Below are 230686 nucleotides of genomic sequence, written 5' to 3'. Positions count from 1 at the left end.
TTAAGTTATATACATTGGGACAAGGAATCAAGACAGCAATGAGTGAAGACTATACATTGGGTTGGTTTTCCGATACCGATTCACTAATGGGGAGATCTTTGTATTATGTAGGAGGTTTTACCGGACACCGTTCTTTACTTCAGTATAATTATGATAAAGAAACAGTGATTGTTATTCTTAATAATACTTCAGCGCCAATTTGGTCTCTTAGGAAAATAGTTGTCAATTGTTTATCTGATCTGGATTTTGAGTATCCAAAAAAATCCTATATAAAAATGTTGAGTTATCAGCTTCAGGAAATTCAAAAAAATAAGATCACCAAAGAGCAAATGACTACTTTTGATGATAACAGCTATGAACTTAAGAGTTATGAATATGAAGAATTAATTGAAGAATTAACAGCCGACGATCAATACGATCTGGCAATCATTGCTTCTGAAAAGGTTTCTGAAATTGATCCTGATAATTACAGGCCACTTTTTCATATAGGTATTATAAAATATAAAACGGGTAAGATTGAAGAATCACTGATCTATTTCAATAAAGCGCTGGATCTTAATCCTAATGATACGTTGATAATTAATAGAATTAAGGAAATAAAGGGTGAGTAAAGCGTCTCGTTGTTATATGAGTTCCAAAATCCTTTCCAATACCATCCCACGGAAAACTTTATAAGAAAACTGTTTTTAGGAGGATTTATTGATATTTTTCGAAAGATAACTACTTATCGAAGTACCATATTTTACAACAAAACCATCATGAAGGCGTTTACAATCATGAAGCCTTTATGAAAGCAAACAGAGTATCAGACTTTTTAGGAGTTACCTCAAATAGATTTCAAAATGATTCGTTCTCCGTTTCAATTGTTAACTACCACCATTTTGTTTCTGAAGATTGGCATTATCATGAGGATATTCATTTATCTTCCATTTTGGTAGGTGGTAACCGGGAATCCAGAAAAAAGGAAGATATTATTGTGAATCCGGGTAAGATCATGACCTATAGAGAAGGTGAAATTCACCGAAACAGATACACGGTTTTTCCTTCCAAAAACCTGAATATAGAACTAAGTAGTGCCTTCTTTAATGATGAGCTCCGGTTCACTAACCTGCAACCCGACAATAGTGTTTATTTGTCCTTAATGAAAGTGTATTATGAATTATCGATAAATGATGTATACTCTAAGCAATCCATTAAGCAAATAGTAGCATCTTTTTTCTATAAGGATGAATCCTTTAAAAAACCTTTGTGGATTGATTCTTTAGTGTCGCTTTTACATGACCGTTGGAATGAGTTTATCTCACTGGAGGAACTTTCAAAAGAACTTGGACTTCACCCGGTTTCCATTTCTAAATACTTCGCTAAGCATTTTAATTGCACCTTGGCAGACTATATGCGGAAAATAAAAGTGGAACGTGCCATTTATTTATTGTTTAATTCGGATGCTTCCATTACTGAAATAGCCTATCAATGTGGTTTTTCGGATCAAAGTCATATGAATCGTTTGTTTAGGTTCTATATTGGGTTTAGTCCCAAGATGCTAAGAAGATTATAATTTTTTGTAAGGCTAATTTCATTCTATTTCTGTAACTGGCTTTTTTTTACTTTGCTCAAAAAAAGTATATGAATACATTACTATTTAAGCTTTCGTTTCTCATCTTCCTTACAATCCATCCGGTGTTTAGCCAGCTAACGATGACCGAAGATCAAAAAGACGAGTTTCTAAAAGACTTGGTATTGAGCTTTGAAACCGAATATTTATGGGAGCAGGAAGGCAAGGAAATAGCAAAAACACTTCAGGCTAAGATTGATAATGGTGATTACGTAAAGATCAATGATGCAGAAATTTTTGTGGAAACTCTAAATCGTGACCTGTTTGCATGGTCGAACGATCTGCATTTAAATATAGGTCTGCACTATCCAAAATCTAAAGAATTTTCCAGTACATCGAAGCCTTCTTCAAATCGTTCTATGTTCAAAAAGGAGCTTATAAGTAAAGGTATCTACTATTTGAAATTTAATGAGTTCCCAGCATTGAAACCATCATTAGAAAAAGAAATAGAGGAACTCATGGCATCTTTTGAAAACCCTAATGCAATTATTATTGATTTACGTGATAATGGTGGTGGTTCAGATGAAACTGTCAATTACCTGGCAGGTTACTTTTTTGAAGAAAAAACAAAACTGGCGACCAGTTATCAATGGAATAAGCAACCTCAGGAGATCTGGGCTTTGCCAAAAGCTTATTCCAAATCATTATCCAAAGCCAGGTTGATCATTTTAACGAGTCAGTCCACATTTTCAGCAGCAGAAATATTTACCCAGCGACTCCAATTGCATGAAAGGGCCATCGTCATAGGCGAACCAACACCGGGGGCAGCCCACAGGACTGCAACCTACTTGATGAGCGATATATTCCTTCTAAACTGGCCTTATGAAGAATCAAAACATGTTAAAGGTGAGTATGATCTGGAAGGAGTTGGTATTGAACCCAATTATTTAACACATTATAACAATGCCAAAAACGTTGCAGTGGAGTTTGCACAAAATGGGCAAATCTCTATCCCCGATAAAATTAAAATACCTGAAGAAACAAATTTGATAAATGCTCTTCTAGAAGTGATAAATTCAAAATCGATTGATGAAGTGTTTATCTCAAAACATCTCTTATCAGATAATCAAGATCAGGTTTTAAAAACTTTAAAGAAATTTAAAACTGTTTGGAATGATAATCTGGATGCAGAGTTGATAAATATTCATTATTTAAATGAAGATAGCTTCAGGATTTTCTTTAAAACTGGTTATGGTACCATTCAGATGAAGATCATTCTGACTGACAAAAAAATTGAAAAAATCATGTATCGGTTATAGTATTTCCAAAATTCTTTCCAATGCCATACCCCGGGAAGCTTTTATAAGCATAAAACTTTTTTGGGGAAGATGTTGCTTCAAATGTTGCCGGAGAGTCTCAAAGGTTTCAAATTTGTGAATATGAGGTGCGTTTGTCTTGACCTTATAAAAATTACTGCCTATTAAATAGGTTTCGCCTATAGGGTCTTTTTCCAGATAAGTAGTAATGTGCTGGTGTTCGGTTTCAGCTTCAGTACCTAATTCGAACATATCTCCTAAAAACAACACTTTATTTTCTCCTTCAGCTTGCTTAAAATTTTCTAAAGCTGCTATCATACTGGTTGGATTGGCATTATAGGCATCCAATATGATGCTGTGTCCTTCTTTTTCAATAAGCTGTGAGCGGTTATTGGTGGGAATATAACCTTCGATAGCTGTTTTGATCTTTTCTGTGGGTACTTCAAAATAATCCCCAATAGCAATGGCAGCAGCGATATTATGGAAGTTGTACAGGCCAATTAACTGACTTTGTATGGAAAGCCCCTTGTATTGCACTAAAAGCTGATTTGAAGCATCTTTTAACTGAATATGGCAGTTTTGATGTTCATCACCAAAAGTAATACGCTTTAAACTTTTTGAATGCAGCATTTGAGTAGCATCATTAGCATTCACAAAGACTGTTTTATCGTGCTCTTTCAGGTGCTTGTATAATTCGGTTTTACCTTGAATTACGCCTTGTACACTTCCGAAACCTTCCAAATGTGCCTTGCCAAAGTTGGTGATATAGCCGTAGTTCGGGAATGTGATGTTACAGAGCTGTTCGATCTCCTTTAAGTGATTGGCACCCATTTCCACGATACCTATTTCGGTTTTAGAAGTCATAGAGAGTAGAGTGAGGGGGACGCCTATATGATTGTTTAAGTTTCCTTTGGTGGCTGTTACCTTGAATTTTTGCATTAGTACTGCATTGATAAGCTCTTTGGTGGTAGTTTTACCATTACTTCCGGTGAGTGCTATAATAGGTAGTTGTAGTTGTTTTCTATGAAAAGCGGCCAGTTTCTGAAGTAATTTAAGAGAATTTCCACATAATATAGTCTCTCCTGTATTTCTATGATACCGTATTTCATCTATAATTACTTTGTAAGCTCCTTTGTTGAGTGCTTCCTGTGCAAATGTGTTACCATTAAAGTTTTCTCCTTTTAAACAGAAAAAGAGGCATCCTTTTGTAATATTTCGGGTATCGGTGCAAATACCGGTACTTTCAGTAAAATAACGATGGAGAATTTCAATTTTCATCTGCAAATAAAAGTACTAAAAAAGCCCTCCTGAACAATGTTCAAAAGGGCTTTTTGTATTTGAAACTATATATTTTTAATTTCTAGGGCGTTTTCCTTTTTTAGATTTAGAACCTACACGAGACATAGCACATCTAAAACCAATGTAGTCTGTCGCCATATCTTGCGGGAAATAACGTCTTTGAGCAGGATCTAACCAGTAATCTCTGTCTCTCCAGGAACCTCCTTTATAAACTCTCACCTGATTGTCTATAAGTGTTGTTCTGCTGGCAGATTTATCATATTGACGTTCAAGACTTCCGGTACTGTCTGCATATACCTGATGTTTAGGAGAATTGTACATTCTCTTCTTATCATCAATTTCGCTCTCTTCTTCATCGCTAAAAGAAGAATAGTATCGTGTAGAACGCTTGTCACCATCACGATAATCACGGTTGTCACTATCGGAGAAGTTGGTTCTTAAATAGGTTTCACTTTCGTCTACAGGAACCTGTAAGATCTCTCCCGGTAGGTTTCTGGCTACTATTTTTCCGTTGCTCAAGGTGTCATATACGATTGAGTCTGCAGTTACCACTTTTACTTTACCATCTTCGCCTATAGCGTTTTTAGTATAAACATTACCACGGTAGTAGTTAAAGTCGTTAAATTCATCGTCAACGATTGGACGGTACACATCTGCAACCCATTCGGCTACATTTCCTGCCATATCGTACAGACCATAGTCATTAGGCTCATACGATTTTACCTGTGCGGTAATATCTGCGCCATCATCACTCCATCCTGCAATACCTCCATAGTCACCATCGCCTTGCTTAAAGTTTGCTAATTGGTCACCACGAGATCTTCTGTCTCCGGAACGTGTGTATTGACCGTCCCAAGGATATTTTTTTCTACCTCTATATACATTGTAGTTACGCAATCCTATAAGGCCAAGAGCGGCATATTCCCACTCAGCTTCTGTTGGAAGGCGATAATCCGGCATTAAAAGGCCGTCTTTTCTTTGTACATATAGGTTTGTGCTGTCTTTGCTCTTTTTGGCCAATGATTCGGATCTTTTACCACCACGGGTAATAGAATCATTACCTCCATAGGTAAGCGTTGGAGAATTAAGATAGGTTTCGGTGCTGAATGTTTGCCCCGGCTCCACATCATAACGGGCATTTCTTACTGTAATGCCTTCTTCTTCCAGGATCAATTCGTTAACCCTGTCGGTTCTCCAGTTACTGAATTCTACTGCCTGTACCCAACTTACACCTACTACAGGATAATCTGCATAGGCAGGGTGACGCAAATAGTTATTGGTCATTACTTCGTTGTATCCTAAGCGGTTTCTCCAAACTAAGGTGTCCGGAACTGCTCCGTCATAGATACGACGATAATTTTCATCGGAAGGAGGGAAAACTTGTTTGATCCAATCTAAGTATTCCAGATACATAAGATTGGTAACTTCAGTTTCGTCCATGTAGAAGGACTGAATATGTTGTTGGTTAGGAGAGTTGTTCCAGTCATGCATAGGGTCATCCTGGACTCTACCCATGGTGTAGGTACCACCTTCTATAAAGACCAGACCGGGACCAGTTTCCTGTTCTTTTGCCTTGGGGTTGTACTGAAAACCACCTTCTTTGGAATTCATTTTCCATCCGGTAGCTCTAGAACTGTCCTTATAGTCTCTAGTCTTGTTACAACTTACTAATAAAGAAGTTACAACTACTGCAATAAATAGCTGTAATGCTAGGTTTTTTCTAATGTTCATAGTTTCAAATATGAAAAAATTGGGTTCGCAATATAACAATTAACGATAAAAGCGCAATAATATTTTAAATATTAATGCACTGTAAGGTTCGGTGATTCATTACCGACCCCATTACTAACGTATTACTTTTTTAATTATTATGTAAAAATGATAATATAAAAAACTTTAAAAAACCAGCCATACTAAGTGTATATTTGAAGCGTTATTTGTTATGATGAAAAGAATACTACTTTTATTGGGTATTATTGTATTGCCTCTTAGTTTATTAGCGCAAAATAAAAATATATCAATTGATTGGGGAGTTTATGAAAATACTACCTCAAAGAATTTCAATACTAAAGACAAAAAGACTTTTAGTGTAGAAAGGAGTCTCGCCTACATGAACCTGAAACTATCCGGTACGGAACTTAGCTATCGGCATCAATGGGTAGATAATGGCTACGCCAATGAAAACTCTATAAAAGTCACCAATGTAAGATACGGTTCCCTTACTTCAGAAGAATTAAAAAGAATCAATAAGGATATAGTTCCTGAAAAACTTTCATACAGCATTGGAAGCTCCGAGGCCAGAGAGGTAATTTATACGATGCTGACCATTTCTCCGGTAGTTAAAACCAACAGCGGATACAAAAAAGTACTTTCTTTTTCGGTTTCTTATACCTATAGAGCCCAAAGAAACGGAGGAACTGGGATGGCAATAACCAATTCGGTACTTGCATCGGGGAATTGGTATAAATTTAAAGTTGAAAAAACGGGTATTTATCGTGTCGATAAGAGTTTTTTATCAGACCTGGGGATGAATACCGACGGGGTCGACCCAAGAAACCTTAAGATTTATGGACATGGAGGTAAACCCTTATCTCTTTTAAACAAAGAGAATACCTTTTTTGATCTTCCGCAAAACGCTATACAGGTAGTTGGAGAAGAAGATGGTTCCTTTGATAATGGAGATTATATTTTGTTCTACGGAATTGGAGTGTTAGGATATGATGCTCAGAGCGATACCAATGAAAATCCTTATGCAGATGAAGCTTTTTATTATGTGACTGCAGATGGTGATCCGGGGATACGTGTACAGGAAATGAACGAACCTACACAAGCACCTACAAGGACCATAGACAGGTTTAACGATTATCAGTTTCACGAAGTTAATGAGTTTAGTCCAGGTAAAGTTGGGAGAAGGTGGTTTGGAAACAGGTTCGATATAGAAAGCGAACAGACCTACGAGTTTAATTTTCCGAATATTATTTCGGGTGAACCCATGGACATAAAAGTGAAAGCAGCTTCAGCTTCTGAAACAGCTACTTCTATGGCAATTTCAATTAATGAAACTACGGTAACCCCGCTTCAGTTCTCAACTATTGGAGGGACACTTTTATTTGATACAAGAGAATTTGACTCGTCTGAAAGTAGTATTGAAATTCCGGCTTCCGGCGAAACAGTAACGGTAGACCTGGCCTATATAAATGGAGGAAATCCTTCTAGTATTGGGTATTTGGATTATATAAGTATAGAGGCTCTGCGCCAGCTTTCAGGTACTACTGGGCAACTACCATTTCAATATAATGAAGCTGCAACACTTCTGGGAGTAGCAGAGTATCAGATTACCAATGCATCTCAATTTACACAAGTATGGGATATTACAAATACAGCTTCCATTTCAGCAAAACAAAATCAGGACAATGCTTCGTCATTTGCTTTTAAAGTTAATTTGGGGGAACTTCGAAAATACGTTGCCGTAAACCCCAACGACTATTTTGAACCAGTAAAAGGGAATCAAACGGTTGTAAATAATCAAAACTTAAAAGGGACGATCTTTAACGATGAGTCTGGAAATTTTAAGGATATAGACTACGTTATTATAGCTCCTTCTTTTCTAATTCAACCGGCTCTTCGGCTTGCCAATCTTCATAAGAGTTTAAATGGATATAATGTAAAAGTAGTTACTACAGACAAGATCTATGAAGAATTCAGTTCCGGTAAACAAGATGTTAGTGCTATTAGAAACTTTGTAAGGTATGTATATGAAAATGCTTCCTCTCCCGATAAGCGTATAGAATATCTATGCCTTTTTGGAGATACATCTGTAGATTATAAGGATCGGCTTTCTAACAATAATAATACGGTACCTACATTTCACACGCTTAGAAGTACGAATAGCCTTTCTTCATTTATGTCTGATGATTTCTTCGGAAATATGGGGCCTGAAGAAGGAGCGATAGGCAGTGAGACACCAGATGCCACTGGAGAAGTTCAGGGAGATCAGGATAAACTGGATATAGCCGTTGGAAGGATCGTAGCAGATAATGTTCTATTGGCAAACCAAATGGTAGATAAGATCGAAAATTACTTTTCGAAAGTATCGTACGGTAATTGGCGAAATAATTTTGTTCTAATTTCAGATGATGTAGATGAAGAATTTGAATATGAGGACCTGGAAGTTAATTTGGATAACTTAGGGAATGAAATTTCCTCACAGAAGCCATTTGTAAATGTAAAGAAAATACATTCAGATGCATTTCAACAACAAACATCGGCAGGAGGGAATCGATATCCTGAAGTTGAAGAAGCTATTAAAAATGCCACAGAAGTAGGTGCTTTGATCATTAATTATTTTGGGCATGGAGGAGAAGATGGGCTGGCGAAAGAGTTTATTTATACAAAAGATATTGCCAACGATCTGAAAAATAAAAACAAATATCCTTGTGTAGTTACAGTTACCTGTGAATTCACAAAATTTGATAACCCTTTGCGTATTACAGCAGGAGAACTTACCTATTGGAATAAAGAAGGAGGATCTATTTCTATGGTAACAACTACTCGATCCATTGGGGTTTCATTGGGTGTAACATTTAATAATGTTCTGGCTTCAGAATTATTTGGTTTTGGGGTGAATATTCCTAATACACCTGCCGAAGCATTGCGTATCTCCAAAAATCAGATTAGTAACCTGGAAAGACGGGTGATCTTTTATGTGGGTGATCCGGCAATGAATTTAGCCTTTCCAAGACAGAGGATTCGCTTAACAACCTTAAATGGGGTCCCTATTGCACAGGCTACAGACACCTTAAAGGCATTGAGCAGGGTGAGAATGGGCGGCGAAGTAGTAGATGAATCCGGCAACTTACTGAGCAACTATAACGGTGTTTTGGAAGCAAAGGTGTTTGATAAAGATGTGCAAAGACAAACTCTTGGGAATGATGGGGTTAGGGATGGTAATGGCAATTTGTTGATTTTAGACTTCATCACTTTAGGCGAAGGCCTTTTTAACGGCCAGGCAACGGTTACTAACGGTACTTTTGAATTTGAATTCGTTGTTCCCCGTGATGCACAAATCCCTGTTGATAACGGAAGAGTTAGTTTCTACGCTCAAAAAGATAATGAACTGGAAGACCAGACCGGCTTCAATTTAGATATAAAAGTTGGAGGACTTAATGAAAATGCACCTGAAGATAATCAAGGGCCCTTGATCTCTCTTTTTATGAATGATGAAAGTTTTGTTTCCGGAGGGATAACAAACGATTCGCCAATACTCATCGCCAAATTAGAAGATGAGAACGGGATCAATACGGCCAGTGGTATTGGTCATGATATGATCGCTATTTTAGATGGTGATGAATCTAATCCTTTTATACTTAATGAATATTATCAGGCAGAAGTAGATGATTTCACAAAAGGAAAGACTACCTATAGATTAAGAGACCTCGAAGTGGGGTTACATACACTTACAGTAAAGGCCTGGGATGTCTATAATAATTCTTCTACAGCAGAAATTCAGTTTATTGTTGCCGGAGATGATTCTCTGGAAATCACACGCGTATTAAACTATCCTAATCCTTTTGTTAATTATACCGAATTTTGGTTTAATCATAACCGTCCATTCGAACCTTTAGAAGTACAGGTGCAGGTTTTTACGGTCACCGGAAAAGTGGTTTGGACCCAAAATCAAATTATAAACACCGATGGTTTTCTATCCCGTGACATTGTATGGAACGGACAAGATGATTTTGGAGATAAAATAGGAAAAGGGGTCTATGTATACAAGATAACTGTTAAATCTACGTTAACCAACCAGCGAGTTGAAAAATTTGAAAAACTGGTTATCCTTTAAAATTTAAAAATTATATTTGTCAAAATTTATACCTCATGAAGAAAATTCTTATACCAATATTAGTTGGTCTATTAACTTTTAACGTTTCAGCACAAGATGATCCTACAGAAAATCAAAGAGTTATCACAACAGCTGTACCTTTTGTATTAATTGCAGCCGATGCGCGTGCTGCTGGTATGGGTGATATTGGAGTAACAACTTCTGCTGATGCCTTTTCTCAACAATGGAATCCGGCAAAATATGCTTTTGCTATTTCGAAACAAGGAATAGGGGTTACATATACACCTTACTTGAGTCAATTAGTAAACGATATATTTCTGGGAAATATAACTTATTACAATAGAATTAACGAACGAAGTGCTATAGGTACCAGTTTGCGTTATTTCAGTTTAGGCGATATTGAGCTTCGGGATACTGCAGAGCAGGACCCTTTAATACAAAGCCCAAATGAGCTTACGTTTGACGTGTCCTATGCATTGCGTTTAAGTGAGCGGTTTTCAATGTCTGTAGCAGGTAGATATTTACGATCTGACCTTAAGATACAGGCCTCAAATGAAGATGCTTCCGCTGCAAGTTCTTTTGCTGTAGATGTTGCAGGATTCTATCAGAGTGAAGAAATTGCTTATAACGATTTTGACGGTCGCTGGAGAGCCGGTTTCAATATTTCTAATATTGGTCCAAAAATTAAGTATGATGAAGTAGGACAAGAAAATAATTTACCAACTAACCTTGCCTTAGGTGGTGGATTTGATTTTATCCTGGACGAATACAACAAAGTTGGTGTTTCGGTTGAAGTAAATAAGTTGTTAGTACCTACTCCTCAGGATTTTGATGGTGACGGCGATATAGATGCAGAAGATGATGAGGAGTATGAAAATATTAGTTTCTTTTCCGGAATGTTCAAATCTTTTAATGATGCACCGGGTGGTTTTAGCGAAGAGCTAAAGGAGTTTACGTGGGCATTGGGAGCAGAGTACTGGTACCAGGATGTGTTTGCATTCCGTTCGGGATATTTTAACGAAAGTGACCTTAAAGGATCCAGAAAGTTCCTTGCATTAGGTGCCGGATTTAAGTATACAGCAATTAATATAGATATATCTTATTTGTTCTCTACATCAAAAGTGACAAGCCCATTGGAAGGAACACTTCGTTTTGGTTTGACGTTTAACTTTGGGGACGAGTACGACGAATATTAACAGTGTGAAAAAAATTAAGATTGAAACTCATTTGGAGGTTTTCGATACGATTTCAGAACTTCCTCAGGAAATACAAGATCTAATGAATAAGGCGCAGCAAGCACGTGAAAATGCTTATGCGCCTTATTCGCGTTTTAAGGTAGGTGCAGCCCTTCGATTATCTACAGGAGAAATTATTATAGGTAACAATCAAGAGAATGCCGCCTTTCCATCCGGACTATGTGCAGAACGTGTAGCCGTTTTTCACGCTGGGGCAAGTTTTCCGGGAGCTGTTATTTCTGAAATGACGATCACTGCACGTTCATTAAATCATCCGGTTACTACGCCCACACCTCCTTGCGGGGCGTGCCGTCAGTCTTTAGCCGAATACGAAGTAAAACAAAAAGCACCTATTAGTATCTATTTTATGGGTGAAACCGGTAAAGTGGTAAAGGCAAATGCTGTAAAAGATTTATTGCCTCTTATCTTTGATGACTCTTATCTAAAATAATTTACCAGTCTGCTGTTTTGTAGTCCTGCAGAATATAGTATTTTTGTTATTCGTGCAATAAATTTCCAATGGGAATTATTACAATTAGTACATGAAAAGAATTACAAAGCAAACATATTTGGATTGGTACGAGAATATGCTCTTTTGGCGCAAGTTTGAAGACAAGTTGGCGCAAGTATATATCAATCAAAAAGTAAGAGGTTTTCTTCATTTATACAATGGCCAGGAAGCTGTTCTGGCAGGTTCACTACACGCTATGGACCTTACCAAGGACAGAATGATCACTGCGTATCGCAACCACGTACAGCCTATAGGAATGGGTGTGGATCCCAAACGAGTAATGGCAGAATTGTATGGAAAGGCTACCGGAACATCACAAGGTTTAGGAGGATCTATGCATATTTTCTCTAAAGAGCATCGGTTTTATGGCGGTCATGGTATTGTTGGAGGTCAAATTCCTTTAGGTGCCGGAATTGCTTTTGGCGATAAATACCATGAAAGAGATTCTGTAACGCTCACTTTTATGGGAGATGGTGCAACACGTCAAGGATCATTGCACGAGACATTTAACCTGGCAATGCTTTGGAAATTACCGGTTGTATTTTGTGTTGAAAATAATGGATATGCAATGGGAACTTCAGTAGCACGTACGGCAAATCATACTGATATCTGGAAACTGGGATTGGGCTACGAAATGCCCAGCAGGCCCGTTGATGGTATGAAACCCGAAATGGTCGCTAAGGAAATGGACGAGGCTATTGAAAGAGCACGTAGAGGAGATGGCCCAACCTTTTTAGAAATACGAACCTATCGTTATCGGGGGCATTCTATGAGTGATGCACAACACTACCGAACTAAAGAAGAGGTTGCAAAGAAACAGGAGGAAGATCCAATATCCTATGTGCTACATCATATTTACCAAAAGAAATGGGCTACTGAAGCCGAAATAAAAAAAATTGATAAACGAGTAAAGGATCTGGTAGCTGAGTGCGAAAAATTTGCTGAAGATTCTCCATATCCGGAAAAGAATGTAATGTATGATGCGGTTTATGAACAGGAAGATTATCCGTTTTTACCTCACAAACTATAGACTATGGCAGAACTAATTAACATGCCTCGATTGAGCGACACCATGGAAGAAGGAACGGTGGCAACCTGGCTTAAAAAGGTTGGTGACAGGGTAGAAGAAGGAGATATTCTAGCCGAAATAGAAACCGATAAGGCCACTATGGAGTTTGAATCTTTTTATGAAGGAACATTGCTTCATATTGGAATACCCGAAGGAGAAACAGCAAAAGTAGATACATTACTTGCCATAATTGGCGATAAAGGAGAAGATATATCCGGTTTGATTAATGGGGAGGAAAAAACTGAGGTAAAAGAAGAGGACAAAACAGAAAAAGGAGAAGAACCCACTGCAGATAATTCTGAGAATACTGCACAGATTCCGGAGGGTGTTTCTATAATTACAATGCCTCGCCTTAGTGATACTATGGAGGAGGGAACTGTTGCGAGTTGGTTAAAGAAAGAAGGCGACACAGTAGAAGAAGGAGATATTCTGGCCGAAATAGAAACTGATAAAGCCACTATGGAGTTTGAATCATTCTATTCGGGAACTCTACTTAAAATAGGTATCGCTGAAGGGGAAACAGCAAAAGTAGATGCTTTACTTGCTGTAATAGGGCCAAAAGGAACCGATGTTTCAAGTGTATTTGAAAATTTCAAAAATGCAGCTGGAAAAAAGGAAACTGAAAAGCCTTCTCCGGAAAAGAAAACTGAAACTGCTCTCCAAACTAATAAAGAAACTTCAAAAGCTGAAGAAAAGAATACAGTAGTTTCCTCACAACCTTTTATCGCAACTGATGGAGGACGTATTTTTGCATCACCTCTGGCCAAAAAAATAGCAGTGGAAAAAGGAATTAACCTAAGTCAGGTACGTGGTAGCGGAGAGAATGGACGTATAGTAAAAAGCGATATTGAAAATTATCAACCTGTTGCGGTAGCTGCTGCTTATACTCCGGTTGGAGAAGAAAGTTTTGAAGAGATCAAAAATTCGCAAATGCGAAAAACTATTGCGAAACGTTTAAGTGAGTCCAAGTTTACAGCTCCGCATTACTATTTAACCATAGAGTTAGATATGGATCATGCTATTGCTGCACGAACAGCTATTAATGCAGACCCGGATGTCAAGATATCCTTCAACGATATGATCGTAAAGGCCTGCGCAATGGCACTACGCAAACATCCACAAGTAAATAGTCAATGGACTGGTGAAGCGACCCGAATAGCAAAACACATTCACATTGGTGTTGCAGTAGCGGTAGATGAAGGGTTGTTGGTGCCGGTATTAAAATTTGCAGATCAAATGACCTTTTCGCAAATAGGTGCAAATGTGAAAGAATTGGCTGGAAAAGCCCGCATCAAAAAGATCACACCTCAGGAAATGGAAGGAAGTACTTTTACGGTTTCAAACCTAGGAATGTTTGGAATTAAAGAATTCACTTCTATCATTAATGCTCCAAACTCTGCAATTTTATCTGTAGGAGCAATTATTGAGAAACCTGTTGTTAAAAATGGAGTTATCGCTATTGGAAATACAATGACAGTGACTTTAGCCTGTGATCACCGTACAGTGGATGGAGCAACGGGAGCTCAATTTTTACAAACCTTACGCCAGTATATTGAGAATCCGGTGACAATGTTTGTGTAAAGAAGTTATAATTTATAATCTATAGTCCCGCTATATTCAGTTTTCCTGAAAATAGTGGGATTTGTGTATATTTAGAATATGAAAAATATCATTATCACAGGAACCAGCCGGGGTATTGGCTTCGAAATGGTAAAATTGTTTACAGAGGCAGGCCACAATGTATTGGCACTTTCCAGAAATGAGAGCCCTGTCTTAGGATTACAACTTCAAAATTGCACCACTTTTTCCTGTGATATTACAGAATTTGATAATATATCTAAGGTTTCAGAGTTCATCAAAGAGAACTGGATGCATGTTGATGTTTTGATCAACAATTCCGGATCACTGGTAAATAAGCCTTTTTCAGAAATCACTATGGACGATTTTAAACGATCCTATGATGTAAATGTTTTTGGAGTAGTAGGACTAACCCAAGCAGTACTTCCGTTTATGAAAAAAGACGGCCATGTGGTAAATATAAGTAGTATGGGCGGTATCCAGGGAAGTATAAAATTCCCTGGCTTAAGCGCGTATAGTAGTAGTAAAGGAGCTGTTATAACACTTACAGAGCTTTTAGCTGAAGAATATAAAGAAATAGGGCCTTCATTTAATGTGCTGGCTCTGGGAGCAGTACAAACCGAAATGCTTGAGGAAGCTTTCCCAGGGTATCAGGCCCCACTAACAGCTTCGGAAATGGCAAATTATATTATGGATTTCTCGCTTAATGGCAATAAATTCTATAACGGAAAGATTTTACAGGTTTCCAGTTCAACACCTTAATGAATGACAGCTATTCTCGAAAAATATATTCCACAAGCATCTGTACAACCGGTTTTTGAGCTTATAAAGACCAATAAAGTTCATTTAAAGATTGTAAGCGAACGGGTTACTCGTCATGGTGATTATCGAAAACTTCCAAACGGGCAACATCAAATTACAGTAAATGCTAATTTAAACCCATATCGGTTTTTAATCACATTGATCCATGAAATAGCTCATTTGGTTGCATTTAACGAATGCGGGCGAAGTATAAAACCTCATGGGAAAGAATGGAAACATATATTTCAACAGCTTATGTTACCTTTTATCAGGCCGGAGATTTTCCCTAATCAATTATTGCCGCTATTAGCACTTCATTTTAAAAATCCAAAAGCAACAAGTGACACCGATACTTCTCTTTCCTTAGCATTAAAGCAATATGATCCTGCGAACGATAAAAACTATATATTTGAAATACCTCAGGGAGGACTTTTTAGATTGTATAATGGAAAGGTCTTTAAACGTGGAAATAAAAGGGTAAAACGATATGAGTGTCTGGAAGTAACAACCGGACGTATGTATCTGTTTAACCCAAATGCCGAAGTAGAATTTTTAAAATAAACTGATGAACAAAGATTATTATGCAGTAGTTATGGCAGGAGGGATTGGTTCTCGCTTTTGGCCTGTGAGCACTAGAGCATTTCCCAAACAGTTCCATGATATGCTGGGAACAGGACAGACCTTATTACAAAAAACGTTCTCCAGATTAACACAATTAATTCCTTCAGAGAATATTTTAATACTTACCAATGAGCGTTATCTGGATCTAACTTTACAGCAATTGCCTGATATAAATGCAGCGCAAGTAGTTTTAGAACCCGCTATGCGAAATACCGCACCTTGCATTTTACTTTCTGCCTTAAAGATCCAAAAGAAAAACCCTAATGCATTGATGCTGGTGGCACCAAGTGATCATTGGATAGAAGATGAAAAGGCTTTTGTAAATGATGTCCAAACATGTTTTGATGCTTGTCAAAAACAAGATATGTTAATGACTTTAGGAATTCACCCTACCTTTCCCAATACAGGTTATGGCTATATTGAAAGTGATAAAAAGGATATTTCGCCTATTAGAAAAGTACAACAGTTTAGAGAAAAGCCAAACTATGAAACCGCAAAACAATTTATAGCTGAGGGTAATTTTCTTTGGAATGCAGGGATATTTCTATGGAGTGTTAAAAGTATTATAGCTTCTTTTGAAAAAAATAAGCCGTTGATGTATTCTTTATTTCATGAAGGATATCCGGTTTACAATACCGAAAACGAAAAAAATTTCATTGCAGATAATTATGAAAACGCTGAAAATATTTCTATTGATTATGGAATTATGGAAAAAGCGACAAATGTCTTTGTGAAGAAAGCGTCTTTTGATTGGAACGATCTGGGAACATGGGGAGCTTTACATGATAAGATGACAACCGAAACTTCAGAGAATGCCGTTGTAAGAGCTATTCCTCATTTGAAAAATGCGGAAGGCAATATGATCTATACGGCTTCGGAAAAATTAGTAGTTATTGATGGTGTAAATGATTATATTATAGTAGATAAAGAAAATGTTTTGCTTATTTTTCCAAAAAAAAAGGAGCAAAAAATAAAAGATTTATTAATGGAAATATCGCACACTTTTGGCGAAAATTATACGTAGCATGAATACTTCAGAAAATAATAACGATATAAAAATTACTCCTAATGATGAGCAATTTGAAAATGTAAAAGTAAGTACCTGGCAGGGGATTAAGAAATTCTTATCAGAGCTGCTTGATATCCGCCTGGATACAGATCGTGATGCTACTATAGAGGCTGTTAAAAAAGATATTCCGTTTAAGGGGCATACTGCCTGGATCTTAATATTTTCCATTTTTGTAGCCTCTATTGGGTTGAATGTTAGTAGTACGGCAGTTGTTATAGGGGCGATGTTAATTTCACCACTAATGGGGCCTATTGTGGGTGTGGGATTATCTGTTGCCATTAATGATGTGGAAACCCTAAAACGCTCCATGATCAATCTGGGCGTAATGGTGGTTCTAAGTGTATTGACAGCTTTTCTATACTTCAAATTATCACCACTAACAGAGGAAACCCCTGAACTCCTGTCAAGAACATATCCAACCATTTTGGATGTATTAGTTGCTATTTTTGGAGGCTTGGCTTTGATAGTGGCTAAGACCAAGAGCGGGACTATTGCCAGTGTAATATTTGGTGTAGCTATTGCAACTGCACTGATGCCTCCTTTATGTACTGTAGGATACGGATTAGCAGTCAATAATTTGAATTATGCCGGAGGAGCTTTGTATTTGTTCTCAATTAATGCGGTTTTTATTGCTCTTTCTACATTTATCGTTTCTAAACTTTTGCGTTTTCCATTGGTGCGCTATGCAAATTCTAAGCGCAGAAAAAGAATAGCGCAGGTTGCCTCATTGATTGCTTTAATTGTTATGGTGCCAAGTGTTTATTTATTCATTAACCTTTTGGATGAACAAGTTTTTGAAAACAGAACAAAGGAATTTGTAAAAAATGTTGTGCAATATGAAGGTGCTGAGGTTGTGAAGTTCACACAGGATTATGAAACCAGAAATATTGAGATATATCTCATCGGCAGACCTGTGCCAACAGAAAGAATAAATGCCTGGATTAGCGAGCTTAAAACTACCGAAAAGCTTGAAGATTGTGATCTTAGAATCTATCAGGGAGCCGATCAAAGTGGTGAGTTGGCCGAAAAATTGTCAAGTGAGGTAAAAGCAGGTATTCTGGAAGATCTATATGTGAAAAATGAGCAGCTGTTAGAGGATAAAAATTCCAGAATTGAATTTTTGGAGAACGAAATAGCTAATCTTAAAATAAAAAATATTCCTTTTAGAGAATTAAGTGAAGAAGTAAGAATTAATTATAAAGACATTGAAACTTTTAGTTACTCCAGTAAAATCACTACCAATTTTACAAGAACGGACACACTTCCCGTAATCAATATAAAATGGAAAAATGGGATCTCTTCAAAAGCAAGAAAAGAGCAAATGGAACGTCTGGAAACATGGCTTAAATTCAGAATGAAATTAGACACGATAAGTGTTTCAGAATATCCATAAAAAAAAGGTGCCATTTTTGGCACCTTTTTTTAAGTGAAATAAATACTATTATTTTTTTATAAACTTGTAACTAACCTTACGTTTTTCAATTTCAAGTTGTACAAAGTATACACCAACGTTAAGAGAAGAAACGTCAATGTTATTCTCTGTTGAGATTTCTGTATTTGAAATAAGTTTACCGTTTAGATCTATAATTGTTACAGGAGTACCTTCTAACCCTCTAAGTGAGAAGTTTAAAAGGTCTGTAGTTGGATTAGGATATAAGCTGATTCCATTTATTTGAAAATCTGTTATTGCCAGAGGATTACTTCCTTCAACAATAATATGTGTTTCATTAATGTCTGGATTATTGAGATAATCAACAGTACCAGATGGCCAGCGAATAATAATTTGGTCAATATTTGTACTGGCTCCTATTCCAAAGTGCCCCAGCAATGAATTCATGTGACTAAATCCTTGACCTGAACGAATTTCGCGAATTTGCATACCCCAGTCTCCATAAGCTTCAATACGAGCTCCAATTCCGTTTAAGTTACTGGCAACTCCTTCCAAACCTATTTTCACCCAGTTGTTGGCATTTCCATCATTGATCCATAGATTACCATCATTTACTACGTCAAGGAATCCATCATTGTTAAAATCTCCAATGGCTCCTTCATCAAAAGGAAGGTCAACCCCTGTAAAGGTCATATCTCCATTATTAATGTATAGTTCTTTGGATAATTCAGAAAAAATATCAACGAACCCATCATTATTGAAATCAGCTGCTTGATTTTCCCAGGCACCCAAATCATTAGCATTGATACCTGTTGTTGCAATAATATCTGTAAACATACCTGTACCGTCATTTTCCATAAAACGATTTTGGAAATCATGGTTTACAATAAATGCATCAAAGTCCCCATCATTATCAAAATCTTCAAAAACTGTAGCCCAAGACTGTGCATTATCACGCATATTAATATCTAATCCGTTTTCAATAAATGTACCATCTCCATTGTTGGTATACATAGCATTGTCACGGTTAGGGTCACCAGGAAGAGCACCACCTCTACACTTGGTTAAATACATATCATTGTCACCATCATTGTCATAATCTACCCATACTGCAGCATAATTCCCCGGCCTGTCTAAAGTGACCAAAAAAGTTTGGTCTAAGACCATATTCTGCCCACCATCATTTCTGTAAGGATGACTTTCGTCTACATCATGACATACAAAGGCATCTATATCGCCATCATTGTCGATATCAGAAAAAGTAGATCGTTGTGAGAAAATATACTCCGGATGTGCATCTTCAGTATAGGCAGTACCATCTGCGTTGGCAAATAAAAATGAAACACGGGAGTCATTACCTAATACAAGGTCGTTATATCCGTTTTTGTCTATGTCTGCAGCTGCAATACTCCAGTTAGGTGTATTGGCAATTGACATAGATATAAATTCTGAAGTAAAGGTCCCATCAGGTTTTTGGTAATCAATACCTATACCCGAGCTGCTAACACGAACATAATCATCAAGATAATCTCCATTCATGTCTACTGCGACCTCTGAATTGTCAGCGTAACTTCCAAGTAACCCGCTTTGATTTGTAAATGTTACTTGTGCCATAATTGAAGCACTGCAAAGTAATACAATGCCTAGTAGTAAGTTGTTTTTCATAGTTTTGGAATTTTTAATGGAGCTAAAAATAAGTTAAATTATTTGATTTACATAAAGTTAAAGTCAAAAATCATCCCTCTTTTAGCTGAATATCCCGGATTTTTTTGAATAAATTAGAAGAATACACAAAATTAGTTACGTCTTTATTATCGGTATTAAAGATATCATCGTTGGTTCCTTTCCACACTAATTTCCCATTTTTAAGTAGTACAATACTTTCACCAATTTCCATAACCGAATTCATATCATGAGATACAACCACGGTTGTAATATTATATTCGTGCGTAATCTCCTGAATCAAATTATCGATCACAGTAGCTGTATTTGGATCTAAACCTGAATTGGGCTCATCACAAAAAAGATATTTAGGGTTGTTTACTATGGCTCTGGCTATCGATACTCTTTTTTGCATTCCTCCCGAGATTTCTGCGGGATATTTTGTATTTACATTTTCCAGGTTTACACGTGCCAATACCTCATTTACACGTTCCAGCATTTCGTTCTTTTTTTTATTGCTGAACATACGAAGGGGGAACATTACATTTTCTTCAATGGTCATTGAATCGAACAGTGCACCTCCCTGAAACAGCATTCCAATTTCTTCCCGAAGCGTGCGATGTTCTTCTTCATTCATATTTTGAATGGCTTTGTCTTCATAGAAAATGAGTCCTTCTTCAGGTTGAAATAGGCCTAAAAGACATTTTAACAGTACCGTTTTACCACTACCACTTTGACCAATAATAAGATTGGTTTTCCCTTTTTCAAAAACAGTAGAAATTCCTTCTAAAATTTTCTCTTCGCCAAAGCTTTTATGTACATTTTCAACTTTAATCATCAGCTTAGCAATAATTGAGTTACTATGTAATTAGATAAAATAATAAGGACACTGGTCCATACAAAGGAGTTTGTACTGGCTTTACCAACTTCTAATGCCCCACCTTTCATAAAATATCCTTGCCATGAGGGAACTGTAGCTAAAATAAAAGCAAAAACAAATGTTTTTATAAATGCATATGTTAAATGAAATGGTGTAAAACTGTCCTGTAAGCCTGTTATAAATTCCGGAGAAGAAGTGAAGCCACCATATACTCCGGCAATCCAACCTCCCAGGATTCCTAAAAACATGGCAATAGCAATAACAAAGGGATAGAATAGCAGCGCAATGATTTTCGGAAAAACTAAATAATTAAGTGAATTTATCCCCATGACTTCTAAGGCATCAATCTGCTCTGTTACACGCATAGAACCTATACTCGAAGTGATAAATGAACCTACCTTACCAGCCATAATAATAGAAATAAAAGTAGGAGCAAACTCTAATACGATCGATTGCCGGGTAGCAAATCCAATGAGAGATTTTGGAATTAACGGATTATCTAAGTTCAATGCTGTTTGAATAGCAATTACACCTCCCACAAAAAAAGATATAAAAGCAACAATTCCCAAAGACCCAAGTATTAGATCATCAATTTCTTTGAATATTAATTCTTTTAAAACAGAGCCTTTAGTAAAGCTACTAAACACTTTTTTGAGCATTAAAAAATAAGAACCAATATCTTTAATGTATTTCATAGCTGGATTACTCATGCTAATGTAACAAAATTAGCTGATTGTATTCTTAAATATTTCTTATTGAGCTTTAAATATTATTTAGAAAACAACTCCATCATTTTATGATAGACAGCGGTGTTTTCATAAATCCCACCAAATAGAGAAGCTCCTGGACCATTTGCAAATACAGGTACCATAGTAGCAGAATGTCCGTTGGTAGAAAAAACGGGACCGATCTTATTATAATCTCCGTTTTCTGCCGCCAAAGTAAATCCTCCTGTTTCGTGGTCTGCCGTAACGATCACCAGCGTTTCACCATTTTGTTTTGCAAAATCCAATGCTACACCAATAGTAGTATCAAAATCAAGTTGTTCGGTAATTAAATAATTAGCATCATTTGCATGGCCACCCCAATCTATTTGGGAGCCTTCTACCATTAAAAAGAAACCTTTTTCATTTTTAGAAAGCGACTCTAACGCAAGTTTTGTTGCATCTGGCAAAAAATTACCACGGCCTTCTTTCATAGTAGGCATGGCATTTCCTGCTAACAGCATTGCTTGTTTTTTTTCTGAAACTGTTTTAGGAAGATTGGTGGTCACCACTTCAAAACCATTTTGTCGTAATACTTGTAGCAGGTTTTTACCATCTTTTCTTTTATTGAAGAACTCTAGCCCGCCTCCTGCAAAAAAATCTATTTCAGAAACCGGTAAAAAAACAGCAATTTCATCATACATACGTCTCGATTTTGTATGTGCATAAAAACTGGCCGGTGTAGCATGTACAATAGAAGAAGTAGAAATTACTCCGGTTGCAACCCCTTTTTTAGAGACACGTTCAACAATTGTTTCAACAGGGATGGTATCCTGGTTTACTCCAATTGCACCATTATAGGTTTTAACTCCTGTAGCATAGGCTGTAGCACTCGCGGCCGAGTCGGTTATCAAATCACTTGTAGCTGAGGTTTTTATGAGACCAATCGTTTGGAATTGCTCAAAATTGGAAGGTTTGTCATTATAAAATAAACTGGCCGAGACCTGACTTAATCCCATTCCGTCACCGATCAGTAAAATAATATTCTTTGGTTTTTTGAATTCAGTTCCCTTACTTGATATACCAGCATCTTGAGCTGAAGAGCAGGCACTATTTACAATAAAAGCTATCGAGAGTATAAAAGAAATTTTAAGTTTCATATAAAAGTTTTAAAGATTTTTAAAAATAGCAATAAAGATCTTTTTAAACGTTAAGAACGTATTACATATTCTTAGAATATTTTCTTTTTAATGTTTTTCCAACGGAGCTTCCTAATGAATTTCCCTTCTTCTTCTGAAACGATAAAAGGGTGATTATTTCGTCGAGCATTATTATACCCTTGTACACAATGCACATAAAATGGAAAACTCCTTTTTTTGAATGCCAGTTTTGCCGATGCAATCCTGCTTAACAGGAAGCCATAACGCATTTTATAAAAGGCTTCTCCTTGCTTGTATTTGGATGTTTTTGAGTAAGATGCTCCTGTTGGCTTTAAATGTTTAACATGTAAAGTCTCATCGGTGCAAATTTTCCAGCCGTGATATTGTGCTAAAAGTTCATCAACAGTATCCCAACCCATAGAATTTTGCAAGCCGTTAATTTGATGAAAGCATTCCCTGCGATACGCTTTTAGGGCACCTCGTATATGATCCTTATTGGTTAAGCTTTCAAGTATCCAGTTGCCTTTTTTTTCAATATAGCAAAAACCTCCGGCCATACCACAAGTGGAATCTGCTTCAAAAATTTGCTGAATTGTTTCGAGATAATGTTTTGGAAAAACTAAATCCGCATCAAACTTACAAATCACATCGAAGTCAGTATCTAATGTTTCTAAGCCTTTATAAAATGCATTAATAACTTTACTTCCTGGCTCATGAGTTGCTTCAATATGAGTTGAAACCGAACTGATAAAACCATGTTTTGAACAAAAAGTATCAATAATCTTCTGTGTATCATCGGTAGAACTATCATTTGCAACAACAAGTTTCTTTGGGAGCAGTGTTTGCTCCACTAATGATTGAAGCGTTTGAGACAGATATGCTTCCTCATTGTGTGCGGCTATAACGATATAGAAGTCCATTAGATTCTTTCTGCATACACGATATAGTATCGTGGAGTAAACCGTCTTAAAATAGGGCGAATTCCTATTTTCTTTACAGGGTTGGTAATTTTTTTTCTTTTTTTAATACGCCATCCGGCTTTTTCTAAGAGCCAGTCAAATTGCCAGTCTTCAAATTCATGGTAATGGCGGTCACGTTCGTCCGTTTTACTTTGATAAGCAGATGCAAACCATAATTTTAAAGGTACGGAAGCAATCAGTTTTTTTGCTTTTATATCCTGAAGAACATTAAAAGGGGAAACCAAATGTTCAAAGATTTCGAAAGCAGTGACTATATCATATACATCGGTTTGTACTGCCGAGGTGTCCAGATCCAGATCTTCTCCTTTAGTATTAGTGACGTCATAACCGTTCTTTTTCATAATTTCAGAAAAAGGATTATCGACTCCTAAATCAAGAATAGTTTGGGTTGTTGGGGTAACTTCTTTTAAAAAATGGAGTGTATGCTTGTACCTTTTTTTGGGAAATTTTCCTTCGTACATAAATTAGACCCTATAAACAATTGTATTAATATTCATCCCGGCACCTACACTGGCAAATAATACGATATCGCCTTTGTTTACTTCGTGGTCCCCAAGTTCTCTTTTAACGACCAGGTCATATAGTGTAGGAACAGTAGCTACACTGGAATTCCCCAATTTATCAATGGTCATAGGCATAACATCATCAGGAGGAGTTTCATTATATAATTTATAAAAACGCTTCATAATGGCTTCATCCATTTTCTCATTAGCTTGATGGATAAATATTTTTTTCACCTCTTTAATTGAAACTCCACTTTCATCCAGACAGTCTTTCATGGCAGTAGGGACATTCGTTAATGCAAATTCATAGATTTTCCGGCCATACATTTTAATATAGCGACGAGCATCTTTTAATTCTTGATTATTAGATTCCCCAAAATAAATAAAATGAGCCTCATCATAGGTGAAAGTTCCACTTTTATGAGCAAGAATACCTCGATCGTCATTAGTATTTTCAACAACAGCAGCACCGGCTCCATCACTATATATCATAGAATCACGGTCATGTGGGTCGATCACCCTTGAAAGAGTTTCGGCTCCTATGACCAGACATTTTTTTGCGATCCCGGATTTAATAAAAGCATTGGCTTGTATCATAGATTCTACCCAGCCAGGGCAGCCAAAAAGCATATCGTAAGCAACACAATAAGGGTTTTTGATCTTTAAAATGTGTTTTACCCGTGAAGCAATACTGGGAACAGTGTCGCTTTGCAAAGAGCCGTATTTTACATCTCCATAATTGTGGGCGACAATAATATAATCGAGTTCTTCCTTGTCTGTTTTTGCATCTTCAATCGCTTTTTCTGCTGCAAAAGAAGCAATGTCTGAAGTCGTCAGGTCATCTATAATATAGCGTCTTTCCGCAATACCGGTAATGGCTTTGAATTTTTCAATGATCTCTTCATTCTTATATCCAAAAAGAGATCCATCTTCATTAAAAAACCGATGATTTTCAAATTCTTCATTTGTTGCAACCCCACTGGGGATGTAACTACCTATGCCTGTAATTGTAACACCCATTGCGCTAAAAATTTTGACTAAAATACTGAAAAGTACTTAGGTAGCAGTTTTATTTTGATGGAAAATAAACAGTTTTTAAATTATTTATAATATACAAATTTTATAAAAGGAAATCCTCAAAATTCCATGAAGAAAATTGAGGACTTTCTATGCTAGAGTATATTTAATTTGAACTAAGGCTCCATATAGGCTTCAATAGGCTCACAGGTACAGATCAAATTTCTGTCACCATAAGCATCATCAACTCTTCGTACTGTTGGCCAAAATTTGTTTTCTGAAATATAGTCCAGAGGAAATGCTGCTTCTTTTCTACTATAAGAAAATTCCCAGGTATCATTAGTAACCATTGCCAAAGTATGCGGTGCGTTTTTTAATACATTATCAAGGTCATCTTTTTCAGCTGCATTAATTTCTTTTCTAATCGAGATCATAGCATCACAAAAACGGTCTAATTCTTCTTTGCTTTCACTTTCGGTTGGTTCGATCATTATAGTTCCTGCCACAGGGAAAGAAACCGTTGGCGCATGGAAACCGTAATCCATAAGTCGTTTTGCAATATCGGTTACTTCAATACCGTTTGCCTTGAAAGGACGGCAATCTACAATCATCTCATGTGCGACGCGGCCACGTTCACCATTGTACAACACGTCATATTGGCCTTTTAATCTTTCTTTGATGTAATTTGCGTTTAAAATGGCATATTGTGTAGACTTCTTTAGTCCTTTCTCCCCCAGCATACATATATAAGCATAAGAAATTAAACAAGCCAGTGGGCTTCCCCAGGGAGCGGCAGAAATTGCTGTAATTGCTTTTTCCCCTCCTGTTTTAATTACAGGATTTGATGGTAAAAATGGTACCAGTTGCTCTGCGACACAAATAGGTCCTACTCCGGGGCCTCCGCCTCCGTGTGGAATCGCAAATGTCTTATGGAGATTAAGGTGGCAAACGTCTGCTCCAATAGCACCCGGATTGGTTAGCGCTACCTGTGCATTCATATTGGCACCGTCCATATACACTTGTCCGCCATTTTCATGAATAATACTGGTAATCTCTCTAATCGCAGATTCATAAACTCCATGTGTTGAAGGATATGTGACCATTAAGGCAGCCAGATGGTCTCTATGCTCAATTGCCTTAGCGCGCAAGTCGTCCAAATCAATATTTCCTTCTTCTGTAGCTTTGGTAACCACAACTTTCATTCCTGCCATTACAGCACTTGCAGGATTGGTTCCATGGGCAGATGAAGGGATTAAACAAATGTTTCTATCTGTATCTCCCCGGGATTCGTGATATGCTTTTATCACCATTAGGCCTGCATATTCACCTTGAGCACCAGAATTTGGTTGTAGAGAAGTTCCTGCAAAACCGGTAATTTCGGTAAGCTGGTTCTCTAATTTCTTTAGTACTTGTTGATATCCCCCTGCCTGCTCTACAGGAACAAAAGGGTGTACATTACCCCACTGTGGATCACTAAGCGGCAACATTTCAGCAGCAGCATTTAGCTTCATTGTACAAGAACCCAGAGATATCATAGAATGATTTAGCGAAAGATCTCTACGTTCTAATTTTTTGATGTAACGCATCAACTCTGTTTCACTATGGTAGCTATTGAAGACCTCATTTTGTAAAAATTCGGTTTTGCGTGCTACTTCTGTTGGAATCCTATTTTCAGTATATAACTCAGTAAGCTCAATAGTTTCTTTATTATATGCTTCGGCAAAAATCTGTATAATTTTGTTGAGGTCCTTTAATGTCGTTGTTTCATTTACCGAAATAGATACCGTTTCAGTATCCGGGTAATAAAAATTTATTCCTTTTTCTTCTGACAAGTAATAGATTTTTGCAGTGTCTGTTTTAATAGTAATTGTATCAAAATAGGCCTCATTCGTTTGATGAAGACCAAGTTTTTCAAGTGCTTCTGCTAGAGTTACAGCGGCATGATGAACTTTATTTGCAATGTACTCCAAGCCTTTTGGCCCGTGGTATACAGCATACATTCCTGCCATAACTGCCAATAAGACCTGCGCAGTACAGATATTTGATGTTGCTTTATCACGCTTTATGTGTTGTTCCCGTGTTTGCAGCGCCATTCGTAAAGCGCGCTTACCATCTGTATCTTTGGTAACCCCAATGATACGTCCCGGAATACTACGTTTGTATTCTTCTTTGGTAGCAAAATATGCAGCATGGGGTCCTCCATACCCTAAAGGTATTCCGAAACGTTGAGTAGTTCCTACCACTACATCTACACCAAAGTTACCCGGAGCCTCTAATTTTACAAGACTTAAAATATCTGCAGCTACTGCTACTTTTATTTGTGCTTCTTTTGCTTTAGAAACAAATTCTTTGAAATCATAAACCCGTCCTGTTTTCCCCGGGTATTGTAATAGTGCTCCAAAATAATCTGAAGAAAAATCAAAATCTTCATGATTACCGATCACTAATTCTACTCCAATTGGAGTAGAACGTGTTTGCAATAATGATAATGTTTGTGGAAGAATCTCCTCAGAAACAAAAAACTTTACAGCACCATTTTTCTTTTGCTCACGTTCTCTTACAGCTAATAATAATGCCATTGCTTCTGCGGCGGCAGTAGCTTCATCCAGCAAAGATGCATTTGCCAACTCCATTCCTGTAAGATCGGCAACCATAGTTTGGTAATTGAGCAATGCCTCCAACCTGCCTTGGGCAATTTCGGCCTGGTAAGGCGTATAGGCGGTATACCATCCCGGATTCTCCAAAATATTACGCTGAATAACAGGAGGTGTGATGGATTGATGATATCCCAACCCAATATATGTTTTGAATATTTTGTTCTTTGAAGCCAGATCGGTGATATGCTCCAGATATTCATTCTCGCTCATTGCCGTATCAAGAACAAGCTCTTTTTTTAAACGAATGTCATCTGGAATTGTTTCGGATATCAACTGGTCTAGACTCTGTGAACCAATAGTTTTAAGCATTTCGGATAGGTCACTTTTTCTAGGACCAATATGTCTAAGGGCAAAAGAATCTGTATTCATTGATTTGCAATTAAATTAAGCTGCAAAATTACATATTTTAAACCATAAACTTTATGTTTTTTAATTTTCAGGTATGTATAACTTCTTGACCAAAAATAAAGGTTACTAACACTTTGTCTATTTTTGTTTTATGAAGCTCTTGAAACGTGTATTCGGTTTTTATGTTAACAGTAGTATTCATGTTGCTTTAGCAGTACTTTCATTGGTGATTATCACAGAGATTGAATTAGAACTGGAATTTTCAAAAACACTATATGGTTTTGTTTTTTTTGGGACAATTACAGGCTATAATTTTGTAAAATATGCTGCTGTGGCAGGATTGCACCACCGAAGTTTAACAGACTCACTAAAAACCATTCAGGTTTTTTCTATTCTGTGTTTTGTGACTTTACTCTTTTTTAGTCTACAGCAATCTATTAAGACCTTATCTGTCACAGCAGTTTTTGGAATACTTACTTTATTGTATGCGGTCCCCTTTTTAAGAAAAAAAAACTTACGAAACTTTAGCGGATTAAAAATCTTTATTGTTGCTATAGTCTGGGCAGGAGTTACAGTTGTGGTGCCCCTAACTGCTACGCAAGAAGGATATGGCACAGCGCATACAATTACATTTTTACAACGAATTTTTATTGTAATTGCATTAACTATTCCCTTTGAGATCAGGGACCTTCCATACGATAAATCCACTTTAAGTACATTGCCTCAACGTCATGGAATTTTTGTTACAAAAATTTTAGGAAGTGCCCTGTTAGGGATTTGTTTTTTAATAGAATATTTTAAAGATGAAATTTCAATACCTTATGCAGTTAGTCTTTTATTTGTGTGCTTATTAACAGCAACAGCTATATTTTTTTCAGAAAAAAGACAGCCAAGATATTTTGCTTCTTTTTGGGTGGAAAGCATCCCTATTGTTTGGTATGGTATTTTGCTTTTAGTTAGACATTTCTTGCCGTAACCGTTCTTTTAACTGCTCTTTTTGGCTTGAGCTTAACGTTCTTACTCTGGATCTTTTTAAAAGATGCGTAAGTTTGGTATTCTTAATAGAATGCTCTTTACAAATACGACAGAACAAATGATGTAACTTCATCGTAAATTTTTCCCAAAGACTAGCCTCATCATATTGTAATTTATCACAATAATGAGCGGCTTCATCGCATTTCAACATAAACTTCATAATTTCTCTAAAACCAGTTTGTTTCCAGGCAATCTGCCATCGCATTCCTAGCGCGATGAATGATAACCCAAAGGTTAGACGGGGTAATATCAAATTCATTACAGATAGCTTCGGTATCAAAACCATCGATAGTTTTCATTTTAAAAATTGCAGCTTGTCTCTCATTTAGACCATCCAGGCAATTTAAAATTGCTAAACCCAATTCTTCATTTTCCATGGTGTCTTCGGCAGTTTTATCAAAGGGGTCGCTAACACGTTCTTCAATCCAACTTCCTTCTGCATCTTCATCTGTATAGGCCATACGAACCTCTGCTTTTCCTTTAGTGGAGTTAATTTTGCGGTAATGATCAATTATCTTTCTTTTTAAAATAGAAATGAGCCATGTGCGTTCACTAGCCTCACCTTTAAAATTCTTTTGAGACTTTAACCCTGCCAGAAAAGTTTCAGAAATTAAATCCTGTGCCACTTCATGGTTATTTACACGTACAATGGTATAGTTATACAGATAATCTGAATAAAGATCCACCCATTGATTTGGATTTAAAAGATTTGATGGCATACCTGATCTATAGAAGATTTATCAAAAATAATAAAGTTTTGTAAAGAACAACCTAAAAGTTGTTGTTTCTGACATAATAGAAAAGTTAAAAAATGATGAAAATTGAATTTTGTTAACACTATAACTTAACTTTGAGATTAAAATTTGTGACTATGAAAAAATTTAAACTTTTTATTCTGGCTATAATTGCACTAATTGCATTTAATAGTTATTCTCAGGAAACCAATAATTTTTACGCCACCATGTCCTTGCAAGATGCCAGGGAATTGAAAAAAGATCTACCTAATGAAGTAGAAATATTGGCCGAAAAAAGAAATGAAGCTGCTGTTTATTTAACTCCACTTGCCGGGCATAAATTGCATGACAGAGTACTGGTTCATGGCCCAGGCTATATTTTTAAAAGTTCTTTAGAAGAAGCAATTGCAGCATTAAGCAAACCAAAAAGAGCACCACAAAACAATCGGGGGGCATTTTCCATTACTGAAGATGCTCTGGTAAACCAAACTCTGGACCTAATAAACACTCAAAATATTGAAGATCAGATTCTGGAACTGGAAAGCTACGGAACACGATATCATAACAGGCCTTCTGCTACTCAAGCTGCTATTGATCTGAAAGCTAAATGGGAAGCAATGGCGAACACTTATGGAAGGACAGATGTAAGTGTGAGATTGTACAACCATGTAAATACGCAAATGCCATCGGTTATCATGACGATTGAAGGAGCTGAGACACCGGATGAATTTGTAATAGTTGGTGGGCATTTGGATTCAACTTCCAATCAGGGAAATAACGATGCACCAGGGGCCGATGATGATGCTTCCGGAATTGCAACAATTACTGAAGCAACGCGTGCTTTATTTGAAGTAGGTTTTGTTCCTAAGAAAACCATAGAAGTAATGGCATACGCTGCCGAAGAAGTTGGACTGGTTGGCTCTGCTGAAATTGCACAGAATTATAATAACAATAATGTGAATGTAGTGGCTGTTGTACAATTTGATATGACTAATTATAATGGTTCTGCGAACGATGTTTCCTTTATAACAGATTATACCGATGCAACACTTAACAGTTTTCTGATGCAATTGGTAGATCATTACAATGCTTCGGGACCCCATCAGATTACCTATAGTACATCTCTTTGTAACTATGGTTGTTCAGACCATGCCAGTTGGACCAGTGAAGGGTATATGGCATCTTTTCCTTTTGAAGCTAATTTTGGACAGCATAACTCAAATATTCATTCAGCCAATGACACCTATAGTCTTACAGGAACAGCTACTCATGCAGCTAAATTTGCAAAACTATGTGCAGAATTTTTAATTGAAACTGCTAAAAGCAATGGTCCTTTAGGAGTTGACGAAACATTATTAGATACTGTTTTTGTTACTGTGAATGATAATAATTTAGAGTATGACCTTAAGTCATCAAATGAAAATTTCACCAACATTGAAATCTATGATGTTCTTGGTAAAAAGGCCTTGGATTTTCCAGTTTCAGCAGATAAAGGTTCACTGTCATTACACACTCTTAAATCCGGAGTTTATATAGCTACATTTGTAACGGAAACAAAAGCTGTTATTTCAAAAAAGATACTTTTAAAATAATAAATTACAATACTATATAAAAAAGCCTCTTAGTAAATAATAAGAGGCTTTTTTATAACCTATTTTTTGATTTCTGTTATGCTGTAAATATGCAACAGCGAAAGTCTGAAAGCCTAAATATTTCTAGTTTAATAGCCCTGCACGCTTTAAGAGTGCATCCGGGTTAGGTTTTTGACCACGGAATTTTACATACAATTCCATAGGATCTTGAGTGCCTCCCTGCGAAAGGATATATTTTTTAAACTTATCGGCTATTTTTTTGTTAAAAATACCTTCTTCTTTAAAATATGCAAAGGCATCGGCATCTAATACTTCTGCCCATTTGTAACTATAATACCCTGCCGAATAACCCCCTTGAAAAATATGCGAAAAAGAAGTGCTCATGCAATTCTCTTTTACATCCGGATATAATTGCGTTTCGGCAAATGCCTTTTTTTCAAAGCTCTTTACGTTTATTATTTCTGAAGGATCACTACCGTGCCATGCCATATCCAATAATCCAAAGCTTAGTTGCCTAAGTGTTTGCATACCTTCATGGAAAGTAGCCGAATCTTTTATTTTTTCAATTAATTCCATAGGAATCAATTCACCTGTTTTATAATGAGTGGCAAACAATTCTAACGTTTCTTTTTCATAGCACCAATTCTCTAATATCTGACTAGGAAGCTCTACAAAATCCCAATACACACTGGTGCCGGATAGGCCTTTATAAGTAGTATTCGCTAACATACCATGAAGCGCGTGTCCAAATTCATGGAATAATGTAGTAACCTCATTGAAGGTCAATAAAGATGGCTTACTTGTGGTGGGTTTAGTAAAATTACAAACTATAGAAACATGTGGCCGATCATTTACTGCTTCCTTAATTTGTTGTGGTTTATAAGAGGTCATCCAGGCACCGCCACGTTTTCCGGAGCGAGGATGAAAATCTGCATAAAAAATAGCAACCAACTTATCATCAGCATTAGTTACCTTAAAGGTCTTTACGTCTGGATGATATGTATCTATATCGTGAATTTCTTTAAAATTGATCCTATAGAGTTTTTTTGCAACACTGAAAACACCGTTAATAACATTTTCCAGTTTGAAATAAGGCTTCAGTTTTTCATCATCTAAATTGAAACGTTTTTGTTTTAATTTCTCAGCATAATAAGCTCCATCCCATTTCTGGAGCTTGTCAATTCCATCCAATTTCTTTGCAAACATTTCCAATTCATCAAACTCTTTTTGAGCAGCAGGTTTAGCTTTTTCCAGTAATTCATTCAAAAAAGATTTGACCTTTTGAGGTGTTTCGGCCATGCGTTCTTCCAAAACAAAATGTGCGTGAGATTGATAGCCTAGTAATAGGGCACGTTGATGGCGAAGATTTACAATCTCCAGGACATTCTTTTGGTTGTCCAGTTCGTCATGATGAAAACTTTTTGCACCAAAAGCAAGTGACATTTTTTTGCGGAGTTCTCTGTTTTCAGCATATTTCATAAAAGGAATATAGCTTGGATAATCTAAAGTAAACAGCCAACCCTCTTTGCCTTTTTCTTTTGCAGTTTGTGCGGCGGCTTCTTTAGAACCTTCAGGAAGGCCGGTAAGTTCTTTTTTGTTAGTAACAAGCATTTCAAACTTGTTGGTTTCGGCAAGAACATTTTCTCCAAAAGTGAGTTTCAGTTTAGAAAGGTCAGTGTCAATTTTCCGAAGCGTCTCTTTATCCTTTTCTGAAAGATTTGCACCGTTACGTGCAAAGCCCTTATATTGTTTTTCGAGCAGCATTTGCTGTTCGGGATTAAGATTAAGTGAACCTCTTAAATCATAAACTGTTTTTACTCTTTTGAAAAGGGCCTCATTGAGCAACAGATCATTTTTAAATTCTGAAAGTAATGGAGAAACTTCCTGAGCAATCCTTTGAATTTCTTCACTGGTCTCAGCACCGTTAAGATTAAAAAAGATACTGGTAACTCTATCTAATTGCAGTCCTGTGTACTCCAATGCCTCAACCGTATTTTGAAATGTAGGTGTATCACTGTTATGGGTTATAATATCAATTTCGCCTTTAGTGATCTCGATTAGTTCCTTTATAGCAGGTAAGTAATGTTCATTTTTAATTTTTGAAAAAGGGGCGGAATCAAAAGGGGCTAACAGAGGGTTATTCATGGTAATCTATTCTTCTTTTTTATTCTAATTTATTGTTTTAAGTTTTTGGCTCCTTCTTCTACTTTTAGCTTTAGCCCTTCTTTATAGGCTAGTACTTTATCCAAAACACATGTGTCTGCAGAGCCAATAATCTGAGCGGCGAGGATTCCAGCATTTTTAGCACCGTTTAACGCTACAGTAGCCACCGGAACTCCTCCCGGCATTTGTAAAATAGATAGAACAGAATCCCATCCATCGATAGAATTACTGGATTTTACAGGAACGCCAATAACTGGTAAAGGTGATAACGAAGCGATCATTCCCGGAAGATGTGCAGCTCCTCCGGCTCCGGCAATAATTACAGAAATGCCTCTCGTATGAGCATTTTTCCCATAATCAAATAATTTATCAGGTGTGCGGTGTGCGGAAACAATGTCTACCTCCACTTCAATATCAAAACCTTTTAAAATGTCTACAGCGTCCTGCATAACCGGCAGATCACTTGTACTTCCCATGATGATTCCTATTTTGCTCATAATGTACGTCCGCCAAAGCGGATATGTTTTAATGGATATTAATTATTTTTACTGATCACTTGAATTGTTTTCTTTACTTTTTCGGCTATTTTTCTAGCTTCGTTGATGTCTTCATTTACTATTGTGACATGTCCCATTTTTCTAAAAGGGCGGGTTTCTTTCTTTCCATAGATATGAGGAGTTACTCCTTCCATTTCCATAATAGTATCAATATTTTTGTAAACTACGTTTCCGGTGCACCCTTCAGAACCTACTAAATTGACCATAATCCCACCCACTTTACTATCTGTTTTTCCCAAAGGGAGGTCTAAAATAGCTCTTAGATGTTGCTCAAACTGATTGGTATAATTGGATTCAATGCTATGATGTCCACTATTATGAGGTCTTGGAGCAACTTCGTTAACCAGAATTTCATCATCCGTGGTTTGAAATAGCTCTACAGCCAATAGTCCAACATGTTGAAATGCTTCGGAAACTTTAACAGCAATATTGCGTGCCTTTTTTGCAACTGCTTCATCAATACGGGCAGGACATATCACATATTCCACTTGATTGGCTTCCGGGTGAAATTCCATTTCGACCACAGGATATGTTTTTACTTCCCCTTTTGGATTTCGAACGACAATGACTGCCAATTCATTTTTAAAAGGAATCAATTTTTCTGCAATACATTCGCCGTCGGGAAGCATACTAATGGCTAATGTGTCGCGAATAATTGTTACGCCTTTTCCATCATAGCCACCTGTGCAACTTTTCCATACAAAAGGAAATTGTAATTCATCACGGTCTATGGCATCTTTTAATAAATTTTTATTTGGAAACAGCTTAAAAGGAGATGTTGGGATCCTATGTGTTTTATAAAATTGTTTTTGAGTTCCTTTATTTTGAATGTTTCGAAGTGTTTGGGAAGAAGGAAATACTTTTTTTCCTTCAGCTTCCAGTTTTTCCAGCGCTTCTACATTTACGTTCTCAATTTCAAAAGTAAGAACATCTACTTTTTTTCCGAAGGAATAGACAGTATCAAAATCCATTAGGTCGCCTTGTTCAAAACGATCGCAAGCTATACGGCACGGGGCTTCATTGCTAGGGTCTAGTACATTGGTTTTAATGTCGAATTTGCGTGTTTCATAGAGCAACATTTTACCCAATTGACCTCCGCCAAGAATTCCTAAAGTGAAGTCTGAAGAAAAATAGTCTGCCATAAAGGTTTCTTTGCGCAAAGGTACAATCTTCTTTGCAATTGTTATCTTTGCAACTTTATTTATGTGGCAATTTTTAACATCATTATTTAGAAAAAAGGATTATCAATTAAAAAGATACCCGCCAAGTCGGGCATTACGTATGAAGAATATAGTATTATTTGGGCCTCCGGGTGCAGGAAAAGGAACACAGGCAGATGTTTTAAAAGAAAAATATGAATTGGTGCATATCTCAACCGGGGATGTGTTTAGGTACAATATTAAAAATGAAACAGCTTTAGGGACATTGGCTAAGTCTTATATGGATCAAGGACATCTGGTTCCGGATGAGGTAACTATTAATATGCTCAATGCCGAAGTGGAAAAAAATGCAGATGCCAATGGTTTTATATTTGATGGCTTTCCACGTACTGCTGCTCAAGCTGAAGCTTTAGCACAATTGATGGAAGAAAAAAATTCTCAAATTAATGCTATGGTGGCACTGGAAGTTGATGATGAAATTTTGGTTGGAAGACTTTTAGAGCGTGGAAAATCCAGCGGTCGCCCGGATGATGCCAATGAAGAAGTAATTCGCGAACGTATAGCAGAATACTATCGCAAAACAGATATTCTAAAAGAGTTTTATCAAACTCAAAATAAATACCACGGAGTAAATGGTGTGGGAAGTATCGAAGAAATTACCGGGCGCTTAAGCAAGGTGATTGATAACTTGTAAATAAATCTTCCAAAAAGAAAGGAATAATTATGACTGAAGGCAATTTTGTAGATTACGTAAAGATTCATGTAACTTCTGGAAAAGGAGGTAAAGGAAGTGCGCACTTACGTAGAGAGAAATATATTCCTAAAGGTGGCCCAGATGGAGGTGATGGTGGTCGTGGTGGTCACGTGATTCTAAGAGCCAACAAAAATATGTGGACACTCCATCATTTAAAGTTTAAACGGCATTATAAAGCGGGTCATGGAGGAGCAGGTGGTAAGCAAACCAGCACCGGAGCTGATGGGGAAGATGTTTATATTGAAGTTCCTTTAGGGACTGTTGTGAAAAATACGGATACCGGAGAAACATTACGGGAACTCATGGAGCATGGTGATGAACTTATTATTGCCAAAGGAGGAAAAGGCGGGCTTGGAAACAGTCATTTTAAAAGTGCTACAAGGCAAACTCCTCGTTATGCACAACCTGGTTTGGAAGGCGAAGAAGGTAATTTTACACTTGAAATGAAAGTACTGGCAGATGTTGGATTGGTTGGTTTCCCCAATGCTGGGAAATCTACACTCCTTTCTGTAGTTACAGCTGCTAAACCAAAGATTGCCAATTACGAATTCACTACTCTAAAACCTAATTTAGGAATTGTTGAATATCGAGATTATCAGACTTTTGTGATGGCAGATATTCCGGGAATCATTGAAGGAGCGGCAGAAGGAAAAGGATTGGGGCATTATTTTTTAAGACATATTGAACGAAATTCTACACTTTTATTTTTAATTCCGGCAGATGCAGATAATATTAAAAAACAATACGAAATCCTATTGGACGAACTACGTCGTTACAACCCGGAAATGCTGGATAAGGATAGACTTATAGCAATTTCAAAAAGTGATATGCTTGACGAAGAACTAAAAGCTGAATTAAAAGCCGAGTTGGATAAAGAGTTTCAGGAAGTTCCTTATTTGTTTTTTTCTTCGGTTGCACAACAAGGTTTGATGCAGTTAAAGGACAAACTATGGGGAATGTTGAATAATAAAATAGATCATTAAACCAGTATAAAAGCGATATATAGAATTTGTTAATTTTAATTTAGCTAATACACGGCAAATTTTAATAAATGAAAAGCTACATAAAAAGTATAGTCGAAATTAATGATAGTAAGAAAAGTCGCTATTTTGCTTTAATTATTCAGCTGCTAATTTTACTATCAATAGTTACATTTTCAATTGAAACAATCCCAGATCTAAAACCGCAAACTATTGCTATATTAAGATCTATTGAAATTATCTGTGTGATTGTATTTACAATAGAGTATCTACTTCGTATCTATGCTTCTGATAAAAAACTGAACTTTGTATTTAGCTTTTATGGACTTATAGACTTGCTTGCCATATTACCATTCTATTTATCGTTTGGGGTCGATTTAAGATCATTGCGGGCATTGCGGTTTCTTAGACTTTTCAGGCTTTTTAAACTAGTGAGGTATAATAAAGCAATTAAGCATTTTACAAAAGCTATTTCGATTGCCAAAGAAGAAATTTTACTTTTTTTGTTCATTACCTTAATACTCATCTATTTGTCGGCAGTTGGAATCTATTATTTTGAAAATGAAGCACAGCCCGAACATTTTTCATCTATTTTTGATAGCTTATGGTGGGCTATAATTACTCTTACAACTGTAGGTTATGGGGATGTATACCCCATTACCGTTGGAGGTCGTATTTTTACTTTTTTCATTTTAATGATTGGCTTGGGAATTGTTGCTATTCCAACAGGAATATTATCTTCGGCATTGACAAGGTCGATTGATAAAAAAGAAGAATAATCCCTTTTCTGGCTTACTTGTTTTCACTGAAATTACCCTTACATTTTGTTTTATTTTTAGTAATTGTTTCTTTGTGTTATAAAAAATGAATCAATTTCTCACAATAATTGCTTAATTTAGACCGATTTACAAATTTAGATCTGGTTATGAAACAGTTTGTACTTTTTTCATCATTTTTAATGTCAGTTTTTCTGGGGTTTGGCCAATGCCCAACAACCGATATTCTACTAACAACTCAGGCTGATATTGACAATTTTGCTGTTAACTATCCTAATTGTACGATGCTTACACACGAACTTAGGATCGATGGCGATGACAGTTCTATCACAAATTTAAATGGACTGGCAAGAATTACAAATGCCCAGAAACTTTATATTCTTAAAACACGAATTCAGAATTTTGCCGGCCTAAGTAATTTAGTGACTGCATCTCACTTATCTATAGCATTTAATAGGGATATAGTGGATCTTAGTGGTCTAATATCTTTAGAAACAGTCGGTATATTTGAAGTTTGGGTCAATAACAGTATCACCAATCTGGCCGGTATAGATGGTTTAAAATCGTTGGAACATTTAAACTTATTTATAAACCCGAATCTTGAAGACATATCGCAGTTAAGTTCAATAGAATCTCTTAAATCTTTGAGTATAACAGGAAATGCATTAAAAACACTTTCCGGCTTGGAAAATTTACGAACAGTAGAAGAAGATTTTTATGTGGCAGATGAACCTATACAAAGTTTTAATGAGCTAGCTAATCTACAGGATATTGGAGGCTCATTATATCTTTGGAATCATCCCCAGCTGGAGGACTTATCAATGTTCAATAATATCCAAACATTGACAGATTTATATGTAGTTGGATGTCCGGTTTTAAAAAGTTTATCCGGTTTAGAAAATGTTCGGTCCGTAAGTGGAAAGCTTAGAATTGGGCTTAATCCTGAATTAACCGATCTTTCTGTTTTTAGCAATGTTATCGCTGTTGGGAGTCTGGATATTTATGAAAACAATATGTTACAATCTTTATCCGGCTTAGAGAATTTGGAATCTATAAGTGACAGATTATTTATTCACGAGAATGATATCTTAAGTTCTATAAGCGCCATAAGAGACTTGTCTACATCTCAGATTAGCGAGGTGGTTGTTGCGGAGAACCCTAATCTTTCTATTTGTAGCAATCGCTTTATTTGTACGGTTATAGAGGATCCTAACGTAGTAAAAGTAATTAACAATAACAGCACAGGGTGTAATTCTGTTACAGAAATAGGGGATGCCTGCTTGCTTTCGGTTTCGGAAGTCGTATTGAATAGTTTAGTAGCTGCCTATCCAAACCCAGTTTCTGAAATACTCAATCTTTCAGTTTATGAAGGTTTATTGTTTAAAAAGGCGACTCTGTATTCGGTTTTAGGACAGAAGGTACTTGTCTCTCCAGAAAAAAGTATCGATGTTTCAAATCTTTCCGAAGGAATATACTTCTTAGAGGTTACGACAGATATGGGTAGTTTAAGCAAGAAAATAGTCAAAAATTAATCATTTTTAATTCATTTTTTTTCTTCAATACTAGTGGTAAACTCAGTTGTTCTCAATAAGTATTGACGCTGCTTTGGATATTTTTATGTATCTTGAAGTTATCAATCTTTAGAACTAGGCCATGAAACAAATTACACTACTCTCGTTATTTTTGATGCTTACTTTTTTGGGCTTTGGACAATGTCCCACAGCAAATATTACATTGAATACACAAGCTGAAATAGATAATTTTGCTGCAAACTACCCAAATTGTTCAGTACTTACACACGAACTTAAAATAGGTGGAGAGAACAATGATGTGGTAAATTTGAACGGACTTTCTTCTATTACAAGTGCACAATATATTTTAATACAAAACACGGAGATTAGTAATTTTTTTGGGATTGATAATCTGGAAACAATTTCACATATGGCACTTTGGGGTAACCAGAATTTGCAAAATATGGAAGGGTTAACATCACTCCAATCTATAGAGGATCTGGAAGTTTGGGTAAATAACGGTTTAATAAGCTTAGAAGGGATGGATAGTTTGCAATCTGTTGAAAGATTAAATCTATTTGGAAATGCAAGCCTTAATGACATTACACATTTAAGCTTTATTGAAACCCTTACTTCATTAACTATTGGTGGAAATGCATTTAATTCATTATCGGGATTGGAGAATCTGCATACAGTTCAGGAAGATTTGTCTGTTTCAAATGAACCGCTGCTAAATTTGGATGAACTAGCCGGTATACAAACAATAGGAGGTTCACTGTATATCTCTAATTTTGATCAAATACAGGATATATCTGCATTTAGTAATATAGGATCTGTAGTAGATTTGTATGTGCTTGAATGTACTAGTTTAATGGATCTGTCAGGTTTGGAAAATATTCAATCCGTAAGTGGAAGGCTTCGAATAGGCTATAACCCGGAACTAACAGATTTGTCTGTTTTTAATAATATTACTTCGGTGGGAAATTTGGATGTTTATGAAAATACTAATCTACAATCTTTGTCAGGCTTGGAAAATTTACAAGAAGTAGGCGAACGTTTATTAATTCTTGATAATCCTGTTTTAGATGATATAAGTGCATTGAACAATGTTTCACCTAATCAAGTAAATGAAGTTGTTATTGCAAACAATAGCAACCTTTCTGTATGCACTAACACATTCATTTGTACTATTATAGATGATCCGGCTGTTGCAAAGACCATTGTAAATAATACAACCGGTTGCAGTTCTATACAAGAGGTTCAGGAAATGTGTGTCTTGGGAACCGAAGACATAGTATTTTCTGAAGAAGCAGTACAATTGTTTCCCAATCCTGTTTCGGAAACACTTACCATTTCAGTAGTTGAAAGCATTTCTTTTGAGAAAGCAACAATATATTCCATTTTAGGGGAGCGACTTCTGGAAAGCACTCAGGAAATTATTGATATGTCTGCTTTTTCTCAAGGAGTTTACCTGGTAACTGTTCAGACAGGTCAGGGAAGCATCACAAAAAAGATTGTTAAAGAATAATAAATTGAAACCCTCTGACTTACTTTTTACGTAAATTTGATAAAAAGGAGTCTATGAAAGTACTATCCATTCTTTTAATTTCAATGGTACTCGTTTCCTGTGGAGTGACCGTAGCTATAGATTATGATAAGAAAACTGACTTTTCACAGTATACCACGTATAATTTTTATCCTGAAATCGATTCAGGATTAAATGAGTTGGATAATAAACGAATCGTAAAAGCTATTGACAGCGTCTTTCAAAGGCAAGGATACCAAAGAAGTGATAACAATCAATTCCATATTAACTTTTACGTAAAAGAATATCTTTCTAATTCCCGGAATACCATAGGAATAGGTGTTGGAGGAGGCGGTGGTAATGTAGGAGTAGGGATGAGTGGAGGCATTCCCATTGGTGGGAAGGTAATCAACCAGACCCTTACCATTGATTTTATTGATACTACAAAGGACTTATTAATATGGGAAGCTGTCGCCGAAGGTGAACTCAAAGAAAAGGCAACTCCAAGGCAAAAGGAAGCCTATTATATTAAAGTGGTAGAAAAAGCGCTAAAAAATTATCCTCCAAAGTAAAAAAGAGGCCTTAGGCCTCTTTTAATTAGCTGAATAAGCTTTTGTATTGGTCCTTATAGCCAATTAAGACTACAACATTTAAAACCAATAATACCAAAGCTCCCATAATATTGGCTGGGTCTAAGGTTGCATGAAATAAAACTGCATTTACTGATATACTCATTAAAATAAGTGACATTAATGCGCCAAATTTGTTAAAAATGAGTGCTAATCCTGCTGCTATTTCTACTATTGCAACAAGTGTAAGAGTTTTAGATGACATGAGCGCACCAAAATACGCACCTGCATCTCCGGTGGGTGCTTCCATAGGGATAAAATGGAAAAACTTGTTGAATCCAAATACCAGGACAAAAAGTCCTAATAGGATTCGAATTACCATAAAAACTTTTGAATTCATAAAAATTAATTTTAAGTTGTTACCATTTAAAGATAAACAATAAAGTAGGTGGGGCAGAGGTACTTTATTAACAATAATATAAAAAATAGTAGCTTTTGCTGTTATTACTGTAGTTTTAGATGTTAAAATGTGGACAATTTTATAGTTTTCAACATTTAAATAAAGAAAATATGCATCTAAAAAAGTGAGATTTATATGTAAAACCCCAAAAAAATGCTATGCGGAAAATTGTATTTCTTATTTTATTGATACCATTTCTTGGCTATTCTCAAAGTACTTTCAATAAAGCTGTACACTATTTTCAGCAAGAAAAATTCAGTAGTGCAAAAAAGCTCTTCGAGAGTTATTTAAAAGAACATCCTGAAGACCGAAAAACACGGGAATATTTAGGAGATATTGCTGGTCACAAAAAAGATTGGGATACAGCGATAGACTACTATAAATCTTTGGTGAAAGAAGATGATAACAGTGCTAATTATCATTTTAAATATGGAGCTACTTTAGGGATGAAGGCGTTAGAAATTAGTCGATTACGGGCATTGACTTATATAGGAGACATAAAACATCACTTTGAAAAAGCAGCCAAACTTGACCCCAATCACATAGAAACACGTTGGGCATTGGTAGAGTTTTACATTCAATTGCCCGGAATCATTGGCGGTAGTGAACGTAAAGCCACTGCATATGCCAACGAACTTGCCAAAATATCACCTGTTGATGGTTATTTGGCCAATGGTTATATTGCAGAATATAGTGATCGCCCCAATGATGCTGAGCGTCATTATAAAAACGCAATTAAAGTTGGAGGCTCTCCGCATACCTACGAAAAATTGACACAACATTACGAGAAAAACAATCGTCCAAAAGAAGCGATACAAACAGCATCACAGTCACTAAAAATCCATAGGAGAAACCAGTTAAATTATCAAATTGGGAAAATAGCTGCTCAGTACAACCTCGATACAGAGCTAGGGATAGATTGTTTAAAGGTGTATATAAAAAATCATTCTGCTAAAGACGGAGTACCTAAAGATTGGGCATATTATCGCTTGGCACAGATTTATAAAAACAAAGGAGAAAAGGCAATAGCACTACAATGGATTGATAGAGCTCTGGAAGACCGACCAGATTTTAAAGAAGCCAGAGAAGAGAAAAAAAACATTTTAGCTTTGTGATTTTTGGGCAATTGCTTTGTCATTAACTGGCCAAAGCACCGCGCTATTGGCTGTAGTTTTGCTTTGCAAAAGCTACTTGCCGCTATCGCTATTGCAAGGAAAACATTTATCTTTACAGCAATTATTTAAATTTATATATGCGCATACATTTTATAGCCATTGGAGGAAGTGCAATGCACAATTTAGCGATTGCGCTTCACGAAAAAGGGGATCATGTCACCGGAAGCGATGACGAAATTTTCAACCCTTCTAAAAGTAGACTACAAAGCAGAGGACTACTACCTGGAAAATATGGCTGGTTTCCCGAAAAAATCACAGAAGAAATAGATGCTGTTATTCTGGGAATGCATGCAAAAGCAGACAATCCAGAGTTACTTAAAGCAAAAGATTTGGGAATAACCATTTATAGTTATCCCGAATTTCTTTATGAACAATCAAAAAATAAAACACGGGTAGTCATTGGGGGTTCGCATGGAAAAACAACTATAACCTCAATGATTTTACATGTAATGCACTATCATAATAAAGAAGTGGATTATATGGTAGGCGCACAGTTGGAAGGATTTGATGTAATGGTAAAATTGACCCATGAGAACGATTTTATTGTTTTGGAAGGCGATGAGTATTTATCTTCTCCAATAGACAGGAGGCCAAAATTTCATTTATATAAACCCAATATAGCTTTGTTGAGTGGTATTGCCTGGGACCACATCAATGTTTTTCCTACCTATGAAAACTATATTTCTCAATTTGAAACTTTCCTAACTCAAATAACAGATGGAGGAGCTATTATTTATAATGAAGAAGATCCGGAAGTAAAAAAGGTAGTGGAAGCCTCCGCAAGCCTTATAAAAAAGTATCCATATCAAACTCCGGAGTATACCATAGAAGCTGGAGAAACTTTATTGGAAACTCCCGAAGGTCCTATGCCTATAGAAGTTTTTGGAAAGCATAATTTAAATAATTTAGAAGGAGCCCGATGGATTTGTCAACTAATGGGAGTAGATGCAGAAGATTTTTATGAAGCGATCGCTACATTTAAAGGAGCTAGTAAACGTCTCGAAAAAATTGCAGAAACCCCAACTTCCATAGCTTATAAAGATTTTGCGCACTCTCCAAGTAAAGTGAAAGCAACTACCGAAGCTTTAAAGCAACAATTTCCGGATAGAAAACTCATTGCATGTTTAGAGTTACATACGTATAGCAGCTTAAATCCGGAATTTTTAAATGAATACAAAGGAGCTTTAGATGCTGCTGATAGTGCTGTAGTATTTTATTCTCCTCATGCGGTAATGATCAAAAAACTGGAGGAAATAAAAAGTGAACAGATCGATAAGGCTTTCGATCGTGAAGACCTTGTGATTTTTACAAATCCTGCAGATTTTAAAACATACCTTTTTACACAAGATCTTGATAATACGTCACTTTTACTTATGAGTAGTGGTAATTATGGAGGTTTGGATTTTGAGGATGTAAAAAAATATATGGAATAAGAACTAGGTGTATATTTCATCAATAAATCTGGCAGTATCCTCGCCAAACTTATTTATAAGTACTTGTTTTGCATTTTCTTGGTCTTGCTCGTTTTTATCTTGTGATAGTTTAAACTTTCCTTCCCAGTTGGTAATGGTAATATCAAAAGCCTGAATGTAATTAACAGATCGCTGCATACGCTTGTTGTCCTTTTCCAACACAAATTGTTGGTTGGGGCGTTCTAAGAATTCCGTCATAGAGATCATAGTGTCTTTAGCTGCTTCCGGATCATTAATTAATGTGACGTTCCCGGTAATGTGGACAATGATGTAGTTCCACGTAGGAAGCTGCTTAGTAGTATACACGCTTGGTGAAATGTATGCATCAGGACCTTTAAAAACTACTGTAACTTCCGCTCCGTTTGTTAAAGTTTCTACTTGCGGATTGAACTTATCAATATGAGCTACCAGTTTACCACTTTCCTCATTATAGATAATTGGGATATGTGTAACTAAAGGTTTTCCATTTAATACAGAGACTAACATCCCAAAAGGGAAGTGTTGTATAACGGAAATCATTTTTTTAATATTGGCAGACTGATGATAAGGCGGTGGATACATTTTTCTGGTTGTTCTAGAATAAATATACTGTTAATATACAAACAAAAGCTAAGTTTTATATTTTTAGGGTGTTCTTACATTTTAATACAATTCTTAAAAATGTGAGTTTTGAGCTCCCACCACGGGATTTTGAAAATAGTTTCAAAATTCGACCATATTTACTTTATAAATTTTGAGAAGATGCAAAAAAAGACACCTTTATTTCCTATTAGGAAATGGAATGAAGATGACCGTCCTCGGGAGAAATTACTTCAAAAAGGCCGTATAACCCTTAGTAATGCAGAACTAATTGCGATATTAATTAGTTCTGGGAATAATAATGAAAGTGCCGTGGCTTTAAGTCAACGTATTTTAGCCTCAACAGCAAATAATTTAAACGAATTAGGAAAGCTGGACCCTAAAGATTTAATGCAATTCAAAGGAATTGGTTAAGTTGCCCATTTGTTCTATTGAAATCCATACCCACAAGCCCAAGCCTCAGGGCTACCCTACAAGAGTACAAAACTTAGGAGATGCCCTAAAAAAGCGTTTAGATGAGAAACTGAGTAAGATAGAACTAGCAAAAATGCTTAAGGTGAGACCCATGACCATTTGGGATTGGGAAGAGACCGACAAGAAATCCCTTACTTAAAATGATAAAAAAATACTAAAATTATTAAATACAAAATATGATGTAATTACTATTAACTAATTCTCCACTAAAAAGGAGGGACTTCAGAAAAGATAGTGCCTTTTAACTGTATTATTTTTGATATACGAGACCGTGGACCTCCTGTCTCTATTCTTACAGTCCTATTGATTATGGTAACCATTTCTTTCTTTTGAAGAATATAAGTAAAGAAACAAATAGTACTCCCATAACTCCAAGAAGAATGAAATATCCATATTTGTAGTCTAGCTCAGGCATATTTTTAAAGTTCATCCCATAAATACCGGCAAGAAAAGTCAAAGGGATAAAAATTGTTGCAACTAATGTCAATAATTGCATAACCTGATTCATTTTGAAACTAACCTCAGTTATAAAAAGATCTTGTAACCCATTTAATACATCTCTATAAGATTCTACAGCATCCATAATCTGAATTGTATGTTCATAAAGGTCTCTTACAAAAAGAAGGCTACTTTCATTGACAAATTGACTTTCTGTTTTAGCAAAACGTCCAATCGCTTCTCGCAGAGGCGCAACGGACTTTCTTAATACTAATAATTCCTTTTTAAGTCCGTGAATCTCTGATTTGCTTCTTATATCCTGACTACTCATCAGTTTTTCTTCAAGCGACTCTATAACTTCTTCAATATTTTCTAAAACCAAATAGTAATTATCGATGAGAGTATCTACAAGAGCATAGGCAAGATAGTCAGCTCCACGCTGTTTTATTCTTCCTTTTCCACTTTTGATTCGTTGACGAACCGATTCAAATAAATCACTCTCTGTCTCCTGAAAAGTGATTACAAATCCTTCTTTAAAATATATAGCGACATGTTCTTTTGAAATTTCAATTTTATTTTTATCAAACTCAAGTGCTCGAATAGTAATAAAATTCCCTTTATCATATTCTTCAAATTTTGGCCTTTGATAAATATCTGCAATATCTTCTAAAATAAGAGAGTGGATATCAAAGGTATTACCCAAGAGTTCAATCAAATGGGTATCATGGATTCCTCGTATGTCATACCAGTCTATTTTCTCATTTATTGATTGATGAAAAACAGTGTCTTCATGGTTGTCAAGAGTTTTTTCCTCAATAGATTCACTATCATACTGGAGGTAGTGAATCAATACTTTTTCAACTTTCTTATTGCCCGTAAAAATAACGGACCCTGGAGGCAATCCTAGTTTTTTTTGTCTTTTACTCATAGATTTCTATCATTATTCCTGAATCGGAGTATTCTTATGAATTAGAGTTCGGTGAGGGAATGGAATGCTAATACCTTCACTATCAAATCGTGTTTTAATACTCTCATACAAATCACAAGACATTTTAAAAGCATCGATTGAATCTTTTGCCCATGCCCAAACTCTTAAATTAACTGAAGAATCTCCTAACCCTATAACCCTAACAGGTACTAATTCTTCTCCATCATCAATTTGTTGTTGAGTTCTGTGATCTATGTGCATAGGATGGTTTAAAACCTCATCTCTCATTATATCTTTTGCCTTTTCTATATCAGAATCATAACTTATTCCAACTTCAACCCATTTACAAATTTTGTCATCTGCAAAATCCGAATTGACAATAATCTCATTACTAATGATGGCATTGGGGATAATGATTCTTCTATTTTCAAAATCACGAATTATGGTGTGTCGTAAGGTGATGTCTTCGACAGTTCCAAACTTTTCAGCAATTTTTAAGCGATCGTTTATTCGGAACGGTTTGAATATTATTAGAAAAACACCACTAATTATATTGCTTAAAGCATGTTGAGAAGCAAACCCAACAGCCACTGCTAGTACACCGGCACCTGCTAAAAGAGAGCCTGCTAACATCCTCAAATTCGGCATCATGTAAATAGCTATACTAAATCCAACAATATAAATAATGGCAGTTATGACGTGGCGCAAGAATAAATAATTAGTTGGGTCATTTTTCATTACTTCTGTCGAACGGCGAATCATACGTTTGAAAAAACGATTCATAAAAAAAGAAACAAAAAATGTTACAACCAATATGCTGACAAAAATGACTATGTATTCAAGGTTGTTGAGTAATTGCTCTTTCATGGCTGGCTGTTTAGAAGGGTATAATTTAATTTATGAGTATCAAATCCATATATAAAGACTCGTAGTAAGTAGTCCATACTTTAGCTAAAGTTAAAGATAATAAACCTATTAAAAATTAGGCTAATTTCTATCACATATTTAGTTTTGAGATAAGAATACTTGTTGTTTGAAAGACTCACAATTTGATATTGGTTTGACAGGTCTCAGAAGAAACGAGGGACGAATTGACGACCCAAAAAATATAATTGACAATTATATTGTGGAAAATAACTAAATTTTCACACGATTGTTCTCCCAACAATTTTCCAGGAGTATGCTTGCCGAGTACTTTAAATGAGGAAGTCCACTTGACTAAGTGCCTAATTTAGCAAATCCAAACCGAATGGAAACCCTGCACGTTTTCCTCTGGTTCGTTTTCTTTTACTAATTTAGTTGTAGCCAACATAACTAACCATACACGAACACGTTAGCATTTATTAAAGAAAGAATTAAAATTTATAAATATGATTACAAAAGCAAAATTCATCACATTAATCTCAATAGTATTATTGATATCTCAATCTTTTATATGTAGCGCACAACAAACAACAAGTGATTTTGTGATTGGTGATAAAATTTCGTTCGAATCAAAAATACTCAACGAAAAAAGGTTAGTTGTTGTAATTCCTCCATTAGGCTATAAAAACAAATCTGAAAAAAAATATCCCGTAGTTTATGTTTTAGACGCTGGAAATAATCTTTTTGCAACTCACGGAATTACAAATTATTACTCTAAAATGTTGGAAATTATTCCTGAAGTGATAATTGTGAGTGTTGTTAATAAAGATAGAATATACGATTTCTCAACAGCTCCAGAAAAGGACTACCCTAACGGAGGAGGAGCAGACAAATTTATTAATTTTTTAGATAAAGAATTAGCTACTTATATAAATGAAACATATCCAACTTCTGGTTATAATTGTTTTGTTGGGCATTCTTTGGCAGGATTGCTTGGAGCTTATGCTCTTCAAGTTCGTCCAAGTCTTTTTGATTCGTTTATACTTATAGATCCTACAGTAGGATGGAATGAGTATCAATGTATAAAATCGTTAAAAGATTTCTTTAAAAATAACCAAGCTTTAGATAAAAAGCTTTTTATAAGCTCGTGTGGTCAAAAACAAGATGGAATCTTTACTTTTTTAGGAGAGTTGGAAATGTACGCGCCAGACAACTTTGTATGGGAACATAAACATTATAAGGGTGAAAATCATAATTCTTTAGGTCATAAAAGTATGTGTGATGGATTTGAAATGGTATTTAAAGATTGGAAAAATTAACAATAACGAAATGCCAACAATGGTTATAATTTATACTTACATTTAGACTAAATATAAAACGACAAACACTCAACAAAGGATCTGCTACAACCGAAAAATTTCCGATTTTCCAGTCGCACAAATTATAACCCTAAACCACTGTAGGGCATAAAAGAGAACCGATAAAATGGACAAAGCTCTTGAATTAAAACAAAAATATGACATCGGAGAAATTACTGAATATGAGCAATCAATTGAGTATTTTGAAAAATCGGAACTGATAAAAGAATTATTGTCTGATTTTGATTTAAATACGCTTAATTTACTGAATAGATTAGCTGAATTATCTGAAATTCCATTAACGGCAGGACTTGATAAAGTTAAATTGTGGGTAAACAAACTTGCCGATTTATCCTATTGCGGTGATGGTTTTTCACTAACAGGAAAAAGTGATGATATTTTGTCTTGCTACAATTCAATGATAACTAACATTTTGATAAAATTAAATTATGGTAATAGCAAACAAATACAAAATGGAATTGATTGGATTTTGAAATTTCAAAACTTTGAACGTGGAATGCCAAACAATTGGAGTGGTTCTAGGATTTTAAAGTATGGTGGTTGTATGAAGCAAACCCCTTGCTTTATTGGAGTAGTAAAAGCCTTAATCGCTTTAACAGAGTTCAAAAAAAGTAAGAATTACAAATCAAACACTTTGCTCGAAAAAAAACTAGAAAAAGGACTTGAATATGTACTCGAACATAGCATATTCAAAAGAAAGACCAATGATAAACCAATCACAAAAGATATAACAAAATTAACTTACCCATTCACTTACAAAATAAATTTGATTGAAATTCTTCGGCTAATAAATGACAATAATCTATTATCAGATGCAAGATGTAATTCTGCGAAAGAGTTTCTGAATAAAAAGAAAAATAAAGATGGATTTTGGAAAGTTACTAGTGTTTATTTTCCAAATTCGTGGATTGAGTTTGATAAACCAAAGGAGAATGGATTATGGTTGACTTATGAAATAAAAAAACTAATTAATTAAAATTATGCCCTACAACTACCCGTTGAAGGTAGTTAATCATTACTCTTTTAACCTTAACTTTTGGTTGACAACCAAAAGTTAATACGATTGTAAAACAATCTTGGACAACAGGAAAAGTGGCTCATTGGAGGTATGGTAAAAACTTAAGAAACTTTCTATTAAAGAATATACCAAAAAAAGCATTGGAAAATAAAATGATGGAAATGTATCAAATTGAAAAAGTACTGTAGCTAACAAAGCACAAAACACCAATACTCGCTAAACGTGCCTACTGCGTTTGTCCAGAACGTTAGCTATAATTTAAGTTGTAACATTTCTAAAAAGCTGCTGTCTATATTCAAAACACAATTGATAAAAACTCATCTTATGAAGAATAATAGTTTTTCAGTGCTAATAATTATTTGTGCTTTAATATTATCTATTGATATATCTGCACAAATACATATAAAGGGCAATATCGAAATTGATATGAATTCTGGACTATTTAGTTGTAGCCTTAACCTATCAAATATCCCTGAATTAAAAGATTATCGCATATTGCTCAACAAGGGAATGAATATAAAATATTTCAAGGATATTAAAAATGAGTTAATTAACTATAACGGACATTATGATGGCAAAACTAGGGGAGAAGCAATAGAATATACTTTTAAAAATGACACGACGATTTATCTTCCTAGAGAATTCCATATAACTTATAAAGGTGCTTTTCCGGTATACATTGATGATTTCAACCTATTTGACTATAAAGGCATAATTGCTTTTAATAATCAAACAGTAAGGGCAACAGAGCAAACAAAATGGTATCCTGTTATTTATGATTTTACCAACGATAAATTGATAAATAGTTATACGTATGATTTAACAATTAGTATAAAAGGAGGAAATACAATTTTTGTTAATGGAACTCCTCCAAAAAAAGGAGTGACTTCGCATTTTGTTTCAAAAAAGGCATATCCTCTATTATTATTTGTGGGTAACTACAATTTTATTGAAAACAATGGAGATTATATTTTAAATACAACGGTAACAAATGAGAATGCAGAGATTATATTTGAAAATATAGAATTGATTAAGGATAACCTTTCAAACAATATAGCCCTTGAGTTTACTGATAACATCTATTTGATTAATCATAAAGCTATCAATAAAAGAAAAAAGGGAAGCAGTTGGGGATTTAATACATATCCTACATTTGCCTTCACAGGATTAAACTTCGATAAGTTAATAGATGGTAATGGCAAATTCTTTAACCATCATTATAGGTATTTTGGACACGAATTTGGACATAATTATTTTGGAAATAATGTAATGTCAGGAGAATTAGGGTGGTTTTGGCTAGAATCATTCGCTGAATATCTGTCTTATAATATAGCAGAAGATTTATCCGGAAAACAATTCCTATCGCAAGTTTTGATTGAACAATTAAAACATATAAAAGATGATAGCTTTATTCCTTTAAACAAAATTGAAAATAAAAACGAAATAGGAGAAAAGTACAGATATATCTTAGCCCCCCTAATGCTAAAATGTTTCGAAGATAAATTTGGAAGGAATAAGATGAACCTAGTAATTAAATCTTTATTAGAATTTGCAAAAAATGAAACATTAACACTACAACTTTGGAAAAAGTCAGCAATTAAAAGTGGTATTAAAAAAGAAGAGTTTGAAGAATTTGAAAAAGATTTTATTACTAATGAAAAGTTCAAACAGAATATCATAAATGAAATTATAAAAAACTATAGCTAACAATGGCTATAAATAACCAGCTCAACAGAGTTGTTCCGGTGGGTTGCTTGTTCTCACCTATTTCTAAAGACCCTGCAGATATTATATTCGGTTAGTATTTGCTAAATTAGTTACTTAAACAACGCAACGAGTTATACACGAATACGTTACCCGTAAATTTTCAGATAAAAGTTGAGCGATAAAGATTAAAAACTAAGCCCTCCAAAAATATTTTTTTGTTAAAAAAGAGCATTAAAATTCCTTTTATTGTATAAACAAAAACTAAGTTTTATATCTTTAGGGTGTCCTTACATTTTGATACAATTCTTAAAAATGTGAGTTTGAACTCCCACCATTTTTACTTTATAAATTTTGAGAAGATGCAAAAAATGACACCCTCATTTCCTATTAGGAAATGGAATGAAGATGACCGTCCTCGGGAGAAATTACTTCAAAAAGGCCGTATAACCCTTAGTAATGCAGAACTAATTGCGATATTAATTAGTTCTGGGAATAATAATGAAAGTGCCGTGGCTTTAAGTCAACGTATTTTAGCCTCAACAGCAAATAATTTAAACGAATTAGGAAAGCTGGACCCTAAAGATTTAATGCAATTCAAAGGAATAGGTGAAGCTAAAGCAGTTGCTATTGCAGCAGCTTTAGAATTGGGAAGAAGGCGTAGGGAAGGAGACACACTTCAAAAAAAGAAGATTACATCCAGTAGTTCAGTTTTTGAAATAATGCACCCGGTTCTAGGCGAGCTTCCCCATGAAGAATTTTGGATTATTTACCTTAATAATTCAAACAAAATCCTGCAAATAACTCAATTGAGTAAAGGAGGAATTACAGGAACTTTGGTAGATGTTCGGTTAGCTTTTAAAAACGCACTTCAGTTAAGATCTGTTGCTGTAGTTCTAATACACAATCATCCTTCCGATACTTTAAAACCCAGTTTGGCAGATAAGCAACTCACTAAAAAGTTAAAAAAGGCAGGTGAAAACCTGGATATAAAAGTACTCGATCACATTATAATAACCGAGAAAGCATACTTTAGCTTTGCAGACGAAAACCTTCTTTAACGACCTTGCTTTTTAGTTTACATAAAAATGGCAACAGTAATTTTTTAATATACAGTGGGTTATTTATGAAGCTGTGCGGCATATTTTGGATGCATTAAATTTTCAACACTCAAAATTTTGTCCAGTTCTTCTTCTGAGAGAAGTTTTTTTTCTAATACTAGCTCACGAATATTTTTACCGGTTGCTACTGCTTCTTTTCCTAACTTATCCCCCATATGATGTCCTATATAAGGGTTTAAGAATGTTATTATTCCTACAGAATTAAAAACCATTTGTTTGGTATGTTCTTCATTTGCAGTAATACCATCAATGCATTTTTCAGCGAGAGTTACACAAGCGTTGGAAAGAAGTTCAATAGACTCAAACATACATTGTGCAATAACAGGCTCCATTACATTCAATTGTAGTTGCCCTGCTTCTGCGGCAAAAGAAATAGTTACGTCATTGCCCATAATTTTGTAACATACCTGATTTACCACTTCCGGTATTACAGGGTTTACCTTAGCCGGCATAATAGAAGAACCTGCCTGCATTTCAGGTAAATTGATTTCATTCAATCCACATCGAGGGCCGGAAGATAATAACCTTAGATCATTGCATATTTTTGAAAGTTTTACGGACGTTCTTTTTAAAGCACCGGAGATCATAACGTAGGCGCCACAATCTGAAGTAGCTTCAATTAAGTTTTCAGCTTTTACAAAACTAGCTTTGGTGTATTGCTGAAGGTAACCTATGGATAACTCTGTAAACCCTTGGGGCGCATTTACTCCTGTACCAATTGCTGTAGCACCTAAATTTACTTCCAAAATTAAATCCCGGCACCGTTTTAAGTTCTTGGTTTCTTCTTTTAAATTGGTAGACCAGGCTCCAAACTCATCTCCTAGCGACATTGGTACAGCGTCCTGTAATTGAGTTCTACCCATTTTAAGTACTTTTTTAAACTCGGCAGCTTTTTTGTCCAGGCAGGTTGTAAGAATATTGATTTTTTCGAGTAAGAGATTAATATAGTAAAAAACCGCTACTCTAAAAGCTGTTGGATAAGCATCATTGGTAGATTGAGATTTATTGACATGATCATTTGGATGTAAGATGTCATAATCTCCTTTGTTATATCCATTTAATATAAGACCAACATTTGCAATTACTTCGTTTGCATTCATATTTACCGAAGTTCCGGCTCCCCCTTGAAATACATCGGAAGGGAAATATTGAGTATACTTATTTAGGTTTTCCAAAATTTCGTTACAAGCCTGTAATATCATATCTGCTTTGGCCGAAGGGATTGTTCCTATTTCCTTATTTGCAGCTGCACATGCTTTTTTAGTAAGTATTATCCCTTTTACAAAAATGGGGTAATCACTAATTTTGGAGTGAGAAATTTGAAAATTTTGAATAGCTCTTTGAGTGTGAACTCCATAAAACAAATTATCGTATATCTCTACATCTCCTAAAAGGTCGGTTTCTTTTCTAGTTTTCATACTGTTTTTATTTAATTAATCAGAAGGTATTCGTGTGTGGTTTCGTTATGGAAAACCAACCCGCGAATCAGGATTTTACGAGCGGTTATTTCGGTAATTAAATATACAAACTAAAACTAGGTTTTACTGGTAAGAAACTCACTAAAAGTTAAAAAATACATTTTAAAATCCGTATATAAAAGGATACAGTCACCTCATAATTGTCGAAAATGTGTACTTTAGCTTTGCAGATGAAAACCTTCATTGACGATCTATGCTTTTAGTTTATACGCAAAAGATAACACCCAGAATTACCTATATTTTCAAGCATATATGCACCCGGATCTTGGGGCTGGATGTTATGTTTACTTCTGTAATTGAAGAATTGATTTCTTACGAAGGACCAAAAGTATCGTATGGGAAACAACCTCTTGGTAATGAATTATTTATGCAAAGCTATGGCTTGTTAACACAGCAGGGTTTTGAAAGCGAAAACATTGTTGTTAAGGACTGGGAAGATACTAAATGCTTTTTTTCAGTAAGTGATAAAAGTGTTTTACCGTTTGATATTTTTTCGGCAGGGTTTTATTTATTGAGTCGTTATGAAGAATACCTTCCTCATGTTAAGGATGCTATGGGACGTTACCCGGCCACTGAAAGCTTAGGTTTTAAAAATGATTTTTTACAACAACCGGTTATAGATATTTGGGCCTATAAATTGAAAGAGGCTCTTATTAAAAACTTTCCGGAGACACATTTTCATTCAAAAACCATGTCTGTCCATACACTGGTGGAGGCAAAGCAACCTTTTGCATATAAACAACGTGGGTTTTTTAGGTCTTTAGTAGGATATTTTCGAGACTTACTGAAATTCAGAATTAAAAAGATGATTGAACGAACAGCCGTTCTTTTTAATACAAAAGAGGATCCATTTAATACTTTTGAGTGGATCATCTCTACAACTAAAAAGAGCAATAATAAACTGTCTGTTTTTTTTATGTTAGGAGATGCTTTACACTTTGAAGAAAGTATAAATACAAATAGATACAAATTTAAAATGCTTTTAAAATATGTTGCTGACTATAAAGATATAGGCCTTATTTTTTCTTTTACTTCTTTGTCTAATTATGAATTGCAGAAGAAAGAAAAAAGACAAATGGAAGAAATAACCAATCGAACATTGGAAAAGTCATTTAGTGCCCAATATCTTATAAATTTACCTGAAACATACCGCAATTTGGTCGAATTGGAAATTGCCAAAGATTTTACAATGGTATATGAGGATACTCCCGGATTTAGAGCAGGGACCTGTACACCCTTTTTGTTTTATGATTTGGATTATGAGATAAAAACACCTTTAATCATTCATCCTGTCATAGCTACTACAGATGCTTTTAAAGATAAATATGCTTCAGATATCAATAAGACCATAGATATTTTGTGGAATTCGGTAAAAAAAGTGAACGGGCACTTTTCTATGCTGTTTGCCAATAGAGATTTTACCACTAAACCTACCAATGAAGTCTGGCGAACTTTGTTTTCTGAAAAATTACATTCCTATGAATAAACCAGAAATAACAGATGTTTTCTTTGACTTGGATCACACACTTTGGGATTTTGACAGGAACTCCAAACTGGCCTTTCAGCGTGTTTTTGTAAAACATAAGATCGATATGGATATAGCGACATTTATAAAGGTGTACGAGCCCGTTAATTTTGATTATTGGAAACTATTTAGAGAAGAACGTGTCACTAAGCAAGAATTACGAAGAGGAAGGCTCATAGACACTTTTAATGCTTTTAAAATAAAATTACCTGCAACAGTCATCGATACTTTGGCAGAGGCTTATATAGAAGAGCTGCCTCTGGATAATCATCTTTTTGATGGTACCGAAGAGGTTTTGGATTATTTATCTGAAAAATACATACTACATATTATTACTAACGGATTCCAGGAAGTACAACATTTAAAATTGGACAATAGTGGGATTTCTGCTTATTTTGAAACGGTAACAACATCAGAAGAGGTTGGATTAAAGAAGCCCAATCCGGTGATATTCAAAAAAGCTTTAGAAAAAGCTGTCACTCAACCTCAAAGAAGTATTATGATTGGGGATACTTTTGAAGCCGATATTTTAGGAGCCGAAGCTGTTGGAATGCAAACCCTTTTTTATAATTATAGGAATGACTATGTTCCTTCAAATTATAGGGTTGTGAACAAGTTACCGGAAATTAAAAAATATTTGTAATCATAATATTTCTATAACTAATAACGTTAGTTAAACTAGTAATCCCCCCACAATCATGAAAAAGAACCTAGCAGTGCCTTTTATGGTAGTTTTTGTAAGTTTGTTATTTATGGCTTGCGTCAAGGATACAGATTTTGACCAGGCAGAAGAAATTGCACTCACACCGGTTGTAGAACTTGACCTTATTTACCTCAATGTTGAGGCAAATGATTTTTTTGACACTGTTACTTCTACACCAACTCTAACACTTACAGATACAACTGAGATCAGATTTCTTGATGATGAACAAATCCAGGAGAGTTTAAAAAAAGCTGAATTCTTATTTAGATTTACTAATAGTATTTCCAGAGATTTTGAAATGGATTTTCAATTTTTAAGCGAACAAAATGACATTACGTATACAACCCAGACCTCTGTTCCGGCAGGGACGATCCAAAACCCGGCAACCCCTCCGGACTTTATTGAGGTAGTTGAAGGAGATGAAATTTTGCAACTTACTCAAGCATCAAAAGTAGTTGTATCTGTTACTATACCTTCTGCAGATGCAAGCCTGGAAGGAGCTCTTAACTTACAATCTAAAACCACGTATTACCTGGAATTTTAATACAATGCGAAACCTACTAACATGTATTATTACCCTATGGGTATCCACAACTATTGCACAAAATAAGCAATTGGTATATGGGGTGGAAGAAATCCCGCAATCATTATTACTAAACCCCGGAAGTAAAGTGCCACAAAAGATGCATTTTGGGATTCCGTTTTTATCGCAATTTCATTTGAATGCCGGTACTTCAGGTGTTTCTGTTTATGATATTTTTGGGGATTCAAATGTAGATATCAATACACGTATTCGAAACAAGATCTTTGAAATGAAGAATACAGATTTCTTTACCGCTACACAACAATTGGATTTGATCAACTTTGGTTGGAGAGCAAAAAATGAGATTTATTTTTCAGGAGGAATTTATCAGGAGTTTGATTTTATTTTGTACTTCCCAAGGGATCTGGCAATTCTGGCATGGGAAGGAAACCGTGATTACCTGGACTATGAATTTGATTTGGGAGAAGTAAATACAACAGGAGATTTTATGACAGTTTATCACTTTGGGGCAAATAAACAGATCAAGGATAATCTTATTGTGGGTATACGGGCAAAGCTATATTCCAGTATGTTTAGCTACCGAAGTACTAACAATAGCGGAACTTTTGTAACACGCTTAGGAGATGGAAGTGTAAATATCTATGAGCATACCGTACAAAATGCAAATGTAACTGTAGAAACATCTGGCTATGCTTCTTTGAGAGAATTAGACGGTGCTTCACAAGTGACCAGCGAAATATTGGGAAGGGCATTTTTTGGAGGAAATATTGGAATAGGAATAGATGTTGGAGCGACATATGATATCAATAAAAATTGGACCGCAAGTGCGAGTATTCTGGATGTTGGAGCTATTTTTCACTCCAAAGATGTGGAAACTTATCAAGCTACCGGTACGTATACACTTAACGGGATAGAACTTATTTTCCCTCCGCTAAGTGATGGTGAATCAACATTTCCTTACTATGAGGATCTGGAAGATGAAATTGAACGTGAGATTCCAATAGATACCTTAAACAATTCTTATACACAATTACGTCCTTTAAAGGTAAATTCTGGTATTACCTATAAATTTGGGAGAGCAGTAGGTAAGGGAGGAGAATGTGATTGTAGAAATGCGGGAGGCGGTATTGACAGAAACCAGTCAGTGGGTTTTCAGCTCTATAGTATTTTTAGGCCAAAGGCACCACAAATGGCCGGAACTCTTTTTTACTACCGAAGATTAACAGAATATTTATCGGCAAAGGCAACATATACAGCAGACTCCTATTCCTTTTCTAATGTTGGGCTGGGTGTTGCAGCCGATATAGGAAAATTCAATTTTTATATTGCCGCAGATAATCTATTGCGGTATGGAAATCTGGCAAAAGCAAAAAGCGTATCTTTACAGCTGGGTTTTAATATAAAATTTGACGAAGAGTGAAAAAATTAATTATTATAGTTTTTCTTTTTTTAGGGTTTTTTACAAAAGGTTTTTCTCAAAAAACTATTAGCGATTACAGCTATGTAGTCGTACCGGAACAATTTGAATTTCTTAATCAGAAAGATAAGTATCAACTCAATTCGATTTCCAAGTTCTTATTTAACAAACATGGATTCCATGCCTATTTCAGCAATGAAGTGCCTAATGCAAAACGATGTGAAGGATTGTATGCAGATGTAGAGAGGGGAAAGTCATTTTTTAAGACAAAATTTACAATCCTTTTAAAAGATTGTAACGGAATTGAAATTTATCGAAGCCCGGAAGGAGCTAGTAAATACAAAGAGTTTAATAAGGCGTATCAAGATGCTCTGAGGAGAGCTTTCAAAAATATTGAAGCTTTAAATGTACAACAGAAAGAGATCGTGCTTTTTGATGCAGAGGTTGTTTCAGAAAAACCTATGGAAGAAGAGCAAATGGTTGAAAAAAATATAGTGGTCAAAGAAGAAACGACTACTAATTCGGGTAAAGTTGAAAATGAAATTATTAAGACTTCAGAAAAGGCAATAAAACCAAATCTTCCAGGGTCAAAATTTTCTAATTATAATTATAATGGGAAAACATTTTTGTTAAGAAAAACTTCTGAAGGATATTCATTATATGAAGAAACTACTACAACAGACGATGGCTTGCTTTTAGTTGGAAAAATTGAAGTTATGAATTCGTCAAAAATATTTTTCACAGATACTTCAGAGAATATTTTCAAGGCTTCTTTTGATGCTTCACAAAACCTTATCATTCAGAAAAAAGATGGGGTAGTGGTTTATAGAATAGTAAACTAGAACTCGTACTTATCTTTCCAGAGATTATTTAAATACTTTTTTAGAGTGTTTTCTTTTGGATTGTTTCCGGGTTTGTAAAAAGAGGTGCTTTTGATTTCCTCAGGAAGGAATTCGTGAGGGACAAAATTACCCTCATAATTATGTGCATATTCATAATCCTTACCATAATCCAACTCTTTCATAAGCTTGGTGGGCGCGTTACGTATGGAAAGAGGCACAGATAAATCTCCGGTCTGTCGTACCACTTGTTGTGCTTCTTTAATGGCAGCATACGAAGCATTGCTCTTTGGAGAGGTTGCAAGGTAAATGGTACACTGGCTCAAAATAATACGTGCTTCGGGATATCCTATTGTATTTACGGCCTGAAATGTATTATTAGCCAGTACCAGGGCAGTAGGGTTAGCATTACCAATATCTTCGGAAGCCAAAATCACCAATCTTCTTGCTATAAATTTTACGTCTTCTCCGCCTTCAATCATTCTTGCTAACCAATAGACTGCTGCATTTGGGTCGCTTCCGCGAATGGATTTAATAAATGCCGAAATAATATCATAGTGTTGTTCTCCGGTTTTGTCGTATAAAACTGTATTTTTTTGGACTTTCTGTTGTACCAGTTCATTGGTAATCGTCACAGTATCTTTTTTCTCGGAAAGAACTACCAATTCGAGGATGTTCAATAATTTTCGGGCATCCCCTCCGGAAAGGCGTATAATAGCTTCTGTTTCCTGAAGTTTCACCTTTTTTTGGCTAAGTATATCATCTTTTTCTATTGCACGGCTTAAAAGCTCTTCTAAGTCACTTTTACTGAAAGCTTTTAAAACATATACCTGGCAACGTGATAATAATGCCGGAATCACTTCAAAACTCGGATTTTCGGTTGTAGCTCCTATGAGAGTTATCCATCCTTTTTCTACTGCACCTAACAACGAATCTTGTTGAGATTTACTAAAGCGGTGAATTTCATCAATAAACAGTATAGGATTCTTTGTGGAAAAGAGTGTGTCACTTTTTTTAGCTCTTTCAATCACTTCCCGTACTGCAGCTACACCACTGTCAACTGCACTCAAGGTGTAGAATGGCCTCCCGGATTCATTGGCAATGATATTGGCTAAGGTAGTTTTACCTGTTCCCGGTGGCCCCCAGAATATCATAGAGGAGATAACACCGGAACTAAGCTGTGAAGTAAGTGCACCCTCAGGCCCTACCAGGTGCTGTTGGCTTAAATACTCGGCTAAAGTGTTTGGGCGAATACGTTCTGCAAGAGGTGTGCTCATAAGAGCATAAAATTACAATTTTTTGCAACGAATTTATTACTGGAGGTAGAGAAGTGTTTAGATTTTTTAACAACAATTACCGAACAATTTTTACGATACCTTCTGAGTTACTGATATTTACTTTTACAAAGTACATTCCTTTAGCATAACCGGACATATCGACAGATGTATTTAAATTGTTTATGGAAGCACTATAAATTTCCTGACCCAATAGATTGAAAATTGAAATCGATGAAATTTCTTCATTGGCTCTCAGGTTTAAGATATCATTCACCGGATTAGGTATAGCTGAAAAGCCTTTGGAATCAAAGTCATTTATTGATAAAAAGGAACAACTTTTATTATTTATTGTATCAAAAAAGTAAAGATCATCTAAATAATATAAGTTGTTAGTTGATATTGAAAAGAAATTAATTCCGCCTAGACTTGCCGGAGACGCCCCATTTCCATCTTTAAAAGGGGTTCCGTTTTCAATAACATTATTATTAGTGGTTATCCATAACTCCCAAGTAGCGGTTGAAATACCAGTATTTATGTCAAAGGACATATATATATATTAAACCATTGATCGTGTGGGAAAACAAATGGAATATCATCGGAAGGGTCAGCTGTGTTTAAATCCAGGTAGCCTTCTCCGGGACTTGTGTTGTTTTGATTAAAAAATACGCTGGTAACATTGAACTCATTTGGGCAAACCGGGACACATTCCAGAAATTGCCAATAGGCCTCTCTATTTGATGGGATATACATACTAAATTGAAGACACCAAATGCCAAATATTTTGTTTCCCAGGTCGAGAGCTGCATCTGTAGTACCATCATTAGGAATTAAGCCGGATAGAGTACCGTTGTTGGCAACATCAGATGAGGACATGATCGCACACCCCGGCCCGCCTCCACAGCCCCAATCGGTCCAATGGCCACCGGAAATGGGTTGCCCTTCTGTATAATTTTCCATATTATCTGTGAATTGAGCAGATAAGCTAAACACTATAAAACAAAAAAGAAATGTCAAAAAGCTGTATCGTTTCATAGCTAAAAATTTAAGTATTCTCTTAAAGATACAAAACTTTTACCTTAGAATATACATGACAATTTATCATACATTTGAATTTGGGTGTATTTTTGAGTAGTATTGATCATGTCTAAAAACAGAGCTTTGTATTTTTCAACCGAAGTGATAGCTTATCCGCTGTTGTTTGTAATGCTTATGTGGCTTGTTTTTTGGGTTGAAACTCGTTTTAACTTGAATTTCAATTATTTAGGAATCTTACCTCAAAAATGGGAAGGACTCCGTGGTATTCTTTTCAGCCCCTTTATACATTCCAGTTTAAAGCACTTGTTTAACAATTCAGTACCCATGTTGGTGCTTACTACGGCGCTATTTTATTTTTACAGGAGCATTCGTTGGAAAGTTTTGTTATATGGTTTCGTAATTACCGGAATATTAACCTGGCTCATTGGGAGACCTGCACTGCATATTGGAGCAAGTGGTATAGTATATATGCTGGCTGCTTTTTTATGTTTTAAGGGAATATTTTCAAAACAATATCAATTAACAGCATTAGCGTTTGTAGTCGTCTTTTTGTATGGAAGTTTATTGTGGTATGTATTTCCCATCGATCCTAAAATATCATGGGAAGGGCATCTGTCCGGTTTTGTTGTAGGGATTGTGTTTGCTTTTATCTTTCGTTCTAACCCTATAGAAAATAAAAAATACGAATGGGAAAAAGAAGAATATAACCCGGAAGAAGACCCTTTTTTAAAACATTTTGATGAAAACGGAAATTTTATAGAAACACTTCCTGAAATGGAAGAAATGAACGAACCGCCCTCAATAAAAGTAAGATATACATTTAAAAAGAAGCCTTTGAAAGATAGGGAAGAAGATAAAAATTTATAAGCTTTGTTGCCGTACAACCTCATATAGAAGCGCACCACATGCAACAGAAACATTTAATGAGTTAATTTCTCCTAATAGTGGTAAGGCCGCTTTTTCATCAACGAGTTGTAATACAGATTTAGAGACGCCTTTTCCTTCAGATCCCATTACGAGAGCTAAAGGTTTTTTGAGATCCAGGTCATAAATACTGTTACCTGTTTTTTCGGTAGCCGCAATTGTACTTATTCCTGAACCCTGAAGATAAAATATGGCATCTTTAATATGATCCACTTTACAGACAGGAATCTTAAATATAGCTCCTGCAGAAGCTTTTATAGTATCCCCTGAAACAGGAGCTCCGCCTTTTTTCTGGATTATTACAGCATCAACTCCTGTACATTCTGCTGTTCTTAGAATAGCTCCAAAATTACGAACATCACTTATCTGATCTAATATTAGAAAAAGGGGAGATTCTTTTTCAGTAATACACTTTTCAATTGTTTCTTCTAAACCACTAAAAGTGATAGGGGAGGTAATAGCTACAATTCCTTGATGATTACCTCTTGTTAATCGATTCAATTTCTCTATAGGTACACTGGAAATGGATGCATCTTTATTTTCAAGATCTTTAACAATGTCATCTATTTTTGGATTGGTGATTCCTTTTTGTATATATAATTTATCAATTATAACACCTGAAGAAATAGCTTCTTGTATAGGATATATGCCAAATATAGTAGTCTCTTTCCGATTCATAGATTAACCTTAAAGCTTAAAGATATTAATTATTAAAGTTTTAAAATATAAACAATAAAAAAGAGGCAGTTTATTAAACTGCCTCTTTCTTTATAATATAATATGGTAATTCTTACTTAACGATCTTAACGATCCCTTCAGTACCACCAATATTAACTTTTACAAAGTAAGCTCCGCTAGCATAGCTAGACATGTCAACTGTAGAACTAACAGCATTTAACTTAGCATTATAAACTTCTTGTCCAAGAATGTTATAAATAGACACAGAAGAAATAGCTTCATTAGCTCTTAAGTTTAAGATGTTACTTACAGGATTTGGATATGCAGAGAAACCTTTAGCTTCTAAATCAGCAAGTCCAAGAATGATAGGAGAATCTTGATACGTAAAAGCATCCATATAGAACTCATGGTTAGTGTTACCTGAGAAGAAATCTATACCACCTAAACTAGTTGGGTAAGTTCCTGCATTATCGGTAAAAGCAGTTCCAGCTGGAATTACTTCAACACCGTCTACCCACATTTCCCAGGTAGAAGCACCGATACCACCACTAATATCCCAGTTTGTAACAATTCTAAACCACTGGTCGTGAGGGAAGTTAAAGTTAACTCCACCTAAAGCAGTATCATCAATGATACCTACACCAGGAGCACCGTTATCTTGGTTGAAGTAAATATTACCAACAATCCATTCTCCAGCACCAATTGGCACTGTACCTTGTAAGTTGTAATATCCTTCTTTACCGGCAGGGATGTACATCCACATGTCAAGACCCCAAGTTCCAAAGATTTTGTTACCAAGGTCAAGTACTGCATCTGTAGTACCATCACCAGGAATCAACCCAGATTTAGCACCATCTTGTGCAAAGTTAGCCGAAGACATAATTGCACATCCGGCTCCTCCACCACAGCCCCAGTCGGTCCACCAACCACCAGAAATAGGATCACCGACAGTGTAAGCCTCCATGTCATCTGTAAATTGTGCGTTCATACTTACCATTGCGAAAGTAAATAATACCGCTAAAAAATAATTTTTTTTCATGATTTATAACTTTTTATATTAGTATGAATCAAATCTACAAATATTTTTTGATTTTTTCATTAAAGTTTTCAAAATATATTGAATTTTTAGTTAAAACAACGCAACCATTAATTTTTTTTGAATCTTATTATATACTATCATTTAGTAAGCATAACCTGTTATACTTACTATTTGTAATATACTGACTACAAAAAAAGGTTTTGCCAACAAGCAAAACCTTTTTTTGTTTCAAGAATAAAAATTAATTAATTATTCAAAAAGATGATATTATAAAAAAATGGTGATTGAAAATAATTTCCTGATTCTACGGTAGGTCCTACGTTAGTGTCAGTAAAAACTCTTCCATCATTCATTTCTAGTTCAAGACGCAAATAAATATAAGTAGGAAAAGAAAAGTTTGCACCAGGATTGTTATCTACAATAGTTTGTGTAGGAACTGTTAATCCTATGCTTGGTAAATTATTTACTTCGCTAGGAGTGAATTCAGAGGCAGGAAAAGTTTCTAATTGTACTTCTGCAATATCATTGCCTTGAGAATCTGTTAAAGGAATAGTTTGGTCCTGGTCTTCATAAAGAGAAGCATATACTCTAACTTCTTTGAAATCCGGTTGGATGGTTCCATTTCCTTCTTGAATTTCTATAACTGCCTCAACAACATCCGGGAAATCGTCACCGGGAGTTAGGTTATGAGGTGCAGTACTTGGCTCCACTAGTGTTCTTATAAATGCAGCGGAGGTATCAACATTTTCGTACAACTCATCAATTGGTAGTGTACTGTCTTCACAAGAACTAGTTCCTGCTATTAGTAGGCATCCTATTAAAAAAACTTTAAATATATTTTTCATAATGTGCATTTGTTAGATTAATTTGAAAATGGAAATGCAGGTGCATCAGGATTGTTATCCCAAAACACTTTTACAGCTACAGTTTCTTTTTGTATTATATTATTATTGCTGGTTGCTTCATTTGCCGGATACAAAAATGATCTAACAAAAGAACCTGACGCAGACTCTATATTGAATTGCAACGTCTTAGGATATCCTGTTCTTCTGTAAAAATTGTAAGCATCTATTCCATCTCCATACAAATTAACAAAATATTGCTCTGCGAATATATTCCAAGAATCATCAGAAGTATTAGTAATTTGAGATGCTTGACTGTTCACAAATTCGGTAATATCGTTAGCGGTAGGTACCAATTCACCAGAAAAAATAGGTAATGGCTCATTATTTGGACCGTTTGGCGCTGTAACATCTCCGGTAGCCGGATCAACAATTGCTGTATCTAATAGCAAGTTTGGATCATAATCCGGATCTGAAGATGGAGTAAATGAAGTAACCTTAGCAATATTCTTACTAATTGCAGAAGCTACCAGTTGAGATGCAGCTGAAGGGTTTCCACTAACAAGAGCTATTTCTGCTCTCCAGAAATCGACAGTGGATGCCAGTACTAATGGTAATATTCCTGCACCCATTAAGCCAGAATCTACAGCAGCAGCATTATTGTTTACATTATAAACAAACTCATACTCTTGAGTATTAGTGTTAAGCTCTACAGTTCCATCTCTATTGGTTCCGGCATCATATTTACCTCCAAATGGATAAATACCGGCAAGTGTTCTTCTAAAGTTATCTGGTGGAATTCCCTCATCGTTTCCATGATCTCTACCCCAATATCCGGAAGCTAAGTTACAATATGCCATAGAGGCTGGGTAATGTTGTGGTCTTGCTTGTGTTGAACATTGAATTTGAGCTGAATTAGTTGCACAAGAATTGCCATTAGCATCAACACTTCCTGGAGTACAAGGAGATTGTCTAAAGAAGTAGTAAAAACGTCTTGGATCATCAGTATTTAGCATTAAATCCATTAACCAGTTAGCCCTATAAGCTCCTCCTGTGGCACCAGTTACGGTATAATTTAAAGCATATTCAGGATGCCTAGTGTTTGGAGATGATGGACTATTTCCATATTGCCATTGAAAGTCATCATCAGAACTGGAAATATAATTTCCAGAATTAACGATAGCATTAAATTTACTAATGGCATCACCATCAACTAATCTTGTAGTTAAATATCCCCTCATTTTTAAAGTATTGGCAAGTCTGATCCATTTAGAAAAATCATTGTCGTAGTAGAAATCATTTACTATGGGATCCCCTCCAGCATTCAAAAAAGCAATACCTTCATCTAGCATAACCATGGCTTCTGCATACACAGCTGCATCATCATCAGCACTAGGGAAAGGAAATTCTGCAGGATTTGTTGCTTCACTTAGTGGCACATCCCCATAAAAATCTACAAGCGTCATCAATGCAAATGCCTTTAAAATTCGCATCACACCTATATGGTTATTTGCTCCTTCTAACTCAGCAATGCCTTCAGCTCCCTTCATATTAGAGAACATAGCTTGGTAAGCAAGTTCCCATTCAATATTAGTAGTCTCAGCACTAAAATTGTTTATGTAAGTTCTACCAAACATATATTCAATTCTGGTAAGTTCAGCACCATTTTTGCTCATTCTTTGCATAAAATCAGCAAAATCAACTTGAATAGAAACTAAATAACGTTCTAAATCTGCTTTATCCTCTGTTACATTATTAGGATCATCTAGCAATTCTAAATCTATAGTCTCACAGGAAGTAAACAAAACTCCTATAAGTAGAAATAGAGATAAGAAAATTTTATTTGTATTTTTCATTTTGAATTATTTTTTATGTTAAAAAGTTACATTAACGCTCATGCCATAACGCTTACTACTTGGACCTGTTAAGAAATCAAAACCTTGTCCGTTCCCAGCGCCTAAACCAGCTACATTCGGGTCAAAATTAATACCTTCAGGAGTATTGTATGCATCATACCAAAGGTTATAGCCACTCGCTTTAATTACTACTTTTCCAAAGGGTGTTTTTTCTAATAGTTTTGAAGGTACTGTATAACCAAGAGATACTTCTCTAAGGCGTATCACAGATCCGTCATAAATAGATAGCTCATCTGCTGGACTAGCAAAACCATTACTGAAATAAAAATCGGAATTATTAATTTGAATATCGTTTGGAAGCCCTGTTGCCTGGCTTACACCTGGTAGAATGTAGGTGCCTAATCTGTCTTCTGTATCAGTAGTCAATCCTCTACCCATTAAGGAAGCAACAGTAACAGAATAAATATCTCCACCAGAGACATGGTTAATTGAAACACCTAACGAAAATCCTTTATAAGAAAAAGTGTTAGTGTAGTTCATTACAAAATCTGGATTAGGGTCTCCTATTGCAGGTAAAAGTCCTTCTTCATCTAACGCTTCTGAAACATAATTTCCAATACCGTCTACCAATAAGTTTCCATCCTCATCACGTGCTATTCTTTCACCAAAAATAGTTCCTAATGGGTATCCTACTCGTGCACCATTTCCGAGGTTATCAAAACCTTCATATATAATAAGCCTGGAATCTTCACTAAGTTTTGTTACTTCACTTTCAATTTTTGTAAAATTCCATCCTATATTCCAACCAAAACCATCCGGATTATTAAAAATAGATAATCCTAAATCTGCTTCAATACCGTCCGCTTCAATTTCACCAATATTTGATGCAGTTTCAGAAGCTCCACTACTTGGAGGAACTGGACGCTCCTCGACGATCAAATTCTCTGTTCTTCTTTTATAATAGGACAAGTCGAAAGTTAATCTGTTAAACAATTTACCTTCTACACCAAACTCGATTTCTTCAAACAATTCCGGTTTAATATCTGGATTTCCAACAAAATCATCTGTTGTGTTTCCAGTTATATTACCATTGGAATCTGCCCAAGACTGAGTATTAAGAATAACTGTAGTAACTGTAGGATAACCATCTGCAAAGTTTGCAGAAGTTCCGTAACCAGCTCTAAGTTTTAAGTAGTTTATACCAACGTCAGATTTTATGTCTGGAAAAGCCGCTGTAGGGATAAAAGACACACTGGCAGATGGGTAAAATAATGAATTATTATTAGCATTGGATACCCAGTCATTTCTTCCTGCAAAATTTAAAAACAACATATTCTTTATGTCGAAATTAACTTGTCCGTATAATCCAACAATATTTCTTCTACGTTTAGTTTCAGCATCAATATCATCAATACCATCATCGTCGAAATCTACTCTTGTAGAGTGATTTACAAAACCTGTATGGTCGAAAAAGTCAAAAACTTGTTGATTGTCACTAAACATTCCAACTCTCTTATATTCTGTACTTCTTGAAGTGGCACCTGCTAAGAAACTAACATTTAAGAGATCGTTAAACATAGAATAATTATTACCACTTAATACTATTTTGTGATCGGTAATTGTATTAGTATTATTATAAGTATAATAGAAACCAGAATCAATGATAGGCGCTCCGGTAACACCACCTCTATTTTGTCTATTTACATTATCTTCAGAATAGGTGTCAATACTCGCTTGATAGAGTATATTGAGATTATCTGTCAAATTATAATCTAGAGAAGCAAAACCATTTACACGATTAGTTTTTTGTGAAAATTTAGCATTTTTAACAGTCCATAAAGGATGCTGAATAGCATTATCATCTCTGTAGTATATACTGCTTCCATCAGGTAGTTCAAAAGGAAGTTCGAAAATATCTATACTTCGTGGAGTATAAAAAAGGTCTCCAAAAATAGAAGATCCGGCACCTACGACACTACTACCTAAACTGGTAGCAACTGGCGGTGTTTTGAAATTTGTTAACGTATAATTCAAAGAACCCTTAACGTTTATCTTATCTGTTAGCTTTGCACCTCCAGCAACTGTAAGGTTATTTCGCGTAACTTCATTTCCAGGAGTAAAACCAGTATCATTTAAATGACCAAATGATAATCCGTAGTTATATTTGTTGTCTTCACTTCTACCTCTTATGTTAATGGATGCATTAGCAGTACCTCCGGTTCTAAAAAAATCTTTCACACTGTTTCTGGGTCTCCATTGATATCTTGCTCCTTCATATTGAGCTTGAAATTCTGGATAACCGGTAGCTAAAAAGGAAGAAGTAGCATAAGGGTGAGCAAGTGTGCCATCTGAATTAAATCCAAGAAGGGGATCATCGTCATTAATAAAAGTTCCCCATCCTCCGAGGCCATCTTCATAGAAACCAGGACCCCAGTTACTATAAAACCATCCATCAGCATCCGCTTGGTTAAACCCACCACCATATACATCTTGATAATCTGGTAATGAAGCTACTTCATTGAAAAAATAAGAAGAGGATATTTCGATTTGTTGTTTAGAGGCTAGGTTTTTAGAACTACCAGTTTTAGTAGTTATTAATATTACTCCATTTCTACCTTCAGTTCCATATAGTGTTGTAGCAGCTAGACCTTTTAATATATCAATATTTTCAATATTACTTGGGTCAATATCAAATGATCTACTGGAACCCATATTTCCATCTACAAAATTACCCGCTTCATTAGTGTCATTACTATAAGGAATCCCATCAATAACATATAGGGCATTGTTGTCACCTGAAAAGGAATTCAAACCTCTAATAATAACTTGGTTAGCTGATCCTGATAGACCATTTTGGGTTGTGATATTGATACCTGCAGATTTACCACTTAGTATACGAGATAAATCAGCTTCCGGGTTATCTTTTATTTGCTCTTCTTTAACAGATGATACTGCATAACCAAGAGCCTTTTTTTCTTTTCGGATACCAGATGCTGTTACAACAACTTCCTCTAATACAGCAGCATCTTCTTGTAATTGGACACTAATTGTATTAGATCCCGCAGTGACGGGCCTCTCCACGGTAGTAAAGCCTACATAGCTAAACACAAGTGTTTGGGCAACACTAGCTTGAATGCTGTAATTGCCGTCAAAATCACTTTGAGTACCATTACTAGTGCCCTTTACTATAATATTAACCCCGGGTAAAGGCAGGCCAGTATTATCTGTCACCGATCCGGAGATTGTTTTTTCTTGTGCGAACGTAAGTTGCACTACAAACGCTAGTAATAGCGTCAAAATTCCACTAAACTTTGTTCTCATTTTATAATTTATTTGAATTAGCCAATGCCAAAAATCACAATAAAAAGTTAAATACACAACTTTTTAAACTTAAAATTTAGTTTTTTTTAAAGAACTGTTAAGTTATTGTTATGATATCTAAAAGTAATTTAACGAAAGGAAATTCATAAAAAAATTCTGGTAAAAAAAAACACCTATAAAATTTATAGGTGTTAAAAAGTTTAGTTAAAAAGTTTTTTAATCAAGTACCGATAGTATTTGAATAGTATGTGGACCTATTACAGAAAATACTTCATCAGTTCCTTCGATAGATACTACCAATTTTTGGAATTCGTCCGTTAAGGAAACATCCATTCCTGTAAAAGTTAATGTACCTCTATCTTCATTTGCAGGTATTACAATAGTGGTAGGGAATGAATAATTTTCCGGAGCAAGATCTGTCTCAGGTTCAATAATTACATTAAAAGTTCTTTCCGAAGAAGATACCCCGGAAATCCAATATTCAACTTCGGTAGTAACAACTTGGCCGGGTTGAAGCACTACAAGAGGAGCAGACTCTGCTGCCATCCAACGAATCCCTACAGGTCTTTCCGAATCATAGTCATCAAAATTGGTGCTACATGATGATACAAAAAGTGTAGCTAAAAATAATGTTAGAATTATATATGTTTTTTTCATCTGTTTGAATTTTAAAATTAATACCCTGGATTTTGCTGCATATTAGGGTTAGAATCAAGAGCCTCTTGAGCAATTGGTAATTGAAATTTATTACTACCCGCTGCTAAGTTTAGTACATCTGAAGGAGTTCCGGAGCCATCAGCAATATCTCCTTGGCCTCCTCTTTGTACAGCTTGCCCCCACCTTTTAATATCAAAGAATCTTTGATATTCAAAAGCAAATTCTAATCTTCTTTCTAATCGGATAGCATCTCTTAGTGCATTACCCGTCTCACCGCTAGGAGGATTAGTATATCTGTTGTTTCTTACCTGATCCAATGCTTGTCTGGCAGCAGTCTCATCTCCTATATTAAAATACGCTTCAGCTTTATTTAAATACGCTTCAGCTGCTCTAAATAATTTATAATCCACAACACCTGCTTGTCCACCTGGCCTTGCAAATAATTTCTTGATACCATTATAAGCAATTCCCCCACTTGATGCATCAAAAATATAAGCCTCTTTTCGTATATCATCACTGGCGTATAAATTAGTTAACTCAAAAGAAGCTACATATTCAGGGATTATAGTTGTAGCGGCGCCTTGACTCCAGGCAATTCCAATTGCATTACCGAGGGTAGGATTTTCGTTTACAATATAAAATATAAGTCCAGCTTTACTACTGTCCTCCCAAACACCAACCACATCGTTTCGAGGAGCAACAGCTGTTGTTACTCTATTAGCTGCTTCAACCGCATTTTGCCATTGTCCTGTATATAAATAAGCGCGTGATAATATTAAGTTAACAGCATTTCTATTTAATCTGTTAGCTGCCGGATTACTTGTATCCGAATTATTATCGTTGATCCCACTACGCGCATCTTCTAAATCCTGAATGATCATTGCATAGGTTTCGGATACAGATAGACGAGATGGAAGTAATGATGGGTCAGCTTCAGTTACATAAGCAATACCTAAACTCCCGTTTGCATCACCTGCTTGTGTAGGAATTTTTGCAAATAAAGAAGCTAAATTTAAATGTCCTAAAGCTCTAAGTGCTTTAGCTTCTGCAATTACATTTGCTTTACTCTCTCCTTCGAAAGCATCTGCATAAAATAGAACCTGATTAGCATGATAGATCATAACATATGTATCTCTATAAAGAGTTAACATCGTATTTGATGCATTATAATTGTAATCGTGCAGATATCTTTTTGTATTACGCCCAGTTTGTCCTAAAGTAGCATTATCAGCTAATACATCCGGAGCACTTAGCATAGAACCTCTATCGCTGCTTCCGTAAACTCCAGGTCTAATTAATTGGCTATATATACCGCGTAAGCCATTTTCAAAATCTTGCGCCGTCACAAATGCATTGGCAGACGCAAATCCATCAAAGGGTACTTGATCTAATTCATCTTCACAAGACACCAATAGTCCTGAGATAATAAATATGAATGTTAATTTATAAATATATTTTTTCATCGTTATTTTTTTTAATTAGAAACTTACATCTATTCCTAGTTGAATAGACTTTGTATTTGGATAACTATATAAAGTTGCCTCTCCAGGTGCTACTGCATCTGCAAAATCTATTGTTTCACCTGATGAAAGCCCTACTTCAGGATCTCCAAAAAATTCTGTGAAGGTCAATAGGTTTTGTCCCTGTACATAAATTCTAAATGAATTTATAGGTGTTCTTTCCAGAGAAACTTTTGGGAAATTATAAGAAAGTGTTATGTTTCTCATTCGAATGTAATCTCCTTTTTCTAAAAATCTATCTGAGTTAACTGCTTGTAATTCTTCTTGAGAAATTAGCGGACTTGGCAATACATTAGTGTCTCCAGGTTGTTGCCAGTAATTTAATGCTCCAACAGCTTGATTGTCATCAATATTAGCTCCATCGGAAAGTAAATTAGACTTCACAAAGTTATTGATCCAGTTTCCGGATTTAAAAACAAAATCTGTTCTCAAACCAAATCCTTTATAGACAATGTTTGAAAAGAAACCACCTTCTTTATCAGCAATGGTAGATTTTCCCTGAAAAACTCTATTGTCTCCTTCAGGCAAGTCAAGACCTCTGTATATTTGGTCATCTGCCCCATAATATAAAGGAGCTCCTGTTTCAGGATCTACCCCAGCAAAGCGAACCAGATAGTGCTCATTAATTTGAACGCCTTCTCTAAAAGCTATATTAAATGCGTTTTCAGGGAAAACATCATCACCTTCACCGTCTCCATCTAAATCCGGAAGCTCTTTGATTTCATTATCTAAGAATACAACATTTCCTCCCAAGGTCCATTTAAAATTATCTGACCTAAAAACATCTCCCTGTAATGAAACTTCCAATCCTTTATTCTCAATAACTCCTAAATTTCCTACCACTCCTACTACTTCTGGAGTTTCATTATTAACAATTCCGTCTTCAACCGCCGAAGGAATTAAGAACAATAGGTCTTCAGTTTCTCTGATAAAATAATCAACAACTCCTCGAATTCTTCTGTTGAAAAGATTAAATTCAAGTCCAACGTTGGATGTAGTTGTAGTTTCCCATTTAACAATTGGGTTACCAAAGTTATTAACAGTAGATGATGAGCCACCTGGATAAAGTACATCGTAACTCACTAAACCTTGAGATGCATAACGATCGATTCCGTCTCGATTACCTACAGTACCATAAGCAGCTCTTAACTTTAAATCGTTAATGGCGTCAACTTGAAAGAAATCTTCTTTAGCAATGTTCCATCCTATACTTCCACTCCAGAAAGTACCATATTTATTATCATCTCCAAAATTTGAAGAGCCATCTCGACGAATAGAAGCCGATGCTAAATATTTTTCTTTATAGTCATAATCAGCAAATAATCCGTAAGAAAATAATGTAAGTATATTTCTAGTTGTTTCAGTAAGAGTAGGTTCATTACCATTGAACTGCGTTGTTAGCTGTGCAGAAGGATAACCGATACTTCTTATTTGATAACCATTATTTTGATTGATGTTATACTCGATCAATCCTAATAAATTCAAATTATGATTGTTTGATTCAAGATTATAAATAAATCGGTTACTAATTGTAAAATCATAGCGGTATATACCGGTATCTAACTTGTTTCCGGGGTTTTCAGGATCTCCGATAAGTGTATCCAATATTCCACCTGGTTTTGAATAACTCTCCGTTCTTCGGTTAATAGCATTAAAAGCTGCATTTAAGCCATAACTGAAATTATCTGAAAACAATACTAGTGCATCCATGCTTGAAAGTAAATTATTTTCAATATCTATAGCTGGTTCAGATAATAATGCTCCTCGCACATTAAAATTAGTATGCGTAGGACTGTATAAAGGGTCTCCACTAGCATCCAGAACAACATTACCATCTTCGTCTAAAACAAATTCTGTTTCATATGGATTATAATCTAACATAGCTCTAAATGCGTTTTGAGCATTGTTTCTATCACGAGGTTCATCACTGGTTGATCTTGAATAACCAACATTTACACCAATCTTAAGCCAGTCTTTAGCATCAAAATTTAAGTTCAATCTTGAATTCAATCTTTCAAAACCACTTAACTGATCGATAATACCTGTATTTCTATCATGTCCAACAGAGAAATAGTAGTCCATGTTCTCAGCTCCCCCTGAAAAAGAAACATTATTGTTTTGGATGATTCCTTCTTGTAGCATCAAATCTTGCCAATCTGTCTCATTATCTAATAAGAACTGTCTTTCAGGGCTTCCGGGAGCTGTAGTAACTCCTGGGAGACTACCTGCTGCAGATACTCCTAAGGCGAATAATTCTGCCTCATATTGCATTTTCTGTTCAGCGTTCATCATTTCATAATTTGGCTTGATTCTGGAAGTAAAGCCAAATCTTGAACTAAAACGCACAACGGCATCTTTATTTCTATTACCCTTTTTAGTGGTAATCACAACAACCCCGCTTGCTCCTCTGGAACCATACCGGGCAGTTGTAGCTGCATCTTTAAGAATTGTGATGTTCTCGATATCCTCATTTGGAACATTCGCCAGATCATCTTCTCTAATTACAGCGCCATCCACTACATATAATGGAGAAGAGGCTCCTGCAGTTAAAGAACCGATACCTCTAATTCTAACAAAAGCACCTTGCCCTGGCTTACCGTTTGCAGAAGTTACCTGAACACCTGCAGCTTTACCTTGAAGTAAATTATCAATACTTGTTGTAGGGCTTAATTCAGAGATTTCTGAAGCAGAAATAGAAACTACTGCAGAAGTTTGAACCGTTTTATTTCTTGTCGAATACCCGGTAACAACAACTTCTTCAAGTAGTGCTCCTGCCACCATTGCAATGTTAATTGTATTTGCGACTCCTATGGTAACTTCCTGAGTCTCAAATCCTACATAGCTAAATACTAGGGTTTGCCCAACATTAACTGTAAGGGAGTAATTTCCATCAAAGTCAGATTGGGTACCTGTATTTGTTTCTTTAATAATAATATTCGCTCCTGGTAATGGTAGTCCTACATCATCGGATACTGTACCTGAGATCGTCTTTTCTTGTGCAAATGATATTTGCACTACTAATGCTAGTAAAAGCACTAGGATTCCACGTAATTTTTGATTCATATTATTAGTGTTTAATTAATGATACCCAAAAATGCCAATAAAATGTTAAACTGGCAAGTTTTTGAACTTAAAAATGAATGTTTATAGGGTATTATCTTGTTAGGAGTTACTTTTTTTGTTTAAAATCTAGAAGATAAGCTCAAATGTATTTTAGTATTTGAGAAACTGAAGTCCTGACTATCAGAGTTTCCATTAGCAATATTGAACTTAAATATACCTGCTTTTGTCTGTAAACCTAGGCCTATCCCAAAGCTATATAATTTTTCTTTTTGAAAAAAAGACTGATTTTCAAAATAGCCTAAATCAATAATGCTGTGGATATAAATGGATGGATTAAAAATATAACGATATTCTGTATTCAAAACCGAATAGAATGATGCATCGATACTATTTTCATCAAACCCTCTAATACTATTAATGCCACCAACCCTAAGCAACTCATTAACCAAATAAGTGTCGCTAAATAAAATACTGGAGTTGTTTTGAACAAAAATGGAATTTTTAAAATTAAGATTGAAAATATGATTAATTAGTGAAGAAAGCCTTTGCTGGTCTTCCTTTTTACTTTTAAACTCACGAATTCCAATTTCTGCATCTAAAGAGAAAAAGGTCTTTATTGGAAAAAGCGACTTGTTTTGTTGTTTGTTGTAATTGACACCAAAAATAGCATTGCGAGAGGTGTAGTCCTCTATTGCATTTCCGGCTATTAGTTCGTTGAGTAAATTGCTCGATTCGTATCCTTTATAACCACCATAGATATTTGAAGAAGGATTTACCTGATAAGTCACTCGTATTTGCTGTTCTGTAGTGACGAACGAGCTGTCTCGCTTAAATATTTTGAGCTCGGCACTTACGCCAAAAGGGGATCGAAAAAGATAGGGTAGGCTTGTTTTTACTCTAAAATTCTGCTGCTCTTTTCCATCAGCTTTGTAGTTTATAATTAGTTGTTCGCCGTAGTTCAAATTATTATTGAGTTCTAAATTAAGGTATCCGTTAAATTCTAAATTTTGAGTATCTTCATTAGTAGCAAACCCCAAAATACCATCGAAGAGGTTATTGTTTTGCTTTTTTAAATAAAAATAGACCGTGGTTGAATTTTTTCTGAATAAAGCTTCCGGAGCTTTAATGGTAGCAACAAATCCTAAATTATTTAGCACCTCATTTTGAGAAATCAATTTCTTTTGACTAAATATTTTCCCAGTTTTAACTCCGGTATAATATTTTAAATAAGACCTTGGGAATTTATCATACCCTTTAATTACTATAGAATCAATTGTTCGTTCACTATTTTCCTCTAAAACCAACCGGGCACTAAGGGATTTGTCATCAACTTTTGAAATTTCCTGTAATCTGGTTCTTGCAAAAGTATTTCCTGCTTCTGTTCTAAAAGAATTTAATTTTATTAAAGCAGCTTCAATAGTAGAAAAAGGTAGTATGAAATAATCATCCGTAACTTCCTGAGAAATTCTGTTTAATTCATTTTTGCTGAAATCTTCTTTTTGATAGTATACCTTTATATAGTGATATCTATTTCCAAAAATATATTTAGCAACATAATTGCTGTCATTTTTCTTATAAAGGTCTTTTAATTCACTTTCTATAAAACCTGCTTTTTGAAGCTTTACTATTAGTGTGTCAGTTTCTTTTTTAAGAGATAAATAATCTTTGAATAAATTTTGGAAATTTAAGCTGTCTAAAAATGTTTCGGAAACAGTAGTTTCGGCCTCAATTGCAAGTGTTAAATTTTGTGCATTTGCAGTAAGCGAAAAAGCTATATATATATTAAGGTATAAAAATATGTATAAAATACGTTTCAAAAACATTGTTTTTTGTGCTGTAAAACTAACGCTTCAAAGCGGCATTTAATATTTCAATCTCAAAATAATGAATGCTAGTTTAAAATTAATATAGTAACGTTTGATTAATTGATTTTTATTTCTACCTTTGCAAGCCCTTAAAAAGGGGTATTTTATATTAAATAAAGTGTAATACATATTTTATATGCCAACAATTTCACAATTAGTACGAAAAGGAAGAGCCAAAATAACCAAGAAGAGCAAATCGGCTGCTTTAGATTCGTGCCCTCAAAGACGAGGTGTGTGTACGCGTGTATATACTACTACACCTAAGAAACCAAACTCTGCAATGCGTAAAGTTGCAAGGGTAAGGTTAACAAATGGTAAAGAAGTAAACGCATACATCCCTGGTGAAGGTCACAACTTACAAGAGCACTCGATAGTATTGGTTAGAGGTGGAAGGGTAAAAGATTTGCCAGGTGTTAGATATCATATTGTTCGTGGCGCTTTAGACACCGCTGGTGTTGAAGGTAGAACACAACGTAGATCTAAGTACGGTGCAAAACGCCCTAAAAAGTAATCTAAAAACTTTTAAAGAGAAGACATGAGAAAAAGACAGGCCAAGAAAAGACCACTTTTACCAGACCCAAGGTTTAACGACCAGTTAGTAACACGTTTTGTGAACAACATGATGTGGGATGGAAAAAAGTCGGTGGCTTTTAAAGTGTTTTACGATGCAATTGATATCGTAGACGAGAAAAAACAAGACGATGAAAAAACGGCTCTTGAGATTTGGAAAGATGCTCTTTCCAATGTGATGCCTCACGTAGAGGTTCGTAGCCGAAGAGTTGGAGGGGCTACCTTTCAAATTCCAATGCAAATACGTCCGGACCGTAAAATTTCTACAGCAATGAAATGGCTTATAAGCTATTCAAGAAAGAGAAATGAAAAGTCTATGGCGCAAAAACTTGCTGCAGAGATTCTTGCAGCTGCAAAAGAAGAAGGTGCTGCTGTTAAGAAACGTACAGATACGCACAAGATGGCTGAAGCAAACAAAGCATTCTCACATTTCAGATTCTAAAAAATGGCACAAAGAGATTTAAAATATACAAGAAACATAGGGATTGCTGCGCATATTGATGCCGGTAAAACCACTACAACAGAGCGTGTTCTTTATTATACAGGAGTAAGCCACAAAATTGGTGAAGTTCATGATGGAGCTGCAACGATGGACTGGATGGAACAAGAACAGGAAAGAGGTATTACAATTACTTCTGCTGCAACTACTTGTACCTGGAAGTTTCCTTTAAAAAATGGAGAGCCTGTTGATGATACAAAAGATTATCATTTTAACATTATTGATACTCCTGGTCACGTAGATTTTACTGTAGAGGTAAATCGTTCATTACGTGTTTTGGATGGATTAGTTTTTCTTTTTAGTGCGGTAGATGGTGTTGAGCCTCAATCCGAAACTAACTGGAGACTTGCAGATAATTACAAAGTGCCACGTATTGGCTTTGTAAATAAAATGGACCGTCAGGGATCTAACTTTTTGGCTGTTTGTCAACAAGTAAAAGATATGTTGAAGTCTAACGCCGTACCAATTGTATTAAATATTGGTGACGAAGCAGATTTCAAAGGAGTTATTGACTTAGTAAAAAATCGTGCTATTGTATGGCATGACGAAACTATGGGGTCTACTTTCGATGTGATCGATATTCCTGAAGACATGAAAGAAGAAGCAAGAAAATACAGAGGACTTCTTATTGAAGAAGTTGCTGCATATGATGAGAACTTGCTTGAGAAATATATGGAAGACGAAGATTCTATTACTGAAGATGAGGTGCATGCTGCACTTCGTGCTGCCGTAATGGATATGTCAATCATTCCAATGATTTGTGGATCGGCATTTAAAAATAAAGGAGTTCAATTCCTTTTAGATGCAGTATGTCGTTATTTGCCTTCACCAGTAGATAAAGAAGGTATTGTTGGAATTAATCCGGATACCAATCAAGAAGAAATACGTAAGCCGGATGTAACTGCTCCTTTTGCAGCATTGGCATTTAAGATTGCTACTGATCCTTTCGTAGGGCGTTTAGCATTCTTCCGTGCATACTCAGGTAGATTAGATGCGGGTTCTTATATTTTGAACAACCGTTCAGGTAAGAAAGAGCGTATCTCTCGTATATACCAAATGCACTCTAATAAGCAAAATGCTATTGATTATATTGAAGCAGGTGATATTGGAGCAGCAGTAGGGTTTAAAGATATCAAGACAGGTGATACCATGTCTGATGAGAAACACCCAATAGTTCTTGAATCTATGGATTTCCCGGATCCGGTAATTGGTATTGCCGTAGAGCCTAAGACAAAAGCAGATGTTGATAAACTAGGGATGGCCTTGGCTAAACTTGCTGAAGAGGATCCTACATTTACAGTTCGTACAGATGAGGCTTCAGGACAGACAATTATCTCCGGAATGGGTGAACTTCACTTAGATATTATTGTAGACAGATTGAGACGTGAGTTCAAGGTTGAGGTAAACCAAGGACAACCGCAGGTTGAGTACAAAGAAGCTGTAACGCGTGATGCGGATCATAGAGAAGTGTACAAAAAACAATCCGGTGGTCGTGGTAAGTTTGCTGATATCGTATTTACATTAGGACCTAGTGAAGATGGAAAAGACGGACTTGAATTTGTAAATCAAGTAAAAGGTGGTAATGTTCCTAAAGAATTTATCCCATCAGTAGAAAAAGGATTCAAACAAGCTATGGTCAATGGGCCATTAGCAGGATTTGAAGTTGATAGCTTAAAGGTAACTCTTAAGGACGGATCTTTCCACCCTGTGGATTCTGATGCACTGTCTTTTGAGCTTGCAGCTAAGATGGGCTTCAAGGCTGTTGCAAAACAAGCTGGAGCTGTAATTCTTGAACCTATTATGAAATTGGAGGTAATTACTCCGGAAGAAAACATGGGTGATATTGTAGGTGATTTGAACCGACGTCGTGGACAGGTAAATGACATGAGCGATAGAGCAGGAGCTAAAGTTGTTAAAGCTGAAGTGCCACTTTCTGAAATGTTTGGTTATGTAACTACATTGAGAACATTATCATCAGGACGTGCAACTTCAACTATGGAATTTTCACACTATGCTGAAACTCCTTCAAATATTTCTGAAGAAGTAATCGCAGCAGCAAGAGGAACCGCTAACGTATAATATTTCAGCAATGAGTCAAAAAATAAGAATAAAACTTAAATCGTACGATCACAATTTAGTGGACAAATCTGCTGAAAAAATCGTTAAGACCGTAAAAAGTACAGGTGCAGTAGTAACGGGACCTATTCCATTGCCTACACACAAAAAGATTTTTACAGTATTACGTTCACCGCACGTAAACAAGAAGAGTAGAGAACAGTTTCAATTGAGTTCTTACAAAAGATTATTGGACATCTATAGCTCTTCTTCAAAAACAATTGACGCTCTAATGAAATTGGAGTTGCCAAGTGGCGTGGAAGTAGAGATCAAAGTATAAGTGATTTTTCTGAAACACTATAGTTTCAGTAACATGTCCGGAGCCGTGAGCGAAGGAAAAACGGAACAAAATACAATTCAGGGTTGAATTTTATTTTGACCCTGTTTTTTTCTAGAAGAGTTTTCTTTTAGAAGTAATAAAAAGAGAAATAATTAATAACTAATAATAATTAAATATGTCTGGGTTAATTGGAAAAAAGATAGGAATGACCAGCATCTTTGACGAGAACGGTAAAAACTTACCGTGCACCGTTATCGAAGCAGGCCCCTGTGTTGTTACCCAAGTCAGAACCAAAGAGGTTGACGGGTACGAAGCTCTTCAACTTGGTTTCGATGACAAGAAGACTGTTACAAAAGCTGCCGAAGGGCATGCTAAAAAAGCAGGAACCGTTGCAAAACGTAAAGTCGCCGAATTCCAAGGATTTGAAGAAGAATATAAATTAGGTGATATAATCACTGTAGAACACTTTACCGAAGGCGAGTTTGTGGACGTTTCCGGAACTTCAAAAGGTAAAGGATTCCAAGGAGTTGTAAAACGTCATGGTTTTGCCGGTGTAGGTCAAGCTACTCACGGACAACATAACCGTTTAAGAGCTCCTGGTTCTATTGGTGCAGCATCCTATCCTGCGAGAGTATTCAAAGGGATGAAGATGGCTGGACAAATGGGGAATGAGAAAGTGAAAGTACAAAACTTGAAAGTGTTAAAAGTAGTTGCTGAAAAGAACCTGCTTGTAGTGAAAGGGTGTGTTCCCGGACACAAAAACGCTTACGTAATGATTCAGAAATAATGAAGGTAGCTGTATTAGATATAAACGGAAAAGACACAGGCAGGAAAGTAGAACTTTCTAAAGATGTGTTTGGAATAGAGCCTAACAATCATGCTGTTTACCTTGATGTGAAGCAATACCTTGCCAATCAAAGACAAGGAACACATAAAGCAAAAGAGCGTGCTGAAATTACTGGTTCGACCAGGAAGATCAAAAAACAAAAGGGAACTGGTACTGCTCGTGCAGGAAGTATCAAGTCTGGAATATTTAAAGGTGGTGGTAGAATGTTTGGTCCAAGACCAAGGAGCTACTCCTTTAAATTGAATAAGAACTTAAAGCGTCTTGCGCGTCGTTCTGCATTGAGTATCAAGGCAAATGACAAAGCAATTGTAGTGCTTGAAAACCTTGATTTTGAAGAGCCTAAAACAAAGAATTTCACATCTGTTTTAAAGTCATTAGGACTTGAAAACAAAAAATCTTTGTTTGTGTTGGGAGAGTTAAATAATAATGTATATTTGTCGTCTCGCAATTTGAAAGGTACTGAAGTTGTAACTAACTCAGAACTAAGCACTTATAAAATTATGAATGCAAACAGTCTTGTGCTGTTTGAAAGTTCTTTGGAAGGAATTGAAACAAACTTAAGTAAATAGAAACAAGATGAATATCTTAATAAAACCTATTATTACGGAAAAAGCTACTACCGATGCGGAGATCAATAACCGATATGGTTTTGTAGTAAACCCAAAGGCGAACAAGGTAGAAATCAAGAAAGCGGTGGAAGCTGCTTACGGAGTTTCTGTTGAAAAAGTTCGTACAATGAATGTCCGCCCAAACAGGAAAACCCGCTATACAAAAACGGGTATCCAAACTGGTAAAACAAATGCTTATAAAAAAGCAATTGTACAGGTGGCGGAAGGTGATACAATAGATTTTTACAGTAACATCTAAGCTTGCTTAGATTTAATTAGACAAAAATGTCAGTAAGAAAATTAAAACCTATCACCCCAGGTCAGCGTTTTAGAGTTGTAAATGGATTTGACGCCATAACAACTGATAAGCCGGAGAAAAGTTTATTAGCTCCGAATAAGAGATCTGGTGGTAGAAATAGTCAAGGAAAAATGACCATGCGCTACATAGGTGGTGGTCATAAAAGAAAATATCGAATTATCGATTTTAAACGTGACAAAGCAGGAATCCCTGCAACGGTTGCGTCTATAGAATATGATCCAAACCGTACAGCATTTATTGCATTGGTGAATTACCAAGATGGTGAGAAGCGCTATGTAATTGCGCAGAACGGTCTTCAAGTTGGGCAAAACATAGTTTCCGGAGAGAAAGTTGCTCCCGAAATTGGAAACGCAATGACACTTGCCAACATTCCATTAGGTACCATAATTTCTTGTATAGAATTACGTCCCGGCCAAGGAGCTGTTCTAGCACGTAGTGCAGGAGCATTTGCTCAACTTATGGCAAGAGACGGAAAATATGCTACTGTTAAATTACCTTCCGGGGAAACACGATTAGTCTTAGTTACCTGTATGGCAACTATTGGAGCTGTTTCAAACAGTGACCACCAATTGTTAGTATCTGGTAAAGCAGGTAGATCAAGATGGTTAGGAAGAAGACCTCGTACAAGACCTGTGGTAATGAACCCTGTTGATCACCCGATGGGTGGTGGTGAAGGAAAATCTTCAGGAGGTCACCCACGTTCTAGAAACGGTATTCCTGCAAAAGGATATAGAACCCGTTCTAAAACTAAAGCTAGTAACAAATACATAATCGAACGTAGAAAGAAATAAGCTATGGCAAGATCATTAAAAAAAGGACCTTACGTTCACTATAAGTTAGAACAAAAAGTACAACAAAATGTTGAGTCTAAAAAAAAGACTGTGATCAAGACTTGGTCACGAGCTTCAATGATTACTCCGGATTTTGTTGGACAAACCATAGCAGTACATAACGGGCGCCAATTTGTGCCGGTATATGTTACTGAAAATATGGTAGGACATAAATTAGGAGAATTTTCACCTACAAGATCATTCCGTGGTCACGCTGGTGCAAAAAATAAAGGAAAAAAATAATAGGCCATGGGAGTTCGTAAAAGAGAAAGAGCAGAACAGATCAAGGAAGCAAAAAAGACAATGTACTTTGCTAAATTGAACAATTGCCCTACATCACCAAGAAAAATGCGTCTAATGGCGGATCTAATTAGAGGTGAGAAAGTAGACAAAGCGCTTAATATTTTAAAGTTCAGTTCTAAAGAATCATCTCGCCGTTTAGAGAAACTTGTTTTGTCTGCAATTGCAAACTGGCAAGCTAAGAACGAAGATGCTTCTGTAGAAGATGCAGATCTTTTTATTAAGGAGATTCGTGTGGATAGCGGAACGATGTTGAAAAGACTTCGTCCTGCACCACAAGGTCGCGCACACAGAATTAGAAAACGTTCCAATCACGTAACACTCGTGTTGGGAGCTAACGATAACACACAAAGCAATTAATAAATGGGACAAAAGACAAATCCAATCGGGAATCGCCTGGGTATTATTAGAGGATGGGAATCCAACTGGTACGGAGGTAACGACTACGGTGATAAATTAGCCGAAGACGACAAGATTAGAAAATATGTTCACGCTCGTTTAAGTAAAGCTAGTGTGTCCAGAGTAATTATTGAGCGAACACTAAAGCTTGTAACCGTTACTATTACTACTGCCCGTCCCGGTATTATTATCGGTAAAGGTGGTCAGGAAGTAGACAAGCTAAAAGAAGAGCTTAAGAAAATTACTGGTAAAGAAGTCCAGATCAATATCCATGAGATTAAAAGACCGGAATTAGATGCCTTTTTAGTAGGAGCTAGTGTTGCAAGACAAATTGAAAACAGAATTTCATATCGTCGTGCAATTAAAATGGCTATTGCTGCTGCAATGCGTATGAACGCTGAAGGTATTAAAATTCAAATTTCAGGTCGTTTAAATGGAGCTGAGATGGCACGTTCAGAATCTTATAAAGATGGACGTATTCCTTTATCAACATTTAGAGCCGATATAGACTATGCTTTAGTTGAGGCACACACTACTTATGGTAGATTGGGTGTTAAAGTATGGATTATGAAAGGTGAAGTATATGGAAAAAGAGAACTTTCTCCCCTGGTTGGTTTAGCCAAGAAAGGTGGAAAAGGTGGATCCGGGCGAGGTGGTAATAACAAATCACGTCGTAGAAAGTAATTTTTTAAATAAGAAAAAATGTTACAACCTAAGAGAACAAAATACCGTAAACAACAAAAAGGCCGTATGAAAGGTAATGCCGGACGAGGTAATCAACTAGCCTACGGAACTTTTGGTATTAAGTCTTTAGATTCAAATTTCTTGACAGCACGTCAAATAGAAGCTGCACGTATTGCCGCTACCCGTTATATGAAAAGAGAAGGTTCTATCTGGATTATGATATTCCCGGATAAACCTATTACGAAGAAACCTTTAGAGGTACGTATGGGTAAAGGTAAAGGTGCTGTAGAATATTGGGCAGCTGTTGTTAAACCTGGTAGAATTTTGTTTGAAGTTTCCGGAGTTTCTTTGGAAACTGCAAAAGAAGCCTTGCGTCTTGCGGCTCAAAAGCTTCCTGTAAAAACAAAATTTATCATGTCTAGAGATTATCAAGCTTAATTTTTTTTGAAAAATGAAACAATCAGAGATAAACGAGACATCAACAGCAGAGCTTCAGGAGAAACTAACTGAATCTAAAAAAGCATATTCAGATCTAAAAATGGCACATGCCATTTCACCGTTGGAAAATCCAATTCAACTAAGATCGCATAGAAGAACCATTGCGAGAATTGCGACAGAACTAACTAAAAGAAAAGTACAATAACTGTGCGAAGCTTAAAGATGGAAAAAAGAAACTTAAGAAAAGAACGTATTGGGGTAGTTACCAGTAGCAAAATGGAAAAATCTATTGTTGTTGCAGAAGTTAAAAAAGTAAAACACCCTATGTACGGAAAGTTCGTGTTAAAAACGAAAAAATACGTTGCGCACGATGAGAAAAACGACTGTAACGAAGGAGATACTGTAAAGATCATGGAAACAAGACCTTTGAGTAAAACCAAATGTTGGAGGTTAGTAGAAATAATTGAAAGAGCGAAGTAACCATGATACAACAAGAATCAAGACTAAAAGTAGCAGACAACACCGGTGCTAAAGAAGTGCTTACAATTAGAGTGTTGGGCGGTACAAAAAAGAGATATGCTTCTATTGGAGATAAAATTGTAGTGACTGTAAAAGAGGCTACTCCCAATGGAACTATTAAAAAAGGAGCCGTTTCTACTGCAGTAGTGGTACGTACCGTGAAAGAAGTTAGAAGACCGGATGGTTCATACATCCGTTTTGACGACAATGCATGTGTGCTTTTAAACCCACAAGGGGAAATGAGAGGAACACGTGTTTTTGGCCCGGTTGCCAGAGAACTTCGTGACAAACAATTTATGAAAATAGTATCATTGGCGCCAGAGGTGCTTTAATACGAAAATTAAGATGGCAAAGCTTAAAATAAAATCAGGAGATACAGTAGTTGTTACTACCGGAGAACATAAAGGTTCCGAAGGTAAAGTAATGAAAGTATTTCTTGACAAAAACAAAGCAATAGTAGAAGGAGTGAACACTGTGAAGAAACATGAGAAGCCTAGTGCTGCAAATCCTCAGGGCGGAATCACAGAAAAAGAAGCTCCTATTCATATTTCTAATCTTGCATTGTTAGATCCAAAATCTGGTGAAGCAACACGCGTAGGATATAGAATGGAAGATGGTAAAAAAGTACGATTTTCTAAAAAATCGAATCAAGTATTATAGTTATGGGATATATACCAAGACTTAAGGAAGAGTACAAGAGCAGAGTAATAAATGCTCTTACAGATGAGTTTGGCTACAAAAATGTAATGCAAGTACCAAAACTAGAGCGCATTGTTGTGTCTCGTGGGGTAGGTGCTGCTGTAGCAGACAAAAAACTAATTGACTATTCTGTAGAAGAATTGACCAATATTACTGGTCAAAAAGCAATTCCAACAATCTCCAAAAAAGATGTAGCAACTTTTAAACTTCGTAAAGGAATGCCAATTGGTGCTATGGTTACGTTACGTGGTGAGCGAATGTATGAGTTTTTAGATAGACTGGTAACATCTGCATTGCCAAGGGTGCGTGATTTTAACGGAATTAAAGCTACTGGTTTTGATGGTAGAGGTAATTACTCTTTGGGTATTACCGAACAAATTATTTTTCCTGAAATCGATATCGATAAAGTGAAGAAGATTGAAGGAATGAATATTACATTTGTAACTTCTGCCGGAACCGATAAAGAAGCAAAATCATTACTAACAGAACTAGGATTACCCTTTAAAAAGAACTAACAGATGGCTAAAGAATCAATGAAAGCCCGCGAGGTTAAAAGAGCAAAAATGGTTGCAAAGTATGCTGAAAAACGCAAGGCTTTAAAAGAAGCTGGTGATTGGGAAGGTTTACAAAAACTTCCAAAAAATGCTTCACCGGTACGTCAACATAACCGTTGTAAATTAACCGGAAGACCTAAAGGGTATATGAGAACATTTGGTATTTCTCGTGTAACTTTCCGCGAAATGGCCAATCAAGGTTTAATTCCAGGAGTTCGTAAGGCTAGTTGGTAAAATTATAAATAGGTTGCAGGTTCGGCAAACATCGAAAACCGCTTCCGTAAATTAAAACAAATGACAACAGATCCAATCGCAGATTTTCTAACCAGAGTTAGAAATGCAGTTAAAGCAGGACACAGAGTAGTTGAAGTTCCCGCTTCGAACCTTAAAAAGGAGATCACAAAGATTTTATTTGATCAAGGTTATATATTAAGCTACAAATTTGAAGATGATAAAGGACCACAAGGAACTATAAAGATCGCTTTGAAATATGATAAGCTTACTAAAGACCCTGTTATCAAAAAGATTCAAAGAATTAGTAAACCAGGTTTACGTAAATATGCAGGTTCATCAGAATTACCACGGATCTTAAATGGTTTGGGTATTGCTATTGTTTCTACTTCAGCAGGAGTAATGACAGGAAAGCAAGCACAAGCACAGAACGTTGGTGGTGAAGTATTGTGTTACGTATACTAATTAATTAAAGACAATAAGAAATGTCAAGAATAGGTAATAACCCGGTAGCGATCCCAGAAGGAGTTACAGTCGATATAAAAGACAACGTAATAACAGTGAAGGGAAAATTAGGTGAGTTAACTCAGGAGTACTCTGATGTGAATATAAAAGTTGAAGATGGAAACGTAGAAGTTGCGCGTCCTTCAGATGCAAAAGATCACAGAGCAAAACACGGTTTATATAGATCTTTGATTTATAATATGATCGAAGGTGTATCTAAGGGATGGTCTAAAGAACTGGAATTAGTTGGTGTAGGATATCGTGCTACCAACCAAGGACAAAAACTAGATTTGGCAATTGGTTTCTCTCACAACATTGTGTTAGACATTGCCCCGGAAGTAAAAGTGGAAACCGTTTCTGAAAAAGGAAAGAACCCAATCATAAAATTAACATCTCACGACAAACAATTAGTTGGACAGGTAGCTGCAAAAATTCGCGCCTTCCGTAAGCCGGAACCTTATAAAGGAAAAGGTATCAAGTTTGTAGGTGAACAAATAAGAAGAAAAGCAGGTAAATCTGCATAACAAATATAGTTATGGCATTATCAAAGAACGATAGAAGAGATCGTATTCGTTTCAGAATAAGAAAAACTGTTTCAGGAACAGAGCAACGTCCGCGTTTAGCTGTTTTCAGAAGTAACAAAGAGATTTATGCGCAACTTATTGACGATGTAACCGGGAAAACAATTACCGCTGCATCATCAAGAGACAAAGATATTGACGCTTCAAAGATCAATAAAACTGAAGCGGCAAAACTAGTAGGAAAATCAATTGCCGAAAAAGCTGTAAAAGCAGGTGTCGAAACCGTATCTTTTGACAGAGGTGGTTACCTATATCACGGAAGAGTAAAATCATTAGCTGAAGGAGCTCGCGAAGGCGGCCTTAAATTCTAAGTAGTATGTATCAAGATTATAAAAACGTAGAATTAGTAAAACCAGGAGGTCTTGAATTAAAAGACCGTTTAGTAGGTGTACAACGTGTTACTAAAGTGACTAAAGGGGGTAGAGCCTTCGGATTTTCAGCTATTGTTGTAGTTGGTGATGAAAACGGTGTTGTAGGACATGGCCTTGGAAAGTCTAAAGATGTAGCAAGTGCAATTGCAAAAGCTATTGAAGACGCTAAGAAAAACCTGGTTCGAATTCCATTAAATAGAGCCACCCTTCCCCATGAACAAAAAGGGAAATATGGTGGAGCAAGAGTAAATCTTTTACCGGCTGCTCCCGGTACCGGAGTAATTGCCGGTGGAGCTGTACGGGCCGTGTTGGAAGCAGTAGGAGTGCATGATGTATTGTCTAAGTCACAAGGTTCTTCTAACCCTCATAATGTGGTTAAAGCAACTTTTGATGCATTATTGCAATTACGTAGTGCGCAAACTGTAGCAAAACAACGCGGGATCTCTTTGGAGAAATTGTATAAAGGATAAATGATTTAAGAAACTAGAAGATGGCAAAAATTAAGGTAACTAAGGTAAAGAGTGCAATTAACCGCACAAAGAACCAAAAAAGAACGCTGGAAGCGTTAGGCCTTCACAAGATAGGTCAAACGGTTGAGCATGAAGACACGCCAAACATTCTTGGTATGGTAACTAAAGTTAAACACTTAGTTTCAGTAGAAACTAAATAAGATATATACAATGGATTTAAGTAACTTAAAACCTGCAAAAGGTTCGGTTAGTAATAAAGGAAAACGCGTAGGACGTGGTCAAGGTTCTGGTAAAGGAGGAACTGCAACTCGCGGACATAAGGGGGCTAAGTCCCGTTCCGGATACTCTAAGAAAATTGGATTTGAAGGAGGGCAAATGCCATTGCAACGCCGAGTTCCTAAGTTTGGTTTTACAAACATTAACCGTAAAGAATATCAAGGAGTTAATCTTGATGTTATCCAGCAATTAGTGGATGATAAAAAAATAAAAGGTACTGTAGACTTTGATACCCTAGTTGGTTTGGGTCTTGTCGGTAAAAATGAAATGGTGAAAATTTTAGGAAGAGGAGAATTGACCGCTAAATTAACAGTAACAGCACACAAATTTACTGCTACAGCTCAAAAAGCAATTGAAGCTGCCGGTGGTGAAGTAGTAACTTTGTAATTCCAGCATACCAATGAAATTTATTGATACCATAAAAAACGTTTTTAAAATTGAGGAGCTGAGAAACCGAATCATGGTTACTCTGGGGCTATTACTTGTATACCGTTTTGGCGCACAGGTTGTATTACCTGGTATTGATGCATCTAAGCTTGCTGATTTTGCCGGTAAATTTGATGCAGGTGGAATAGGAGGATTATTAAATGCATTTACAGGAGGAGCATTTGCGAATGCATCTGTTTTTGCATTAGGTATTATGCCTTATATATCGGCTTCGATTGTGGTTCAATTAATGCAGATTGCTGTTCCTTACCTTCAGAAATTACAAAAAGAAGGTGAAAGTGGTAGAAAGAAAATTAATCAAATTACACGTTGGTTAACCATTGGAATCTGTTTGGTTCAGGCACCAAGTTATTTATTTGGATTACCTGCATTAGGAGTACCGGTTGAAGCATTTATTTTAGGTCAAACACCTATGTTCTATATATCGTCAACAATTATCCTTGTAACAGGGTGTATTTTTGCGATGTGGCTTGGAGAGAAGATTACAGATAAAGGAATTGGTAATGGTATCTCTATCTTGATTATGGTAGGTATTATTGCAACATTACCTCTGTCTTTTGCTCAGGAATTTGCTTCCAGAGTATTGGAATCTAATGGAGGATTGATCATGATCCTGATTGAATTGGTAATTTGGTTTGTAATCATACTGGCATCTGTGATGCTGGTTATGGCAGTCCGAAAGATACCTGTACAATATGCACGCAGAACTGCCAGTGGTGGTTATGAAAAGAATATTTTTGGCGCCAGACAATTTATTCCATTAAAGCTAAACGCTTCAGGAGTAATGCCAATTATTTTTGCACAAGCAATTATGTTTGTGCCATCTGCAGTGGCGAGTCTATCAGAAAGTGAAATGGCGCAGTCAGTTCAGGCAGCATTTAGTGATATATTTGGCCTTTGGTACAATATTGTATTTGCAGCATTGATTATTGTATTTACCTATTTCTATACGGCAATTACAGTACCAACCAATAAGATGGCAGATGATCTAAAGCGTAGTGGTGGATTTATTCCTGGAATTAAGCCGGGTACTGATACTGCAGAATTGTTAGATAGAATTATGTCCCAAATTACTTTACCGGGATCTATTTTCTTAGCATTAATTGCAGTATTTCCTGCATTTGTTGTGAAGTTAATGGGTATTCAACAAGGATGGGCATTATTTTATGGAGGTACCTCACTATTAATTATGGTAGGGGTAGCAATCGATACGATGCAACAAATTAATTCGTACTTATTAAACCGTCACTACGATGGTTTAATGAAGTCCGGTAAAAATAGAAAAGCAGTAGCATAATTATGGCAAAACAACCCGCAATAGAACAAGATGGAACTATAGTAGAAGCATTGTCTAATGCAATGTTTCGTGTGGAATTGGAAAATGGTCATATTGTTACTGCACATATTTCGGGAAAGATGCGTATGCACTATATTAAATTATTGCCCGGAGACAAAGTAAAATTAGAAATGAGCCCTTACGATTTAACAAAGGCTCGTATAACTTATAGATACTAATAGAGATGAAAGTTAGAGCATCCGTTAAGAAAAGAAGTGCCGACTGCAAAATTGTACGCAGGAAAGGTAGATTATATGTAATTAACAAAAAGAACCCAAGGTTCAAACAAAGACAAGGATAAATTATGGCAAGAATCGCAGGTGTAGATATCCCAAAACAAAAAAGGGGTGTAATCGCGTTAACGTATATCTTCGGAATTGGTAAAAGCCGAGCGAAAGATATATTGAACAAAGCCGGAGTTAACGAAGACAAAAAAGTAAGCGAATGGAACGATGATGAGATCGGAGCAATTCGTGAAACTGTTGGGTCTTTCAAAATCGAAGGTGAATTACGTAGTGAAGTCCAATTAAGCATCAAACGCTTAATGGATATTGGTTGTTACAGAGGTATTCGTCACAGAACAGGACTTCCGCTACGCGGACAACGTACGAAGAATAACTCAAGAACTAGAAAAGGAAAACGTAAAACAGTTGCTAACAAGAAGAAGGCAACTAAATAATACCTAGAGATATGGCAAAGACTAGCTCAAAAAGTACAAAAAAACGCAAAGTTAATGTTGAGTCTGTTGGTGCAGCACACGTAACAGCTTCCTTTAACAACATTATTATATCGTTAACAAACAAGAACGGAGACGTTATCTCTTGGTCATCTGCCGGTAAAATGGGCTTTAGAGGATCTAAGAAGAACACTCCTTATGCTGCACAGTTAGCTGCAGAAGATGCATCTGGTGTAGCACACGCTGCCGGTCTACGTAAAGTAAAAGTTTACGTAAAAGGGCCAGGTAACGGAAGAGAATCTGCAATACGTTCAATTCATAACGCGGGTATTGAAGTAACCGAAATTATCGACGTTACACCAATGCCACATAATGGATGCAGACCTCCAAAAAGAAGAAGAGTATAAGTATAAATGAATATCAACCTGAAGGATATATAAAGCTAGAGGATAGTTAGACCTTAATTTAGTTTTCCCTTCAAAATCAATTTAAAATGGCAAGATATACCGGTCCAAAAACTAAAATAGCTCGTAAGTTTGGCGAAGCTATTTTTGGAGAAGACAAATCCTTCGAAAAAAGAAATTACCCTCCGGGGCAGCACGGAAATAACCGTCGTCGCGGAAAAAAATCTGAATACGCAATCCAATTAGCTGAAAAGCAAAAGGCAAAATATACCTACGGTATTTTAGAGCGTCAATTCAGAAATATGTTCAAAAAAGCAACTGCAGCTCCTGGAATTACCGGTGAGGTGTTGTTACAATTATGTGAGTCACGTCTTGATAATGTAGTATACCGTATGGGTATTGCTTCTAGCCGTCCGGCAGCAAGACAATTGGTGTCTCACCGTCATATCACCGTTAATGGTGAAAAAGTAAACATCCCTTCTTACCAATTAAAAGCAGGTGATGTTGTTGCAGTAAGAGAGAAGTCAAAATCTCTTGAAGCTATTCAAAATTCGTTGGATAATGCAAGTCATGTTTACGAGTGGATTACTTGGAATGGAGAAACTAAGGAAGGAACTTATGTTTCTGTTCCACAACGTCTTCAAATTCCGGAAAACATTAACGAGCAGTTTATCGTCGAATTATATTCTAAATAATTAAAACACACGAGTCACACTATGGCAGTATTTAGTTTTCAGAAGCCTGATAAAGTTATAATGATTAATTCCACAGATTTTGAAGGGAAATTTGAATTTCGTCCTTTGGAACCTGGTTACGGATTAACTGTTGGTAACGCATTAAGACGAGTATTACTTTCTTCATTGGAAGGATTTGCAATAACTTCGGTACGCATCGAAGGTGTTGACCACGAATTTTCAACCATTGCTGGAGTTGTTGAAGATGTAACTGAGATTATCTTAAACTTAAAGCAAGTTCGTTTTAAGAGACAAATAGATGAGATCGATAACGAGACAGTTACAATTTCTGTAAATGGAGCAGACCAATTAACCGCCGGGGATTTTCAAAAATTCATTTCAGGATTTCAGGTATTGAATCCGGAATTGGTAATTTGTAACATGGACACTAAAGTAAACCTTAACTTCGAGATCACTATCGAAAAAGGTAGAGGGTATGTTCCTGCTGAAGAGAACAAAAAAGCGAACGCCCCTTTAGGTACCATTTTTACAGATTCTATCTATACACCTATTAAAAATGTGAAGTATAGTATTGAGAATTTCCGTGTAGAGCAAAAGACCGATTATGAAAAATTGGTTTTTGAAATTGTAACAGATGGTTCTATTCACCCAAAAGATGCTTTAACAGAAGCTGCAAAAACATTGATTCACCACTTCATGTTATTTAGTGATGAACGAATCACTTTGGAAGCCGATGAGATCGCTCAAACGGAAACGTATGATGAAGAGTCACTACACATGCGACAGTTGCTTAAAACAAAATTAATTGATATGGACCTTTCGGTTCGTGCACTTAATTGTTTAAAAGCTGCTGAAGTTGATACATTAGGTGATTTAGTATCTTACAATAAGAACGATCTTATGAAATTTAGAAACTTCGGAAAAAAATCTCTTACCGAATTGGAAGAGCTTGTAAACGTGAAGGGACTTAATTTTGGTATGGATCTTTCAAAATATAAATTAGATAAAGATTAATTAATCATAATTTGCTCCTACGCCTTTGGCGTGGTCTGGTAGCAAGATGATGAAAACAAAAATGTCATGAGACACGGAAAGAAAATAAATCATTTAGGAAGAAAAACAGCGCATAGAAAGGCGATGCTTGCAAATATGGCTTGTTCCCTAATTGAGCATAAAAGAATAAACACTACAGTTGCTAAAGCAAAAGCTTTAAAGCGTTTTGTAGAGCCAATGATCACAAAGTCTAAAGAAGATACTACACACAACCGTCGTATTGTATTCTCAAGGCTGCGCCAAAAAGAAGCAGTTACAGAGTTGTTTAGAGAGGTTGCTGTAAAAGTTGGAGATCGTCCAGGAGGTTACACGCGTATTATCAAATTGGGTAATCGTTTGGGAGATAATGCAGATATGGCCATGATCGAATTGGTAGACTATAATGAGCTGTACAATGCTGGAAAAGCTAAGAAGAAAAAATCTACACGTCGTAGCCGTCGGGGAGGTTCTTCTAATGTTCCACCAGTAGTTGAAACTAAAGCAACTAAAGAAGAGGAATAAATGAAACATCATTTATAAAATTATAGAGGGATAAACATTCAAATGTTTATCCCTTTTTTTATAAGTTAATTTTTAATACTGAAGTATTGTTTAAAAGTTCTAAAAACTGAATTTTATTCCCAAGCACTTTTAAAGTATTTTTGTAAAACTTTTTTAACGACATGAAGTACACCACACGAAAAAAAGCACTTATTTTATTAGCAGACGGAACAATTTTTCACGGAAAAGCTGTTGGCGGAAAAGAAGGCTCTGCCTTTGGAGAAGTTTGTTTTAACACCGGGATGACCGGGTATCAGGAAATTTTTACAGACCCTTCTTATTTTGGTCAGTTAATGGTCACTACCAATGCACATATTGGAAATTATGGAACCAATGCACAGGAAATAGAATCTGAAGGCATTAAGATCTCCGGATTGATTTGTAGAAACTTCAGTTATCATTATTCTCGCCCTGCTGCAGATGATTCCTTAGAGGCTTTTCTGGATAAGAATGATTTATTAGCGATTAGTGATGTAGATACACGCGCATTAGTAAACTATATCCGTGATAATGGGGCGATGAATGCTGTAATCTCTACTGAAGTTGATAATATTCAGGGGCTTAAAAAACAATTGGCAGAAGTGCCGGATATGGTTGGATTGGAATTAGCAAGTAAAGTTTCTACCAAAGAACCATATTTCTTTGGAAAAAAGGACGCTACCTACAAGGTTTCAGCTTTGGATATTGGTATTAAAAAGAATATTCTTCGTAATCTGGCTGAAAGGGATTGCTATATTAAAGTTTTTCCTTACGATACAGATTTCAGTGAAATGAAAGCCTTTAATCCGGATGGATATTTCTTATCTAATGGCCCCGGTGACCCGGAACCTCTTCATAATGCTATAGAGACCACAAGACAAATTATAAAATCAGGTGCGCCTATATTTGGAATTTGTTTGGGGCATCAGGTACTTGCTCTTGCTAATGGCATTTCCACTTATAAAATGCACCACGGACATAGAGGAATCAATCACCCGATCATGAATTTATTGACAGGAAAAGGAGAAATAACTTCTCAAAACCACGGTTTTGCTATTAATAGAGAAGAAGCAGAAGCACACCCTGAGATCGAAATTACCCACGTACATTTAAATGATAAAACAGTGGCTGGCATTCGCATGAAGGACAAACCGGTATTTTCGGTACAATACCACCCCGAAGCTAGTCCTGGACCACACGATGCATCCTATTTGTTCGATCAATTTATTGAAACCATAAAAAATCACAAACTACAAACCGCATGAGTATCATTATAGACATCCACGCACGACAAATTTTTGATTCACGAGGTAATCCTACTATCGAGGTAGATGTTATCACCGAAAATGGTTATTTAGGACGTGCAGCAGTACCTTCCGGCGCTTCTACGGGTGAGCATGAAGCTGTAGAAAAACGAGACGGAGGGAAGGAGTATATGGGAAAAGGAGTACTCAATGCAATTGAAAATGTAAATGGAAAAATAGCCGGAACATTGTTAGGAGTTTCAGTTTTTGAACAAAATCTAATCGATCAAATAATGATCGATCTGGATGGTACTTCCAACAAATCGAAACTAGGCGCTAATGCCATTTTGGGTGTTTCTCTGGCTTGTGCAAAAGCCGCAGCCCACGAATTAGGCATGCCGTTATATCGTTACATTGGAGGTGTAAGTGCCAAAACACTTCCCGTACCTATGATGAATATTATTAATGGTGGCTCTCATAGTGATGCACCTATTGCATTTCAGGAGTTTATGATAATGCCTATAAAAGCAGAAAGCTTTACACATGCCATGCAAATGGGAAGTGAGATTTTTCATAACTTAAAGGAAGAATTACAAAGCCGGGGTTTAAGTACAGCTGTAGGTGATGAAGGTGGATTTGCTCCAACCCTTGAAGGAACTGAAGATGCTTTGGATACTATTAAAACTGCTACTGAGAAAGCAGGGTATAAATTTGGTGATGAGGTTATGATCGCTTTAGATTGTGCTTCGGCAGAATTTTATATTGACGGAAAATACAACTATACCAAGTTTGAAGGCGACAGCGGAAAAGTACGTACTTCAAAAGAACAGGCTGATTATTTGGCAGAATTATGTGAAAAATACCCGATCATTTCTATTGAAGACGGTATGGATGAAAACGATTGGGAAGGTTGGGAATATCTCACACAAAAAGTAGGAGATTCGGTCCAATTAGTTGGAGATGATCTATTTGTAACCAATGTAGAAAGATTGTCAAAAGGTATTTCAGAAAATATTGCCAATTCAATTCTAATAAAGGTAAACCAGATTGGTACGTTGACCGAAACTATTGCAGCAGTGAATATGGCACATAATGCAGGTTATACTTCTGTGATGTCGCACCGCAGTGGTGAGACCGAAGATAATACAATTGCAGATCTGGCTGTTGCCTTGAACTGCGGTCAAATTAAAACCGGTTCGGTTTCCCGAAGTGATCGTATGGCAAAGTACAATCAATTACTTCGTATCGAAGAAGAGCTAGCAGAAATTGCCTATTATCCGCAACGAAACGCTTTTAAGATTTAGCAAAAATGGCTTGAAATTAGCTGCTCAAATTATCGAGTTGTTATTTTATTCAGGGAAAAATATGGATTTAAGGTTTTTTTAACCTAACAAGTGTTAGCTTATGTTAAAAAATCGTCCAATATTTTGTAAATTTACAATTCCGAATTTTTAAAAATTAAATGAATTATATGTCAAGAACAGCATTCCTCGAAATCGATGGTAAAAAGTATGAATTTCCTTTAATTAAAGGCACCGAAAACGAGTTTGCCATTGATATAAAAACGTTACGCGCAGTAACAAAAGGTGTTACTACAATTGATCCGGGTTATAAAAATACAGGCTCTTGCGAGAGTGCTATTACTTTTTTAAATGGAGAGGAAGGGGTATTAAGGTATAGAGGGTATGCTATAGAAGATCTAGCTGAAAAAGCAGATTTCTTAGAAGTTGCCTACTTGCTTATTTTTGGTGAGCTGCCAACTAAAGATCAACTTGAAAAATTTCATACAGACATAAAAGCACAGTCCCATGTAGATGAGGATGTGAAAAAGATAATAGACGGTTTTCCAAAATCAGCACATCCTATGGGCGTGCTCTCTTCATTGACATCTGCATTAGTTGCTTTTAATCCTTCTTCGGTTAATGTGGATAGCGAAGAAGAAATGTATAATGCTATTTGCCGTATTTTAGGAAAATTTCCTGTGTTAACGGCTTGGGCATATAGAAAACGTGCAGGTCTGCCATTGGATTATGGAGACGATTCTTTAGGATATGTAGATAACTTCCTGAAAATGATGTTCAAAAAACCTAGTGGGGAGTATACTTCTAATAAAGTAATCGTTGATGCGCTGGATAAATTATTGATCTTGCATGCAGATCATGAACAAAACTGTTCTACTTCTACTGTGCGAATTGTTGGCTCATCACACGCCGGATTATTTGTATCAATTTCAGCTGGTATTGCAGCGCTATGGGGACCGCTTCATGGAGGTGCTAATCAAGCGGTTATCGAAATGCTTGAAGCTATTAAAGAAGATGGAGGGGATACAAAGAAATTTATGGCAAAAGCAAAAGACAAAAATGATCCTTTCCGTTTAATGGGCTTTGGACATAGAGTTTATAAGAATTTTGATCCCAGGGCAAAGATTATTAAAAGATCTGCAGATGCTGTATTGGTAGACCTTGGTGTTGATGACCCTGTTTTGGATATTGCTAAAGGATTGGAAAGGGAAGCCTTAGACGATCAGTACTTTGTAGATAGAAAATTATATCCTAATGTAGATTTTTATTCAGGAATTATATACCGTGCAATGGGGATTCCTGTAGAAATGTTTACACCTATGTTTGCTTTAGGACGTTTACCCGGTTGGATTGCGCAATGGAAGGAAATGCGTTTGCGTAAAGAACCCATTGGAAGGCCAAGACAAGTGTATATTGGAGAGACACACAGAGAATTTAAGCCTGTAGAAAAAAGATAAAGACCAAATTTTAATATTGCAAAAGCATCCTGACTATATCAGGATGCTTTTTTATATTTGCTAAACCATGATTCAATTAAATGTTACCGACGAAATTTCCCGTCTTCGCGAAGTGGTTTTAGGAACTGCAGTGAGTAATGGACCAACTCCAAAACTAGAAGATACTTACGACCCTAAATCGGCAGCGCATATCAAAGCCGGAACTTACCCAATCGAGGAAGATATGGTAAAAGAAATGGAGGCTGTAGCTGCTGTTTTTAAAAAGTATGATGTAAAGGTCTATCGCCCCGAGATCATAGAAAATTATAATCAGATATTTTCCAGAGATATTGCTTTTGTTATAGAGGATAAACTTATTATTTCTAACATCCTGCCGGACCGTGAACGGGAGATTGAGGCAATAGAACATGTCTGGTCCCAGGTCTCTAAAGAGAACAGGATCATACTTCCGGAAGAAGCACATATTGAAGGTGGAGACGTGATGCCTTGGGGAGATTATGTTTTTGTAGGGACGTATCGTGGTGATGATTATCCGGATTATATAACGGCGCGTACCAATATGCAGGCAGTAGCAGCACTGCAGGAACTGTTTCCACATAAAAAAGTAAAAAGTTTTAACCTTAGAAAATCAAATACGGAAGCACGTGATAATGCCTTACATCTGGATTGTTGCTTTCAACCTATCGGAAAAGGAAAATGTATCATTCATAAAGAAGGTTTTCTAGAAGAGGATGAGTACGAATGGTTGGTCAATTTCTTCGGAAAAGAAAACTGTTTTCACATTGATAAAGATGAAATGTATCATATGAACAGTAACATTTTCTCAATTTCACCGGAAGTGATCATTTCAGAAAAAAACTTCACCCGCCTTAACAGCTGGCTTCGTTCTGAAGGATTCACGGTAGAAGAAGTCCCTTATGCCGAAATTGCAAAACAAGAAGGTCTTTTAAGATGTTCCACCATGCCTTTGGTACGGGACTAATCCATTATAAATTTTAACCCTCCGGAAATAATATTTGCATTTAATCCGGCTAGCTTTTGGTTGGAATAGTATTGCATTAACACTATTATAACAACTACTGGAACAAATACCCTGTTCATAAATTGGAAAATTTATGTTAAAAGATACCATAAGGAGTATTATTTGTGTGGTAAAGTAGAAATAATAAAAGGCGATATTATATATCTTTAAGATACCGTTCGACCATTTCTTCGCGTGTTTCGGGTTTAGTTGAAGTATTTAGTTGGTCGTTTAGCATTTGCTCAATAGAAGGGAATTTTGATGGGTCTATTGAATGATCTTTACTCCAGAGTTTCGATCGCATAAATGCTTTTGCGCAGTGAAGGAAAATTTCTTCTGCAGAAACTACAATACATGAAATGGGTAATTTTGGTTCTGTAGAAAAAAGATTTAATATTTCTTTTGAAGTGGAAATAGAGGCTTTACCATTTACTCTGAGTGTTTCATCAATCCCAGGAATAAGAAATAAGATACCAACAACACCGGTTTCAACAATATTGGTTAAACTATCTACACGATTGTTCCCTTTAAAATCCGGAATAATAAGCTCCTGATCATTTAAAATTTTTACAAACCCCGGTTCGCCCCCTCTTGGTGAAGCATCCATTTTCCCAGATTGATCTACAGTAGATAGAACAATAAATGGAGAACAATTGATGAAGTGTTTCGAATGCACTTCCAACTTGTTTAAAACTTTATCTTTTGCTCTACCCTTTGGAAATCCATAGATGTCTCGCAGTTGAGAAGTGTCTGTTATTGTCATGAATGTTTTTAATTCTTCAGTTTGAAAATAATCTAAATCATTGTACTAATTTACCATATTTAAAACGTTTTTTCAATGAGAAAAACTCTTAAATTTGTAGCCTAAATTTATCCAATTGGCACAGCAAATTACAGATACTATTTTAATGATCCGCCCGGTGGCGTTTCGTATGAATGAAGAAACTGCAGTAAATAACTATTTTCAGACTACAATCAACCTTGAAGATAGTGGTATCAATACCAAAGCTCAAGCAGAGTTTGATGCTTTTGTAGCAAAGTTACGTGCTGTAGGCGTGCATGTGATTGTTGAACATGACGACCTAAGAATGGATACACCGGATTCTATTTTTCCTAATAACTGGGTGAGTTTTCACGCCAATGGCATTGTTGGCTTGTATCCCATGTTTGCCGAAAACAGGCGTCGTGAACGCCGTGAAGAAGTGATGAGCCGTTTGGAAAGTGAAGGCTTTTTAATTGAAGGATATATGGATTATACCAGCGCCGAAGAAGAAGAAGTTTTTCTGGAAGGTACCGGTAGCCTGTTATTGGATAGAGTTAATCATAAAGCCTACTGTGCCTTATCACCCAGAGCAGATGAAGACTTATTGATAGAATTTTGTGAAGATTTTGAATATACACCTGTCATTTTTACCGCCAACCAAACCGTAAAAGGTGAACGGATGCCTATCTACCACACCAATGTAATGATGGCTTTAGCTGAAAACTTTGCAGTTATTTGTTTAGACTCTATCGATGACAAATCTGAAAAAAAGAATGTAGTACAACATTTAAAAGAAGACGGTAAAGAGATTATTACCATTACTGAAGCACAAATGCACCAGTTTGCCGGAAATATGTTGCAAGTAAGAGGCGCAAATAATAAAAAATATATGATAATGAGCCTTTCAGCACATAAGAGCTTAACGTCTGAACAGATTACTGCTATAGAAAAACATTGCGAGATACTTAGTAGTGATCTGGAGACGATCGAAACTTGTGGAGGCGGAAGTGCGCGTTGTATGATGGCAGAAGTGTTTCTTCCCAAGAAATAGTTTGAGCTTTTTTAATAATCAAAGGTAGTTTTTATGAAGATCTTAAGAGGTATTTTGTTACTGGCTGGAGTATTCTTAATTGGTTATGGCATTTGTAGTCTACTATTCCCACAGTATATCATCGTCGCCTCTAATGAAAACAATCAAATAATTGGTCTGATTGGCCTCGGTGTCTTGGCACTACTTGCAGCTGCATTTGCAAAAAACCTAAGATAAACAAGGTGATGCTATAATGTGAATTGAATGATTAGTAGTTAAATTAGACGTATCATATTGTCTTTATAATAGATATAATTGCCATTGAGATATATTCTACTCCAATGGATATTACGATAAATCCAACAATTCTCGATACGGCATTAATTCCGGAAGCACCTAAAAAACGAGTAATATAATGTGCGCTTTTTAGTATAAAAAAGGTTGCAATTCCCACGGTAAATACAGCAAATACAACGATTAAAATATTTTGGGTAGATACATATTCCTGATTAAAAGTAATTAGCAGCGAAATAGACCCTGGCCCTGCTAGCATAGGTATTGCCAGTGGAGTAAGAGAAAATTTCTCCCTGTTGTCCAGATCCTTTTTTACTCTTTTGTTTTTCATTCCTTTGTGTTTGGAAAAATTCCCTGTTAATAAGGCAAATCCGGAAGATACAATGATCATTCCGCCTGCAATACGTAGGGCATTGAGGCTAATTCCAAAAAAATCCAATAGATACGTTCCGGCGAAGAATGAAATTATCAGGATCACTACTACATTGACTGAAGTTAGTAAAGAGGTTTTCTTTCTTTCATTTGGGGATTCATGACTTGTTAACCCAACAAATATTGGTACAGTACCCAGTGGATTTATTACTGAAAAAAGTGCTGCAAATACATATAAAAAAATGTCCATAGTTTTTTCGGCAAAGAACGTATGGAAGCATATTTTGTAGTTTATCAAAGGGTTAAATAAAAATTAATAAATAGATTTTTATTAGAAGCTTCTACATAAAACCTAGCTAAAATTTCTTGTATCTTTGCCATCGCTTTCTGAAAACTTTAGTGTTTAGAAACCATATCAAAATTGAATTATGAATTTACAGGAAACCCTAGAAAAAGAAATTATAAAAGCAGTAGGCCAATTGTACAATGCTAGGCTGGAAACAGTCGAATTTCAGGCTACACGTAAGGACTTTGAAGGTGATATTACCGTAGTGATATTTTCAATGCTACGTGCGGTAAAAGGAAACCCTGTGCAAATTGGAGGAGCCATAGGTAATTATTTAGTTGATCATGTGGCTGAAGTTTCCAAATGTAATGTGGTTAAAGGTTTTCTGAACTTAGTGCTAAGTGATACATACTATTTACAGTTTTTTGAAAGTGTTTCAGATTTTTCAGATTTTGGGAAAACGCCTCAAGGTAAGGACGCAATGATAGTAGAGTATTCTTCACCTAACACTAATAAACCATTACATTTAGGGCATATCCGAAATATATTATTGGGCTTTAGTGTGGCTAAAATTGTAAAAGCTGCAGGGAAAAAAGTATACAAAACCCAGATTATTAACGACAGAGGAATTCATATTTGTAAGAGTATGTTGGCCTGGAAACGTTTTGGAAACGGAGACACTCCGGAAAGCACTGGATTGAAGGGTGACAAACTGGTTGGAAATTATTATGTGAAATTTGATCAGGAGTATAAAAAAGAGATAGCGCAGTTAATGGCCGAAGGTAAAAGTGAAGAAGAAGCAAAAGTACAGGCACCTTCATTACTGGAGGCTCAGGAAATGCTTCGCAAATGGGAAGCTGGAGATGATGAAACAGTTACGCTATGGAAAACCATGAATGGCTGGGTATATGAAGGGTTTAAAAAAACATATAATGCTCTGGGAGTAGATTTTGACAGCTATTATTACGAAAGCGAAACCTATTTATTGGGAAAAGACAATATAATTGAAGGGTTGGAAAAGGGTGTTTTTTTCAAAAAAGAGGATGGCTCGGTTTGGTGTGATCTTACAGATGAAGGTCTGGACGAAAAGATCGTACTAAGAAGTGATGGTACGGCAGTATATATGACGCAGGATATTGGTACGGCAATTCAGCGAGTGAAGGACCACCCGGATGTGAGTGGGATGATCTACACGGTGGGAAATGAACAGGATTATCATTTTAAGGTATTGTTTTTAATTCTGAAAAAGCTTGGCTATTCCTGGGCGGAGAACTTGTATCATTTAAGTTATGGTATGGTGGATCTTCCTTCCGGAAAAATGAAAAGCCGTGAAGGGACGGTTGTTGATGCCGATGATCTGATAGCCGATATGGCACAAACAGCCAAAAAAATAAGTGAAGATCTGGGTAAAATAGATGATTTTTCTGACAAAGAGAAAGAGCAACTCTACCAAACAATTGGTTTGGGTGCTTTGAAATACTATGTTTTGAAAGTTGACCCTAAAAAGCGGATCCTTTTTAATCCTGAAGAGAGTGTAGATTTTCAAGGAAACACCGGCCCTTTTATACAATATACTTATGCAAGGATTCAATCTATATTAAGAAAGGCAGACAATGGCGCCTTGATTTCATTACAGACCGATGAAATTAAGCTACAGGAGAAAGAGAAAGAGTTGTTAAAACAGCTGCAGTTGTTTCCTGGAATAGTTCAGCAAGCCGCCGATCAGTATAGCCCGGCATTGATTGCCAACTATACCTATGAATTGGTGAAACTGTATAATTCATTTTTTCAGAATATATCCATTTTTGGGGCAGATACCAATTCAGAAAAAAACTTTAGGATCCAACTCTCTAAAGCAGTGGGAGATGTTATAAAAACTGCTTTTGATCTATTGGGTATCGATGTGCCAAATCGTATGTAATTTATTCGTGAACCTTTAAATAGGAAAAGGTTTTTTACCTTAAAACAGCATTTGTAAAGAAAAATTTGGAGTAAGCCCTAAAGAGATTTCTTCAATTTGATTAATACGCGTCTCACCAATATCGTTAGTATCTATAGCGTACTTAACGTTGAGGGTATTTTTAGTATCGAAAAGGTTGATAATCGCCAGATTTATCTTTGCATCTATACCACTAGAAATTTTCCAAAGATATTCTACAGAAAGATCTGTTCTAAAATAATCCGGAAGTCTTTCGGCATTTGGACGATCATATTGAATAGTCTGTAAATTATCAATGATGACAATTTCATCACCAATTAGAGGTATTGTATATGGTTTTCCGGTATGCCAGTTAAGCCCTAAAGCAATTTTTAGACTATTAAAAGAATAAGAGCCTGCAATTGTAGCTGAATGGCGGATATCCAAATTATTTGGAAAAGTAGTAGGTATTAATTCTTCAAATTCGAAATCATTTTTTAGGTAGAGGTAGCTAAACCACGTACTAAATGATTTAAACTTTTTGTTCAAAACAAACTCAGCTCCGGATACGGTGTAACTTCCTGTGGCACGTACAAATTGAAATTGATTTTGAAAACCTTGATTAGAGGTTGTAATACCATTTACTTGTTTATAAAAACCTTCGGCATTTACAAACCACTTTTTTTTATTGTAAACAAACCCCAAGGAGACCTGTTTACTTTCTATTACGGGAATATCTTTATTATTGGTCAATATCCAACGCCTTTTTTCAACACCCAAAAAATCACTTTCAAAATCAATACGCTGTGTTGTGGTTTGACTTTTAAACTCTCCTAAAGCTTCTAATGCAAATCCACTTCCTAATTTTTGATGTAAACTCAATCTGGGTTCAAAAATGATCTTACCGAATTTGTCAAAGTAATTTACTCTTACTCCGCTATTAATTATGGTTTGTTTGCCATTAGGTGCATATTTTAAATTTCCAAAAAAGGCATGCGTCCGCAACACATTTTTTTCATAGCTTCTAAACCTTGGTAAATTAATATCCTGAGTATTAGCGATTCCTGTTTCTGAAAAATGGTAACCTCCTTGTATTGTGTTTTTTTCGGAAAGTTTAAAATTGGCATTTAATTTTACTCCTGTTTCCAATACTTCATTTTCCTGAAGCTGTTCTTGAGTAGTAAAAACATCTTTGTTGAGGCCATTTAATAAATAAAAAGAACCATAAGCTAAAGCTTTGGTTTCTAAAGAATTATTCCAGATACGATTCCAGGAAATACCTCCAACTGTACTCTGTTGGCCCAATTTACTTGTTGTTGATTGAGGCGATCCTTCAAGATTTTCGGTAAAGTCCAACTGGTTATCTATCGTTAAAAAGTTAAGGCGTACTCTATCTTTTTTTGAAATATCCCATAATAGCTTTGTACTAAAATCAAAAAAACTAAAGTCTTCATTAGCAACAACAGTAGCTCCAGTAGCGTTATTTGCAACATTAGTGATCTCACTGTCTTGGAAAATTCTTTCAGAATAGGTTTTATATACCGGGGTTTCCAACACATTGTTGATAGAACGCCTTCCGGAAACCTGAATTGAAAACTTTTCTGAAACAGGAACATCTATAAAGGCACTACCATTAATAAGGTTAAAACCTATTCCTCCCGAAAATAGATCTGAGACCGTATTTTTAGATTGCATGGCAATTACACCCGAAACACTTTCACCGTATTGTGCCGGAGTTCCGTTTTTATAAATGGTCACTTTTTTGGTAAGGTCCGGATTGAATGCAGAGATCAATCCAAAAAAATGTCCATTCTGATACATTTTTATATCATCCCAAAGTATTAAATTCTCGTCTTGTGTTCCTCCTCGAATATTAATATTCGAAATAGTTTCATCCACACTTTCTACACCGGGCAATACCTGTGAGATTTGCAACACATCATTTTCTATTTGGCCAGGTAATAAACCAAAATTATCAGTGTTAATATTAATAGATCCATCTAACTCCTTCTCGATACCTTTTGTAAATAGGGTATTTAGCGTTATATCATTTAATTTGGTTACTGAAGGAATTAGTAATATAGATGTGCAAGTAGGAGAGAGCTTTTTTGCAGAAATTGTAATAGTTTCATACCCTACATAGCTTATGGTTAAGATTTCAACTTCTATGGTCTCAGGGATGTAAAACAAACCTTCGGCATTTGTGATAGTTGCGTATTTTCCATCATTAGCTTGTATGGTAGCTCCTTCAAGTACTGAGCCATTACTGATATCATGGATTTTACCACAATGAACAGTTCCATCTGTTTTTAAAACCACAGTAATATACCTACTATTAATTTTTGTAAAAACTAAAGGAGTATTTGCATTTAAATAATTTAGAGTAGCATCTAAAGAGAGATTTTCTGCAGGAGGCGTTAGCGAAATGTTTTCAATAGTATTAGAAGCATAAGATATTCTTACATCGTGCTGATTTTCAATTGCTTCTATAATATGTTGAAGGGAAACCTGTTTTTCGTTTTGGGCAAAGGAGGTATAGTTCCAAAATAGGAATAATAGCGCAATCAATAAGTATTGTAGTTTGCTAGTTGCCCTTCGCATATATTTTTACCTCCTTACCATTAACCGTAAAGTTTAATTGTAAGGGATCACAAACCGATTTCAACGCAATATTGAGGTCATCGTGTGTAAAACTTCCTGTAAAGCGTTTATTTATATCATCTTGTGAGATTATTTCTATTGGATATTGTCTTTGCAGCTCGGTTAAAACTGTAAGTAACGAAGCATTTTCAAAATGACTTTCATTGGCGATCCATTGTGGAGCGACTGTATTATCTTTAATATGCTCTATTAACGTTCCGTTTTCAATTTTTAGTTTGTTTCCTACAGGCAATTTAATTAGTGTATCATTAAAACTGACACTTACCAAGCCTTCATAACAGTTTATATTAAAACTATTGCCTCTGGAGAATACATTAAATTGCGTACCCAGAACAGTAACTACACCTTGTGGTGTATTTACACTGAAAGTGTTTCCTTTGGTAACCTTGAAATAGGCCTCGCCTTGCAATGATAACTCTCTGTTTTTCGCCCAGCTTTTTTTATTATAGCTAATTTCCGAATCTGCATTTAACACTACTTGTGAGTTGTCTGGCAGTTGAAATGTTTCTTTTTGAGCTATTTGTGTTGATACTGAAGTATCCAGTGAACTTACATATAGATATCCAATGCAAATAACAGCAAGCACTGCAGCAATTTTAAGAATACTCTTTAGAGGACTCTGTCTTCTGAATTTTTCTTTTGCAATGAATTTGGATGTGATAGCTTCAAAATTAGTTTCTGAATTGAAAGGAGGTGCCTCAAAACCTGAAGACGCCTCAGCTATTTTAATATAAGAAGCGTATTCCGGTGAAGCCTTCAATGTTTCAATTTCATCTTTCGTAGCTTCCCCATTTAAAAATTTATGTAATATGTAATTATTATCCATTTTACTTTATTTCATACCTATAGTTGAAACAACTATCTTTATTTTTACCCTACTTTATATATTAAATATTTTCTATTTCTTGTCGCAAGGTAGCTAATGCTTGGCTCATGCGCTTTTCGACAGCCTTTACTGAAATTCCTAAAATCTCGGCAATTTCTCTATATTTTTTTCCTTCAACCCGGTTCATTAAAAAAGCGGTTCGCTGTGCTTCCGTGAGATTACCAATGGTCTTTTCTAACTTCTTTAAGTATTGTCTTTCCTCCAATAAAAATTCCGGGGATTGATTGTCAACTTTTTTAGGCTGTAACTGGGCATGCCTTAACACTACTTTTTTATGAGCAACTTCATTTAGAAAAGTATTATTAGCAACAGTATACAAAAAAGATTTTGCTTTTTGCAGACTTACTTTAGCACAGTTTTGCCATAATTTTATAAATGCTTCCTGTACGAGGTCATCTGCCTGTGCCTGGTCACCACATTTGTAATAAACAAAATTCCAGATAGGTTTTCCAAAATCGCTATATACTTTATTGAATACCCTTTCATCACAGACGTTTTCAGTTTCTTCCATATGTTGGTGTGTAATATCCAAAGATATTTAAAAAGTTTATAAATGAGGTAGGGTATTTTTTCAATATCTTGTTCTAATTATAAACAACCTCGAAAATTGTTGTTATGAAAAATTTTTCCGGAATTTATTTACTGCTGTTATTAGTGGTGAGTTTACTATTTTCTTGTCAAAAAGAAGATAGTGTACTTATTGATGAAAATGAAGATGAAGCTATAACAGTTGATTCTGTACTTACAGGCTTTTTAATAAGAAGTTCGGAACATGCGGGAGACTATGACGATATTATTGACGGAAATAGCTGTGCCAGCGTTGTGCTTCCGGCTATCATAATTGTAAACGGACAGGAACTAACTATTTCCAGTGAAGATGATTTTGATCTTATAGATACTATTTTTAATCAATTTCCAAATGATGAAGACTCATTAGAAATTGTATTTCCTATAAATATCATATTAGAAAGTTTCACCCAAATAACTATAAACAGCCAAGCTGAGCTAGATACAATTATTGCTACCTGCGAAGGAGACCTGAATGATGCTATTGAATGTGTGGATTTTGTTTATCCTATGACCTTTTATGTTTACGATTCTGTTCAGCAGCAAACTGGTGCAATAACTGTGAATAGTGATTTTGAGATGTATCAATTTTTAAGCAATTTGGATATTGATAAACTCATTAGTATAGATTACCCTATCTCATTAATTGTAAATGGAGAGAATCAGGAGGCTAATAGTAATCAGGAATTATTGAATATCATTAGTAACGTAGATTGTGACAATGACCCTATTGCTAATGCGCGACTTATCGAAGATCTTACTACAGGTGCTTGGTATATTACTTATTATTTTGATGAATATGATGAAACAGACCTGTATACAGGCTACGAGTTTACATTTAATATAGACAGTACGGCTCAGGCTACAAATGGAAGTAATGTTGTGTCTGGAATCTGGGGTACTAACAGCAGCCTTTCTTACGTGGACTTAAATTTTGGAAGTGATACTCCATTTAATGAATTGTATGCAAGTTGGGATATAATTGAAGCAACTTCAGAAATCATTAGATTTAAAGATGTAAGTGGCGGTAACGGAAGCATAGATTACCTTACGTTTGAGCGTACACCAAATAATGGAGGATCCAATGATGATCTAAATAGCTTTATTAAGCAATTAACAATTGATGATTGGTATGTAAATCTATATAAAGACGATGGAGATGATGAAACCTGTAATTATGTAGACTATTCATTTAGTTTTACTACCAACGGCCGGGTAACGGCAACCAATATTGATGGAGGGGATATCACGAACGGTTTCTGGACTGTTGAAGTTGATAGTAATGATGACCTGGATCTGGTATTAAATTTTGATTACTCCGGTACTGATGACCCATTTCAAGACTTAAATGATGATTGGGACGTGATTGAATTTGATGGATTGGTTATTAATCTTGAAGATTTAAGTGGCGGAAATGGAGGGACAGATCATTTAAGCTTTGGAAGAAACCCTTGCACCTGTTGTGGAGGAAGCGGTGTAGCTCAGCTTTTACGTGATGTAATGGCAGATGGTTGTTGGTCTGTACAAACGTATCTGGAAGATGGTACTGATGAGACATATTACTATGACAATTATATTTTCACTTTTATTGCAGGAGGAACTGTAACTGCGGATGATTTTAGTGGAACCATATATGGTACCTGGTCTGTTACCGAAGATAGCGACGGAGTATATTTTGCACTTGATTTTGGGGCTAATTTCCCTTTAGACCAATTTAACGATGATTGGGATGTACTTGGGTTTAGTGAGACCAATGTGAGTTTAGAAGATGTAAGTGGTGGGGGTAGTGGAACAGACAACCTTGTTTTTGATAAAATTTTGTAAAGAGAATCAATTGATATTAAAGAATTGTGAAAGAGAGAATGTCATCTAAACATGATGATTACCTACTTTTATGACGCAGGCCAAGATAAGACCGGTAACTTTTAGTGAAGTTAGTTTTAGTTTGTTTGCTTTTTTTTAATTAAGACGGAATATTAGTTGCGATTAATAGAAACACACTTTAGTTACCGGTTCCTGGTCTGTATATCATACCGCATTCAAAACATTATAATGATAGCAGTGCTAACGATTTCAGTTTTATGCAATAAGCGCCATGCCAAGATTGAATTGATCGAAGATGTTGGCAGAGCGACAAAGGTATATATTACTTAACCTGCAAAAACTATGATACCTTCAATTAGTTAGTTTGCCCTGATAAAAAGCCGGCTGAAAGTTTTCAGTCGGCTTTTTACTTTTCTAAAAAACAAGTACTAATTTTTTACTAATTTTAAATATATAAATCATTTATTTTTACTCATGATATTCGTGTAACACCTAAAAGATATTTTTGATGATCAAAATAGTAAGAACCAATTCCAAAGATCAGGACTTTGTTACCCTTGTGAAATATCTTGATGCAGATTTAGCCATAAGAGATGGTGATGATCATGCTTTCTATGATCAATTTAATAAAATTGACCATATTAAACATGTAATAGTTCTATATGATAATGGAAAACCAATGGGATGCGGTGCTATCAAAGAATATGAGCCAAACGTGATGGAGATTAAACGAATGTATACACCACCGGAAAACAGAGGAAAAGGGATTGCAAGCAAAATTTTAAACGAATTGGAAAAATGGGCATTTGAACTGTCTTATGAAAAATGCATTTTGGAAACCGGAATAAAACAACCTGAAGCTATTGGATTATATAAAAAGAATGGATATCTATTGATACCAAATTATGGACAATATACAGGTGTTGAGAACAGTTTGTGTTTTGAAAAAAAAATAAATTAATAAGTGGTCAATAATAAAAAGCACTCACGGTTTTTTCATCTACCTGTTATATAATTCTTTACCCATAGCTTCATATTTATCTCCACTCGTCCAAAAAGGAATAGCAGGGTCATTGGCAATTTTTCTTCCTGACAACACATAGGCCTGGAAAAACTTCAGCAAATAATTATAATCTAAAGAATCTGCCTCATCTGCAGGCCTGTGATAGTATTTTGTAATATCACTATTAAAAGAGGTAAAGCCCAAACTAAAAGTAGGAGCTGGAATTCCTTTGGCAGCAAAATGTACATTGTCGCTCCGGTCGAAAAGGCCCTGTTCCGGGGCAGGATCATCACTGGCAATTAACCCGAAAGCAGTAGCAGCATCTTTTATATTCTGTTCAGCAGTTGTTCTGCCTAACCCAACAATAGTTACCAGTGAAGTATCATTATAACCACCATTATCACTATTAAAGCAATATACCATCTGGTTAAGAGGTAATACAGGATTGTTCACATAATACTCACTGCCAAGTAGTCCTTTTTCTTCGGCTGTGAATAATATAAACAATGCCGAACGTTTGGTAGGATACTTTGCCAGATTTTCTGCCATACTTAATACGGTAGTAGTTCCAACCGCATTATCTCTGGCACCATTATAAATTGTATCACCGCTCTCATCTGGAGTACCTATACCCACGTGGTCATAATGAGCAGAATAGATGATAAACTCATTTTTTAGTTTTGGGTCGGTGCCTTCAACCATACCAACAACATTTTGGGAAGTGATCTTTTCTGTAACCTTATCTGTTAAAAACAGATTAGTAGGTATCGTTTTTTTTGTGCTAAGGTTGTCTATGTATGTACCATCTTCATCTTGTAGCCATAGGTAAGCAAAGCTTTTTTCATGATTGGATTTTGTATTGTTAGACGAAGCAATCTCAAAGCGGTCACTTTTAAAATTGTGTTCAATATAACCCCACATTTCATTTTTAGCTTGTATAAATTCTATAATTCCCAAAGCACCTGCTTTTTTGGCCAATTCCATTTTAGTTTCACGTAATCCAAATGCAGCACGGGCATCGTTAGCTTCAGTACTTCCAGCTTTAACAAGCACCAGCTTTTCTTTTACATTTTGCCCTTTGTAATCCTCTTCCAGACCATATCCTAAATAAACAGCATCACTGTCAAACTTCATTTTAGCAGCTTCTAAAACCACCTTATTTTTATATTCTTTTCCATTGATTTTAAGCATTAATTTCTTTGGAGGGCTTACTTTTTGTAATAAAACCTCTTGATAATAACTGCCTGTTTTAGACACCGGTTGCACACCATAACTCCTTAATGTATTAGCCAGATAGGAAGCTGCAATTTTGTTCTCTGCAGTACCGGTTTCACGTCCTTTTAAAAGGTCGTCAGACAAAAAATAAATATGTCCTTCGATAGCACTTTTACTTACTGTGTTTTCTACTTTTTGCTTATCGGTTTGAGAGAGTAGTGTAGTAAAACTTAGAAGGAGAATAATGAAGAGTTTAATAGTTCGCATCTTTTTTAGGGGGTTTATTATTAAAAAATATGAATATTTATTAAATGTAATTGCAATTAGATTTTAAAGATAGGGAAAGTTTAATAATTGCAATGAGTGGTGAAAAAATAATATCTTAATTTAAAATAGAAGCAATTCTATCTTTCAGGAATTGTTGTTCCCTTTTGGATTGGGTAAGTTGCAATGCCCTTTTAAAGTTGCTTATTGCTTCAGTAGTGTGCTGAAGTTGCTCGTTAATAGAGCCAAGGCTTGCATGATAGAGATGGTAATTTTCTAAGATCTTATTGTCCTTTAGTTTTGTAATAGCCTCAAAAGCTTTTTGTGGTCCGTGTAACTCCAAAATAACAAGACATCTGTTAAGGGATACGATAGGATCGTCAGAAATATCAAGCATCAAATCGTAATAATTCAATATAGCTTTCCAGTTAGTGTCTTCATATTTTTTGGCAATACAATGTTGTAGGGCAATAGCAGCTTCAAAGTGATAGGTGGAAAAAGTATCTCCAAAACCAGCTTTATACAAATATGTTTTTCCATGTTGTATCAATTCACTGTTCCAGGTACTTCTGTCTTGTCTTGAAAGGACAATAAGATCTCCTTCCGGTGTAAGGCGTCCCTCACTTCGAGCTGTGTGAAAGCACATAAGTGCCATAAGTGCATAGGCCTCGGGGAGTTGGGTTCGTTCACTGTCCAGAAGCGTTTTGCATAAGTGCATGGCTTGTGAAATAAGGTCTTTTCTAATTAATGTTTCAGAATGTGTAGAGTTATAGCCTTCATTAAATACCAAATAAATAGAACTTAGTACCACACTGGTTCTTCCTGCAATTTGTTCTGTGGAAGGAATTTCCGGTTTGATCTTATTCTTTCTGAAATATTCTTTGGTGCGATACAATCGTTTGGAAATGGTATCTTCTGAAGTTAAAAAAGATCTGGCAACTTCTTTGGTGCTAAACCCGCAAAGTGATTTTAAAATAAAAGTAACTTGATTTTCCTGTGAAATTTCAGGCAGACAACAAGCATACATCATTCCTAAAAAGTCATCTTTAATATAATCTTCCTGCCAATAATTATTCATGGTACTTTTTAAAGTATATTCTGAAGTTAATAGCTGTTTTTCGGGGCCTGAAAAATCAATTATATTACTGTGTTTGTTCTTTCTAATAATATCTATTGCTTTGTTTTTAGCCACTCTGTATAACCATGCTTTCGGATTTTCGGGTATTCCACGATACTTCCAGGTTTCCAGGGCACTTAACAGTGCATCTTGAACTACATCTTCTGCCAATTCAAAGTTTTCAGACCCAAAAATTTTCACCAAAACCGAAACCATCTTCCCAGACTCATGCCTAAAAAGATGGTTTAATGTTTGATCTATTTTTCGTGTATCTTTCAACAGCAGATTACATTTTTGCTATTTCTCTTACTTCAATGGAACAATCATGTTCAAATCCTGGACAACCTTTTGCCAGGCCGGTAGCTTCGTCCAATGTGTTAGCTTTTACAATGATATAACCTCCTACTAATTCTTTTCCTTCTGCTAAAGGACGATCGGTCACTTTAGTACCTCTTTCGGTCAATGTTTTTGCTTCATTCTGTAGAGGTTCCCCACCTACTAATTGTCCTTTTTGGGCCAAACCTCCCATCCAGATTTCCCAATCTTTCATATGTGCTTGAATTTCTTCGGGTGACTTGGTAGACATATCTTCTCCACCTCTGATAATAAATAAATAATCTTTCATGTTTTTTGAATTTAAATTTTTTACTAATACGTTTTACATTTCTATAACGAATACGATTGAATTATTTGGACAGTGAATTAAAAAAATTATCGGTACCCTTCACTTCCAAAGGCCTCACCTTTCCCTGTCTGGCAAAATTGGCGTAAGCTTTCCATATAACGTCCCCAACTAAAATTACAAATAGCATAGAAATCATCTTGTGCCGGAAAACCGTCATGAGAAAACCGAACACGTGTCTTACCTTCATTTTCATCTAATAAAAAGGTAAAGGTATTTCCAACCCAGCCATGTTGGCTTTCAATACACTCCCAAACAATTTCTTTGTTAGGCATAGATTCAATGACTTTCATTTTGGGACCTTTAAAGTCACCAAAATCAAATTGAATCTCACCTCCCAAAGAGGCATTACCATTGGTTTGAACAGTCCACCAGTTTGCTAAACCTTCTATGGTTGAAATGGCATTGAATATTTTGTCTTTTGGAGCATCAATATGATACAAATGTTTACTTGAATATGTCATAATCTATGTTTTTATATTGCTATAACGAATACATCCAAAGGATTTGGACAAAATATCTGAAATTATATTCGAACCCTTAAAGATAGTACATACAAGACTTTTTAATTAGCATTCCAATAATCAAAAGTTTCTTTTACTTTTTGTATTTCAATGTTTTGTGGAAATTGTTTCTCCAACTCATAAATAAGTTCTTTTTTAAAGCTCAATTCTTAAATACTTTAAAATGTATGATAGATTTAAGTGTCACAGGAATTTGCTTTAGTATTGAAGTATCTAAAGTATAATTGTTATTTGCAAATTGTGTGAATGCGTTACTTTGTAAATAACGCTATTTACCACCCATCTTCTCTGTTTCAACTCTATTGAGCAAATTAGGCACCAATGATTCACTGAAACCTGCTGCGATAGCCAATAGGCTTATAACATAAAAGTTATCCGGAGAATTAAGCTTTGGCAGTAATAATTCAGATTTGATAAGCACAAAAATGATCAGGCCACTAAACATAGCTATAAGTATTCTTATGGCACCGTATACAACTTGAAACCAACCAAATTCCGAAGCATCAATCTCCAGCTTTTTTATATTCCTGGAAACCGATAAAAAACCACCAATAGACGCATAGGTCATATAATAGAAGTAGGGAATAATCTCTTCGATGAGATTGTTTTTTTTTAAGAAATAACTAAATAGAATAACTAAAAAAACCATGCCCAGACAACTAAGCAGGTAATAAAACCTTCCTTTGCGAACATTGCTTTTATAGATCTTGATATCTTTTAGAATATCATCACAAACTTTTCTGGCATTTACAAGATTCCCTTCGGCAGCATCCTTATAAGCCAATCCAATTTGGTCAACATATTTCTTTTTTTCAACTTGGGTAGTTAAGTACCCGCTTATGGTTGAAATCTGAGCACTTATATTGCCCCAGTTTTTTTTGATGGCATCATCACTACTGGCTAAGGTTACTTCACCGCTATCATTGCCTTCAAAAATCAAATAGCTTGGTTGTGCGCTATACAGTGTTGTAATTGTTTCACCTCTAAAAACATCTCCTTCATTATAATCTTCTAGTTTTTTTGCTGCTTCACTCATATTAGTTGGTTTTGGTTAAGAGATTTTTTCAATCGCTCTCTTTATGTGCTATCAATACATGTACAAAAGCAATGCAATTGCTTAAAAATGCATACAAAGTCGTTTATAAAAAATCGAAATATAAAAAGGGGGAGAAATAAAACTCTTCTAAGATACTAAAAAAATAAATAGACATTTTGATAGAAAATATGCATACGAATAATTAACCGTACCTTTGAAATCCATAAAGAAAAGGCGTAACCTATATCTTGTCGTTTCTCAAATACATTATATGTCATTTAAATCTTTAGGGTTGTCCGACGCCCTGCTGAAAGCTATTAGCAAAAAAGGATACACTACCCCATCTCCAATTCAACAAAAAGCCATCCCTAAAATACTTGAACGAAAAGACATTTTAGCATCTGCTCAAACCGGAACTGGAAAAACGGCTGGCTTTACCTTGCCTATGTTACAAATTTTAAATAATACCAAGCCACTTCGTAAACGTCCTGTACGTGCTTTAGTATTAACCCCCACTCGAGAACTTGCTGCACAAGTGTATGACGATGTGCGTACCTACGGTGCTTTTTTAGACATTCGTTCAACGGTAATTTTTGGCGGGGTCAATGCCAATCCGCAAATAAGAACACTTAGGCAAGGAGTAGATATTCTTGTTGCGACACCCGGACGATTACTCGATCTACACAATCAAAAAGTATTTTCCTTAGCGAATGTAGAGATACTCGTTTTGGATGAGGCAGACCGTATGTTGGACATGGGTTTTTTGCGCGATATTAAAAAGATTCTCGCCTTAATGCCAGTTAAAAGGCAAAACTTATTATTCTCTGCTACTTTTTCTAAAGAAATAAAACAATTGGCAGGAAGCTTTTTACATCGTCCGGTAATGGTAGAGGCTACACCTGAGAACACCGCTGCTGAAAAAGTAGAACAGATTATTTATCGAACGGATAAAAACAAAAAAACAGACTTGGTAATTAAGCTTATCTCTGAAGGGAATTGGCAACAGGTCCTCATTTTTACACGAACGAAACACGGAGCGAACCGGCTTAGTCAAAAACTTGAAAAAGCTGGAATAAGATCAGCTGCTATTCACGGAAATAAAAGTCAGGGAGCACGTACTAAAGCTCTTGCGGGATTTAAAAGTGGAAAGGTAAGTGTACTGGTAGCTACCGATATTGCTGCACGTGGATTAGACATTCCATTACTGCCACACGTAATTAATTATGAGTTACCCAACATCCCTGAAGATTATGTACATCGTATTGGACGTACCGGCAGGGCAGGAGCTAGCGGTGAGGCTATTTCCATTGTAAGTGTGGACGAAAATGAGTATGTTAGCGGCATTGAAAAACTACTGAATGAACGCCTGGAAAGCAAAATCATCAGTGGGTTTGAGCCTACAGAAACTCTCCAGGAAGTACTAGATAAAAAAGCCGAGAACAAAGCCAGTCATAACAAAGGACGTCGAAATAACAACACTGCTAATAAACCCAAAGGGAACCGAGGGTTTAAAAGAAGAAGAGGCAGACGTTAATTGTTTCTAATTTTCCGGACTGTATGATAAATCATCGCGCATATATCCGTTTAAGGTTTCCACACGAATAATAGATTTTAATAATTCGTTGTAAACAGGAGTTCTTGCTTCACCTAAGAGTTCTTTATTCTCTTTGCGAATACGCTCATAGTCTTCAGGATTCTTTGCTGAAATAGCTACCAATATAAATTGTCCTGCAGCGCCAAAACCACTACGGTATACACGATAATATTCTTTTGAGTTATTTTTAGCATACAACTCCTTGAACTGCTTAGCAAGTTTGATCACTTTCGGGAAATTTTGCGGGGTCACATACCAAAATTCCAATTTGCGAAATTCCTGCCCATCCTGAACAATCTTTAAACCCTCCGGCATATACGAAAGTTCTTTATCCAGATGGATAATATAATCACTGTGAGTATCGTAACAACTATCAAAATTATCGAACAATTCATTAAAATCATCCTCACCCATTTTGTCACGCAATAATGAAAAACGACTCTTATCCAAATCTGCCATATTTTCTATAGGAGAAAGATGAAAATAGCGTAAATCGTCTGTAGAGATGGTAAGCCATTTAGCCTGTTTTACGTCATATTTTTTGCAATTTTCTGCCAGTGTAGCACAATACCCTTCATAGTCTGCAACCATTGCAGGATATACAGGATCTTCATGCACCCAATAGGCTTGAGAGTTAGCATCGTCCTGAGCGGTTATAACAAAAGGACAAAACAATAATAATGCAATTAAAAATGGAATGGTCTGTGTTTTCATACTCTTCTAATTTTATGTTAGTGTCTCATAAAAGGGTGTTGTAGGAGCTAAGGAAAAATAGCCGGCAACAAGACCCTGTGTAGCATTAAAATACAATCACTAATAGGGAGTAGTGATGTTCTAACCTGTGCAAAGACGGAGCAACCCGTGCGCCTTTTAGAGTGGATGCTGCTAAAGAAGCTGTTTGATTTTGCAAGGAAAACTTCCTATTAAAGATACATAAAGTTTTGATTCTTTGGAAAAAAGAAAAGCATTTATAATTTTGATGATGTAAAAAAAATTAATGATATATTCAAATTTATTACTTAGTAAGATCTAGATCTCCCTGCGTAGGAGCTCCAAATCCAAAGTTTAAAGACAGTAAGGAAATCAAGGTCTCAGTTGGGTTTACAAACGGTTCAAAACGGCTTCCCAAAGTATAGGTAAGTATGATTTGATCTGTTAGGTTGTAATTGAAGGTACCCACATATTGTACATCTGTATTTTTTTCTTTTCTGAAAAGCTCATTTCCCTGTGCGTCGGTACCTGCTGGGATGTTAGAGTTGCTACTTCTACCTACCATTTCAAACTGTATTGAAAAACGCTTGAACTCTGAGGCTATAGACAGTCCATAGTCAAAGTTGTTTTCATAGATAGTAGCTTGGGGAAAATAGCGCTTATAATAATCGCTTAAATACCATTCATATCGTAGAACACCTAATATTTTTATAAATTCAAGCTTTTCGGTGAACTTATAGGTTGGGGTTATCCAAATAGCACTTTTTGGTACATAAGAAAATTCAAAAGAGTTTGTAGGGAAATTAAGTAAAGTTGCAAAAGCTACATCAATGGAAAGGCCTTGCCTATTTTTTATATAGTCTTTAAACTCGTTAAACATAGAATCCGCATGAAGATTTTTATCAATAATAGTATAAAAAGCATCTAAAAAAGAGTCTGGGTTATTTTTGTCAAAATTATTCAATGAAGTAGCTTCATCATAGATTTTCTTAACAACAACCTCTACATCTTCCTTGGTTTTATAATCCCCATTTTCATAAATAGCTTTAGTAACGGTACTTCTTATTTGTTCGAGAAAGTCAGTTTTGTTAGTCACATTAGAAGACGAGACAAGAGTTTCAGCAGTACCTACTATCAACGTGGTTATTCTTTGATTTGTTTTTAGGTTGGCACGATAATTACTAATGAGGTCACGATCTTTTTGATTACTTATATGAAATGTGGTTCGATACCCAAACGCCAAACCATTACTGGCTGTACTGTCACCTAATACAAAATTTTGTGTGGAAGCCAGAGAGAAGGAAGTATTTCGTGCCAGTTGATCCCACGCACTTTTAGGATATAAATATTCTTCTAGAGATAAACTATGATTCTTAGTCCAATAAGGCGTAAATTCTAACGCAAAATCTGTAGGGATAACAGCTTCAGAATTACTATTTAAAAAATTAGAATACAATGCTGTCTCCAATGCCTGATAGGATTTAGGTTCCAATACTACCTTGGGTTGCAGATCCAGAATGCTGGAGGCCGGAGAGGTAGGAGCCTTTAAAGGGTTCAGTTTTTCTTGTGCAGTACCGGTAAATGGTAATAGAACTGTAATCAGTAAAAAAATCAATAATCTCATGGTTTCGGAAATTTTAAAAAAAGAATAACAATTGGTCTTTCTTCTTCTGATTTAAGATTATGATGTTCAACGATCAAAGTATCATTTATTTTATATTGAACCCTTATCTCATCTTCTTCTGGGACAGGATTTGCAAAGTCTGAAGAGCAAACAATAATCTCCCCTCTCAATTGTGATCCTTTTCCAATAAATACGGTTCCCGCATCTTCAATTTCAGGTTTCGGGTTTCCGGGAACGAATACGGTAGTAATTCCTGAATTTCCATCTGAGATAAATTCTACAGTTAAATGTATGTCTGTAGCATCAGCAACCGGATAGGAAAGGTCTCTGTAACGATAGGTTTTGCGCATGGTGTAAGTTTTAAAATTAGATTTTATATCTAAATAACAATTGATAACAATTGTTAAGGGGGAGAAATAACATGTCACTAAGTTAGATAAAAAACTTTAATTGCAATTGAAATCTTTCGCAACATCCTACTTTGTAACTCCCTTGTCAATTGCTATCTTTGCATTTCTTAAAAATAGCAGTAAGAATATGTTCGATAATTTAAGTGACAAATTAGATAAAGCATTACACGTCCTCAAAGGGCATGGTAGTATCACTGAGGTAAATGTAGCCGAAACTTTAAAAGAAGTACGTCGCGCACTCTTAGATGCCGATGTCAACTTTAAAATTGCCAAAGAGTTTACCAATACAGTAAAAGAAAAAGCTCTGGGTCAAAACGTTTTGACCACGTTGCAGCCTGGGCAATTAATGGTGAAATTGGTAAAGGATGAGCTAACCGAGTTGATGGGTGGTGAAACTGCCGGAATTAATTTAAGCGCATCTCCTTCTGTTATTTTAATGTCCGGACTACAAGGTAGTGGTAAAACCACTTTTTCCGGAAAGTTGGCGAACTTCTTAAAAACCAAAAAATCCAAGAACCCATTATTAGTTGCTTGTGATGTATACCGTCCTGCTGCGATAAACCAATTACATGTAGTAGGAGACCAGGTAGGTGTTGAGGTTTATAGCGAAGAAGGAAATATGAATCCCGTGGAGATCGCTCAAAATGCGATTGCTCATGCTAAACAAAATGGCCACAATGTAATAATTGTGGATACGGCCGGCCGTCTCGCAGTAGATGAAGAGATGATGACCGAGATCGCAAATGTACATAAGGCGACCCATCCACAGGAAACTTTATTTGTAGTAGATGCAATGACGGGGCAGGATGCGGTAAATACCGCCAAAGCCTTTAACGACCGTTTAAATTTTGAAGGGGTAGTGCTTACGAAGCTCGATGGAGATACTCGGGGAGGTGCAGCAATTTCGATTAAAAGTGTAGTAGACAAACCTATCAAGTTTATAGGTACAGGAGAAAAGATGGATGCAATTGACGTGTTTCACCCGGCACGTATGGCAGACCGGATTTTGGGGATGGGTGATGTGGTATCGCTTGTAGAACGTGCGCAGGAGCAATTTGATGAAGAGGAGGCAAGAAAACTTCAGAAAAAAATAGCAAAAAACCAATTTGGGTTTGATGATTTTATCAAACAGATCCAACAGGTTAAGAAAATGGGAAGCATGAAGGATCTGGTAGGAATGATTCCCGGTGCCGGAAAAGCCCTGAAAGATGTTGATATTGATGATGATGCCTTTAAGCATATTGAAGCTATTATTCAATCTATGACTCCTGAAGAGCGAAGTACCCCTTCGGTTATAAACGGAAGTCGCAAAAAACGAATTGCGAAAGGTAGTGGTACTTCAGTGACACAAGTAAATCAGTTGATGAAACAGTTTGACCAAATGAGTAAAATGATGAAGATGATGCAAGGTGGCGGCGGACGTAAAATGATGCAAATGATGGGCAAAATGCGTTAACATTTTGCGACAAAAAAATATAAAGTATACCCAAAAGCATTTAAAAGGACTTTAATTTTAAATACATATTTTATGACAATCCTCGACGGCAAGAAAATTTCAAACGATATAAAAGATGAAATTGCATTGGATGTACAACGAATGAAAGAGCGGGGAGAACGTGTGCCTCATCTGGCAGCTATATTAGTGGGGGATGATGGTGCAAGTTTAACATATGTTGGAAGCAAAGTGAGAGCTTGTGAACGAGTTGGATTTGAGTCAACCTTAGTTAAACTACCGGATAGCACAACCGAAGAAGAATTACTTCAGAAAATTAAAGAACTAAACGAAAATAAGTCGATAGACGGGTTTATTGTTCAATTACCATTGCCAAAACAAATTGACGAAGAAAAAGTATTAAATGCGGTAAACCCCGGCAAAGATGTAGATGGATTCCATCCGGAAAATTTTGGAAGAATGGCTTTGGAAATGGAATCTTTTATTCCGGCGACACCTTTCGGAATTTTACAATTGTTAGAACGCCACAAGGTAGAGACTAAGGGGAAACATACAGTTGTTATTGGAAGAAGCCACATTGTAGGGCGGCCTATGAGTATTTTAATGAGCCAGAAAGGGAATGCAGGGAATAGTACTGTAACATTAACGCATAGTCATACAAAAAACCTTTCTGAGTTCACCAAAAAAGCTGATATTATTATTGTTGCATTGGGTGTTCCGGAATTCTTAACCGAAGACATGGTCAAGGACGGTGTTGTCATAATTGATGTAGGAATTAGTCGTGTCCCTGATGAAACAAAACCTCGCGGTTATGCTATAAAAGGTGATGTTCACTTTGAAGGAGTAAGTAAAAAAGCTTCGTATATCACTCCTGTTCCCGGAGGAGTGGGCCCTATGACCATTGCAATGCTGCTTAAGAACACATTAATTGCCAGAGAAAGGCAATTAGAAAACTAACTACTTTTTTGAATTGAATTCTATAATTTAAGTAGACTCAGATTCTCCATATTCGTTACGGTAAATACGAAGTACTACCAGAAATAAGCTAATTAGTAAAGGCCCAAAGATCAAACCTATAAATCCAAATAAGGGAACGCCAACAATGACTCCAATAAGTGTTATTAACGGATGGACATTATCAAGTTTTTTAAGTACGTATAGGCGTATAATATTATCAGTGGAACCTACAACGACAAGGCCATAGATTAATATTCCCCAAGCCTGAAATGAATTTCCGGTGGATAAGGTTAAAATAAATACGGGAAGAATCCCTACCAGAGTACCTACAAATGGGATCATAGATCCAATGGTAACAATGACAAACCAAAAAAACGGGTCTTCAATTCCAAATATTAAGAACCCGATCAATGCTACAAACCCCTGTGCTATAGCTACCATTGGAATACCTAATGCATTGGAGCGTACCATTGCCTGTATTTCCCTGCCAATAACTTTGGTGTTCTTTTTGCTGAAAGGAATAACATCAGATAAAGATTCGGTAATAGTGCGTTTACTGGTAAACATATAGTATAACATGAAGTACATAATACCAATAGAAATAACAATATCAAAGGTACTTCCGGCAATATTTTGAAGGTTATCGGAAAGCCATGAAGAAATTGCCGATACATCAATTTGAGAACTAAGATTGTATCCTAAACGGTCTTCCCAGATTACTAGCTGGCCTTTAAATGCATCTACAACTTTTTCAGAATTGTTAACTGCATTCCCTATTTTATTGGTAAGCATAACAATAATTCCTGTTACAGGGATTAAGATTCCCACAAAAGAAATAAACATTAAAAGACTCGCTGCCAAGCTGGGGTGCCATCCTTTTCTAACCAATATTACCATCCATTTACGCATTAATACATAAATGGTAATGGCGCCTAAAACTCCCGAAAGGTAGGGAAGCATTTCTCTAAAAATAAGCCCGCCCATTATAACAATAAGGAGGAGGACCAATATTTGCTGTATTACTGTTATGCTAATGTGTTTCATAGTTTATTATTTGGCAAATAGTTGCTCTATATCTTTAAACGCTTTAAACTCCAGGGCATTTCCGGAAGGATCTCTAAAGAACATGGTGGCTTGCTCGCCTGTTTGTCCTTTAAAGCGGATGTAAGGCTCAATAATAAAGGTAACCTTTTTTTCTTTCAACATTTCTGAAAACCGTACAAAGGTTTCCATGTCCAGTACAACACCAAAATGAGGAACGGGAACATCTTTTCCATCTACAGGATTTATTATAATTTCTTCTGAAGACCTTTCTTTGTAATGTAATACCAATTGATGTCCAAAACAATCAAAGTCTACCCAAAGGGCACTACTGCGGCCTTCAGCAAATTCAAGAGTTTCCCTGTAAAAAGTACGGCAAAATTCTAAGTTGTTAACAGGAATTGCAAGATGAAAGGGGGTTAACTTTTTCATTAATTTTTCTCTTTTAAGTAATTAATACTTACGGTTGCCAGTTCATTATCAGGAAATTTGGAAGAATATTGCGCGATGGTTTTTAAATTTATTTCTTCAATTACTTTCAGAAAAACATCCAGTTCCAGTATGTACTGATCTGAAAAACCATGTGTGGCATCGTAGGCAGTAACGGCAGTTTCTCCAATGTTCTCGGCAGCTATCTTTGGGTCAATAGTATGAAGTTCGATCAATAATAAACCAAACTTTTTAATATAGGGAGCCCACTTTTCTAGATGTTCCTTTAGATTTTCTTCAACCATTAGATTAGATAATCGTTTTCCACGACTTGCAAATGCTCCGGTAGAGGTACTTGTTCTTGAAATGTTTTTGAAATTGGGAGCTTGCCACTGCCGGTTATGATCTAAAAAAGTACGAACATTCAGCAGATCACTTAATGAAATATCATAATTACTTATGATATCCTCCTCCAATTGTTTGGGGTCTCCTATATCTCCCCAAATTACCTTTGCCCAAATATCTGCTTTCACCAAATTTGCCCGTGTTACTTTAAGCGCAGCTCTGTTATAATCCACACCTACCAGAAACAATGGATATTCTTCCAACATTGGGCCACGTTTGGTACGTTGTTCTATTACTTCGAACAGATGAATTAGAAACGCACCATTTCCACAACCCATATCCAAAATTCCTTTGGGTTGTTCTTCTATAGGCTTGTTGAAAAGTGCAATGACTATTTCATCGATCTTTTTAAAATAGGCGGAATGTGCTCCACCGCTTCCCCAAACATTCATCTCACGATCTACATGAATTTCCGGAGAATTGGGTAACGAACTTCGCAGAATATTGGCATTGCCAAAGATCAATTCGTCCATGCGCCGAAACGTAGGAATGTATGAAACTGTTACTCCATAAGCTGAAGAGCGGCGTGCGAAAAAGAGACCTTTGTTAGTGAATCTGTAATTATCATTTTTTTTACTGAACCATCCTAAAAAAGTAAAAAAGTCTAAGATCTTACTAAAACTATCGGGGTCTTCATGAAATTCGTCTGCACTAAAAGAAGCTTCCATGAAATATTTATGGAACATCCCATCCATTCCTAAGAATACAGTGATAGGGCCAATTAAAACACCTTCAATGTGTTTTGCTATTTGGGTTTCTATACTACGAACATCTTCTTTAGTTGAAGAAGGGGCGTAGGCATTATTTTTATATTTATTGAAGATCCGGTTTAAAACCGTGAACTGTTCAATATCAAAATGTCGCGGATGAAACTCTTCTGAAACTTTCATGAAATGAACTACATCCTTATATAAACCAGCCGAATTAAATGCAGTTTCACTTTTTTCATTTTTTGATAAGGTAACGGTTTGCAATACATTATCAACAGTATATTGCAACCATCCTTGCGAGGCTAACATTCGTAGAGCCACATTTAGATATCCTTCATTGGCATTAAAATGGGATGTAATTTCTGAAAGCAAACAAGAATCTTTCTTCAGTAAGAAATCAAGAACTCCTTTTTCTTTTAGGCTATAGGCTACAGGAGCTACAGCAATACCATCCAGGTGTCTAAATAATTCGCTGCGGTATTCTTTTTTTTCTTCGTTAGATAACATATTAAAAAATCTTAACTATTAACATTCATAAACTCATTAACAAAAATTGCTGTGTTATTCTTTAGTATAGTAATGGATTCTTCATCCTGATAATCCAGATAATGTGTTACAAAAATAATCCTGTCTTTTATAAGAATTGCATTCATGGACACTGCCGTGGTTTTATCTTCACTTTCATTGGCAATCTTCATCAAAACCAGCATAGTGGAAGAATTTGTATTTAATGTATATTTTTCAATTAATATGGGTTGCGCAATTGAAATATTATTCTTTAAAAAAGAATGACTTTTATTCACTTCTTCCATTGTTTTGTCCAGAAAACCACTTGTCATCATCGACATGATCTGGTTCATTTCAGAAACGGTCATTCTATAATTTTTAGCAAGATTAGGGGCATATACTTGATAATAATCATCGTAAGTAACCTCTTCGATCTCCTCAATTCTTTTATATATATCGTCATTAATATAGTACCCTAAGATAGTATTGTCCGGGTCATTGAATTCGTCAATGCGAGCTTTTATTTTTGGATGTAAAAAACATTCTGTTTGCCCGTTGATTTTGGGGAAGCAAATGCTTAGGTCTCCAAAAGTAGCTTTGCTAACACATTCTTTTGCATTAACGACGAGAGGCTCAGAATTATTTTGAATGCTACCTTCTTTGACTTCAGAATTATCTTTACAGCCTATTAAAAAGAAAAGGGCTATTATATGAAGGAATACTTTTTTCATGGTAGTTAGTTTTGAAAGCTTAATTTACCATTATTCCGGGTATAAAAAAAAACCTTCAAAATCTGAAGGTTTTTTGAAACAATAAGAATTAGTATCTATCAATAATTTAAATTAATATGAGGACAATTGCCCTAATCTTGTGACGGCATGATAGTGTTTTAAAATGCTATTTTTTAACTATTATTTTTTGGATGGCTTTTTCGCCATTATTATTAGTCGCTACAATAAAATAATTACCTTCAGAAAGTTTACTGGCATTCCATCTGTTACTATTTTGGAGATCAATAGTTTCAATTAATTTCCCTGAAATTGTAAATATTTTCAAGAGTTTATAGTTTGAAGAGATTGCTGTATTTAAGTTAAAATTTACTCCAATAGATGGAGTTACAAATACTGCATTCACTTTATTTTCAGGAATGTTTAATATAGAAAGGTCTATGGCTTTAATAAAGTTGGGACCTGCTAATACACCTCCATTATCCCATCTTCCAATTAAGTTTCCACTACTATCGAACTCGCTTATTTTATTTGCACCTCTTTCAGAAATTAACAGGTTTCCATTTGGTAGATATGTATGTCCTTCCGGGTTTAATAAACCGGTAATGAATTCATTAATATAATTACCATTGCTATCATAACGAAGTACTTTTCCTTCTGTGTAATCTTGTACTAGCATATCGCCGTTAGTATCCCACCATAATGAGGCCGGGCTTTCCAGAATAGTACTATTAATAAATGTCTCTAAAAAATTACCATTTGAATCGTACTTTCTTACTGTTCCTGAACCTATTGTAATACCAAACAATGAAACATATAAATTTCCTTGGGTATCCCAAACGAGTCCAAGACCTTGAGGCGCAGGAGGAGTAAAAGCACCCAGATAGTTTCCGTCCAGATCAAACCGAACCACTTTTGAAGTCTCAGCAGTCTGTCCCCATTGAGTAACATATAAAAGGTTGTCTGGGCCAATGCTCATTTTGGATGGTCTTGTTAATATGAAACCTTCATCACTCCAATCCTCAATATAGTCACCTGTTTCAAGATTATACTTTTTAATTCTTTCATTGTTGGTTCCGGTAACTAGTAAAAAGCCCTCAGGATGTAAAATAATATCCTGAGGGTTACTTAATCCTCCTGCATTTTGTACTATAAACTCTTCAATATAAGTGCCATTTTCTTCGTAGGTATTAACTCCGTTTAAAACTCTGTTACTAGCATAATACCTAATTTGAGAGAAAGTATTTGCGGTAATTAAAAGTGTAAATAATAATAAAAGAATTTTTAAATTTTTCATGACGTTATTTTTTTGTTTGAAATTGATACTTCAAAACAAAGTATTCGAAATGAAAGAATTTTATGAAATGCAGAGAGCTATAGCCGATTTGCAGTAAGGAATAAATTTAACAATGGAGCTTTTTAAAAAATTGCAGAGAATCTGTCTTTTTTTGCAGTAAATGAAAAATGGTAATTATACTATTTAGGAAATAAAAGCCCTTACAGATCTTAGATTGCTTTTGGAAACAGGAATTTCCACATTATTTTTCAAAACTAAAACAGGCGCACCAGAGGTGTTTAGCTCTTTAGCCATATTCATATTAACAATTGCCTTTCTATGAACTCTTAAAAAAGGATCTTGTAGTTTTTCTTCAAGAGTTTTTAAACTGCTTCTCATGGAATAGGATTTGCCATTGACCAAATGTACTTTAGCACAATAATCATCTGCTTCAATCCATTGAATTTCTTCTACGGGGATTATTCTGCGTTTATTACCTATTTTAATGTTCAGGATGGTGGTTTTATCGTTAATTTCAGATTTTAGTTTGTTATAAAGATCAAAATTAATATTCTTTAATTCTGAAAGTTTTTGTACTTGAATTTGTAATTCTTCATTTGTAAAAAACAAATGAAGAATAATGGCAATAGCACTATATCCTAAAATATAAATAGGTGCCTTTTGGAAAATGTAAAAAGTGATATATTCGTTGATTAACAATGGAAAAGAAAATACATCCCCGTTTTGAAGTAATTGTATTACCGAGATAATAATAATATTGATACCTACCAGTAAAAGAATAAAAACTGAATACTTTAAAAAATAATTAAAACTATATTCAGATTTAGAAGCCTTTTTTTTAGCATACAAAACCAGAACCAAGCCTAAGAGCATCCATATAATCCAGCGATACGACTGGTTTTTTAAGATATATAAAAACGTAACATCTTTAGCAAGATCATATTTTTTTATATAGAACAATTGCTGAAAGGTTTCAAAAGTGATTGCCATTACCAACAATATGATAATGATAAAAACACTTCGTTTTTGTATGGATATCTGATGTAAAATAATTTGGTTTTTAAGTCACTTATTCTTCAACATCCCAACCTACCATAAAGTACTTAAATGTTGCATCGTCAGGAATATGACTTGCTTCAATAGTAACACTTGGGTCGTATCGTAAATTTTCAGGAAGTTCTTTTTTGTCAATGGTTAGAAAAATATCACTGTTCTCTATAAAAACTACAACGGCATTAATAGTGGTTTCAATGTTTGCAATAGTATAATTGTCCTTTACAAGTTTAAAAGTACTGGATTTGGCAAGCCCTTTTTCAGTTTTATAGCGATCGTCAAAGACCTGAATGTTTGTAATGACCGATTCTGGGTCACTTTCATTATCAGGAGATAATAACAAAAGCTTTCCTCCTCCTTTTTCATAAATTTCTACTTCACCCTGAGTGCCTAAAGCATCTGGGATAGGGTTTAATTTTACGATGGAATCCTGTGCAAAAATAGAATCGATCTGTTTCATTTTTATTTCTTTGGTAAGATTGCCAATGGCTCCTTGTTTAATAAGAAAAGGGTCGTTCTCCTTTCCGCATTGTACAAACAATAGTGCAACAAGCGCACCTAAAAATAGGGTCTTTTTCATATAAATGGTTCTTCAGGTTTTAACTATTAACGCATCATTTTTCCAAGTATTCCCAACACGCTGCGTATTACTGTTGGACTTGTTAATGTTTTCACCAAAGTACTCTGTCCGGATCTTCTACGTGAAGAGGTTCTTCTTGAAGAAGAACGGTTTGTAGCTTCTCTTTCCTTTTTTGCTTTTTCTTTGGCTTCTTCCTTGTCTGCTATTTCAATCTTTTTATTCAATAGTTCGTATGCACTCTCTCTATCAATCTCTTCACTGTACTTCTTAATAAGTCTGGAAGTATCGGTTAGTTCTTTTAATTCGCGATCTTCCAAAATATCCATTCGGGACATAGGAGCTCTAAGCATAGTAGCTGCTAGTGGTGTTGGAATTCCTTTTTCATTTAGAGCAGAAACCAAAGCTTCTCCAATTCCTAAAGAAGTTAAAACTTCATCAGTTTTGTAGTAATCAGATAGTGGATAGTTCTCAGCAGTCAATTTGATTGCTTTTAGGTCCTTTGCTGTAAAAGCACGAAGCGCATGCTGTACTTTTAGTCCTAACTGGCTTAACACATCATCCGGTACATCTGTTGGGTTTTGAGTTACAAAATACAATCCTACTCCTTTGGAACGAATCAATTTTACAATACTTTCAATTTGATTGAGTAGTGCTTTGCTGGCTTCTTTAAAAATTAGATGAGCTTCATCAATAAAGATAACCAGTTCTGGCCTTCCGCTATCTCCTTGTTCCGGAAAGGTCGCATAAATTTCGGCTAATAATGAAAGCATGAATGTGGAAAACAATTTGGGTCGGTCTTGAATGTCGGTAAGACGTAAAATGTTGATGTATCCCATTCCGTTCTCATCTATACGAAGCAGGTCATCGGTATCAAATGATTTTTCACCAAAAAAGAGATCCCCGCCTTGCTGTTCCAATTCTACAACTTTTCTAAGGATTGCCCCGGTTGATGTAGTTGAAATACGGCCATAGTCTTTTGCTAATTCAGCTTTTCCTTCATCTGTGGAATACTGTAATATTTTCTTAAAATCTTTTAGGTCCAATAAAGGAAGCTTATTGTCGTCGCAATATTTAAAAATCACAGAAACAATACCTGACTGAGTTTCACTAAGGTCCATGATACGAGAAAGTAAAACGGGTCCAAACTCACTTACGGTGGCGCGCATGCGGACACCTTTTTGTTCGGAAAGGGAAAGGATTTCAACAGGAAACTTTTTGGCTTCAAACGGGATGCCTATCTTTTCATGGCGTTCATCTATTTTAGGATGGCCCGGGCTGGGTTGAGCAATTCCGCTAAGGTCTCCCTTCATATCCATTAAGAGTACCGGAACACCTTTTTCTGAAAGATTTTCGGCCAGTACTTGTAACGTCTTCGTCTTACCAGTACCTGTAGCACCCGCTATAAGCCCGTGACGATTCAATGTTTTTAAAGGAATCTTTACCAGAGCATTGGTAACGGTCTCTCCATCCAGCATTGCAGCACCCATGGTAATGGAATCTCCTTTAAAAGTATTTCCAGCAGTTATATAATCAAAAAAAGCCTGTCTATCTGCCATCTTTAAATTTTTGCTAAAAATAGGAATTGTAGGTAAGCTATTGAAATATTATAACAAATATGTTTTCAATTTTCTGAAGCTATCAATGATTTTTCAACAATATAACTTAGCTGCTTTTCTCAATATAGAAATTTGAAGAACCTGAAGAACGTAAGGTTGCAGTGTTAATGCCTCCGCTTCTAATAATCTGAACGGCGATGATATCATCTGCTGTAACATTTATAACTTCATTTATATGCAAAGATGCTTCTTCGTGGCCACTGTTTCTTCTTATATAACCAGTTGATGCAAATGTTCCAACCTGAGTACCATTGATTGTTAAATACATTTCAGGTGCTTTTCTTGAGGAGGCGGAGGTGCTTATAATTGAAAGGTTCACGACTAATTTATACCTGCCGGTTTCTGTAACCTGCAAAGTATTTCCTGATACTATAAAAAGAGAAGTATTATCATTCCATTCCTCAGTTCCAAAGATAGGAGCATCTATTGCTGCTGCACTATTAATATTGCTACTTGAATCTGAACTGCTATATTTTAATGACTGCCCTACTCTTGAACAGTTTGCAGTTTCAGAATTTATAACATCCCAAACTGGCGATACGGAAGTTCCCGAATTTATATTTAAAGTATTTGAATCTGTATTATAGATAATTAACCCATTTGCAGGCATAGATATCGTACCTCTGTCAGCCGTACTTAACTGTGGAAATATGACCCCTTGTGTTGCGGATGCATTTTCAAGAATGGAAGAACCGTCTACCGTGACAGTCCCAATACCAACTTGAGCCATTACAAATGAACTTGCCATTACAATTATTGATACAAAACAGTACCTCAACATCATAATTTCTTTTCAATAAAAAAGTTAGAGCTTCCTGTAGATCTCATGTATACGGCATTAGAATTCGCAGACCTTGAAATTTGAACTGTAATGACGTCATTGGCGGTTAGCTCAATTATCTCCCGTAAGTGCAATGAAGCTTCTTCGTGCTCATTATTACTACGAATATACCCTGTTGATCCGTAAGAACCAATAGCTCCTCCATTAAGAGTCAGGCGAATCTCCGGTGCATTTCTGTCATTCGTTGTTCCATTTAATAGAGATACATTGACAATTATTTCGTACCTCCCGGTTTCAGTTACTGTAAGCTGATTTCCGGAAACGACATAGAGTGTGGCGTCGTCGTTCCATTCCATAGTTCCGAAAATAGGAAGATTAATTGTACTGGCTGGATTTACATCTGTAGTAGTATCTGTATTTGAATATTTTAAAGAATCTCCAGAAGAAGCCAGGGAAGTAGGCGTTAAACTAAGTGCTTGCCAAATGGGGGTAGTCGTATTATTAGAATTGAATTGTAATTCGTCCGAATCTGTATTGTAAATTAGTAAACCATTGGCAGGAAAACTAATGAGATCCCTTTGAGCTTTTGTCATTCTGGGAATTAGAATTCCTTTATCAGAAGCCGAAATATCTAAAACAGCAGAAGCATCCGGGGATGTTGTGCCAATTCCAACTTGCGCGGTCGTGATAGTTACTAATAGCGAAAATATTAGGAAAAAAAGAGAACTCTTCATTTTAAAAACTATTTTTGCATAACAGTTTCAATGAAGACAGCGGGGAGTTATCTAACATTTTATACTTCTTTTTGGGTTTATCAAAAATATAAATAAAATCCTTACCTGAAATACGTGTATACACTTAGAATACACATAAATAAACGGTTTTCGATAAAGTGAATAGAAAAACAGATTTGAAGTATTGTGATAGCAATGGAGTTGTGTGGATTTAATACAAAGTATGCAAAAAGAAATAGAAATTTTAGTAGATAAAGGAGATATGCTTCCATTAATGGAAGCGTTTTATACCATTCAGGGAGAAGGATATCATAAAGGAACTGCAGCATATTTTGTTCGCATTGGCGGTTGTGATGTTGGATGCCATTGGTGTGATGTAAAAGAAAGTTGGAACGCAACTTTGCATCCGCCTACCAAAACCGAAACAATTGTTGAAGATGCTTCAAGTTATTCCAATACAGTTGTGGTAACCGGCGGCGAGCCTTTAACATGGGACATGGGCCCATTAACAGCGCAGTTAAAAGAAAAAGGAATGCAAGTTCATATTGAAACCTCTGGAGCTTATGAACTCACAGGGCAATGGGACTGGGTCTGTTTGTCGCCAAAGAAGGTTAAACTACCAAAGGCAGAAATTTATAGCAAGGCAGACGAGCTTAAAGTGATCGTTTATAATAAAGATGATTTTCGTTTTGCCGAAGAACAGGCTGCTAAAGTTAATAAGGACTGTATTTTATATTTACAGCCCGAATGGAGTAAACGGGATAAGGTAATTCCGCAGATTGTAGCATATGTAATGCAAAATCCAAAGTGGAAAGTGTCGTTACAAACACATAAGTATTTAAATATACCATAAAAAAAAGCGACTAATCAAGTCGCTTTTTTTTATGGTATATTATTAAAATTAGATACTCTTAAAAGGCACTTCAATATAAGTGTCGTCCCAACCGATCATTAAAGTAGTTCCGCTCTTATCTGAACGGAATACCATGGAAAGTGATTCGGTAGGTGCAGCTGTGTCTTTTGCAGGTACAGTAATACGGGCAGCATCTTTTTCTTTTTTGTAACTATAAGAGCCCCAGGCATTGGTATCACTATTAATTATGACAGTCCAATTTTCTTTTCCGGGAATAGTATACAATGTATAAGTTCCTGGTTTTAATTTAGTGTCACCTAACATCATTGTATTGTATAATGTTAATTCGGTAGCTTCATTAGCTCCGGTACGCCATACCTTCCCATAAGGAACTAATTCCCCAAAAATAGTACGTCCTTTTTTTGAAGGGCGACTGTAAATAACACGTGCCATGGGAGGTGCATTCCTTTCGGTACGAGCCATAGAGAGATCCATAGGGCTGGCATCCATTTTTGGAAAGGATTGAGCTTGAGTAGTTTCAGTTGTAAAAAGAACGGCAAATGCTAATGCAATACCTGCGAAAGTTGTTTTCATGTTTTTATTTTTTTTGAGAGATAAATATACCTGTTAAATGATTTGTATAAGGTTAAAATTATGATAAAAATAACCCTTAGTCGGTAGGAATTAACACTTTGTCTTTCTGTTATTCTTTTAGTTCATTTTGGTGAACTTTTCAACAGGTATTTTTTTCACAAAAATTTGTTAATAACTTCACACTTAAAAAACCCCTAATCCCTTTATTTTATTGGTGGTTTTGTTATATTTGTTCGTTACGAAAAATATAGAAAAAACAACCTGATTTTATATGAGCGAAGAACAAAAAAAAGGGAACTACGGAGCCGATAGTATTCAAGCCTTAGAAGGAATGGAGCATGTGCGTATGCGACCATCCATGTACATTGGTGATGTTGGCGTACGGGGATTACATCATTTGGTGTATGAAGTAGTGGATAACTCCATTGATGAAGCGATGGGAGGCTACTGCGATACCATAGATGTTTGGATCAATGAGGACAACTCTATTTCTGTGAAAGATAATGGTCGTGGGATCCCTGTTGATATTCATAAAAAAGAAGGAGTCTCTGCTCTGGAAGTAGTAATGACAAAGATTGGTGCCGGAGGAAAATTTGATAAAGATTCTTATAAGGTTTCAGGGGGATTACACGGGGTAGGAGTTTCTGTTGTAAATGCACTTTCCGAAAGTTTAAAAGCAACAGTACACCGCGATGGAAAAATATGGGAACAGGAGTACGAACGGGGAAAGACCATGTATCCTGTTAAAGCTGTTGGGAAAACAGATTCCAGAGGGACAACCGTAACCTTTAAACCGGATTCTCAGATCTTCCAGCAGTCCTTGGAATATAATTATGACACACTTGCCAGCAGGCTTCGTGAATTGTCTTATTTGAACAAAGGAATCACAATCACATTAACTGATAAACGCCAAAAAGACGAAAAAGGCGAAATCCCTACCGAGAGCTTTTACAGCGATGAAGGATTAAAAGAATTCATTCGTTTTTTGGATGGTAATCGTGAACCGTTAATTGCCGATGTTATTTCAATGGAGGGCGAGAAAAATAACATTCCTGTTGAAGTGGCGATGGTGTATAACACTTCTTTTAATGAAAATTTACACTCCTATGTAAACAATATTAATACCCACGAAGGAGGAACGCATCTTTCAGGTTTCCGCCGTGGATTAACAACAACTCTTAAGAAATATGCAGATGCTTCCGGAATGCTGGACAAATTGAAGTTTGAAATTTCCGGAGATGATTTTCGTGAAGGATTAACTGCTATTATTTCAGTGAAAGTTGCGGAACCTCAGTTTGAGGGCCAAACAAAAACAAAATTGGGGAATCGTGAAGTTACCTCAGCAGTAAGCCAGGCTGTTTCTGAAATGCTTGAAAATTACCTGGAAGAACATCCAAGTGATGCAAAGACCATTGTACAGAAAGTTATTCTGGCTGCACAGGCACGTCATGCGGCACGTAAAGCACGTGAAATGGTACAGCGAAAAACAGTAATGAGCGGTGGTGGATTACCGGGAAAACTTTCAGATTGTTCAGAGCAGGATCCGGAAAAATGTGAAGTATTCCTTGTGGAGGGAGACTCTGCAGGTGGAACAGCCAAACAAGGCCGTGACCGTAATTTTCAAGCTATTTTACCTCTTAGAGGTAAGATCCTGAATGTAGAGAAAGCCATGCAGCATAAAGTGTTTGAAAATGAAGAAATACGCAATATTTTTACTGCATTAGGTGTGACTATCGGTACCGAAGAGGATAGCAAAGCATTGAACCTTGAAAAGTTAAGATACCATAAAGTAGTGATCATGTGTGATGCAGATGTGGATGGTAGCCATATTTCCACTTTGATCCTGACATTTTTCTTCCGTTATATGAAAGATCTTGTAGAAGCCGGTTATGTGTACATTGCTACTCCACCGCTTTATCTGGTAAAGAAAGGTGCTAAAAAGGAATATGCATGGAGTGATAAAGAACGCGATGAGATCAATGAAAAATTTGGAGGTAGTGCGAGTATACAACGCTATAAAGGTCTTGGAGAGATGAATGCAGAGCAATTATGGGATACGACCATGAATCCTGACTTTAGAACACTACGACAAGTAACTATAGATAATGGGACAGAGGCAGACAGAATCTTCTCTATGCTAATGGGAGATGAAGTACCTCCCCGTCGTGAATTTATAGAAAAGAATGCGGTCTATGCAAATATTGATGCATAAACCAATTGATATTATTGAACGAGCCCGGAAAATTTTCCGGGCTCGTTTGTTTTTAAACTAATTCTTATATCATTTTAAAACAGATAATTGTACTTTTGCAATTCTAAAATAATCATATAACTCTAAATATTTTATAATGAAAGTAACAGTTGTAGGAGCAGGCGCAGTAGGTGCAAGTTGTGCCGAATATATTGCCATCAAAAATTTTGCCAGCGAAGTAGTTTTACTGGATATTAAAGAAGGATATGCCGAAGGAAAAGCGATGGATCTAATGCAAACAGCTTCACTAAATGGATTTGATACACGAATAGTGGGTTCTACTAATGACTACAGTAAAACTGCCGGAAGTGATATCTGTGTAATTACCAGTGGTATACCTCGTAAGCCTGGAATGACCCGTGAGGAATTGATAGGTATCAATGCCGGAATTGTAAAAACAGTTTCCTCCAGTTTAATCGAACACTCTCCAAATACAATTGTGATTGTCGTAAGTAACCCAATGGATACTATGACCTATTTGGTGCATAAAACTACCGGTCTTCCTAAAAATAGAATTATTGGTATGGGAGGAGCATTGGACAGTGCAAGGTTTAAATATCGATTAGCTGAAGCTTTAGGCGCACCTATTAGTGATGTGGACGGAATGGTAATAGGAGGACATAGCGATAAAGGAATGGTTCCTTTAACACGTATGGCAACAAGAAACAGTGTGCCTGTTACTGAGTTCATCTCTCAGGAACGTTTAGATCAGGTTAAAGAAGATACCAAAGTAGGAGGAGCCACACTCACAAAATTATTGGGTACCTCTGCCTGGTATGCTCCGGGAGCTGCTGTTTCAGGGCTGGTACAAGCAATTGCATGTGACCAGAAGAAAATATTTCCTTGCTCTACTATGTTGGAAGGTGAATATGGCTTAAATGATATTTGTATTGGTGTTCCCGTAGTACTGGGAAGAAACGGAATTGAAAAGGTTGTTACTGTTGATCTAAATGATGCTGAAAAAGCACACATGCAAGAAAGTGCTGAGGGCGTAACAAAAACCAATGGTTTACTGGAACTGTAAATTATTTTTTTAAAACTGAACCAAAGACCGCTATATGCGGTCTTTTTTTGTTAAAGAATTAAAAAGAAAATAATTGTCTTTTCTTTTTTGAAAACCTATATTTGCACGTTTTTAAAACTATTTAAACATCCATTAGAATGCAAAATAAAGGACTAATTACAGTATTTGCCATATTATTTGGATTGGTAAGTTTATACCAACTATCCTTCACATATATTGCAAACAAAGTTGAAGATGATGCAAAATTGTTTGCAGACAATAAATTCCCGGCAGATCAACCTGAGGAAAGAGACATTGCAGAACTTAAGTATTTGGACTCTTTAGCCAAAGAGCCTGTCTTTTTAGGAATTGATTACAAAACTGCCAAGGAAAAAGAACTTAACAAAGGTTTGGACTTGAAAGGGGGGATCAATGTGATTCTTCAGATCTCAGTAAAAGATATCTTAAGAGGATTGGCAAATAATTCTAAAGATGCCGCATTCAACCAAGCGCTAGCAAACGCAACCGAACTTCAGAAAAGTAGCCAGGATACTTATTTAGAATCCTTTTTTGAAGCATTTGAAACACTTCCGGGAGACAATAAATTAGCTTCTCAGAATATATTCTTCAACAAAAATTTGGAAGGTGAGATTGATGCCAGCATGACTAATGATCAGGTAAAAACCAAGATCGAAGATAAAATTGATGAAGCTATTACCTCTGCATTCGAGGTATTAAGAAAACGTATCGATAAGTTTGGAGTAACACAGCCTAATATTCAGCGTTTAGGAAAATCTGCCCGTATCCTTGTAGAATTACCGGGAGCTAAAGATATTGAGCGAACCAAAAATCTATTGCAAAGTACTGCTCAGTTAGAATTCTGGGAAGTGTACAAGAGCGAAGAAATGTCAGGTTTTATCGTTCAGGCAGAACAAGTAGTAAAAGAACTTACCGTTGCTGAAACTCCTGAAGAAGAAGTTCAAGATACCACTGCCACAGAAGATGACGAGATCAATGAATTGTTAAAAGGAGAGGATGCTGAAGAAGCGGAAGCCACTACTGAAAAAGACAATCCTATACAATCAAAAATGATATCCGGTGGATTTCAGGGAAGTCCTATTCTTGCTACGTTCGCCTTAAGGGATACAGCTGTAATTAATAGTTATTTGCGTATGCCACAGGTAAGAGCATTATTACCTGCCGACCAGCGTAATACAAAATTTGTTTGGGGAAAACCGGAATATAACGATGTTGCTTTAGAAGAAGTCACAGGGTTATATGCTTTAAAAGTAGGACGTGATGGCGAACCACCTTTAGGAGGTGCTGTAGTTGTAGATGCACAACAATCTTATGATCAGGTAGGTCGTGTAGCTGTAGATATGCAAATGAATGGGCGAGGGGCTAAGGTCTGGGAAGAAATGACAGGGAAAGCTTTTAACACCCAAAGCCAAATTGCAATTGTATTGGACGACATTGTATATTCTGCACCTGGAGTAACGTCAGGGCCTATCCCTGGAGGGCGTAGTTCTATTACCGGAGACTTTACAATTACTGAGGGACAAGATTTAGCGAATGTACTACGTGCAGGTAAGTTACCGGCTTCGGCAGAAATTATTCAAGGAGAAGTAGTTGGCCCTACTTTAGGGCAGGAAGCAATTGACAGCGGGATATTCTCTTTTATGCTGGCTTTAGCTTTCGTATTACTTTGGATGATTTTCTATTATGGGAAAGCTGGTCTTTTTGCAGACGTTGCTTTGGCAGTGAATATCTTATTTATTTTCGGAATCTTAGCAGGACTAGGAGCCGTATTAACGCTTCCGGGTATTGCCGGTATTGTTTTGACCATTGGTATCTCGGTAGATGCGAACGTACTTATTTTTGAACGTATCCGGGAAGAACTTGCCAAAGGAAAAGCCCAGAAAGATGCTATTAAAGACGGTTTCAATAATGCATTGTCATCTATTTTAGATGCAAACATTACTACCGGATTAACGGGTCTGATCTTATTGGTATTTGGTACCGGACCTATTAAAGGTTTTGCAACTACATTATTAATAGGTATTCTTACCTCTTTATTTACTGCAATATTTATTACAAGATTATTTATTGACGGTTATACTAAAAACGGAAAACCATTACCGTGTTCAACTCCTTTTACTAAGAACTTATTTAAGAACGTAAATATCAATTTCCTTGGAAAACGTAAGATTGCTTATGTAATTTCAGGAATCTTGATCCTTATAAGCTTAGGTTCCTTATTTACTGTTGGATTAAATCAAGGTGTTGACTTTGTAGGAGGCCGTACTTATACGGTTCGTTTTGATAAGGATGTAGATGCTCCCAAAATTCAGGAAGAACTTACCGCTGTATATGGTAGTGCCGAAGCAAAAACATATGGAGGGGATAATCAATTAAAGATCACTACCAAATATAAAGTAGATGATAGTGGTGCCGATGTTGATGAAGAAATTGAAAGAATGCTTTTTGAAGGATTAAAAACACATCTTCCTTCAGAAATGACCTATGCAGATTTTACCGCAGATTCAGAAGGTAAAGAAGTAGGTAGAATGGAGTATTATAAAGTAAGCCCTACGATTGCAGATGACATTAAGAAATCATCTTTCTGGGCTGTTTTGGGTTCTTTGATTGTGGTATTCCTGTATATTTTATTACGATTTAGAAGATGGCAATTTAGTTTAGGCGCTGTAGCAGCAGTATTCCATGATGTATTAATAGTATTAGGTATCTTCTCATTAACGTATAAGATCATGCCTTTCAATATGGAAATTGACCAATCTTTTATTGCTGCGATCTTAACTGTAATTGGATATTCATTAAATGATACCGTAGTAGTATTTGACCGTATCCGTGAATATTTTAACGAACATTCCTCGTGGAAGATGAACCGTGTTATTAATGCGGCTTTAAACAGTACATTGAGTCGTACATTAAATACTTCGATGACTACATTAATAGTGTTATTATGTATCTTCTTCCTTGGTGCGGAATCTATCCGCGGATTGATCTTCGCATTAATTGTCGGGGTATTGGTGGGTACGTATTCATCTCTGTTTATAGCAACTCCGGTAATGTATGATACAGTTAAAAAGAAAGGGATTGATCTAACAGATAAAAAGAAAGAAGTAGCAGTAGAAGAATAATTAACTTCCTTCTTCATAATACAAAAAAACCCTTCGAATTGTGAAGGGTTTTTTTATTAAAACAGAAATATACTAGTTTGATGTTTTTTTCCAATCAATCTTGTCACCACTCTGAAGGCCCCATTGCTCACTAAGGCCAGCATTTACTTCTAAAACATAGAGTGCAGGCGCATTAGATGGTAATGAAGCTTCATTAAGCGGCTGTGCATTTTTTTGAATACTTACAATTTTATTTTTGCTGTTAATAAAGATAATGTCCAATGCAAACTCTGTGTTCTTCATATAGAATGAGCGAGGCCTTTCATCTTTAAAAATAAATAACATTGCCTGATTGGAAGGCATAGATTTGCGATACATTAAACCGGTTTCGGTTTGATAGGCATCGTCTGCAATTTCAATATCCAAATGTGCTACTACCGAGTCATTATCAGCTTTTATCAAACTAAGTTCACCCTCTTTTGTAAAAGTGACCTCTTTTGTCAACACCTTTGATTCGGTTTTTTCTTTACAACTGTTAAAAAACAGTACAGCACTTATTAAAGCAATAGGTATCCAGCTTTTTCTCATGAGGAATAATTCTTTTTTGAAGATTGGAGCATCATATAGGCACCAATTAAAATAAATGGTATGCTTAACCATTGACCGGTATTGAGAAACCACTCGGCACGTTCATCAACTTGCGCTTCTTTTACAAATTCTACTATAAACCGAACCGTCCAAAGTAATATTAAGAACAACCCAAAAATGTATCCCAGATAGTTTCGTTTATTCGTTTTCCAATAGACATACCAAAGGACTAAAAACACAATAACATATCCTACAGATTCATATAACTGTGCGGGATGACGGGGAAAATTTTCACCCAGTTGTTTAAAAACAACGCCAAAGTCACTATGGGTTGCTTTCCCAATGATCTCTGAATTAATAAAATTACCAATACGAACAAAGATTGCACCGCATGCTACGGCAATTACAATTCGATCTAAGATCCAAAGTACGGGCTTTTTTATAACCTTTTTACTGTACATGAACATGGCTATGATAATAGCAATAGCAGCACCATGACTGGCTAACCCTCTAAAGCCGGTAAATTCAAATTCAGGAACTGTTTTGAAGGGAAGGAATACCGAAAGTGGGTCTTCACTGAATATTTCAGGTTCGTAAAAAATTACATGTCCCAGCCTTGCACCTACTAGCGTGGCAATAACCATATAAATAAAAAGGCTATCCAATTTTTCTAAAGAAACCTCTTCATTTTTAAAAATACGTTTCATAATAAACCACCCGAGTGTAAATGCAATCACAAACATTAAACTGTAATAGCGAATCATGAAAAAACCAAGATCAATGCCTTCGCTGGGGTCCCAAACAAAACTTAAATAATGCATACTGTCTTTTTAAAAATGCAAGTAAAGATAACAAAAAGGGTAACGGAAATTTTACGGATTTATTTATTTTCTTTTTTAGAAGGAGGTACGGGATCGTAACCACTTCCACCCCAGGGATGACAACTTCCAATACGCTTTATAGCCAACCAACCGCCACGAAACAATCCATGGACCTTAAGGGCTTCAATGGTATAATGTGAACAAGTAGGCTCATAACGGCAAGTAGAAGGGAAAAGAGGTGAAATAAGTTTTTGGTACCCACGTACCAGAAATATGAATGGGTATGTGAGTATTTTTTTCAAGTAACCATTAATTTAATGAAAACGATGTACCGTCTTTTCCGTCTTTTAGCTGAATACCTATTTCCAGCAATTCATCCCTAATACGGTCACTGGTTGCAAAATCTTTATTGGCACGGGCCTGATTTCTCAATGCGATCAATAATTCAACAGCTCCGCTTAGTTTATTTCCATCATTAGTGTCTTCTGAAACAGTATCTGCCAATCCTAATACTTCAAAGATAAAGCTGTGCATAGTAGTTTTCAATAATTGAATATCGGCTTCTGTGATAGTTGCTTTGCCATCTTTTACAGAATTAATGAACTTGGCACCTTCAAATAACTGAGCAATGAGAACAGGGCTGTTAAAATCATCATTCATAGCATCGTAACAGGATTGCTTCCATTGGGCAATATTAAAACTGCTTTTGCCCGAAGCTGAAAGCGAAGAAATATTATGGTAAGCCTCCATCAATCTGTTAAACCCTTTTTCCGAAGCTAACAGTGCCTCGTTTGAAAAGTCAAGGATACTCCGGTAGTGTGCCTGATACATAAAAAATTTAGCTACAGTAGGTGAAAAAGCTTTGCTTAATACATCATTCTCTCCCGAAAATAATTCGTTAGGCAAAATATTATTTCCGGTAGATTTCGCCATTTTTTTACCGTTTAATGTCAGCATATTGGCATGCAGCCAATAATTAACCGGCGATTGTTTTGTAGAAGCTTCTGCCTGTGCGATTTCACATTCATGGTGTGGAAATTTTAAATCCATTCCACCACCGTGAATATCAAAATTATTTCCTAAATATTTAGTGCTCATGGCAGTACACTCTAAATGCCAGCCGGGGAAACCATCACTCCACGGTGAAGGCCAACGCATAATGTGTTGAGGTTCGGCTTTTTTCCAAAGAGCAAAATCCTGTGGGTTTTTCTTTTCAGACTGAGCTGCCAATTCCCTGGTATTGGTAATCATGTCTTCAAGCTGCCTTCCGCTTAGTTTTCCGTAGGTATTTGTTTCATTGAATTTTACAACGTCAAAATAGACCGATCCGTTCTTTTCGTATGCGTAGCCTTCAGCAATAATTTTTTCAACGATCTGTATTTGCTCTATTATGTGGCCGGTTGCAGTAGGCTCAATACTGGGAGGAAGCGCATTGAATTTTGCCATGATCGAGTGAAAATCTACAGTATATTTTTGGACCACTTCCATAGGTTCCAATTTTTCAATACGTGCTTTTTTAAGAATAGGGTCATCACCACTTTCTCCATCATTTTCAAGGTGCCCGGCATCAGTAATATTACGAACGTATCTTACTTTGTAGCCTAAATGTTTCAAGTATCTGAATATCAAATCAAACGATAAGAACGTCCGGCAATTTCCCATATGTACATTACTGTATACAGTAGGACCACAAACATACATTCCTACTGCGCCACTGTGGATAGGAGTGAATTTTTCTTTGGTTTTACTTAGGGAATTATATAAGGTAAGCTCTTGCTGTTCAAATAGTTTCATCAAATTGTATTGAAAAAATTAAAATTCTGTGTCTAAATTGATATAATCCAGGAATTCTCTTCGTGTTTCCGGGTCTTTAAATTTGCCTCCAAATTCACTGGTAACCGTACTGCTATCAATATCTCTGATACCGCGGGAGTTTACGCATAAATGCTTAGCATCTACAACGCAGGCAACATCTTCGGTGCCTAACACACGCTGTAATTCTTCCACAATTTGCATAGTAAGCCTTTCCTGTACCTGAGGGCGTTTGGCAAAATAATCAACTACTCGGTTCATTTTAGAAAGTCCAACTACTGTACCACTCGATATATAAGCAATATGAGCTTTACCTACAATAGGTAGTAAGTGATGTTCGCATGTAGAGTAGAGGGTTATATTCTTCTCAACCAGCATTTCACCATATTTAAACTTATTTTCAAAAGTTGAAGCTTTGGGTTTTCTATCCGGGTGCAACCCGCTAAATATCTCTTGCACGAACATTTTTGCAACACGTGTGGGGGTGCCTTTAAGGCTGTCATCTGTCAAATCCAAACCCAGTGTGTACATAATATTTTGAATATCTTTTTTTATAAGAGCAATTTTCTCTATATCACTGAGTTCAAAGGCATCCGGACGCATAGGAGTATGAGTAGAGGTGCCAATATGATCGTTACCTTGTGCTTCAATATCTTTAAGTTGTTTCTCTAAATCCATAAAATAAAAGTTGTGTATTTTTTAAAATACAGGCTGCAAAGATAAGCATTAGCACGTGCGTATAAAAAATTGCATATCATATTTTTAAATTTAAAAACCCTAATGTTTTCATAAAATTTTCTTATTTTTCGCAATTAATACCCTAAAGACATAAATTTCCTACTGAAAATGAAAAAATTATTACTAGTTTTAGCTCTCCTCGCTCCGTCCTTATTTTTTGCGCAACAAGTACAATTGTTTCAGCAGTTTAATGGCCGTTTAGATTTTACAGCTTTTGGAAACACTTTAAATGAATTTCCAAATACAGAAACCGGTTATTGTGATATGCTACCACAGAGTAGTGCTACTCTGGCACTAACTTCCGGACAGACTTTTGTTTCAGCACACCTCTATTGGGGCTCTATTGGTAATGGAGATTTTGATGTTGAATTAAATGGGACTGCTGTAAGTGCACAGCGAATATTCAGCCATACTTTTAATGGATTACCATATTTTGGAGCCTATGCAGATGTTACAAACATTGTAGCAACCACCGGAAATGGCGTATATACCTTCTCTGAACTGGATGTAGCAGCACTTCTGCCAAATTACTGTGGTACTAATTTTGGTGGCTGGGGTGTTTATGTCATTTATCAAGATCCGTCATTGAGGTTAAACCAAATAAGCTTATTTGATGGTTTGGAAAGTGTTTCCGCAACAAATCCTTCTTTAGATATAACATTAATGAATATTGATGTAACAAGTGATATATTATCTAAAATTGGGTTTTTAGCTTGGGAAGGGGAAGAAAGCCTTGCAGTAAATGAAACGTTAACGATCAACGGAATTCTTATTGATAATCCTCCGTTAAATCCCGGGAATAATGCTTTTAATGGTACAAACAGTTATACCAATTCCGGCCTGAATTACAATATGGACCTGGATTTTTATGACCTGGTAGGTATTGTCCAACCAGGGGATACGAGTGCTGATATCCGGCTTACATCCGGACAGGATTTTGTAATGGTTAATAATGTAATCACCAGTGTAAATTCTGAAATACCGGATGCTACCATAGAGATTGATAATATTGGCGTGCTTTGCCAAAATAATAATATGGATGTTGAGTATACTGTTTATAATGTAAACAGTACTGCTCCACTTGCTCTCAATACTCCCATAGCCTTTTATGCCGATGCTGTATTGATTGGTCAAACGCAAACTGTTGCAGATATCCCTATTGGAGGATCCGAAAGTGGCTTTATTACATTGAATATACCTATTGCTACCCCTAATATCTTTAATTTGAGAGCGGTAGTAGATGATATTGGAGACGGTACCGGTATTGTCGCCGAAACCAATGAATCTAATAATGAAGACAGTGAACTTATTGATCTTAGTCTTGCCGGGATTTTTCTGGGAAATAATATAGAAGCATGTATTGGAACCGGTGTGGTTTTAGATACCGGTTTAACAGATCCACCTTTTAACATTCAATGGTTTAGAGCCGGGATTCCTATCCCAGGTGCTACAAACCCAACCTATACAGTTGTTGCTGATGGTATATATTCTGTTGAAGCCCGTGATGGGATTTGTTTTGTTCCAAGTAATCAGGTTTCGGTCCGTTTTAATCCTCAACCGGTTGCAAATCCACCAGTAGACCTTTTTCAATGTGATTTTGGGGTCACCGCCGGGCTTTTTGATTTAACAGTGAACGACGCTAATATATACGGAGCTCAAAACCCTGCTCTTTTTAATATAAAGTATTATGAAACCTTAGCAGATGCTACGGCAGGTCTTCCCGGAACAGAAATATTAGGACCTACAGTCCACCTTATTGTTCCGCCATCTCCTCAGACTATTTTTGTTAGAATAGAAGACCTAACAGGTACATGTTTTGATATTGAACAGTTCGATATTTTCTTTAGTAGGGCTATTGCCGGTATTGTTCCGCCATTTATCAATGTATGTGATGCAGATCAGGATGGAGGAGAATGGGTAGATCTCTCTACCGAATTTAATGCGCTTATTCTTGATGGAGAATTATCCTCTGACTATAATATTACCTATCACCTCAGTCAGGCAGATGCAGATGGAGATACAGGAGCATTGCCAGACCCATATTTTGTAAACGCACCTAATGAAGTTATCTATATCAGGCTCGAAAACAGGGACGATGATACTTGTTTTGACACTACAAGGAACGTAGATATTATAATTGATACACCTCCAACAATTAATACATCGCCTCCTACTTTGATCCAGTGTGATCCTAACAATGATGGTTTTGATGAATTTGATCTGACAGTGCAAACCCCAATTATTACATTGGGAGATCCAACACTAACAGTAACTTATCACGGTACTCTTTTAGATGCACAGAATGACTTATTACCATTTCCGGACCCAACGGCCTATATAAACGATGATATATATCTTGATGTGCCAATTACAGATCCTCTGGATCCATTGTACGGTACAGGTGGTGTCTGGGCAAGAGTAGTGAGTAGTGTGAGTAGTTGTAATTCGGTAGTTCCATTTGCTTTGGAAGTTCGTTTTGCTCCTGTAGCTACGACTCCTGCAGAACCTTTGCGAGTGTGTGATGATGCAGTAGCAGATGGTTTCACTTCTTTTGATCTTACCGTTGTAGAAATGGAGGTTTTAGGAACCATGAGCCCTTCCGAATTCGACATTTATTATTATGAGCTTGAGCCAGATGCAATAACAGCAGGTAGTGTAGCATTAACAGCACCGGATTATTCCGCAGCGATACCCGACCCAACAGATTTTATAAATTCTGTAAACCCTCAGGATATATACATATTGGTAGTAGGAAATTCGACCAGTACAGTACCGCCAAACCCTAACAGCGGTGAAGGTTGTTATGATATTGTTCCTTTAACGCTGATCGTGGATCCTATTCCCGAGGATTTGGGGCCTTTTGAGATAAATTTGTGTGATGATGACCTAAATGGTAGCACATTGGATGATGAAATCTCTACCTTTGATCTGACGAGTCAGGATGTATTGATCAATGGAGGAATTCCAACTACAATTATAGAATGGTTTGAAACTCCGGCAGATGAATTGGCAAATAATCCTATTCCAAATCCAAGTGCTTATCAAAATTTATCTACACCACAAACAGTTATAGCAAGAGCAACCTCAGAATTTGGATGCCGCAATACAGTTACTGTAACTTTAACTGTATTCCCTAATCCTAATCCTAAAACAGATCCATCACCATTGGAACTTTGTGATGATGATGATGATGGTATTGTGAATGGTTTCGATCCTTCATTACGGGATATAGAGATTATAGACGGAGAACCGGATGTATCTGTATTGTATTATGACGATTTAGCAGTTGCTATGGCTGGTCTTCCGGGAACAGAAATAACAGCTCCTTATACAGGTTTCAATAATCAAATTATATACGCCAGAGTTACAAGAGATGTACCTCCTGCGGTTTTAGCGTGTTACACCATAGTAGAGTTAGAATTAATTGTGATTCCGTTACCGGATATGCCGGATGCTAATTTTCAGAATCCTTTTATCGCCTGTGATGAAAGTGGAAATGGACAGGCTATTTTCGATCTAACACTTCAGGACCCTTCAGTGTATGGGGTACAAAATCCAGGAGATTTTGTTAATCCTATCACGTATTATGAAGACCCTCTGGATGCAGCTGCCGGTACAAATGCTATCCCTGCACCTAATGCTTTCTTAAGCGGAGGTCAAACGATCTGGGTACGTTTAGAGAGTACAGTTACTGGTTGTGTAAGAATTACAGAATTTGAAATAGAGGTAGGAATTTTCCCTACCACAGGAGTAGGTGATAATCTACAGCTTTGTGATGATGACCTTAATGGTAGTACACTGGATGATGGTATATCTACCTTTGATCTGACAGTGAACACCGGATTGATCGATTTAGGAGACCCTACACTTAATGTAGTGTTTTATGCAGATGCTAACAATCAGGCTAATAATATTCCTATTGCTACTCCTGAAGCCTATCAGAATGTAGTTGCCCCACAACAACAAATCTTTGTAAGTGCGTTCACTGAGCAGGGATGTAGAGCAACCAGCGTTTTCTTTATTACGGTACTTCCCAATCCAGTAGCGGGTACACCAGCTCCTTTAGAACTTTGTGACGATGATGATGATGGAATAGTAGGAGGCTTCGATCTTACATTACGCGATGCGGACATTGCAATAGAGCCTAATGTATCAGTACTATATTATGAAACGATACCAGCTGCCATGGCAGCTATTCCCGGGACAGAAATAATAAGTCCTTATACAGGTTTTAATAACCAGATTGTATATGCCAGACTAACGAGAGATGTTCCTCCCGCTACTCTGCCATGTTATACCATAGCAGAACTGGAATTAATTGTAATTCCATTACCGGATATGCCGGATGCTGATTTTCAGAATCCACTCATCAGTTGTGATGTTGACGGTACCGGACAAGCTGATTTCGATTTAACGCTTCAGGATCCTTCGGTTTTGGGTATTCAAGATCCCGGAGATTTTGTGCTTCCTATCACATATTATGAAGACCCGTTAGATGCCGCTGCAGGCACAAACTTTATTGATCCTGCTAACCTTTTCACAAGTACCGGACAAACAATCTGGGTACGGTTGGAGAGTACAGTTACAGGTTGTGTAAGAATTACTGAATTTGAAATAGAAGTAGGTCTTTTCCCTACCATGGGAGTAGGTGACGATCTCTCTCTCTGTGATGATGATATCAATGGTAGTACATTCGATGATGGCCTTTCAACGTTTGATCTAACGGTCAATGACCTGTTTATAACTTTAGGAGATCCTACACTTAGTGTCGTTTATTATGCAAGTGCTGCCGACCTAGCTAGTAACATGCCTATAACTACTCCGGATGCTTATCAAAACATCGTAAACCCTCAAGAGATTTTTGTAAGTGTGGTTAGTGATCAGGAGTGTGTGGCAAGTAATAGTTTTTTTATCAATGTATTGCCAAATCCTGATGCTGTAACACCAACTCCTTTTGTTGCTTGTGATGCAGATAACAATGGTTTTGCTTTATTTGATTTAACCGAAAAAGATCTCGAAATTACAGGAGGTCAACCAGATGTTACTGTAAGGTATTTTGAAAACCCTACTGATGCACAAGCTGGAATTTTTGCAATCGATACTACCAATCCTTATCAAAACTTGTCAACGCCTTCTCAAACTATATGGGCTCGTGCAGAATTTACGATTGCTCCAAACGATACAGGTTGTTTTACCATAGTAGAACTTGATTTAATTGTCAGTCCTACACCTGTAGTGCCTACAACATTAGATCCTATATCAATGTGTGATACTGACCTTGATGGTGTTGAAACTTTTGATCTGACCATTTATGAGAATGCAGATGGAATATATGGTACTCAGGATATAATGGATTTTGCACCAATCACATATTATATTAGCTTATTGGATGCTGAAACACCAACAAATGAAATAACAGACCCTACTGCTTTTGTGAGTGGAGGACAGACCATATATTACCGTTTAGAATTTTTAGCTACAGAATGTTTCAAAATAGGCACATTTGACCTTGAAGTTCCAGCAGGACCAGCAGTAGTTGCACCTACTTCACTTGTGTATTGTGATGACCTTGGAGAACCATTTGATGGAATCACCTCGTTTGACTTGACAGATAAAAATGATGAGATCACAGGAGGAGCACCGGGAGTTGGTGTGCGCTATTACCCAACCGAAGCAGACGCTCAAAATGATGAAAATCAAATTCTTCCGGATACTGCATATGTTAATGACAGTAGTCCGTTTACAGATATCGTATGGGCACGTGTAGATAACAATGCAGAGTGTTTTAATATTACTTCGTTAGACCTAGTGGTAAGACCTAATCCTGCACCTGCTACTCCAGATCCTATTGAATTATGTGATGTAACAGTAGTGATTGGCCCTGATGCCAATGACAATGTGGAAATCTTTGATCTAACAATACGCGAAACTCAAATACTGAACGGAGGGAATGAAGATCTTACATATCACTTAACATATGAAGATGCATTGGATAACTTAAATGCTATTGTAGATCCAACCGCACACCAGAATACAGATACAGATGGCTTGGCTGAAAACCCACAGACCATTTATGTGCGTGTTACTAATAATAATACAATAGAAGCTTGTTTTGAAATAGTAGAGCTTGTACTTATTGTAAACCCATTACCGGACGATACTGCCGTAATAGAAGATATGATCGTTTGTGAAATAGGTAATGACGGAGTTGGCACTTTCGATTTAACTACAAAGGTTGATGAGATATTGAATGGCCAGGATCCAACTATTCATGAAGTTACTTTTTATGAAACTCCTGCAGATGCAGCAGCAGGGACATTCCCTATTGTAAATCCGGATAATTATATAAGCGATGGAAGTGTATCTCCTCCCGGACAGCCTATCTATGTGGGTATTTTAAATACAGAGACAACTTGTTATATAGCAAGTATAGAGGATGCAGTTTCAGGGGAATATTCATTGAGTTTCCACCTTCAGGTATTAGAAGGCGCTGTCGCTAATCCTCCTATAAACCCATATGTCCTTTGTGATGCAGATGGTCCAAATGATGGATTTACAAGTTTTGACCTGACCTTTTTAGATGCAGATATTTTGTTGGGACAGCCTTATAATGTAGATTATTATGAAACATTTGAATTTGCGGAGTTAGGAGATTTGTCTAACGCATTACCTACTAATTATACCAATATCATTAATCCTCAGATAATCTATGCAAGAGTGACCAATCCCGAAACCGGTTGTTACGATATAACCAGCACGGTTTTAAAAGTAGAGCAAGTGGTAACAGTTACTTTGGATGAAACATATCGTTTATGTCTTGATGAAAACGGTAATCCAATTGTAGAAGAATTTGGAAGTAGTTCTCCGCCGGTATTAGATACCGGGTTTGATTCTGGAAGTCAGTATAGTATTCAATGGGAATTGAATGGCACAACTATATTGGGTGAGATAGGCCCATCTATTATTGCATTGCAAGGTGGTGAATATACAGTGATAATAACAGATCTTCTAAGCGGTTGTACTTCAAGTACTACGACTACTGTGATCGAATCTTCTCCACCTATTACATATAGTGCGCAGGTAGTAAATGGTGCCTTTGCCAATATACATACTATAGAAGTTACAGCAGAAGGACTTGGAGAGTATATCTATCAGTTAGATGATGGAGCATTCCAGGACAGTAATATTTTTGAAGATGTGGAAGCCGGTAACCATACGATCACGATAACCGATGCCAATGGTTGTGGTACGGTTACTATTGATGTAGGAATTATTGACTACCCTCGTTTTGTAACTCCTAATCAGGATGGATACAATGATACATGGAACATCATAGGTATTGCTAATGGTGATCCTACTGCAAATATCTACATATTTGACAGGTATGGAAAACTACTGAAACAGATCAGCCCTCTGGGACCTGGATGGGATGGAACTTATAATGGCAACCCGTTACCATCAAGTGACTATTGGTTCGTGGTAGAATATACCGAAGATGAAGTAAGAAAAGAATTTAAAGGCCACTTTACATTGAAAAGATAGCCTCGAAGTTTAACATATAAAATAAAAAGCCTCTCTTTTAAGAGAGGCTTTTTATTGTGCGTAATTTTAAATTAATTACAAATTAAATCCTAGAGTAAAAATAAAATTACTGAAAGTAGTATCTATAATTGCACGATCTGTTAAACCAATACTGTAAAGTTGTTGCTCTCTGCTTTGCTCTGCTCTTGCATAAGAGAGGTCAAAAGTATAATTGCCAAAATTATAGCCTAACCCTAAAGAGAATCCGTTTAGATCTCCTACAGTGACTTCATTTTCATATGGACTTTCTTCATAGCGAAGGCCACCCCGAAGGCTTAGTTGGTCAATGCGATACTCTCCTCCTAATCGATAGGTAGAAGCAGCTTTTAATGAATTGTCAATCACTACATTCGTTACAGAAAAGAAGGGGTCATTTTTTGGACTGAATTGAATTTGAGAATAATCTTTATATGAATAATCAAAACTAATCAGGCCTGTCTTTCCAAAAATATATGCGGCACTTGCCGAAATTTTTCCGGGGGTTCTTAGATCATAATCTCTAAATATATTTAATACACGTGGGTTTATAAATTCAGAAATTGTCATTTCATTCTCTGAACGTCGTGTTTCAAGATATTGGGTAGTTTCTTCAGAAATAACGGACCAGGTAGGTGTATCATATGCAAGGCCAACTCTAAAACTTTCTGTAAGTTTAGCAATAGCTCCAATTTGTGCCGAAAAACCTGAACCAACTACTGATAGGTTATTTTCGAAACCTACTTGATTTACTGTACTACCTTTATTTGAATTACTTTCAAACAGGTAGTTGCTTTGGTCGTAATCGATAATATGTGAGTTCAAATTAATTCCGAAGAAAAAATTATCGGTATACTGTGCAGCAAAATTCATTGTATATTTCCCTTTATAACCTCGCTCCAAATAAAGATATTCCTGTGAAAAGTTTCCGGGAGCAATATTTGAAACATATTGAGTGCTTTCAAGATCATTTGGGGTAAGAGGGTCAATAATAAATCCTTGATATCCTAAAAATGCATTTTGTGCCGCAGTACCTTGTGTTTCACCTAAGTATGCATATAAATCTGAAATTGTTTCATTTCCTTGTAGTTGTAAAAGATCTAAAGGAATGCCTTGTGCCTGTTCCAGAAAGAACTCTCCTATAGATGTATTTCCGGTTCCTTTGACAAACAATTCATCATCATAATTTTTATTACTGTCATAATTAAGACCAATAGTAAACTTTTTCCAGGAAGATTCTTCATTCGCATTATTGAAAACGAAAACAGCCCCGGCCTGATTTAGATTCACATCTGTATCAAAACTATTAGTTTGGGAATTAAAATAGAGTGCTTGATTCTCACGGTCGTTTACCCCAAGAGATACTGTAATACTGTTTCTTAAAAATACAGCACTACCAGCAGGGTTGATCGCAATAGCAGATAAATCTCCACCTAAGGCACCAAAAGCGCCACTCATTGCATTAAATCGAGCTGTTCCGTTAATGTCGTCTGTTGTGTACCGAAGTCCGTCCGTAATATCTTGAGCGTTAGTAACAGCCATAGAGAAGACTGTTATGAGTAAGAAAGTAATTCTTTTCATAGCTATAAAATAAGTATATAATTAAATTGAAAATTAATTTCCGCGACCACCGCCTCTTCTTCCGCTACTACTTCTACTGGTACCAGATGATCGCGCATTACTGCTACGGCTTGAAGAAGGTCTTGAAACAGAGGGACGTGTCGTCCTGTTACTTCTAAGCACGTTATTGTTTTTTCTGGTATTATTGTTCCGAATAGTAGTATTGTTCTTAGATCGCGAGTTTCTATTATTTGTGATCACTTTGCTTGATCGAGACCGGGACGCATTTGAGTTTCTAATGGTATTAACATTTGCCTTTGATCGTCGGGCCACTTCAGATCTCGAATACGAACTTCTTCCGGTAGTAACATTAGATCTACCTCTGGAAGCGGTTCTGCCGGTTGCAAAATCCAAATTTCTTCTTCCGCGATTATAAGCAATATTATTATACCCTCCATAGCCGTGATAAGGGTAGTAGTGCCCGCCATAGTAGCCGGCGTAATAATATGGGTAACCCCATCCCCAGCCATAGTATCCGTAGAAAGGATAACACCAGGAGATACCTATACCCCAATAAGGGCTATGTCCATAGTAAGGATATCCCCAGTAACTATACCAGTAAGGGCGGTGCCAATAGCTAAAGCCATAACTGCTATAGTTGTATATATTTACCGTAATATCTTCCGTATTATCTCCCCAAGCGCCAAAACTTTCATTATCTTCTGCTCTTTCAACAACTACATATCCTTCTTCATCTAAGCTTTCGGTTGTAGAATAAGCTTCTATATCTGTAAAAATAGCATCTTCCGGTAGGTCCTCGAAGGTTTTATCTTTTGATTTAAAGTATTGTTTGTAATAATTTGATTTATCGTTGGTTTCTTCCGTTTTGGTTTCTGTGGTTGTAGTTGTTACTTCAGTTTCTGAAGTATAAATCCCATCAGTTTCTCCATAGCCGTTGTTGTACGTACCACATGAACTAAGAATAAGAGCGAAAATCCCTGTGAATGCCAGAGGGACCAATTTTTTAAGGTAGATGTATTGAGATTGCATAACAACGGTATTTTAATTGTTGGACATTATAAAAATAGTTAGTTTTGCCGAGAACTAATAAACATTTAACAAAAACACAATATTTGTGCCAAACTACCTACTATGGCTAAGAATTTAACGACACGAAGTGAGGATTATTCAAAATGGTATAACGAATTGGTTATCAAAGCAGATCTTGCCGAAAATTCTGGAGTAAGAGGATGCATGGTTATTAAGCCGTATGGCTTTGCAATATGGGAGAAAATACAGGCAGAATTGGACCGTATGTTTAAGGAAACCGGGCATCAAAATGCTTATTTCCCTTTGTTCATTCCAAAATCGTATTTCAGTAAAGAAGCAAGTCATGTGGATGGTTTTGCAAAAGAATGTGCTGTTGTAACACATTACCGACTTAAAAACGCGGAAGATGGCAGTGGTATTGTGGTAGATCCTGATGCCAAATTGGAGGAAGAATTAATAGTAAGACCTACTTCGGAAACCATTATCTGGGATACCTACCGAAAATGGATTCAATCTTATCGAGACCTTCCTTTGCTTATCAACCAATGGGCGAATGTGGTACGTTGGGAAATGCGTACACGGCTGTTTTTGCGTACGACTGAATTCTTATGGCAAGAAGGGCATACTGCTCATGCGACCGAAGCAGAAGCTATTGCTGAAGCTGAACAAATGATGAATGTATATGCTGATTTTGTTGAAAATTATATGGCCATACCGGTTATTAAAGGCCTTAAAACTGAAAGTGAACGCTTTGCAGGGGCACTTGAGACTTATTGTATTGAAGCACTAATGCAGGACGGAAAAGCATTGCAGGCAGGAACGTCACACTTTTTAGGACAAAATTTTGCGAAAGCCTTTGATGTGAAATTCGCCAATAAAGAAGGGAAACAGGATTATGTCTGGGCCACTTCCTGGGGAGTTTCTACCCGTTTAATGGGTGCCTTAATTATGACGCATAGTGATGATAATGGGTTAGTATTACCTCCAAATCTGGCACCAGACCAAGTTGTAATTGTACCAATTTATAGAAACGATGAACAATTTACAGCTGTTAGTGAAGTTGCGAATAATTTAGTAAAAGAACTTCGTGCAAAAGGGTTACGGGTTAAATTTGATAATAGAGATACTCACAAACCGGGTTGGAAATTTAATGAATATGAGTTAAAAGGAGTACCGGTACGTATAGCAATTGGGCCTAAAGATGTTGAGAACGGTACTGTAGAGGTGGCACGTCGCGATACTCTGGTCAAAGAGATTATATCGAACGATACTGTTGTTGATAGTGTGGTAGGTTTGATGGATGAAATTCAGAATAACCTATACAAAAAAGCAATAGATCATAGAACAACGCACACTACTTCAGTTGCCAGCTATGACGAGTTTAAAGAGATATTAGAAACTAAGGGAGGCTTTGTACAGGCACACTGGGATGGTACAGCTGCTACTGAAGAGCAAATTAAAAATGAAACAAAAGCGACCATACGCTGTATCCCTTTAGATGATGATAATGAAGCGGGAGCATGTATGGTTACCGGAAAACCTTCAAAACGAAAAGTACTATTTGCAAAGGCATATTAATTTTTATGTAAAAAAGTTTATTAGTATTTGCGGCATTAAAAAATAGTTGTATTTTTGCATCCGCATAAAAAACCAATGGTCCGTTCGTCTAGGGGTTAGGACGCCAGGTTTTCATCCTGGTAACAGGGGTTCGATTCCCCTACGGACTACAAAGAATTTAAGATTTAAAAAAAACAAAATGGCGAATCATAAGTCAGCATTAAAAAGAATTAGAAATAGCGAAACTAAGCGTTTGCGCAATCGTTACCAGCATAAGACGACGCGTAATGCTATGAAGAAGCTTATGGAACTTACCAGTAAAAAGGAAGCAGAAAAAATGTTTCCTACGGTTGTTTCTATGATAGACAAGTTAGCTAAGAGAAATATTATCCATGATAATAAAGCGGCTAATTTGAAATCTAATATGGCAAAGCACATAGCTTCTCTATAAGCAAACAATTTCTTAAAAATGTACAAACTCCTTTGGTTAACTAAAGGAGTTTTTTTGTGCTTAATTTTCAAAAGTTTACGGAAAGATTATTATTTCTCGTGTACAAACATCCACTGTATACCATATTTGTCCTTTAACATTCCAAAATCATCATTTAAAGGAAAGAGAATGTTTCCATCTTCAGCTAGTTTATAAAAAGTGGCTTGCTTTTCTTCTTTACTGTTAAAAGTAATGAACAATTATTACCTGCCGTAGTGGAATGACTTGGTAAATCATCTGAGGCTCTAATAAGGATATTTCCGGTTTTTACTTCCGAATTGAAAATACGAGCGTGTAATTCCTCAGGAACATCCATTGGAGCATCAGCATAAGTATGCATCAAGGTAATGTCTCCATTAAGTGAAGCAGCATAGAATTCTATTGCTTCCTTACAAGTTCCCGGAAAAACAAGGTAAGGAGTTAGTGATGTGATCATAGTAAGAGATTTAGTTATTCTTTTTTATAAATGTAAATTATATTTCTTCAAAAACATTTACACCAAATTCTCCCGGTCTCGACTTCCATTCAAAATGTTCAGTTAACCTGACCTTCCCCTTTCGGGTAATAGCCAATTTAGCAGTCGATGCACCATTGTCCAATATCCCGTCGATCTGAAGTTGACAAAAATTGAATTTTAACTCATCTCTGTTTAGTAGTCCTACAAGAAACCCTTTTTCAATTTTTCCTCCGGTATAAGTAGCATAGACAGCGTTATTCTTTTGAGTAAAATGAAAAATAGTGTTTTTGTTTACTACTCCATTTTCCGCAGTTTTAATTACATTCATTTTTACGTTATCCAAATTTATCATCGATGTTCGCTAAGTTAATATCATTGTTTTGCTATATCTTTTCTGCAAATGCAATTACATGTCCGTCCGGATCTGACACATAACCAACCTTATCTCCCCAATCTCTATTTTTCAATTCACTAATCATTTTTCCGCCTAATTGACTTCCTCTTTTTATGTATCCTTCTGCTTTTTCAACTTTCAGGTATAATTCACATCTTGGTATTCCATTGCCTTTTTTTGGATGCGGCATTTTTGGAGATAATATTCTGGCAATACCATTTTCCGGCATGATTCCCAATTTTGTAGTAGCCGTCAATTCAAATTCTGTCATTCCCGGCACATCCAAACTAGGTTTAATAGCTAAAAGCTGCTCATAGAAATATTTACTTTTTTTCTGATCAGCTACATAAAGAATAAACTCGATCTCCTTCATAATTATATTATATATACTATTAAAGGCTGTTTTCAATCGTATTTAATAATCTCTTAACCTGCAAATCGCCAAAACCATAAATACTTTCCCGACTACAAAACTCCCTAAATATTGGCCCAAATTCCTTAGTTTTCAATTCGTTCATTATTTGAATAAGAGCTCTGCCGGGCCTTCCCGGATCTCCTTTTGCTGGAATTCGCTCCACATGTGCTTTAACAGCCGGAAGTATAAATGGATAGATATTCTCCAATCCTTTAGCAGTTTCAAGCAAACTATCAATGGCGTCATTCTGATAATATTTCCAAAGGCTGGCAAGTTTGTCAACTTCAATTAACAATGATCTGTTTTTATAGGCTGAAATTAATTCTGACTTGTTTAAGCCTCCAAAACCATATTGATTGTGTGATTGTGGCCTTATTAAAAAAAGTGGATTATTTTTTTCTGAAGTATTCAAAAGGTGAATGGTAAACCAAAAATTTACCTGACAGAACAGATCATCTTCAAACCAAAGGTTAATCTCCACATCATGAGGTATCTTTTGCATTTTTTGAAATTCGGAGACCGCTTTTTCATAATAATCTTGTTCGCTATGCCCTTCATAATAAGTACTAATAAACCGAGCTCTTGTTTGAAATAATTCGGCTAAACTATCACCACTTACATTACCGTCTACCAAGCATTCACGGGCTACAATAATTTTCCCCTGAATATCCTTAGGAAGCTGTTCTTTTAATGAATCCCCATTTAATATATGATATTGTTTTTTCATTTGAAATTTTTACTAACTACAGAGATTTTGTATATAACATTAAAAGGTTTGATGAGGTTGCGGAAACCATTATAAAAACATACAAAATCAGTTAAGAACTTAAAAGTAACTAAAATTTATCAAGCTGTTAATTCAACTACATAAAATTATAGCCTTCATGGCTTACATGGAATACTTTATTGTAAGAAAGTTTTATTTCATTACAAATTCTTTTTCAATCTGCGCTATAATTTGCAACTTTGTGAAATGTTGGCCAAAAAAATAATAAATATTACTGAAATGCCCTGGATATTAATTCCGGGTTTATAACGTATTTATTCTCTTCGGTAAATTTAGGGTGACAGTATCTCACATTAGCAGATAATTCTTAGTCATCATTTTTAATCAAATAATTTTAAACATGAGTAATGTAATTGTATTAGGTGCCGGAATGGTTGGCAGTGCTATCGCTATAGATATGGCAAAAAACCACAATGTAACACTTACCGATATAAGTGAGCAAGTATTGGATAATATAAAACAAAAATATAATAGTATAAACATCCAACAGTTAGATGTAACCAATGTAAATGATCTACAAAGTACTATAAAAAAGCATGATCTGGTTATTTGTGCTGTCCCAGGTTTCTTAGGTTTTGAAACCTTGAGGTATATTATTGAAGCAGAGATGAATGTGATCGATATTTCATTTTTTCCTGAAAATTCATTAGAGTTGGACCAGTTGGCAAAGGAAAAGAATATTACTGCTATTGTAGACTGTGGGGTAGCTCCGGGGATGGACAATATTATTTTAGGATACTATAATGAAAAGATGAAACTAACCGATTTTGAGTGTTTGGTTGGAGGTTTGCCAAAGAAGAAAAAATGGCCTTTTTGCTATAAGGCACCATTTTCTCCAATAGATGTAATTGAAGAATACACTAGGCCCGCAAGGTATGTGGAAAGTGGAGTAGAAGTTGTTCGTGAACCTTTAACAGATTGTGATTATGTAGAATTTGATGGGGTAGGAACTTTAGAATCTTTTAATTCGGACGGATTGAGGTCAATAATTCATACCATGCCTCATATTCCTAATATGAAAGAAAAGACCTTGCGATATCCCGGGCATGTGGAGTATGTAAGAGTTTTAAAAGAAAGTGGTTTTTTCAGTGAAGATAAGATAGATGTTAACAGTAATTCGGTTTCACCTTTAGAGTTTACAAGTAAAATATTATTTAATGAATGGAAATTGGGGGAGAAAGAAGAAGAATTAACGGTAATGAGAGTTACTCTAAAAGGAGAGCGTGCTAACGGACAAATAGAGGAGGTTGTATATAACCTACACGATGAATATTGTAAAGATACTAATACGTCATCTATGTCGAGAACTACCGGCTATACCGCTACTGCAGCAGCAAATATGTTCTTAGATGGGTTATTTTCAGAAAAGGGGGTTTTTCCTCCGGAATTGGTAGGAAAGCATGAAGCGTGCTTTAATTACTTTTTAAAATATTTAGAAGAGCGCAATATTCATTATATTAAGAACTCTCGCCTAATCTAATAGTGTAGCTGTTTTACAGAGTATTGATATAAGCTGTTTATGGTTTTGAAGGATTATTCTTATTTAAGAACTTCTACTCTAATAGTGTTATCAATCAAGCGCTTAAAATCGATCAAATCTGATTCGTTTTTAATTTCATAATGCATTGGTATGACTAATTCTGGCTTGACACGGTTAACTATTTTTGATGCCTCCATTGCATTCATTGTTAAGTTGTCTCCGCCTATTGGAACTAAAGCGATATCAATATTTTTAACTCTGGACATTTCCGGTATGTAATCTGTGTCACCTGCGTGATAGATTCTCAAGTCATTATCGAGAGTTAAAATATAACCCACATTTTCTTTCGATCTGGGGTGAGCTTTGATCCATAAAAAAACAGATTTGGTATTGTAAGCATGTGTTGCTTCAAATGTCAGGTTACTTGATTTTAGTATATCTCCGGGCTTTACGGTTTTGATCTTGTTTTTGAATTCCGAAAGCTTTCCAGACATATTTTTTGGGCAGATGATTACCGTTTCGGGCTTTATCAACTTTTTTATATCCTTTTTCGAAAAATGATCGGGATGTGAATGAGTTAAAAATATATAATCTGCTTTTTCCGAACTTCCAATTTCAACAGGGTCAATATAGATTATATTTCCATCTTTCTTTATTTGAAAACTTGATGGAAAGAAGTGCGACTTGTTTACTTTAATAGTACCCCAAGTGGTGATTTGAGTATTTTTATTGAATACATAATTTTGAGGTACGGGATTTCGCTTTTCGCTAACAGATACTTTTACCATGTTACAGCTTTGAATTAATGGAAACATTGCTAGAAAAAGTAAGAACCAATAATTTTTTTTCTTCTTCAACTTACTTTGTTTAGACAGATAAAAGTATTCAAAAGGGTAATTTTAAAATATGATTTTAGTCAGTTTAAGAAGTTTTAAAGAGGATATTCCGGTTTTTGGAATTATAATTTGGAAAGTTGTTATAAAAAGAATTTTAATAAGCCTTTAGCTGAGCAGTATAGCAGAAAGTCAAACCTTTTTCTTTTTCAACCTCAATACCATAAAACCGATCAATGCAGAAAGCAAGGACCCAATTAGTATTCCAATTTTAGCAGAGTCTATATAAGCTGGACTGTCTGCAAATGCTAAACTTGCAATAAAAATTGCCATAGTGAATCCGATTCCTGCTAAAAATGAAACCCCAACTATATGTGAAGTACTTATATCACTTGGTACTTCAACAAGCTTTAATTTTTTAGCTAATAGAACGATAGAAGTGATACCTATGCTATTTCCCAAGACCAAACAAATGATAATATTTCTTATTAAGACTATATCCAGCTCAACGCCACTGTTTATTAGTACTCCTGCATTAGCTAACGCAAATAACGGAATGATAAAATAGGCAACCCAATCGTGTAAACTATGTTCTAAATGTTGTAAGGGAGATTGATATTTACTGGTCCAGTCTTCCAGGTCATCAATTTGTTGAATTTGGTCTTTTGACAAAATGGGCTTATCAATAGATTCAGCTTGTTTAATATTATTAGTTATGCTTACAAGATTATCAATAAAAGCCGGGGTATTTATTTTTTGCCTAACCGGAACTGAAAAAGCCAATAATATCCCTGCCAATGTTGGATGTATACCGGATTTTAAGAATAATACCCAAATGATGATACCTAAGAATATAAGTAGGAATTTAGAATAATATCCTTTAAAGGATATTAAATATAAAACCCCCAGAAGGAGTAGTGCAACAGCCAAGAAAACTATATTTAGATTTCCGCTGTAAAATACAGCAATCGCCAATACAGCACCCATATCATCAACGATCGCGAAAGCAGTTAAAAATATTTTAAGGCTTAACGGAATTCTTTTCCCCAACAAGTTTAAAACTGCTAAAGAAAACGCTATGTCTGTAGCCATAGGAACTCCCCAGCCTTTCAAGGTTTCGGGATTTTGATTTAGTATAAGAAAGAAAACAACCGGAACTAACATTCCGCCTAATGCTCCAAAGAGGGGAAAAGCAACTTTCTTAACAGAGTTCAATTCTCCAATAATGAATTCTCTTTTGATTTCCAATCCTATTAGAAAAAAGAAAATTGCCATTAGGCCATCATTGATCCATAATAGTATGGGTTTATTTAGCTCGAAGCTTTCTGTTGTAAAACCAATTTTATATTGCCATAAGGATTGATAGCTATCGCCAAAAGATGAATTTGCCCAAATAAGAGCAATTATTGTTGCGGCAAGTAATAAAATTCCGCTAAAGCTTTCAATTTTAACGAATTTTTGAAATGGTGTCAGGATTGCTTTTTTAATCATCTGGTTTTATGTTCGCTAACTATATTACTTACAAAAGGTTTTACTTAAAACTCTTTGTCTGAAAGCCAAAGGTAATTAATACATATGAATTTATGACTTGTATACGCGATGAGAAGTAGTGCCCCTTCAAAATATTGATTTTAATAGATATTGACAAAGCTTTTAATACTGCTATGAGATAGAGAAACAATTTCAGTTTTAATCCCACACAAACTTCCAACTGCCGTCAGTTTGTCTTTTCCATACAGTATGGAAAGTTCCGGTATTTTCACGGGCAGTTCCTGTTGAATCTACTGAAGAAAATATATAAGTGCCATAAGTATATGCCAGGTCCCCGGAACTACTAACATCTATAAAATCCGGTTTCCATGTAAGAGTTTCGTTTGGCTTGCTGTCTTTTTGGTACCACTCAGCTATTGCCTGTTTTCCTTTGATCAATTTACCTTTTCTTTTGATGACTCCATCGTTTGCAGCATAAGTAGCAAATGCTTTAGTGATTCCTTCTTGTTGTGCAAGGTCGTTAAACTCTTTTTCAACGAGCTCAATTTCCATTTTCCATTTTTCTATAGTATTAGAACCTGAAGTATTGCAACCAGTCATAAAGACCAGAAAACAAATTATTAAAACGGTGGTAGTTTTCATTGTAAAAGAATTGAGGAGTGATACATATACTAACTTTTTTATATTGTAGATTAATTCTACGAATTAATTATTCAACAGAGCAATAATCCGTAACGGTGCGCCACTCCCTCCTTTAATCTTCATAGGCAAGGCGATTACTTCAAAATCTTTGGCAGGTAATTGGTCAAGGTTGGTAAGGTTTTCGAAGGCAGGTATATTTTGAGAGAGGAGTATCACATGACTCTTAAAATATTGAGATTGTCCGTAATCAATGCTAGGGGTATCGATCCCAATAGCATATATATTACGATTTTCAACCAACCATTCTGCCGCTTCCGGAGAAAGTCCGGGAAAATGTAAGAGCTGAACGGCATTTTCACCACGCTCATCTGTACCCAGATATTTTACTTTGTCCGGATAATATTCCGAAAAACCTGTTTGCAACAGAACAATACTTCCATCTGGAATTTGAATATTCTCCTTATTTTCCCAATGGGTAAGGTCTTCAATAGTTATTAAATAGTCGGGATTATTCATCGCCTTAGAAGAAACATCTATTTTTATTCCATTCCCTATTAAATTCTCCAGAGGGATCTCATCCACGGTCTGTCCCGTTTTTGAAAAGTGTATGGGAGCATCTATATGAGTTCCTCCATGCTCTGCTGTAGCAAAATTATTGGCAGCATAGTAATAACCTTTGTCTGTTTGCCCCGCAAAAACAGTATCGAGTTCAAATTCCTTTGCAGTTACCCAATAAATGGTTTCTTCCGAAAAGACATGGGTAAGATCAATGATCCGGCTCTGCGAAGATTCAGTTTGAGCTGTAGCAGATTGCTCTTGTGTTTCACTTTCCTGATTATTACAGCTTACAATTATAAAGGGACAGATTAATAGAATAATGATTTTCATTTTAGAGAATATTTTTAGATAGGAATGGCTCATGGCAGGTCTGTATATAGTTTTGTTCTATTAGAACTAAGTTAGTAAAAAGCAATAAATCAATTGTTCGTTTATAAGAATTTTTGACCTTTGAGTTGTTGTTTTATAATGGTTTTTAATTATTTAATTGGTCAACCAATTTTCCGGCAGCTACAATATCACCTATTATTTTGAGTTTGCTGATCTTTTTTTGTCTTCATATTCGTTCAATTATGAAGGCGGTACTGGCAAATTATGCATTTTCAAAAAAGATAGTTTATCCCAATATCCACGTTGGAATTTAATTTTTCCAACAATTACTTGAAAAAATCCACAGCCTCTTAATCCTAAAGGATCTTTCCATTCTAAAATTGCCCATTCTCCATCCTCAAAAAGATTTTCAGGAATACAGGTCATATCCGCTGTATTGAACTCATTTATAAACATTTCTTTGATAGCCTCTTTTCCATTAACAGGTTCGTTGGCTACTTGATGATTTATAGCATCTATATGGTAGAGCTCTGCTAATTCTTCTGCATTACCTTTATTGAATATTTCGACCCATTTTTTTATTACCTCTTTTGGTTTCATGTTGTTTTGGTTTTAGTCAGTTCCAGGCTTCTATTTAATTACAATCGTTCCATTTTTGTATAAATTCAATGCATCATTTAAGAGCAATTTAATTGTATCTATTGGCAGGTCCTTTTTCGGGTCTACCCTGAAGATTTTCATTCGTGAACGGTCACCGGTTTCCAATTGGGGGTGATGAAGGTGTTTTCCCTCTACCATGAGAAAATAAGGCTCATTACTTTTTTTGTCAACCCATAAATAACAGAACATTTTTCCTTTATAACAAAAACAGGGCATTCCATATTTGCGCGTTTCCGTGATATCATTATCATAATTTAGTACAATATCCCGCATGGCCAACAAACAACTTTTATTTGGCTCTTGCTTCTCAAAATAGAAATTGTCATTTTGATGTATCATTTTTTGTTGAGGTTTATAATTTTGTTGCTATGCAGCATTGAGGCTACTTCGTTAGATCCAAATGTTTTTTTGAAATTTTATTATACTGCCCTTTTGTTATAAAGACTCTATGATGAAAGGGATCTGTTACTTTTTGCACTGCTAAGGTATCTCTTTGGTCATAATCCCAATGAAGGACTTTCTGTGTTTTTAGGTCCAGATCGATAAAGTACCGGGTATTCTTATCTTCTTTTTTTCTCATTCTGAATATTTTTTCATTTTATTAAACCTTCATCAACTGTTTTAAACGCCCCAGATAAGACTGGTGGTAGTTTCTTTTCGATTTTTCACTTAGGAAGGATGCTGCTACCAATTTTTCAACAAATTCCGTTTGACTTTGCATTGTCACTATAATATCATTAGAAATCTTTTCTGTAATTCCTGCTTCTGCTGCAAGAACGGCAAATTGTGCAGCAATTTTTCCCTGTGCTAAATTTCTGGGCAAAAGACCATCTTCTAATGCAAAGTCTCTATCTTCAATATGAATACGGCTATTCAACAGATCATACGCAGGACTTAACCGATAGTCACCCATTGGAGTTTCGAGCAAGGAAAAGTTTTTAAAATGGGCATCTCCATTTGAAAAGAGATAGTTGAAGAGTATTATTCTGAAAAGCTTAGGAGCTTCCAGTCTATAAGCCGGGACATAGGTCTGCATTAATTGAAACAACTCTAAATAATTTCCTAAATACTTATAATGCTCTCCATGAGTTTGAGGTGTTCTGCCTGCCAGTGATGCAAAATCATCCTGCCCCAGTTTAGCACCCTCCTCATGTATGTCAAAACGTTTAGTTATGTAGGCAGGAGCGCCATTTTTAAAAAATATCAGTGCGTTTTCTGCAGTTTCTATGCCATATGCTTGACGGGCAATTTGCATGGTGAGATGCTCATTGGCAGGCATCTGGTCCGGCCTTCTGCCTGCATTGGGAATAGGCTTCAGAATGTATGAACCACGCTCTCCTTCAGTGATAAGCCTCAACTTATTTTTTTCAAGTAGTACAGAAAATTTTTCCTGAACACCGGAAATGGAAATACGTTTTCGATTCTCTTCAAACAGTTCGTCTGTTTCAGAATTGGATGCCGGGGAATCATACGGTAGTATATGATGCACCTTTTTACCGTGAAATACTCTTTTCAGGCAGGTTCGACTGTAAGTATCAAAACCTTCAGCCAATGTCCCGGGACAAAATTTTATTTCAGGTATATTCATGGCTTTTCAATTTTGACTACCCTTACCGCACCTATGCTATCGGTTTTTGCGGTAATCATTAATAAACCGAAATAATCATTTCGGTCAATACGATTATATTTACAAACTACTTCTTTATTAGACCCTTCCGGCAGCATATTGTAGAAGAATGGAAACAGATATTCTGAATGATATTCTTGCCGGGTTTTAGACAGCGTAAGGCTTATGCCGGGTTTTTTATCGTCTGCTACCCAAATATCGTGATAACGGAATGTAAATGAACCATCATCATGTTGGGTCAATATACCGGCTTCTTCATCCTTAAATACTATTTTCGCCTGTCTCATTTGTTACGGATATTTCTTTGATCTTTAAGCAGATTTCCATGCCCAACACATCTGCTAATTTCTGTAAGGTTTGCAAGGTGGGGTTTCCTTTTCCGCTTTCAAACTGTTTTAAGGTCCTCAAGCCAACTCCGGAGAGTTCTGCCAAGGTCTTTTGAGTTACCTGCATAACCTCCCTGCGTTCTTTTATGGTCGTTATTAACTCTTTTAAGTGCATTTTATGGCTCTTTTTTATGCAAATATATGATAAAAATTAAAATATGCAATAAAAAGTGCTATATAAAGCACTAATTAATAAATTTTTTATGATTTACCGTAGCTTTCGAAGAATAGTGCATTATAATGCACTATTTGAGTTGTTTTATTTCTGAAAATTGAATATTTTGAATGCGATACCTTTTCCAGTCCTGATAATCAAAATGCCACCATTCATATTCATAAACAGTGAAACCGTGTTCTTCCATTATGTTTCTTAACAAATCCCTCATTTTTCGTTGTTCCTCTGTACCTCCTTTATAATTGGGATAGGAACGCTCGGTCATTTCATCATATCCACTTGTCATGGGGACTTGTTTTCCGGAAGCAATTTCATATAGGGTTAGGTCTATAGCACATCCCCTGTTGTGTCTTGACCCATCTTTGGGATTGGCAACAAATTTTCTATCTTCCTTTGGAGTGATATCCCAAAATGTTTTGGTTACGCTCCAGGGGCGATACCCGTCAAAAATAATTAACCCAAAACCCATGGGCTTTAATTTTTTGTTTACTTCTACAAGAGCCTCGGCTGCAGGGCGTTGAAGAAATGCTCTTGCCTCCGTATAGACCGGCCGGCCTACAAAATTATTGTTAGAAGCGTACCTTATATCCAGTTTGAGAGTAGGATCGAGTTGGATCAATTCAACCAGGTCAGATTCTTTAAAATTACCCGTTTCACGAGGCGGGCCCACTTTGCAACTGTACAGGAACAACAGGCAAAATAGTACCAGTACACGGAGTAATTCAATTCTTTTTTTGTAGTTAAGCATATAAGTGAAAAGACCCCTTTTGGGTTTATTAAAATAGCACGGCTTGATGGCTCTTTTATATTTAGGGACTAAGTTAGCAAAAAGGAACAAATCCATTGTTTAACAACGAGGGTTTTCCCGTTACGATCAACGAAATTTCAATATTGCTAAAGAAACCAAGAAATGATAATTAATGTTGAATAGTCTTTGTGTGCCGATGATTTTTTTATACTTTTAGAAAGCCTTTAACCCTTGAGACTCCCCTTAAATTCATACTGATGCATACTCATATCGAAAAGGCGGGGAAAAAGGGCCCTTCACAATTTCCGGGAGAAAAAAATCTGCAGAACCTTCAAGGCGATGCTACTTTTTCATTTACAGATAACAGACCTGAAGCTATTGCCCAAAGAAAATTGCAAGAGCGTGCAAATAGCAGCCCCCGTGTCAGGCAGGCTTTACAATTACAGGCTAAAGCAAATGCAAAAAATGGCTTTAATGGGCTTCCTAATGCTAATCTACCCATACAATTAAAATTGGATGGGGGACTTATACCTGTACCGGACTCTGTGTATGATCCTATGGGTGAAGAAACAAATGCAGAAAAGGAGTGGAGGTATTGGAGGGAAGAGATATTTGTGTATAATGACTTAGAGAGAACACTGAAGGGTGATTACTTATTGGCTAAGAGGGACGGAACCTTTGAAGCAAAACGAAAAAACCTTCAAACACGTAACAATGTATTGATTAAAAAACTGGCTGCTTTTGAGCGACGGCTCAACCTGTGGTTTACTCATACTCCAGGCTCTATGGATAATAAAGAGATGCTGAAACTGGTCGAACAGGTCCAGCAGGATCATCAAGAGGCAATTGTACTATTGGATGAATTATATAGAAGTGATGACGAACCTCCAACGTGGGAAGATTTTGGAGTAAGTGCAGGAGAACATGAAAGAACGCTTAGTTGGTATTGGGACCAGCTCCGGGATGGCAGCGGATTGCTAAAGATAGATACCAGTGATGCGGAAACATCTATTAAAGCTAGTTTTCCACCCCAGATCAAGGCGATGTATGCAAGATTGTTATCTATTCCTTCGGGACGTGTTTTATTGCATGAGATTCTTACCAATGAGCATAGACATACCATTAAAATTACACCCAGACATCCTGATGAATATCGTGGAGGACCGGCTTATGCACTTCCCCACGATTCTACTTCAGCCAGTCGTGAAGATGTGGGCAGTGCCTCCAATGTTATGGTAGGAGCCGATATGAAAGATACTGAATTGGTAGCTTATGACGAGGATAAGAACAAAATTCTGGAACCTGCCTGGATTGTTCTTGGACACGAGCTAATTCATGCACTGCATATAGCACGGGGAGAAATGTCTGAGGGCTATTCATCGGATGATGAATATTTTGCTAAAAAAGAAGGTAAGGGAGGTATAGATAAGCTTTCTTCGGTGTGGGATGAAAAAGAAGAGGAACTAACCATTGATAAACTATCTGATGAACAGGTTGTTGCTATTGTTAAATCAAAACCGGAAATCCAAAGTGAGGTAGGGCAATTGATCTTGATTGAACAACAGAATCCTTTTAGAGGAGAAATTACAATAGATGATCAAATTAAAATAGCCCGCAAAGTAGTTTCCCGGCACTATGTAACGGAGAATGACCTTAGGGAACAGGTATCTCTAGCGGATCGTAAGGATCATTCCGGAGAATGGATCTATGATAAACAACAACTGGAACAGCTAAGGATGCATGGTCCTCTCAAGATCACGCCACCGGTCGATAAATCCGGATATACTTCTCTTTAATGAGATTAGGTTAACAAAATAAAAATAGTTTATACGGTAACTGACAATACTATTTTCACCCGGAAATCACAGGTGTTTTTCCTATCATATTGGTATTATCGATACATGCTACCATATATTTGGCGACACTATTCCTGTTAATTGTTAAACGAGGTTTGGGTGTATTATCATAACTTTCAATGATTTTCTGTTCTTTTTTTCCGTTTGTCAACCCTACCGGCCTAATAATTGTCCAATTTAAGAGAGATGATCTTAAAAGACTTTCTTGCCGTTCGTGGTCCTTGTATGTAACACCAATAGCACTGTTTTTAATAAGCCATGTAAACCAAATAGGTATATCTTTTTGGGTTTCGGCAACACCCCAGGCCGAACATACAATAACTCTTTTTACTTGATGTTTTTCGGCAAGCTGTATGAGGTCTTTCATTACTTCCGAAAGAAATTTAGGTGGTGTTCTTAATGAAGACCAGGGAAAATCTGTTTTACGTGAAATGTTCAATACGTTAATGATCGCTTCGCAGTTTATCATGGCATTTTCCAGATCTGTATGTATTTCCGGAGAACCTTCATAAATAGTTACCTCTTTAAGGTTTGTATCCAGTTTTTGCGGATCACGAACCAAACAATTAACCTCATAACCTTTGCTTACAGCTTCTTTTAGGACTAATTTCCCTGTCCTGCCTGTTGCGCCGAGGAGTAGTATTTTCATGTTTTAATTGGGGGTGTTTTATATAGTTTATTAATTTCTCCTCCTATGTACAGAGTAATTGTGCGTCTTAAAACAATTTCAAATAATGTACTCATTGATTGTGTCTAGTGCCAAATTAACAGAAAAAAAATAAACAACTCACAACTCTTCAACTCACAACTATTTCTTTTTGGGGACCCTTAGCTTTTTTATTTTTTCAAGGGATAGGCTCGTAAACTCAGAAATTTTCTCTTAATAATATATTGAGATACACCTATAAAGAGGAGAAAGGTAAAGATTAATTTTTAATATCTAATTCTCTATTCAGGGAAGGATAGATATGATAAAGCTTGATAGAGTGAGGAAAAGAGATTATTATAAAGGAGGATCAAACTCCTTTTTCCCATTGATGGTCTTTAGTCACCTTGTTCAATATAGCAAATTGTTCCAAAAGTTTTGCTGCATGACCGGGTTCTAGCTTGTTTTGTTTACGCATGATCGCAATATCCTCCAGAAACGACAGGCACCTTGTCGCCAATTTTAAATCGAGAGCCGTCCTCGCTTCCCTATACATACAGTAAAAACCATTCTGTTCCCGCATAGAAAACCAAGTCTTTAGCTTATGGTACTCTTCCATTGTCACCAGGATTTCTACACTTTTTACCTCATTAAAACGTGGAATACCGGGATTGCCATTATCTTTTGATATATAGTTATCGCTTTTTTTACTCTTATATCGTTTCTGCCCTTTCAGGCGCTCTTCATTTACTCTACGACTCTCATGTCTTGGAAGTAGTTTCTTATGCTTTGATTTAGGAAATCGGCCCACAGATATTTCATTCTCATTAATTTCCTTCACTGGAAGATCACCCGCCATTTTAATGACATCCGGTGCCTGCTCATTAAGTTGCTCGTGATGCTGTTTTATATTTATGGGCGTGTCTTCACCCCACGCATATTCATATATCGAGTCTCTCTTGTGGGATTTTTCGCTATAATCTTCCATCACCATATGCCCCGTTCTATCAATAGCTTCAGTACTGTTGTACCATGCTTCAAACCTTATCGCGACATGACTTTGTCGTGTTCGTTTGCCCGGTATTTCACTTAGGTCATGTGCTTTTACCGGCTCGTTACCTTCCTCATTAAACCTGAACGTATGCTCTCGTATGTATGTATCCTCTCCCGAAGTGTCAACTTTTTCCATTCCATTTTTTTCATATTCATCTATTTTATACCAGCGGTACATGTGTTCACCTCTTTTGTCGTAGTCGTCCACAAGTTCCTGATTAGGGCCTCTACGTGAGATGACCCGATCATTTGGGTCCACGTCTAGCTTGGTTTTAGATTTGATAAATTCTCCTTTTCCTCCTTTCATTAGGGACTTACCTTCTTTTTTAACTAAATGCGTACTACCCACAGCAGTAGCAGCTTTTAACTGTATGGCCATCCCGTTTAATTGATCTGTTTGTGAACTATGGGTAGCTATTTCCTGAAATGCTGCTAATTGTGTTACCTGGCTACTATTGCTTGCCATTCTCTGGAGCTTTCTTTGAACAATGGTTTCGGGGCGATTGTCTGTAAATTGAAAATTAGATGCTTCATCACTTTGTTTTTGAAGAATCTTATGGGTAGCCGGTTGTTTCTTGTCCGGGGGTGTTTTATTTGCATGAATTGCCATAATTATTTTTATTATGTATAAAATAATTGGATATCATGTACTAAGGGAGAATGGTAAAGATAGAGATTAATTCTTAATGCCAAGTTCTTTTTCAAGGATCTCCTTTCTCTTGGTTAATCTTTCTATTCTCTTTTTATCTTGCCACTTCCAGACAAAGTGGCCAAGAAAACAGGCAGAGGTGGATAATACCGTAGTGATCACTACAAAAGATGTATGATCATAGATCATACATCTTCTTCATTTATTAGACTTTGTTCCCTGGCTTTATTTTGGCTGTTGTTGGGTAACGCAATGAATTGCACCTCCATCTTCCCATAATTCGTTAACAATGATTCCAACGACTTTCCTTTCCGGATATAATCTTTGAAGAATAGCATTAGCTTCTGAATCTGTAGGTTCATTATAGTTAGGGACAAGCACCACTTCATTTCCAACATAATAGTTCATATAGCTTCCTTCTACACTTATCGCAATGGGCAATTCTACTCGGGTATATAATTCACCATTTGCATTTTTAGCAGTCGATAAAACTTCATATTCATTAGGCGAAAGCATATATTCTTTAGCATGAGTTAAAAGGATATTTCCCTGTACAAACCTGGCAAATCCATCAATATGGTAGTCTGTAATATCCTGACCGGCTATTCCGTCTAACCAAACAAAATTAGTAACGCCTAAATAGTGTTTAAAGAAAGTCTCTGCTTGTGCCTGTGATAACCCCGGATTTCTATTATCATTCAAAATGGAACTCCTCGTAGCCATTAATGTGCCTTCTCCGTCCACTTCGATCGCTCCTCCTTCAAGTACCATGTTAATATCTATTTTTGAAACATCAATTGCATTGCTGATATGAGAAGGAATTTGATTGTCATAATGAAAACTATGTCTTCCTCCCCATCCATTGAATTCCCAATTGGTAATCATCAAGTTGTTATTTTGGTCATGGACGAAAATAGGACCGTTGTCCCTAACCCAAACATCCTCGGTTTTTTCAATAAGAAAGTCAATTTGGCTCATATCTACACTGGTATTTTCCAAAAGCTGGGTAATTCTATTTTTCTCCACTTCATCATAAGCGACAATATGTACTTTCTCTCCTGTATGTAAAGCTTTGGTCATGTCAACCCATATTTGGTCATATCTATTAGGATGTTGTTCACCATAGGTGTATTTATGTGGCCATTGTAACCAAGTACCTTCATGTTCTGCTTCTTCACCTGGCATTCTAAAAGCGATAGTATCATTTGGCGGTGAAATTGTGGGCAAATCCTCTATTGTATCTTTATCGCAGCCCGTAGCGATTGTTAAGGATAGTATTAAAACACTGCTAAAAAGAACCTTTTTGATTTTCATAATTTATAATTTTAGTAAAACAATAATTCGAAAGTACTTCAACCCATCCCATCGCTAAAGATTTTTCCACCAAAGCAGCTTTTTTGGGAGTATAAGACTGAACCGTTGGTTTTTCCAATTAAATGATATTTCATTCCTTAAATCTGTACTTTCATGGATTATATTTATTTCTTTGAGGATATACTAATACATTTAGGGAGTTCAATTTAGTCCAGTTATGAAAAAAATTGTTGTTTATCATATTTTGTTATGGCTCTTCATCTTTGGGATTATACTGGATTCTATGCTATTTGATTATGAATGGAAAGAGGCCATTTTCTTTAGTCTTTTAGAATGTAGTATTAATGCTTTTATAGCTTACGCAAATTTGTTTTTTTTCATTCCGAAATTTTTTGAAAGAAAGGGAAAACTTGTTTACATCATTAGTATAATTGTTTTTTTTCTGCTCCTTTTTATTCCTTACTATCTGTTAGATTTAGGATATTATTTGCTGGATCCCTTACCTCACAGAATTATTTTTTCTTTTACCGCTAACTTTATCTCTTTAATTTTAATTTCTTTCTTGTTTTGGAAAGTCAATCAATATGAACTGGAGAAAAAACGAAGTTTAGCGTTGAGTAACCAGAAATTAAAAACCGAGCTATTACTTTTAAAATCTCAAGTAAGCCCACATTTTTTATTTAACACTTTAAACAATATATATTCTTTAAGTATTGACAAGCATGACCATGCACCAATAATGATTGAAAAGCTATCAGAAATTTTAAGGTACCTTATTTATGAAGGCAAAAAGGAAACCGTGCCATTGGAAAAAGAAGCCGGTTTGGTTAAAGAATACATAGCTTTACAATTACTAAAAAAGATGAAAGGAGCGGAGCAGATAAAACTGACTATTGAAGGGGTTGAACATCATCATAAAATTGCACCACTAATTTTGGTTAATTTAGTAGAGAATTGTTTTAAGCATGGCGATATTAACTATAACCCGAATGGTTTTTTGCAAATTAAGCTCACGATAGAAGATGATGTTTTATATTTTAAAACTAAAAATTCCTTTCAACAAAACAAAAAGGATGTAGGGATTGGAATAGCCAATATTCGAGAGCAATTGAAACATAGTTATCCAAGTATGCATCAATTTGATATTCACAAAGAATTGACGACGTTTGAGGTGTCATTAACCATAAATCTACTCTAATTGGAAAAGTATAAATGTTTAATTGTCGAAGATGAGATTTTGGCACAAAATCTTTTGAAAAATTACCTTTCAAAAATTCCTGACATTAAGGTAGTAGGTACTTGCCAAACTGCCATGGATGCTCTTTCTTTTATTAAAAATGAAACTATTGATATATTGCTGCTGGATATTCAAATGCCTGACTTAACCGGGATTGAATTATTACGAGTCATTCAGCCGCTACCTTTGACGGTATTAATTACTGCTTACTCAGAATATGCTATAGAAGGATATGAATTGAATGTTGTCGATTATCTGTTAAAGCCTGTAAAATTTGACAGGTTTTTTCAAGCTATTGCAAAAGTGCTGGAATTGTTAAATCAAAAAAAGGACAAAAAAGAAATCTCTATTCCAGATACCGATATTGCATCTGACTATATTTTTGTAAAATCTGACTATAAGGCTATAAAAGTAAAATTTGAAGAGATATTATATATTGAGGGTATGCAAAAATATGTGCAATTTAAATGTAAAGACACACAAGTAACCACTTTATTGAGCCTGTCGAAATTAGAGGAGATCCTACCGATAAAAAATTTCCTGCGAATTCAAAAATCATTTATCGTCAATTTGAACCACATAATTGGTATTGAGGGAAACCGGTTGGTCATGGTCAATAAGGACAAGATACCTTTTAGTAAATCTATAAAATCACATTTAATTCAACTCTTAGATAAGAACAAGCTCCTTTAAATATCTTTTTTGTAGAGCATGTATCATTTTCAATAAAATACAGCAGTCTTGTGTATGATTAGTTGTGTGGATTAACACTTATCCGCCTTTTGCGGAAAATGCCAAACTGAAAATCCGTAAGGAATTCCCAAAAGAACAAGCAACCTGCCGGAACAACTCTGTCGGGCTGGTTAATTATATACGGTGTTGTGGTGTCGTTTTTTATTCAGTTTTTTTGTCTTCTTCTATTTCAGGCGGTGGTAAATAAGGCACAACTTCCCAAAATGATATATTCAGTTCTAATTCAGTTTTTAGTTTGTCATATTCTTGAGTTAAGTCCGTTAGGAAATTTTCAATTCCGTCAACTTTTTCGTTCCGATTGGATTTGATAATCGTAAAATAACTTTTTATAACATCAGTTTCGTCTTCTACTTTAAAATAGGCAAAATCATTCTTTAAAGTCCAGGCTAAAGAATCCATATTAATTTCTTTGCTAGAATGGTCTTTATAAAAATTACCTTTTGCAAAAGAAACATAGTGTTTTCCATCTGGGTCAAAAATCATCGGTTCGCAATGTTCAATAGGATAGATGTTCCGAATTAGATTATTATCTTTAATGACTATATTTGGAATACTATCATTGCAGGTTATTTCACGAATTCGGTCAACGAGTATTCCATAATTCTTAAATTCTGATAATTCAAGAGATACATTTAAACTTCCATTTTCGTCTTTTAGAAATCCATAATTCCTTTTTTCAGTTTCTTGCTTTCCACAACTTGCCAAAAGCAGTATAATTATCAAATATTTGGCAAATTTTAAATTCATTTCAAGAGTTTGTTTAAATGCACCACAACGGTCTAGTGTATGGTTAGTTGCGGTGGCTAGAACTAAGTTATCAAAAGAAAATGAACCATAGGAAATTCCGAAGGAATTTCCACGTAGGCGAGAACCAGGCAATTTTTTATACACGGCTTAAGTGTACAGTTTTTTAATAGCTTAATTCCTTTATATAATTCAGATTATGTACTTTTTTTGATTGAGAAATTTCGTTTATATTTTCAAAAATCATTTGTACTTCCTTTTTATTATTCATCCAATTATCAATACTCTTTGCACCTTTAAATTCGTCAATATTGTCATAAAACCAAACTAAAGTCATAGTACTATAAGCACCTAAAGAACCTCGATTTCCTTCGAGTGGATAAGGGTACTTGGTTTCTTTTAGAATTCTAACCAGTTTTCTGATTTGTTCATCAAAGACATCAATTTTATCCACTTTAATTTTGTACTCAATCATTTGGGCAAGTGGAAACTCAGAAACCGAAATTTGCTTTACTGTACTCCATGGTAACACCATTTGTTTGATGTAATTTCTGTCCGATGTAATTCCGAGATGTTTTATTGATTGGATTGCTTTTTCGAATTCAATTCCGACTTTTTGATTTTGAAAAGCGACTCTATAATCTTCAATTGTTAGGGCGTCTTTGATCCCATTACTGAAATTAACGATTAAATATTGGTTCGAATCCGATTTGTATAGCAACCAATCGTAATCTTCTTTGAGTTTAATTCTCCTGGCTAATTTGGATAAAGAATTCATACTTTTTTCAAATTCCAATACGTCAGTCGAGTCAACGGACAATAAGGTCAATTGTGTATGAATCTCTATATCACTTTCTTTGATTGACTTTTGTCCTAAGACAATAAAGGGAATGAATAATATGATAGTTAAACTTTTCATTATTAAAATTGTACACAACGTGTTCGTGTATGGTTTCGTTGCGTTAGAGCTAAGTTAGCAAAAGAAAATGAACCATAGAAATTCCGAAGGAATTTCCAAAGTAGGCGGGGACAAGCAACCCGCCGGAACAACTCTGTCGGGCTGGTTGCTTATAGCCATTGTTGTGTACAGTTTATGTTCTTAATTCGTGAATATAACTGATTATCTCGTCTGCTATTTCAATTGGACATCCATTATAATCAAATATTCCTCCTGAGTTAGAATTCTGACCACAAGTAACAAATATTCCTGAACCGAATTTTTCCTTAATTTTAGTGGCAAGCCAGCCAACAAATCCACTATTGTCCAATCCGGATTTAAAGTGAAATCTGAAAATTTTAAAATTTTCAGTACCTTCCTTTTCAACCGGAACCAAAAGACTCCACACCTCGTCATCCCTAACAATTGCCAACGCATTAGGATCCATTACAAAATTATTTAAAGGTAACTCTCTGAAATAGTATGGCTCTTGATAAACCTTAAAGTCTGAAGATTTCAATACTCTTATTAATCTTTCTTCAGTTTGCTGTTTACTTTCTTTACTGATATACATTGACTACAATTCTTTAAATATATTTACTCCAATCTCTTTTCCACTTTCGGAAGACATTTCAAATTCCTCTGTTAAAATGAGCTTATCATCCTTATATGAAATTTTGCAAACGGAAGTTCCATGATCCATCATTGCATTAATTCTAACCTGACAATAACTAAAATGTAATTTGTTGTTTTTTACATTACCCACTAAATACCCTCTTCTAATTTTCCCTCCTGAATATTTTGCGGAAACTAATTCTTGATCTTGGGTAAAATCAAAATGGTATCTGAATTCACAATTCCATTTGGAGCGGTTCTTATCACATTCATTCTAATATTTTGAAACATTTATCAGGTTTAATTGTACACAAGGGTTTGTGGATGAAACTTAGCCCGCTAATAGGTGGCTATGATTTCATATCTATTGTTATATGCTTTTTATTTTTTAAATAGTTTGTTGAGGACCTCTTGTCGATAATCAAATATCTCTTTTAACTTTTGTTTAATAATGATTCTATTTGCAATGTTGCCCAAAACACCAAAAGGTGGTTGATAACTTAATATATCTGACATTAAGGTGCCATTTTCTTTTTCTTTTAAAATGTGTTGATGATGCCATAATTTATAAGGCCCAATCCGTTGTTCATCTACAAAATATTTTTGATGTTTTATATGAGTAATTTCGGTTACCCAAGTGGTCTTGATACCCAATAAGGGCGATACTTTATAAGCTATGATCATACCTTCGTACATTTCATCCAGTTCACCCTCGGAAATAATATCAAAGCCCATATAATCAGGCGTAATTTTTTTTAAGTTCTCGGGTTTTGATATGAAATCCCATAAAACTGAAACAGGTTGATTAAAAAATTGTTCTTTTTTTAATTGATAAAACCCCATGCTATTTTTTTGAGTTTAATATAGATATTTGTTTCAAAACTTCCTCAGCCTCTGCTGTTTTGGCATCACTTTCTTTTCGATTGACATGGGAAAGTTTATAGGATTCTTCCAGTAGCTTTTTGTACTTCATTTCTAATTTTTCTACTTCCGACTTCTTTTTGAAAATATTGAACATCTTTTATTTTTTTATGGATGAAAAGCCAATTAAAATGATCTATTTTATCATCTGTTTAATTTATTACATATAACCTGGATATACTAATGTAGTTTACACCCCTTTAACAGCTTCTGGTACCAAACCACTAATATCACCACCGTTTCGCTGTACATCCCGTACAATAGAAGAAGAAATATTGGAAACTTCCGGGGAGCACATCAAAAAGACACTTTCCACATCAGCCATTCCGTGATTGGTTTGGGCAATGGATTGCTCGTAGTTAAAATCTGCCGTATTGCGAAGTCCGCGAAGGATAAATTGGGCATTTTCAGCCTTGCAAAAAACAACCGTCAGCCCTTTATAGGTCTTTACTTTTATACGGGGTTCGTGGACAAAGGTCGCTTCAATAAAACGTTTGCGGTCCTCCAGTGGCCACATATATTTTTTATCGGCATTCACCCCAATGGCAATGATAATTTCATCAAAAAGCGGTAAGGCTCTGTTGATAAGGTCAACATGCCCCAGAGTAATGGGGTCAAAAGAACCGGGAAAAACAGCACGTTTCATAATTTAAAGATACTTAGTTTTTTTAAAAGTATGTATAATCCTGTCACTGAACATAGTCAAAGTGACTTCAAACTCCAAACTCCCAACTTCTTGCTCTCCACTCCACGCTTCAAACCCTTTTGTCATTCCGAACGTATGTGAGGAATCTTTTAGATTCATCGGTCGCACACTCCAATGACACTTGTACTCCAAACTCCCAGCCTCAATCCTCCAGCTTCCAGCTCCCAACCCCTATAAAACATTCTCCACCAGTATACCAAAGAATTGGGTCAGGGTCATTCCCGCTTCACGTACCTGTTTGGGGATGATACTCTCTTTAGAAATCCCTGGGGTTGTATTTATTTCAATAAAATAAGGTTTCCCATCCTGCATAATAAACTCACTGCGTGTTACCCCATCCATTTTCAGCAAACTATAGATACGCCTCACTTCGGCCTGTACTTTTTGGGTTTCCTTTTCTGAAATACGTGCCGGGGTAATTTCTTGTGACTGTCCTAAATATTTAGCTTCATAATCAAAGAAGTCGTTTTCAGAAACAATTTCAGTCAATGGCAGTGCAATAACCTCATCACCATTTCTATAAGCTCCTGCCGAAACTTCCACACCTACCAAAGCCGTTTCGATAATGATCTCAGTGTCTTCCGTAAAGGCTTTTTCAATCGCCGGAACCAGATCTTCCATATCGTGTACCTTACTTATTCCAAAGCTGGAACCCGAACGATTGGGCTTTACAAAGCAGGGGAGTCCCACAATTTTTACGATCTCTTCAGTATGAATATTATTTCCTTTATTTAGATAGTAGGAGTTCGCACATTTAATTCCGAAGTGCTGCAAAACCGACAAACAATCTCTTTTGTTAAAACTTAGTGCAGCCTGATAAAAACCACAACTTGTCTGCGGTATTCCCAGCAGTTCCCAGTAGGCCTGCATATAACCATCCTCACCCGGTGTACCGTGAATGGTATTGAAAATAGCATCGGGTACGATTGTTCCCGTTGCTGTTTCAAAGCTAAAATCTGCTCTGTTAACAGAATATTTTGTGCCGTTTTCAGCAACATAATGCCAACCCTCCTTTAAAATATGTACAGGATAGATATAATACAAAGAAGCATCCAGCGACTCGCAGACCACTTTACCACTCATTAAGGATATTTCAAACTCACTGGAGTAACCTCCCATGGCTACTGCTATATGTTTTTTTGCCATAACAAAACTTTAATTACAACGTTTAACAAAAATATCACTAATCGTTAGAAAGATACTAACTTTAGGTTTCATATTTTTGCCTATTAACTATCAACATATGTCATTTTTCAAATTTTTGTTTACCAAAGTATTTTTAAAACAATTGCTCTACGCGATTTTGGCAGTCATTATACTTTCCTTTTTGATCTTATGGTGGTTACGAAGTACTACTAATCATGGACAACAAATAGAAGTGCCGAATCTTGCAAAAATGTCACTGGATGCTGTAGAAGATGTTCTGAATGAGAACGACCTGCGTTATGAAATATTGGATTCTGCGAACTACAATCCTGAGTTCCCAAAATATTCGGTGATCGAACAAATACCAAAAGCAGGAAAATTTGTCAAGGAAGACCGAAAGATATACCTCTACCTTAATCCGTCGGGTTACCGCAAGGTAGTGATCCCTGAAGTTGTTGGCAGAACCCGAAGACAGGCAGAACCCACCTTATTGGCAATGGGCTTTAAAATGGGGAAGGTGAGCTATCGTCCTTACATTGCAAAGGATGAGGTTTTAGAATTACGTCATAAAGGCACCAGGGTAGAACCGGGTACAGAGCTTCAAATAACCTCTGTTATCGACTTGATTCTGGGAGATGGCTCCGGAAGTCTGAGACGGGAAGTCGAAGAAAATTCTGAAGAAGCTACTACAACTGAAACCGAAGGTGATGGAGGAAATTAACGAAGCGGTCAATGACGCTGGTAATGATGATCTATATGAACATTACAAGTTTGTAGCAGACAAAGGGCAGCAACCACTACGGGTAGACAAATACCTTATGAATAAGGTAGAAAACGCTACCCGGAACAAGATTCAAAAAGCAGCCAAAGACGGAAATATCTTCGTGAACGATACCGCTGTAAAATCCAATTACAAGGTAAAAGGGAACGATGTGGTGACAGTTTTGTTCGAGCACCCTCCATACGAATACCTGTTGGTTCCTGAAGACATCCCCATAGACATTTTACATGAAGACGATCATGTTCTGGTAGTCAACAAACCTGCCGGAATGGTAGTACATCCCGGTCATGGAAATTATAGTGGGACGCTTATCAATGCCCTCACCTTTCATTTTGAAAACTTACCCAACAACAGCAGCAATCGTCCCGGACTGGTACACCGGATAGATAAAGACACGAGTGGCCTTCTGGTCATTGCCAAAACAGAAGAAGCCATGACCCATCTTTCCAGGCAGTTTTTTAATAAAACAACCGAAAGGGAATATGTCGCTTTGGTATGGGGAAATATGGAAGAAGATAGTGGTACCATTGAAGGAAATATTGGCCGTCATTCTAAAAACAGATTGCAAAACACAGTCTTTGAAGGCGATGAAGCCGAAAAAGGAAAACCGGCAGTCACCCACTATAAAGTATTGGAACGGTTAGGATATGTAACTTTGGTTTCCTGTAGATTAGAAACCGGGCGTACACACCAGATACGGGTTCATTTAAAACATATTGGGCATACATTATTCAATGACGAACGCTATGGAGGAGAACGGATCTTAAAAGGAACCAGTTTCAGTAAATACAAACAGTTTGTGGAAAATTGTTTTAAAATTCTTCCACGCCAGGCACTGCATGCCCGTACACTGGGCTTTATACATCCCGTTACCGGAAAAACACTTCGTTTTGAAACATCCATCCCGGATGATATGGAAGCGTGTTTGGAAAAATGGCGCCATTATTCTAAACATGTGATCGAGTAATTAACAGACTTTATTGGACTATAATTACTTCCGATTCTTTTCTGTAAAAGTTCCGTCAATTCTTAGTAATTTTGAAGAAAAGCACTTCAAATGAAAATTGTATTATCTCCGGCAAAGTCATTAAATTTTGAAACTGCATTGCCAACTCCAAAATATACCGAAGCATGTTTTTTAGCGGAAGCCGAAAGACTTAATAGACTATTGAAGAAAAAATCTGCCAGAAGCTTGTCAAAGCTAATGGGGATTTCGGCCAATCTGGGACAGCTTAATTATGAACGAAACCAGGATTGGAACCTGCCTTTTACACCTTCAAATGCACGCCCGTCCGTATATGTTTTTAGTGGAGATGTATATAGAGGACTGGATGTCTATACCCTTCCGGAAAACAAAATAGAAATTCTGCAAGATAGCCTTCGGATCATCTCCGGTCTCTACGGAATTTTAAAACCATTGGACCTTATACAGCCGTACCGCTTGGAAATGGGAACTAAATTCCCTGTAGGAAAAAATAAGAACCTTTATGAATTCTGGAAGAAAAAAATTACACAGGAGTTGAACGACGAATTAAAGGATGATGAACTTTTTATCAATTTGGCCAGTAATGAGTATTTTAAGGCCATTGACACCAAAGCATTAAAAGTACCGGTGATCACAGCTGTATTTAAAGACCTTAAAAACGGTGAGTATAAATCTATTATGACCTTTGCAAAACTCGCTCGTGGTTATATGACACGCTATCTTATCGATACCAACGCTTCGACATTGGACGATGTAAAAGGATTTAATTATGAAGGCTATGGTTACAGTGAGCCTATGTCTACAGAAACCGAATTGGTCTTTATTAGATAATTATTTTTTTACATACCCATCCATATAAACCTTTTATACCGGAAACGGCTACTAAACTTATTGTTGGGACGTTGCCACCACCAAGATTTACTACAGGTGAGTTTAGAGAAGGCGATGTGAATTTTTGTTACGGAAGTCGTGACGGACAATTATGGCCTATCTTGAATGCTATTTTTGATCTCAATCTAAAATTTGAAACCACTGCGGAAGCCATACAGCAACGCAAGCATTTTTTGACAAACAGGGGCATAGGTATTTGTGATATTGTTGCTTCGGCGAAGCGAGAAAAAATAGATGCTTCAGATCTGGGAATGCAAGATATTGAGCTTCGGGACCTCATAAAGATACTTCAGCAGCATACAAAAATAGATACACTCTTATTCACGGGAGGAAATAGCAAAAATGGCTCCGAGTATTTTTTCCGAAGACATATCAGGAAATATGATATACCTCTAAAGGTCCTTTCAAACGAAGTCCCTCGAATCCATGAATTTGAACTTCCGGGAATATTAAGAAGGATTAAAACGGTATCTCTTACAGCCCCTTCAGGAGCAGCGAACAGGGCAGTGGGAAGTCTTGATGCCTACAAAAAAATGAAAGCGAAATTTCCCGAAAAAACGACCATCGATTTCAGAATATCACAATACACTCCCTTTTTTTAATTACGGTTCGAAGTAGAAAACCTCTAAGGGAGCATTGTTGCTCACTACCATGAAGTGAGGCTTTCCCTGGATCGATATTTGAGCAATATCTTTAGAATCACTATCAATGAAAGGTTTATATTCATGGGTATAAGTAAAGTTGCCTTTACCATCTCCCAATAATACATAACCATAATTACTATCATAACGGATGGTCTCTACTTCAGCATCATAAATGGCACCAATACCCATAACGTCCATATTTCCGTCGTTGTTAAAATCGGCATTCGCAAAGGAAAGCGTAGGGCCTATCTGGGCTTCGTTTGGAAGCTTTTTTATGTTAAAATTTCCGTCACCAAGATTTTCAAGATAAACACTTTCAAACATATGAGCTACTAATTGATGTGCATCTTTTAATTTATCTTCCCCGTATATATCTTTCATTTCCAGGCTTGCAAACTCTTTATAGGTTTGGATCTTGTCTAATAGGAAAGGATTTTGCTCGCTGCTACATTCTTTCCCCCGCACCGGAACCAGTTTTCCATTGTTGATTTTACTTAAGGCTACATCAAAACTTCCATTGTTGTCAAAATCTTTTCCGTAGATGTATATGGGTTTGTCTTTCTTTGGCTGAAATTTATTGTTCTTACCTATATTACCCAACATATAATCCTCGTCACCGTCACCGTCATAATCTGCTGCGGAAATACTAAACCACCATCCTTCACTGTTTTCAAGTCCTGAGATCGCATCGATTTTTTCAAAAGTACCATTCGTATTCTCAAAAAAGGAGGGTTGCATCCATTCACCAACGATCATGAGATCCGGGTCATTGTCACCGTCATAATCGGTAAAGATCGCTTCAGAGACCATTCCGACTTCAGCTAAAACCGGGTCCGATGTGGTAACATCTGTAAATTTTCCGTTTTCATTTTTCAGTAAATAGGAACGAGGTGAAAGCGGATATTTTCCCGGAATTACGTTTCCACCCACAAACAAGTCTGTGTCTCCGTCTCCATCATAATCTGCAGCCGAAACACTTTTCCCGGAAGTAAGCATTTTGGGTAAGGACCTACTGTTACTAAAATTTCCATTTCCGTCATTAGTATACAATCTGTCTTGTAGTAGCGAATGATCTTCAGCCAATTCATAACCGGCACTAACTACATACAAGTCCTGGTCACCGTCACCATCGACATCAAAAAACAGGGCATTGGCATCTTCGTATTTTGCTTCGGTATTCCACAAAGATTCATTACTTTTTGAAAAGGCTCCATTTGTATTTTGGATATATAAGGCAGCAGAAGCACCGGCTGCGTTCCCAACAAAAAAGTCATCTAAACCATCATTATTTACATCTGCTTTCGCAATGCCGGTTCCTTTGGTAGATTGCTTTTGTGGCAGCAATAACTGTAACGCATAGTCGTTGAATAAATTCTCTTTATGCTGATAATCAATCCCTAATTGAGCAGGGTTAACCTCTTTTTTATTCGACCTGTAACTACGTAAAGCTACTGTGGCTCCCTCTTTTCCAGAAGCATAATCCACCTCGATCAATTTATTGATCTTTGGATTCTCAATTTTAGAAATCTTATCATCCGGCCAGACCACAAGTATTTCATCAATGGAACTTTGGTTTCCAAGTCCAAAATGTAGAATGTTAGTTACGGATGACTCATACCCCCGGGTTAATTGTAGTTCCTGAAACTGAGTATTCTCTTTAGTTTTTACATAGACATCTGCACCAATTCCTATTTTGTTATTTTGTGGCCCATCCAATTTTAACTGTATAAAATTGGTATTGGCATTGTTGCGGTACAAACCAATATCATCGTTGATATTATTAACAACTAAATCAAGGTCACCGTCATTGTCAAAATCGACATAAGCAGCACCATTTGAAAAGTTGGGGTCTTTTAGCCCCCATGCTTCGGTCATTTTAGAAAAGGTAAGGTCACCATTGTTCTGATAAATATAATTATCCAGTTTTTCAGAAGGGAGCAATGCCAAAATACTTTCCAGCGTATGTGCACCACCTTCCTTTTGTTTTTTACGCATTTCATTTCTGAAGTCCTGGTTGCCATAGTCCTTTACAATTCCATTTGAAATAAAAATATCTTTGAAGCCGTCATTATCAAAATCGGCAATAAGAGGAGCCCAACTCCAATCTGTCTTTACAATACCACTCAACTGGGCTGTTTCTTCAAAATTACCATTGCCCATATTATAATGTAGCATATTAGCCATATACGCATGATGATATCCAACAGCTACCATGGACATAAAGTTTGACGTACTCATAGATGCCATATTTTCTTTACTTCGGGCATAATTTTCAGCCAGCATGTCCAGGGTGATTAGATCGGGATACAGGTCATTGTTGAGGTCTGCATAGTCACTACCCATACTGTTAAAAGAGATATGCTTGATACGTGAATTGATCTGGTTTTGAAAGGTTCCATCTTGCTGGTTGATATACATTTGATCCGGTTCCAGATAATCATTTGAGACGTAGATATCATCCCATCCGTCATTATTGAAATCACCTATGGCAGCAGCCAGTCCCCATGTTTTATTGTAGAGTCCGGCTTCTTCCGTAACTTTAGTAAATATGGTTCCGTCATTCCTATAGAGTTGGTCACTGGTTACTTCTTCGATCTGACTTTGAATCTTGCTACTGATCTTAGCATTATTTGTAAAATCATATCGATAATTTACTACATACAGATCCAGATCACCATCTTTATCATAATCGATAGGATAGACCTGAGTAGTGTACCCGGGGTCATCAAGCCCCCATTGAGCAGCTTCTTCTGTAAATGTCCCGTTTTTTTGATTCACAAAAAGCTTGTTCCTTCTGGCATCATCATTATTTAAGGACCCTGCTTTACATACATAGATATCCAGCCACCCGTCGTTATTAATGTCCAACATAGTAGTACCTGTTGAAAAGCCCTGATCGTCTGTAGTCTTTGAAGTTGAACTAATATCTTTAAAGGTGAAATCACCATTATTTTTATAGAGTTTATTGGGCCCAAAATTTGAAACCAGATACATATCTTGAAACCCGTCATTATCAATATCTCCCACAGCAACTCCGGCACCGGAATACAAATACGGATAATTTAAAAAATTATACTCATGATTATCCTGAACCAAATTCTGAAATTTGACTTTAGAAGTCTCTGACGGGACTTTTGTAAATAGAGTGGAAGCTCCGTCTGTAAACTCTTCTTTTTTGTTTTTTTCCGAAGTATTTTCAGAACAGGAAAGTAAGCTTGTTAAAATAATATAGAAAAGGAATCTGTATCGCATTGTCTCTGGAATTTGTCAATAAACAAATATATAAAAACCATGAAACTATTATGCTCTAAAAATTTGCTTATCATCGAATAAAAAATGCTTTTGTTTTTTTTCTTTAACAATTTATTATAGTATCTTAACACATTATTAACCAATTATCTAATCTCAAATTTCAAGATTCATGAAAAAAAACAGACTATTTTTCTTAACCATTACGTTGCTCCTTTTTGGGGTTATTAGTTATGGACAAACGGTTCCTGTAATTGTATGTCCCGGAGACGTAACGGTTAATACAGACCCTGGCGCTTGTGGCGCTGTTGTAACTTATGCAGATGCAATTGCTCTGGATGCTGAAGATGGTGTCATTCCCACTACGCAAACTTCCGGCCCACTGGTAAGTGGAGATGAATTCCCGGTAGGTGATACTGTAGTAACTTATGAAGCTACTGATAGTGATAGCAATACTGTAACTTGCTCTTTTACTATTACGGTTATCGATAACGAATCACCAACCATTACCTGCCCTGCGGATATTACACAAACCAATGATGCAGGTCTTTGTGGTGCAAACGTAACAGTTCCTGCGCCAACACCAATGGACAATTGTCCAACTACCTTGGCACCGGTTGTTGTTGGTCCGTCCACAACATTTTTAGGAGGAGGCTCGTTGTTAGATACTCCTACCACTGTTACCGGATTAAGTAACTCTATTGGTGGTGATGTTACTATTGATGCTGTATATGATGGTGACTGGAACTCTTCTTCCGAAGAATTTGAAATACTTGGTCCCGACGGTACCTCTATATTCTATGATAATTCTTCACATACTTTTGACTGCAGTGGATACAGTAATACTTTCACAGTAGCAGAGGCAACCTGGAATGGGTGGATAACAACCTTTGGAACAGATCTTACGTTTACTCTGGTTGGAGATTCGGCAGTAAACCCAACAACACTTTGTACAAATAATTTCTACCAATTAACGATAACTCTTGGAGCAGGCGGTTCATTGACCAATGATTATAATGGTACTGCTGATGCATCAGACTTCTATCCGGTAGGAACCACTACGGTAACCTATACGTATACGGATCCATCAGGAAATTCGGTAGATTGTTCTTTTGATGTAACAGTAACCGATGACGAAGCACCTGTTATCACATGTATAGGACAACCCGGTACAGCTACTAACTCGGCTTCAGACAGCCCTGCTTTAGCGCTTGTTGATAATGACCCTGCTGGAGTTTCTACTACTTTAACAGTAACGGAAGATGTTGAGATAACCGACCTTAATGTAGATCTAGACATATCCCATACCTGGGTAGGAGACCTTATTGTAACGATAGAATCTCCTGCTGGTACCACGGCTGTTATTGTGGATCGTCCAGGATTTACAGGAATAGGAGCTGGTTGTGATGGAGACGATATTGTAGCTTCTCTGGATGATGAGGCTACAGACCCTGTTGAAGACGAATGTGATGCCGGTGTACCAACGATCAATGGTTCTTTTACACCTAACAATCCGCTTTCTGTTTTTGACGGTGAGAGTACAATGGGAGACTGGATACTAACAGTATCTGATAACGCTCTTGGTGACTTTGGAACTATCAATACTTGGGGTATTACTTACGAGTATCTTGCTCCGGGAGTTGGTCTTGACGTTTTCTTAGATGCTAACGGTATGGCTACAATTAATGCAAGCGACCTGATTTTAAATGCTACAGACAATTGTGGTAGTGTAGTTGCAAGTACAGTAGGTGTACCTCCTGTCTTTGGAACACTTTCAGCCCCTCTTATAGGAGGTAATGGAAACTTTGGAAATATGTTCGATGTGAATGCTCTTAATGAGGTTACTATAAATTCCTTCGATGTTCATGGAGACGTAGGAGTTACCTTTGATGTAAATGTTTGGGTAAAAGTAGGAACTCACGTTGGTTCTGAAGATGTACCCGGAGACTGGACACTTTTAGATACAGCTGTTGGAATTGTTTCTAATGGAGATGGAGCATTAACTCCATTGAATCTGGCCTTAGGATATGTAATCCCTGCTGGAGAAACACACGCATTCTTTGTATCGCCAATAGGTGGCGGATTTAACTACCATGATGGAAATGCAGTTGGAGATATAGTTGCTTCAGACGCAAACATAGAGTTGCTGGAAGGAGCTGCAAAAGCTGACGATTTCACAGGACTTACTTTTGCTCCTCGTGTTTTTGAAGGAAATATTCAATATAGCGTAGGAGTAGGGCCAAGTCCTACTATAGACTTTGATTGTTCAAATTTAGGCGAGAACCTTATAGATATTATGGTGACTGATACAAGTGGAAACTCTTCTATCTGTACAGCTACTGCTAATGTAATTGATAACGTATCTCCGGTGATCACCTGTGCCGGGCCAAGTATTCCTACAGAAACTGGTACGGCTTCAGATAGTCCGGGCTTAGCAATTCCTGATGATACTCCGGGAGGAGTTTCTACAACCTTAACAGTAACAGATGATGTTCCAATTACAGATCTGAATGTAGACATAGATATCACCCATACCTGGGTAGGAGACCTTATTGTAACCATAGAATCTCCAGCGGGTACCACAGCAGTTATTATGGATCGTCCAGGATTTACAGGAATAGGAGCTGGATGTGATGGAGACGATATTTTAGCTACCTTGGATGATGAGGCTGCAAGCCCTGTTGAAGATGAGTGTGGTGGTGGTATACCAACGATCAATGGTTCCTTTACACCTAATAATCCACTTTCTGTTTTTGACGGAGAAAGTACTATGGGAGACTGGATATTAACGGTATCTGATAATGCCGGAGGTGACCTTGGAACTTTAAATGCCTGGGGTATTACTTACGAATATGATGGAATACCTACGCTTGCATATGAGGTTGAACTGGATGAAAATGGTGAAGCAGTAGTAGATCCTTTTGACTTGATCATTAATACTGATGAAGCTTGTGGTATTGCCACAGCAGCAGCAGATATAACCGAGTTTGATTGTTCGGATATTGCTGCCGGTATCATTCAGGTTACTGTATTTGTAAGTGACACCAGCGGTAATATAGCTTCCTGTATTGCAGAGGTTGTCGTAGTGGACAGATTAGGACCAGACCTTACTTGTCCTCCGGATCAAACTGTAGATCCAGGACCAGGAAACTTGTTCTATACTGTACCGGATTACTTTGCAACAGGCGAAGCTATTGCTGAAGATAACTGTACGGACCCTGTAACAATTACTTCTCAGGATCCTGTGGCAGGTACTCAGTTACCTGACGGTACTTACACAGTTACCTGTACTGCAGAAGATGAGTATGGTAATGTATCTACTTGTACTTTCGAGCTTACAGTAGAAACTATATTAGGAGTGGATGACAATGCATTAGATGTTGCTATAGCATTATATCCAAACCCGGCTCAAAGTCAGGTAACTCTTTCTAACAGCTCTAATATCTTGCTTGACAAAGCAGCGATATTTGATGTGAATGGAAAAATGGTCATGGACATCAACTTGCAGGGTATGCAAAGTGAGAAAGTGATTGATATTTCTTCATTGGCATCCGGAGTGTATATGGTTCAGATATCAGGTGAGCAGGCTAGCGTTGTAAAACGTCTCATTAAAGAGTAAGCACTCACACTGGTAAACAAATACCAACCAAAAACAAAACCCCCTTCACGATCGTGAAGGGGGTTTTGGGTTTTATAAAAAAAAAGATCAAGCTTTCTTTTTTGCAGCTGTTTTTTTAGCAGTCTTTTTAGCTGTTTTTTTTACGGCAACCGGAGCTGCTTTAGCGGGTTTTTTTCTGGGCCGAAGCCTTCCGTAAGATCCCATTGTAATTTTTCCTCTTCTGGTTTTTTTGTCTCCTTTTCCCATACTTTTTCAGTTAAATGATTTAATTGATAGTTGATGTTTGAACACTGTTTGATAAACAGTTGTAAATGATACATCTAAGTTATAAAATATTACGGACTTAAATAAGAAGAGCGAATTATCGTAAAGAACTGATAAAATTTTCAATACCGCCAATTCCTTTCTCTGAAAGCATTTTTATAAAAGCACTTCCAATAATAGCACCCTTTGCATCTTTTGTTGCTACAGAAAAGGTTTCGGCATTGCTAATACCAAAACCAACAATTTGCGGACTTTTAAGTTGCATTGCAGCGACTTTTCCAAAATACGACTGCTGTACTTTTCCAAACCCTTGTTTTGCACCGGTAGTGCTTGCGCTGCTTACCATATAGATGAATCCATTTGAAGCTTCGTCTATCTGGCGTATCCTGGCTTCGGAGGTTTGTGGTGTTATCAGGAATATATTTACGAGGCCGTATTTTTCAAAGATTGCTTTATAATGTTCTTTGTATTCTGCTAAAGGTAGGTCAGGAAGAATCATACCATCGATTCCGATTTCTTTACATTTTGCACAAAATTCTTCCACACCATATTGTAATACAGGATTAAAGTATCCCATTAGGATCAAAGGAATAGAAACCGTCTTCCGAATATCTTTTAACTGTTCGAACAACAACCGGGTGGTCATCCCATTTTTTAAAGCTTGCGTAGAGCTTGCCTGAATAGTAGGGCCATCTGCCAGAGGGTCACTGAAAGGCAACCCGATCTCTACCATATCTACACCGTTCTTTTCCAGTTCCTGTACAATAGGGACAGTATCATTAACCGCCGGATATCCTGCTGTAAAATATATGGAAAGCAGTTTTTTATTTTCTGAAAGTTTCTCTTGTATTCGGTTCATTATAAATTAAAATAATCAATATATGTACTCAGGTCCTTGTCTCCACGTCCGCTTAAATTTACCACGACGAGGTCATTTTCTTTAAATCTCCGGTTTTTAAAAATAGCAAGCGCATGGCTTGTTTCAATGGCAGGAATGATACCTTCCAATTTACTGAGTTCCAGTCCGGCCTGCATAGCATCATTATCAGTCACGGAAATAAATTCACCACGGCCACTCGAATATAAATGCGCATGCATAGGCCCAACCCCCGGATAATCCAGCCCTGCCGAAATAGAATAAGGTTCGGTGATCTGCCCGTCTGTAGTTTGCATCAACAAGGTTTTGCTTCCATGAATGATTCCCATTTTTCCTAAGACCGAAGTAGCAGCACTTTCACCACTATCTATTCCTTTTCCGGCAGCTTCCACAGCAATGATACCCACCTCCGGATTGTCGAGGTATTCATAATAAGCACCGGCAGCGTTACTCCCGCCACCTACACAGGCTACTATATAATCCGGATTCTCACGATTTTCCTTTTCTGCCAGCTGTTGTTTTATTTCTTTTGATATGACACTTTGAAAACGTGCGACCATATCGGGGTAGGGATGAGGTCCTACCACACTGCCAATAATATAATGTGTATGTGTAGGATTGTTGATCCAATCACGAATGGCTTCGTTAGTTGCGTCTTTGAGTGTTTTACTTCCGCTGGTGGCAGGAATAACTTTAGCTCCCAGCATTTTCATTCTTGCTACATTGGGGGCCTGTCGTTCAATGTCTATTTCACCCATGTATACAATACATTCCAGACCCATTAAAGCGCATACGGTTGCAGTTGCAACACCGTGTTGTCCCGCTCCGGTTTCAGCAATAATACGAGTCTTATTAAGACGTTTTGCCATTAAGATCTGCCCAATGGTATTATTCACTTTATGAGCCCCGGTATGGCAAAGGTCCTCACGCTTTAAATAGACCTTTGCGTTGTATCTTTCTGAAAATCGTTTTGCAAAATAGAGTGGAGTAGGGCGCCCCACATAATCTTTGAGTAGTTGCTTGAATTCCTTTTGAAAGGATGCTTCCTGCATAACCTGAAGGTAATTTAGCCGAAGCTCCTCTACATTTGGAAATAACATTTCCGGAATATAGGCTCCGCCAAACTCCCCGTAATATCCTTTTTCATCAACATTGTACTTCATAGTTTCAGTGTTCAGTGTTCAGTGTTCAGTATTCAGTGTTCAGTATTCAGTGTTCAGTATTCAGTATTCAGTATTTCTATGAATTTTTGGAGATCATTTGTGTTTTTTGACCCCGGCTCTTTTTCAAATTTGCTGTTTACGTCAATAGCGTGAACAGGTAGATCTGTTTTAAATATTTCTTTTAAAGCATCAATTTCTTCTAATCCAATTCCACCACTTAAGACAAATGGTTTTTTTGAAGGATAGTCTTTTAAGATACCCCAATCAAAAGTATATCCGTTGCCGCCTTTTTCTTTACCCTTCGTATCAAAAAGAAATTTGTCTACTACTTTTTCGTACGTCTTAAGAATGTCAAAATTGAAAGTATCCTTGATGCTGAATACTTTCCAAAGTTCAATAGCTTCTGAAGCTTTCAGTTTTGCACAAAAAGAAGCAGACTCTTCTCCATGCAATTGAATAACATCTAAATTGTATTGCCTTATTTTTTCTGAAATATCTTCTAAAGATGCATCTACAAAGACCCCTGTTTTTTTAATTCCGGAAGGCAGCACCGGAATCTCATGCTCAAAAAAGCGAGGAGAGCCGTTATAAAATATAAACCCCAGGTAATCCGGCCGAAGCGATGCCACTTCAGCAGTATTGTGTTTCATACCGCATACCTTTAGTTTTATATTTTTCATTTCAATTTCTGAATAAACGTTTTTGCACTTTCCCCCGGATTTGTAGTTTTCATAAAGTTCTCACCAATCAGAAAGCCCTCGTAACCATAAGACTTTAACTCGGTAATAGCTTCAGTACTGCTTATACTACTTTCAGAAACTTTCACAAAATCTTTGGGTATATAAGCCGAAAGTGTTTTACTAGTTTCAAGGGAAACACCAAATGTTTTTAAATTCCGGTTATTTACTCCTAACATATCTACGGTTGGCAGCAACGACCTTTCCAGTTCTTCCTTGTTATGAACTTCCAACAAAACATCCAGATCCATACTTTTTGCAAGGGTGGAAAATTCTTTCAGTTCCTTTTTTGAAAGACAGGCCGCTATCAATAAAATGGCATCAGCACCATAGGCTTTGGCTTCGTATATCTGATAAGGATCTATTATAAATTCTTTCCGAAGCAATGGAAGGCTGGTAACCGAACGTACCACTAACAAGTCATCCAGCGAACCTCCAAAAAAATGAGTATCCGTTAAAACCGACATGGCACTGACACCTGCATCCTCATAGCCTTTTGCCACGTCTTGTATCAATACTTTTTCGTTGATGACCGATTTACTTGGAGAACGCCTTTTGTGTTCTGCAATGATACCTGTTCCAGAGTTTCTAAGGCTGGTAGCCATTGGAATTGTTTCTCTTGAAAAATGCCGGGACCGTTCCAGAGCTGAGATTGGAAATACAGCCTTTTTAGCAGCTACTTCCTTATATTTATGAGCAATTATGGTATCGAGTATCGTCATTCTTCTATTGACTTAATGCTTGTAACTTTTTTAATGACTTTAGTGCTTTACCGGATTCTAATGCCGTTCTGGCTTTATGAAAACCTTCATCGATACTGCAATTCTCTACTACTGAAATTGCCGCTCCGGCATTGGCGCATACCACATTATTTTGTGCCTCTTTGCCTTTTCCATTTAAAATGTTCATAAATATTTCAGCCGAATCTTTTACAGTCTCGCCTCCGTAGATATCAGACGGTTTAATTTGAGCTACTCCAAAATCCTTAGGGTGTAATACGGTTTCCAAAGTATTTGATATCATTTTTACAGGGCCCGTTAGTGAGATCTCATCATAACCGTCCATAGCATGGAGCACCGTATAGTTTTTATTGTTTTTTTGATAAAGGTAGCCGTACATTCTGGCTAGTTCCAAATCGAAAACACCTACCAACTGGTTCTTTGGAAATGCAGGATTCACCATGGGTCCTAACATATTAAAGAATGTCTTTACTCCTAATTCCCTTCTAATAGGAGCCACATTTTTCATGGCTGGATGGAAGAGAGGCGCGTGTAAAACACAAATACCTGCTTCATCCAGACAACGCTTTAAAAAATCTGCATTATTACTAAATTTAATCCCTAAATATTCCATCACATTGCTACTACCACTTATAGATGAAACCCCATAGTTTCCGTGTTTGGTAACCTGTACTCCGGCACCGGCAGTTACAAAAGAGGCCAGTGTGGAAATATTGAATGTATTTTTACCGTCACCACCAGTTCCGCATAGATCTATGGTATTGTAATCGTCTATAGCTACTGCTAAACAAAGGTCGAGCAGTGCATCACGAAACCCTTCCAGTTCTTCCAATGCAACACTCCGCATCATATAAACTGTAAGAAATGCTGCGATCTGGCTTTGATTGAATTTCCCTTCCGAAATAGATACCAAAACACTTCTTGCTTCTTCTTTTGTAAGCTGTTCATGGTTGATCAACCTGTTTAAGACCTGTTTCATTTAGCTTTCTATCCAGTTTTTAATGATTTGTTTTCCGTTGGGTGTAAGTACACTTTCGGGATGAAATTGAACACCGCGAATATCGAATACCCTATGTCTCAGCGACATGATCTGTCCGTTCTCATCTACTGAAGTTACCTCCAGGCTTTCCGGAAAATCTTCCCGGGAAACTACCCAGGAATGATACCTGCCTATTTCGATTTCGTTTTCCAGGCCTTTAAAAAGAGGCTCGTCGTCTACGACAAGAGTTGCCTTGGTTGCCACCCCGTGAAATACTTCGCTTAAATTTTCCAACTTTCCTCCAAAGACCTCGCCCATTGCCTGTTGTCCCAGGCAAACGCCTAATATACTTTTTGAAGCAGCATATTGCTTTATAAGAGCCTTCAACAATCCGGCTTCGTCCGGAATCCCCGGGCCTGGGGACAGTAAGATCTTATCGTAACCTGAAACTTCATCCAGCAAAAACCGGTCGTTACGTTTTACGGTCACTTCACAATTCAGTTCCTCCAGATAATGTACCAGATTGTACACAAAACTGTCATAGTTGTCAATTACCAAAACCTTCATACTTATATATTTTCTGCAAGTTCCAGCGCTTTTGTCAAAGCACCTAATTTGTTATACACTTCCTGTAATTCTTTTTCTTCATCACTCCCCGAAACAATACCGGCACCAGCCTGATAATACAAATGATGGTCTTTGCTCACAAACGAGCGAATAATGATCGCATGGTTAAAATTACCTTTAAAATCCATGAAGCCAATGGCACCACCGTAAAACTCCCGGCTTCTGTTCTCGTACTTTTCCAAGAGTTGCATGGCCTTATGTTTTGGAGCACCGCTTAAGGTTCCTGCCGGAAAGGTATCCGCAACTATTTGCAAGGTTGAAGTTTCAGGGTCTTTTTTGGCGGTTACTTTGCTTACCAGGTGGATCACATGCGAAAAGAATTGTACTTCCCGATAGGTTTCAACAGTAACATCGGACCCGTGGCGACTTAGGTCATTACGGGCCAGATCGACCAACATGACGTGCTCGCTATTCTCTTTTTCATCTACGGAAAGTTGTTTTGCCAGTTCCGCATCTTTTTCATCATTTCCAGTACGCTTAAAAGTTCCGGCGATAGGGTGGATCTCGGCCCGGTCATCCTTTATGACCAACTGTGCTTCGGGTGAGCTGCCAAAGATCTTAAACTTCCCGTAGTCAAAATAGAAAAGGTAGGGGGAAGGATTTACGCTTCTTAAGGCACGGTATACATTAAATTCGTCACCGGTAAACCCTTGTGTAAAGCGTTTGCTGGGTACGATCTGAAAAACATCTCCCCTGGCACAGTGCTCTTTGCATTTTCTAACGAGGTTTTTAAAATCATCGTCTTCCAGATTTGTTTCAAGGCTGCCCTGACGCTGAAAAGAATATTCGGCAAAGTTCTTTGACCTGAGCAGTTGCTCTATTTGAGGAATATTATTTTTAGCATTGAAACAGTGTGCAAAAAGATAGGCTTCGTTATTAAAATGATTGATAGCTATGATGTTCTGATACACCGCATAATAGCAGTCCGGCATTTGCAGGTTATTCTCTTTTTTTGAAACCGAAATATCTTCAAAATAGCGTACCGCATCATAGGCCATATAACCAAAGAGACCATTATTGATGAATTTGAATGAATTTGTTTCCGAAGTAAAAGATGAAGCAAATGTTTCCAAAACCGAAGGCACTGAAGTTTCCGAAGTAATCTTGGAAACAAGGGTCTCTCCATCCGGAAACTGCTGTGTTATTTGCTCGTTTTCAATTTTAATGGATGCGATAGGGTTGCAGCAAATATAACTGAAGCTATTGTCGTTGGCATGATAATCACTACTCTCAAGTAAAAGACTGTTTGGGTATTTGTCACGCAAGCGTAAATATACGGACACCGGAGTGATAGTATCGGCAAGGAGTTTTTTTGAATATGTTCTTAATTCGTATTTCATAAAATAAAAAAAGGCTTGTCGTGATTGACAAGCCTTTGTATAATGTTATATACGGTAGTGCTTAGCTCACGACTTTTGACGTAAGTTATTCCACCACCATGTATTTATTTTTATTGTGTTCACAATTTCGTTTTCAAATATAGAAATGAAATTTAAAACAACAAGAGAATGTTGCTTAAAATTTTAAAGTAACATCCAATTCGAATTTGTTTGAAATGGTATTGTCTCCCAAACTGTCAAAGAAACTTCCGCTTCCGTAGCGTACTCCATATTTGGTACGGTCTATTTTAAGGCTGGTTCTGGCTGCGGTCTCCCCCATGATAAGTTCAAAGGTAATTGGGTTTGTGGTCCCTTTTATGGTCATATCCCCGGTGACGGTATAGATATTTCCATCTTTAGTGGCGCCTGTGATCACTAAGGATGCGGTGGGGTGTTCTGCAACACCAAAGAAGTCATCACTCTTTAAATGGCCTTCCAGCTTTCCTTTGTATTCACCTTCCAGGTCTTTATTTTTCAGACTGGTCATGTCTACCACGAACTTACCACCAACCAATTGGTCGTTGTCCATTTCGAGATACCCTTCTTTAAGGTCGATAGTTCCCGTATGAGAACCTAGAATTTTCTTTCCTTTCCACTCGATGGTGCTTTCCTTAATATCAATTTTTTTCTTTATAGGTGTAGTAAATGCCATAGTAGTTACTGCAACAGTTAGTATTAATACTGATTTGATAATTGTTTTCATAGCTTAAAAATTTAGTTTAAATGATGATTAAAATTTAAAATGTTCTTAATGTGTCCAATAGATTATTTAATTCTTCCAGCTGCGCTTCGGAAAGATTTTTCAGGACCTTCTCATTATTTAGTTCGGTAACAGGGTCCAGTTCTTTCAAAATAGCAAGGCCTCTTTCAGTAATGAACATTTCCACTTTTCTGCGGTTTTGTTCACAAACCTGTCTTTTTACCCATCCTTTCTTAATGAGTTTGTCTACCAGGCGGGTCGTATTGCTGCTGCGATCGATCATTCGCTCCTGCAATGTGGAAAGGTTGGCCGGACTTCCTTTCTGGCCCCTTAGGATCCGCAACACGTTGTACTGTTGCATTGTTAAACCATAAGGCTTTAATACAACGGCAATGGCTTCTTCCACGATACGGGAGGTATACATGATGTTGATCACAGTTTTGGTGCTGATGGCCATCTTGTGGATGGACTTGATAGCGTCGTCTATAGGTACTGTTTTCATTACAATATTTGTATATACAAATGTAAGATAAATTTTTATTACGAAAAGTACTTTAACAGAATTTTAATCTATAGGAGGTCAAAATTTTTTTTAACTACAAATGATTTGTTAAATAGTTTCTGTTTTTCATATAAATGGATATTTTTAGAAAATGAAATGGATTGCACTTATATTTTTGATGCTGCTCTTAACAGCATGTCCCTATAAGGATTATAAGAATGCCGAACCTGTTCCGGAAGAGGCTACTGCTTTGGAAGCAGAAAAAAAGGATGTCACCGGAGAAGCATCGGCCCACAAAGTTCCTTCTCTGAATTTTGACGGATTGCAGCCATTGCTTTCAAAAGATAATGATTCTACCTACGTGGTCAATTTCTGGGCGACCTGGTGTAAACCTTGTATCAAGGAGATGCCGTATTTTGAAAAGATAGGTTCGGAATATGCAAAAGATAAGGTAAAGGTGTTATTGGTGAGCCTTGATTTTCCGGAAAAGCTGGAATCCCAGGTGATCCCTTTTATTGAAAAAAATAAGATCCACTCAGAAGTGGTCCTGCTGGACGATGCAGATGCTAATAGCTGGATTCCGAAAGTATCCAAAGAGTGGAGTGGTGCCATTCCTGCTACTATAATATATAATAGTGCCACAAGACGTTTTTACGAACGCTCCTTTACCTATGAAGAATTGGAAGAAGAATTAAAAACCGTTTTATAAATTTTAGTTACTATGAAAAAAAGATCAATTAGCATTGTATTGTTCCTTGCCTTAATAGGCGTAGCGGTATTCAGTAGTTTTACGATCACGAATGAAGAAAATGCTGTTGCCGGTTATACCATTGGTGATGAAGCCACTAACATCAATTTACTGAATGTTGACAAGACCATGGTCTCCTATGATGATTACCCTGAAGCTTTGGGCTTTATTGTGATCTTTACCTGTAATACCTGTCCGTATGCGGTTGCCAGTGAAGACCGTATGATTGCTTTGGACAAAGAATTTAAACCAAAAGGCTATCCTGTTATTGCCATCAACCCTAACAATCCTGCTGTTCAGCCGGACGATACGTTTGAGTTAATGCAGAAAAAGGCAAAGGACAAAGGATTTACCTTTCCGTACCTGTATGATGAAAGTCAGACCGTGTATGCTCTGTACGGTGCAAAGAAGACGCCTCATGTGTATTTGCTTCAGAAAGAGGATGGAAAGAAAATAGTAAAATATATTGGAGCCATAGATGATAATGTAAGGAACGGAGCTGCTGTAAAAGAACGCTTCCTGGCCAATGCGGTCAATGAGCTATTGGCGGGAAAAGAAGTTTCAGTAAAAGAGACCAAAGCGATAGGTTGTTCGGTAAAACAATAATTTTTTTGTAAACAGATAAGGGCCAAAAAAAGTGTTTTGGTTTTTTATGGTTCAATTCAACTGAATTGTTATTTTTACGAAAAATTTTAAAGCATGGACCTATCTCAGTCTCAATGGAGAGAACAACTCGCTAAGGACGATAACGCTGTCATTTTAGATGTACGTACGGAAATAGAAGTGGAAGAAGGGCATATTCCCAATATGAAGCACCTCGATATTTACAATGCAGCTGCTTTTATGGCAGAAGCACAACAAATGGATACTTCCAAAAGTTATTATGTATACTGTCGTTCTGGTGGAAGAAGTGGACAGGCCTGTGCGATCCTTAGGTCTTTGGGATTTGAAAAGACCTATAATTTGCTGGGAGGTTTTAACGACTGGAACGGAGAAACAACCATTTAATTTTTTTTACAATGAAAAAGTATCTATCTATTTTAGTTTTAGCATTATTGGTTTCCTTCCAGGCATGTAAGGAATCTAAAGAAGTTCAGGAAAATCAGGAAGTAGAAGCAATGGATGACACCAGGACCAAAGCTTCAAGTGAGGACTTGAAGATATTACTGATCAATCAGGAACAATTAGATAAATCATTGGACCGAATCGCAGGCATGCAATTGGTGGATGTGCGTACTCCCGAAGAGTACAATGCAGGCCATATAAGACGATCTATAAATATTGATATCAACGACGCTTCATTCAAAGAGAAAATAGCTGAATTGGACCTGAACAAGGCGGTGTATGTATACTGTCAAAAAGGCTCTCGAAGTGGCCGCGCCACGCAAGTCTTAATAGAAATGGGTGTTCCCCGTGTCTATGATCTGGAAGGAGGTTTCTCTGTCTGGGAAGCTGACGGCTATGTGGTTGAAAAATAATAACACACTTGACATTTCTTAATATTTTAACAGATCGTTCCCGATAGGTTAATTTCATGCTAAAATTTATGCAATCGCGTAATTTTTGACAAGTTATTTCGATTCTATATATATAAATAACTTGCTATGAAAGATCAGGACCAAATTGTTCAGGAAGAAATGCGCAAGCTCATTAGCAGAAGTTGTGCAGATACCATATTGGTACAAGAAGAATACTATGCTTTTCATAAGGCACTTTTAAAATTTTTCTTCAATTCGGTGGATGTGGCGATAGATTATGAAAAGCAGGTCATTTCTTTATGGACCTCGAAAACAACAAAGTGCTCGAAGAATAAGTTGTATGATATGAACGATGCAATTGCCATTACCATTGCATACACTCATCTGGAAGAGACTCTGAAAGGTTGCCTGGAAAACGGAAAGAACCCATCACGATTCTATAAGACACTCTTGTTCCATTACAACCATGTAGGGCAGGAAATACGAACAGATGCTTTAAGTGCTTAAATATATAAACGATGTCACAGTTGATTTTCTATACCTTCAGAGTTATTGTGCTGGCTACTACGGTAGCAGCTTTAGGAATTCATTATTTACTGAATCCATTGTCCAAACCGGTGGTCCTTGTACTCTACGGGATCATGTTAGTAACCCTATTACTGGGATTGTTAAAACCCGGAAACGAAGAAAAAAGCATAAAAAATGACTTTTAGGTCATTTTTTATGTAAAAAACTGGACGCATTTGTCCTTTTTAAGATCAATGGAAACCGTATTTTCTAAACGTAAGATTGATCCTTGCCCCTTTGTAAGCAGCATCCGCAGGTAAACTGTGTTCTTTCAGGCTTTGCTTCTCCCGTAAACAGAACCTTCTTTCTTCTCCCAGGCCTATGGAAGGTATAACCGGTAAGTGTCTCGACGCGCTCTTTTACCAAAACCATTTCCAGAATAATTTTGTGTTTTGATTTTCGTTTCTCAGGCGAGATATCCAAAGTGTTTGAAATCTGAAAAAAGGCTCTGGAGAAATAATTAAAAACGTTTGTAAACAATTAGAAATCAAATATTTAGATAATAAATTTTCCTTTTTGTCCCACTTTAGGTGTTTTTATGACTTTTGTCATATTTTTTTGAGAAAAAATAGATAACTTTGAACATCTCCCCGTTGAATTAAAATAGCATATTGATGATGTTAAAGTGATATGCCTTGGCTATTATTGGTATTGTTTTGTTGTACATTTTAAACCCTCTTATCTATGAAAAACCTTCTTCTTTTTTTCAGTCCTTCTTTTTATTTGTAATATATCAAGTCTACTCTCTCAATCACAAGAACCTTCCGGACCACCGCAATTGCTTAATCTAAGCAAAAAGTATTAATATTTAAAAAACAATTATTATGAAAAAAATATCTTTATTATTATTTTTCTTTGCAAGTATTATATCCGTATTTGCTCAATCTCAGTTAAATATATATCCAGAGCCACCTATTGATAATTTAAAAGCCCCACAAATTAACAGACATAATGATAATTTTACAGTAAGGGTTAGGCAGTACCCATCTGGTGCTTGGCAAGACTTATATGAATACAAAACTTTTGTAAATAAGACTCAAGACAAATCAGTTTATGAAGAATCGTCGTTTGTTACTTTTGATTTTAGTGGAGAAGTTGAATTAGAAATAACTAGAAACAATAACGTAAATATTGATAGTGTTCGTATTCGACCTCAAAATTTACAAATTCAGCATAATCAAATAGGGAATAATGTGGTTACATTTAAAATAACAGAACCTTCAAAACTATCTTTTGAAATTAACGGAGATAGATATAAAAATCTTCAAATTTTTGCAAATGACATGAATAATGGACCCCCTACGCCAGGTCGAGACGAAACTTTGAAAACTTTTTATGCAGGTGTAACATATACCTTTCCTAATGACGAATATATTGCAACGGATAATGAAATTATCTATTTTGAACCTGGAGCTGTTATAAAGGGAAGAATTTCTGTTGTAGATAAAGAAAATGTAACTATAATTGGCAGAGGTATTATAGATTTAATTGATTTCAGAAAACAATATGTTCATTCTACAACGTGGAATCCTCCTTATGAATATTTACATGGAATTACAATAAGACGTTCAACAAATGTTACAGTTGATGGGCTTATTATTAATGATCCTCAAATATTTTGTGTAGAATTAGTAGAAAATGATACTATTACTATTAACAACTTAAAAACTTTCTCTAGAGTATTATGGGGAGATGGGATTAATATGGTTGGGACAAGCGATGTTACTATAAATGACTGTTATATCCGTACTTCTGATGACTGTATTGCTATATACGCTTCTAGGGTTAGAGATTGGGATTGGCAAAATAAAGATGCTTCAAATATTTCAGTATCAAATATGGCATTATATGCAGACGTAGCACATCCAATTGAAATTGGATGGCATGGAAATCAGGGGATAGATGGTGAAATAGGTGGATACCCTGGTAGTGGTGGTAATGAAGTAGATGGTAATGCAATTTATTTTTTACGTTTTGAAGACATTGATATATTGGAACATGACGAACCATTAACAGAATTTCAAGGTGCAATCTCAATAAATTGTGGTGATAAAAATAGATGTGTAGATTTTAAATTTGAAAATGTAAGAGTTGAAGATTTTACAGATGGAAGATTATTAACAGTAAAAGTTGAGCCAGGGGAATATGGTGCGGCGACAACAGATGGAGATAAAGTGAAAGATATTAGGTTTGAGAATTTAACATATAAAGGATATGGTGAGGAGACCTCAATCATTAAAGGTCTTAATTGTGAACGTTATGTAGATGGTGTTCACTTTCAAGACTTTAAAGTAAATGGGACAATCATAAATAATTTATCTGATTATAACTTTAGTACTAATAATTATGCATATAATATTACTTTTCAAGAGGCAAACAACTATTCTACAAGCTTACAAGATGGAAATTCTTATAAAATAAAGAATAAAATTACTGGGAAATACCTGCAAAGCTCCACTAGAATATTTGATAACGATACGCAAAAAAGATATGTAATAACTAAACCAATTACTAATTCAGATTCTCAACTTTGGAAAGTTATTAGAATACCAGGGACTGGTCATTATACTTTTCAAAATGTAGATAATAATTATTATCTCACTAATAGTGATGGACAGTTCGTAAATGATTGTCAAGCTAGGTACACCATAACATCTCCTTTAATTCCTCTACATACAGAACAGGAATGGAAAATTAATAAAAATGCACTAGGGAATTATAGGATAAACAATGCCTATACTAGAGCATATTTACAAAATTCAGACGAGCAATATTATAATACAACCGGGGAATATACTATTACCTCTCCAAAAGATATTGTAGATTTAAATCAAGAATGGGAAATAATTAATGTTAGCCCTTTAAAAAAGGATAGTGAAGAAAATGTATATAAATTAGACAATACAGATATTATTCTATATCCAAACCCATCAAGTGGATTAATTAGCATTAAATCTCTAAAGGATATTTCTAATTCAATAATAAAGGTCATAGATTTTCAAGGAAGATTAGTTTATAGTTCAAAAATAAAAGACTCAACTTATACTCATAATATTGAAAATTTAAAAAGTGGAGTTTATTTTATAAGATTAGAAAATGAAGAAGGTGCTTTTCATATAAGTAAATTAATTAAAAATTAATTAAATAAGAATTGATAAAGAACGGCGATAAAAGTATCGCTGTTTTTTATTTTAAAAAATTACAGAGAAGATTAATTTGGTCTGTATAAAACTACATATCGAAACAACCTCTTGCTCCCGCAAGGCTCTTATCTGGTGGCCTAAATTATAACTAGAACATTTATTTGTTGTGTAGAATGGAAATGGAGTAGTGCAAGAAATATTAGTGATAAAAACCCGCCAATGGAGATTGATACTATTGGTTTTTTGGGATAAAAATAGAATGACACTAGCTGCAAGCTAGTGGTAGCAGGGGTTAATAATAATACTGGTAAATTACTAACCGAGTATGAAATTGACGGTTATTTAGAGTACATTTTGAAAATTTGTATTGATAAAAAACTTTGCCAATTTTTTTCTATTATTCAGGTTTTCATCTTGCGCCTGACGATTTGAATAAACGCTCGTTTTAATGGCGTTTATTTTTTGTTATAAGCTTTTGGTCACACCAATACCAGACAGCATCTTCACTCCCAGGTTCATAGGGCGCAAATTTTTCGAATTCCATCCCAATTTTTTCCATCACTCTGATCGATGCTTTATTTTCTTTCATTGCAATCGCAATTATTTTTCTTAATTCGAGTTTATCAAACCCGTAAGTTAAAATTGCATGAGATGCTTCTGTTGCTAAACCTGACCCCCAAAATTCTGGCAAGAATCTATAACCAAGGTCAATTTCATCAAATTCTGGTAGATACGCTAAACCAGCCCAACCTACAAATTTCATCCCATTCTTTAGAATAGTAGCCCATCTTCCGTATCCATACTTCTCATAGTCGTTAATTCTTGTCCGTATTGCCTCTTCTATTTCTTCTATAGATTCAACCACAGGTTCCCCCGTATACTTTTGTACCTCCGGATCAGAATGTAACCTAAATATTTTCTCTTTGTCATCCAGAGTAATTTTCCTTAACAATAATCTTTCTGTTTCTATCAAGGCTTTCACTTTATTGCTTATAACGTGTTTATATATGATTTGTACGGCTTAGAATCCGCAGGATTTCAGAAGTAGGTGAGAACAAGCAATTACTTATAGTCATTGTTGGCAACTGGTTTTATTTATTCTTTGTCAATTAATAAATGTTCTCGAATTCGTTTTTTTAACAATTCATAATCTTTATCGTGTTGCTTTCTTTCAGTTTCAAATACTCTCCATAAGTCCTGATATTTAAACTTCTCTGAAAAAATTTCATAATCGTCTGATTCTTTATCCAAATATGCTTTAGTAATATCGGTTACTAATTTAGTAAGTAAAACTTTTAAAGTATGATGTAAATTCACAGTCATATTCTTGCCAATTTGATTTGCTACATCTTGAATATCCTTTGGAAGAAATGGGTTATTACTTAAATCACGAAGTTTTTTATGAAATTCAACATACTTTTTAGTGTAGAAAATTCGGTGAATTTCAACAATACCCTTTTTTGCGCTTTTCTCATATAATTTTTGTCTTTGCCTATTATTCGGCTCAAAAATCAAGTTGTCATATTCATCAATATTACCTTCTACTAAAATGAAATTATATATATCATTTTCTAAAAACTCAAACCAACCTGCTATATTTTGCTGGTATTCAGAGTATTTATTAGAAATCTTATTAATGTCAGCCAAATTATAATCTCGAAGAGCTATATCTACATTATATCTATAAATATTATTATAGTCAATTGCTCTATCAATAGAATTACCATCTGTAGTAAATAATGTCAAAAATTCAGTCAATACCTGAGTCTGTATTTTAGCAACTTCATTTCTTTTTGGTTGAAAAATTGATGACTTCGCTCTCTTATAACTCAAAATTGCAACCAAAGTTCCTGTAGCAGTAAAGGCAATTGTTGAAATGTCTTTTAGCCAAGAAGAATTATCTCTTAAAAAATTAATAATGTCATTCATTTCAACTTATTACCAACGTGTTCGTTTATGGTTAGTTGCGTGTTTTAAACACCTAATTTAGCTAATACAAACCGAATAGAAAATCCGCGAGGATTTTCGTAAGTAGTCTGGAACTAGCAATAAATTATATACGGTGTTACTCAACGTTATTCTTTCAATTTATTCTTTAATAATCCAATTATTTCGTCCGCATCAGAATTCCGAAAATCGACATAACCGATTGTTTCGTTCAATCCTGGGATTTCTGTGTCATCCAACTTAAGTGGCAAAATATATTCCTTATTTTGACTAAATGCTCTCGCTTGAGCAGCTTTTCTTTCGTGATTAGTCCATTGCTTTTCTTTGTAGTCATTTGAGATAATCATAAGACAAAAAGTAGCTTTGTTTTTATAAACATCATTTAGATGTTCATAAAGGTCTTTTCCCCATAAAGTTGCTTTCTCGTATAAGTCATAAAACACTTTAATCCCGTTTGAAGTCAATTTTTCGGCAATTTCCTCTGCTATTGCTCGGTTTTCTCCAGCAAATGAAATCGCAATATCATAATCATTTTTTGATTTTGATTCTTCTAAAGGATTTGTAATAGTCGATGAAACAGGGATTTTTCGATATTGTGCTTTTTCGGTTAATTCTAAACCTACAAAGCACAGTCTTTTATTTAATTCCACAAGTCTGTGTTTAAAAACCTCTGGATTGTCTATATATCTAACTGGTTTCATTGCTCTTGATAGAAAAGTCAGGATATTGTTAGAACATCTATTTTTATTTTGGTAGTTAGCAAATGCATTAAATAGTCTTTTCCACTTTGTAAGAGTTGGGTCAGTATCTTGAATCATAGATTCTGCCAAAATTCGTCCTATTTCGGTTCCTGTCAATCCAGTATCTGTATTTGCAATTACTCTACAGATATTTTCTAATATTTCGCTTGAAATTGGTGCTTGTTTTGTTGGCATTTACGATGTTTCTTTTAATGTTGGGTAACGTAGTGGTATACTTACTGGTGTATATACCCCCATTATATATACACTTACAAATCTAAGGGTTTTTAGTGGAGCCGGAGAGAACCAAGTGTATAAAAATATCCTATAGATATTCTTAGTGAAGGTGCCAGCTGGCGGATTGGCTTTCGAAGCCAGAAGACGGAACGAAAAAAACCTTTAATTCAGCTATAATTATAAAAACCTTTTGTACATAAATGCTCTACCTGAACCAGATTTTAAATATTTTTCAAATTTAAAGGCCTTGTATTTATTAGAGAAAGATGGGTACAGAAAGGCTAATAATCAATTTATTCAAATTTTAAAGTTTTTTAAAATGAAACCCTAAAAGTAAAGTTAGGCGTAAACCTAAGTGCAATTTCATTAATTTCTTCAATATTATTGGAATGATTTATCCTGAAAAAATGATTATACGTATTAGTTCTGTCTAAAACATTCCAAATTGAAAACCCAACTCTAGCTTTTACTTTTTTGGAAAGATTGAAATCATAAATTGCCGAAATATCAACGCGAAAATAGTCATTAAGATTGTCTGTATTTGCAGTTTCAAAATTGAGTTCTTCATTTACAATTTCGTTTCCTGAAACCAATAAAGTTGTAGGCTTTCCACTATGCCAATTTAGACCACCAGAAAATTTAAAATTGTTCCAACTATAGTTTATCCCATACGTTAAACTGTGCCGAATGTCTAAATTGTTATGAAAAATACTTGGCGATACTTCTTCAAAATTGTAAGTATTTTTTGCATACGTATAGCTCAGCCAGGTATTTACAGTCTTAAAGCGCTTGTTAAACAGTACCTCTACACCTCTTACAAAGTAACTTCCAGTAATTCTAAGTGTTTCAAATTGATTCTGAAAGCCTTGACTTTGCGATGTAATACCATCTATATGTTTTAAAAAAGGTTCTACGTTTACAAGCAGCCCTTTTTTTGAATAGGTAAATCCTACTGAAATCTGCTTCCCTTTAATTATGGGAATATCCTGAGAAGGATTAGATACAACCCATTTTCTGTTTTCTACACCTAAAAAATCACTCTGAAAATCTACAATTTGCGATGTAGTTTGACTTTTTAATTCGCCCAAAAGCTGAAATGAAAAATCTTCTAAAAAATTATGACTAAAACGTAAACGAGGTTCTATTAAAACGTTATTAAATTTTGAAATATGATTAACTCGTGTACCAGCCGAAGCAGTAGTTTTATTATTTTTTGATTGCCAATTTATTTCAGAAAAAAAGCTATTTGTGCGCAATACCTGCGTATCGGTAATTTCGAAAAAAGGGTTGTTAATTTGCTCAAAATTGGTAATACCAGTTTCGTTATATTGATAGCCGATCGTTGTTTCAATAGCTTCATGAAATTTAACTCTGGTAACAGTTTTAAAACCATTTTCTAAAACTTCATTACGCTGTAATAATGCCTGATTGTTAAGAATATCAGCATTAATTGCTTCTAGCTTGTAATTGGAACCATACAATTGTGTTTCAGTAGTTATTGCACCATTCCATTTTCTTTTGTGAAAAATTCCTCCCGAAATATTATTTTGAGACAACCTACTTTTTCTAGAAAAATCGACATTATCTATCGTTGCATTTTCCAAAAAGTCAAGATTATTATATATCAATAAAAAATTAACTCGTAGTTGGTCTTTTTCTGAAACTTGATAACCTAATTTAAAACTAGTGTCGAAAAAAGCAAAATCGTTGTTGGATGTAGATTGCAGATCACTGGTGGTTATAACTTCAGAGTTTTGAAAAATTTTATCAAAATATTTTGAATATGTAGGTGTTTCAACAAGGTTATTTAAGGATTTTCTACCTGATATTTCTACAGTTGCTTTTTTACCAACAGGAAATCCTGAATAAACATCTGCATTTATTAAGTTGAATCCAGCACTTCCGTAAATACTATCTTTCCTTTCTTGATTGCTTTCCATTACTATAATTCCTGAAACCCCATCGCCATAATGCGCGCTGCTTCCGTTTTTAATAAGTGTAGATTTTTGTGTAAGTAATGGATTAAAAGCTGAAATAAGCCCAAAAAAATGACCACTTTGATACATTTTTATACCATCCCAAAGAATTAAATTTTGGTCGTTGGTGCCGCCTCGTATGTTTAAAAACGAAACAGTTTCGTTAACGCTTTGAACTCCTGGAAGTGCTTGTAAAGTTTGTAACACATCGGGTTCAATTAAGCCTGGAAGTATATCAAACTTTTTATAATTTATAGTAATTGCACCATTATTTTCTTTTTTTATTCCACGTGTTAAGTAGTTGGTTAACAATACAGTTTCTAAAATTTCAATTTTTTGAAGTAATAGAATTTTGATACAATTACCTGAATTTTCTACTGAAACGGTAACAGTTTTAGATTCGTAATTGGTTTTATTTATAGTAACTTCTTGTTGTCTTTTTGAAGATAGTATAGTTACAATTCCTTGATTAGTACTTAAAAAAGTTTGATGCTTTGTTGTTACAACAACATTTGTTATTGGTTGGTTTGTAAATTCATCAATAATGACAAGGCACATAGCATTTAGGTTATCTTTTTGTTTTACGGCTATGCTATTATCGGGTAGTTTCCGGTAATTAAATAAAGTTTCTTTTTCAAGAAAGCTGAGTGTTTCTTCTAAAGAATTTGGTAGTTTTTTATCTAAAAAATGATTTTGTAAAATGGCGTCTTTATAAGAAAAAATAACGCTGTGTTTTTTTTCAATAGTATTAAAAACAGTTGTTAATTGGGTTCTTCCGGAACTATTTTGTGAAAAATTAGGAAGTATGTAGCAAACGGTAAAAAGAAAATAGAATAGTCTCTTTATGTTCTTCACAAATCTATTTTTTGAGTGTTACATTTTTTTTATTTATTGTTGCGATTAATCCTAACGGAATTGCAACCGAGTTAATTGCAGTTGTAAGGTCATTATGTGTAATACTTCCTGTAAATAAGGTGTTTACGTCAAAACCTTCAGTAGTAATTGTGACATTATATTGGCGCTCAATTTCCGAAATAACTTCAAGAATTGCAATACTTTTAAAAAGTGTTTTGTTTAAAATCCAATCTGGTTTTTCTGAATTTGTAGTAATTTCTTGTACTTTGCCTTTATACACTTTAAAAGTAGCACCTGGAACTAGGTTTTGCGAAATGTTTTTATAGGCTACGGAAATCAAACCTTCAAAACAAGTAACTTCAAAATAATCTGGGCGGTCTTTTACATTAAACTGAGTACCTAAAACCGTAACAGTTCCTTGAGTTGTATTAACGGAAAAAGTATTTCCTTTTTCAACTTTAAAATAGGCTTCACCTTCAAGCGAAAGAGAGCGTTTGTCCTTCCAATTATTTTCTTCAAATTTAATTGTTGACCCAGCATTTAAAACAACTTCTGAAGTGTCGGGAAGTAAAAATTCTATTTTTTCAGAATTTTCAGCAACATAACTCACCGTATTTAAGTTAAAAACTGTAAAATACGTTGTAAAACAAATAGCAACTATTGCCGCAATGGAAGCATAACGAATCCAAAGTGGTTTTACCTTTGCTTTTTGTGGTGTTTTATCTAGTGTTGTTTTTAAATTTTTATAACCACCTTTGGTGTCAAAAGCAGGGGCTTTAAAAAGCTTAGCAGTTTCTGAAATTTTATCCAAAGACCCAAAGGCGTCTAATTGTTTAAACGCCTCTAGTTCCTTTTCGGTTAGATTGTGGTCCAACCATTTTTCAATTAATTCTTTCTTTTTCATATGTGCCATATATATAACAACTCATAGGTTAAAATTCCTACCCTAGTTATTATTTGTTTCAGTTAATTGGTCTGTAAGCGTTTTTACAGCAGTATAAATACGTTTTTCTACTGCTTTTCTCGAAATGTTTAAAAGCTCTGCAATTTCCTTATGTCGTTTGCCTTCGGCTCTATTTAGTAAAAAAGCAACGCGCTGTTTTTCGGGTAATTTTGCTAAGGCTTTTTGGTAGCGTTCTAAGTATTGCTTTTCTTCAAAAATAAATTCTGGAGTAACATTTGTGTGTTCTTTTATAGGTTTTTTTTGATAGTTTAAAACTATTTTTTGGTGTTTAATAGCATTTAAAGTTTCATTGTTAATTATGGTAAACAAAAAACTCTTCGCCTTTTCTGGAGGTACATCTTTACATTTGTTCCACAATTTTATAAATGTCTCTTGTACCTTATCTTCTGGATTATATTGTGCGCCAAATTTGTAATATATAAAATCGTGAAGATCTTTTGAAAAACGTTCATATAATTTTGTGAAAATGTGTTCTTCACAAACATTTTTATTTAAAGATTTGGGCATTTCTTTTTTGTGTAAATATATTTATTTAAAGACTTATGCATTTCTTTTTTGTGTAAATATATTTATTTTTGAGTAGGAACTTTGAATCTTAAGTTGTTATATTTTATAGAAATACTATTATGAAAAAGTTTAGCATCGTTTTTATATTTATTTTTTTGGTGTTTAGTTGTCAAAAAGAAGAGCTAACTATTATACAAACTCCTCCGGAAGCTTCTTTTTTAGAAGATAAAGAGTTGCTTGACTTAGTGAGTTCGGTTTCTGCTCACGACGGAAGGTTTGATGATGTAATTGATAAATCCAGCTGCTTTAGTATTAATTTTCCTTATCAGGTTATTTTAAATAGTGAAGTTTTTCAAATTAATACAGTAAACGATTTATTGCCAATTACAACAGATGATGTGATTACACTTGTGTTTCCAATTACGGTGTCCTTTGCCAATTATGTGGAAGCGCAGGTTACTTCTACCGAAGATTTTAATACTTTAATTGAAAACTGTGAAAATGGCACACTTTTTAATGACCGTATTGTTTGTGTAGATTTTATATACCCCATTACGGTTGCTGTTTATAACAGTGCTTCAAGTGATTTTGAAACTGTGCGTTTAGACCACGACCAAAACACTTTTGAAACCATTACAGATTTTGAAACCAATACCTTAGCATCTATTAATTACCCAATACAGCTTGTAACAAGCACTGATGTTTTTATTACTGTTGAAAGTAATACAACGTTAAAAGGAACAATTTTAGAACATTTTAATTTTTGTGAGTAAACAATTTTTCTTTTTTTTCTTCTGAAAATAGATTCTTGCCTTCGTAGGAATGACAACTCAATAAAAAGAGTTAATGGTAAGCAATTTCCTTCTTTATTCATTAATTGAAATCGATAACTATTCTTTATGGATATTTTTCGTTGCTTTAATTGTTAAGATTATACTAAAACAAAAATAGTTTTTAGGAAAAAAAAGGTTTCAGTTGTTCCATAGCTGAATGTTAACCCAATAAAATATATTATGAGAAATTTATTTAAAATTACCCTACTACTATTTTCTGTTTTAACGGTAGTTTCTTGTAGTGATGATGATGACAACTCAGCACCACAAGGCGATGTTACTATAGCTGAATTTGTAGCAAATAATGATGATTATTCATCCCTTCGTGCTGCTCTTGATGTTGCTGGGCTTACCGAAACCTTAAATGGAACAGCAGAGTTTACTGTTTTTGCACCAAACAATGCTGCTTTTAGTACTTTTCTAGAGGCAAACGGTTTTGCAAGTTTAGATGATGTTCCTGTAAGTGTATTAACAAATGTATTACTTAACCACGTTGTAAGTGGCGTTAATGCTTCTCAAGATTTAACAACAGGATATATAAATTCGTTAGCTACTTTTGGAACTACTTCAAATAACCTAAGCTTATTTATAAATACTGCTAGCGGTGTTACTATTAATGGTGTTTCAGATGTAACAACAGCAGATATTTCAGCATCAAATGGTATTATTCACGCAGTAAACACTGTTATTGGCACACCAAATATAGTTACTCAAGCTACTGCAAATTCAGACTTTTCTGTATTAGTAGATGCTCTTGGAGCTGCGAGTGATTCGAGCATAGATTATGTAGCGTTACTTTCCGGGTCTGCAAATTCACCATTTACAGTTTTTGCTCCTACAAATACTGCTTTTACAAACTTACTAACTTCACTTGGTTTTAATTCACTTAGTGAAGTGCCAACCAATGTATTGCAGATTATTTTAAACTATCACGTTATTATTGATGCTAATGTAAGGGAAGAAAATCTAAGCGATGGTCAAACTGCAACAACGTTTCAAGGCGAAGACATTACAATTAGCTTAACAAGTGGAGCTCAAATTATTGATGCTTCTGGAATGGCTTCAAATATAATTGCAACAAATGTACAAACAGGAAATGGTGTTATACATGCTATAGATAAGGTCTTGTTACCGCAAGAAGCCATTGATATTGTTAATCCTACTATAAGTAATTTGGCAATGATGACCGCAGATTTATCTTCACTAGCACAAGCATTGCAAATTACAGGGCTTGATACTGTATTGAATGACCGAAATGGAGACTTCACAGTTTTTGCCCCTACAAATGCTGCTTTTGATACTTTCTTAGCTGGAGCTAATTTAACCGATGTACCTGTTGCTGTTTTAACTCAAGTGATTTTAAATCACGCCTTAACAGGGACGTTTTTATCAACAGATTTATCTACATCTTATACTACAACTCTTGCAACCTATGCAGATACTTCAAGCAACCTAAGTTTGTATATTAATACTGATAGTGGAGTAAGACTTAATGGCGTATCTAGCGTTGCAACAGCAAATGTTGAAGCTGCAAATGGTGTAGTACATATTGTCGATGCAGTTATTGGATTGCCAACCGTAGTTACCTTTGCAACAGCAGATCCTACTTTTGAGACCTTAGTAGCTGCGTTAACTAGAGATGATCAACCTGATTATGTATCAGTATTATCAACACCACAAGGAACAAGCCCCGCTCCTTTTACAGTTTTTGCCCCCACAAATGCTGCTTTTGGAGATTTGCTAGCCGAATTAGGAGTTTCTGAATTAGGCGATATAGCTGGGGCTACACTAACAGAAACACTTAATACTCATGTAATTGCAGGTGCCAATGTAAGAGCCGAAGATTTAGTTTCTGGCACGGTATCTACATTAGGTGATGATATTGTAATTGATGCTGGTGCTGCAACCATTACTGATCTTAATGGCAGGGTAAGTAATATTATAGTCACCAATGTACAAGCCGCAAACGGTGTAGTGCACGCAATAGATAAGGTAATTTTACCTATGCTTTAGTTACTTGTTTTTTGATATATGAATGCTTACTGATTAAGCAAAAAATAATAAACCCTGTAATTATACGTAATTACAGGGTTTTTCGTGGAGCCGGAGGGATTCGAACCCTCGTCCAAACGCGCAACAATGACGCTTTCTACATGCTTAGTTTTCATTTGGATTTTCGTCTGCTTCCCGGTCGAAAACTACCAAGTCACAGCTTAGCTTCAATTAAGCTTCGCAAGTGCATCAAAGCCCTGCACAAACTAGGTTTACTTTTACGAAGTCTCTATATCGATTGCCGTAAACCAAGGCCATCGAGAGACTTCCTGCTTTCCGACCTTGTCGAACGAGGCATTATCCTACTATAATTCGGATTATGCAGCTAGGGCGTAGTTATTCTCGCCGTTTAAAAAGTGTGAAATATGAGATTTACGAGCTGTATTCCAGCGCTCGGCATGCTTACATTATCATTAGACCCGCTGTCAAAACCAGTCGGCCCCTAATATTTTCAAAGATCATTTGGCGGGTTCGCCTTGCAAAACAATGCGACCGGGCTTTCGCCTTTACATGGTAAATTGCCTCAATCCCTACCCGAAATGGAATGCAAAGATACACTAAAAACACTATCTTTGCCGCCAGTTAAAAATAACAAAAACTATTCCAAATGGCTGTCACCTTCGCAATCATCAAAGAACGTAAAAATCCACCTGATCGCCGTGTCGTTTTTTCACCCCAAAAATGTCAGGAAGTCAGGGAGACATTTCCGAAAGCGAAGATCATAGCAGAAGCGTCAGATATTCGTATTTTCCCCGATGAAGCCTATAGCGAAGCAGGTATTGAGGTAAAAGAAGATGTTTCGGAAGCCACGGTCATGTTAGGAGTAAAAGAAGTACCGATAGATGCGTTGATACCCGGTAAAAAGTATTTTTTCTTCAGTCATACCATAAAAGAACAACCCTATAACCGAAAACTATTAAAAGCCATTCTCGATAAAAAAATTGAACTCTATGACCATGAAACCATTGTAAATAAGAATGGCCGCAGATTAATAGGTTTTGGTCGCTATGCAGGATTGGTAGGAGCCTATAACGGATTTCGGGCCCTAGGATTAAGAGACGGCCTGTTCGAATTGCCTAAAGTAGAAACTCTGGCTGACCTCGATGCGGTAAAAGCAGAATTGGACAAGATCACCCTCCCGGAACAATTGCGAATTATCTTATCCGGTACCGGAAAAGTAGCTCTGGGAGCTAAGGAGATTTTGGATCATCTAAAGATCAAAGAAGTTACGGATGCAGTATACCTTACATCTTCTTTTTCAGAACCTGTGTATTGCCTTATTGATGTGATGGAATACAACCGTCGTAAAGATGGAAAAGCAGGAGATAAGTATGAATTCTATAAAGACCCTTCCGGTTATGAAAGTAATTTTATGCCGTATGCCAAAGTAAGTGATGTATTTATTGCCGGTCACTTTTATGGTAGTGGCGCACCTTTCTTGTTTACAAGAGAAGATGCCCGGCATCCCGATTTCAATATTAACCTTGTGGCAGATATATCCTGTGATGTGGATGGTCCGGTGGCGAGTACACTTCGTGCATCGACCATTGCAGCCCCGTTTTATGGTTATGACCCAAATACCGAAACTGAAACGGCTTTCAATGCACCCGGCGCGATCACTGTCATGGCAGTGGATAATTTACCTTGCGAATTACCTAAGGATGCCAGTGAAGGCTTTGGAGATATGTTCTTAGAACAGGTGATACCCGCCTTTTTTAACAATGACAAGGATGGGGTTTTGGAACGTGCCAGAATGACTACACATCAAGGGGTTTTAACAGAGCGTTATGTATATCTGCAAGACTATGTGGATGGGAAAAATTAAATCTTTTCTATAACAATAGGGTCTTTGGTTTGGTATTCAATAACCTTGGAGAAGAAATCTTTAAGGCTTCCGTAGGATTCTGGATTAAAACTATATTCATTGAGTTTTAAATTGAACCTCAAGCTAACTTTTCCATTACTTTCACTGTAAACGATAGTACATGAGCCTACATTTTCAGGCAGTTTCAAATTTCTGTTTTTCGGTAAGTTTACGACTTCATATGTATCCTTTAGATCGATAGTAAGAAGATAGGTATTCTGACTTGAATGGCCCAATTCTATGGGATACGTCCTTGTTTCAGAAGTAAAAGGGTTGGAAACATAATTTTTTTGAAGAAAATAAGGATATAGGTATATCTGATTTCCAACTAATTCAGATTCAAACGTAATATTATAATTTTCCTTAAAAGGTGCTTCCAAATCCAAACGGTTTTCCATAGTATAATCACTAAGCTCAAGATCCGTAAGCACATTTTCTTTTTTAGAAAAATATTCTCCTTCAGACAATTTGCTTACTTCTTTTCTTTTTTCAACTGCCTTATACCCTGAATGAATCTCACTAACTTTACCTTTGAACATGCCTTCTTCATCAATGGTTAATGCAGCATTTATATAACTTACGTTTCTTTCAAAAGGAAGTACAGGCTTCCAATAACTTCCCTTTTTAAAATCCATAATTCGTGCATCCTCATTCAATAACCTGAATGGAATGACCCCAAAACCAGAATACTATCTGTTGCATCCAGATAGTATTCTTTCCCTTCAATAGAAATATAGGCCAGCAGGTAGTTGAATTCGGTTAATACCGGATACAACTTGGTAGGAACTCCATTATCCCGGGTGGAGTGCAAAACTATTTTAGCATCCAACCCAGCCACTTCCAGTGCATTTAATAGGGCTAGATTGATTTCGGCTGCGTTTCCGGACTTTTTTTCATATGCTTTTTTTACATTATTCTCTGCAAAAAAACCATTAGCACCATCCCAGGAAAAATGGTCCTGAATATGCTTGTAGATTGCTTTGGCTTTTTCGGTAGGATTTTGGATACGTACTATACTTTCGGGGATATTGTTTTTAAAAAAATTAGTATAGCTCAGTTGCCGCCCAAGATCATTATTATATCTTATTTCTTTGTCTACATCTCTCCATTTTTTAGTATAGATTTCTTTCCCACTATTTGGATTTGTATATTCTCGTAATTCGAAATTTAATTTTGGGAGATAATTATTTTTAGATAACATAAAATCCTCTTCTTTGAAGGCCGGGACGTCCTTCATAGCATAAATACCTATTTCGCAATCCGCACTCATGGAATGTCCGGGAAGTGAAAAACAATTCCGTTTAATACTGGATTCATATACGGATAAAAGATCTGTTGAGCCAATCATGGACTTATTGTAGACAAAATTTCCCGGTATTTCTATGGCAAATTCACTGTAGACCTTTGGTAATTCTTCCTGAAAGATCCATCCGCCAAAATTAAAGAAGTAAGGAGAAGTAATTTTATATCGGTACTCAATGATACTTCCATCCTTTATATTGGGAAAAGTAAATCGTTTGGCTGCCCAGTTTTTGCTGAGATCCACATCAAAGATATCTTCACTTTTAACATATACCTTATGATCGCCATTGTGTGTAATAGCTTTTAATTCAACGATCTTTTCTTTTGAAGACTTATTTTTATATATCGGAATTTGTACAGATCCATGGTCGAATTTTTTAGCATCAATGACCTTAATTTTTTGATGCACTTCCTTTACTAATTTAATATAATTATCAATTAATTTAACACTGGTAGCTCCAGATTCAAAAAGAACTACTCCGGCAGCTTCAGGATCTTTTTTATAGGTTTTTAAAGCAAGTTCGGACTTAGAAGGTTCCCCAAATTCTGCTTTTGTACGTTGTTGTGCAGTTACAAAGGAAAAACAAAATATGAAAGAGACAAATGTGAATTTTTTAAGGAGGGACATTTAAGAGTATTTGTATAAAATATTAACTGCTTAAAAGTACATTAAATGATATAAATAAAACACTAATCACTATTATTTTTGTTGAGTTTAATGATCGTAAAAATTATTAAAAAACCTATGCTATACGCAAATAAATCCCACCAATCAAAAACAGAACCCAGTATAATACGCAATAGCTTTGATTGGATATTAAACGTTTCAACAAGATCAAAAAACTGAAGTAGTTCAATCATAAATGCAAATAGCAGAATTCCAATCGCTAATTTTTCCGAAGCAATGGAAAAGAAGCTCTTCAGAAAGGTAAAAAGTAATAGGACTACCAATACATCTCCTAAAAACCCTCTTATCAAAGGGTGAAAATGGAATACTGCAATGGCGATTTCCACTATCAATAAAATGAAGAATAATAGCAAGTATTTTTTCATTTAATGTTGTTTAATTGATAGAAGTATGAAGCCGGAAGTATGAGGTGGGGAGCTAGAAGTCTGTAGTTTTATTTTTAATCAGTATTGCTTCAGACCTCCAGCTTCTAGCTTTATACCTTATCTCCCCACTTCAGTCTTTAATCATTCCCCCAGTCAATTTTTCGTGAAGCAAACATAATAATGGCAAGGATCACAAACAGTCCTATACTTCCTACCAGCAATGCATAATTTTCCAACTGAATGATCACATAAATGAATCCGTATAACGATGCAAGTGAAGTGCAAACCAGTAAAGGAAACTTAAATCCTTTTAAAATGGCTCTTGAATAAATGGTTATCAATCCTAAAACCGAAACTCCAGCTATGGCATAGGCTTTTAGAAATGAGCTATGTTCTGATATGGATATAAGCAAAGTATAGAACATGACCAATGCCAACCCGATCATTACATATTGAAAAGGGTGAATGTAGATTTTACTTACCAGTTGGATCAACAAAAAAACAAGAAGGGTAAGCCCAATGACCATGAACCCGTATTTGGCTGTACGCTCACTTTTTTGATATTCGTCTACAGGAATAATGAAGCTGGTGCCAAATCCAAAAGCACTTAGATCTGGAAGAGAACCAAAGAACTGCTGTTCGAATTGACGATTTATCTGGTACACCTGCCAATCTGCATGAAAACCATCTTTTGTAATTTCTTTAGTACCGTGATCCGGTAAATAACGCCCGTCAAAACTGGGAGAGTGCCAATCTGAATTCATTGTCGCTTTGGTTTCTTTTCCAATAGGAATAAATTTGAGGCTTCCGCTACCGTTAATCTTTATATCGAATGAAAAAGGAATAGTGTTTTCACTTTCAGCAAAATTGGTTTTAATGATCTCGCTCTCAATTACGTTGAGATAAGATTGACCGTATTTAGGATTCATAGAGAGATTTTCATCGGCCAATGTAACCTCCATGGAGTTTCTGATACCTTTTAAGTTTGATGTCCTGATCTCTACAGTAACTTTGTCCCAAAGGATATCTTCTGATGCAATATTCTTTTCGGAAAAATCTATCTTCGGAAAGTTTCCTTTTACGTTCATATCTGCTGTATATACTACAGATTCATAGATCCCTCGTTTCAAGGGTTTGGAATCTACATTAGAATCTATATACAATGAATCCGGAAGCAGATATGCATTTTTAAATAGGACTTCTGTTTTTACCTGATAACTTTTGGTTTTTTCATTGTAGATCTTTTCTTCTTTATAGGTTCTGTAAGGGATCTTTAATATGGGCCCCGATAGAAGGACTTCATTACCCCATTTCCCATTGATATCCTGTATTACTTCTGTTTGTCGGTACGCCCTTTCATTGATAAGGCTTTTTACAAACTCCAGAGGGATTAATAGTACAATCAATAAAAATCCAACGATTAACATTCGCGCTGTAATTGAGTTGCGTAACCAGTTTCCAAATTTGCTTCTTTTTGGTTCCATAATTAAAATTTAAAGTACTTTGTATTTCAAAGTGAATTAATAAAAAAATATTATTTTTTTTTGATCAGTTTTTCCAATGCATCGATATGTTTTTTAAATTCTATTTTTCCAAGCGTAGTAGAACTGTAACGTGTATTGGGTTTTCTGCCTATGAATTGTTTTTTTACCAAAATATATTCAGCCTGTTCCAAAGCTTTTAGATGGCTTGCCAGATTTCCATCTGTTACATCCAATAACTCTTTTAACCTATTAAAATCAGCATTATCATTGACAACCAGAATGGACATGATCCCCAGGCGTATTCGATGATCAAATAGTTTATTTATATTATCAATGATTCCCACAATTACATCTTTTTTTCCTGAAGATACATCATACTTCCATACAGGATATGGAATATTCCAAATCCTGTTATCCAAAACCAGAATCCATAACCGGGTAGCACAGCACAAATAAGTCCGAGAACGATTTCTGCATACCCCAGGTATTTTACATTTCCAAGGGTATACTTTGAAGCATTGACAAGTGCTAATCCATAAAAAATAAGCATTAAAGAGGCTGTCAGACCGTAATGTTGACTATTAATTTTTATAATAATATAAATGCCGCCGGTAATTAACGGGATTAGGAAATTAATAAGCAATCGTTTTGTTGTGGTATCCCATGCTTTTACATTGTTCTTTTTTGCCTTTCTAGTAGTTAGTAAAAAGGCAGTTACTATACTAAAGATGGCTACTATTGCCAATAATAACAATACGATCTTAAAATCCCGGCTATGAATGTATAGGCATTCTCCCGACATGGGGAAGATAAATATGTAAGCAATTACTGCCCCCGTAATTGCATAGAGACCGGCAAAGATACCGGATAGGCCACTAAGTGAGATAAAACGTGAAGAGCGATTCATTAGATCTTTGATCTCACTGATGTCTTTTAAATAATCTTTTTCACTCATAATAAAAGTACTTTGAAAAACAAAGTAAAGATAATCTTTATGATTTACAAAATAGGGAAATGTTAATATTTCACTAAAACTTTGTTCATCATTTTTATCAGCAAATGACCTTTGTCATATTTTCTTGCTTATTAGTTTGCGAAATTTAATATTGAATTTAAATTTTAATGATCATGAAAAAAAGAACACCAATTTCCGCAATAATGACCAAAAATGTGATTACGTTAAACCATACAGATAGCTTAGAAACTGCCGAACGCTTGTTTAAATCGCATAAAATAAGACATATTCCGGTTGTAAGTGGGGATGCAATTTCCGGTATGCTAAGTTATACAGATTTATTACGTATTAGCTTTGCCGATGCGATAGATGAGGACGAACAAGAAGTTGATACGGTTGTATATAATATGTTTACCATTGAACAGGTAATGGCAAAAAACCTGGTTAGTGTTTCTTCTTCTACTACTATCAAAGAAGTTGCAGAGATTCTTGCAGAAAAAGAATTTCACGCAATTCCGGTAGTAGATGATAGTAAATTAGTTGGTATTGTTACTACTACAGATTTAATTAATTATTTATTGGATCAATTCTAAAACAGGAAAAATCCTTTTGAGAAACAGGAGTTTTCCTCTTGTTGTTTATTTTAGATAAACAGATATTTAAATGGCTTAATTAATTGGGAAATTAATCTAAGCACAAATGGGAAAAGGTTGTCTGTTTTTGGGCAACCTTTTTTTAATGATTTATTTATTGATTTTTAGTGTCTTAAAATTCAAAAACAGGAAAAACCCTGTAGCAAAAATAGGAAAAACCCTGTTGCTTTACATGTAAGTTTATTTGCATATTTGAGTGTCTTAAAGAGATGATCTATTTCTAGTCATAAGACATTTTAATCGTTATATAATTAATTGGGGAGTTAATAAAAACGGTTATTTAAAAAGTTGTTCACCTTGAGCAACTTTTTTTTATTTAATGTAGAAGTGAAAAAACAGGAAAAACCCCTATGCAAAAAGAGGGTTATGCCTCTTGTACATAACTTATAATCACCGCATCTTTGTATAGCTTAATTAATTGGGGAGTTAAAAAAAGCGATTTTAGAAGGGCTACTCTTTATTGAGTAGTCCTTTTTTTAGAAACTAATTTATTTGAATTCAGCCAGGTTCTTATTAGTTTAAAAAGCCCTGCTATTAAAATGGCAGGGCTTTTTAATTAATATTATCTTAGTAATAATGAATCCCGCAGAAAATTATATACTTAATCAGCCGGAACCTTTTCGTTCTATATTACTGCATTTACAGGTAGTAATTGAAACTACATTACCGGATGCAGTCCTGCAATACAAGTGGAGAGTACCTTATTATTGTATAGACGGAAAGCTTCCTTTTTGTTATTTAAACTGTACCAATGGATATGTTGATCTGGTTTTTTGGCATGGAGCGCATCTTACAAAGCATTTGGAGGTTTTGGTTTCTAAAGGAAGAAAACACTTTAAATCATTGCGTTATAAAAATCCGGAAGATATTGATCAAGAGATCTTACTCGACCTTCTAAAAGAGGCTTATTCCTTAAAGGACAAAAAATACTATAAGTAATTGATGGTTTTTCGGATAGCCACCAGATCTGTCAGTAATTTTTCCAGTTTGCTTAGATCCAACATATTTGCTCCGTCACTTTTTGCATTAGCAGGATCAAAATGAGTTTCAATAAAAAGGCCGTCTATTCCTGTTGCAATCCCCGCACGGGCTATGGTAGCTATCATTTCCGGCCGGCCACCCGTTACCCCAATAGTCTGGTTGGGTTGTTGTAGGCTATGTGTTATATCTAAAACAACAGGAGCATACTGTTTCATGGTTGGGATGCCTCTAAAATCAACGACCATATCCTGATAGCCAAACATTGTCCCACGGTCAGTAATCATTACCTGGTCATTACCGGATTCGATCACTTTTTTAACTGCGTGTTGCATACTTTCAGGGCTCATAAATTGTCCTTTTTTTAAATTCACAACCTTTCCGGTATTCGCTGCAGCAACTACCAGATCGGTTTGGCGTACCAAAAAAGCAGGAATTTGCAATATATCAACATATTCAGCTGCCATAGCTGCATCACTTACTTCATGAATATCTGTTACAGTTGGAACGTCGAATGTTTCAGAAATTTTTTTTAGAATATTCAAAGCTTTTTCATCTCCAATACCGGTGAAGCTGTCAATACGGCTTCGGTTGGCCTTTTTAAAACTTCCTTTAAAAACAAAAGGAATCTCAAGTCTGTTGGTAATAGCCACGATTTTTTCAGCGATCAACATTGCCATTTCTTCACCTTCAATAGCACAGGGGCCTGCCAACAGGAAGAAGTTGTTGGAATTTTTGTGTTTTAGCTTCGGAATTAATTCAAGTTTCATTTTAAAAATTTAATAGTGCAAAGATAGCATATTATTGAAGCAAAATAATTAACTGTTTATTGTGCTTTAATAGTTTCAGAAACACTACTTTTGCACCGCCTTAAGAAAGAGCAACATTATGAATATCAAAAACATCGCAATCATTGCGCACGTAGACCATGGTAAAACCACATTGGTAGATAAAATCATGCATCATTGTAGTTTGTTTCGTGAAAACGAAAAGACAGGCGAATTGATCCTGGATAATAACGACCTGGAACGTGAACGCGGTATTACTATCACTTCAAAGAATGTTTCGGTAGTTTATAAGGATACAAAGATTAATATCATCGATACACCCGGTCACGCCGATTTTGGTGGAGAAGTAGAGCGCGTATTGAATATGGCAGACGGGGTTTTACTATTAGTGGATGCTTTTGAGGGACCTATGCCACAAACACGTTTTGTATTGCAAAAAGCTATCGACTTAGGATTGAAACCTTGTGTAGTAATAAATAAAGTGGATAAAGAGAATTGCACCCCGGATGAGGTACATGAGGCAGTTTTTGACCTGATGTTCGAATTAGGGGCTGAAGAATGGCAATTGGATTTTCCAACGGTGTATGGTTCAGCAAAGCACAATTGGATGAGCGATGACTGGAAGAACGAAACGAATAATATTGAACCTTTACTGGATATGGTCTTAGAACACATTCCTTCTCCAAAGGTAGAGCAAGGCAGTGTACAGATGCTAATTACCTCATTGGATTATTCTTCATTTACAGGCCGTATTGCTATTGGACGTCTACAAAGAGGGGTTTTAAAAGAAAATATGCAGATTGCACTTGTAAAACGAGACGGTTCTATAGTGAAATCCAAGATCAAGGAATTACACACTTTTGAAGGCTTAGGCCGTTTAAAAGTTAAAGAAGTTCAGGCAGGCGATATTTGTGCATTAGTTGGCTTGGAAGGTTTTGATATAGGCGATACGGTTGCAGATATTGAAAATCCGGAAGCATTAAAAACCATAGCGATCGATGAACCTACCATGAGTATGTTGTTCACCATTAACGATTCTCCTTTCTTCGGAAAAGATGGAAAATATGTTACTTCACGACATATAAAAGAACGTTTGGAGCGCGAACTGGAAAAAAATCTGGCACTTCGTATGCAACCTACGGATAGTGCTGATAAATTTATGGTATTTGGCCGTGGCGTATTACACTTGTCGGTTCTAATTGAAACCATGCGCCGTGAAGGTTATGAATTACAAATTGGACAACCTCAGGTCATTATAAAAGAAATTGATGGTGTTAAATGCGAACCCATTGAAGAACTAACGATAGACCTGCCCGAAAATGTTAGCGGAAGAGCCATAGATATGGTGACCCTTAGAAAAGGGGAAATGCTTAGTATGGAAGCAAAAGGGGAGCGAATGGTTTGTAAATTCAATATTCCGTCACGTGGAATTATTGGATTGCGTAATCAATTGTTAACCGCTACTGCGGGTGAAGCTATTATGACCCACCGTTTTTTAGAATATCAACCCTTAAAAGGTGGAATTCCCGAAAGACAGAACGGAAGTCTGGTATCTATGGAGAACGGTTCTGCAATTCCGTATTCAATAGATAAATTACAGGACCGCGGACGTTTCTTTGTACATCCTAATGAAGATATCTATGAAGGGCAGGTGATAGGTGAAAATACACGTCAGGACGATATGACGGTGAATATCACCAAAACAAAAAAACTAAGCAATGTACGGTCTTCAGGTGCAGATGACAAAGCTAAGATCGTTCCTGCCATAAAATTTTCATTAGAAGAGGCTTTGGAATATATTCAGAAAGATGAGTATGTAGAGGTAACACCAAGCCATTTAAGATTGCGTAAAATTTTCCTGAAAGAAGTGGATCGTAAACGCAATAAGCTATAAATATTATTGATGTTTGTTTCAATAAACTGAGTGTTTTTTAGTTTATTTGTTAAGTTTTTGTAAAAAGAAAACCAATTTAAAAACTTGTTGGTATGAATTTTTTGTATTTCGACCCGGGATTAGGGGCAATGATTGTACAGGCCATAGTGGCTGTAGCTGCAGGGGTTATTTTATTTTCAAAAAATGTGATGTATAAGATTAAGGCCTTTTTTGGATTATTAAAAAAAGATGAGGATACTTACGATTCAATAGATATTGATGAGCAAGACACCGATACACATGACAAACAGTAATAGTAAGGTACACCAAGCTTCATTCAGGGATCCTTCCGGTTATATGTTTCATGATGGCGAGATCTTGCGCAGAGTTATAAATCCTATTTATTTTCCACAGTATAAAAAATTGACCGACAGTGGTTTTTATAAATCGCTAATCGATAATAATTTGCTGATCCCTCATGAGGAAACTTCTGTTTCTGAAGATACCATTATTATCACACCTGAAAAGATTCCGTTCATCACCAATCCATACGAATGGAGTTTTGACCAGTTTAAACATGCTGCACTTCATACATTGAAAATTCAGAAATATGCTTTGTCCAAGGGATTTATTCTGAAAGACGCATCAGCATACAATGTTACCTTTCACAAAGGGAAGCCTATTTTTATAGATACTCTTTCTTTTGATTTTTACGAAGAAAATACTCCTTGGAGAGCGTATAAACAGTTTATTACACACTTTTTTGGCCCATTGGTACTAGCCAGATACCATGGCACCGAAGTTTTTAAAATGCTGCAAACCCATATTGATGGAATACCTGTGAAATTAATAGCTTCTATGCTCCCCGGAAAATCAAAACTGAGCTCTACTTTGTATACCAACATTCATTTGCTGGCAAAGATGGAAAGCAAACACAGTGAAGATTATAAAGCAGAAACGAAGGTTGCAAAACTTTCAAAAAAAGCACAAAGCAATATACTGGAAAGCTTGTTTGATTATATCAAAAAGTTAGATGTAAAAGAAGCAACCGAGTGGGGAGATTACTACACCAAGACCAATTATGAAACCGCTGCTTTTGAAGCTAAAAAAGATTTAATAAAAAGTTGGGTGAGCCCAATACAACCTCAAAGATTAATTGATGTTGGAGGCAATGACGGAACCTTTGCCAGAACAGTTTTAGATAGTGTACCACATGTTATTGTAACAGATATTGACAGCAATGCGGTGGATCACAACTACAAACAAATTCAGCAAAATAAAGAAGTAAACATGCTTCCGTTTGTTTGCGATGTGCTGCAGCCTGCTCCGGGAATTGGTTTTAATAATACAGAACGTAATTCGCTCATAGAACGATTACAACAATATAGTCCCGATGTTACCATGGCTCTGGCATTAATTCACCATATTACTCTTTCGGGCAATGTGCCTTTTGAAAAATCTGCTGAATTTTTCGCAAAATTCTCAAAGAATTTAATTATTGAGTTTCCCACCCGGGAAGATTCCTGGGTACAATCACTATTGGTTAGAAAACGAGAGTTTATCAATCATTTTGACTTCTACAATGAAAATGATTTTGAAGATGGATACAAAAAGTATTTTCAACTAGAAAAGAAAGAAACAGTATCCGGTACAAAACGTATATTGTATTTGTTTAAAAGTAAGTAAGATGTCGACTCAAAAAAAGCAAGGTATGCTTAGCCGTTTTTTGAATAGCAATAAACAATACCCGGTAATAACGGGAATTGCTGCAGGGTTATATCCTATATTCTTTTATTTCACAAATAACTATACGCTAATAAATACCTGGCAGCATGTTGGATTCTTTGTTTTATTCTTTTTAGTGATACCTATTGTGGTATTTATTATTGCTGACAAACTTTCAAAGCTTTCTTTTTTTTATAAATGGAGAATATATATATTACTTTTTTTAAACATTTTTGTTTTTTTGTTTTTACTCAAAATCTGTTTATATGCTGGCTTACATATAATTATGCTCGTAGGGATTTTTGTGATAGCATGTTTATTTTCTTTTTTCTTTTATAAACATTTCAAGAAGGTGATTGTTATTCAACTAGTACTTGCAGCAATTGGCCTTTTCACACTTACTCCAACAGTAATAAAACAGCTAAATTATTCGAAGGAATGGTTAAAACAACCTGATAATATTGAACAAGTTGTTTTTAAGAAGAAGCCAAATGTATATTTCATCCAATCAGATGGATATGTAAATTTTTCAGAAATAAATAGGGGGTATTACAATATTGATAATAGCGATTTTGAAGACTTTCTTTTTAAAAGTAAATTTAAAATGTATCAAAATTTTAGAAGTAATTATGCTGCTACTTTACCTACAAACAGTTCGGTATTTATGATGAAGCATCATTATTATAATAAAGGTTCTAGTTTTAGTGAGACTATTGATGCAAGAAATGTGATCATTTCAGAAAATAGCGTTTTAAAGATATTCAAGAACAATAATTATAAAACGATTTTTATTTCTGAAATGCCATATTTTTTAAGCAACCGCCCCACAATTGGTTATGATGAAAGTAATTTTTCCAAGGAAGAGATATCATTTATTACTACAGGGTTAGATATAAAAAAGGAAGTTTTCCCATCATTAAAGGAACACATGAACTCTAATGAGGAAAGACCAAGCTTCTTTTTTATACAAATTTTTAACCCAGGTCATATTGCCAACAGAAAAAAATATTCTAGGGGAATTGACGGAGAGTTGAAGAGATATAAAGAAAGCTTGACCGAAGCAAACCGAAAGTTGAAATTAATGATCAATACTATTATCGAAAAAGATGAGGATGCTTTAATTGTGATAATGGCAGACCATGGAGGGTTTGTAGGTTTGGAATATACAGATCTTATGTATAATAAACTTGAAGATGAAGATATCATTAGATCTATATATTCTTCTATCTTATCTATTCGCTGGCCAGGAAACGAATCTCCTGAATTTGATACTAAATTTAAAAGCTCTGTAAATTTATTCAGAATTTTATTTTCCTATTTAAGTGAAAATGAAGATTATTTAGATAACTTGGAAGATGACGGTAGTTATATTGTTATCTCAAATGGAGCTCCAAAGGGGATTTATCAATATATTGACGGAGAAGGAAACATTACGTTTAAGAAGCAATATGCCCACTAAGAATTACCAAAATAGTTTTAAAAATGTGTTGAGAAGTGGTAGGTCAAATCCAATAATGGCAGCAGTTGGATCAGGCCTATATCCTTTGCTTTTTTATTATACAAATAATTTTACCCTTATTAATTCCTGGGAACATCTGGGCTATTTTATTCTTATATTTTTAGTTATCCCTGTTGGAGTGTTTAGTATTTCTCAACAGATATTTGCTATTAATTCAATAAAGAAATGGCAACAATACATACTCCCTTTTTTAAATATTTTCACATTTTTATTTTTTGTGAGCTTGTGTTTGCACGGAAGCATTCAAAAAAAGATCACACTGGGGATCCTTATTATTGCTGTACTGTTTGCATTTTTTTTACACAAGCACTTAAAGAAAGTAATTGCATTGCAGTTATTACTCGCCGCGATAGGGGTTGTCACTTTATTGAGTACTCTTTATACTATATTTGATTATTCTGAAGATTGGTTACAACAACCGGATGACATAGCTCAGGTTACACTTGTATCTACTCCTAATGTGTATTATCTGCAGCCCGATGGCTATGTAAATTTTTCAGAATTGAACAGAGGCTATTACAATATTGAAAACAGTGCGTTTGAATCTTTTTTAACTGAAAACAGCTTTACGCATTACCCTGATTTCCGAAGCAATTACGAAGCGACACTTACATCAAACAGTGCTACTTTTATGATGAAGCATCATTATTACGAAGGAAATGCTTCTTCTAATGAGGCCCTTAACGCACGAGATTTGATCGTAACAAAGAATACCGTTCTGGATGTGTTCAAGAACAATGGATATAAAACGTATCTCTTAACCGAAATGCCCTATATTTTACTGAACAGACCTAAAATGGGATACGATGAATGCAATTTTAACTACAATGAAATTCCTTATATCAGTACCGGGCTGAGAACCAAAAAAGATATCCTTCCATCTCTTAAAGACTATGTGATGGAAGATATTAAATCGCCTAAATTCTTTTTTATAGAGATCTTTGATCCTAAGCATATCAATGGGGACAAATCGGTTGAAAATGCAGTAGAGGTAAAAAGAGATATGTATATAAATGATCTTAAAAAGGCCAATACTACATTAACGGATGCAATTGATATCATTATAGAGAATGACCCTACCGCTCTTATCATGATCATGGCAGATCATGGAGGTTATGTAGGGATGGAATACTTGCAACAAGGAGGAGTAAAAACACAGGATCGTGATCTGGTATATTCTATTTTTAGCAGTGCACTTTCCATTCGTTGGCCTAATGGTGTGCTACCGGAGCTGGGAACTGAATTCAGATCATCAGTAAATGTTTTTAGAATTTTGTTTTCTCATTTAAGTGAAGATCCTGGATATTTAAAGAATTTACAGGATGATGGAAGTTATATTATTACCACCGAAGGTGCTCCAAGAGGCGTTTACAAATATATTGATGATAGTGGTAAGGTCGTTTTTGAAAAAATAAAACTGTTCGATTAATTACTGTTCTTTAAGCCCAGAATACTAAAGAACAAGCTAAACAGAATAATTTGCACACCCAGTAACATACTTGTAATTGCAGGAATCACCATTCGCAAAGTGTTTGAGTTTGTAATGTCGCCAAAGTTAAGTTCCTGCCAGTAATTGTAAGCCAGGATACTCAATACAATCCCAATGATCACAAATACAACACCTATAATTAATCCTCTTTCCAGGTTTATAAATTTGAATTGACGGTCGT

The 230686-nt window shown here is 36.0% G+C and carries 221 protein-coding genes, 1 tRNA gene, 1 other RNA gene and 2 pseudogenes (2 of these 225 only partly in view); 111 read left to right on the top strand and 114 right to left on the bottom strand.

The window, feature by feature from the left end:
* The 3 genes from ACY2RT_RS11415 to ACY2RT_RS11405 form a co-directional block, all read left to right on the top strand.
* Positions 1 to 611 carry the final stretch of a serine hydrolase domain-containing protein gene (locus tag ACY2RT_RS11415; protein ID WP_490156042.1) on the top strand. 784 nt of this gene lie to the left of the window's left edge, so 611 of the gene's 1395 nt are visible here — the last part of the coding sequence; its start codon lies beyond the left edge, outside the window; it ends in the stop codon at positions 609 to 611.
* Between the two features lie 176 nt (positions 612 to 787).
* Positions 788 to 1555, top strand: coding sequence for a helix-turn-helix domain-containing protein (locus ACY2RT_RS11410; protein WP_490156041.1), 768 nt, complete (start codon positions 788 to 790; stop codon positions 1553 to 1555).
* A 68-nt stretch (positions 1556 to 1623) separates the two neighbouring features.
* Positions 1624 to 2871: a S41 family peptidase gene (locus tag ACY2RT_RS11405; protein ID WP_490156040.1), complete on the top strand. Its 1248-nt coding sequence runs from the start codon at positions 1624 to 1626 to the stop codon at positions 2869 to 2871.
* Here the strand turns inward: ACY2RT_RS11405 and ACY2RT_RS11400 are convergent.
* Both ACY2RT_RS11400 and gldJ read right to left on the bottom strand, forming a co-directional pair.
* Entirely contained in the window at positions 2866 to 4146 is a 1281-nt protein-coding gene (locus tag ACY2RT_RS11400) for a UDP-N-acetylmuramoyl-tripeptide--D-alanyl-D-alanine ligase (protein ID WP_490156039.1), read from the bottom strand. The two genes, ACY2RT_RS11405 and ACY2RT_RS11400, sit on opposite strands and share 6 nt — an antisense overlap.
* 75 nt (positions 4147 to 4221) lie before the next feature.
* Positions 4222 to 5898, bottom strand: coding sequence for a gliding motility lipoprotein GldJ (gene gldJ / locus ACY2RT_RS11395; RefSeq protein ID WP_490156038.1), 1677 nt, complete (start codon positions 5896 to 5898; stop codon positions 4222 to 4224).
* Positions 5899 to 6109: 211 nt separating this feature from the next.
* On the opposite strand from gldJ, the gene porU reads away from it, so the two are divergent.
* The 9 genes from porU to ACY2RT_RS11350 all read left to right on the top strand — a co-directional run bounded on the left by porU (position 6110) and on the right by ACY2RT_RS11350 (position 18286).
* Positions 6110 to 10009, top strand: coding sequence for a type IX secretion system sortase PorU (porU, locus tag ACY2RT_RS11390; RefSeq protein ID WP_490156037.1), 3900 nt, complete (start codon positions 6110 to 6112; stop codon positions 10007 to 10009).
* A 35-nt stretch (positions 10010 to 10044) separates the two neighbouring features.
* Complete coding sequence (gene porV, locus ACY2RT_RS11385; RefSeq protein WP_490156036.1) at positions 10045 to 11205, top strand: type IX secretion system outer membrane channel protein PorV; 1161 nt, start codon at positions 10045 to 10047, stop codon at positions 11203 to 11205.
* 4 nt (positions 11206 to 11209) lie between these two features.
* The gene (cdd, locus tag ACY2RT_RS11380; RefSeq protein WP_490156035.1) at positions 11210 to 11695 is read left to right on the top strand and encodes a cytidine deaminase; all 486 of its coding nucleotides are present in this window, start codon (positions 11210 to 11212) and stop codon (positions 11693 to 11695) included.
* Positions 11696 to 11786: 91 nt separating this feature from the next.
* Positions 11787 to 12785 (top strand): pyruvate dehydrogenase (acetyl-transferring) E1 component subunit alpha, encoded by a 999-nt coding sequence (gene pdhA, locus ACY2RT_RS11375; protein WP_490156034.1) that lies wholly within the window; start codon positions 11787 to 11789, stop codon positions 12783 to 12785.
* A 3-nt stretch (positions 12786 to 12788) separates the two neighbouring features.
* Positions 12789 to 14405: a pyruvate dehydrogenase complex dihydrolipoamide acetyltransferase gene (locus ACY2RT_RS11370; RefSeq protein ID WP_490156033.1), complete on the top strand. Its 1617-nt coding sequence runs from the start codon at positions 12789 to 12791 to the stop codon at positions 14403 to 14405.
* A gap of 78 nt (positions 14406 to 14483) precedes the next feature.
* Positions 14484 to 15164 (top strand): SDR family oxidoreductase, encoded by a 681-nt coding sequence (locus ACY2RT_RS11365; protein ID WP_490156032.1) that lies wholly within the window; start codon positions 14484 to 14486, stop codon positions 15162 to 15164.
* A gap of 3 nt (positions 15165 to 15167) precedes the next feature.
* Entirely contained in the window at positions 15168 to 15764 is a 597-nt protein-coding gene (locus tag ACY2RT_RS11360; RefSeq protein ID WP_490156031.1) for a SprT-like domain-containing protein, read from the top strand.
* Between the two features lie 4 nt (positions 15765 to 15768).
* A complete protein-coding gene (locus ACY2RT_RS11355; RefSeq protein ID WP_490156030.1) occupies positions 15769 to 16848 on the top strand; it encodes a mannose-1-phosphate guanylyltransferase in 1080 nt (359 codons plus the stop codon).
* Position 16849: 1 nt separating this feature from the next.
* A complete protein-coding gene (locus tag ACY2RT_RS11350; RefSeq protein ID WP_490156029.1) occupies positions 16850 to 18286 on the top strand; it encodes a DUF389 domain-containing protein in 1437 nt (478 codons plus the stop codon).
* Positions 18287 to 18334: 48 nt separating this feature from the next.
* On the opposite strand, the gene ACY2RT_RS11345 is transcribed toward ACY2RT_RS11350, so the two are convergent.
* From ACY2RT_RS11345 to gcvP, 8 genes are all read right to left on the bottom strand, one after another.
* The gene (locus ACY2RT_RS11345; protein WP_490156028.1) at positions 18335 to 19948 is read right to left on the bottom strand and encodes an FG-GAP-like repeat-containing protein; all 1614 of its coding nucleotides are present in this window, start codon (positions 19946 to 19948) and stop codon (positions 18335 to 18337) included.
* Between the two features lie 70 nt (positions 19949 to 20018).
* On the bottom strand, positions 20019 to 20783 hold the full coding sequence (locus tag ACY2RT_RS11340; RefSeq protein ID WP_490156027.1) for an ABC transporter ATP-binding protein: 765 nt from the start codon (positions 20781 to 20783) through the stop codon (positions 20019 to 20021).
* Positions 20783 to 21520 (bottom strand): MlaE family ABC transporter permease, encoded by a 738-nt coding sequence (locus tag ACY2RT_RS11335; protein ID WP_490156026.1) that lies wholly within the window; start codon positions 21518 to 21520, stop codon positions 20783 to 20785. Before ACY2RT_RS11335 ends, ACY2RT_RS11340 begins: the two co-directional genes overlap by 1 nt.
* 74 nt (positions 21521 to 21594) lie before the next feature.
* Positions 21595 to 22689, bottom strand: coding sequence for an alkaline phosphatase (locus ACY2RT_RS11330; protein ID WP_490156025.1), 1095 nt, complete (start codon positions 22687 to 22689; stop codon positions 21595 to 21597).
* Between the two features lie 71 nt (positions 22690 to 22760).
* Positions 22761 to 23609: a glycosyltransferase family 2 protein gene (locus ACY2RT_RS11325; RefSeq protein WP_490156024.1), complete on the bottom strand. Its 849-nt coding sequence runs from the start codon at positions 23607 to 23609 to the stop codon at positions 22761 to 22763.
* Positions 23609 to 24130 carry a methyltransferase domain-containing protein gene (locus ACY2RT_RS11320; RefSeq protein ID WP_490156023.1) on the bottom strand — a complete coding sequence of 174 codons (522 nt, stop codon included), beginning with the start codon at positions 24128 to 24130 and terminating at the stop codon, positions 23609 to 23611. Before ACY2RT_RS11320 ends, ACY2RT_RS11325 begins: the two co-directional genes overlap by 1 nt.
* A 3-nt stretch (positions 24131 to 24133) precedes the next feature.
* The gene (locus ACY2RT_RS11315; protein WP_490156022.1) at positions 24134 to 25192 is read right to left on the bottom strand and encodes a 3-oxoacyl-ACP synthase III family protein; all 1059 of its coding nucleotides are present in this window, start codon (positions 25190 to 25192) and stop codon (positions 24134 to 24136) included.
* A gap of 173 nt (positions 25193 to 25365) precedes the next feature.
* Positions 25366 to 28215 (bottom strand): aminomethyl-transferring glycine dehydrogenase, encoded by a 2850-nt coding sequence (gene gcvP / locus ACY2RT_RS11310; RefSeq protein WP_490156021.1) that lies wholly within the window; start codon positions 28213 to 28215, stop codon positions 25366 to 25368.
* 130 nt (positions 28216 to 28345) lie between these two features.
* Here gcvP and ACY2RT_RS11305 point away from each other — a divergent pair, with 130 nt between their 5' ends.
* A complete protein-coding gene (locus ACY2RT_RS11305) occupies positions 28346 to 29170 on the top strand; it encodes a UbiA prenyltransferase family protein (RefSeq protein ID WP_490156020.1) in 825 nt (274 codons plus the stop codon).
* 226 nt (positions 29171 to 29396) lie between these two features.
* On the opposite strand, the gene ACY2RT_RS11300 is transcribed toward ACY2RT_RS11305, so the two are convergent.
* Positions 29397 to 29948 carry a sigma-70 family RNA polymerase sigma factor gene (locus ACY2RT_RS11300; RefSeq protein ID WP_490156019.1) on the bottom strand — a complete coding sequence of 184 codons (552 nt, stop codon included), beginning with the start codon at positions 29946 to 29948 and terminating at the stop codon, positions 29397 to 29399.
* A 152-nt stretch (positions 29949 to 30100) separates the two neighbouring features.
* Here ACY2RT_RS11300 and ACY2RT_RS11295 point away from each other — a divergent pair, with 152 nt between their 5' ends.
* On the top strand, positions 30101 to 31555 hold the full coding sequence (locus tag ACY2RT_RS11295) for a M20/M25/M40 family metallo-hydrolase (protein ID WP_490156018.1): 1455 nt from the start codon (positions 30101 to 30103) through the stop codon (positions 31553 to 31555).
* A 123-nt stretch (positions 31556 to 31678) separates the two neighbouring features.
* On the opposite strand, the gene ACY2RT_RS11290 is transcribed toward ACY2RT_RS11295, so the two are convergent.
* The 3 genes from ACY2RT_RS11290 to purK are packed head-to-tail and all read right to left on the bottom strand — an operon-like array spanning position 31679 to position 35417.
* A complete protein-coding gene (locus tag ACY2RT_RS11290; protein WP_490156017.1) occupies positions 31679 to 33700 on the bottom strand; it encodes a M3 family metallopeptidase in 2022 nt (673 codons plus the stop codon).
* Positions 33701 to 33729: 29 nt separating this feature from the next.
* Complete coding sequence (gene purE / locus ACY2RT_RS11285) at positions 33730 to 34215, bottom strand: 5-(carboxyamino)imidazole ribonucleotide mutase (protein ID WP_490156016.1); 486 nt, start codon at positions 34213 to 34215, stop codon at positions 33730 to 33732.
* A 38-nt stretch (positions 34216 to 34253) separates the two neighbouring features.
* Positions 34254 to 35417 (bottom strand): 5-(carboxyamino)imidazole ribonucleotide synthase, encoded by a 1164-nt coding sequence (purK, locus tag ACY2RT_RS11280; protein ID WP_490156015.1) that lies wholly within the window; start codon positions 35415 to 35417, stop codon positions 34254 to 34256.
* 139 nt (positions 35418 to 35556) lie between these two features.
* Between purK and ACY2RT_RS11275 the strand changes: the two genes are divergently transcribed.
* From ACY2RT_RS11275 to ACY2RT_RS11250, 6 genes are all read left to right on the top strand, one after another.
* Complete coding sequence (locus ACY2RT_RS11275) at positions 35557 to 36129, top strand: adenylate kinase (protein WP_490156014.1); 573 nt, start codon at positions 35557 to 35559, stop codon at positions 36127 to 36129.
* A gap of 29 nt (positions 36130 to 36158) precedes the next feature.
* On the top strand, positions 36159 to 37172 hold the full coding sequence (obgE, locus tag ACY2RT_RS11270) for a GTPase ObgE (RefSeq protein WP_490156013.1): 1014 nt from the start codon (positions 36159 to 36161) through the stop codon (positions 37170 to 37172).
* Positions 37173 to 37240: 68 nt separating this feature from the next.
* Positions 37241 to 37948 carry an ion transporter gene (locus ACY2RT_RS11265; protein WP_490156012.1) on the top strand — a complete coding sequence of 236 codons (708 nt, stop codon included), beginning with the start codon at positions 37241 to 37243 and terminating at the stop codon, positions 37946 to 37948.
* A gap of 146 nt (positions 37949 to 38094) precedes the next feature.
* Complete coding sequence (locus tag ACY2RT_RS11260; RefSeq protein ID WP_490156011.1) at positions 38095 to 39477, top strand: T9SS type A sorting domain-containing protein; 1383 nt, start codon at positions 38095 to 38097, stop codon at positions 39475 to 39477.
* A 121-nt stretch (positions 39478 to 39598) separates the two neighbouring features.
* Positions 39599 to 40984, top strand: a complete 1386-nt coding sequence (locus ACY2RT_RS11255; RefSeq protein ID WP_490156010.1) for a T9SS type A sorting domain-containing protein — start codon at positions 39599 to 39601, stop codon at positions 40982 to 40984.
* 53 nt (positions 40985 to 41037) lie between these two features.
* Positions 41038 to 41553, top strand: coding sequence for a DUF4136 domain-containing protein (locus ACY2RT_RS11250; protein WP_490156009.1), 516 nt, complete (start codon positions 41038 to 41040; stop codon positions 41551 to 41553).
* Positions 41554 to 41578: 25 nt separating this feature from the next.
* Here the strand turns inward: ACY2RT_RS11250 and ACY2RT_RS11245 are convergent, their stop codons facing one another.
* Entirely contained in the window at positions 41579 to 41950 is a 372-nt protein-coding gene (locus ACY2RT_RS11245) for a DoxX family membrane protein (protein WP_490156008.1), read from the bottom strand.
* A gap of 218 nt (positions 41951 to 42168) precedes the next feature.
* Here ACY2RT_RS11245 and ACY2RT_RS11240 point away from each other — a divergent pair, with 218 nt between their 5' ends.
* Together ACY2RT_RS11240 and ACY2RT_RS11235 are read left to right on the top strand one after the other, a co-directional pair.
* Positions 42169 to 43125, top strand: coding sequence for a tetratricopeptide repeat protein (locus ACY2RT_RS11240; protein WP_490156007.1), 957 nt, complete (start codon positions 42169 to 42171; stop codon positions 43123 to 43125).
* Positions 43126 to 43262: 137 nt separating this feature from the next.
* Positions 43263 to 44618: a UDP-N-acetylmuramate--L-alanine ligase gene (locus ACY2RT_RS11235; protein WP_490156006.1), complete on the top strand. Its 1356-nt coding sequence runs from the start codon at positions 43263 to 43265 to the stop codon at positions 44616 to 44618.
* Positions 44619 to 44621: 3 nt separating this feature from the next.
* Here the strand turns inward: ACY2RT_RS11235 and ACY2RT_RS11230 are convergent, their stop codons facing one another.
* Positions 44622 to 45218 (bottom strand): FMN-binding negative transcriptional regulator, encoded by a 597-nt coding sequence (locus ACY2RT_RS11230; protein WP_490156005.1) that lies wholly within the window; start codon positions 45216 to 45218, stop codon positions 44622 to 44624.
* Between the two features lie 180 nt (positions 45219 to 45398).
* Here ACY2RT_RS11230 and ACY2RT_RS11225 point away from each other — a divergent pair.
* Together ACY2RT_RS11225 and ACY2RT_RS11220 are read left to right on the top strand one after the other, a co-directional pair.
* A pseudogene (locus ACY2RT_RS11225) lies at positions 45399 to 45647 on the top strand (UPF0758 domain-containing protein); the annotation flags it as partial.
* 4 nt (positions 45648 to 45651) lie between these two features.
* Positions 45652 to 45849, top strand: a complete 198-nt coding sequence (locus ACY2RT_RS11220; RefSeq protein WP_490156004.1) for a hypothetical protein — start codon at positions 45652 to 45654, stop codon at positions 45847 to 45849.
* 168 nt (positions 45850 to 46017) lie between these two features.
* Here ACY2RT_RS11220 and corA read toward each other — a convergent pair whose 3' ends face one another.
* Entirely contained in the window at positions 46018 to 47076 is a 1059-nt protein-coding gene (gene corA / locus ACY2RT_RS11215; protein ID WP_490156003.1) for a magnesium/cobalt transporter CorA, read from the bottom strand.
* Positions 47077 to 47088: 12 nt separating this feature from the next.
* Positions 47089 to 47943 carry a mechanosensitive ion channel family protein gene (locus ACY2RT_RS11210; RefSeq protein WP_490156002.1) on the bottom strand — a complete coding sequence of 285 codons (855 nt, stop codon included), beginning with the start codon at positions 47941 to 47943 and terminating at the stop codon, positions 47089 to 47091.
* A 503-nt stretch (positions 47944 to 48446) separates the two neighbouring features.
* On the opposite strand from ACY2RT_RS11210, the gene ACY2RT_RS11205 reads away from it, so the two are divergent.
* The 4 genes from ACY2RT_RS11205 to radC all read left to right on the top strand — a co-directional run bounded on the left by ACY2RT_RS11205 (position 48447) and on the right by radC (position 53102).
* Positions 48447 to 49259, top strand: coding sequence for an alpha/beta hydrolase (locus ACY2RT_RS11205; protein ID WP_490156001.1), 813 nt, complete (start codon positions 48447 to 48449; stop codon positions 49257 to 49259).
* Between the two features lie 166 nt (positions 49260 to 49425).
* Complete coding sequence (locus ACY2RT_RS11200) at positions 49426 to 50295, top strand: hypothetical protein (protein WP_490156000.1); 870 nt, start codon at positions 49426 to 49428, stop codon at positions 50293 to 50295.
* Positions 50296 to 50661: 366 nt separating this feature from the next.
* Positions 50662 to 52044, top strand: a complete 1383-nt coding sequence (locus ACY2RT_RS11195) for a hypothetical protein (RefSeq protein ID WP_490155999.1) — start codon at positions 50662 to 50664, stop codon at positions 52042 to 52044.
* A gap of 359 nt (positions 52045 to 52403) precedes the next feature.
* On the top strand, positions 52404 to 53102 hold the full coding sequence (gene radC, locus ACY2RT_RS11190) for a RadC family protein (protein WP_490155998.1): 699 nt from the start codon (positions 52404 to 52406) through the stop codon (positions 53100 to 53102).
* Between the two features lie 59 nt (positions 53103 to 53161).
* On the opposite strand, the gene aspA is transcribed toward radC, so the two are convergent.
* The gene (aspA, locus tag ACY2RT_RS11185; protein WP_490155997.1) at positions 53162 to 54580 is read right to left on the bottom strand and encodes an aspartate ammonia-lyase; all 1419 of its coding nucleotides are present in this window, start codon (positions 54578 to 54580) and stop codon (positions 53162 to 53164) included.
* Between the two features lie 253 nt (positions 54581 to 54833).
* Between aspA and ACY2RT_RS11180 the strand changes: the two genes are divergently transcribed.
* From ACY2RT_RS11180 to ACY2RT_RS11160, 5 genes are read left to right on the top strand one after another with little or no spacing between them, the layout of a single operon-like run.
* Positions 54834 to 56126, top strand: a complete 1293-nt coding sequence (locus ACY2RT_RS11180) for a DUF7033 domain-containing protein (protein WP_490155996.1) — start codon at positions 54834 to 54836, stop codon at positions 56124 to 56126.
* A complete protein-coding gene (locus ACY2RT_RS11175; protein ID WP_490155995.1) occupies positions 56119 to 56808 on the top strand; it encodes a YjjG family noncanonical pyrimidine nucleotidase in 690 nt (229 codons plus the stop codon). The genes ACY2RT_RS11180 and ACY2RT_RS11175 overlap by 8 nt, the downstream gene beginning before the upstream one ends.
* Positions 56809 to 56863: 55 nt before the next feature.
* Positions 56864 to 57412: a hypothetical protein gene (locus ACY2RT_RS11170; RefSeq protein ID WP_490155994.1), complete on the top strand. Its 549-nt coding sequence runs from the start codon at positions 56864 to 56866 to the stop codon at positions 57410 to 57412.
* Between the two features lie 4 nt (positions 57413 to 57416).
* Positions 57417 to 58832, top strand: a complete 1416-nt coding sequence (locus ACY2RT_RS11165; protein WP_490155993.1) for a DUF5723 family protein — start codon at positions 57417 to 57419, stop codon at positions 58830 to 58832.
* Positions 58829 to 59671, top strand: a complete 843-nt coding sequence (locus ACY2RT_RS11160) for a hypothetical protein (RefSeq protein WP_490155992.1) — start codon at positions 58829 to 58831, stop codon at positions 59669 to 59671. The genes ACY2RT_RS11165 and ACY2RT_RS11160 overlap by 4 nt, the downstream gene beginning before the upstream one ends.
* Here ACY2RT_RS11160 and ACY2RT_RS11155 read toward each other — a convergent pair.
* The 3 genes from ACY2RT_RS11155 to ACY2RT_RS11145 all read right to left on the bottom strand — a co-directional run bounded on the left by ACY2RT_RS11155 (position 59668) and on the right by ACY2RT_RS11145 (position 61977).
* Positions 59668 to 60945, bottom strand: a complete 1278-nt coding sequence (locus ACY2RT_RS11155; RefSeq protein ID WP_490155991.1) for a replication-associated recombination protein A — start codon at positions 60943 to 60945, stop codon at positions 59668 to 59670. The genes ACY2RT_RS11160 and ACY2RT_RS11155 overlap by 4 nt on opposite strands.
* Before the next feature lie 76 nt (positions 60946 to 61021).
* Positions 61022 to 61492 carry a T9SS type A sorting domain-containing protein gene (locus ACY2RT_RS11150; RefSeq protein WP_490155990.1) on the bottom strand — a complete coding sequence of 157 codons (471 nt, stop codon included), beginning with the start codon at positions 61490 to 61492 and terminating at the stop codon, positions 61022 to 61024.
* A complete protein-coding gene (locus ACY2RT_RS11145; RefSeq protein ID WP_490155989.1) occupies positions 61477 to 61977 on the bottom strand; it encodes a hypothetical protein in 501 nt (166 codons plus the stop codon). Before ACY2RT_RS11145 ends, ACY2RT_RS11150 begins: the two co-directional genes overlap by 16 nt.
* A gap of 126 nt (positions 61978 to 62103) precedes the next feature.
* On the opposite strand from ACY2RT_RS11145, the gene ACY2RT_RS11140 reads away from it, so the two are divergent.
* On the top strand, positions 62104 to 62847 hold the full coding sequence (locus ACY2RT_RS11140; RefSeq protein WP_490155988.1) for a rhomboid family intramembrane serine protease: 744 nt from the start codon (positions 62104 to 62106) through the stop codon (positions 62845 to 62847).
* On the opposite strand, the gene rlmB is transcribed toward ACY2RT_RS11140, so the two are convergent.
* From rlmB to ACY2RT_RS11095, 9 genes are all read right to left on the bottom strand, one after another.
* On the bottom strand, positions 62842 to 63582 hold the full coding sequence (gene rlmB, locus ACY2RT_RS11135) for a 23S rRNA (guanosine(2251)-2'-O)-methyltransferase RlmB (protein WP_490155987.1): 741 nt from the start codon (positions 63580 to 63582) through the stop codon (positions 62842 to 62844). The genes ACY2RT_RS11140 and rlmB overlap by 6 nt on opposite strands.
* 112 nt (positions 63583 to 63694) lie before the next feature.
* Positions 63695 to 64621, bottom strand: a complete 927-nt coding sequence (locus tag ACY2RT_RS11130) for a T9SS type A sorting domain-containing protein (RefSeq protein ID WP_490155986.1) — start codon at positions 64619 to 64621, stop codon at positions 63695 to 63697.
* A gap of 245 nt (positions 64622 to 64866) precedes the next feature.
* Positions 64867 to 65466, bottom strand: coding sequence for a hypothetical protein (locus ACY2RT_RS11125; RefSeq protein WP_490155985.1), 600 nt, complete (start codon positions 65464 to 65466; stop codon positions 64867 to 64869).
* A gap of 17 nt (positions 65467 to 65483) precedes the next feature.
* Positions 65484 to 67319, bottom strand: coding sequence for a SusD/RagB family nutrient-binding outer membrane lipoprotein (locus ACY2RT_RS11120; protein WP_490155984.1), 1836 nt, complete (start codon positions 67317 to 67319; stop codon positions 65484 to 65486).
* A gap of 18 nt (positions 67320 to 67337) precedes the next feature.
* Positions 67338 to 70640, bottom strand: coding sequence for a SusC/RagA family TonB-linked outer membrane protein (locus tag ACY2RT_RS11115; RefSeq protein WP_490155983.1), 3303 nt, complete (start codon positions 70638 to 70640; stop codon positions 67338 to 67340).
* A gap of 216 nt (positions 70641 to 70856) precedes the next feature.
* A complete protein-coding gene (locus ACY2RT_RS11110) occupies positions 70857 to 71297 on the bottom strand; it encodes a hypothetical protein (protein WP_490155982.1) in 441 nt (146 codons plus the stop codon).
* 17 nt (positions 71298 to 71314) lie between these two features.
* On the bottom strand, positions 71315 to 72760 hold the full coding sequence (locus ACY2RT_RS11105) for a RagB/SusD family nutrient uptake outer membrane protein (protein ID WP_490155981.1): 1446 nt from the start codon (positions 72758 to 72760) through the stop codon (positions 71315 to 71317).
* Positions 72761 to 72775: 15 nt separating this feature from the next.
* Complete coding sequence (locus tag ACY2RT_RS11100) at positions 72776 to 75880, bottom strand: SusC/RagA family TonB-linked outer membrane protein (protein WP_490155980.1); 3105 nt, start codon at positions 75878 to 75880, stop codon at positions 72776 to 72778.
* A gap of 119 nt (positions 75881 to 75999) precedes the next feature.
* Positions 76000 to 77697: a BamA/TamA family outer membrane protein gene (locus tag ACY2RT_RS11095; RefSeq protein WP_490155979.1), complete on the bottom strand. Its 1698-nt coding sequence runs from the start codon at positions 77695 to 77697 to the stop codon at positions 76000 to 76002.
* 184 nt (positions 77698 to 77881) lie between these two features.
* Between ACY2RT_RS11095 and rpsL the strand changes: the two genes are divergently transcribed.
* The 36 genes from rpsL (at position 77882) to ACY2RT_RS10915 (ending at position 99953) form a co-directional block, all read left to right on the top strand.
* Positions 77882 to 78256, top strand: a complete 375-nt coding sequence (gene rpsL / locus ACY2RT_RS11090) for a 30S ribosomal protein S12 (RefSeq protein WP_010230128.1) — start codon at positions 77882 to 77884, stop codon at positions 78254 to 78256.
* Positions 78257 to 78280: 24 nt separating this feature from the next.
* Entirely contained in the window at positions 78281 to 78757 is a 477-nt protein-coding gene (rpsG, locus tag ACY2RT_RS11085) for a 30S ribosomal protein S7 (RefSeq protein WP_490155978.1), read from the top strand.
* Between the two features lie 3 nt (positions 78758 to 78760).
* The gene (gene fusA / locus ACY2RT_RS11080; RefSeq protein ID WP_490155977.1) at positions 78761 to 80893 is read left to right on the top strand and encodes an elongation factor G; all 2133 of its coding nucleotides are present in this window, start codon (positions 78761 to 78763) and stop codon (positions 80891 to 80893) included.
* A 10-nt stretch (positions 80894 to 80903) separates the two neighbouring features.
* Positions 80904 to 81209 carry a 30S ribosomal protein S10 gene (gene rpsJ / locus ACY2RT_RS11075; protein ID WP_010181931.1) on the top strand — a complete coding sequence of 102 codons (306 nt, stop codon included), beginning with the start codon at positions 80904 to 80906 and terminating at the stop codon, positions 81207 to 81209.
* A 175-nt stretch (positions 81210 to 81384) separates the two neighbouring features.
* Positions 81385 to 81996, top strand: a complete 612-nt coding sequence (gene rplC / locus ACY2RT_RS11070) for a 50S ribosomal protein L3 (RefSeq protein ID WP_490155976.1) — start codon at positions 81385 to 81387, stop codon at positions 81994 to 81996.
* The gene (gene rplD, locus ACY2RT_RS11065; protein WP_490155975.1) at positions 81996 to 82625 is read left to right on the top strand and encodes a 50S ribosomal protein L4; all 630 of its coding nucleotides are present in this window, start codon (positions 81996 to 81998) and stop codon (positions 82623 to 82625) included. Before rplC ends, rplD begins: the two co-directional genes overlap by 1 nt.
* Positions 82626 to 82632: 7 nt before the next feature.
* Positions 82633 to 82923 (top strand): 50S ribosomal protein L23, encoded by a 291-nt coding sequence (gene rplW / locus ACY2RT_RS11060; protein ID WP_490155974.1) that lies wholly within the window; start codon positions 82633 to 82635, stop codon positions 82921 to 82923.
* A 26-nt stretch (positions 82924 to 82949) separates the two neighbouring features.
* Positions 82950 to 83774 carry a 50S ribosomal protein L2 gene (rplB, locus tag ACY2RT_RS11055; RefSeq protein WP_490155973.1) on the top strand — a complete coding sequence of 275 codons (825 nt, stop codon included), beginning with the start codon at positions 82950 to 82952 and terminating at the stop codon, positions 83772 to 83774.
* A gap of 3 nt (positions 83775 to 83777) precedes the next feature.
* A complete protein-coding gene (gene rpsS, locus ACY2RT_RS11050; protein WP_490155972.1) occupies positions 83778 to 84056 on the top strand; it encodes a 30S ribosomal protein S19 in 279 nt (92 codons plus the stop codon).
* A 6-nt stretch (positions 84057 to 84062) separates the two neighbouring features.
* The gene (gene rplV / locus ACY2RT_RS11045; RefSeq protein ID WP_490155971.1) at positions 84063 to 84473 is read left to right on the top strand and encodes a 50S ribosomal protein L22; all 411 of its coding nucleotides are present in this window, start codon (positions 84063 to 84065) and stop codon (positions 84471 to 84473) included.
* A 3-nt stretch (positions 84474 to 84476) separates the two neighbouring features.
* The gene (gene rpsC / locus ACY2RT_RS11040; protein WP_490155970.1) at positions 84477 to 85196 is read left to right on the top strand and encodes a 30S ribosomal protein S3; all 720 of its coding nucleotides are present in this window, start codon (positions 84477 to 84479) and stop codon (positions 85194 to 85196) included.
* Between the two features lie 18 nt (positions 85197 to 85214).
* The gene (gene rplP, locus ACY2RT_RS11035; RefSeq protein ID WP_490155969.1) at positions 85215 to 85634 is read left to right on the top strand and encodes a 50S ribosomal protein L16; all 420 of its coding nucleotides are present in this window, start codon (positions 85215 to 85217) and stop codon (positions 85632 to 85634) included.
* 13 nt (positions 85635 to 85647) lie between these two features.
* Positions 85648 to 85839 (top strand): 50S ribosomal protein L29, encoded by a 192-nt coding sequence (gene rpmC, locus ACY2RT_RS11030; protein WP_490155968.1) that lies wholly within the window; start codon positions 85648 to 85650, stop codon positions 85837 to 85839.
* A 17-nt stretch (positions 85840 to 85856) separates the two neighbouring features.
* Positions 85857 to 86114 (top strand): 30S ribosomal protein S17, encoded by a 258-nt coding sequence (gene rpsQ, locus ACY2RT_RS11025; protein WP_186987668.1) that lies wholly within the window; start codon positions 85857 to 85859, stop codon positions 86112 to 86114.
* A 2-nt stretch (positions 86115 to 86116) separates the two neighbouring features.
* Positions 86117 to 86485 carry a 50S ribosomal protein L14 gene (rplN, locus tag ACY2RT_RS11020; RefSeq protein ID WP_490155967.1) on the top strand — a complete coding sequence of 123 codons (369 nt, stop codon included), beginning with the start codon at positions 86117 to 86119 and terminating at the stop codon, positions 86483 to 86485.
* Positions 86486 to 86498: 13 nt separating this feature from the next.
* Complete coding sequence (gene rplX / locus ACY2RT_RS11015) at positions 86499 to 86813, top strand: 50S ribosomal protein L24 (RefSeq protein ID WP_490155966.1); 315 nt, start codon at positions 86499 to 86501, stop codon at positions 86811 to 86813.
* 2 nt (positions 86814 to 86815) lie between these two features.
* A complete protein-coding gene (gene rplE, locus ACY2RT_RS11010) occupies positions 86816 to 87367 on the top strand; it encodes a 50S ribosomal protein L5 (protein ID WP_490155965.1) in 552 nt (183 codons plus the stop codon).
* Between the two features lie 3 nt (positions 87368 to 87370).
* Positions 87371 to 87640, top strand: coding sequence for a 30S ribosomal protein S14 (rpsN, locus tag ACY2RT_RS11005; RefSeq protein ID WP_490155964.1), 270 nt, complete (start codon positions 87371 to 87373; stop codon positions 87638 to 87640).
* A gap of 60 nt (positions 87641 to 87700) precedes the next feature.
* The gene (rpsH, locus tag ACY2RT_RS11000) at positions 87701 to 88102 is read left to right on the top strand and encodes a 30S ribosomal protein S8 (RefSeq protein ID WP_490155963.1); all 402 of its coding nucleotides are present in this window, start codon (positions 87701 to 87703) and stop codon (positions 88100 to 88102) included.
* A 20-nt stretch (positions 88103 to 88122) separates the two neighbouring features.
* Positions 88123 to 88665 carry a 50S ribosomal protein L6 gene (gene rplF, locus ACY2RT_RS10995; RefSeq protein WP_490155962.1) on the top strand — a complete coding sequence of 181 codons (543 nt, stop codon included), beginning with the start codon at positions 88123 to 88125 and terminating at the stop codon, positions 88663 to 88665.
* A gap of 11 nt (positions 88666 to 88676) precedes the next feature.
* Entirely contained in the window at positions 88677 to 89033 is a 357-nt protein-coding gene (rplR, locus tag ACY2RT_RS10990) for a 50S ribosomal protein L18 (RefSeq protein ID WP_490155961.1), read from the top strand.
* A 5-nt stretch (positions 89034 to 89038) separates the two neighbouring features.
* Positions 89039 to 89563 (top strand): 30S ribosomal protein S5, encoded by a 525-nt coding sequence (rpsE, locus tag ACY2RT_RS10985; protein WP_490155960.1) that lies wholly within the window; start codon positions 89039 to 89041, stop codon positions 89561 to 89563.
* Between the two features lie 20 nt (positions 89564 to 89583).
* Positions 89584 to 89763, top strand: a complete 180-nt coding sequence (rpmD, locus tag ACY2RT_RS10980) for a 50S ribosomal protein L30 (protein WP_490155959.1) — start codon at positions 89584 to 89586, stop codon at positions 89761 to 89763.
* A gap of 10 nt (positions 89764 to 89773) precedes the next feature.
* A complete protein-coding gene (gene rplO, locus ACY2RT_RS10975; RefSeq protein WP_490155958.1) occupies positions 89774 to 90226 on the top strand; it encodes a 50S ribosomal protein L15 in 453 nt (150 codons plus the stop codon).
* A 13-nt stretch (positions 90227 to 90239) separates the two neighbouring features.
* On the top strand, positions 90240 to 91583 hold the full coding sequence (secY, locus tag ACY2RT_RS10970; protein ID WP_490155957.1) for a preprotein translocase subunit SecY: 1344 nt from the start codon (positions 90240 to 90242) through the stop codon (positions 91581 to 91583).
* 2 nt (positions 91584 to 91585) lie between these two features.
* Entirely contained in the window at positions 91586 to 91801 is a 216-nt protein-coding gene (infA, locus tag ACY2RT_RS10965; RefSeq protein WP_034259287.1) for a translation initiation factor IF-1, read from the top strand.
* A 5-nt stretch (positions 91802 to 91806) separates the two neighbouring features.
* Positions 91807 to 91923 (top strand): type B 50S ribosomal protein L36, encoded by a 117-nt coding sequence (gene ykgO / locus ACY2RT_RS10960; RefSeq protein ID WP_013305171.1) that lies wholly within the window; start codon positions 91807 to 91809, stop codon positions 91921 to 91923.
* A 3-nt stretch (positions 91924 to 91926) separates the two neighbouring features.
* On the top strand, positions 91927 to 92301 hold the full coding sequence (gene rpsM, locus ACY2RT_RS10955; RefSeq protein ID WP_490155956.1) for a 30S ribosomal protein S13: 375 nt from the start codon (positions 91927 to 91929) through the stop codon (positions 92299 to 92301).
* An 11-nt stretch (positions 92302 to 92312) separates the two neighbouring features.
* The gene (gene rpsK / locus ACY2RT_RS10950; RefSeq protein WP_490155955.1) at positions 92313 to 92705 is read left to right on the top strand and encodes a 30S ribosomal protein S11; all 393 of its coding nucleotides are present in this window, start codon (positions 92313 to 92315) and stop codon (positions 92703 to 92705) included.
* Between the two features lie 86 nt (positions 92706 to 92791).
* Positions 92792 to 93397 carry a 30S ribosomal protein S4 gene (rpsD, locus tag ACY2RT_RS10945; RefSeq protein ID WP_490155954.1) on the top strand — a complete coding sequence of 202 codons (606 nt, stop codon included), beginning with the start codon at positions 92792 to 92794 and terminating at the stop codon, positions 93395 to 93397.
* Between the two features lie 21 nt (positions 93398 to 93418).
* The gene (locus ACY2RT_RS10940) at positions 93419 to 94411 is read left to right on the top strand and encodes a DNA-directed RNA polymerase subunit alpha (RefSeq protein WP_490155953.1); all 993 of its coding nucleotides are present in this window, start codon (positions 93419 to 93421) and stop codon (positions 94409 to 94411) included.
* A gap of 66 nt (positions 94412 to 94477) precedes the next feature.
* Positions 94478 to 94951, top strand: a complete 474-nt coding sequence (gene rplQ / locus ACY2RT_RS10935) for a 50S ribosomal protein L17 (RefSeq protein ID WP_490155952.1) — start codon at positions 94478 to 94480, stop codon at positions 94949 to 94951.
* Positions 94952 to 95112: 161 nt separating this feature from the next.
* Positions 95113 to 96234: a glutamine-hydrolyzing carbamoyl-phosphate synthase small subunit gene (carA, locus tag ACY2RT_RS10930; protein WP_490155951.1), complete on the top strand. Its 1122-nt coding sequence runs from the start codon at positions 95113 to 95115 to the stop codon at positions 96232 to 96234.
* Positions 96231 to 97517 (top strand): phosphopyruvate hydratase, encoded by a 1287-nt coding sequence (gene eno / locus ACY2RT_RS10925; protein WP_490155950.1) that lies wholly within the window; start codon positions 96231 to 96233, stop codon positions 97515 to 97517. The genes carA and eno overlap by 4 nt, the downstream gene beginning before the upstream one ends.
* A 167-nt stretch (positions 97518 to 97684) precedes the next feature.
* A complete protein-coding gene (locus ACY2RT_RS10920) occupies positions 97685 to 98971 on the top strand; it encodes a citrate synthase (protein WP_490155949.1) in 1287 nt (428 codons plus the stop codon).
* Positions 98972 to 99038: 67 nt separating this feature from the next.
* Positions 99039 to 99953 (top strand): dimethylarginine dimethylaminohydrolase family protein, encoded by a 915-nt coding sequence (locus ACY2RT_RS10915; protein ID WP_490155948.1) that lies wholly within the window; start codon positions 99039 to 99041, stop codon positions 99951 to 99953.
* Between the two features lie 196 nt (positions 99954 to 100149).
* Here the strand turns inward: ACY2RT_RS10915 and ACY2RT_RS10910 are convergent, their stop codons facing one another.
* Positions 100150 to 100755 (bottom strand): MSMEG_1061 family FMN-dependent PPOX-type flavoprotein, encoded by a 606-nt coding sequence (locus ACY2RT_RS10910; RefSeq protein WP_490155947.1) that lies wholly within the window; start codon positions 100753 to 100755, stop codon positions 100150 to 100152.
* Between the two features lie 145 nt (positions 100756 to 100900).
* On the opposite strand from ACY2RT_RS10910, the gene ctlX reads away from it, so the two are divergent.
* Complete coding sequence (gene ctlX / locus ACY2RT_RS10905; protein WP_490156137.1) at positions 100901 to 101806, top strand: citrulline utilization hydrolase CtlX; 906 nt, start codon at positions 100901 to 100903, stop codon at positions 101804 to 101806.
* 268 nt (positions 101807 to 102074) lie between these two features.
* Here the strand turns inward: ctlX and ACY2RT_RS10900 are convergent, their stop codons facing one another.
* Positions 102075 to 102701, bottom strand: coding sequence for a MarC family protein (locus ACY2RT_RS10900; protein WP_490155946.1), 627 nt, complete (start codon positions 102699 to 102701; stop codon positions 102075 to 102077).
* A gap of 178 nt (positions 102702 to 102879) precedes the next feature.
* Between ACY2RT_RS10900 and argS the strand changes: the two genes are divergently transcribed.
* On the top strand, positions 102880 to 104658 hold the full coding sequence (argS, locus tag ACY2RT_RS10895) for an arginine--tRNA ligase (RefSeq protein WP_490155945.1): 1779 nt from the start codon (positions 102880 to 102882) through the stop codon (positions 104656 to 104658).
* Between the two features lie 39 nt (positions 104659 to 104697).
* On the opposite strand, the gene ACY2RT_RS10890 is transcribed toward argS, so the two are convergent.
* The 3 genes from ACY2RT_RS10890 to ACY2RT_RS10880 all read right to left on the bottom strand — a co-directional run bounded on the left by ACY2RT_RS10890 (position 104698) and on the right by ACY2RT_RS10880 (position 108713).
* Positions 104698 to 107256 (bottom strand): TonB-dependent receptor, encoded by a 2559-nt coding sequence (locus tag ACY2RT_RS10890; RefSeq protein WP_490155944.1) that lies wholly within the window; start codon positions 107254 to 107256, stop codon positions 104698 to 104700.
* Positions 107240 to 108142, bottom strand: coding sequence for a FecR family protein (locus ACY2RT_RS10885; protein WP_490155943.1), 903 nt, complete (start codon positions 108140 to 108142; stop codon positions 107240 to 107242). Before ACY2RT_RS10885 ends, ACY2RT_RS10890 begins: the two co-directional genes overlap by 17 nt.
* 61 nt (positions 108143 to 108203) lie before the next feature.
* A complete protein-coding gene (locus ACY2RT_RS10880; RefSeq protein WP_490155942.1) occupies positions 108204 to 108713 on the bottom strand; it encodes an RNA polymerase sigma factor in 510 nt (169 codons plus the stop codon).
* Positions 108714 to 108817: 104 nt separating this feature from the next.
* On the opposite strand from ACY2RT_RS10880, the gene ACY2RT_RS10875 reads away from it, so the two are divergent.
* A complete protein-coding gene (locus ACY2RT_RS10875; RefSeq protein WP_490155941.1) occupies positions 108818 to 110593 on the top strand; it encodes a hypothetical protein in 1776 nt (591 codons plus the stop codon).
* A gap of 508 nt (positions 110594 to 111101) precedes the next feature.
* Positions 111102 to 111554, top strand: a complete 453-nt coding sequence (locus tag ACY2RT_RS10870; protein ID WP_490155940.1) for a GNAT family N-acetyltransferase — start codon at positions 111102 to 111104, stop codon at positions 111552 to 111554.
* A gap of 39 nt (positions 111555 to 111593) precedes the next feature.
* On the opposite strand, the gene ACY2RT_RS10865 is transcribed toward ACY2RT_RS10870, so the two are convergent.
* The 5 genes from ACY2RT_RS10865 to ACY2RT_RS10845 all read right to left on the bottom strand — a co-directional run bounded on the left by ACY2RT_RS10865 (position 111594) and on the right by ACY2RT_RS10845 (position 116434).
* On the bottom strand, positions 111594 to 113078 hold the full coding sequence (locus ACY2RT_RS10865) for a M28 family peptidase (RefSeq protein ID WP_490155939.1): 1485 nt from the start codon (positions 113076 to 113078) through the stop codon (positions 111594 to 111596).
* Between the two features lie 115 nt (positions 113079 to 113193).
* Complete coding sequence (locus tag ACY2RT_RS10860; RefSeq protein WP_490155938.1) at positions 113194 to 114471, bottom strand: RNA polymerase sigma factor; 1278 nt, start codon at positions 114469 to 114471, stop codon at positions 113194 to 113196.
* Between the two features lie 7 nt (positions 114472 to 114478).
* On the bottom strand, positions 114479 to 114817 hold the full coding sequence (locus ACY2RT_RS10855; RefSeq protein ID WP_490155937.1) for a YciI family protein: 339 nt from the start codon (positions 114815 to 114817) through the stop codon (positions 114479 to 114481).
* 86 nt (positions 114818 to 114903) lie between these two features.
* Positions 114904 to 115338 (bottom strand): SRPBCC family protein, encoded by a 435-nt coding sequence (locus ACY2RT_RS10850; protein ID WP_490155936.1) that lies wholly within the window; start codon positions 115336 to 115338, stop codon positions 114904 to 114906.
* A gap of 328 nt (positions 115339 to 115666) precedes the next feature.
* On the bottom strand, positions 115667 to 116434 hold the full coding sequence (locus ACY2RT_RS10845; protein WP_490155935.1) for a hypothetical protein: 768 nt from the start codon (positions 116432 to 116434) through the stop codon (positions 115667 to 115669).
* Positions 116435 to 116705: 271 nt separating this feature from the next.
* Between ACY2RT_RS10845 and ACY2RT_RS10840 the strand changes: the two genes are divergently transcribed.
* The gene (locus ACY2RT_RS10840) at positions 116706 to 117968 is read left to right on the top strand and encodes a DEAD/DEAH box helicase (protein WP_490155934.1); all 1263 of its coding nucleotides are present in this window, start codon (positions 116706 to 116708) and stop codon (positions 117966 to 117968) included.
* Positions 117969 to 117974: 6 nt separating this feature from the next.
* Here the strand turns inward: ACY2RT_RS10840 and ACY2RT_RS10835 are convergent, their stop codons facing one another.
* The 3 genes from ACY2RT_RS10835 to ACY2RT_RS10825 form a co-directional block, all read right to left on the bottom strand.
* Complete coding sequence (locus tag ACY2RT_RS10835) at positions 117975 to 118742, bottom strand: hypothetical protein (protein WP_490155933.1); 768 nt, start codon at positions 118740 to 118742, stop codon at positions 117975 to 117977.
* Positions 118743 to 119043: 301 nt separating this feature from the next.
* Complete coding sequence (locus ACY2RT_RS10830) at positions 119044 to 120363, bottom strand: hypothetical protein (protein ID WP_490155932.1); 1320 nt, start codon at positions 120361 to 120363, stop codon at positions 119044 to 119046.
* A complete protein-coding gene (locus ACY2RT_RS10825) occupies positions 120360 to 120713 on the bottom strand; it encodes a hypothetical protein (protein WP_490155931.1) in 354 nt (117 codons plus the stop codon). The genes ACY2RT_RS10830 and ACY2RT_RS10825 overlap by 4 nt, the downstream gene beginning before the upstream one ends.
* Before the next feature lie 187 nt (positions 120714 to 120900).
* Between ACY2RT_RS10825 and ffh the strand changes: the two genes are divergently transcribed.
* Complete coding sequence (gene ffh / locus ACY2RT_RS10820; RefSeq protein ID WP_490156136.1) at positions 120901 to 122229, top strand: signal recognition particle protein; 1329 nt, start codon at positions 120901 to 120903, stop codon at positions 122227 to 122229.
* Positions 122230 to 122301: 72 nt separating this feature from the next.
* A complete protein-coding gene (locus tag ACY2RT_RS10815) occupies positions 122302 to 123183 on the top strand; it encodes a bifunctional 5,10-methylenetetrahydrofolate dehydrogenase/5,10-methenyltetrahydrofolate cyclohydrolase (protein WP_490155930.1) in 882 nt (293 codons plus the stop codon).
* 27 nt (positions 123184 to 123210) lie between these two features.
* On the opposite strand, the gene ACY2RT_RS10810 is transcribed toward ACY2RT_RS10815, so the two are convergent.
* From ACY2RT_RS10810 to ACY2RT_RS10765, 10 genes are all read right to left on the bottom strand, one after another.
* Positions 123211 to 124227, bottom strand: a complete 1017-nt coding sequence (locus ACY2RT_RS10810; RefSeq protein ID WP_490155929.1) for an AI-2E family transporter — start codon at positions 124225 to 124227, stop codon at positions 123211 to 123213.
* A 6-nt stretch (positions 124228 to 124233) separates the two neighbouring features.
* On the bottom strand, positions 124234 to 124656 hold the full coding sequence (locus ACY2RT_RS10805; RefSeq protein ID WP_490155928.1) for a VOC family protein: 423 nt from the start codon (positions 124654 to 124656) through the stop codon (positions 124234 to 124236).
* Positions 124656 to 126275: a class I SAM-dependent methyltransferase gene (locus ACY2RT_RS10800; RefSeq protein WP_490155927.1), complete on the bottom strand. Its 1620-nt coding sequence runs from the start codon at positions 126273 to 126275 to the stop codon at positions 124656 to 124658. The genes ACY2RT_RS10805 and ACY2RT_RS10800 overlap by 1 nt, the downstream gene beginning before the upstream one ends.
* An 11-nt stretch (positions 126276 to 126286) precedes the next feature.
* Positions 126287 to 127006: a hypothetical protein gene (locus tag ACY2RT_RS10795; protein WP_490155926.1), complete on the bottom strand. Its 720-nt coding sequence runs from the start codon at positions 127004 to 127006 to the stop codon at positions 126287 to 126289.
* 166 nt (positions 127007 to 127172) lie between these two features.
* Positions 127173 to 128300, bottom strand: a complete 1128-nt coding sequence (locus tag ACY2RT_RS10790) for a T9SS type A sorting domain-containing protein (protein ID WP_490155925.1) — start codon at positions 128298 to 128300, stop codon at positions 127173 to 127175.
* A 183-nt stretch (positions 128301 to 128483) separates the two neighbouring features.
* Positions 128484 to 129290: a LytR/AlgR family response regulator transcription factor gene (locus ACY2RT_RS10785; protein WP_490155924.1), complete on the bottom strand. Its 807-nt coding sequence runs from the start codon at positions 129288 to 129290 to the stop codon at positions 128484 to 128486.
* A 79-nt stretch (positions 129291 to 129369) separates the two neighbouring features.
* Entirely contained in the window at positions 129370 to 129933 is a 564-nt protein-coding gene (locus tag ACY2RT_RS10780; RefSeq protein WP_490155923.1) for a hypothetical protein, read from the bottom strand.
* 26 nt (positions 129934 to 129959) lie between these two features.
* On the bottom strand, positions 129960 to 131489 hold the full coding sequence (locus ACY2RT_RS10775; RefSeq protein ID WP_490155922.1) for a helicase HerA-like domain-containing protein: 1530 nt from the start codon (positions 131487 to 131489) through the stop codon (positions 129960 to 129962).
* A gap of 106 nt (positions 131490 to 131595) precedes the next feature.
* The gene (locus ACY2RT_RS10770; protein ID WP_490155921.1) at positions 131596 to 132297 is read right to left on the bottom strand and encodes a phage tail-like protein; all 702 of its coding nucleotides are present in this window, start codon (positions 132295 to 132297) and stop codon (positions 131596 to 131598) included.
* 32 nt (positions 132298 to 132329) lie between these two features.
* Positions 132330 to 133064, bottom strand: a complete 735-nt coding sequence (locus ACY2RT_RS10765) for a phage tail-like protein (RefSeq protein WP_490155920.1) — start codon at positions 133062 to 133064, stop codon at positions 132330 to 132332.
* Positions 133065 to 133287: 223 nt separating this feature from the next.
* Between ACY2RT_RS10765 and ACY2RT_RS10760 the strand changes: the two genes are divergently transcribed.
* A complete protein-coding gene (locus ACY2RT_RS10760; RefSeq protein ID WP_490155919.1) occupies positions 133288 to 133917 on the top strand; it encodes a 7-carboxy-7-deazaguanine synthase QueE in 630 nt (209 codons plus the stop codon).
* A gap of 48 nt (positions 133918 to 133965) precedes the next feature.
* On the opposite strand, the gene ACY2RT_RS10755 is transcribed toward ACY2RT_RS10760, so the two are convergent.
* On the bottom strand, positions 133966 to 134511 hold the full coding sequence (locus ACY2RT_RS10755; protein WP_490155918.1) for a DUF2911 domain-containing protein: 546 nt from the start codon (positions 134509 to 134511) through the stop codon (positions 133966 to 133968).
* Between the two features lie 271 nt (positions 134512 to 134782).
* Here ACY2RT_RS10755 and gyrB point away from each other — a divergent pair, with 271 nt between their 5' ends.
* The 3 genes from gyrB (at position 134783) to secDF (ending at position 140926) form a co-directional block, all read left to right on the top strand.
* A complete protein-coding gene (gene gyrB / locus ACY2RT_RS10750) occupies positions 134783 to 136723 on the top strand; it encodes a DNA topoisomerase (ATP-hydrolyzing) subunit B (RefSeq protein ID WP_490155917.1) in 1941 nt (646 codons plus the stop codon).
* Positions 136724 to 136859: 136 nt separating this feature from the next.
* Complete coding sequence (mdh, locus tag ACY2RT_RS10745; protein ID WP_490155916.1) at positions 136860 to 137786, top strand: malate dehydrogenase; 927 nt, start codon at positions 136860 to 136862, stop codon at positions 137784 to 137786.
* A 137-nt stretch (positions 137787 to 137923) separates the two neighbouring features.
* On the top strand, positions 137924 to 140926 hold the full coding sequence (gene secDF, locus ACY2RT_RS10740; RefSeq protein WP_490155915.1) for a protein translocase subunit SecDF: 3003 nt from the start codon (positions 137924 to 137926) through the stop codon (positions 140924 to 140926).
* A gap of 72 nt (positions 140927 to 140998) precedes the next feature.
* On the opposite strand, the gene ACY2RT_RS10735 is transcribed toward secDF, so the two are convergent.
* From ACY2RT_RS10735 to folE, 5 genes are read right to left on the bottom strand one after another with little or no spacing between them, the layout of a single operon-like run.
* Positions 140999 to 141493 (bottom strand): DUF192 domain-containing protein, encoded by a 495-nt coding sequence (locus ACY2RT_RS10735; RefSeq protein WP_490155914.1) that lies wholly within the window; start codon positions 141491 to 141493, stop codon positions 140999 to 141001.
* Positions 141490 to 142314 carry a prolipoprotein diacylglyceryl transferase gene (gene lgt / locus ACY2RT_RS10730; protein ID WP_490155913.1) on the bottom strand — a complete coding sequence of 275 codons (825 nt, stop codon included), beginning with the start codon at positions 142312 to 142314 and terminating at the stop codon, positions 141490 to 141492. Before lgt ends, ACY2RT_RS10735 begins: the two co-directional genes overlap by 4 nt.
* Positions 142315 to 142373: 59 nt before the next feature.
* On the bottom strand, positions 142374 to 142616 hold the full coding sequence (gene yidD, locus ACY2RT_RS10725; protein ID WP_490155912.1) for a membrane protein insertion efficiency factor YidD: 243 nt from the start codon (positions 142614 to 142616) through the stop codon (positions 142374 to 142376).
* Positions 142617 to 142623: 7 nt separating this feature from the next.
* Entirely contained in the window at positions 142624 to 144108 is a 1485-nt protein-coding gene (gene cysS, locus ACY2RT_RS10720) for a cysteine--tRNA ligase (protein ID WP_490155911.1), read from the bottom strand.
* An 18-nt stretch (positions 144109 to 144126) separates the two neighbouring features.
* Positions 144127 to 144804 carry a GTP cyclohydrolase I FolE gene (gene folE, locus ACY2RT_RS10715; RefSeq protein WP_490155910.1) on the bottom strand — a complete coding sequence of 226 codons (678 nt, stop codon included), beginning with the start codon at positions 144802 to 144804 and terminating at the stop codon, positions 144127 to 144129.
* Positions 144805 to 144972: 168 nt separating this feature from the next.
* Here folE and ACY2RT_RS10710 point away from each other — a divergent pair, with 168 nt between their 5' ends.
* Entirely contained in the window at positions 144973 to 152406 is a 7434-nt protein-coding gene (locus ACY2RT_RS10710; RefSeq protein WP_490155909.1) for a T9SS type B sorting domain-containing protein, read from the top strand.
* A gap of 75 nt (positions 152407 to 152481) precedes the next feature.
* Here the strand turns inward: ACY2RT_RS10710 and ACY2RT_RS10705 are convergent, their stop codons facing one another.
* Together ACY2RT_RS10705 and ACY2RT_RS10700 are read right to left on the bottom strand one after the other, a co-directional pair.
* Entirely contained in the window at positions 152482 to 154002 is a 1521-nt protein-coding gene (locus ACY2RT_RS10705; RefSeq protein WP_490155908.1) for an OmpP1/FadL family transporter, read from the bottom strand.
* A gap of 33 nt (positions 154003 to 154035) precedes the next feature.
* Positions 154036 to 155031, bottom strand: a complete 996-nt coding sequence (locus ACY2RT_RS10700) for a hypothetical protein (RefSeq protein ID WP_490155907.1) — start codon at positions 155029 to 155031, stop codon at positions 154036 to 154038.
* Positions 155032 to 155133: 102 nt separating this feature from the next.
* On the opposite strand from ACY2RT_RS10700, the gene proS reads away from it, so the two are divergent.
* From proS to rpsT, 3 genes are all read left to right on the top strand, one after another.
* Positions 155134 to 156609 (top strand): proline--tRNA ligase, encoded by a 1476-nt coding sequence (gene proS / locus ACY2RT_RS10695; protein ID WP_490155906.1) that lies wholly within the window; start codon positions 155134 to 155136, stop codon positions 156607 to 156609.
* A 77-nt stretch (positions 156610 to 156686) separates the two neighbouring features.
* Positions 156687 to 156758 (top strand) — tRNA-Glu (locus tag ACY2RT_RS10690).
* A 29-nt stretch (positions 156759 to 156787) separates the two neighbouring features.
* Complete coding sequence (rpsT, locus tag ACY2RT_RS10685) at positions 156788 to 157039, top strand: 30S ribosomal protein S20 (protein WP_490155905.1); 252 nt, start codon at positions 156788 to 156790, stop codon at positions 157037 to 157039.
* A gap of 184 nt (positions 157040 to 157223) precedes the next feature.
* On the opposite strand, the gene ACY2RT_RS10680 is transcribed toward rpsT, so the two are convergent.
* From ACY2RT_RS10680 to ACY2RT_RS10665, 4 genes are read right to left on the bottom strand one after another with little or no spacing between them, the layout of a single operon-like run.
* Positions 157224 to 157514 (bottom strand): VOC family protein, encoded by a 291-nt coding sequence (locus ACY2RT_RS10680; RefSeq protein WP_490155904.1) that lies wholly within the window; start codon positions 157512 to 157514, stop codon positions 157224 to 157226.
* A gap of 37 nt (positions 157515 to 157551) precedes the next feature.
* Entirely contained in the window at positions 157552 to 157887 is a 336-nt protein-coding gene (locus ACY2RT_RS10675) for an avidin-fold protein (RefSeq protein WP_490155903.1), read from the bottom strand.
* A 31-nt stretch (positions 157888 to 157918) separates the two neighbouring features.
* Entirely contained in the window at positions 157919 to 158302 is a 384-nt protein-coding gene (locus tag ACY2RT_RS10670) for a VOC family protein (protein WP_490155902.1), read from the bottom strand.
* A gap of 19 nt (positions 158303 to 158321) precedes the next feature.
* On the bottom strand, positions 158322 to 159071 hold the full coding sequence (locus ACY2RT_RS10665) for a DUF1835 domain-containing protein (protein WP_490155901.1): 750 nt from the start codon (positions 159069 to 159071) through the stop codon (positions 158322 to 158324).
* 400 nt (positions 159072 to 159471) lie between these two features.
* Between ACY2RT_RS10665 and ACY2RT_RS10660 the strand changes: the two genes are divergently transcribed.
* Positions 159472 to 160611: a saccharopine dehydrogenase family protein gene (locus ACY2RT_RS10660; RefSeq protein ID WP_490155900.1), complete on the top strand. Its 1140-nt coding sequence runs from the start codon at positions 159472 to 159474 to the stop codon at positions 160609 to 160611.
* Between the two features lie 59 nt (positions 160612 to 160670).
* Here the strand turns inward: ACY2RT_RS10660 and ACY2RT_RS10655 are convergent, their stop codons facing one another.
* The 11 genes from ACY2RT_RS10655 to ACY2RT_RS10605 form a co-directional block, all read right to left on the bottom strand.
* Positions 160671 to 161468, bottom strand: coding sequence for an MBL fold metallo-hydrolase (locus ACY2RT_RS10655; RefSeq protein ID WP_490155899.1), 798 nt, complete (start codon positions 161466 to 161468; stop codon positions 160671 to 160673).
* Between the two features lie 168 nt (positions 161469 to 161636).
* The gene (gene nhaA / locus ACY2RT_RS10650; protein ID WP_490155898.1) at positions 161637 to 162935 is read right to left on the bottom strand and encodes a Na+/H+ antiporter NhaA; all 1299 of its coding nucleotides are present in this window, start codon (positions 162933 to 162935) and stop codon (positions 161637 to 161639) included.
* A 198-nt stretch (positions 162936 to 163133) separates the two neighbouring features.
* Positions 163134 to 163577: a YybH family protein gene (locus ACY2RT_RS10645; protein ID WP_490155897.1), complete on the bottom strand. Its 444-nt coding sequence runs from the start codon at positions 163575 to 163577 to the stop codon at positions 163134 to 163136.
* 63 nt (positions 163578 to 163640) lie between these two features.
* On the bottom strand, positions 163641 to 164465 hold the full coding sequence (locus tag ACY2RT_RS10640; protein ID WP_490155896.1) for a cyclase family protein: 825 nt from the start codon (positions 164463 to 164465) through the stop codon (positions 163641 to 163643).
* Positions 164466 to 164705: 240 nt separating this feature from the next.
* Positions 164706 to 165065, bottom strand: a complete 360-nt coding sequence (locus tag ACY2RT_RS10635; RefSeq protein ID WP_490155895.1) for a nuclear transport factor 2 family protein — start codon at positions 165063 to 165065, stop codon at positions 164706 to 164708.
* Positions 165066 to 165095: 30 nt separating this feature from the next.
* Positions 165096 to 165464 (bottom strand): DUF1801 domain-containing protein, encoded by a 369-nt coding sequence (locus tag ACY2RT_RS10630; RefSeq protein ID WP_490155894.1) that lies wholly within the window; start codon positions 165462 to 165464, stop codon positions 165096 to 165098.
* 43 nt (positions 165465 to 165507) lie between these two features.
* Positions 165508 to 165705, bottom strand: a complete 198-nt coding sequence (locus tag ACY2RT_RS10625; RefSeq protein WP_490155893.1) for a hypothetical protein — start codon at positions 165703 to 165705, stop codon at positions 165508 to 165510.
* 21 nt (positions 165706 to 165726) lie between these two features.
* Positions 165727 to 166713, bottom strand: a complete 987-nt coding sequence (locus ACY2RT_RS10620; RefSeq protein WP_490155892.1) for a type II toxin-antitoxin system HipA family toxin — start codon at positions 166711 to 166713, stop codon at positions 165727 to 165729.
* Positions 166710 to 167039, bottom strand: coding sequence for a HipA N-terminal domain-containing protein (locus tag ACY2RT_RS10615; RefSeq protein WP_490155891.1), 330 nt, complete (start codon positions 167037 to 167039; stop codon positions 166710 to 166712). The genes ACY2RT_RS10620 and ACY2RT_RS10615 overlap by 4 nt, the downstream gene beginning before the upstream one ends.
* Positions 167014 to 167253, bottom strand: a complete 240-nt coding sequence (locus tag ACY2RT_RS10610; protein ID WP_490155890.1) for a helix-turn-helix domain-containing protein — start codon at positions 167251 to 167253, stop codon at positions 167014 to 167016. Before ACY2RT_RS10610 ends, ACY2RT_RS10615 begins: the two co-directional genes overlap by 26 nt.
* 130 nt (positions 167254 to 167383) lie before the next feature.
* Positions 167384 to 168061, bottom strand: a complete 678-nt coding sequence (locus ACY2RT_RS10605; protein ID WP_490155889.1) for a M15 family metallopeptidase — start codon at positions 168059 to 168061, stop codon at positions 167384 to 167386.
* 257 nt (positions 168062 to 168318) lie between these two features.
* Between ACY2RT_RS10605 and ACY2RT_RS10600 the strand changes: the two genes are divergently transcribed.
* A complete protein-coding gene (locus tag ACY2RT_RS10600) occupies positions 168319 to 169857 on the top strand; it encodes a M91 family zinc metallopeptidase (RefSeq protein WP_490155888.1) in 1539 nt (512 codons plus the stop codon).
* A 55-nt stretch (positions 169858 to 169912) separates the two neighbouring features.
* Here ACY2RT_RS10600 and ACY2RT_RS10595 read toward each other — a convergent pair whose 3' ends face one another.
* The 3 genes from ACY2RT_RS10595 to ACY2RT_RS10585 all read right to left on the bottom strand — a co-directional run bounded on the left by ACY2RT_RS10595 (position 169913) and on the right by ACY2RT_RS10585 (position 173579).
* A complete protein-coding gene (locus ACY2RT_RS10595; protein WP_490155887.1) occupies positions 169913 to 170566 on the bottom strand; it encodes an NAD(P)-dependent oxidoreductase in 654 nt (217 codons plus the stop codon).
* A 367-nt stretch (positions 170567 to 170933) separates the two neighbouring features.
* Positions 170934 to 172226, bottom strand: coding sequence for a hypothetical protein (locus ACY2RT_RS10590; protein WP_490155886.1), 1293 nt, complete (start codon positions 172224 to 172226; stop codon positions 170934 to 170936).
* Between the two features lie 264 nt (positions 172227 to 172490).
* Positions 172491 to 173579, bottom strand: a complete 1089-nt coding sequence (locus ACY2RT_RS10585) for an agmatine deiminase family protein (protein WP_490155885.1) — start codon at positions 173577 to 173579, stop codon at positions 172491 to 172493.
* A gap of 217 nt (positions 173580 to 173796) precedes the next feature.
* On the opposite strand from ACY2RT_RS10585, the gene ACY2RT_RS10580 reads away from it, so the two are divergent.
* Together ACY2RT_RS10580 and ACY2RT_RS10575 are read left to right on the top strand one after the other, a co-directional pair.
* Complete coding sequence (locus ACY2RT_RS10580) at positions 173797 to 174777, top strand: sensor histidine kinase (protein ID WP_490155884.1); 981 nt, start codon at positions 173797 to 173799, stop codon at positions 174775 to 174777.
* Positions 174778 to 175509 (top strand): LytR/AlgR family response regulator transcription factor, encoded by a 732-nt coding sequence (locus ACY2RT_RS10575; protein ID WP_490155883.1) that lies wholly within the window; start codon positions 174778 to 174780, stop codon positions 175507 to 175509.
* 201 nt (positions 175510 to 175710) lie between these two features.
* Here the strand turns inward: ACY2RT_RS10575 and ACY2RT_RS10570 are convergent, their stop codons facing one another.
* The 8 genes and pseudogenes from ACY2RT_RS10570 to ACY2RT_RS10535 all read right to left on the bottom strand — a co-directional run bounded on the left by ACY2RT_RS10570 (position 175711) and on the right by ACY2RT_RS10535 (position 180638).
* Positions 175711 to 176460: a hypothetical protein gene (locus tag ACY2RT_RS10570; RefSeq protein WP_490155882.1), complete on the bottom strand. Its 750-nt coding sequence runs from the start codon at positions 176458 to 176460 to the stop codon at positions 175711 to 175713.
* A 19-nt stretch (positions 176461 to 176479) separates the two neighbouring features.
* Positions 176480 to 177232 (bottom strand): hypothetical protein, encoded by a 753-nt coding sequence (locus tag ACY2RT_RS10565; RefSeq protein ID WP_490155881.1) that lies wholly within the window; start codon positions 177230 to 177232, stop codon positions 176480 to 176482.
* Between the two features lie 172 nt (positions 177233 to 177404).
* The gene (locus ACY2RT_RS10560; protein WP_490155880.1) at positions 177405 to 177824 is read right to left on the bottom strand and encodes a DUF6196 family protein; all 420 of its coding nucleotides are present in this window, start codon (positions 177822 to 177824) and stop codon (positions 177405 to 177407) included.
* A 3-nt stretch (positions 177825 to 177827) separates the two neighbouring features.
* Positions 177828 to 178082, bottom strand: a pseudogene (locus ACY2RT_RS10555) (avidin-fold protein); the annotation flags it as partial.
* Between the two features lie 164 nt (positions 178083 to 178246).
* Positions 178247 to 178708 carry an SRPBCC family protein gene (locus ACY2RT_RS10550; RefSeq protein WP_490155879.1) on the bottom strand — a complete coding sequence of 154 codons (462 nt, stop codon included), beginning with the start codon at positions 178706 to 178708 and terminating at the stop codon, positions 178247 to 178249.
* Position 178709: 1 nt separating this feature from the next.
* Positions 178710 to 178883 (bottom strand): Lacal_2735 family protein, encoded by a 174-nt coding sequence (locus ACY2RT_RS10545; protein ID WP_490155878.1) that lies wholly within the window; start codon positions 178881 to 178883, stop codon positions 178710 to 178712.
* A gap of 93 nt (positions 178884 to 178976) precedes the next feature.
* Positions 178977 to 179432 (bottom strand): pantetheine-phosphate adenylyltransferase, encoded by a 456-nt coding sequence (gene coaD, locus ACY2RT_RS10540; protein ID WP_490155877.1) that lies wholly within the window; start codon positions 179430 to 179432, stop codon positions 178977 to 178979.
* Between the two features lie 231 nt (positions 179433 to 179663).
* Positions 179664 to 180638, bottom strand: a complete 975-nt coding sequence (locus ACY2RT_RS10535; RefSeq protein ID WP_490155876.1) for a D-alanine--D-alanine ligase — start codon at positions 180636 to 180638, stop codon at positions 179664 to 179666.
* Positions 180639 to 180735: 97 nt separating this feature from the next.
* On the opposite strand from ACY2RT_RS10535, the gene ACY2RT_RS10530 reads away from it, so the two are divergent.
* From ACY2RT_RS10530 to ACY2RT_RS10515, 4 genes are all read left to right on the top strand, one after another.
* Positions 180736 to 181359 carry a PASTA domain-containing protein gene (locus tag ACY2RT_RS10530; RefSeq protein ID WP_490155875.1) on the top strand — a complete coding sequence of 208 codons (624 nt, stop codon included), beginning with the start codon at positions 180736 to 180738 and terminating at the stop codon, positions 181357 to 181359.
* Positions 181346 to 182386 carry an RluA family pseudouridine synthase gene (locus ACY2RT_RS10525; RefSeq protein WP_490155874.1) on the top strand — a complete coding sequence of 347 codons (1041 nt, stop codon included), beginning with the start codon at positions 181346 to 181348 and terminating at the stop codon, positions 182384 to 182386. The genes ACY2RT_RS10530 and ACY2RT_RS10525 overlap by 14 nt, the downstream gene beginning before the upstream one ends.
* A gap of 90 nt (positions 182387 to 182476) precedes the next feature.
* Complete coding sequence (gene yaaA, locus ACY2RT_RS10520) at positions 182477 to 183235, top strand: peroxide stress protein YaaA (protein WP_490155873.1); 759 nt, start codon at positions 182477 to 182479, stop codon at positions 183233 to 183235.
* A 2-nt stretch (positions 183236 to 183237) separates the two neighbouring features.
* Positions 183238 to 183897 (top strand): uracil-DNA glycosylase family protein, encoded by a 660-nt coding sequence (locus ACY2RT_RS10515; protein WP_490156135.1) that lies wholly within the window; start codon positions 183238 to 183240, stop codon positions 183895 to 183897.
* On the opposite strand, the gene ACY2RT_RS10510 is transcribed toward ACY2RT_RS10515, so the two are convergent.
* The gene (locus ACY2RT_RS10510; protein ID WP_490155872.1) at positions 183898 to 187191 is read right to left on the bottom strand and encodes a VCBS repeat-containing protein; all 3294 of its coding nucleotides are present in this window, start codon (positions 187189 to 187191) and stop codon (positions 183898 to 183900) included.
* Positions 187192 to 187360: 169 nt separating this feature from the next.
* Between ACY2RT_RS10510 and ACY2RT_RS10505 the strand changes: the two genes are divergently transcribed.
* Positions 187361 to 190807, top strand: a complete 3447-nt coding sequence (locus ACY2RT_RS10505) for an HYR domain-containing protein (RefSeq protein WP_490155871.1) — start codon at positions 187361 to 187363, stop codon at positions 190805 to 190807.
* An 87-nt stretch (positions 190808 to 190894) separates the two neighbouring features.
* Here the strand turns inward: ACY2RT_RS10505 and ACY2RT_RS10500 are convergent, their stop codons facing one another.
* From ACY2RT_RS10500 to ACY2RT_RS10455, 10 genes are all read right to left on the bottom strand, one after another.
* Entirely contained in the window at positions 190895 to 191053 is a 159-nt protein-coding gene (locus tag ACY2RT_RS10500) for a 30S ribosomal protein THX (protein WP_490155870.1), read from the bottom strand.
* A gap of 115 nt (positions 191054 to 191168) precedes the next feature.
* Positions 191169 to 191930, bottom strand: coding sequence for a tryptophan synthase subunit alpha (gene trpA, locus ACY2RT_RS10495; RefSeq protein ID WP_490155869.1), 762 nt, complete (start codon positions 191928 to 191930; stop codon positions 191169 to 191171).
* Positions 191930 to 193111 (bottom strand): tryptophan synthase subunit beta, encoded by a 1182-nt coding sequence (trpB, locus tag ACY2RT_RS10490; protein ID WP_490155868.1) that lies wholly within the window; start codon positions 193109 to 193111, stop codon positions 191930 to 191932. Before trpB ends, trpA begins: the two co-directional genes overlap by 1 nt.
* A gap of 53 nt (positions 193112 to 193164) precedes the next feature.
* Positions 193165 to 193761 (bottom strand): phosphoribosylanthranilate isomerase, encoded by a 597-nt coding sequence (locus tag ACY2RT_RS10485; protein WP_490155867.1) that lies wholly within the window; start codon positions 193759 to 193761, stop codon positions 193165 to 193167.
* Between the two features lie 26 nt (positions 193762 to 193787).
* Entirely contained in the window at positions 193788 to 194570 is a 783-nt protein-coding gene (gene trpC / locus ACY2RT_RS10480; protein WP_490155866.1) for an indole-3-glycerol phosphate synthase TrpC, read from the bottom strand.
* Positions 194571 to 194574: 4 nt separating this feature from the next.
* Positions 194575 to 195567 carry an anthranilate phosphoribosyltransferase gene (gene trpD, locus ACY2RT_RS10475; protein ID WP_490155865.1) on the bottom strand — a complete coding sequence of 331 codons (993 nt, stop codon included), beginning with the start codon at positions 195565 to 195567 and terminating at the stop codon, positions 194575 to 194577.
* Complete coding sequence (locus ACY2RT_RS10470) at positions 195568 to 196134, bottom strand: anthranilate synthase component II (RefSeq protein WP_490155864.1); 567 nt, start codon at positions 196132 to 196134, stop codon at positions 195568 to 195570.
* Between the two features lie 2 nt (positions 196135 to 196136).
* The gene (locus ACY2RT_RS10465; RefSeq protein WP_490155863.1) at positions 196137 to 197534 is read right to left on the bottom strand and encodes an anthranilate synthase component I family protein; all 1398 of its coding nucleotides are present in this window, start codon (positions 197532 to 197534) and stop codon (positions 196137 to 196139) included.
* Between the two features lie 175 nt (positions 197535 to 197709).
* Positions 197710 to 198276 (bottom strand): YceI family protein, encoded by a 567-nt coding sequence (locus ACY2RT_RS10460; protein ID WP_490155862.1) that lies wholly within the window; start codon positions 198274 to 198276, stop codon positions 197710 to 197712.
* Positions 198277 to 198310: 34 nt separating this feature from the next.
* Entirely contained in the window at positions 198311 to 198775 is a 465-nt protein-coding gene (locus tag ACY2RT_RS10455; RefSeq protein WP_490155861.1) for a MarR family winged helix-turn-helix transcriptional regulator, read from the bottom strand.
* 151 nt (positions 198776 to 198926) lie between these two features.
* On the opposite strand from ACY2RT_RS10455, the gene ACY2RT_RS10450 reads away from it, so the two are divergent.
* From ACY2RT_RS10450 to ACY2RT_RS10420, 7 genes are all read left to right on the top strand, one after another.
* Positions 198927 to 199484, top strand: coding sequence for a TlpA family protein disulfide reductase (locus ACY2RT_RS10450; protein ID WP_490155860.1), 558 nt, complete (start codon positions 198927 to 198929; stop codon positions 199482 to 199484).
* 12 nt (positions 199485 to 199496) lie between these two features.
* Entirely contained in the window at positions 199497 to 200129 is a 633-nt protein-coding gene (locus tag ACY2RT_RS10445) for a thioredoxin family protein (protein ID WP_490155859.1), read from the top strand.
* A 93-nt stretch (positions 200130 to 200222) separates the two neighbouring features.
* Positions 200223 to 200531, top strand: a complete 309-nt coding sequence (locus ACY2RT_RS10440; protein WP_490155858.1) for a rhodanese-like domain-containing protein — start codon at positions 200223 to 200225, stop codon at positions 200529 to 200531.
* Positions 200532 to 200542: 11 nt separating this feature from the next.
* Positions 200543 to 201001 carry a rhodanese-like domain-containing protein gene (locus ACY2RT_RS10435; RefSeq protein WP_490155857.1) on the top strand — a complete coding sequence of 153 codons (459 nt, stop codon included), beginning with the start codon at positions 200543 to 200545 and terminating at the stop codon, positions 200999 to 201001.
* Between the two features lie 126 nt (positions 201002 to 201127).
* A complete protein-coding gene (locus ACY2RT_RS10430) occupies positions 201128 to 201508 on the top strand; it encodes a hypothetical protein (RefSeq protein ID WP_490155856.1) in 381 nt (126 codons plus the stop codon).
* Positions 201509 to 201519: 11 nt separating this feature from the next.
* Complete coding sequence (locus ACY2RT_RS10425) at positions 201520 to 201714, top strand: hypothetical protein (RefSeq protein WP_490155855.1); 195 nt, start codon at positions 201520 to 201522, stop codon at positions 201712 to 201714.
* A gap of 678 nt (positions 201715 to 202392) precedes the next feature.
* On the top strand, positions 202393 to 204708 hold the full coding sequence (locus tag ACY2RT_RS10420; RefSeq protein WP_490155854.1) for a T9SS type A sorting domain-containing protein: 2316 nt from the start codon (positions 202393 to 202395) through the stop codon (positions 204706 to 204708).
* A gap of 448 nt (positions 204709 to 205156) precedes the next feature.
* Here ACY2RT_RS10420 and ACY2RT_RS10415 read toward each other — a convergent pair whose 3' ends face one another.
* The 6 genes from ACY2RT_RS10415 to ACY2RT_RS10390 form a co-directional block, all read right to left on the bottom strand.
* A complete protein-coding gene (locus tag ACY2RT_RS10415; protein WP_490155853.1) occupies positions 205157 to 205693 on the bottom strand; it encodes a GNAT family N-acetyltransferase in 537 nt (178 codons plus the stop codon).
* A gap of 113 nt (positions 205694 to 205806) precedes the next feature.
* Positions 205807 to 206640: a hypothetical protein gene (locus ACY2RT_RS10410; protein WP_490155852.1), complete on the bottom strand. Its 834-nt coding sequence runs from the start codon at positions 206638 to 206640 to the stop codon at positions 205807 to 205809.
* 146 nt (positions 206641 to 206786) lie between these two features.
* On the bottom strand, positions 206787 to 207593 hold the full coding sequence (locus ACY2RT_RS10405; protein ID WP_490155851.1) for a toll/interleukin-1 receptor domain-containing protein: 807 nt from the start codon (positions 207591 to 207593) through the stop codon (positions 206787 to 206789).
* Positions 207594 to 207949: 356 nt separating this feature from the next.
* Positions 207950 to 210466 carry a TonB-dependent receptor plug domain-containing protein gene (locus ACY2RT_RS10400; RefSeq protein WP_490155850.1) on the bottom strand — a complete coding sequence of 839 codons (2517 nt, stop codon included), beginning with the start codon at positions 210464 to 210466 and terminating at the stop codon, positions 207950 to 207952.
* A 4-nt stretch (positions 210467 to 210470) separates the two neighbouring features.
* A complete protein-coding gene (locus tag ACY2RT_RS10395) occupies positions 210471 to 211370 on the bottom strand; it encodes a FecR family protein (protein WP_490155849.1) in 900 nt (299 codons plus the stop codon).
* 42 nt (positions 211371 to 211412) lie between these two features.
* The gene (locus tag ACY2RT_RS10390) at positions 211413 to 211937 is read right to left on the bottom strand and encodes an RNA polymerase sigma factor (protein ID WP_490155848.1); all 525 of its coding nucleotides are present in this window, start codon (positions 211935 to 211937) and stop codon (positions 211413 to 211415) included.
* A gap of 119 nt (positions 211938 to 212056) precedes the next feature.
* Between ACY2RT_RS10390 and ACY2RT_RS10385 the strand changes: the two genes are divergently transcribed.
* Both ACY2RT_RS10385 and ACY2RT_RS10380 read left to right on the top strand, forming a co-directional pair.
* Entirely contained in the window at positions 212057 to 212710 is a 654-nt protein-coding gene (locus ACY2RT_RS10385) for a hypothetical protein (protein ID WP_490155847.1), read from the top strand.
* 240 nt (positions 212711 to 212950) lie between these two features.
* The gene (locus ACY2RT_RS10380) at positions 212951 to 214783 is read left to right on the top strand and encodes a fasciclin domain-containing protein (RefSeq protein ID WP_490155846.1); all 1833 of its coding nucleotides are present in this window, start codon (positions 212951 to 212953) and stop codon (positions 214781 to 214783) included.
* An 82-nt stretch (positions 214784 to 214865) separates the two neighbouring features.
* Here ACY2RT_RS10380 and ssrA read toward each other — a convergent pair.
* Positions 214866 to 215265, bottom strand: a transfer-messenger RNA (tmRNA) gene (gene ssrA, locus ACY2RT_RS10375).
* A gap of 164 nt (positions 215266 to 215429) precedes the next feature.
* Here ssrA and ACY2RT_RS10370 point away from each other — a divergent pair.
* Positions 215430 to 216647 (top strand): NAD(P)-dependent oxidoreductase, encoded by a 1218-nt coding sequence (locus ACY2RT_RS10370; RefSeq protein WP_490155845.1) that lies wholly within the window; start codon positions 215430 to 215432, stop codon positions 216645 to 216647.
* Here the strand turns inward: ACY2RT_RS10370 and ACY2RT_RS10365 are convergent.
* The 6 genes from ACY2RT_RS10365 to ACY2RT_RS10340 form a co-directional block, all read right to left on the bottom strand.
* Positions 216644 to 217321, bottom strand: coding sequence for a DUF3858 domain-containing protein (locus ACY2RT_RS10365; RefSeq protein WP_490155844.1), 678 nt, complete (start codon positions 217319 to 217321; stop codon positions 216644 to 216646). The genes ACY2RT_RS10370 and ACY2RT_RS10365 overlap by 4 nt on opposite strands.
* A gap of 17 nt (positions 217322 to 217338) precedes the next feature.
* Positions 217339 to 218616, bottom strand: a complete 1278-nt coding sequence (locus ACY2RT_RS10360; RefSeq protein ID WP_490155843.1) for a DUF3857 domain-containing protein — start codon at positions 218614 to 218616, stop codon at positions 217339 to 217341.
* A gap of 62 nt (positions 218617 to 218678) precedes the next feature.
* Entirely contained in the window at positions 218679 to 219041 is a 363-nt protein-coding gene (locus ACY2RT_RS10355) for a ribosomal maturation YjgA family protein (protein WP_490155842.1), read from the bottom strand.
* A 137-nt stretch (positions 219042 to 219178) separates the two neighbouring features.
* Positions 219179 to 220525: a cell envelope integrity protein CreD gene (gene creD / locus ACY2RT_RS10350; RefSeq protein WP_490155841.1), complete on the bottom strand. Its 1347-nt coding sequence runs from the start codon at positions 220523 to 220525 to the stop codon at positions 219179 to 219181.
* A 50-nt stretch (positions 220526 to 220575) separates the two neighbouring features.
* Positions 220576 to 220869 carry a winged helix-turn-helix domain-containing protein gene (locus tag ACY2RT_RS10345; protein ID WP_490155840.1) on the bottom strand — a complete coding sequence of 98 codons (294 nt, stop codon included), beginning with the start codon at positions 220867 to 220869 and terminating at the stop codon, positions 220576 to 220578.
* A 2-nt stretch (positions 220870 to 220871) separates the two neighbouring features.
* Positions 220872 to 221480, bottom strand: coding sequence for a hypothetical protein (locus ACY2RT_RS10340; protein ID WP_490155839.1), 609 nt, complete (start codon positions 221478 to 221480; stop codon positions 220872 to 220874).
* A gap of 173 nt (positions 221481 to 221653) precedes the next feature.
* Between ACY2RT_RS10340 and ACY2RT_RS10335 the strand changes: the two genes are divergently transcribed.
* Positions 221654 to 222073 (top strand): CBS domain-containing protein, encoded by a 420-nt coding sequence (locus tag ACY2RT_RS10335; protein WP_490155838.1) that lies wholly within the window; start codon positions 221654 to 221656, stop codon positions 222071 to 222073.
* Positions 222074 to 222709: 636 nt separating this feature from the next.
* A complete protein-coding gene (locus tag ACY2RT_RS10330) occupies positions 222710 to 223072 on the top strand; it encodes a DUF1801 domain-containing protein (RefSeq protein ID WP_490155837.1) in 363 nt (120 codons plus the stop codon).
* On the opposite strand, the gene kdsA is transcribed toward ACY2RT_RS10330, so the two are convergent.
* On the bottom strand, positions 223063 to 223881 hold the full coding sequence (gene kdsA / locus ACY2RT_RS10325) for a 3-deoxy-8-phosphooctulonate synthase (protein WP_490155836.1): 819 nt from the start codon (positions 223879 to 223881) through the stop codon (positions 223063 to 223065). The genes ACY2RT_RS10330 and kdsA overlap by 10 nt on opposite strands.
* A gap of 118 nt (positions 223882 to 223999) precedes the next feature.
* Between kdsA and typA the strand changes: the two genes are divergently transcribed.
* The 5 genes from typA (at position 224000) to ACY2RT_RS10300 (ending at position 230445) form a co-directional block, all read left to right on the top strand.
* Entirely contained in the window at positions 224000 to 225793 is a 1794-nt protein-coding gene (gene typA / locus ACY2RT_RS10320) for a translational GTPase TypA (protein WP_490155835.1), read from the top strand.
* 92 nt (positions 225794 to 225885) lie between these two features.
* On the top strand, positions 225886 to 226086 hold the full coding sequence (locus ACY2RT_RS10315) for a hypothetical protein (protein ID WP_490155834.1): 201 nt from the start codon (positions 225886 to 225888) through the stop codon (positions 226084 to 226086).
* Entirely contained in the window at positions 226073 to 227458 is a 1386-nt protein-coding gene (locus ACY2RT_RS10310) for a class I SAM-dependent methyltransferase (protein ID WP_490155833.1), read from the top strand. Before ACY2RT_RS10315 ends, ACY2RT_RS10310 begins: the two co-directional genes overlap by 14 nt.
* Before the next feature lie 391 nt (positions 227459 to 227849).
* A complete protein-coding gene (locus ACY2RT_RS10305; protein WP_490155832.1) occupies positions 227850 to 228956 on the top strand; it encodes a sulfatase-like hydrolase/transferase in 1107 nt (368 codons plus the stop codon).
* Positions 228946 to 230445 carry a hypothetical protein gene (locus ACY2RT_RS10300; RefSeq protein ID WP_490155831.1) on the top strand — a complete coding sequence of 500 codons (1500 nt, stop codon included), beginning with the start codon at positions 228946 to 228948 and terminating at the stop codon, positions 230443 to 230445. Before ACY2RT_RS10305 ends, ACY2RT_RS10300 begins: the two co-directional genes overlap by 11 nt.
* Here ACY2RT_RS10300 and ACY2RT_RS10295 read toward each other — a convergent pair.
* Positions 230442 to 230686, bottom strand: partial view of a glycosyltransferase family 2 protein gene (locus ACY2RT_RS10295; protein ID WP_490155830.1) — the 3' portion only. It continues 907 nt past the right edge of the window; only the last 245 of its 1152 coding nucleotides appear in the window; its start codon lies off the right edge, out of view; the stop codon is at positions 230442 to 230444. The genes ACY2RT_RS10300 and ACY2RT_RS10295 overlap by 4 nt on opposite strands.

It is taken from the genome of Ulvibacter sp. 2210JD10-4, from assembly GCF_058148525.1.
The sequence above is the reverse complement of the archived record's forward strand: the minus strand, read 5'-3'. Positions and strand labels throughout refer to the sequence as shown.

Bases quoted from the DNA above. Each gene is read 5' to 3' on its own strand.
- rpsN (WP_490155964.1), top strand. From the start codon at position 87,371: ATGGCTAAAGAATCAATGAAAGCCCGCGAGGTTAAAAGAGCAAAAATG.
- ACY2RT_RS10785 (WP_490155924.1), bottom strand. From the start codon at position 129,290: ATGGCAATCACTTTTGAAACCTTTCAGCAATTGTTCTATATAAAAAAA.
- ctlX (WP_490156137.1), top strand. From the start codon at position 100,901: ATGATCCGCCCGGTGGCGTTTCGTATGAATGAAGAAACTGCAGTAAAT.
- ykgO (WP_013305171.1), top strand. From the start codon at position 91,807: ATGAAAGTTAGAGCATCCGTTAAGAAAAGAAGTGCCGACTGCAAAATT.
- ACY2RT_RS10330 (WP_490155837.1), top strand. From the start codon at position 222,710: ATGAATCCCGCAGAAAATTATATACTTAATCAGCCGGAACCTTTTCGT.
- rplW (WP_490155974.1), top strand. From the start codon at position 82,633: ATGAATATCTTAATAAAACCTATTATTACGGAAAAAGCTACTACCGAT.
- rpsH (WP_490155963.1), top strand. From the start codon at position 87,701: ATGACAACAGATCCAATCGCAGATTTTCTAACCAGAGTTAGAAATGCA.
- ACY2RT_RS10380 (WP_490155846.1), top strand. From the start codon at position 212,951: ATGAGAAATTTATTTAAAATTACCCTACTACTATTTTCTGTTTTAACG.
- ACY2RT_RS11180 (WP_490155996.1), top strand. From the start codon at position 54,834: ATGCTTTTAGTTTATACGCAAAAGATAACACCCAGAATTACCTATATT.
- ACY2RT_RS10300 (WP_490155831.1), top strand. From the start codon at position 228,946: ATGCCCACTAAGAATTACCAAAATAGTTTTAAAAATGTGTTGAGAAGT.
- rplV (WP_490155971.1), top strand. From the start codon at position 84,063: ATGGGAGTTCGTAAAAGAGAAAGAGCAGAACAGATCAAGGAAGCAAAA.
- ACY2RT_RS11195 (WP_490155999.1), top strand. From the start codon at position 50,662: ATGAAGAATAATAGTTTTTCAGTGCTAATAATTATTTGTGCTTTAATA.
- purK (WP_490156015.1), bottom strand. From the start codon at position 35,417: ATGGCAGACTATTTTTCTTCAGACTTCACTTTAGGAATTCTTGGCGGA.
- ACY2RT_RS11200 (WP_490156000.1), top strand. From the start codon at position 49,426: ATGGACAAAGCTCTTGAATTAAAACAAAAATATGACATCGGAGAAATT.
- rplC (WP_490155976.1), top strand. From the start codon at position 81,385: ATGTCTGGGTTAATTGGAAAAAAGATAGGAATGACCAGCATCTTTGAC.
- ACY2RT_RS10625 (WP_490155893.1), bottom strand. From the start codon at position 165,705: ATGAGAAAAAAAGAAGATAAGAATACCCGGTACTTTATCGATCTGGAC.
- purE (WP_490156016.1), bottom strand. From the start codon at position 34,215: ATGAGCAAAATAGGAATCATCATGGGAAGTACAAGTGATCTGCCGGTT.
- ACY2RT_RS10530 (WP_490155875.1), top strand. From the start codon at position 180,736: ATGTCATTTTTCAAATTTTTGTTTACCAAAGTATTTTTAAAACAATTG.
- ACY2RT_RS10675 (WP_490155903.1), bottom strand. From the start codon at position 157,887: ATGATAAATTTGGATAACGTAAAAATGAATGTAATTAAAACTGCGGAA.
- rplE (WP_490155965.1), top strand. From the start codon at position 86,816: ATGGGATATATACCAAGACTTAAGGAAGAGTACAAGAGCAGAGTAATA.
- pdhA (WP_490156034.1), top strand. From the start codon at position 11,787: ATGAAAAGAATTACAAAGCAAACATATTTGGATTGGTACGAGAATATG.
- ACY2RT_RS11315 (WP_490156022.1), bottom strand. From the start codon at position 25,192: ATGGGTGTTACAATTACAGGCATAGGTAGTTACATCCCCAGTGGGGTT.
- ACY2RT_RS11365 (WP_490156032.1), top strand. From the start codon at position 14,484: ATGAAAAATATCATTATCACAGGAACCAGCCGGGGTATTGGCTTCGAA.
- ACY2RT_RS10470 (WP_490155864.1), bottom strand. From the start codon at position 196,134: ATGAAGGTTTTGGTAATTGACAACTATGACAGTTTTGTGTACAATCTG.
- ACY2RT_RS10800 (WP_490155927.1), bottom strand. From the start codon at position 126,275: ATGTTATCTAACGAAGAAAAAAAAGAATACCGCAGCGAATTATTTAGA.
- gyrB (WP_490155917.1), top strand. From the start codon at position 134,783: ATGAGCGAAGAACAAAAAAAAGGGAACTACGGAGCCGATAGTATTCAA.
- ACY2RT_RS11245 (WP_490156008.1), bottom strand. From the start codon at position 41,950: ATGAATTCAAAAGTTTTTATGGTAATTCGAATCCTATTAGGACTTTTT.
- ACY2RT_RS10885 (WP_490155943.1), bottom strand. From the start codon at position 108,142: ATGGATAATAATTACATATTACATAAATTTTTAAATGGGGAAGCTACG.
- ACY2RT_RS10610 (WP_490155890.1), bottom strand. From the start codon at position 167,253: ATGCACTTAAAAGAGTTAATAACGACCATAAAAGAACGCAGGGAGGTT.
- corA (WP_490156003.1), bottom strand. From the start codon at position 47,076: ATGAGTAAAAGACAAAAAAAACTAGGATTGCCTCCAGGGTCCGTTATT.
- ACY2RT_RS11360 (WP_490156031.1), top strand. From the start codon at position 15,168: ATGACAGCTATTCTCGAAAAATATATTCCACAAGCATCTGTACAACCG.
- rlmB (WP_490155987.1), bottom strand. From the start codon at position 63,582: ATGAATCGGAAAGAGACTACTATATTTGGCATATATCCTATACAAGAA.
- ACY2RT_RS11170 (WP_490155994.1), top strand. From the start codon at position 56,864: ATGAAAAAGAACCTAGCAGTGCCTTTTATGGTAGTTTTTGTAAGTTTG.
- rplP (WP_490155969.1), top strand. From the start codon at position 85,215: ATGTTACAACCTAAGAGAACAAAATACCGTAAACAACAAAAAGGCCGT.
- ACY2RT_RS10770 (WP_490155921.1), bottom strand. From the start codon at position 132,297: ATGGCAAGTTCATTTGTAATGGCTCAAGTTGGTATTGGGACTGTCACG.
- ACY2RT_RS10500 (WP_490155870.1), bottom strand. From the start codon at position 191,053: ATGGGAAAAGGAGACAAAAAAACCAGAAGAGGAAAAATTACAATGGGA.
- ACY2RT_RS11105 (WP_490155981.1), bottom strand. From the start codon at position 72,760: ATGAAAAAATATATTTATAAATTAACATTCATATTTATTATCTCAGGA.
- coaD (WP_490155877.1), bottom strand. From the start codon at position 179,432: ATGAAACGTGCTGTTTTTCCCGGTTCTTTTGACCCCATTACTCTGGGG.
- ACY2RT_RS10840 (WP_490155934.1), top strand. From the start codon at position 116,706: ATGTCATTTAAATCTTTAGGGTTGTCCGACGCCCTGCTGAAAGCTATT.
- gldJ (WP_490156038.1), bottom strand. From the start codon at position 5,898: ATGAACATTAGAAAAAACCTAGCATTACAGCTATTTATTGCAGTAGTT.
- ACY2RT_RS11345 (WP_490156028.1), bottom strand. From the start codon at position 19,948: ATGAAAAACAACTTACTACTAGGCATTGTATTACTTTGCAGTGCTTCA.
- ACY2RT_RS10365 (WP_490155844.1), bottom strand. From the start codon at position 217,321: ATGGATTTTAAAAAGGGAAGTTATTGGAAGCCTGTACTTCCTTTTGAA.
- ACY2RT_RS10600 (WP_490155888.1), top strand. From the start codon at position 168,319: ATGCATACTCATATCGAAAAGGCGGGGAAAAAGGGCCCTTCACAATTT.
- ACY2RT_RS10405 (WP_490155851.1), bottom strand. From the start codon at position 207,593: ATGCCAACAAAACAAGCACCAATTTCAAGCGAAATATTAGAAAATATC.
- porU (WP_490156037.1), top strand. From the start codon at position 6,110: ATGATGAAAAGAATACTACTTTTATTGGGTATTATTGTATTGCCTCTT.
- ACY2RT_RS10640 (WP_490155896.1), bottom strand. From the start codon at position 164,465: ATGAAAATCATTATTCTATTAATCTGTCCCTTTATAATTGTAAGCTGT.
- ACY2RT_RS10545 (WP_490155878.1), bottom strand. From the start codon at position 178,883: ATGTTCAATATTTTCAAAAAGAAGTCGGAAGTAGAAAAATTAGAAATG.
- ACY2RT_RS10335 (WP_490155838.1), top strand. From the start codon at position 221,654: ATGAAAAAAAGAACACCAATTTCCGCAATAATGACCAAAAATGTGATT.
- ACY2RT_RS10385 (WP_490155847.1), top strand. From the start codon at position 212,057: ATGAAAAAGTTTAGCATCGTTTTTATATTTATTTTTTTGGTGTTTAGT.
- trpD (WP_490155865.1), bottom strand. From the start codon at position 195,567: ATGAAACAGGTCTTAAACAGGTTGATCAACCATGAACAGCTTACAAAA.
- ACY2RT_RS10825 (WP_490155931.1), bottom strand. From the start codon at position 120,713: ATGCGCAAAACCTATCGTTACAGAGACCTTTCCTATCCGGTTGCTGAT.
- ACY2RT_RS11355 (WP_490156030.1), top strand. From the start codon at position 15,769: ATGAACAAAGATTATTATGCAGTAGTTATGGCAGGAGGGATTGGTTCT.
- ACY2RT_RS10765 (WP_490155920.1), bottom strand. From the start codon at position 133,064: ATGAAGAGTTCTCTTTTTTTCCTAATATTTTCGCTATTAGTAACTATC.
- ACY2RT_RS11265 (WP_490156012.1), top strand. From the start codon at position 37,241: ATGAAAAGCTACATAAAAAGTATAGTCGAAATTAATGATAGTAAGAAA.
- cysS (WP_490155911.1), bottom strand. From the start codon at position 144,108: ATGAAACTATTTGAACAGCAAGAGCTTACCTTATATAATTCCCTAAGT.
- ACY2RT_RS11335 (WP_490156026.1), bottom strand. From the start codon at position 21,520: ATGAAATACATTAAAGATATTGGTTCTTATTTTTTAATGCTCAAAAAA.
- carA (WP_490155951.1), top strand. From the start codon at position 95,113: ATGAAGTACACCACACGAAAAAAAGCACTTATTTTATTAGCAGACGGA.
- ACY2RT_RS11400 (WP_490156039.1), bottom strand. From the start codon at position 4,146: ATGAAAATTGAAATTCTCCATCGTTATTTTACTGAAAGTACCGGTATT.
- ACY2RT_RS10395 (WP_490155849.1), bottom strand. From the start codon at position 211,370: ATGAAAAAGAAAGAATTAATTGAAAAATGGTTGGACCACAATCTAACC.
- ACY2RT_RS11340 (WP_490156027.1), bottom strand. From the start codon at position 20,783: ATGATTAAAGTTGAAAATGTACATAAAAGCTTTGGCGAAGAGAAAATT.
- ACY2RT_RS11320 (WP_490156023.1), bottom strand. From the start codon at position 24,130: ATGTACGAAGGAAAATTTCCCAAAAAAAGGTACAAGCATACACTCCAT.
- rpsJ (WP_010181931.1), top strand. From the start codon at position 80,904: ATGAGTCAAAAAATAAGAATAAAACTTAAATCGTACGATCACAATTTA.
- argS (WP_490155945.1), top strand. From the start codon at position 102,880: ATGAATTTACAGGAAACCCTAGAAAAAGAAATTATAAAAGCAGTAGGC.
- ACY2RT_RS10505 (WP_490155871.1), top strand. From the start codon at position 187,361: ATGAAAAAAAACAGACTATTTTTCTTAACCATTACGTTGCTCCTTTTT.
- ACY2RT_RS10460 (WP_490155862.1), bottom strand. From the start codon at position 198,276: ATGAAAACAATTATCAAATCAGTATTAATACTAACTGTTGCAGTAACT.
- ACY2RT_RS10920 (WP_490155949.1), top strand. From the start codon at position 97,685: ATGTCAAGAACAGCATTCCTCGAAATCGATGGTAAAAAGTATGAATTT.
- ACY2RT_RS11255 (WP_490156010.1), top strand. From the start codon at position 39,599: ATGAAACAAATTACACTACTCTCGTTATTTTTGATGCTTACTTTTTTG.
- ACY2RT_RS10700 (WP_490155907.1), bottom strand. From the start codon at position 155,031: ATGCAATCTCAATACATCTACCTTAAAAAATTGGTCCCTCTGGCATTC.
- rplX (WP_490155966.1), top strand. From the start codon at position 86,499: ATGGCAAAGCTTAAAATAAAATCAGGAGATACAGTAGTTGTTACTACC.
- ACY2RT_RS11305 (WP_490156020.1), top strand. From the start codon at position 28,346: ATGAAGCTCTTGAAACGTGTATTCGGTTTTTATGTTAACAGTAGTATT.
- ACY2RT_RS11205 (WP_490156001.1), top strand. From the start codon at position 48,447: ATGATTACAAAAGCAAAATTCATCACATTAATCTCAATAGTATTATTG.
- ACY2RT_RS10780 (WP_490155923.1), bottom strand. From the start codon at position 129,933: ATGAAAAAGACCCTATTTTTAGGTGCGCTTGTTGCACTATTGTTTGTA.
- ACY2RT_RS10855 (WP_490155937.1), bottom strand. From the start codon at position 114,817: ATGAAAGATTATTTATTTATTATCAGAGGTGGAGAAGATATGTCTACC.
- ACY2RT_RS11125 (WP_490155985.1), bottom strand. From the start codon at position 65,466: ATGAAAAATATATTTAAAGTTTTTTTAATAGGATGCCTACTAATAGCA.
- ACY2RT_RS10535 (WP_490155876.1), bottom strand. From the start codon at position 180,638: ATGGCAAAAAAACATATAGCAGTAGCCATGGGAGGTTACTCCAGTGAG.
- rplF (WP_490155962.1), top strand. From the start codon at position 88,123: ATGTCAAGAATAGGTAATAACCCGGTAGCGATCCCAGAAGGAGTTACA.
- infA (WP_034259287.1), top strand. From the start codon at position 91,586: ATGGCAAAACAACCCGCAATAGAACAAGATGGAACTATAGTAGAAGCA.
- ACY2RT_RS10705 (WP_490155908.1), bottom strand. From the start codon at position 154,002: ATGAAAAGAATTACTTTCTTACTCATAACAGTCTTCTCTATGGCTGTT.
- ACY2RT_RS10850 (WP_490155936.1), bottom strand. From the start codon at position 115,338: ATGACATATTCAAGTAAACATTTGTATCATATTGATGCTCCAAAAGAC.
- ACY2RT_RS11260 (WP_490156011.1), top strand. From the start codon at position 38,095: ATGAAACAGTTTGTACTTTTTTCATCATTTTTAATGTCAGTTTTTCTG.
- ACY2RT_RS10510 (WP_490155872.1), bottom strand. From the start codon at position 187,191: ATGCGATACAGATTCCTTTTCTATATTATTTTAACAAGCTTACTTTCC.
- ACY2RT_RS10635 (WP_490155895.1), bottom strand. From the start codon at position 165,065: ATGAAACCAAAAGAGGTAATAAAAAAATGGGTCGAAATATTCAATAAA.
- mdh (WP_490155916.1), top strand. From the start codon at position 136,860: ATGAAAGTAACAGTTGTAGGAGCAGGCGCAGTAGGTGCAAGTTGTGCC.
- ACY2RT_RS10795 (WP_490155926.1), bottom strand. From the start codon at position 127,006: ATGAAAAAAGTATTCCTTCATATAATAGCCCTTTTCTTTTTAATAGGC.
- ACY2RT_RS10830 (WP_490155932.1), bottom strand. From the start codon at position 120,363: ATGAGATTATTGATTTTTTTACTGATTACAGTTCTATTACCATTTACC.
- fusA (WP_490155977.1), top strand. From the start codon at position 78,761: ATGGCACAAAGAGATTTAAAATATACAAGAAACATAGGGATTGCTGCG.
- ACY2RT_RS10900 (WP_490155946.1), bottom strand. From the start codon at position 102,701: ATGGACATTTTTTTATATGTATTTGCAGCACTTTTTTCAGTAATAAAT.
- ACY2RT_RS11370 (WP_490156033.1), top strand. From the start codon at position 12,789: ATGGCAGAACTAATTAACATGCCTCGATTGAGCGACACCATGGAAGAA.
- folE (WP_490155910.1), bottom strand. From the start codon at position 144,804: ATGGATTTAGAGAAACAACTTAAAGATATTGAAGCACAAGGTAACGAT.
- ACY2RT_RS11325 (WP_490156024.1), bottom strand. From the start codon at position 23,609: ATGGACTTCTATATCGTTATAGCCGCACACAATGAGGAAGCATATCTG.
- rpsL (WP_010230128.1), top strand. From the start codon at position 77,882: ATGCCAACAATTTCACAATTAGTACGAAAAGGAAGAGCCAAAATAACC.
- ACY2RT_RS11410 (WP_490156041.1), top strand. From the start codon at position 788: ATGAAAGCAAACAGAGTATCAGACTTTTTAGGAGTTACCTCAAATAGA.
- ACY2RT_RS10615 (WP_490155891.1), bottom strand. From the start codon at position 167,039: ATGAGACAGGCGAAAATAGTATTTAAGGATGAAGAAGCCGGTATATTG.
- ACY2RT_RS10565 (WP_490155881.1), bottom strand. From the start codon at position 177,232: ATGAAAAGTTTAACTATCATATTATTCATTCCCTTTATTGTCTTAGGA.
- rplO (WP_490155958.1), top strand. From the start codon at position 89,774: ATGGATTTAAGTAACTTAAAACCTGCAAAAGGTTCGGTTAGTAATAAA.
- ACY2RT_RS11330 (WP_490156025.1), bottom strand. From the start codon at position 22,689: ATGAAACTTAAAATTTCTTTTATACTCTCGATAGCTTTTATTGTAAAT.
- aspA (WP_490155997.1), bottom strand. From the start codon at position 54,580: ATGAAAACTAGAAAAGAAACCGACCTTTTAGGAGATGTAGAGATATAC.
- rpmC (WP_490155968.1), top strand. From the start codon at position 85,648: ATGAAACAATCAGAGATAAACGAGACATCAACAGCAGAGCTTCAGGAG.
- ACY2RT_RS10645 (WP_490155897.1), bottom strand. From the start codon at position 163,577: ATGAAAACTACCACCGTTTTAATAATTTGTTTTCTGGTCTTTATGACT.
- nhaA (WP_490155898.1), bottom strand. From the start codon at position 162,935: ATGATTAAAAAAGCAATCCTGACACCATTTCAAAAATTCGTTAAAATT.
- ACY2RT_RS10590 (WP_490155886.1), bottom strand. From the start codon at position 172,226: ATGGCAATTCATGCAAATAAAACACCCCCGGACAAGAAACAACCGGCT.
- ACY2RT_RS10445 (WP_490155859.1), top strand. From the start codon at position 199,497: ATGAAAAAAAGATCAATTAGCATTGTATTGTTCCTTGCCTTAATAGGC.
- ACY2RT_RS10465 (WP_490155863.1), bottom strand. From the start codon at position 197,534: ATGAAATACGAATTAAGAACATATTCAAAAAAACTCCTTGCCGATACT.
- ACY2RT_RS11235 (WP_490156006.1), top strand. From the start codon at position 43,263: ATGCGCATACATTTTATAGCCATTGGAGGAAGTGCAATGCACAATTTA.
- ACY2RT_RS10735 (WP_490155914.1), bottom strand. From the start codon at position 141,493: ATGAGAAAAAGCTGGATACCTATTGCTTTAATAAGTGCTGTACTGTTT.
- ACY2RT_RS10665 (WP_490155901.1), bottom strand. From the start codon at position 159,071: ATGAAAAAACAATATCATATATTAAATGGGGATTCATTAAAAGAACAG.
- ACY2RT_RS10550 (WP_490155879.1), bottom strand. From the start codon at position 178,708: ATGGGGTTTTATCAATTAAAAAAAGAACAATTTTTTAATCAACCTGTT.
- ACY2RT_RS10910 (WP_490155947.1), bottom strand. From the start codon at position 100,755: ATGACAATAACAGACACTTCTCAACTGCGAGACATCTATGGATTTCCA.
- rpsT (WP_490155905.1), top strand. From the start codon at position 156,788: ATGGCGAATCATAAGTCAGCATTAAAAAGAATTAGAAATAGCGAAACT.
- ACY2RT_RS10605 (WP_490155889.1), bottom strand. From the start codon at position 168,061: ATGCTTAACTACAAAAAAAGAATTGAATTACTCCGTGTACTGGTACTA.
- ACY2RT_RS10630 (WP_490155894.1), bottom strand. From the start codon at position 165,464: ATGATACATCAAAATGACAATTTCTATTTTGAGAAGCAAGAGCCAAAT.
- ACY2RT_RS10875 (WP_490155941.1), top strand. From the start codon at position 108,818: ATGAAAAATTTTTCCGGAATTTATTTACTGCTGTTATTAGTGGTGAGT.
- ACY2RT_RS10485 (WP_490155867.1), bottom strand. From the start codon at position 193,761: ATGAAACACAATACTGCTGAAGTGGCATCGCTTCGGCCGGATTACCTG.
- ACY2RT_RS10360 (WP_490155843.1), bottom strand. From the start codon at position 218,616: ATGTCCCTCCTTAAAAAATTCACATTTGTCTCTTTCATATTTTGTTTT.
- ACY2RT_RS10890 (WP_490155944.1), bottom strand. From the start codon at position 107,256: ATGCGAAGGGCAACTAGCAAACTACAATACTTATTGATTGCGCTATTA.
- ACY2RT_RS10775 (WP_490155922.1), bottom strand. From the start codon at position 131,489: ATGGCAGATAGACAGGCTTTTTTTGATTATATAACTGCTGGAAATACT.
- ACY2RT_RS11130 (WP_490155986.1), bottom strand. From the start codon at position 64,621: ATGAAAAAAAATTATTTTTTAGCGGTATTATTTACTTTCGCAATGGTA.
- rpsQ (WP_186987668.1), top strand. From the start codon at position 85,857: ATGGAAAAAAGAAACTTAAGAAAAGAACGTATTGGGGTAGTTACCAGT.
- rplQ (WP_490155952.1), top strand. From the start codon at position 94,478: ATGAGACACGGAAAGAAAATAAATCATTTAGGAAGAAAAACAGCGCAT.
- typA (WP_490155835.1), top strand. From the start codon at position 224,000: ATGAATATCAAAAACATCGCAATCATTGCGCACGTAGACCATGGTAAA.
- ACY2RT_RS10660 (WP_490155900.1), top strand. From the start codon at position 159,472: ATGAGTAATGTAATTGTATTAGGTGCCGGAATGGTTGGCAGTGCTATC.
- ACY2RT_RS11120 (WP_490155984.1), bottom strand. From the start codon at position 67,319: ATGAAAAATACAAATAAAATTTTCTTATCTCTATTTCTACTTATAGGA.
- trpC (WP_490155866.1), bottom strand. From the start codon at position 194,570: ATGACGATACTCGATACCATAATTGCTCATAAATATAAGGAAGTAGCT.
- ACY2RT_RS11150 (WP_490155990.1), bottom strand. From the start codon at position 61,492: ATGTCCTTTGACATAAATACTGGTATTTCAACCGCTACTTGGGAGTTA.
- rplB (WP_490155973.1), top strand. From the start codon at position 82,950: ATGTCAGTAAGAAAATTAAAACCTATCACCCCAGGTCAGCGTTTTAGA.
- ACY2RT_RS10430 (WP_490155856.1), top strand. From the start codon at position 201,128: ATGAAAGATCAGGACCAAATTGTTCAGGAAGAAATGCGCAAGCTCATT.
- ACY2RT_RS11350 (WP_490156029.1), top strand. From the start codon at position 16,850: ATGAATACTTCAGAAAATAATAACGATATAAAAATTACTCCTAATGAT.
- ffh (WP_490156136.1), top strand. From the start codon at position 120,901: ATGTTCGATAATTTAAGTGACAAATTAGATAAAGCATTACACGTCCTC.
- secY (WP_490155957.1), top strand. From the start codon at position 90,240: ATGAAATTTATTGATACCATAAAAAACGTTTTTAAAATTGAGGAGCTG.
- ACY2RT_RS11145 (WP_490155989.1), bottom strand. From the start codon at position 61,977: ATGAAACGATACAGCTTTTTGACATTTCTTTTTTGTTTTATAGTGTTT.
- ACY2RT_RS10760 (WP_490155919.1), top strand. From the start codon at position 133,288: ATGCAAAAAGAAATAGAAATTTTAGTAGATAAAGGAGATATGCTTCCA.
- ACY2RT_RS11175 (WP_490155995.1), top strand. From the start codon at position 56,119: ATGAATAAACCAGAAATAACAGATGTTTTCTTTGACTTGGATCACACA.
- ACY2RT_RS10390 (WP_490155848.1), bottom strand. From the start codon at position 211,937: ATGCCCAAATCTTTAAATAAAAATGTTTGTGAAGAACACATTTTCACA.
- trpB (WP_490155868.1), bottom strand. From the start codon at position 193,111: ATGAAGTACAATGTTGATGAAAAAGGATATTACGGGGAGTTTGGCGGA.
- ACY2RT_RS10315 (WP_490155834.1), top strand. From the start codon at position 225,886: ATGAATTTTTTGTATTTCGACCCGGGATTAGGGGCAATGATTGTACAG.
- obgE (WP_490156013.1), top strand. From the start codon at position 36,159: ATGACTGAAGGCAATTTTGTAGATTACGTAAAGATTCATGTAACTTCT.
- ACY2RT_RS10435 (WP_490155857.1), top strand. From the start codon at position 200,543: ATGAAAAAGTATCTATCTATTTTAGTTTTAGCATTATTGGTTTCCTTC.
- ACY2RT_RS11250 (WP_490156009.1), top strand. From the start codon at position 41,038: ATGAAAGTACTATCCATTCTTTTAATTTCAATGGTACTCGTTTCCTGT.
- ACY2RT_RS10670 (WP_490155902.1), bottom strand. From the start codon at position 158,302: ATGAAGGAGATCGAGTTTATTCTTTATGTAGCTGATCAGAAAAAAAGT.
- ACY2RT_RS10455 (WP_490155861.1), bottom strand. From the start codon at position 198,775: ATGAAAACAGTACCTATAGACGACGCTATCAAGTCCATCCACAAGATG.
- ACY2RT_RS11115 (WP_490155983.1), bottom strand. From the start codon at position 70,640: ATGAGAACAAAGTTTAGTGGAATTTTGACGCTATTACTAGCGTTTGTA.
- creD (WP_490155841.1), bottom strand. From the start codon at position 220,525: ATGGAACCAAAAAGAAGCAAATTTGGAAACTGGTTACGCAACTCAATT.
- rpsE (WP_490155960.1), top strand. From the start codon at position 89,039: ATGTATCAAGATTATAAAAACGTAGAATTAGTAAAACCAGGAGGTCTT.
- ACY2RT_RS11240 (WP_490156007.1), top strand. From the start codon at position 42,169: ATGCGGAAAATTGTATTTCTTATTTTATTGATACCATTTCTTGGCTAT.
- rpsG (WP_490155978.1), top strand. From the start codon at position 78,281: ATGAGAAAAAGACAGGCCAAGAAAAGACCACTTTTACCAGACCCAAGG.
- ACY2RT_RS10880 (WP_490155942.1), bottom strand. From the start codon at position 108,713: ATGGAAGAAACTGAAAACGTCTGTGATGAAAGGGTATTCAATAAAGTA.
- ACY2RT_RS10805 (WP_490155928.1), bottom strand. From the start codon at position 124,656: ATGAAAAAGTTAACCCCCTTTCATCTTGCAATTCCTGTTAACAACTTA.
- ACY2RT_RS10580 (WP_490155884.1), top strand. From the start codon at position 173,797: ATGAAAAAAATTGTTGTTTATCATATTTTGTTATGGCTCTTCATCTTT.
- ACY2RT_RS10680 (WP_490155904.1), bottom strand. From the start codon at position 157,514: ATGATCACATCACTAACTCCTTACCTTGTTTTTCCGGGAACTTGTAAG.
- ACY2RT_RS11300 (WP_490156019.1), bottom strand. From the start codon at position 29,948: ATGCCATCAAATCTTTTAAATCCAAATCAATGGGTGGATCTTTATTCA.
- rpsM (WP_490155956.1), top strand. From the start codon at position 91,927: ATGGCAAGAATCGCAGGTGTAGATATCCCAAAACAAAAAAGGGGTGTA.
- rpsK (WP_490155955.1), top strand. From the start codon at position 92,313: ATGGCAAAGACTAGCTCAAAAAGTACAAAAAAACGCAAAGTTAATGTT.
- ACY2RT_RS10915 (WP_490155948.1), top strand. From the start codon at position 99,039: ATGATTCAATTAAATGTTACCGACGAAATTTCCCGTCTTCGCGAAGTG.
- ACY2RT_RS10815 (WP_490155930.1), top strand. From the start codon at position 122,302: ATGACAATCCTCGACGGCAAGAAAATTTCAAACGATATAAAAGATGAA.
- ACY2RT_RS10450 (WP_490155860.1), top strand. From the start codon at position 198,927: ATGAAATGGATTGCACTTATATTTTTGATGCTGCTCTTAACAGCATGT.
- ACY2RT_RS11275 (WP_490156014.1), top strand. From the start codon at position 35,557: ATGAAGAATATAGTATTATTTGGGCCTCCGGGTGCAGGAAAAGGAACA.
- ACY2RT_RS11290 (WP_490156017.1), bottom strand. From the start codon at position 33,700: ATGAATAACCCTCTGTTAGCCCCTTTTGATTCCGCCCCTTTTTCAAAA.
- ACY2RT_RS10940 (WP_490155953.1), top strand. From the start codon at position 93,419: ATGGCAGTATTTAGTTTTCAGAAGCCTGATAAAGTTATAATGATTAAT.
- ACY2RT_RS11100 (WP_490155980.1), bottom strand. From the start codon at position 75,880: ATGAATCAAAAATTACGTGGAATCCTAGTGCTTTTACTAGCATTAGTA.
- secDF (WP_490155915.1), top strand. From the start codon at position 137,924: ATGCAAAATAAAGGACTAATTACAGTATTTGCCATATTATTTGGATTG.
- ACY2RT_RS10845 (WP_490155935.1), bottom strand. From the start codon at position 116,434: ATGAGTGAAGCAGCAAAAAAACTAGAAGATTATAATGAAGGAGATGTT.
- rpsC (WP_490155970.1), top strand. From the start codon at position 84,477: ATGGGACAAAAGACAAATCCAATCGGGAATCGCCTGGGTATTATTAGA.
- ACY2RT_RS11165 (WP_490155993.1), top strand. From the start codon at position 57,417: ATGCGAAACCTACTAACATGTATTATTACCCTATGGGTATCCACAACT.
- rpmD (WP_490155959.1), top strand. From the start codon at position 89,584: ATGGCAAAAATTAAGGTAACTAAGGTAAAGAGTGCAATTAACCGCACA.
- ACY2RT_RS10370 (WP_490155845.1), top strand. From the start codon at position 215,430: ATGGCTGTCACCTTCGCAATCATCAAAGAACGTAAAAATCCACCTGAT.
- ACY2RT_RS10420 (WP_490155854.1), top strand. From the start codon at position 202,393: ATGAAAAAAATATCTTTATTATTATTTTTCTTTGCAAGTATTATATCC.
- ACY2RT_RS10310 (WP_490155833.1), top strand. From the start codon at position 226,073: ATGACAAACAGTAATAGTAAGGTACACCAAGCTTCATTCAGGGATCCT.
- rpsS (WP_490155972.1), top strand. From the start codon at position 83,778: ATGGCAAGATCATTAAAAAAAGGACCTTACGTTCACTATAAGTTAGAA.
- ACY2RT_RS10340 (WP_490155839.1), bottom strand. From the start codon at position 221,480: ATGAGTGAAAAAGATTATTTAAAAGACATCAGTGAGATCAAAGATCTA.
- rplD (WP_490155975.1), top strand. From the start codon at position 81,996: ATGAAGGTAGCTGTATTAGATATAAACGGAAAAGACACAGGCAGGAAA.
- ACY2RT_RS11210 (WP_490156002.1), bottom strand. From the start codon at position 47,943: ATGAAAGAGCAATTACTCAACAACCTTGAATACATAGTCATTTTTGTC.
- kdsA (WP_490155836.1), bottom strand. From the start codon at position 223,881: ATGAAACTTGAATTAATTCCGAAGCTAAAACACAAAAATTCCAACAAC.
- rplN (WP_490155967.1), top strand. From the start codon at position 86,117: ATGATACAACAAGAATCAAGACTAAAAGTAGCAGACAACACCGGTGCT.
- ACY2RT_RS10835 (WP_490155933.1), bottom strand. From the start codon at position 118,742: ATGAAAACACAGACCATTCCATTTTTAATTGCATTATTATTGTTTTGT.
- ACY2RT_RS10865 (WP_490155939.1), bottom strand. From the start codon at position 113,078: ATGCGAACTATTAAACTCTTCATTATTCTCCTTCTAAGTTTTACTACA.
- lgt (WP_490155913.1), bottom strand. From the start codon at position 142,314: ATGCATTATTTAAGTTTTGTTTGGGACCCCAGCGAAGGCATTGATCTT.
- porV (WP_490156036.1), top strand. From the start codon at position 10,045: ATGAAGAAAATTCTTATACCAATATTAGTTGGTCTATTAACTTTTAAC.
- ACY2RT_RS10810 (WP_490155929.1), bottom strand. From the start codon at position 124,227: ATGAAACACATTAGCATAACAGTAATACAGCAAATATTGGTCCTCCTC.
- ACY2RT_RS10425 (WP_490155855.1), top strand. From the start codon at position 201,520: ATGTCACAGTTGATTTTCTATACCTTCAGAGTTATTGTGCTGGCTACT.
- ACY2RT_RS10355 (WP_490155842.1), bottom strand. From the start codon at position 219,041: ATGAAAAAATACTTGCTATTATTCTTCATTTTATTGATAGTGGAAATC.
- ACY2RT_RS10595 (WP_490155887.1), bottom strand. From the start codon at position 170,566: ATGAAAATACTACTCCTCGGCGCAACAGGCAGGACAGGGAAATTAGTC.
- ACY2RT_RS10710 (WP_490155909.1), top strand. From the start codon at position 144,973: ATGAAAAAATTATTACTAGTTTTAGCTCTCCTCGCTCCGTCCTTATTT.
- rplR (WP_490155961.1), top strand. From the start codon at position 88,677: ATGGCATTATCAAAGAACGATAGAAGAGATCGTATTCGTTTCAGAATA.
- ACY2RT_RS10525 (WP_490155874.1), top strand. From the start codon at position 181,346: ATGGAGGAAATTAACGAAGCGGTCAATGACGCTGGTAATGATGATCTA.
- ACY2RT_RS11110 (WP_490155982.1), bottom strand. From the start codon at position 71,297: ATGAAAAAAACATATATAATTCTAACATTATTTTTAGCTACACTTTTT.
- ACY2RT_RS10790 (WP_490155925.1), bottom strand. From the start codon at position 128,300: ATGAAAAATTTAAAAATTCTTTTATTATTATTTACACTTTTAATTACC.
- ACY2RT_RS10620 (WP_490155892.1), bottom strand. From the start codon at position 166,713: ATGAATATACCTGAAATAAAATTTTGTCCCGGGACATTGGCTGAAGGT.
- gcvP (WP_490156021.1), bottom strand. From the start codon at position 28,215: ATGAATACAGATTCTTTTGCCCTTAGACATATTGGTCCTAGAAAAAGT.
- rpsD (WP_490155954.1), top strand. From the start codon at position 92,792: ATGGCAAGATATACCGGTCCAAAAACTAAAATAGCTCGTAAGTTTGGC.
- proS (WP_490155906.1), top strand. From the start codon at position 155,134: ATGGCTAAGAATTTAACGACACGAAGTGAGGATTATTCAAAATGGTAT.
- trpA (WP_490155869.1), bottom strand. From the start codon at position 191,930: ATGAACCGAATACAAGAGAAACTTTCAGAAAATAAAAAACTGCTTTCC.
- radC (WP_490155998.1), top strand. From the start codon at position 52,404: ATGCAAAAAATGACACCCTCATTTCCTATTAGGAAATGGAATGAAGAT.
- eno (WP_490155950.1), top strand. From the start codon at position 96,231: ATGAGTATCATTATAGACATCCACGCACGACAAATTTTTGATTCACGA.
- ACY2RT_RS11295 (WP_490156018.1), top strand. From the start codon at position 30,101: ATGAAAAAATTTAAACTTTTTATTCTGGCTATAATTGCACTAATTGCA.
- ACY2RT_RS10585 (WP_490155885.1), bottom strand. From the start codon at position 173,579: ATGAAAATCAAAAAGGTTCTTTTTAGCAGTGTTTTAATACTATCCTTA.
- ACY2RT_RS11405 (WP_490156040.1), top strand. From the start codon at position 1,624: ATGAATACATTACTATTTAAGCTTTCGTTTCTCATCTTCCTTACAATC.
- ACY2RT_RS10440 (WP_490155858.1), top strand. From the start codon at position 200,223: ATGGACCTATCTCAGTCTCAATGGAGAGAACAACTCGCTAAGGACGAT.
- ACY2RT_RS10560 (WP_490155880.1), bottom strand. From the start codon at position 177,824: ATGTATATCAGTAAAGAAAGTAAACAGCAAACTGAAGAAAGATTAATA.
- ACY2RT_RS10870 (WP_490155940.1), top strand. From the start codon at position 111,102: ATGATCAAAATAGTAAGAACCAATTCCAAAGATCAGGACTTTGTTACC.
- ACY2RT_RS11155 (WP_490155991.1), bottom strand. From the start codon at position 60,945: ATGAGCACACCTCTTGCAGAACGTATTCGCCCAAACACTTTAGCCGAG.
- yaaA (WP_490155873.1), top strand. From the start codon at position 182,477: ATGAAAATTGTATTATCTCCGGCAAAGTCATTAAATTTTGAAACTGCA.
- ACY2RT_RS10410 (WP_490155852.1), bottom strand. From the start codon at position 206,640: ATGAATGACATTATTAATTTTTTAAGAGATAATTCTTCTTGGCTAAAA.
- ACY2RT_RS10755 (WP_490155918.1), bottom strand. From the start codon at position 134,511: ATGAAAACAACTTTCGCAGGTATTGCATTAGCATTTGCCGTTCTTTTT.
- ACY2RT_RS11230 (WP_490156005.1), bottom strand. From the start codon at position 45,218: ATGTATCCACCGCCTTATCATCAGTCTGCCAATATTAAAAAAATGATT.